This is a genomic window from Bacillus sp. X1(2014) (assembly GCF_007678255.1).
The window spans coordinates 288,358-459,471 of the sequence record NZ_VEED01000003.1; the positions used below are offsets into that span (position 1 = coordinate 288,358).

At 38.7% G+C, this 171,114-nt stretch carries 149 protein-coding genes, 2 tRNA genes and 3 pseudogenes (1 of these 154 only partly in view); 125 read left to right on the forward strand and 29 right to left on the reverse strand.

All coding sequences use genetic code 11. The features are described 5' to 3' along the window. The 24 genes from FS608_RS08930 to FS608_RS09045 form a co-directional block, all read left to right on the forward strand. Positions 1–1,548, forward strand: the 3' portion of a protein-coding gene (locus FS608_RS08930) for an FtsK/SpoIIIE family DNA translocase (RefSeq protein ID WP_144549089.1). 801 nt of this gene lie to the left of the window's left edge; 1,548 of the gene's 2,349 nt are visible here — the last part of the coding sequence; its start codon lies off the left edge, out of view; it ends in the stop codon at positions 1,546–1,548. Between the two features lie 297 nt (positions 1,549–1,845). Further along, entirely contained in the window at positions 1,846–2,571 is a 726-nt protein-coding gene (locus FS608_RS08935; RefSeq protein WP_144549091.1) for a GntR family transcriptional regulator, read from the forward strand. 88 nt (positions 2,572–2,659) lie between these two features. Beyond that, positions 2,660–3,742, forward strand: coding sequence for a BMP family lipoprotein (locus FS608_RS08940; protein WP_144549093.1), 1,083 nt, complete (start codon positions 2,660–2,662; stop codon positions 3,740–3,742). A gap of 206 nt (positions 3,743–3,948) precedes the next feature. After that, on the forward strand, positions 3,949–5,484 hold the full coding sequence (locus tag FS608_RS08945; RefSeq protein ID WP_144549096.1) for an ABC transporter ATP-binding protein: 1,536 nt from the start codon (positions 3,949–3,951) through the stop codon (positions 5,482–5,484). Further along, positions 5,477–6,523 carry an ABC transporter permease gene (locus FS608_RS08950; protein WP_144549098.1) on the forward strand — a complete coding sequence of 349 codons (1,047 nt, stop codon included), beginning with the start codon at positions 5,477–5,479 and terminating at the stop codon, positions 6,521–6,523. Before FS608_RS08945 ends, FS608_RS08950 begins: the two co-directional genes overlap by 8 nt. A gap of 1 nt (position 6,524) precedes the next feature. Further along, positions 6,525–7,484 carry an ABC transporter permease gene (locus tag FS608_RS08955; RefSeq protein ID WP_144549100.1) on the forward strand — a complete coding sequence of 320 codons (960 nt, stop codon included), beginning with the start codon at positions 6,525–6,527 and terminating at the stop codon, positions 7,482–7,484. A gap of 190 nt (positions 7,485–7,674) precedes the next feature. Beyond that, complete coding sequence (yfmF, locus tag FS608_RS08960; protein WP_395947728.1) at positions 7,675–8,961, forward strand: EF-P 5-aminopentanol modification-associated protein YfmF; 1,287 nt, start codon at positions 7,675–7,677, stop codon at positions 8,959–8,961. Then, the gene (gene yfmH, locus FS608_RS08965) at positions 8,962–10,254 is read left to right on the forward strand and encodes an EF-P 5-aminopentanol modification-associated protein YfmH (protein ID WP_144549105.1); all 1,293 of its coding nucleotides are present in this window, start codon (positions 8,962–8,964) and stop codon (positions 10,252–10,254) included. Between the two features lie 70 nt (positions 10,255–10,324). Next, positions 10,325–11,044 (forward strand): elongation factor P 5-aminopentanone reductase, encoded by a 720-nt coding sequence (gene ymfI / locus FS608_RS08970; protein ID WP_144549107.1) that lies wholly within the window; start codon positions 10,325–10,327, stop codon positions 11,042–11,044. Positions 11,045–11,125: 81 nt separating this feature from the next. Further along, a complete protein-coding gene (locus FS608_RS08975; protein WP_098571722.1) occupies positions 11,126–11,383 on the forward strand; it encodes a DUF3243 domain-containing protein in 258 nt (85 codons plus the stop codon). A 171-nt stretch (positions 11,384–11,554) separates the two neighbouring features. Further along, positions 11,555–12,343: a DUF3388 domain-containing protein gene (locus tag FS608_RS08980; RefSeq protein ID WP_144549109.1), complete on the forward strand. Its 789-nt coding sequence runs from the start codon at positions 11,555–11,557 to the stop codon at positions 12,341–12,343. 21 nt (positions 12,344–12,364) lie between these two features. Continuing rightward, positions 12,365–13,261: a helix-turn-helix domain-containing protein gene (locus tag FS608_RS08985; protein ID WP_144549111.1), complete on the forward strand. Its 897-nt coding sequence runs from the start codon at positions 12,365–12,367 to the stop codon at positions 13,259–13,261. A 51-nt stretch (positions 13,262–13,312) separates the two neighbouring features. After that, complete coding sequence (gene pgsA, locus FS608_RS08990) at positions 13,313–13,897, forward strand: CDP-diacylglycerol--glycerol-3-phosphate 3-phosphatidyltransferase (RefSeq protein WP_144549113.1); 585 nt, start codon at positions 13,313–13,315, stop codon at positions 13,895–13,897. Between the two features lie 32 nt (positions 13,898–13,929). Then, entirely contained in the window at positions 13,930–15,183 is a 1,254-nt protein-coding gene (locus FS608_RS08995) for a competence/damage-inducible protein A (RefSeq protein WP_144549115.1), read from the forward strand. Between the two features lie 270 nt (positions 15,184–15,453). Next, positions 15,454–16,497, forward strand: coding sequence for a recombinase RecA (gene recA, locus FS608_RS09000; protein WP_144549118.1), 1,044 nt, complete (start codon positions 15,454–15,456; stop codon positions 16,495–16,497). Between the two features lie 322 nt (positions 16,498–16,819). Further along, on the forward strand, positions 16,820–18,379 hold the full coding sequence (rny, locus tag FS608_RS09005) for a ribonuclease Y (RefSeq protein ID WP_098571727.1): 1,560 nt from the start codon (positions 16,820–16,822) through the stop codon (positions 18,377–18,379). A gap of 111 nt (positions 18,380–18,490) precedes the next feature. Continuing rightward, the gene (locus tag FS608_RS09010; RefSeq protein ID WP_144549120.1) at positions 18,491–19,288 is read left to right on the forward strand and encodes a TIGR00282 family metallophosphoesterase; all 798 of its coding nucleotides are present in this window, start codon (positions 18,491–18,493) and stop codon (positions 19,286–19,288) included. 176 nt (positions 19,289–19,464) lie between these two features. After that, positions 19,465–19,725, forward strand: a complete 261-nt coding sequence (gene spoVS, locus FS608_RS09015; protein ID WP_026566505.1) for a stage V sporulation protein SpoVS — start codon at positions 19,465–19,467, stop codon at positions 19,723–19,725. Positions 19,726–20,211: 486 nt separating this feature from the next. Then, positions 20,212–21,948 carry a 2-oxoacid:acceptor oxidoreductase subunit alpha gene (locus tag FS608_RS09020; protein ID WP_144549122.1) on the forward strand — a complete coding sequence of 579 codons (1,737 nt, stop codon included), beginning with the start codon at positions 20,212–20,214 and terminating at the stop codon, positions 21,946–21,948. 3 nt (positions 21,949–21,951) lie between these two features. After that, positions 21,952–22,818: a 2-oxoacid:ferredoxin oxidoreductase subunit beta gene (locus tag FS608_RS09025; protein ID WP_144549124.1), complete on the forward strand. Its 867-nt coding sequence runs from the start codon at positions 21,952–21,954 to the stop codon at positions 22,816–22,818. Between the two features lie 185 nt (positions 22,819–23,003). After that, the gene (gene miaB / locus FS608_RS09030; RefSeq protein WP_144549126.1) at positions 23,004–24,548 is read left to right on the forward strand and encodes a tRNA (N6-isopentenyl adenosine(37)-C2)-methylthiotransferase MiaB; all 1,545 of its coding nucleotides are present in this window, start codon (positions 23,004–23,006) and stop codon (positions 24,546–24,548) included. A 1-nt stretch (position 24,549) separates the two neighbouring features. After that, positions 24,550–25,005 carry a YlbF/YmcA family competence regulator gene (locus FS608_RS09035; protein ID WP_144549129.1) on the forward strand — a complete coding sequence of 152 codons (456 nt, stop codon included), beginning with the start codon at positions 24,550–24,552 and terminating at the stop codon, positions 25,003–25,005. A gap of 239 nt (positions 25,006–25,244) precedes the next feature. After that, the gene (locus tag FS608_RS09040) at positions 25,245–25,790 is read left to right on the forward strand and encodes an outer spore coat protein CotE (RefSeq protein ID WP_144549131.1); all 546 of its coding nucleotides are present in this window, start codon (positions 25,245–25,247) and stop codon (positions 25,788–25,790) included. Between the two features lie 92 nt (positions 25,791–25,882). After that, entirely contained in the window at positions 25,883–26,083 is a 201-nt protein-coding gene (locus tag FS608_RS09045; protein ID WP_144549133.1) for a hypothetical protein, read from the forward strand. A gap of 13 nt (positions 26,084–26,096) precedes the next feature. Here the strand turns inward: FS608_RS09045 and FS608_RS09050 are convergent, their stop codons facing one another. After that, positions 26,097–26,648: a GNAT family N-acetyltransferase gene (locus tag FS608_RS09050; RefSeq protein WP_144549134.1), complete on the reverse strand. Its 552-nt coding sequence runs from the start codon at positions 26,646–26,648 to the stop codon at positions 26,097–26,099. A gap of 129 nt (positions 26,649–26,777) precedes the next feature. On the opposite strand from FS608_RS09050, the gene FS608_RS09055 reads away from it, so the two are divergent. The 26 genes from FS608_RS09055 (at position 26,778) to sda (ending at position 54,535) form a co-directional block, all read left to right on the forward strand. After that, the gene (locus FS608_RS09055) at positions 26,778–27,431 is read left to right on the forward strand and encodes a protein kinase family protein (protein ID WP_144549135.1); all 654 of its coding nucleotides are present in this window, start codon (positions 26,778–26,780) and stop codon (positions 27,429–27,431) included. A 22-nt stretch (positions 27,432–27,453) separates the two neighbouring features. Next, positions 27,454–27,918, forward strand: coding sequence for a flavin reductase family protein (locus FS608_RS09060; protein ID WP_144549137.1), 465 nt, complete (start codon positions 27,454–27,456; stop codon positions 27,916–27,918). A gap of 448 nt (positions 27,919–28,366) precedes the next feature. Next, positions 28,367–29,566 (forward strand): MFS transporter, encoded by a 1,200-nt coding sequence (locus tag FS608_RS09065; RefSeq protein ID WP_144549139.1) that lies wholly within the window; start codon positions 28,367–28,369, stop codon positions 29,564–29,566. A 274-nt stretch (positions 29,567–29,840) separates the two neighbouring features. After that, the gene (locus tag FS608_RS09070; protein WP_144549141.1) at positions 29,841–30,686 is read left to right on the forward strand and encodes an alpha/beta fold hydrolase; all 846 of its coding nucleotides are present in this window, start codon (positions 29,841–29,843) and stop codon (positions 30,684–30,686) included. Positions 30,687–30,826: 140 nt separating this feature from the next. Next, positions 30,827–31,480 (forward strand): GntR family transcriptional regulator, encoded by a 654-nt coding sequence (locus FS608_RS09075; RefSeq protein WP_186328656.1) that lies wholly within the window; start codon positions 30,827–30,829, stop codon positions 31,478–31,480. Between the two features lie 55 nt (positions 31,481–31,535). Next, a complete protein-coding gene (locus tag FS608_RS09080; protein WP_144549145.1) occupies positions 31,536–32,729 on the forward strand; it encodes an acyl-CoA dehydrogenase family protein in 1,194 nt (397 codons plus the stop codon). 110 nt (positions 32,730–32,839) lie between these two features. Next, on the forward strand, positions 32,840–33,793 hold the full coding sequence (locus tag FS608_RS09085) for a VOC family protein (RefSeq protein ID WP_144549147.1): 954 nt from the start codon (positions 32,840–32,842) through the stop codon (positions 33,791–33,793). A 55-nt stretch (positions 33,794–33,848) separates the two neighbouring features. After that, positions 33,849–34,331 carry a flavin reductase family protein gene (locus FS608_RS09090; RefSeq protein WP_144549149.1) on the forward strand — a complete coding sequence of 161 codons (483 nt, stop codon included), beginning with the start codon at positions 33,849–33,851 and terminating at the stop codon, positions 34,329–34,331. 94 nt (positions 34,332–34,425) lie between these two features. Continuing rightward, positions 34,426–36,279 (forward strand): XylR N-terminal domain-containing protein, encoded by a 1,854-nt coding sequence (locus FS608_RS09095; RefSeq protein WP_144549151.1) that lies wholly within the window; start codon positions 34,426–34,428, stop codon positions 36,277–36,279. A gap of 256 nt (positions 36,280–36,535) precedes the next feature. After that, positions 36,536–37,375, forward strand: coding sequence for an alpha/beta fold hydrolase (locus tag FS608_RS09100; RefSeq protein WP_144549153.1), 840 nt, complete (start codon positions 36,536–36,538; stop codon positions 37,373–37,375). 17 nt (positions 37,376–37,392) lie between these two features. Continuing rightward, the gene (locus tag FS608_RS09105) at positions 37,393–38,346 is read left to right on the forward strand and encodes a VOC family protein (RefSeq protein ID WP_144549155.1); all 954 of its coding nucleotides are present in this window, start codon (positions 37,393–37,395) and stop codon (positions 38,344–38,346) included. A gap of 60 nt (positions 38,347–38,406) precedes the next feature. After that, complete coding sequence (gene tcuA, locus FS608_RS09110) at positions 38,407–39,912, forward strand: FAD-dependent tricarballylate dehydrogenase TcuA (RefSeq protein WP_144549157.1); 1,506 nt, start codon at positions 38,407–38,409, stop codon at positions 39,910–39,912. Between the two features lie 37 nt (positions 39,913–39,949). Further along, a complete protein-coding gene (locus FS608_RS09115) occupies positions 39,950–41,122 on the forward strand; it encodes an acyl-CoA dehydrogenase family protein (protein ID WP_144549159.1) in 1,173 nt (390 codons plus the stop codon). Between the two features lie 65 nt (positions 41,123–41,187). Then, positions 41,188–42,039 (forward strand): FAD synthetase family protein, encoded by an 852-nt coding sequence (locus tag FS608_RS09120; protein WP_144549161.1) that lies wholly within the window; start codon positions 41,188–41,190, stop codon positions 42,037–42,039. Positions 42,040–42,094: 55 nt separating this feature from the next. Beyond that, positions 42,095–42,979: an isocitrate lyase/PEP mutase family protein gene (locus tag FS608_RS09125; protein WP_144549163.1), complete on the forward strand. Its 885-nt coding sequence runs from the start codon at positions 42,095–42,097 to the stop codon at positions 42,977–42,979. Positions 42,980–43,011: 32 nt separating this feature from the next. Then, entirely contained in the window at positions 43,012–44,433 is a 1,422-nt protein-coding gene (locus FS608_RS09130; RefSeq protein ID WP_144549165.1) for an FAD-dependent oxidoreductase, read from the forward strand. A gap of 18 nt (positions 44,434–44,451) precedes the next feature. Further along, positions 44,452–45,180: an SDR family NAD(P)-dependent oxidoreductase gene (locus FS608_RS09135; RefSeq protein ID WP_144549168.1), complete on the forward strand. Its 729-nt coding sequence runs from the start codon at positions 44,452–44,454 to the stop codon at positions 45,178–45,180. A 31-nt stretch (positions 45,181–45,211) separates the two neighbouring features. Beyond that, positions 45,212–45,649, forward strand: coding sequence for a GlcG/HbpS family heme-binding protein (locus tag FS608_RS09140; protein WP_144549170.1), 438 nt, complete (start codon positions 45,212–45,214; stop codon positions 45,647–45,649). Positions 45,650–45,664: 15 nt separating this feature from the next. Beyond that, positions 45,665–47,041, forward strand: a complete 1,377-nt coding sequence (locus FS608_RS09145) for an FAD-dependent oxidoreductase (RefSeq protein ID WP_144549172.1) — start codon at positions 45,665–45,667, stop codon at positions 47,039–47,041. 435 nt (positions 47,042–47,476) lie between these two features. Beyond that, the gene (locus FS608_RS09150; protein WP_144549174.1) at positions 47,477–48,331 is read left to right on the forward strand and encodes an aspartate/glutamate racemase family protein; all 855 of its coding nucleotides are present in this window, start codon (positions 47,477–47,479) and stop codon (positions 48,329–48,331) included. A gap of 29 nt (positions 48,332–48,360) precedes the next feature. After that, positions 48,361–49,155, forward strand: coding sequence for an electron transfer flavoprotein subunit beta/FixA family protein (locus FS608_RS09155; RefSeq protein ID WP_144549176.1), 795 nt, complete (start codon positions 48,361–48,363; stop codon positions 49,153–49,155). A gap of 15 nt (positions 49,156–49,170) precedes the next feature. Then, complete coding sequence (locus FS608_RS09160; protein ID WP_144549178.1) at positions 49,171–50,160, forward strand: electron transfer flavoprotein subunit alpha/FixB family protein; 990 nt, start codon at positions 49,171–49,173, stop codon at positions 50,158–50,160. 135 nt (positions 50,161–50,295) lie between these two features. After that, positions 50,296–51,108: an ABC transporter ATP-binding protein gene (locus FS608_RS09165; RefSeq protein ID WP_144549180.1), complete on the forward strand. Its 813-nt coding sequence runs from the start codon at positions 50,296–50,298 to the stop codon at positions 51,106–51,108. Positions 51,109–51,252: 144 nt separating this feature from the next. Then, complete coding sequence (locus FS608_RS09170) at positions 51,253–52,137, forward strand: SCO family protein (protein ID WP_144549183.1); 885 nt, start codon at positions 51,253–51,255, stop codon at positions 52,135–52,137. A 166-nt stretch (positions 52,138–52,303) separates the two neighbouring features. Then, positions 52,304–54,373 (forward strand): bifunctional aldolase/short-chain dehydrogenase, encoded by a 2,070-nt coding sequence (locus FS608_RS09175; protein ID WP_144549185.1) that lies wholly within the window; start codon positions 52,304–52,306, stop codon positions 54,371–54,373. A gap of 36 nt (positions 54,374–54,409) precedes the next feature. Next, positions 54,410–54,535, forward strand: a complete 126-nt coding sequence (gene sda / locus FS608_RS09180) for a sporulation histidine kinase inhibitor Sda (RefSeq protein WP_144549187.1) — start codon at positions 54,410–54,412, stop codon at positions 54,533–54,535. Between the two features lie 43 nt (positions 54,536–54,578). Here the strand turns inward: sda and FS608_RS09185 are convergent, their stop codons facing one another. Continuing rightward, positions 54,579–55,514 (reverse strand): amidohydrolase family protein, encoded by a 936-nt coding sequence (locus FS608_RS09185; RefSeq protein WP_144549189.1) that lies wholly within the window; start codon positions 55,512–55,514, stop codon positions 54,579–54,581. 25 nt (positions 55,515–55,539) lie between these two features. Continuing rightward, entirely contained in the window at positions 55,540–56,322 is a 783-nt protein-coding gene (locus FS608_RS09190) for an IclR family transcriptional regulator (RefSeq protein ID WP_144549191.1), read from the reverse strand. 218 nt (positions 56,323–56,540) lie between these two features. Here FS608_RS09190 and FS608_RS09195 point away from each other — a divergent pair, with 218 nt between their 5' ends. The 8 genes from FS608_RS09195 (at position 56,541) to FS608_RS09230 (ending at position 64,826) form a co-directional block, all read left to right on the forward strand. Next, positions 56,541–58,004, forward strand: a complete 1,464-nt coding sequence (locus tag FS608_RS09195) for an aldehyde dehydrogenase (RefSeq protein WP_144549194.1) — start codon at positions 56,541–56,543, stop codon at positions 58,002–58,004. Between the two features lie 17 nt (positions 58,005–58,021). Next, complete coding sequence (locus tag FS608_RS09200; protein WP_144549196.1) at positions 58,022–58,798, forward strand: 2-keto-4-pentenoate hydratase; 777 nt, start codon at positions 58,022–58,024, stop codon at positions 58,796–58,798. 21 nt (positions 58,799–58,819) lie between these two features. Next, positions 58,820–59,602 (forward strand): 2-keto-4-pentenoate hydratase, encoded by a 783-nt coding sequence (locus FS608_RS09205; RefSeq protein ID WP_144549199.1) that lies wholly within the window; start codon positions 58,820–58,822, stop codon positions 59,600–59,602. 216 nt (positions 59,603–59,818) lie between these two features. Next, the gene (locus FS608_RS09210) at positions 59,819–60,004 is read left to right on the forward strand and encodes a 4-oxalocrotonate tautomerase (RefSeq protein ID WP_144549201.1); all 186 of its coding nucleotides are present in this window, start codon (positions 59,819–59,821) and stop codon (positions 60,002–60,004) included. Between the two features lie 110 nt (positions 60,005–60,114). Further along, positions 60,115–60,963, forward strand: a complete 849-nt coding sequence (locus FS608_RS09215; RefSeq protein ID WP_144549203.1) for a DODA-type extradiol aromatic ring-opening family dioxygenase — start codon at positions 60,115–60,117, stop codon at positions 60,961–60,963. 37 nt (positions 60,964–61,000) lie between these two features. Then, positions 61,001–62,209 (forward strand): 4-hydroxybenzoate 3-monooxygenase, encoded by a 1,209-nt coding sequence (locus FS608_RS09220; protein ID WP_144549205.1) that lies wholly within the window; start codon positions 61,001–61,003, stop codon positions 62,207–62,209. 197 nt (positions 62,210–62,406) lie between these two features. Continuing rightward, a complete protein-coding gene (locus tag FS608_RS09225; RefSeq protein WP_144549207.1) occupies positions 62,407–63,612 on the forward strand; it encodes a two-component system sensor histidine kinase NtrB in 1,206 nt (401 codons plus the stop codon). Between the two features lie 299 nt (positions 63,613–63,911). Then, positions 63,912–64,826, forward strand: coding sequence for a DMT family transporter (locus FS608_RS09230; RefSeq protein ID WP_144549209.1), 915 nt, complete (start codon positions 63,912–63,914; stop codon positions 64,824–64,826). Between the two features lie 23 nt (positions 64,827–64,849). On the opposite strand, the gene FS608_RS09235 is transcribed toward FS608_RS09230, so the two are convergent. After that, positions 64,850–65,725 carry a helix-turn-helix domain-containing protein gene (locus FS608_RS09235; RefSeq protein ID WP_144549211.1) on the reverse strand — a complete coding sequence of 292 codons (876 nt, stop codon included), beginning with the start codon at positions 65,723–65,725 and terminating at the stop codon, positions 64,850–64,852. 114 nt (positions 65,726–65,839) lie between these two features. On the opposite strand from FS608_RS09235, the gene FS608_RS09240 reads away from it, so the two are divergent. The 13 genes from FS608_RS09240 to FS608_RS09300 all read left to right on the forward strand — a co-directional run bounded on the left by FS608_RS09240 (position 65,840) and on the right by FS608_RS09300 (position 84,864). Next, positions 65,840–67,342, forward strand: a complete 1,503-nt coding sequence (locus tag FS608_RS09240) for an L-fucose/L-arabinose isomerase family protein (RefSeq protein WP_260871627.1) — start codon at positions 65,840–65,842, stop codon at positions 67,340–67,342. 21 nt (positions 67,343–67,363) lie between these two features. Further along, positions 67,364–67,690, forward strand: coding sequence for an L-rhamnose mutarotase (locus FS608_RS09245; RefSeq protein ID WP_144549214.1), 327 nt, complete (start codon positions 67,364–67,366; stop codon positions 67,688–67,690). Between the two features lie 157 nt (positions 67,691–67,847). Further along, positions 67,848–68,882: an autoinducer 2 ABC transporter substrate-binding protein gene (locus tag FS608_RS09250; protein ID WP_144549216.1), complete on the forward strand. Its 1,035-nt coding sequence runs from the start codon at positions 67,848–67,850 to the stop codon at positions 68,880–68,882. After that, on the forward strand, positions 68,872–70,698 hold the full coding sequence (locus tag FS608_RS09255; protein WP_144549219.1) for a cache domain-containing sensor histidine kinase: 1,827 nt from the start codon (positions 68,872–68,874) through the stop codon (positions 70,696–70,698). The genes FS608_RS09250 and FS608_RS09255 overlap by 11 nt, the downstream gene beginning before the upstream one ends. Beyond that, the gene (locus FS608_RS09260; protein WP_186328657.1) at positions 70,679–72,292 is read left to right on the forward strand and encodes a response regulator; all 1,614 of its coding nucleotides are present in this window, start codon (positions 70,679–70,681) and stop codon (positions 72,290–72,292) included. Before FS608_RS09255 ends, FS608_RS09260 begins: the two co-directional genes overlap by 20 nt. 199 nt (positions 72,293–72,491) lie before the next feature. Next, positions 72,492–74,027: a sugar ABC transporter ATP-binding protein gene (locus FS608_RS09265; RefSeq protein ID WP_144549223.1), complete on the forward strand. Its 1,536-nt coding sequence runs from the start codon at positions 72,492–72,494 to the stop codon at positions 74,025–74,027. A gap of 16 nt (positions 74,028–74,043) precedes the next feature. Beyond that, entirely contained in the window at positions 74,044–75,051 is a 1,008-nt protein-coding gene (locus tag FS608_RS09270) for an ABC transporter permease (protein WP_144549226.1), read from the forward strand. Positions 75,052–75,053: 2 nt separating this feature from the next. Beyond that, positions 75,054–76,064, forward strand: coding sequence for an ABC transporter permease (locus FS608_RS09275; RefSeq protein ID WP_144549228.1), 1,011 nt, complete (start codon positions 75,054–75,056; stop codon positions 76,062–76,064). 69 nt (positions 76,065–76,133) lie between these two features. Then, complete coding sequence (gene rhaS, locus FS608_RS09280) at positions 76,134–77,180, forward strand: rhamnose ABC transporter substrate-binding protein (protein WP_144549230.1); 1,047 nt, start codon at positions 76,134–76,136, stop codon at positions 77,178–77,180. 167 nt (positions 77,181–77,347) lie between these two features. After that, positions 77,348–80,911 carry a glycoside hydrolase family 78 protein gene (locus tag FS608_RS09285; RefSeq protein WP_144549232.1) on the forward strand — a complete coding sequence of 1,188 codons (3,564 nt, stop codon included), beginning with the start codon at positions 77,348–77,350 and terminating at the stop codon, positions 80,909–80,911. A 166-nt stretch (positions 80,912–81,077) separates the two neighbouring features. Beyond that, positions 81,078–82,496, forward strand: coding sequence for a rhamnulokinase (rhaB, locus tag FS608_RS09290; protein WP_144549234.1), 1,419 nt, complete (start codon positions 81,078–81,080; stop codon positions 82,494–82,496). Positions 82,497–82,517: 21 nt separating this feature from the next. Beyond that, entirely contained in the window at positions 82,518–83,771 is a 1,254-nt protein-coding gene (gene rhaA, locus FS608_RS09295; protein ID WP_144549237.1) for an L-rhamnose isomerase, read from the forward strand. 331 nt (positions 83,772–84,102) lie between these two features. Then, positions 84,103–84,864: a DeoR/GlpR family DNA-binding transcription regulator gene (locus tag FS608_RS09300; RefSeq protein WP_144549238.1), complete on the forward strand. Its 762-nt coding sequence runs from the start codon at positions 84,103–84,105 to the stop codon at positions 84,862–84,864. 207 nt (positions 84,865–85,071) lie between these two features. Here FS608_RS09300 and FS608_RS09305 read toward each other — a convergent pair whose 3' ends face one another. Further along, a complete protein-coding gene (locus tag FS608_RS09305; RefSeq protein WP_186328658.1) occupies positions 85,072–86,082 on the reverse strand; it encodes a phosphotransferase enzyme family protein in 1,011 nt (336 codons plus the stop codon). 203 nt (positions 86,083–86,285) lie between these two features. Between FS608_RS09305 and FS608_RS09310 the strand changes: the two genes are divergently transcribed. Both FS608_RS09310 and FS608_RS09315 read left to right on the forward strand, forming a co-directional pair. Continuing rightward, positions 86,286–87,041 carry a class I SAM-dependent methyltransferase gene (locus FS608_RS09310; RefSeq protein WP_144549242.1) on the forward strand — a complete coding sequence of 252 codons (756 nt, stop codon included), beginning with the start codon at positions 86,286–86,288 and terminating at the stop codon, positions 87,039–87,041. A 104-nt stretch (positions 87,042–87,145) separates the two neighbouring features. Then, a complete protein-coding gene (locus FS608_RS09315) occupies positions 87,146–87,589 on the forward strand; it encodes a cell wall hydrolase (protein ID WP_144549244.1) in 444 nt (147 codons plus the stop codon). Positions 87,590–87,719: 130 nt separating this feature from the next. On the opposite strand, the gene FS608_RS09320 is transcribed toward FS608_RS09315, so the two are convergent. Continuing rightward, complete coding sequence (locus FS608_RS09320) at positions 87,720–88,604, reverse strand: LysR family transcriptional regulator (protein ID WP_144549246.1); 885 nt, start codon at positions 88,602–88,604, stop codon at positions 87,720–87,722. Between the two features lie 169 nt (positions 88,605–88,773). Between FS608_RS09320 and FS608_RS09325 the strand changes: the two are divergent. From FS608_RS09325 to FS608_RS09340, 4 genes and pseudogenes are all read left to right on the forward strand, one after another. Then, positions 88,774–91,684, forward strand: a pseudogene (locus FS608_RS09325) (2-oxoglutarate dehydrogenase E1 component). A gap of 59 nt (positions 91,685–91,743) precedes the next feature. After that, complete coding sequence (odhB, locus tag FS608_RS09330) at positions 91,744–92,994, forward strand: 2-oxoglutarate dehydrogenase complex dihydrolipoyllysine-residue succinyltransferase (protein ID WP_144549251.1); 1,251 nt, start codon at positions 91,744–91,746, stop codon at positions 92,992–92,994. 92 nt (positions 92,995–93,086) lie between these two features. Next, positions 93,087–93,215 (forward strand): annotated as a pseudogene (locus FS608_RS09335) (rhamnulose-1-phosphate aldolase); the annotation flags it as partial. Between the two features lie 135 nt (positions 93,216–93,350). Next, the gene (locus FS608_RS09340) at positions 93,351–94,310 is read left to right on the forward strand and encodes an AraC family transcriptional regulator (RefSeq protein WP_144549253.1); all 960 of its coding nucleotides are present in this window, start codon (positions 93,351–93,353) and stop codon (positions 94,308–94,310) included. Between the two features lie 48 nt (positions 94,311–94,358). Here FS608_RS09340 and FS608_RS09345 read toward each other — a convergent pair whose 3' ends face one another. The 4 genes from FS608_RS09345 to FS608_RS09360 all read right to left on the reverse strand — a co-directional run bounded on the left by FS608_RS09345 (position 94,359) and on the right by FS608_RS09360 (position 98,157). Then, complete coding sequence (locus FS608_RS09345; RefSeq protein WP_144549256.1) at positions 94,359–95,366, reverse strand: FecCD family ABC transporter permease; 1,008 nt, start codon at positions 95,364–95,366, stop codon at positions 94,359–94,361. Further along, a complete protein-coding gene (locus tag FS608_RS09350) occupies positions 95,363–96,367 on the reverse strand; it encodes a FecCD family ABC transporter permease (RefSeq protein ID WP_144549258.1) in 1,005 nt (334 codons plus the stop codon). The genes FS608_RS09345 and FS608_RS09350 overlap by 4 nt, the downstream gene beginning before the upstream one ends. 70 nt (positions 96,368–96,437) lie before the next feature. After that, positions 96,438–97,361, reverse strand: a complete 924-nt coding sequence (locus tag FS608_RS09355) for an iron-hydroxamate ABC transporter substrate-binding protein (protein WP_144549260.1) — start codon at positions 97,359–97,361, stop codon at positions 96,438–96,440. Then, positions 97,312–98,157 carry an ABC transporter ATP-binding protein gene (locus tag FS608_RS09360; protein ID WP_144549262.1) on the reverse strand — a complete coding sequence of 282 codons (846 nt, stop codon included), beginning with the start codon at positions 98,155–98,157 and terminating at the stop codon, positions 97,312–97,314. Before FS608_RS09360 ends, FS608_RS09355 begins: the two co-directional genes overlap by 50 nt. Before the next feature lie 336 nt (positions 98,158–98,493). Here FS608_RS09360 and FS608_RS09365 point away from each other — a divergent pair, with 336 nt between their 5' ends. Beyond that, positions 98,494–99,543 (forward strand): NAD(P)/FAD-dependent oxidoreductase, encoded by a 1,050-nt coding sequence (locus tag FS608_RS09365; protein ID WP_144549264.1) that lies wholly within the window; start codon positions 98,494–98,496, stop codon positions 99,541–99,543. Between the two features lie 106 nt (positions 99,544–99,649). On the opposite strand, the gene FS608_RS09370 is transcribed toward FS608_RS09365, so the two are convergent. Continuing rightward, a complete protein-coding gene (locus tag FS608_RS09370; protein WP_144549266.1) occupies positions 99,650–100,420 on the reverse strand; it encodes an IclR family transcriptional regulator in 771 nt (256 codons plus the stop codon). Between the two features lie 286 nt (positions 100,421–100,706). Here FS608_RS09370 and FS608_RS09375 point away from each other — a divergent pair, with 286 nt between their 5' ends. Then, complete coding sequence (locus tag FS608_RS09375; RefSeq protein ID WP_144549268.1) at positions 100,707–102,674, forward strand: acetate--CoA ligase; 1,968 nt, start codon at positions 100,707–100,709, stop codon at positions 102,672–102,674. A 49-nt stretch (positions 102,675–102,723) separates the two neighbouring features. Here FS608_RS09375 and FS608_RS09380 read toward each other — a convergent pair whose 3' ends face one another. Together FS608_RS09380 and FS608_RS09385 are read right to left on the reverse strand one after the other, a co-directional pair. Then, positions 102,724–103,422: a pirin family protein gene (locus FS608_RS09380; protein ID WP_144549270.1), complete on the reverse strand. Its 699-nt coding sequence runs from the start codon at positions 103,420–103,422 to the stop codon at positions 102,724–102,726. A 204-nt stretch (positions 103,423–103,626) separates the two neighbouring features. Continuing rightward, entirely contained in the window at positions 103,627–104,175 is a 549-nt protein-coding gene (locus FS608_RS09385; RefSeq protein ID WP_144549272.1) for a TetR/AcrR family transcriptional regulator, read from the reverse strand. 253 nt (positions 104,176–104,428) lie between these two features. Here FS608_RS09385 and FS608_RS09390 point away from each other — a divergent pair, with 253 nt between their 5' ends. The 4 genes and pseudogenes from FS608_RS09390 to FS608_RS09405 form a co-directional block, all read left to right on the forward strand. Beyond that, a complete protein-coding gene (locus FS608_RS09390; RefSeq protein WP_144549274.1) occupies positions 104,429–105,292 on the forward strand; it encodes an aldo/keto reductase in 864 nt (287 codons plus the stop codon). Positions 105,293–105,303: 11 nt separating this feature from the next. Further along, positions 105,304–106,485: an MFS transporter gene (locus FS608_RS09395; RefSeq protein WP_144549276.1), complete on the forward strand. Its 1,182-nt coding sequence runs from the start codon at positions 105,304–105,306 to the stop codon at positions 106,483–106,485. A gap of 114 nt (positions 106,486–106,599) precedes the next feature. Next, positions 106,600–107,010, forward strand: coding sequence for a cupin domain-containing protein (locus FS608_RS09400; protein WP_144549278.1), 411 nt, complete (start codon positions 106,600–106,602; stop codon positions 107,008–107,010). 124 nt (positions 107,011–107,134) lie between these two features. Then, positions 107,135–107,234, forward strand: a pseudogene (locus FS608_RS09405) (oxidoreductase); the annotation flags it as partial. 241 nt (positions 107,235–107,475) lie between these two features. Here FS608_RS09405 and FS608_RS09410 read toward each other — a convergent pair. Next, positions 107,476–108,846 (reverse strand): sigma-54 interaction domain-containing protein, encoded by a 1,371-nt coding sequence (locus FS608_RS09410; RefSeq protein ID WP_144549281.1) that lies wholly within the window; start codon positions 108,844–108,846, stop codon positions 107,476–107,478. Positions 108,847–109,182: 336 nt separating this feature from the next. Here FS608_RS09410 and FS608_RS09415 point away from each other — a divergent pair, with 336 nt between their 5' ends. The 14 genes from FS608_RS09415 (at position 109,183) to FS608_RS09480 (ending at position 127,136) form a co-directional block, all read left to right on the forward strand. Then, positions 109,183–110,241 (forward strand): aromatic ring-hydroxylating oxygenase subunit alpha, encoded by a 1,059-nt coding sequence (locus tag FS608_RS09415; protein WP_144549283.1) that lies wholly within the window; start codon positions 109,183–109,185, stop codon positions 110,239–110,241. Between the two features lie 70 nt (positions 110,242–110,311). Next, positions 110,312–112,030 carry a thiamine pyrophosphate-binding protein gene (locus tag FS608_RS09420; protein ID WP_144549285.1) on the forward strand — a complete coding sequence of 573 codons (1,719 nt, stop codon included), beginning with the start codon at positions 110,312–110,314 and terminating at the stop codon, positions 112,028–112,030. A 68-nt stretch (positions 112,031–112,098) separates the two neighbouring features. Next, positions 112,099–113,571, forward strand: a complete 1,473-nt coding sequence (locus FS608_RS09425; RefSeq protein WP_144549287.1) for an aldehyde dehydrogenase family protein — start codon at positions 112,099–112,101, stop codon at positions 113,569–113,571. Positions 113,572–113,675: 104 nt separating this feature from the next. Beyond that, entirely contained in the window at positions 113,676–114,851 is a 1,176-nt protein-coding gene (locus FS608_RS09430) for a Glu/Leu/Phe/Val family dehydrogenase (RefSeq protein ID WP_144549289.1), read from the forward strand. Between the two features lie 68 nt (positions 114,852–114,919). Next, positions 114,920–116,347, forward strand: a complete 1,428-nt coding sequence (locus tag FS608_RS09435) for an amino acid permease (RefSeq protein ID WP_144549292.1) — start codon at positions 114,920–114,922, stop codon at positions 116,345–116,347. 184 nt (positions 116,348–116,531) lie between these two features. Next, complete coding sequence (locus FS608_RS09440; RefSeq protein WP_144549294.1) at positions 116,532–116,723, forward strand: DUF3311 domain-containing protein; 192 nt, start codon at positions 116,532–116,534, stop codon at positions 116,721–116,723. Beyond that, positions 116,720–118,201, forward strand: coding sequence for a sodium:solute symporter family protein (locus FS608_RS09445; protein ID WP_144549296.1), 1,482 nt, complete (start codon positions 116,720–116,722; stop codon positions 118,199–118,201). Before FS608_RS09440 ends, FS608_RS09445 begins: the two co-directional genes overlap by 4 nt. Before the next feature lie 45 nt (positions 118,202–118,246). After that, positions 118,247–119,689, forward strand: a complete 1,443-nt coding sequence (locus FS608_RS09450; RefSeq protein WP_144549298.1) for an aldehyde dehydrogenase family protein — start codon at positions 118,247–118,249, stop codon at positions 119,687–119,689. A 50-nt stretch (positions 119,690–119,739) separates the two neighbouring features. Further along, positions 119,740–120,954: an L-2-hydroxyglutarate oxidase gene (gene lhgO, locus FS608_RS09455; RefSeq protein ID WP_144549410.1), complete on the forward strand. Its 1,215-nt coding sequence runs from the start codon at positions 119,740–119,742 to the stop codon at positions 120,952–120,954. Positions 120,955–120,981: 27 nt separating this feature from the next. Continuing rightward, positions 120,982–121,326: a DUF3870 domain-containing protein gene (locus FS608_RS09460; RefSeq protein WP_144549300.1), complete on the forward strand. Its 345-nt coding sequence runs from the start codon at positions 120,982–120,984 to the stop codon at positions 121,324–121,326. 305 nt (positions 121,327–121,631) lie between these two features. Continuing rightward, on the forward strand, positions 121,632–122,570 hold the full coding sequence (gene glaH / locus FS608_RS09465; protein WP_144549302.1) for a glutarate dioxygenase GlaH: 939 nt from the start codon (positions 121,632–121,634) through the stop codon (positions 122,568–122,570). 71 nt (positions 122,571–122,641) lie between these two features. Beyond that, on the forward strand, positions 122,642–124,660 hold the full coding sequence (locus tag FS608_RS09470; RefSeq protein ID WP_144549305.1) for an oxidoreductase: 2,019 nt from the start codon (positions 122,642–122,644) through the stop codon (positions 124,658–124,660). Positions 124,661–124,713: 53 nt separating this feature from the next. After that, positions 124,714–125,928, forward strand: coding sequence for a CaiB/BaiF CoA transferase family protein (locus FS608_RS09475; protein ID WP_144549307.1), 1,215 nt, complete (start codon positions 124,714–124,716; stop codon positions 125,926–125,928). Then, the gene (locus FS608_RS09480) at positions 125,925–127,136 is read left to right on the forward strand and encodes an acyl-CoA dehydrogenase family protein (RefSeq protein WP_144549309.1); all 1,212 of its coding nucleotides are present in this window, start codon (positions 125,925–125,927) and stop codon (positions 127,134–127,136) included. The genes FS608_RS09475 and FS608_RS09480 overlap by 4 nt, the downstream gene beginning before the upstream one ends. Before the next feature lie 100 nt (positions 127,137–127,236). Here FS608_RS09480 and FS608_RS09485 read toward each other — a convergent pair whose 3' ends face one another. The 3 genes from FS608_RS09485 to FS608_RS09495 form a co-directional block, all read right to left on the reverse strand. Next, on the reverse strand, positions 127,237–127,545 hold the full coding sequence (locus FS608_RS09485; RefSeq protein WP_144549311.1) for a DUF3870 domain-containing protein: 309 nt from the start codon (positions 127,543–127,545) through the stop codon (positions 127,237–127,239). A gap of 483 nt (positions 127,546–128,028) precedes the next feature. Continuing rightward, positions 128,029–128,102 (reverse strand) — tRNA-Arg (locus FS608_RS09490). A 69-nt stretch (positions 128,103–128,171) separates the two neighbouring features. Continuing rightward, positions 128,172–128,912 carry a YwaF family protein gene (locus FS608_RS09495; protein ID WP_144549314.1) on the reverse strand — a complete coding sequence of 247 codons (741 nt, stop codon included), beginning with the start codon at positions 128,910–128,912 and terminating at the stop codon, positions 128,172–128,174. Between the two features lie 200 nt (positions 128,913–129,112). On the opposite strand from FS608_RS09495, the gene mutS reads away from it, so the two are divergent. Both mutS and mutL read left to right on the forward strand, forming a co-directional pair. Beyond that, positions 129,113–131,713, forward strand: coding sequence for a DNA mismatch repair protein MutS (gene mutS / locus FS608_RS09500; protein ID WP_186328659.1), 2,601 nt, complete (start codon positions 129,113–129,115; stop codon positions 131,711–131,713). 13 nt (positions 131,714–131,726) lie between these two features. Then, on the forward strand, positions 131,727–133,658 hold the full coding sequence (mutL, locus tag FS608_RS09505) for a DNA mismatch repair endonuclease MutL (RefSeq protein WP_144549316.1): 1,932 nt from the start codon (positions 131,727–131,729) through the stop codon (positions 133,656–133,658). A 94-nt stretch (positions 133,659–133,752) separates the two neighbouring features. Here mutL and FS608_RS09510 read toward each other — a convergent pair whose 3' ends face one another. Both FS608_RS09510 and mreBH read right to left on the reverse strand, forming a co-directional pair. Continuing rightward, on the reverse strand, positions 133,753–133,974 hold the full coding sequence (locus tag FS608_RS09510) for a hypothetical protein (protein ID WP_144549318.1): 222 nt from the start codon (positions 133,972–133,974) through the stop codon (positions 133,753–133,755). 305 nt (positions 133,975–134,279) lie between these two features. Continuing rightward, positions 134,280–135,287, reverse strand: coding sequence for a rod-share determining protein MreBH (gene mreBH / locus FS608_RS09515; RefSeq protein ID WP_144549320.1), 1,008 nt, complete (start codon positions 135,285–135,287; stop codon positions 134,280–134,282). Positions 135,288–135,594: 307 nt separating this feature from the next. On the opposite strand from mreBH, the gene miaA reads away from it, so the two are divergent. From miaA to spoVK, 3 genes are all read left to right on the forward strand, one after another. Beyond that, positions 135,595–136,551, forward strand: coding sequence for a tRNA (adenosine(37)-N6)-dimethylallyltransferase MiaA (gene miaA / locus FS608_RS09520; RefSeq protein WP_144549414.1), 957 nt, complete (start codon positions 135,595–135,597; stop codon positions 136,549–136,551). Positions 136,552–136,577: 26 nt separating this feature from the next. Further along, complete coding sequence (gene hfq / locus FS608_RS09525; protein WP_026566590.1) at positions 136,578–136,808, forward strand: RNA chaperone Hfq; 231 nt, start codon at positions 136,578–136,580, stop codon at positions 136,806–136,808. A 200-nt stretch (positions 136,809–137,008) separates the two neighbouring features. Beyond that, positions 137,009–137,956 carry a stage V sporulation protein K gene (spoVK, locus tag FS608_RS09530; protein WP_144549322.1) on the forward strand — a complete coding sequence of 316 codons (948 nt, stop codon included), beginning with the start codon at positions 137,009–137,011 and terminating at the stop codon, positions 137,954–137,956. Positions 137,957–138,011: 55 nt separating this feature from the next. Here the strand turns inward: spoVK and FS608_RS09535 are convergent, their stop codons facing one another. Then, positions 138,012–138,617 (reverse strand): trimeric intracellular cation channel family protein, encoded by a 606-nt coding sequence (locus FS608_RS09535; RefSeq protein WP_144549324.1) that lies wholly within the window; start codon positions 138,615–138,617, stop codon positions 138,012–138,014. A gap of 192 nt (positions 138,618–138,809) precedes the next feature. Here FS608_RS09535 and hflX point away from each other — a divergent pair, with 192 nt between their 5' ends. From hflX to FS608_RS09560, 5 genes are all read left to right on the forward strand, one after another. Beyond that, on the forward strand, positions 138,810–140,072 hold the full coding sequence (gene hflX, locus FS608_RS09540) for a GTPase HflX (protein ID WP_144549326.1): 1,263 nt from the start codon (positions 138,810–138,812) through the stop codon (positions 140,070–140,072). Between the two features lie 11 nt (positions 140,073–140,083). Beyond that, positions 140,084–141,355 carry a methionine gamma-lyase family protein gene (locus FS608_RS09545; RefSeq protein WP_144549329.1) on the forward strand — a complete coding sequence of 424 codons (1,272 nt, stop codon included), beginning with the start codon at positions 140,084–140,086 and terminating at the stop codon, positions 141,353–141,355. Between the two features lie 133 nt (positions 141,356–141,488). Further along, positions 141,489–141,893: a MerR family transcriptional regulator gene (locus FS608_RS09550; RefSeq protein ID WP_144549331.1), complete on the forward strand. Its 405-nt coding sequence runs from the start codon at positions 141,489–141,491 to the stop codon at positions 141,891–141,893. A 37-nt stretch (positions 141,894–141,930) separates the two neighbouring features. Further along, positions 141,931–143,265, forward strand: a complete 1,335-nt coding sequence (gene glnA / locus FS608_RS09555) for a type I glutamate--ammonia ligase (RefSeq protein WP_144549333.1) — start codon at positions 141,931–141,933, stop codon at positions 143,263–143,265. 516 nt (positions 143,266–143,781) lie between these two features. Beyond that, on the forward strand, positions 143,782–144,036 hold the full coding sequence (locus FS608_RS09560; RefSeq protein WP_144549335.1) for a hypothetical protein: 255 nt from the start codon (positions 143,782–143,784) through the stop codon (positions 144,034–144,036). A 60-nt stretch (positions 144,037–144,096) separates the two neighbouring features. Here FS608_RS09560 and FS608_RS09565 read toward each other — a convergent pair whose 3' ends face one another. Together FS608_RS09565 and lexA are read right to left on the reverse strand one after the other, a co-directional pair. Beyond that, entirely contained in the window at positions 144,097–144,387 is a 291-nt protein-coding gene (locus FS608_RS09565) for a DUF4257 domain-containing protein (RefSeq protein WP_144549338.1), read from the reverse strand. Between the two features lie 200 nt (positions 144,388–144,587). Beyond that, positions 144,588–145,211, reverse strand: coding sequence for a transcriptional repressor LexA (gene lexA, locus FS608_RS09570; RefSeq protein WP_144549340.1), 624 nt, complete (start codon positions 145,209–145,211; stop codon positions 144,588–144,590). A gap of 159 nt (positions 145,212–145,370) precedes the next feature. Here lexA and yneA point away from each other — a divergent pair, with 159 nt between their 5' ends. The 9 genes from yneA (at position 145,371) to FS608_RS09615 (ending at position 153,998) form a co-directional block, all read left to right on the forward strand. After that, positions 145,371–145,697, forward strand: coding sequence for a cell division suppressor protein YneA (gene yneA, locus FS608_RS09575; protein ID WP_144549342.1), 327 nt, complete (start codon positions 145,371–145,373; stop codon positions 145,695–145,697). 11 nt (positions 145,698–145,708) lie between these two features. Next, the gene (locus FS608_RS09580) at positions 145,709–146,356 is read left to right on the forward strand and encodes a YneB family resolvase-like protein (RefSeq protein WP_144549344.1); all 648 of its coding nucleotides are present in this window, start codon (positions 145,709–145,711) and stop codon (positions 146,354–146,356) included. 78 nt (positions 146,357–146,434) lie between these two features. Beyond that, positions 146,435–146,665 (forward strand): DUF896 domain-containing protein, encoded by a 231-nt coding sequence (locus tag FS608_RS09585; RefSeq protein WP_144549346.1) that lies wholly within the window; start codon positions 146,435–146,437, stop codon positions 146,663–146,665. 178 nt (positions 146,666–146,843) lie between these two features. After that, positions 146,844–148,850 (forward strand): transketolase, encoded by a 2,007-nt coding sequence (gene tkt / locus FS608_RS09590; protein WP_144549348.1) that lies wholly within the window; start codon positions 146,844–146,846, stop codon positions 148,848–148,850. A gap of 245 nt (positions 148,851–149,095) precedes the next feature. After that, positions 149,096–149,536, forward strand: a complete 441-nt coding sequence (gene sirA / locus FS608_RS09595) for a sporulation inhibitor of replication protein SirA (RefSeq protein ID WP_144549350.1) — start codon at positions 149,096–149,098, stop codon at positions 149,534–149,536. A 71-nt stretch (positions 149,537–149,607) separates the two neighbouring features. Then, complete coding sequence (locus FS608_RS09600; RefSeq protein ID WP_373561664.1) at positions 149,608–149,820, forward strand: YneF family protein; 213 nt, start codon at positions 149,608–149,610, stop codon at positions 149,818–149,820. Between the two features lie 183 nt (positions 149,821–150,003). Beyond that, complete coding sequence (locus FS608_RS09605) at positions 150,004–150,300, forward strand: hypothetical protein (protein ID WP_144549352.1); 297 nt, start codon at positions 150,004–150,006, stop codon at positions 150,298–150,300. Between the two features lie 151 nt (positions 150,301–150,451). Then, the gene (locus FS608_RS09610) at positions 150,452–152,203 is read left to right on the forward strand and encodes an ABC transporter transmembrane domain-containing protein (protein WP_144549354.1); all 1,752 of its coding nucleotides are present in this window, start codon (positions 150,452–150,454) and stop codon (positions 152,201–152,203) included. 1 nt (position 152,204) lies between these two features. After that, entirely contained in the window at positions 152,205–153,998 is a 1,794-nt protein-coding gene (locus tag FS608_RS09615; protein WP_144549356.1) for an ABC transporter ATP-binding protein, read from the forward strand. 55 nt (positions 153,999–154,053) lie between these two features. Here FS608_RS09615 and FS608_RS09620 read toward each other — a convergent pair whose 3' ends face one another. Continuing rightward, on the reverse strand, positions 154,054–154,230 hold the full coding sequence (locus tag FS608_RS09620; RefSeq protein WP_144549358.1) for an aspartyl-phosphate phosphatase Spo0E family protein: 177 nt from the start codon (positions 154,228–154,230) through the stop codon (positions 154,054–154,056). 279 nt (positions 154,231–154,509) lie between these two features. Between FS608_RS09620 and FS608_RS09625 the strand changes: the two genes are divergently transcribed. Together FS608_RS09625 and FS608_RS09630 are read left to right on the forward strand one after the other, a co-directional pair. Continuing rightward, positions 154,510–155,217 (forward strand): cytochrome c biogenesis CcdA family protein, encoded by a 708-nt coding sequence (locus FS608_RS09625; RefSeq protein ID WP_098572246.1) that lies wholly within the window; start codon positions 154,510–154,512, stop codon positions 155,215–155,217. A 175-nt stretch (positions 155,218–155,392) separates the two neighbouring features. Next, positions 155,393–155,872 (forward strand): CcdC family protein, encoded by a 480-nt coding sequence (locus FS608_RS09630; protein WP_144549360.1) that lies wholly within the window; start codon positions 155,393–155,395, stop codon positions 155,870–155,872. A gap of 263 nt (positions 155,873–156,135) precedes the next feature. On the opposite strand, the gene FS608_RS09635 is transcribed toward FS608_RS09630, so the two are convergent. Continuing rightward, positions 156,136–156,561: a DUF2621 domain-containing protein gene (locus FS608_RS09635; RefSeq protein WP_144549362.1), complete on the reverse strand. Its 426-nt coding sequence runs from the start codon at positions 156,559–156,561 to the stop codon at positions 156,136–156,138. 313 nt (positions 156,562–156,874) lie between these two features. Between FS608_RS09635 and FS608_RS30145 the strand changes: the two genes are divergently transcribed. The 3 genes from FS608_RS30145 (at position 156,875) to FS608_RS09645 (ending at position 159,713) form a co-directional block, all read left to right on the forward strand. Then, positions 156,875–156,971, forward strand: a tRNA-Sec gene (locus FS608_RS30145). Positions 156,972–157,744: 773 nt separating this feature from the next. Then, positions 157,745–159,037, forward strand: a complete 1,293-nt coding sequence (locus tag FS608_RS09640; protein WP_144549364.1) for a Glu/Leu/Phe/Val family dehydrogenase — start codon at positions 157,745–157,747, stop codon at positions 159,035–159,037. 175 nt (positions 159,038–159,212) lie between these two features. After that, positions 159,213–159,713, forward strand: a complete 501-nt coding sequence (locus FS608_RS09645; protein WP_144549366.1) for an acyl-CoA thioesterase — start codon at positions 159,213–159,215, stop codon at positions 159,711–159,713. A gap of 86 nt (positions 159,714–159,799) precedes the next feature. Here the strand turns inward: FS608_RS09645 and FS608_RS09650 are convergent, their stop codons facing one another. Genes FS608_RS09650 through FS608_RS09660 form a run of 3 tightly spaced genes read right to left on the reverse strand, consistent with a single transcriptional unit; the run spans position 159,800 to position 163,699 of the window. Then, positions 159,800–161,011 carry a Ger(x)C family spore germination protein gene (locus FS608_RS09650; RefSeq protein ID WP_144549368.1) on the reverse strand — a complete coding sequence of 404 codons (1,212 nt, stop codon included), beginning with the start codon at positions 161,009–161,011 and terminating at the stop codon, positions 159,800–159,802. Next, positions 160,995–162,098, reverse strand: a complete 1,104-nt coding sequence (locus FS608_RS09655; RefSeq protein WP_144549370.1) for a spore germination protein — start codon at positions 162,096–162,098, stop codon at positions 160,995–160,997. The genes FS608_RS09650 and FS608_RS09655 overlap by 17 nt, the downstream gene beginning before the upstream one ends. 26 nt (positions 162,099–162,124) lie before the next feature. Beyond that, positions 162,125–163,699 carry a spore germination protein gene (locus FS608_RS09660; protein WP_144549372.1) on the reverse strand — a complete coding sequence of 525 codons (1,575 nt, stop codon included), beginning with the start codon at positions 163,697–163,699 and terminating at the stop codon, positions 162,125–162,127. 473 nt (positions 163,700–164,172) lie between these two features. Between FS608_RS09660 and FS608_RS30150 the strand changes: the two genes are divergently transcribed. Then, complete coding sequence (locus FS608_RS30150) at positions 164,173–164,331, forward strand: hypothetical protein (protein ID WP_186328661.1); 159 nt, start codon at positions 164,173–164,175, stop codon at positions 164,329–164,331. A gap of 282 nt (positions 164,332–164,613) precedes the next feature. On the opposite strand, the gene FS608_RS09665 is transcribed toward FS608_RS30150, so the two are convergent. Together FS608_RS09665 and FS608_RS09670 are read right to left on the reverse strand one after the other, a co-directional pair. Beyond that, complete coding sequence (locus FS608_RS09665; protein WP_144549374.1) at positions 164,614–166,047, reverse strand: alanine/glycine:cation symporter family protein; 1,434 nt, start codon at positions 166,045–166,047, stop codon at positions 164,614–164,616. Between the two features lie 110 nt (positions 166,048–166,157). After that, positions 166,158–167,138 carry a glutaminase gene (locus FS608_RS09670; RefSeq protein ID WP_144549416.1) on the reverse strand — a complete coding sequence of 327 codons (981 nt, stop codon included), beginning with the start codon at positions 167,136–167,138 and terminating at the stop codon, positions 166,158–166,160. Between the two features lie 378 nt (positions 167,139–167,516). Here FS608_RS09670 and FS608_RS09675 point away from each other — a divergent pair, with 378 nt between their 5' ends. The 3 genes from FS608_RS09675 (at position 167,517) to FS608_RS31205 (ending at position 170,850) form a co-directional block, all read left to right on the forward strand. Further along, on the forward strand, positions 167,517–168,770 hold the full coding sequence (locus FS608_RS09675) for a sensor histidine kinase (protein WP_144549418.1): 1,254 nt from the start codon (positions 167,517–167,519) through the stop codon (positions 168,768–168,770). Between the two features lie 10 nt (positions 168,771–168,780). Beyond that, positions 168,781–169,728 (forward strand): response regulator, encoded by a 948-nt coding sequence (locus tag FS608_RS09680; protein WP_144549376.1) that lies wholly within the window; start codon positions 168,781–168,783, stop codon positions 169,726–169,728. A gap of 663 nt (positions 169,729–170,391) precedes the next feature. Then, positions 170,392–170,850, forward strand: a complete 459-nt coding sequence (locus tag FS608_RS31205; RefSeq protein ID WP_260871628.1) for a Gp49 family protein — start codon at positions 170,392–170,394, stop codon at positions 170,848–170,850. The last annotated feature ends 264 nt before the right edge of the window (positions 170,851–171,114 follow it).

Here is a 171,114-nt window from a genome sequence, read left to right on the forward strand (position 1 = left end):
TATGTAGAAGAGGTAATTGATACAAATCAACCAGTAGAAACGAAGCAAACAAAAAGCAAACCGGAAGAAAATGAAGATCCAATTCCGCCAATCACTTTTACAGAAGTGGAGAATATTGACTATGAGTTACCGCCGCTTCGATTGTTAAGTCTGCCTAAGAAGGCGGACCAAAGTGGTGAATATGAACAAATCCATGCAAATGCTGCAAAGCTTGAAAGAACATTTCAGAGCTTTGGAGTAAAAGCGAGAGTAACCCAAGTACATTTAGGACCAGCTGTAACAAAATATGAAGTTCATCCAGATGTAGGTGTAAAAGTTAGTAAAATTGTTAGTCTAAGTGATGACTTAGCATTAGCACTAGCTGCTAAAGGAATTCGAATTGAAGCTCCTATCCCTGGTAAATCAGCAATTGGAATAGAAGTACCTAATTCAGAAGTGGCAATGGTTTCACTTCGTGAGGTATTAGAAGCAACCCAAAATGACAAACCTGACTCAAAACTATTAATTGGATTAGGCAGAGACATAACTGGTGAGGCTGTTTTAGCAGAATTAAATAAAATGCCCCATTTGTTAGTTGCTGGTGCAACTGGGAGCGGTAAATCTGTTTGTATAAACGGAATTATCACTAGTATCTTGATGCGAGCAAAGCCTCATGAAGTAAAATTAATGATGATAGACCCAAAAATGGTAGAATTGAATGTTTATAATGGCATTCCACACCTATTAGCACCGGTTGTAACGAATCCAAAAAAAGCCTCACAAGCATTGCAAAAAGTAGTAAGCGAAATGGAAAGACGTTACGATTTGTTCTCACATACGGGTACGCGTAATATTGAGGGCTATAATGAACATGTCAGAAGGCATAACTTAGAAGAAAATGATAAACAGCCATTGCTGCCATTTATTGTTGTTATTGTTGATGAGTTAGCTGACTTAATGATGGTTGCCTCCTCAGATGTAGAAGATTCGATTACCCGCCTTGCACAAATGGCCCGTGCGGCAGGAATTCATTTAATTATTGCTACGCAACGGCCATCTGTTGATGTCATTACTGGGGTTATTAAAGCAAATATTCCATCTAGAATTGCTTTTGCCGTATCAAGTGCTACCGATTCCAGGACCATTTTGGATATGGGGGGGGCAGAAAAACTGTTAGGAAGAGGCGATATGTTATTCCTTCCAGTTGGAGAATCTAAGCCAGTTCGAGTTCAAGGTGCTTTCCTTTCTGACCAAGAAGTTGAGGACACAGTAGAATTTGTAATTGGACAGCAAAAAGCGCAGTATCAGGATGAAATGATTCCAGATGATATCCCAGAAGTAACGGGCGCGGTCGATGATGATATTTATGAAGAGGCTGTTGACTTAATTATTGAAATGCAAACAGCATCAGTTTCTATGCTGCAAAGACGTTTTCGTATTGGCTATACAAGAGCTGCAAGGTTAATCGACGAAATGGAAGCACGCGGGATTGTTGGACCTTATGAAGGCAGTAAGCCGCGAGCTGTCCTTCAGTCGAAACCCATAGATAAAGAAGAACAAAGTTCATAATTTATTTGATGAAACTTATAGAAGCGGTAAAAGATAGGCTGAGATAAAATAATGCCTTTATTATGATGGGGATATTATCATAATAAAGGTTATTTTTATGGGTAAAATTTCTCTTTATTTCAAAATTGCTAGATAGGAAAAATTACCTTGATACATTTGTGACATAAGCTTCACCCATTATCGACAAAATTTATAAATAGCTATTTATTTATTCAAAAAAAAGTGTTAATATAAATTTCGATTAGTAGAAATGATATCAGATGTCTGATGTCTAAGGAAAAGGCTGGAGGATACAGCATGTCTATAAAATCAGATAACCGGCATTTATACCTACAAGTTATCGATCGTCTAAAGCAAGATATTGCAGATGGGGTATATAAAGAAAAAGAGAAATTACCATCTGAGTTTGATTTGGCCAAACAGCTTGGTGTGAGCAGGGCAACCCTTCGAGAAGCATTGCGGATCCTCGAAGAAGAAAATGTTATCATTAGACGTCATGGCGTTGGTACTTTTGTTAACGTAAAGCCTTTGTTTACGTCAGGGATAGAACAACTTAATAGTGTGACAGCTATGATCAAACAAGCTGGAATGACTCCTGGAACAATTTTCCTTAGTTCATCAACACAAGATGCTACCGAAGAGGATATTCGCCGTTTTTCCTGTTCTATTGATGAGGAGATTTTCGTGATGGAGAGGGTTAGAACCGCCAATGGGGAACCAGTCGTCTATTGTGTCGATAAGGTACCAAATCGTATTCTGCCGGAAACATTTTCCCACGCAGAAGAATCAATCTTTCATATTTTGGAAGAAAAGGCAAACAGAAGAATTACATACGCGGTTGCTCAAATCGAGCCATTAGGCTATCATGAAAAGATTTCCCCAATTCTAGAATGCGAACCTGAAACTGCTTTGTTAGTTTTAAAACAAATGCATTTTGATGAAATGGATGAACCTATCCTATTTTCGGTAAACTATTTTAAAGCGGACAAGTTTAGTTTTCATGTTTTAAGGAAAAGAATTTAAAATTTTTTTATCTATCTTGAAAACGCAATCAGTCTTGCTACACAAACATTTTTACTAAATCAAACCATATTCATAGGGGGTCAATACCATGAAAAAGCGTAAAATTGGAACTGCATTATCACTAGTTCTTGCTGCTGGTACACTATTAGGAGCTTGTGGAAAAAGTGATGATACAAACAAAGATACATCTAAAGGCGGAGAAAAGAAAAATGAATTCTCTGTAGCAATGGTTACTGATGTTGGCGGTGTTGATGACAAATCATTTAACCAATCTGCATGGGAAGGTCTTCAAAAATTCGGTAAAGATAACGGATTATCAAAAGGTAAAGGCGGATATGATTACCTTCAATCAAAATCTGATGCGGACTATTCTACAAACCTAAACACTCTTGCTCGTCAAGACTTTGATTTAGTTTACGGAATTGGTTTCTTAATGCAGGCTGCTGTTGAAGAAATCGCGAAACAACAAAAAGATTCACACTTTGCTATCATCGATGCTGAAGTTAAACAACCAAACGTGGCAACCGTTCTTTTCAAAGAGCAAGAAGCTGCCTTCCTTGCTGGTGTAGCAGCAGCTCTTCAAACAAAATCTAACCACATCGGATTCATTGGTGGTATGGAAATCCCTGTTATTGAACGTTTTGAATCTGGATTCTTAGCAGGTGTTAAGGCTGCAAAACCAGAGGTAAAAGTAGATGTTCAATATTCTGGTGCATTTGATAAAGCGGAACTTGGACAAAACATTGCTTCTAAAATGTATTCTTCTGGTGCAGACGTTGTTTTCCACGCAGCGGGTGGTACTGGTAACGGACTTTTCAAAGAAGCTTCTGACAGAAAAGCGAAAGATCCTAGTAAAGAAATTTGGGCAATCGGTGTAGACCGCGACCAAAACGACATGGGTCCAGATGTAGTTCTTACTTCAGCACTTAAGCGTGTTGATGTTGCAGTTCAAGACTTATCAAAGAAAGCAATGGATGGAAACTTCCCTGGCGGCGAAGCTATCGTTTATGGTTTAGCTGAAGATGGCGTAGGCTTAGCACCAGTCAATGCGAAGGCAGATAAAAAAGCTGATATTGAAGCTGCTGTAAAAGAATGGGTTGATAAGATTAAGTCTGGTGCTGTAAAAGTTCCAGGAACTCGTGATGAATTAAAGAACTTTAGTGCAAAATAATTTTTGTGTGGAATAAGCGGGACATCATACCTGCTCGCTTATTCCTTTCTAATGAATCTTAACTGAAGCGTAGAATGGTCATTCTACATTTCATTTAGGATTACAGTGGGGAGAGATTCCCTGTTTTTTTAAAATTCGGAAAGGTCTGACCTCTTACTACTGCTGGTCAAATTTTCCTTTTACCTTATCACAGGGAGTGAGAAATGATGGAATATGTAATTGAAATGCTTAACATCCGTAAAGAGTTTAATGGCTTTGTTGCGAATGATAACATAACCCTTCAATTAAAAAAGGGTGAAATCCATGCCTTGCTTGGAGAAAATGGTGCGGGTAAATCCACTTTGATGAATGTGCTCTTTGGTTTATATCAACCTGAGAAAGGTGAAATCCGTGTTAAAGGGAAACCTGTTAATATTTCAAATCCTAATATCGCTAACGATCTAGGAATTGGGATGGTCCATCAGCACTTTATGCTAGTTGACACATTTACAGTTACCGAAAATATTATTCTAGGAAGAGAAATTACATCTGCAGGGAAAATCGACATTAAAAAAGCTGAACAGCAAGTTCGTGAAATTTCTGAACGTTACGGCTTATCTGTCGACCCGCAGGCGAAAATTTCCGATATTTCCGTGGGAATGCAACAGCGTGTGGAAATCTTAAAAACACTATATCGCGGTGCAGAAATTCTAATTTTTGATGAGCCTACAGCTGTGCTGACACCACAAGAAATTAAAGAATTAATCCAAATTATGAAAACGCTTATAAAAGAAGGTAAATCTATTATTCTTATTACCCATAAGCTTAAAGAGATTATGGAAGTTTCAGACCGCTGTACAGTCATTCGAAAAGGGAAAGGAATTGGAACAGTCACAGTAAGTGAAACAAACCCAAATGAACTTGCAAGCTTAATGGTAGGACGTGAAGTTGTTTTTAAAACTGATAAAAAAGAAGCATCACCAAAACAAGATGTCCTTGAAATTAAGGATTTGGTTGTCAAAGACACGCGTGGTGTTACAGTTGTTAATGGCCTGAATCTTACTGTTCGTGCTGGTGAGATTGTCGGAATCGCTGGTGTCGATGGTAATGGACAATCTGAATTTATTGAAGCTATTACTGGATTACGTAAGTCAGAAAGTGGCAGTGTGAAATTAAATGGAAAAGAATTGATCAATCATACACCAAGACAGATTACCGAATCTGGTGTAGGGCATATTCCTCAAGACCGACACAAGCACGGGTTGGTATTAAACTTCCCAATCGGGGAGAACATGGTTTTACAAACCTACAATAAAAAACCATTCTCCAAAAACGGAATCTTAAATTTTGGTGAAATTTATAAGAAAGCAAAAACATTAATTAGTGAATTTGATGTGCGTACACCAAGTGAATATACTTTGGCGCGGGCTCTATCGGGAGGAAATCAGCAAAAAGCTATCATTGGTCGTGAAGTTGATAGAAACCCTGATTTACTGATCGCAGCACAGCCAACACGTGGACTAGATGTTGGAGCGATTGAATTTATTCATAAACGCTTAATTGAACAACGCGATAATGGCAAAGGCGTCTTATTGGTATCCTTTGAATTGGATGAAATTATGAATGTCAGTGATCGAATTGCTGTTATCTACGAGGGGAAAATTGTTGCTGTCGTAAATCCTAAGGAAACAACTGAGCAGGAACTTGGATTGTTGATGGCTGGATCGAATAGAAAGGAAGCGGGTGAAGGAACTCATGTCTAAACGGGTGAGAAGTATTTTAACACCAATTATTGCTGTACTATTAGGCATTCTTGTTGGAACAATAATTATGTTAGTTAGTGGGTACAATCCATTAGCGGCCTTTATCGCACTTTGGAATGGAGCATTTGGAGATATCTATTACATCGGGGAAGTAGTAAGACAGTTTACCCCATATATATTAGCCGGATTAGCTGTTGCTTTTGCTTTCCGAGTAGGCTTATTTAATATTGGTGTTGAGGGACAATTCTTAGTAGGCTGGCTAGCAGCAGTTTGGGTTGGGGTAGCTTTTGATCTTCCTCGTGTGATTCATTTACCGCTTGCTATCTTAGCCGCAATCGTTGCAGGTGCGCTTTGGGCATTTATTCCTGGTTTGTTAAAAGCTCGCTTTCGTGTTCATGAAGTAATTGTTACCATTATGATGAACTATGTTGCCTTACATGTGTCGAACTATCTAATTAGAAATGTTATAACAGACCACGGGGACAATTCCGGCCCTATTCATAAATCTGCAACCTTACGATCTGGTTGGTTAGAAAGTCTAACTGATTATTCACGACTTCACTGGGGTATTCTACTTGCAATTTTATCTTGTTTTATTATGTGGTTCTTATTAGAAAGAACAACCAGAGGATTTGAATTAAGGTCAGTAGGTTTTAACCAGCATGCTGCTCAATATGCCGGCATGAACGTTAATAAAAATATTATCCTTTCAATGGTTATTTCCGGAGCGTTTGCTGGATTAGCGGGAGCTATGGAAGGACTAGGTACATTCGAATATGCCGCAGTTAAGGGCGGATTCTCCGGCGTAGGTTTCGATGGAATTGCCGTTGCTTTACTAGGTGGTAATACTGCGTTAGGAGTATTTTTCTCAGCAATATTATTTGGTGTTCTAAAAGTAGGAGCATTAAACATGCCGCTTGAAGCAGGGGTACCGAATGAATTAGTTGATATCATCATTGCATTAATCGTTTTCTTTGTAGCATCAAGTTATTTCATTAGAGTATTTCTTGACCGAATCAGTAAGAAGGAGGTGAAGTAAGTTGAGTTTTATGGATATCTTAATGATTCTTGTTCCATCCACGTTACTATGGGCTGCTCCACTTGTCTTCACTGCATTAGGCGGTATTTTCTCAGAGCGATCTGGGGTAGTAAATATTGGGCTTGAAGGTTTAATGGTTATCGGGGCATTTTCAGCTATCGTGTTTAACTTATTTACATTTGATACATTTGGCAGTGCTACACCTTGGATTGCCCTTTTAATAGCAATGGTTGCAGGAGCATTCTTTTCTATGTTACATGCTGTCGCTGCCATTACATTCCGTGCAGACCATACAGTATCTGGTGTTGCCATTAACTTGCTTGCAACAGGTCTTACTCTGTTTCTAGTAAAACTTATTTTTGATAAAGGTGAAACAGGAATTATCAGTAAAGGGTTTAGCAAAATTGATATTCCAGTTTTGAAAGATATTCCAGTTATCGGTAAAATTTTCTTCCAAAATACGTATTGGACTTCATTCCTTGCAATCCTTGTTGCTATTATAGTTTGGTACATTGTTTCCAAGACACCATTTGGACTTAGACTCCGCTCAGTCGGTGAACATCCGATGGCTGCAGACACAATGGGGATTAATGTAACCAAAATGCGTTATTACGGCGTCATCCTTTCTGGAGCTCTTGGTGGACTTGGTGGTGGAGTATATGCACAATCCATTACTTCTAACTTCAGCCATTCAACAATCAGTGGTCAAGGTTTCATGGCATTAGCGGCAATGATTTTCGGGAAATGGCATCCACTTGGCTCACTAGGTGCTGCAATATTCTTTGGTTTTGCACAAAGTATCAGTATCATTGGCTCAAGTTTACCATTCTTAAAAGAAATTCCGAATGTATATTTGTTGATAGCTCCTTATGTGTTAACAATATTAGCACTAACAGGATTCATTGGACGTGCCGATGCACCAAAAGCATCTGGTACTCACTACATTAAAGGCAGCAGATAATATCATTTACAACATAGAACCCCTGGTTAATAGATCAGGGGTTCTTTTTTTTGAAGATAAAGTGATATCGCTTGTATTATACAAGCCTGCCAAATTATAGTAATAAGTATAGGTTTTCTTTCATTGGAAATGATATAAAGAAAAATGTTTACATATTGTAATGTAGAACCCTTTGAACAGTTAAGGAGGAATGTATGTGGCAACAGCTACAGAAAAAATAACGGAGCTTAAAGGATATAGACTTCATGTGATTCCAACAGAAAAATATAAAACGAATACTTTAATCTGGAAAATGAAAGCCCCGCTTACAAAAGGAGATGTAACCAAACGAGCACTTCTTCCACAAGTATTGCAAAGCAGTTCAGCAAAATATTCTTCAACCACAGCACTTCGGTCCTATCTTGATGAGTTATATGGCGCGACACTTTTTGTGGATTTATCTAAAAAAGGTGAATACCATATCATGAGTTTTTCAATCGAAATTGCCAATGAAAAATTCTTAAGTGATCCAAGTCCATTATTAAGAAAAGGGTTTGAATTATTAGCGGAAATATTAACAAAACCAAACATTAAAGGTAATGCTTTTGATCCAGACACCGTAGAAAAAGAGAAAAGGACACAAAAACAAAGGATTCAATCCGTTTTTGATGATAAAATGCGCTACTCAAATGTACGCCTTATTCAAGAAATGTGTAAGGGGGAACCCTATGCCTTAGAAGTAAACGGGGATGCCGCAGATGTAGATGCCATTACTGCAGAGAATTTATATGAATATTATCAAAACGCCTTTTTAACGGATGAAATGGATTTATATATTATCGGTGATGTGAATGAAGAAGAAGTAAAGCAACTTGCATCAGATCTATTACAGTTTGAGGATAGAACACCGAAAAAATTAGTACAAGAAAAGGTAAGTTTGAATAGGCAAGTCAATGAAGTAAAAGAGCAGCAAGATGTAAAACAAGGGAAATTAAACATTGGCTATCGCACAAATATCGTCTATGGGGATCCAGATTATTTTGCCTTGCAAGTATTCAATGGTATATTTGGCGGCTTCTCCCATTCTAAATTATTTATAAATGTACGTGAAAAAGCAAGTCTTGCTTATTATGCAGCAAGTCGACTTGAAAGTCATAAAGGCTTAATGATGGTTATGTCAGGAATTGATTTAAAGAATTATGATCAGGCAGTTGGAATTATTCATGATCAATTAGAGGCGATGAGGAATGGTGATTTTACAGACCAAGAACTCGTCCAAACCAAAGCTGTCATCCAAAATCAAATCCTCGAGACGATCGATACATCAAGAGGGTTAACTGAAATTCTTTATCATAATGTTGTTGCCGATGCAAATATTAATCTTGATACATGGCTGCAAGAAATGCAAAATGTAACAAAAGAAGAAATCATCGCAGTCGCTAAAAAAATCGAAATCGATACCATCTACTTCTTAACAGGAACGGAGGCGGGCAAATAAATGGAGAAAATTAGTTTTGACCAGCTTCAAGAAGAACTTTACCATGAAAAACTAGCCAATGGTCTAAATGTGTATATTTTACCAAAAAAAGGATTTAATAAAACCTTTGCTACCTTTACGACAAAGTATGGTTCTGTAGATAATACTTTTGTTCCATTAGGAAAAGAAGAGTATGTTAAAGTCCCTGATGGAATAGCTCACTTCTTAGAGCATAAGCTGTTTGAAAAAGAAGACGGTGATGTTTTTCAACAATTTAGCCGCCAGGGAGCATCTGCTAATGCGTTTACCTCTTTTACTCGAACCGCCTATTTATTTTCAAGCACGTCTGACGTAGAAAAAAATCTGGAAACACTCATTGATTTTGTTCAGGATCCATATTTTTCAGAGAAAACAGTTGAAAAAGAAAAAGGAATAATTGGGCAAGAAATTACCATGTATGATGATAATGCGGATTGGCGTTTATATTTTGGATTAATTCAAAATCTATACAAAAACCACCCAGTGAAAATTGATATTGCTGGAACAATTGAATCGATTTCCCATATTACTAAAGATTGGCTTTATGAATGCTATAATACCTTTTATCATCCGAGTAACATGCTATTATTTATTGTCGGTCCTGTTAATCCAGAAAATTTTATGAATCAAGTAAAAGAAAATCAAGCGAAAAAAGAATACAAAGATATGCCTGAGATTCAGCGTAAATTTGAAAATGAGCCGACAGAGGCAGCTGAAAAAAGACAGGTACTTGAAATGAATGTGCAAACATCAAAATGTTTAATTGGAATTAAAGCCCTCCATGTCGATCAAAGCGGAAATGAAATGATGAAAAATGAATTAACCATGAATGTCTTATTGGATTTATTGTTTGGGAAAAGTTCGGAAAATTACAATCAACTCTATAATGATGGACTAATTGATGAAACTTTTTCTTTCGATTATACCCAAGAACAAGGCTTTGGTTTTGCCATGATTGGCGGTGACACTGGAGAACCTGATAAATTAGCGGAAACTCTTCAAAAAATGCTGCTTGATGCTAAAAATCAAACTGTATTTAATGAAGAGCAGTTAGAAAGAGCGAAAAAGAAAAAGATTGGTGCATTCTTGCGTTCGGTAAACTCGCCAGAATATATCGCTAATCAATTTACGCGCTATGCGTTTAATGATATGAATTTGTTTGATGTGGTTCCAACACTTGAAAAAATCACATTAAACGATGTTAAAATGCTGGCATCAGAAGTCATATCAGAAGAACGGTTTTCAGTATGTCAAGTGATTCCTAAGAAAAAATAAATACATGAAAGCGTCGTATATCCGGCGCTTTTTCTGTGTGAAAGTTTCAAATAAAGAGAGTGGGAACAAAATGAAATATGTATTAATAACGGGAGCTAGTGGTGGAATCGGCCAAGCGATTGCGTTTAACCTGGCAGAAAAAGGCTATCATCTGTATCTGCATTACCATAAAAATAAACAAGCAATGAAGGAATTAATAAATAAATTGGAGTCCTACGGTGGGGAGTATATTCCAATTCAAGCAAATTTAGCTGATCCGAGTGGATATAAGAAGGTTTATTCAGAAATATTTTCGCTAGATGCGATTATCCATTGCGGTGGCCAAAGTCAATATGGACTTCTTGTGGATTTACAACAATCTGAAGCTGAAGCATTATTAAATGTTCATGTGTTCACCCCATTAATGCTCACAAAAGAGCTTCTTCCGAAATTACTTGCTAAAGGAAACGGAAATATTGTGATGATTACCTCGATTTGGGGGCAAACAGGCGCGGCTTGTGAAGTGGCATATTCTACGGTTAAGGGTGCGCAAATTGCATTTGTTAAGGCATTAAGTAAAGAAGTAGCTATGAATGGAATTCGAGTAAATGCCATTGCCCCTGGAGCCATATTGACTCCAATGATGGAAAGTTTTACACCAGAAGAAGTGGATCAGCTTTCTGACGAAATACCAATGGGCAGATTGGGGCAGCCGGAGGAAATAGCGAGGAGTGTAGCATATTTGCTTTCCGAAGATTCATCTTACATGACGGGACAAATCCTTGCAATAAATGGCGGGTGGTATACATAAAAATTCAAAAGTAATCAATGTATAGTTCCCTCCACTTCGTCACAAAATAATCTTGTACTAATTTAAAGGAGGGAAAAAACCATGTCTGTTTTAGATAATTGGAAACAATGGGAGGACTTCTTAGCCGATCGTCTTCATCATGCACAAAATGAAGGTATGAGCGATGGGGCCATTAGTAACCTTGCTTTTCAAATTGGTGATTATTTATCAAACCAAGTAGAGCCAAAAAACGAACAAGAAAGAATTCTTGCTGATCTTTGGTCAGTTGCAGATAAAGAAGAGCAACAGGCAATTGCAAATATCATGGTAAAATTGATTCAAAATAACGGCAGTCGTTAAAAGAGAGGAGGACTTTCTCCTCTCTTTTTGTATGCATTCTTTGAGGAATCTCCGTTAACGAGCGGAATATCTTTGTTTTTACTTTCATCTTCATCCAAAATCATTTATTATAGGGGTTAGAAAAGAAATTGTAAAAAAAATGTCGAAACTTCTTTTAAGGAGGTTTATTACTTGAAAAAAGAATGGTATTTAGAATATGAGATTCAGAAGAACCGACCAGGCCTGTTAGGGGATATTTCATCCCTGTTAGGAATGCTCTCGATTAACATTGTTACAATAAATGGTGTGGATGAAGGCCGTCGCGGATTACTCATTTTAGCAAAAGATGATGACCAAATTAAACGACTTGAGTCAATTTTACATACGATGGACACAATAAAACTAATTAAACTTAGAGAACCAAAACTGCGTGACAGACTTGCGGTAAGACATGGACGTTATATTCAAAGAGATGCGGACGATAAAAAAACCTTCCGTTTTGTAAGGGATGAACTTGGCTTATTAGTTGATTTTATGGCAGAATTATTTAAGCAGGAAGGCCATAAGCTGATTGGTATTCGCGGAATGCCTCGAGTTGGAAAAACAGAATCATTGGTGGCTGCAAGTGTTTGTGCAAATAAACGCTGGTTATTTGTGTCTTCCACTTTGTTAAAACAAACAATCCGAAATCAATTAATTGAGGATGAATATAACGAAAACAATCTATTTATTTTGGATGGAATTGTTTCCACCAGACGTGCTAATGAGCGTCATTGGCAGCTTGTCCGTGAAATCATGCGACTTCCGTCCGTAAAAGTCATCGAGCATCCTGATATTTTTGTTCAAAACTCAGAATATACACTCGATGATTTTGATTATATTATTGAGCTTAGGAATGACTCGGAAGAAGAGATTACATATGAGGTCGTTGATCAGCATAATATGTTCTCCGGATCTGATTTTGGAGATTTTGATTTTTAATAAATTGGAAGGTGTTAACAGTTGACTGAATTAGGGAATCGACTAAAAGAAGCCCGATTAGCTAAAGGATTAAGCTTGGACGATTTACAATCCATGACGAAAATTCAAAAGCGGTATTTAATTGGTATTGAAGAAGGGAATTATGCAAGTATGCCCGGGAATTTTTATGTTCGGGCATTTATTAAGCAGTATGCAGAGGCGTTAGCTCTTGATCCTGATGAAATTTTTGAAACCTATAAAGGTGAAATTCCTGCAAGTTTAAATGACGAATTGCCACAGCAATTGTCCAGAGTGAAAACACATAAATCGATTTCAGAAAGCAATTCTAAAATATTCGATATTTTACCAAAGGTTTTAATCGGTGTTTTTGTGATTGGAGTTGCCAGCCTGTTATATTATTTTGTATATAAACATGCGGGCGATAATACAAATGAATCGATTAATAAAGAAAATGAACCGGTTAAAATTGTGAAATCGGAGAATCTTGAAAAAGAAAAAGTAGAAGAGAATAAGAAGGACGACACCGAAGAAAAGAAAGATACTACTGAGCAGGAAGAACAGCAAACAACTGTAGAAGAAACACCAAAACAAGAAATTACTGCTGTAAAAAGCAGTGGCAGGAATTCAACCTATGAATTAAAAAATGCAGACAAGTTTGTTGTGAAGTTGGTTTCTAAAGGGCAGACTTGGGTTAGTATTAAAAATGGAAAAGGGAAATCCTTTTTTCAGGGATTATTAAAAACAGGTGATAATGAAAGTCAAACAGAGGATTTATCAGCAGAAAGCGAGGCTGTTATTCGTATCGGAAATGCTGCTGATACTGATATCTTTGTAAATGATCAAAAGCTCGAGTATGCAGTGCCAGCGACTGCAAATGTTCAGAACATAACGATCCAATATGTTCTGAAAAACGAATAGTCATCTGTTGATGACTATTTTTCGCTTTTAATAATAAAACGGAGGAAAACTATGAATATTCCGAATAGAATTACTGTATCAAGAATATTATTAATTCCAATATTCTTGATTATTATGCTCGCTCCTTTTGATTGGGGCGACATGCATCTCCTTGGAACTGACCTTCCAGTGACCCATTTTGTTGGTGCATTGATCTTTATTTTAGCCTCATCAACTGACTGGGTTGATGGGCATTATGCACGAAAGTATAACCTTGTGACTAATATGGGGAAATTTCTCGACCCACTGGCCGATAAATTATTGGTCTCGGCTGCCTTGATTGTTCTCGTTGAATTGAATGATGTTTATGCACCTTCATGGATCGTGATTATTATTATTAGCAGGGAGTTTGCGGTAACAGGATTACGTCTCTTGCTTGCAGGAGAAGGTGAAGTTGTTGCGGCTAACATGCTTGGGAAAATTAAAACCTGGGCGCAAATTGTCGCCATTTCATCACTTTTATTACATAACATTATTTTTGCAATGATTCCATTTCGTTTTGATATCGTGGCATTGTGGGTAGCATTAATTTTTACGATTTGGTCTGGATGGGATTATTTTGCAAAAAATAGTCATGTCCTTAAAAATTCAAAGTAAGACTTACTAAGATTGAAAGGATGATGATTACGATGAACGCTGAGATTATTGCAGTTGGTTCGGAGTTATTGCTCGGTCAAATTGTAAATACGAATGCACGATTTTTGTCTCAGCAATTGGCAGATCTTGGGATTAATGTCTTTTTTCATACGGTAGTTGGTGATAATCCTGATAGATTGGAATCGGCAATTGAAATAGCTGAGGAACGTGCAGATCTTATTATCTTTACGGGTGGCCTTGGACCAACAAAGGATGATTTAACGAAGGAAACTATTGCGCGCCACCTTGGAAAAGAACTTGTTATTGATGAGGATGCGTTAACTTCGATAGAATTGTACTTTAAACGAACAAATCGCGTAATGACAGAAAATAACCGAAAACAGGCACTTGTATTAAGCGGGGCACATATTCTTCCAAATGATCATGGAATGGCTCCAGGAATGGTTGTTGAAGCTAAGGACCACACATATATGCTGCTCCCTGGCCCACCTAAGGAACTTGAACCGATGTTTAGTCAATATGGGTGTCAGGCACTTTCTAAAGCAAACCTAGCCAAAGAGGTAATTATTTCTAGGGTGTTAAGGTTTTTTGGAATTGGTGAAGCTGCCTTGGAAACCGAGATCATGGATTTAATTGATGCTCAAAGCAATCCGACGATCGCTCCGCTCGCTGGGGATGGGGAGGTTACATTGAGGCTGACTGCAAAGCATGTAGACGGAAAAATAGCTCAGTCACTGCTCGATAATCTTGAAAATACCATTAATCAGCGTCTAGGTTCATTTTTTTATGGATATGATCAAACTTCTCTTTTGGAAGAAGTAATGAATACCTTACAGACACGAAAACTTACAATTACTGCGGCTGAAAGTTTAACCGGTGGACTGTTCCAACAGGGGCTGACTGCCATTTCAGGTGCAAGTTCCGTGTTCACAGGTGGAGTTGTCTGCTATTCAAATCAAGTAAAACAAAAGATTTTAAAAGTGCGGAAAGAAACGCTTGAAACACATGGTGCAGTAAGTGAACTATGTGCTAGGGAACTGGCTGAAAATGCCAGCCAATTATTTAAAACGGATATTGGGATTAGTTTTACTGGTGTAGCAGGTCCTGAAGAGCTTGAGGGCAAGCCAGTTGGTACTGTATTTATTGGGATTGCAATAAAAGGAAAGCCAACCATTGTTGAAAAACTTATCCTTGGCGGAACCAGAGAAGCCAATCGCGGTCGTGCCGTAAAATATGGTTGCCATTTTCTCCTTCAATTGTTAAAAGAGTCACAGAATGCTAAATAGTATTCTGTGACTTTTTTTGAATAGATTTGGATATTCGGAAAAGTCAGACAGTGGGTGAAACAAACTTTATCTGCTAGCCAAAGTCGCAAAAATTTACAAAAAGGATAGGGAATTACCTAAAATTACATCCAAGTTGCTTTGAAAATAAACGAATGAATGTTCGTTTTTTTGCTCGACAAATATCCGAAAAGCGGTTATATTATTAATAGGAATTAATTTAATAGATTATAGCAATTAGCTTGTGTTTATATATAAGGGAGGAAATGATTCGTGAGTAATGATCGTAAAGCGGCCTTAGAAATGGCGTTAAAGCAAATAGAAAAGCAATTTGGTAAAGGTTCTGTCATGAAGATGGGAGAAAAGACAGACACGAAGATTTTAACGAGTCCAAGTGGCTCATTAGCACTTGATGCAGCGCTTGGAGTAGGTGGATACCCACGAGGCCGTATTATTGAAGTGTATGGTCCTGAGAGCTCTGGTAAAACAACGGTTGCTTTACATGCAATTGCTGAAGTTCAAGCAAATGGTGGACAAGCCGCATTTATTGATGCTGAACATGCCCTTGATCCAACGTATGCCCAAAAATTGGGTGTTAACATTGATGAGTTATTATTATCACAGCCTGACACGGGTGAACAAGCACTTGAAATCGCAGAAGCATTAGTACGAAGCGGAGCCATTGATATTCTTATCGTTGACTCTGTAGCCGCATTGGTTCCAAAAGCGGAAATTGAAGGGGAAATGGGAGATTCTCACGTTGGTTTACAAGCACGTCTAATGTCACAGGCACTTCGTAAACTATCTGGTGCGATCAACAAATCTAAGACAATCGCGATCTTTATTAACCAAATCCGTGAAAAAATCGGCGTTATGTTCGGGAATCCTGAAACTACACCTGGTGGTCGTGCGTTAAAGTTTTATTCAACTGTACGTCTTGAAGTACGCCGTGCGGAAGCGTTGAAGCAAGGAACTGACATTGTCGGGAATAAAACCAAAATTAAAATCGTAAAGAATAAGGTTGCTCCGCCTTTCCGAACAGCTGAAGTAGATATTATGTATGGCGAAGGGATTTCTAAGGAAGGCGAGATTGTTGATCTAGGCTCCGAATTAGATATCGTTCAAAAGAGCGGTTCATGGTATTCCTATAACGATATTAGAATTGGTCAAGGCCGTGAAAATGCAAAGCTGTACTTAAAGGAAAACCCTGATATTCGTCTCCAGATTCAAACGAAAATCCGTGAACATTATGGCTTAGACGGTGAAAAATTTGTAACTGAAACAGACGATGATGAACAATTTGAATTAATTGATTAATGTAAAAGAGCAAAGCTATTTATGGTTTTGCTCTTTTTTTACAAAATATATTTTATTTCCGATTCTATAGTCATAAAAATGATAAAGATTTTGGCATGTGGATCAAAAAATGATGTCCTATTCTAAATATTTCAAAAAGCCAAAAGGACTAAGCCTTGACAATGAATATTCCCACCTTTACAATTAACATGTATATTTTACATTTTTGGTATTATTACAATCCGAAAAAGCCTTGGTGCTTGCTGTATGTTGAGTCTAAACAATGTACATGCCGACACTTAAAAAATGTAACAAAAGTTCATAGCAAGAGGAGGTGTAACGATTGGATTTAATTACTATCATCTCCATTTTGCTTGGCCTTATCGTCGGTGCCGTTGTTGGCTATTTTGTTCATAAATCCATTGCTGAAGCAAAAGTAGCAGGTGCAAAGAATGCTGCAGAGCAGATTCTTGAAGATGCGAAACGAGATGCTGATTCATTGAAAAAAGAAGCTTTGCTAGAAGCAAAGGATGAAATTCACAAGCTTCGTACTGAAGCAGAACGTGAGGTTCGTGAACGAAGAAATGAAATGCAAAAACAAGAAAACCGTTTACTGCAAAGAGAAGAGAATTTAGATCGAAAAGAGGAAACGTTAAACAAGCGTGAAAATCTTTTAGAAAAGAAGGATGATTCTCTAAACCAAAGACAACAGCATATTGAAGAGATGGAAAGCAAAGTGGACGAGTTGGTACGAAAACAACAAACTGAACTCGAACGAATTTCAAGCTTAACGCGCGAGGAAGCGAAAGCCATCATTATCGACAGAATGGAGCAGGAATTAACCCATGACACTGCCATAATGATTAAGGAAAGTGAGAATCGTGCGAAAGAGGAAGCAGACAAGAAAGCGAAGGAAATTCTTTCGCTAGCAATCCAGCGTTGCGCTGCTGATCATGTTGCGGAAACGACTGTCTCTGTCGTCAACCTGCCAAATGACGAAATGAAGGGCCGCATTATTGGCCGTGAAGGAAGAAATATTCGTACGCTAGAAACGTTAACAGGAATTGATTTAATTATTGATGATACTCCTGAAGCTGTAATTCTATCAGGTTTTGATCCTATTCGCCGTGAAACGGCTCGATTAGCACTGGAGAAATTAGTTCAAGACGGACGTATCCATCCAGCACGAATAGAGGAAATGGTAGAAAAGTCTCGTCGAGAAGTGGATGAATATATCCGCGAGGTTGGTGAGCAAACCACCTTTGAAGTGGGTGTTCATGGACTTCATCCAGATCTTATCAAAATTCTTGGCCGCTTGAAATTCCGTACAAGCTATGGTCAAAACGTCTTGAAACATTCAATGGAAGTAGCACAGTTATCTGGATTACTTGCTGCTGAATTGGGTCAAGATGAAACCTTAGCACGTCGTGCGGGCTTGCTTCATGATATTGGGAAGGCAATTGACCATGAAGTGGAAGGCAGCCACGTAGAAATTGGTGTTGAACTTGCAACCAAATACAAGGAACACCCTGTAGTAATTAATAGTATTGCATCACACCATGGGGATACAGAGCCAACGTCTATCATTGCTGTTTTAGTTGCTGCTGCTGATGCATTATCAGCTGCAAGACCAGGTGCACGTAGTGAGACGCTTGAAAACTATATCCGCCGTCTTGAAAAGTTAGAGGAAATCTCTGAGTCATATGAAGGCGTAGAGAAATCTTTTGCTATTCAAGCAGGACGTGAAGTACGTATTATTGTTAGACCTGATTCGGTTGATGATCTTGCTGCTCACCGATTAGCTCGCGATATTCGTAAGCGCATTGAGGAAGAACTTGATTATCCTGGACACATTAAAGTAACAGTTATCCGAGAAACACGGGCTGTTGAATATGCGAAATAAAGCGGTGCATATGCATCGCTTTATTTTTTTGGGAGTGCTTATTCGATTAAATGAAGTCAGAATGTGATACAATTGAAACATTAACAATTTTTCTTGACGAGAGGAATAAAAATGAATCTACTTTTTATAGGTGATGTTGTCGGATCACCAGGCCGTGACATGGTTAAGGAATACTTGCCAAAATTAAAAGAAAAATATCGTCCGCATTTTACCATTATTAATGGGGAAAATGCAGCTGGCGGTAAAGGAATTACTGAAAAAATTTATCGTGAATTTTTAGGATATGGTGCACAGGCTATAACCCTTGGTAACCACTCGTGGGATAACCGTGAGATTTTTGAGTTTATCGGTTCAGCCAAAAATATGGTTAGACCAGCAAATTTTCCTGAAGGAACACCTGGAAAAGGGATGGCGTTTTTTAAAGTAAATGATTTAGAAGTTGCAGTCATTAATCTGCAAGGGAGAACGTTCATGGCACCATTGGATTGCCCATTTAAAAAGGCAGACGAATTAATTGAAATTGCCAGAGAAAGAACTCCGTATATTTTTGTGGATTTTCATGCGGAAGTAACAAGCGAAAAACAGGCAATGGGATGGTACTTGGATGGGAGAGTATCAGCGGTAGTGGGTACGCATACACATGTTCAGACAGCCGATAGCCGCATTTTGCCAAATGGTACAGGGTATTTATCCGATGTGGGCATGACAGGTCCGTATGACGGCATTCTAGGGGTGGAGAGAGAGGCTGTTCTTAAAAGGTTCCTTACAAGTCTTCCAGTTCGATTTGAAGTTGCTGCTGGAGGAAGAAATCAGCTTAGTGCAGTAGTTATTGAATTGGACCGTAAAACCGGATTTACAAAAAAAATTCAACCTATATTAATAAACGACGATCATCCGTTTTATTCTTAATATCAAATTGATTTTGCTATTAGTTTAGCTCCAGCTCCTAGGCGCTGGAGCTTTTTTTTTGTCCAAGCCGGAATATGTTATTTTACAACTGAATATAGTAGCAGTGGAATGTTATAACCTGATTTGTTCATGAAACTGCTCATGCGGGATCGGGATTTTCTAAGGAGGAGCTAGAAATGGATATATTAAAAGTTTCAGCAAAATCTAATCCTAATTCTGTAGCTGGTGCGCTTGCCGGGGTTCTGCGTGAAAGAGGTGCAGCGGAAATACAGGCAATTGGGGCGGGTGCATTGAATCAAGCCGTTAAGGCAGTAGCGATTGCTCGAGGATTTGTAGCACCTAGCGGAGTTGATTTAATTTGTATCCCTGCGTTTACCGATATTTTAATTGACGGGGAAGAACGCACAGCTATCAAATTAATTGTAGAACCACGTTGAAAGAGATAGACTTTTGACAAGGAAAAACAAATATTTATTTGATACTACCTGCTTGGATAATCAAGCAGGTATTTTTTAGCATTAAGTCAAAAATCATACAATGTACGATATTAACATTATTCTAAGATAGACTATGATGAATTCTAGAATATAAATTTTAGATATTCATATGGGGAATAAATTAAAGAAAAACTGCCATATAATGAGGAGGATTTATCTTTCTGCAGCAGTCGACATTATCGAATCCAAGTATATTTCAAATAATAAAAAAATATTCATATTTTAGACAATATTTCGCTTTAAAGGGTTGCAATTTTTAGTGCATAGGTCTAGAATTGTAAGCGTTTAGTACATATCTTAAGTTACATTTTTTAGTCTTTTAGTAATTATAGGCTAAATTCTAGTGAAATACTCGGAATAGTGCTAAACTAATAAATGAATCAATTTATTCTACTTAATTTTTACATATCCAAAGGGGTGTAAGTCATGATCAATCAACTTTCATGGAAAGTTGGAGGACAACAAGGGGAAGGTATTGAAAGTACTGGGGAAATCTTTGCAATTGCACTGAATCGCCTGGGATATTATTTGTATGGTTATCGTCACTTTTCTTCACGTATTAAGGGTGGTCATACAAACAACAAAATCAGAGTAAGTACGACAGAAGTGCGTTCAATTTCTGATGACCTAGATATCCTAGTAGCATTTGACCAAGAAACGATTGATTTAAACTACAAAGAACTTCACAGTAATGGTGTAATCCTTGCTGATGCAAAATTTTCACCAAAGAAACCTGATGATACAGAAGCATCATTGTATGCGGTACCATTTACTGAAATTGCCACTGAACTTGGAACTTCTTTAATGAAGAACATGGTAGCAATCGGTGCAACATCTGCCGTATTAGACTTAGATATTAATGTATTTGAAGTAGTAGTTCGTGAGATTTTTGGCAAAAAAGGCGAGCAAGTAGTTGCAAAGAATATGGATGCAATCAAAGCCGGCTTTGAAAAAATGAAGGAAAATCTTGCTTCAGGTATCCAAACCATGGAACTTGAAAAGGCTGACGGCAAAAAACGGATGTTTATGATTGGTAACGATGCTATAGCGCTTGGAGCTATTGCCGGCGGATGCCGTTTTATGGCAGCTTACCCAATTACACCTGCATCTGAAATCATGGAATATTTGATTAAAAAGCTACCTGCACTAGGTGGTACAGTAATTCAAACAGAAGACGAAATTGCTGCTTGTACAATGGCAATTGGGGCTAACTACGCCGGTGTACGTACGATTACTGCTTCTGCTGGACCTGGATTATCATTAAAGATGGAAGCAATCGGACTATCAGGTATTACTGAAACTCCGTTAGTAATTGTAGACACACAACGTGGCGGTCCTTCAACAGGATTACCAACTAAACAAGAACAATCAGACCTTATGGCAATGATCTATGGAACACATGGTGAGATTCCGAAAATTGTCATGGCTCCAAGTACAGTTGAAGAAGCGTTCTATGATACCGCGGAGGCATTCAATTTAGCTGAAGAGTATCAATGTCCAGTCATTATTTTATCTGATCTTCAATTATCTTTGGGTAAACAAACCGTTGAACCATTAAGCTATGACAAGGTTGAAATCAGACGTGGAAAATTGGTAACAGATGAAATACCTGCTAATGAAAATAATGCGTACTTCAAACGTTATGAAGTAACAGATGATGGAGTTTCTCCACGTGTAATCCCTGGTATGAAGAATGGTATTCACCATGTAACGGGTGTTGAGCACGATGAGACTGGTAAACCATCTGAATCCGCTGCAAACCGGAATGCACAAATGGATAAGCGTTTCCGCAAAATCGAAAATATTCGCTTTGATACTCCCGTATATAAAAATGTTAAGCATGAGGATGCGGATGTTTTATTTGTAGGATTTAACTCAACACGCGGCGTTATTGAAGAAGCAATGACACGTTTAGAGAATGATGGCATAAAAGTCAATCATGCGCACATCCGTTTAATTCATCCGTTCCCAACGGACGAAGTTCTTCCACTTGTCCGTTCTGCTAAGAAAGTTGTTGTTGTGGAAAACAATGCAACTGGCCAATTAGCGAATATTATGAAAATGAATGTTGGACATGCTGAAAAAATTACTAATCATCTTAAATATGACGGAAATCCATTCCTGCCACACGAAGTATATACAAAATGTAAGGAGTTGTTCTAAATCATGGCCACTTTTAAAGACTTTCGTAACAATGTAAAACCGAACTGGTGCCCTGGCTGTGGCGACTTCTCCGTACAAGCGGCAATGCAACGTGCGGCAGCTAATGTTGGCTTAGAGCCAGAAAACCTAGCTGTTATTTCTGGAATTGGCTGTTCAGGACGTATTTCAGGTTATATTAATTCATATGGCTTCCATGGGATTCATGGCCGTTCACTTCCGATTGCACAAGGTGTGAAAATGGCAAATCGTGACTTAACTGTTATCGCTTCTGGTGGAGACGGAGACGGTTATGCGATTGGAATGGGGCATACGATTCATGCCATTCGCCGTAATGTCGATATTACTTATATCGTAATGGATAACCAAATTTATGGTTTAACAAAAGGTCAAACTTCTCCTCGTTCAGCAACGGGTTTTAAAACAAAATCAACGCCAATGGGGTCAATTGAGCAATCAATTTCTCCGATGGAAATGGCTTTGACTGTTGGAGCAACATTTGTAGCGCAAAGTTTCTCTACAGACCTAAAAGATTTAACAGCATTAATCGAAGCAGGAATTAAACACAAAGGATTTTCTTTAATCAATGTATTCAGTCCATGTGTTACTTATAATAAGGTAAACACATATGATTGGTTTAAAGAAAACCTAACAAAACTTAGTGATGTCGAAGGTTATGACCCTTCAAATCGCGAAGAGGCCATGCAGACATTAATGAAGCATAATGGTCTTGTAACAGGACTTATTTATCAAAACACTGAGCGTAAGTCTTATCAAGAATTGGTCACTGGCTACTCAGAAACACCTTTATCAAAAGCAGACCTTAACTTGGATCAAAATTATTTTGATAAATTAGTTTCAGAATTTATATAAGGATAAATAGAAAATCCCGGGGCTTCTGCCTACGGGATTTTCTATTGTTTTCAAGTCCGTTAACCTTTATACTATAATAATGTGTGGACTATGTCTGGAGTTCCTTACAAATTTGCACAGATGATAACTTTAAAGATATTAAATAGCTGAAATTTTAAAAAAGGAAGAAAGGGGCATTTAAACAAATGAATGAAAAACAACGTTTAGAAGGTACGCAAGTCGAGTCTGTTAATTCTTCGGACAAAAAATCCGCCAAGGATTACAGCAAGTACTTTGAACAAGTAATTACTGCACCATCTTTGAAAGATGCTAAAAAACGTGGAAAAGAAGAAGTAAAGTACCATAATGACTTTGCGATTCCAGAGAAATTCCGTGGAATGGGCGAGGGTCGAAAGTTTTACATCCGTACCTATGGGTGTCAAATGAATGAGCATGATACGGAAGTTATGGCAGGAATATTTTTAGCATTAGGCTATGAACCCACTGACAGCACTGAAGATGCAAATGTCATTTTATTAAATACATGTGCAATTAGGGAAAATGCTGAAAATAAAGTGTTTGGTGAACTAGGTCATTTAAAGTCATTAAAATTAGAAAAGCCTGACTTGCTTTTAGGTGTTTGTGGATGTATGTCACAAGAAGAATCTGTTGTTAACAAAATTCTAAAAACCTATCACCAGGTTGATATGATTTTTGGTACCCATAATATTCACCGTTTACCACATATCTTGAATGAGGCATATATGTCAAAAGAGATGGTTGTTGAAGTATGGTCTAAAGAAGGGGATGTCATTGAAAACCTTCCAAAAGTCCGCCGAGGAAATATTAAAGCTTGGGTTAACATCATGTATGGCTGTGATAAATTCTGTACGTACTGTATCGTACCATTCACCCGTGGGAAAGAAAGAAGCCGCAGGCCAGAAGAAATTATTCAGGAAGTGCGACATCTTGCTGCACAGGGTTACCAAGAGGTTACCTTGCTTGGTCAAAATGTAAATGCCTATGGAAAAGATTTAGAAGATGGTTCCTATGGTCTTGGTGAACTGATGGATGAATTACGAAAAATTGATATTCCGAGAATTCGCTTCACAACAAGCCATCCACGTGACTTTGATGATCGTTTAATTAATGTGCTTGCTAAAGGCGGCAACTTAATGGACCATATCCATTTACCAGTCCAATCAGGTTCTACTGATGTATTAAAAATTATGGCACGTAAGTATACAAGAGAACAATATTTAGAACTAGTAAGAAAAATTAAAGCGGCCATTCCCAATGTTGCGTTAACCACTGATATTATTGTAGGTTATCCGAATGAAACGGATGAGCAGTTTGAAGAAACAATGTCACTCTACCGTGAAGTCGGTTATGAATTAGCATATACCTTTATTTATTCTCCACGTGAAGGTACTCCAGCAGCAAAAATGGAGGATAACGTTCCGATGGAAGTGAAGAAAGCACGCTTACAGCGCTTAAATGCCCTTGTGAATGAGCTTTCCTTAGAAGCGATGAAGAAACATGAAGGCCAAATCGTCGATGTCCTTGTTGAAGGGGAAAGTAAGAACAATCCTGATGTCCTAGCAGGATATACTTCTAGGAATAAGCTTGTTAACTTTGTTGCTCCAAAATCAGCGATTGGAAAAATTGTAAAGGTTAAAATAACAGAAGCAAAAACATGGTCATTAAACGGAGAAATGGTAGAGAAATTCGAACCAGCAGAGGTGAAGTAAAGTGGCGAAATATACAAAAGATGATATCGTTGCACGTGCAACAGACTTAGCTCGAATGATTGCAGAAACAGAAGAGGTTGACTTCTTTAAGCGAGCAGAAGCACAGTTGAATGAAAACAAGAAAGTTCACACTTTAATTTCGGATATTAAAGGATTACAAAAACAAGCTGTAAATCTTCAGCATTATGGTAAACCTGAAGCCTTAAAAAAGGTTGAAGATAAAATTGCTTCGATTGAGCAAGAATTAGATGAAATTCCTGTTGTACAGGAGTTCAAACAATCACAATTAGATGTAAACGAATTGCTTCAAATTATTGCATCAACCATTTCAAATACGGTTACCGATGAAATCATCATTTCTACGGGCGGCGATGTATTATTAGGAGAAACCGGTTCAAGCATGCAAAATGGCGGCGGATCTTGTGAAGGCCACGACGATTGCGATCACGAACATTAAGACTACAGCCAGGCTTACTAGAGCCTGGCTTTATTTTTTCCTTACATTTATTTTCCCCACTGACCAGAATCTTATTACTCTTCATTTTTAAGTACATGCATACAAGGCACACACCTATAACTCCCGCATAAAATGAACTATGACTAAACTTTTATCCAGTACTCAACAAAATAAATTTCACACTAGTCTTATATCTTGCATACGATGAAATGAAAATGAATGAGGAGGGTTCGCGCGAAATGGGAGAATATAGAGAGATAATTACCAAGGCCGTAGTAGCGAAAGGACGTAAATTCACCCAGTCCAATCATACGATTAGCCCGGCGCACAGTCCAACAAGTATACTTGGCTGTTGGATCATCAACCATAAATACAATGCGAAAAAGGTTGGCAAGACTGTAGAGATACATGGCTCTTACGACATCAATGTTTGGTATTCGTTTAATGACAATACCAAAACAGAAGTTGTCACAGAACGTGTCCAATATACAGATGTCATTAAGTTAAAGTATCGCGACCATGATTGCCTCGATGACAATGAAATTTGTGCTCGAGTGCTGCAACAGCCAAATTGTGTTGAAGCGGTCATTTCCCCGAATGGCAATCGTATCATCGTCCATGTTGAAAGAGAGTTCCTCGTAGAGGTGATAGGCGAGACAAAGGTTTGTGTTCTTGTCAGCTCAGATGGATGCAAGGACTGCGACGATGATTGGGGTATGGATGTAGACGACGAAGAATTCGAAGAGTTAAATCCAGATTTCTTAGTCGGTTCAGAAGAAGAATAAAAGTAACTAGGAGGTTTTTACTTCCTAGTTTTTTTCTTTTCGGGGGAATTATTAAAGGCTAAATTAGCAAGCTAAGACAAGGAGGTGTTAGAATGGACCCTAGACAGCCAGGAAATAAAAATATGCCTGATTTTAACCAATTAAATGACCGAATAATCGCTGAAAGTTCACCCTCACCAATGCTAGTGATTAAAACCAATCTCGATCCACAAGATGCTACGGAATGTAATCCGTATTATAATGATACTGTAGTAAAAAACCCTAAAAAAGTTAAGGATTATTTTGAGCAATAAGAAAGCCAGGATTTTAACCCTGGCTTTCTATCCATTCTGGTTTTAATAACGACAGGACGTAGGTATCATGAAAATGCTCATTTTGATTAATATAGCCGCGCAGTATTCCTTCATTTGTGAAACCAATCTTCGTTAATAAGTTGATCGATGCTTTATTTTCTGGGTAGACAACGGCACCAATACGATATAAATCTAATTGTTGAAAGCTAAAACGGATTACTTCATTTATTGCCTCGGAGCTTAGTCCTCTTCTCCAAAAATTTGGATGGAGTTCATAACCAATCTCTGCACGCTTATTTTTTAAATGTAAACCATTAAGACCCACCGTACCGATGAAACGCTGATTTTCTTTTAATTTAATACCCCAACGAATCCCGCGCTTATCAACAAAATTCTTATGAAACATGTCAATTAATCTTGATGCTTCAACGGGAAGAGTAAAACGATTAGTCCCATAAAACCTTGTTACTTCTTCTAAGGATAAAATATCGTATATGTAGTCAACATGCTGATGGGTTATTTCAATTAATTTAAGTCTTTTGGTTTCTAAAATGGGAAAAGTCATAGCAAATCCTTTCTATTAGCTCTTAGTGCTTCGAATTTCCATATGAATTCTAAATCTTTATACTAATTATTAGTGTATAATGGCATAAAAGAAATTTCCATTATATTTTGGTTTAGAAGGTGTACAATTTTGCAAAAAGCAGAGTATATAAATTTAATAGAAACAGAGCTATTCCCAAAAATACAATTAACGACAAACAGTCCGTTTGATCCAATTATCGTTGAAAATCAGTCACAGATCTGGAGAACCATCGGGAGTGGTAATTATGCTGGGGTATTTTCGCTTGATGCAAAGCCAGAATGGGTTGTAAAAGTATATGGGCGAAATCCAGAGGAACTTAAGAAGGAAATTGAAGTGTATAAAAGATTAGGAAATCATAAAAGTTATTCTACACTGTATGATTATGGGGAAAATTATTTAATCTTAAAAAAGCTTGAAGGTATCACTTTGTTTGATGCGCTGGTTAAGGGAATTCCAATTCCCGAATCAGTTATAAAAGATATTGATTCCGGTTTAGATTATGCAAGGTCTGTTGGATTAAATCCCTATGATGTCCATGGGAAAAATGTCGTCATGTTTGAGGGCAGAGGATACATTGTTGATATATCCGATTTTTATAAAAAAGGATTTTGTAGGAAATGGAAAGATTTAAAAAAAGCTTATTATAAGATTTATTTACCATATATATATAAATATCATCCACCAATCCCTTTTTTAATGGTTGATTCAATGCGGAAAGGATATCGGATGTATCGTCGTTTGAAAAAGAAAGCTAAAAAATAATAATATTTAGCGAGGTGTAATTATGGATGACCGTCAGTTTCGAAACGCAATGGGGAAATTTGCAACTGGAGTAACAGTAGTCGCAACAGAAGTTGCGGGAAATGTACATGGAATGACTGCGAATGCCTTTATGTCTGTTTCGCTTAATCCAAAACTTGTTGTCATTTCGATTGCTGAAAAAGCACAAATGCTTGAAAAAATAAAACAAAGCAAAAAGTTCTCGGTCAATATACTTGCTGCCAAACAGCAAGAATTATCAATGATATTTGCGGGGCAGTTAAAAAATCAACAAGAAGTAGCATTTGAGCGTCTTGAAGGAATACCTGTTTTACCAGGAGCTGTGGCTCAAATTACGTGTGAAGTATCGGCTGAGCATGTGGAAGGAGACCATACCCTTTTTATAGGCCGGGTAACTAGTATTAACCTGGAGGATTCGGACCCGCTAATTTATTTTAGTGGAAAATATCGATCGCTTGCAGATGAGTAGATAATGAATTAAGCAGTTTCGTAGGTTTTTTACTATATTTTGAAAGAACTATAAAAAATAGATTCAATACCCTTCGAATTACTGTGAAATTTTACTTAATTAGGGACAATTAAGAAATGCGCTGATATCTTCAGGGCATTTTTTGTGTGTTTTCGTGAAATAATGAAGTTTAGTCTAAAAATAAAAAATATTTAGAATATATTGACAAGTAAATATCGCCTATGTAGAATTACAGTTAGTAAAGAAAAGCGCTTTTTTTACCGATTTTTACAATCTATAGATTGAAAAATGTTCCGTTAAAATTTTAGTTATATGATTCTAAAATTTTAATGCTGTTGTTTTTGCTGGCCAACAAAAGCGACAGTTTCTCGCTCGATAATCCAATTTATGAAAGCGGATTCATTTTTTTCTTGGGTGACAGTTTATGAAATATAAGGGAGGTTTATCAATGGTAGTAAAGACAATCAGCAGAAATTTTCTAAAGTTTTTGGTTGTTATTCTTGCATTCCAAGATGTAGCTGCAGGGGTAGCAGGATCAATAATGGCAGACATTATTAAGGCATTTCCACAATATGACCCCACGATTGTTATGTTGGTTGCTACCTTTCCAGGATTAATTCAAATCGTTCCTGCGCTCTTTTATGGTAAACTTTCCAAAACATTCAAGAAAAGAACACTATTATTTGTTGGCTTAAGTCTATTCGTCATTGGAGGAGTCCTCCCAACGTTTATCGATAATTTGGGATTGATTATTGTAATGAGAGGGATATTAGGACTTGGTGTTGGGATTACAATGCCGCTGTCGGTCGATGTCATTACAGATTTCTTTGACGGAAGGGAAAGAGATTTCTTAATCGGATTTGGTACCTCTACAATTGCTTGTATAGGAGCAATCTTCTTCCAATTAGTTGGTGGAATATTAGCGGATGCCTATGGTTGGCATTATGGTTTCTTAACGTATTTATTCCCAATCTGGATCCTTGCAATCACAATACTTTACCTTCCTGAACCTGAAAAGAAACAATTTGCCCATGCTGCTGGGTCTCAATCCAGTCAAAAGGTTAAATTACCAAAAGCAATCTATTGGGTAAGTCTTGGACAGATCTTTTATTCTGCACTAATTTTTGGCTATGTGACAAATATTTCTGTTGTAATCCAAGCAGATAAATTAGGAAATGCAACAGAAGCAGGTATGGCTATATCGATTTTTACTTTTGGCACTCTCATAGCAGGGTTTCTATTTGGAAAGATTAAACACGTGCTTCCAACCATGTATTTACCACTTGCGGTTTTAATAACAGGGGTTGGGATGGCCATCTGTTACTTCTCTCCTACACTAACTATGATCTTTATTGGAAGTGTAATTGGTGGTTTTGCAATGGGAATTGGACTTCCAGGGGTATTTACAAGGGTTTCAGAACTAACTCCTGTTGGTGCTTCTTCTAATGTCGGATTAGTAGTTGCTGGCCAAGGGATAGGTGGAATCTTGGGGCCATTTGGATTCCAAATGATTCAGACTCTATTTAACCAAGATATTGGTAGATTCCCATTGGCGGTTAGTGCGATTGGATTAGTTGTATTATCTTTAATTTGGGCAATTTCGGTAAAGAAACCGAATCGAGACCTGGGGGTTACTATAAGTCAATAAAATAATAACTGGAGCTAAAATGATGAGTGGAAACTTCGTCATTTTAGCTTTTTGAGTTACATAAACAAATTAACAATATAGTAATTTTAAGAAATAAAAAAATATTTAGAATTTATTGACAAAGTGAAATAAACATAGGTAAAATTATAGTTAGTTAATGAAAGCGCTTTTAATGCTAATATTACTACTATTTTAGTAGTGTTAATGGAGAACTAAAATTTTACAGATGAGAGGATTATGTTTAAAAATTATTTTTCAAAGTGAGGGTACGGATATGACAGCTCTTGAAACAAAGAAGGTTCAAACAGGAAACTATCAATCATTTATCCATGAAGGTGGTAAGAACTCTTCCGAAACCATTATTTTTCTTCATGGGAGCGGACCAGGGGTAAGTGCTAAATCAAACTGGCAGCACATATTACCACATTTCAATGAGAATTTTCATGTGGTGGCACCAGATATTTTCGGTTTTGGAAATACAGACCACCCTGAGTCATACCCCAAAAATGGGGGAGAGTGGATGAATGAGAGAATTAAGCAGGTTTTGGCCCTGATGGATGAAATAGGGGTAGAAAAAGCTCACTTAGTCGGAAACTCTCTTGGTGGTGTCATTGCCCTACATTTACTAATGTACGCTCCTGAACGTTTTGATCGTGTTGTATTGATGGGAGCAGGCGGCGGTTTAACAGAACCTACCCCTGAACTTGCTAAATTGGCAAACTTTCATAAAGATCCAAATCCAGTTGCCTTTAAAAATTTATTAAGTTGGTTTTTATATGATAAAAGCATCCTAGAAGATGAGTTAGAAAAGATTGTAGCAGAACGATTAGAATTATTCTTAAAGCCGGAAGTTCGCAAATCTTACGAAGAAAATTTTTCGAAATCACATTTATCTGATATGCTCGTCCCGCCTTCCGCTCTAAAACAGATGGACCATCAAATATTACTTATTCACGGACATGCGGACCGGTTTGTACCACTCCAAAGCAGCCTATACGTAATGGACTATTTGCCAAATGCACAGCTGCATGTCTTTAAGCGCTGCGGACATTGGGCGCAAGTGGAGCAGAAAGAAAGATTTATCAAACTCACATCCGATTTTTTCAATGGGGAACTGTAGATATTTAGGAAACTGAACAAAAGAACAGACCGTTGATTCCTAATATTTTAGTAGATAGAATGAGGATAGAATCATTCTTTCAGAAAATGTGAAACAGCCATTGATGAGAGAACTACTAAAAATTAGAGGGGTAAATGTATATGAAAATAGACAAGGCATATCGCTATATAAAAAGACAAATTATTGAGGGGACCTGGGAACCCGAAACAGTCATTAATGTAAATGAAATATCTGAAAAATTAGCTATAAGTCGGACTCCTATTCACAAGGCATTATCCAAACTGGAACAAGAAGGATTCGTGTCAATTATTCCCCAAGTTGGGGTATTTGTAAAAAGACCCGATCCATATGAGGTGTTGGAACGTTTATTGGTCTGTGCCAATCTCGATGCATTAATGACTGAACAGGCGGCATTAAATTTGAAGGAAGAAGACTTTATTTTTCTGAAAAATACCCTAGAGAAGATGGACAATTTGGATTTGTCTCCAGATGACTATTCCAAGCTCAATATTGATTTTCATAGAACGATCTATGAAGCTTCTAAATTAACCTATACGTTTAATTTAGCAACCCAGCTTTGGGATTACCTGAACTTTGTAGGAAATCCTGATGATTTATTTACTAAGGACCGAAGAAAACAATCACAATCAGAGCACTGGATGATTTATTTTTATCTGAAAGAAAAGGACAGTAGGATGGCCAAAGGACTAATGGAAAAACATATGCGTCGTGTGGCAAAGCTGGTAGGAGAGGAATATCAGGATATTGATTTAAATCAGCGTGTGTTTAACTAAATTTGTGCGTTTTATGGAAAGTGAAACTACCATTATGGTTGCGGGGGGTACTAAAATGGAACAAAGCGTTTTGGACACAAAAAAAGAATTGGTGGAAAAAGCCCGGTCTCTGATTCCTAAATTACGTGAATTTGGGGAAGAAATTGAAAAGACTAGTTCATTACCCAAAGCCATTATTGATGATTTGCAAAATGAAGGGACGTTAAAAGTCTTACGTCCACATCTTTTTGGCGGTTATCAAACAAATATGCGGACATATACAGAGGTTGTTACTGAAATATCCCGTGGAAACGGTTCGGCAGGCTGGTTTGTTGCACTTAGTAATATTAGGGATTATATGATTTCTTATACGTTTGGAGAAAAAGCTTTAAGTGAAATTTACAAATCAGGGGAAGACGTCGTATTAGCTGGGAACTTTAAACCAATCAAATGTGAAATCAAAAAGATAGATGGCGGCTATTTTATCGAAGAAGCGCAGTGGCCTTTTGTTTCAGGTAGTCCACATGCTGATTGGTGTTACTTCGGGTTTCCAATCTTTGATGAAAACGGCGGTGTAGAAATGGCCATTATGGTTATTCCACGCGACGAATTAGAAGTTCTTGACGACTGGTATGTAATGGGCTTAAAGGGATCAGGCAGTAACAGTTGTAAAATTAAAAATGTGTTTGTACCGGATCACCGTGTGTCACTAGATCGCTTGGCCAGTAAAGGGCATTATCTGATAGAGCCTCTTAAAGAGGTTGCATTGTACAGGTCTTCCTTTGTTCCTTCTCTTACTTTATCCATCGTCGCACCTGCACTTGGACTAGCAAAAGCCGCAATGGATTTATATATGGAAAGGCTTCCAAAAGCAGGTATAGGTAATACATTCTATAACAAGCAAGCCGAAGCAGCAATTACTCATCACCAGGTTGCACAAGCGCAGCTAAAAATTGATTCAGCAGAGATGCATCTTTATCGTGCGGTTGACAAAATTGATGCATATGCTGATCAGGGTCTAGTAATGGATAAAAATGAAATCGTTAAGGTAAAAGCGGACTTTGGTTATGTAAATCAATTATGTAAAGAAGCAATTGATCTTCTTGTTGCTGGAGTCGGTTCTATGTTTACCTATGAAACAAACCCTCTCCAAAGAGTCTATCGTGATTTTCTAACGATGCATTTACACGGCTTCATCACTCCAACAAGTTTAATTGAAACCTATGGAAGAGTTTTGTGTGGACAAGAGCCAAATACTTATTTTGTTTAAACTCGAACCTATTATGCTAGGAAAAAGGTAAATGTGCAGGTTTTATTATCTGATAATTTATAATAGTAATTTTAAACTGAATTTTATAAAAAATAGGAGGCGTAATAAAAATGAGTTTACCTGAAATCGCAAAATTAGGGCACGTGGCGTTAGTTTCATCAGATCTTGACAAATCACTTTGGTTCTTTAAAGAACTAATTGGTCTTGAAGAAACAGAAGTGGTTAACGGAACTCATTATTTACGAGCATGGGGTGATTTTGAACATCATACACTTTCAATTACTGCTGGCGATAAGTCCTACGTCGATCACATAGCCTGGCGAACAAAACGTCCAGAGGATGTTGAAGGATTTGCCCAACTTCTAAAAGAAGCAGGGACAGAGGTGAATTGGATTGATGCGGGTGTAGAAGCAGGTCAAGGAAGAGCGATTCGCTTTCAATTACCAAGTGAACATCGCTTTGAAATTTACTATGACATGGAAAAAACCTTAGCGGAGCCGTCCAAACGATCAGTTCTAAAGAATCAGACTTATAAATCATGGGCACGTGGTGTGTCGCCAAGAAGAATTGATCACGTCAATATTCTTACATCTTTGAAGGCAAATGTCATTTCTGATTATTTAGAGGAAAAATTAGGATTTAAAATGCGTGAGTGCGTAAAAGCTCCAGATGAATCCTTAATCGGGGCATGGTTGAGTGTCACACCATTGGTTCATGATATTGCGGTTAGCCATGATCCATTTTCGCCATCAACCCATCAAATACACCACATTGCATACTGGCTTGATAATGCACAAGACCTCCTTAGGGCTGCTGATATCTTAGCTGAACAAGGCATTAAGTTTAAGGGTCCAGGTAAACATGGTATCTCACAAGCTATGTACCTATATGTTGTCGACCCAGGCAGTGGGATCCGAGTGGAGTTGTTTACAAATGGGTATTTAATTTTTGAACCGGATTGGGAACCAATCGTATGGACTTTAGATGAAATGGATGTTGGCTTCACCTTCTGGGGTGACCAAACGGATACACTTCCTGAAAACAATCCGACTATCGAAGCATAAAAAATTAATTGAATGATAATTCACACAATCTAGGAAAGCGAAAGGGGTCATTATAATGGATGATCGATTATTCCGGACCGCAATGGGGAAATTTGCAACTGGTGTTACCGTGATTGCAACAGACGTGGAGGGAGATGTTCATGGAATGACGGCAAATGCCTTTATGTCTGTGTCACTTAGTCCGAAGTTGGTTGTCATCTCAATTGGTGAAAAAGCCAAAATACTAGAGAAAATAAAACTAAGCCAAGCATTTTCAGTCAATATTTTAGCAGCAGATCAGCAAGAACTTTCAATGATTTTTGCTGGACAGGTAAAAGAGCCGCGTGAAGTCAGTTTTGATCGTCTTGATGGTAAACCAGTACTGGCTGGCGCCGTAGCCCAAATTGCCTGTGAAGTATTTGCAGAACATGTTGAAGGGGATCATACACTATTTATTGGAAAGGTAACTGATATTAAGCTTGAGGATGCTGAACCACTGCTATTTTACAGCGGTCGTTACCGTACTTTATTAGAAGATACACCTGTTCCATCCAACTAAAAATCACTTGTATAAATGAAGAATTAAGACTCCTTGTATTTAGTTATGTGAGGAGTCTTTCTTTTAACCTCTATTTAGAGAGGGGGAAGTAAAATTGGCTAACTTTGCAAAAGCATATAAACCTAACAACACAGAAGATGGGAATAAAAAAATTGTCTCAACCTCAGCAGCTTTTGGTTTCCTGAGGAAAGGGTTAATCGAGAATCTTGGTACTAAAAGGGCAAAAGGGTTTCTGCTTCGTTACGGTTGGAATTTAGGTGTTAGTGATGCTGAAGAAGCAATGAAAACTAGCACCTCCATCAATGACCTTCTTAATCAAGCATCGATTCTACATTTAAGTACAGGACATATTAGAGAAATTCAGTCCGAGAGAATTATCGAAATGAGTGATTCAGAAACAATAAAATCAATCCTTGGCAAGGGAAAATGGATAGATTCATTTGAAGCAATTGAGCATTTAAGGCATCATGGCAAATCAGATATTCCGGTATGTCATACATTGACAGGTTATGCAAGCGGATATATGTCAACTGTTTGCAGGAAAAGTGTCATTGTTAAGGAGCTCAGCTGTATTGCCAAGGGGGATGCTGAATGTTGTTTTGAGGCAAGGATGCAAGAGGATTGGGGAACTGAAATTCAAGAGGAGCTTAAGTTTTACCATGAATCTAATATCATAGAAGAACTTGAGTATACGTACGAGCAATTGTTAGAGCAGCGGAATTATATCGATACGGTGTCAAAATTTCATAAAAAATTAACAGAAAGCGTTTCGAATGGCAGCAATCTACAGGATATTGCTGATAGCTCATATAAACTATTGCGAATACCAATTTCGATTGAAGATTTGAGCTTCCAAAAAATAGTATACGCAGGGATGAACGAAGAGGAATATATTCGTCTCAACAAAAACCTAAAAGAAAATTTAATCAGGAAAAATAGAAATAACCATAACTTGCTACCTCTATTTAATGAGACGACGAGAATAAAGACTGATAATCAGGAACGGTTGATTACGCCAATTGTTGTGCAAAAAAAGGTAATTGGTTATTGCACATTTCTTTATTTAAAGGATGCAGTGAAGAGGGCTGAAAACGATATTATGTTTATTGAGAGGGTTGCAAATGCTTCCTCCTTGTATCTTTTGAACGAAAAAACGAGTTTTGAAGCACTTGAAAAAATGAAGGGTTATTTCTTAGAACAAATATTAAAGGGCCAGTATTCCACCAGCGACGAAGTCATAAAGCGTGGACGGCATATGGGCTTTAATCTCGAGAAACCATTTTATATCGCAGCCATTGATTATAAAGAAAAGGGAAAGACCACACAAAAAAGCTTTGATCACTATGACCAAAAGTTAGAGACAATTGCCAAGTATCTTGATATTCAGGGATATAAAGCGTTAATTGGTCAATATGAGGGTCAGATTATTATGCTGATACCTGAAAATGCAAAGATTTTTCCTACAATGGAAAAAATCCATAGACATTTAGAAACGACCTACCCTTACTGCCAATTTAAATGTGGAATTAGTGATAAGTCAGAGAAAATTGAGAGTGTATTGGATTATTTGGAAGAGTCATTAATCGCATTAAGGATGTCTACGGATAAGAAAATAAATGGGTTTAAAGATTTAGGGATTGTTGGTGTCTTGATAAATTCAAAAAATGTGAGCGGGATTAAGAAAATCGCAAAACAAGAGTTAGATCCGTTATATAAATTAAGTAATGGAAAACAAAAGGAGTTGCTGAAAACGCTCTATGTGTTTTTATCAAATGGCGGAAAACTCCAGCAAACCATGGATGATCTTTCTTTGTCCATGAGTGGACTCATGTATCGAATCAATAAGATTGAAACACTTATAAATAAAGACTTGCGGGATTCCACCCAAAGCTATCAGCTCCTGCTGATACTGGATTCATTAATAGCATTAGGAGAGTTAGAAATATAATCTATCTTCGAGAGCAGTCCTAGCGGATTGCTCTTTTTTATGGAAAATAAACAAAAGTAACTTTCAAATCCGTGTGAAAAGTGAAGGTACCAAGAAAAAAACCAATAAAAATCAACTAAAAATACAAGGAAGTCAGATGTTTTTTTCTCTAGATTTAAAATATAGAATTTTCTAAAATTTAACTATATTAAGAAACAGAAAAATGTAAAGGTTTTCATTTAAGCTGAAAGTTTTACTTTAGGAGGAGGAACATAAATTGGCAACAATAACACAGCAAATTATTAAAACAGATAACTTTGAAACGTTTGTAAATCGTTCTGGTAAGGGAAATTCCGAAACAATTTTGTTTCTACATGGATCTGGGCCAGGTGTGTTCGCTTGGGCCAACTGGCGGTACGCTTTGGATTCATGCGGTGAAAAGTTTGACTGTATTGCTCCTGACCTGCTCGGCTTCGGACAAAGTGGCCATCCTGACACACTTCCCAAGAATAGACAGGGATGGATGGATCTTTGGGTAGGACAATTGATTGAACTACTAGATGTCTTAGGAATTCAAAAGGCTCACGTTGTTGGAAACTCGTTAGGCTGTTCGATTGCATTGGAATTGTTACTAGAATATCCTGAACGATTTGACCGTGTTGTCTTAATGGGACCAGGAGGGACACCAAATACAAAGATAAGTCTAGAACTCGGTCGTGCGAAAGGCTTTTACGACAATCCTTCTGAAAAGAAAATGCGTCAAATTATGGGCTGGTTTGTCTATGATGTGGAAAAACTGGCACCTGAAATCGACTCACTTGCCGAAACAAGATATGAGACAGCGATGCGGCCTGAAATTCATCGATCCAATGAATCTATTTTTGCATCTGTTGCGGTACCAGTGCCTGTCACTGCTCTTAGACGAATTAATAATCCTATTTTACTTGTGCATGGACGTGATGACATGGTTTGCTCAGTTGAGTCTAGCTATTATCTACTATCACATCTCCCAAATGTCCAATTACATGTATACGGTCAATGCGGTCACTGGACACAAATTGAGAATAAAGAAAGCTTTAATCAATTAATTCAAAACTATTTTAAAGGGTCGATCTAATAAAGGGGGGCAAGAAGATGACTTTACCGGAGATTGCAAAATTAGGACATGTGGCGCTCGTTACACCCAATTTGGAAAAATCACTTTGGTTTTTCCGTGATGTAATCGGTTTAGAAGTGACCGAAGAAAAGAATGGAACCTATTACTTACGGGCATGGGGAGATTTTGAACATCACTCCCTGTCCATAACTGCAGGTGAGAAAGGATACATCGATCATATCGGCTGGCGAACGAAACACCCAGAAGATGTGGAGGGTTTTGCCCAATTGCTTGAAAAGGCTGGAACAGCCGTAAATTGGATTGAAGCAGGCGAAGAGGCAGGCCAGGGTAGAGCGATTCGTTTTAAGCTGCCAAGTCAGCATTCGTTCGAAATCTACTATGATGTTGAAAAACCTAAAGCAGATGAAAAAAGACGTTCGGTATTGAAAAATCAAACGTACAAAGCATGGGCTCGTGGCTGCTCTCCAAGAAGGTTTGATCACGTAAATATTGCTACTTCCATGGATGTCGGTGAAATTCTCAATTACTTGAGCAGCCAATTAGGGTTTAAGCTTCGTGAATATGTAAAATACCATGAAAAAAATATAGTTGCTGGCTGGATGAGCGTGACACCCTTAGTTCATGATATCGCTGTGATTTCAAGACCGCAAGCTGAAACACCGAACCAACTTCATCACATATCATATTGGCACGACAATGCCCAGGATATCCTAAGGGCGGCTGATATTCTTGCCGAAGAAGGCATTAAATTCATAGGACCTGGTAAACATGGTGTTTCGCAGGCATTTTATCTTTATGTGTGTGATCCGGGCAGCGGCTGCCGGGTAGAATTATTTAGCGGTTCTTACTTAATTTTTGAACCAGACTGGGAACCGGTTGAGTGGACTGAGGAGGATCATTCGATTGCCAACACCTACTGGGGAGAAACTGTAAGTGATAAGGAATTGAATAAACCAACTATCGAAGCGTGATCTTAAAAGCTGACTCAGGAAGATCGTTTGAGTCAGCTTTTTTGAAGGAGAGGGACTCTAGTGACGGAAAGCAGAATCTATGAAACTGATATTGTTGTAATTGGGGCAGGAAATGCTGCGATGTGCGCCGCTATTGCAGCGCGGGAAAATGGGGCCAGGGTCCTTGTCCTTGAAAAGGCACCAGAAGCAGAAAAGGGTGGAAATAGCACGTTTACCCACGGGTCGATTCGCTTTGCCTATAACGGTGTAGAAGATCTTAAACAAATCATGCCTGATCTTACATCTGAAGATATCGGAGTTACAGATTTTGGGAGCTATCCCGAGGAAGTGTTTTTTGATGATATGTGCCGGATTACAGATTATCGAACCGACCCTGAGCTTGCTTCCCTCTTAACAAGTAAAAGCTTTGAGACGATGAAATGGATGCAATCACATAAAGTAAGATGGGTACCTATATACGGCCGTCAAGCCTTTAAGGTGGATGGCATCTTTAAATTTTGGGGCGGAATGATTGTAGAATCTGTCGGTGGCGGGACTGGTTTAGTCGAGGCCCTGCATGAAGAGGCAAAACAGCTCGGTGTTCAAGTTTTATTTAATGCAATGGCAACCAAACTTATTCACGATGATGAAGGCGTCCATGGAGTTATTTTTAAAGATAATGGAAAAACAACAGAAGTCCGTGCAAAAGCAGTAATCTTAGCATCTGGAGGCTTTCATGCAAATCCAGAAATGAGGACCCGCTATTTAGGACCCAAATGGGATTTAGCAAAAGCCAGAGGCAGCCGCTTTAATACGGGCGAAGGAATTCAGATGGCTCTAGATATTGGTGCTCTTTCCGCTGGAAACTGGTCTGGTTGTCATTCCGTTGGAGGAGATCGCTATTTACCGGAATTTACGGAAGGTTTCCAAAAACTCAGCTATCCTTTTGGAATTTTAGTCAATGCTGAGGGTAAGCGATTTGTTGATGAAGGAGCTGACTTTCGCAATTATACCTATGCTAAGTATGGAAAATTGATACTTGAGCAGCCAGGGCAATTTGCATGGCAGATTTTCGATGCTAAAGTTGCCGGGCTTTTACGTGATGAATATCGGGGTAGAAAGGTAACGAAAATAAAGGCCAATACAATAGAAGAATTGGCGGAAAAGCTTGATGGAGTAGATCGAGACGGGTTTTTACAGACGGTAAAAGACTACAATGAAGCTGTGCGAAAAGATATTCCATTCAATCCAAATATAAAGGATGGTCGATGTACGGACGGGATTGAAGTGCGGAAATCCAATTGGGCCAATTCATTGGATGAAGGTCCATTTGAAGCATATGCCGTCACATGCGGAATCACCTTTACCTTTGGCGGTTTAAAAATAAACACGAATACGGAAGTTCAAGATGTCTTATCCCAATCCATTTCAGGATTATATGCAGCTGGAGAGCTTGTTGGCGGGTTATTCTACTTTAACTATCCAGGCGGAGCCGGCTTAATGGCAGGCTCGGTTTTCGGGAAGATTGCAGGTGAAAATGCTTCGCGATACATTCATGAGGTTAAAGAAAAAGAGAAGATGGTTTGAAGCCAGAAGGTTGATAAATGAAAAAGGGGTGCAATATATGGAAAGTAATGTATTGGATGAAAACAAGACCGAATTGAATCTGTTACTAAAAGGAGCAGAAAAGGTTGGGAAAATTGCAGAATCGGAAGCAATAGAAGCAGATAAAAACAAAACGGTTTCAAAAAATGTCATTGATGCGATAAAAGAGGCCCGATTATCTAAGTTGTTACTGCCCAAAAAATATGGCGAGCCACAAGTAAATTTAAGGGAGTATTCTAAGATTATCCGTATGGTTGGAAAATATAATATTTCCGCTGCTTGGCTAACATTTCTTTATTCCATTCATAATAGTTTAGTAGCTTTTATGACCAAAGAGGGGGCAGAAGAAGTTATCAATCAGGGGGGATTAATAGCGGATATTTTTGCTCCCATAGGAAAGGTAGAAAAAGATGGGGACGGTTATCGGATAACCGGTAAGTATAGCTTTGTAAGCGGTATCTTATATAGTGATTGGGTGGCTCTTGCAGTGAAAATGAAGTTGGACGACAGCGAGGAGACAGAACTATGCATGTTGACATTACCTACCTCTGATGTCCAAATAATTGAAAATTGGGATACGTTAGGACTTAGGGGTACTGGAAGTAACGAGGTAATTGTCGATAATGCCTATGTTCCAAAGCACCATCTAATACGGCTTACTGTTGCAGACCGTACAGGCAGACCAACAGAAGGATATGATAAAGACTATCCTCTTTATGATGTTCCATTTTTCTCATCTTTTTGTGTTGGATTTCCTATGGTAGCACTAGGTGGTGCGGAACGTTTACTGGAAGAATTTAAGAACCGAACGGAAAAGCGGGTTCGTTTAGGAGGAAAATCCGCAAAGGATTCTCGGCATCAGGGAGTACTTGCTGAATTAACAATTAAATATTACGAAGCAGAAGGACTATTGGAAAAATATATTTCTTTATTAGAAAACTATGAAATGGGTAAAGAAGATAAACGTGGTGAATTTGCCGCGATAAGGGCAAAAATCACGAAGAACGTAGCGGACATTGCTGTGAAAATTTTATTGACACTTGGCGGATTTTCCGTGTTTAAAGGAGATCCAATTGAAATGTTTGTACGCGATATTCTGGTAGTGTGCACACACCGATCCAATCTTTACGAAGACTCGGTTGAAGCATTCGGAAGAACACAATTTGGCTTTGATGTATCGATTAATGGTTAATTAGAAAACAGCAGTATAATCAAACACCTATTGAGACATAGCTTAAAAGAGGAGGAGGGAACTGCATGGAAACGATATATTTGAATCCTGACAATCTAGCGTACTATCAGCAAATGGCAAAACCTAATGTGATGGCCCTAGGATTTTTTGATGGAATTCATATTGGACACCGTGAAGTAATTAAAACTGCTTTTCAGAAAGCAAAAGAAAGGAATATTTCACTATCTGTGATGAGTTTCTTTCCGCATCCGAAAACAGTTTTATCCAATGGAAAATCACAGGTTGACTATTTAATGCCGCTTTCTGATAAGGAAAAAGTATTCTGTGAACTTGGTGTCGATATTTTTTATATTGTCGAATTTGACAAAGAATTCGCATCGCTTTCCCCGGAAGGGTTTGCAGAGAAGTATTTAGTTAATCTAGGTGTCGTTCATGCAGTTGCTGGCTTTGATTATAGCTATGGGTTTCGTGGAGAAGGCAATTTGGACCGCTTGAAGGATGATTCTGGCGGTGTACTTGAAGTAACAAAGGTGAGTAAAGTGGAATATCAAGGGGAAAAAATTAGTTCAACTGGTATTCGAAAAAAATTAGCATGTGGAAATGTCGAGGACCTGCCCGCCTTTTTAGGGCGTCCCTATGCAGTGAATTGTGAATGGGATGGAACGGTACTAAGTGTGGGCCCTCACTATACATTACCTGCTCCTGGAACCTATGTAGTTACGTTAAAAGGATTTTGTCAATTACAAGTGTGTGAAATGACCGTTACAAAACAAAAAGTATTGATTCCTGAAAATTCGCTATCAGAGCTATTCCCCCCGAAATATAATCAATTTCTCTCAATAATTTGGCACGAGAAGTTCGGTGAAAAAGTGAACTATGAAAATGATTGTCCTCAAGGATTTGTTCAGGTCGGATAACTTACATTTAATCGACAATCTATAAACTTAATTTTAATAAAGGGGACTGTAAAAGGTGAATAAGACAAAAGAGTTCCAAACACTATTGCACCAACCAAGTGCATTTATTTTACCTGGTGCTTACGATGCAATGTCTGCAAGATTAATAGAAGAAATTGGTTTTCAAGCGATTTACGCAACAGGTGCTGGAATATCCAATGCTCAATTAGGATGGGCAGATGTTGGCCTGACTTCCTTAAAAGAGGTTGTTGATATTGTCACGCGCATGGCGGATGTGACGACGATTCCGATTGTGGTTGATGCCGATACAGGATTTGGTAATGCGATTAATGTTATTCGAACAGTTCGAGAGTTCGAAAGAGCTGGAGTCGCTGCGATACAAATGGAGGATCAGGTTTCACCTAAGAAATGTGGGCACTTCAATGGAAAAGATGTGATTTCCAAGGAAGAAATGATCGGTAAAATCAAAGCTGCAGTCGATACAAGGAAAGATAAAAATCTAGCAATCATCGCTCGTACAGATGCATTAGCCGTAAATGGTATGGAAGATGCATTGGACAGGGCTAATGCTTATTCCGAGGCTGGAGCTGACATTATTTTTGTGGAAGCACCGACAACCGTTAATCAATTAAAACAAATTACTTGCTCATTAAAAGGGATCCCTCAAGTAATAAATCTTGTCGAAGGCGGTAAAACTCCGCTAATTTCACTAAAAGAAGCAGAAGGAATTGGCTTTAAGATCATGCTTTGTGCGAATACGGTTCTTCGTTCAGCCATCAAAGGAATCACTGAATCCTTAAGAATATTAAAAGCAGAAGGATCACACGAAAATATTCACGATTTAATCTGTACTTGGGAAGAACGACAATCACTTTTTAAACTTAACCAGATTAAAGAATGGGAAAAAAAGTATTCAGAAAATCAGTCATTAGTAAAATAGCAAACCTATTTTTTTAAGAGGAGGACTAAAAAGTGGGAAGAGAAGTAGATTACGACATTGTAGTTATTGGATGTGGAGTTGCTGGGACCTCTGCAGCATTATCAGCAGCTGAAACAGCTAAAAAAGTAAATAAAAACTTAAAAATCGCAATTTTGGAACGCGCTGATTATGACCATAGGGGAGGAAATTCCCGTTGGACCGCCTCCTATATGCGGATGAAGAATCTCGATGAAGTTGCTGATAACTTTGTAGAAGACATGCTGGCTTTTTCAGACAACTACTCCGACCGGGAGTACATAGAAACTCTCGCTAAAGATGCAGGCAGCACCCTCCGCTGGGTACAGGAAAAAGGAGTCGATTTTGATTACTTGCCTACGATGTTTTTAACTGCATCAAGGCCTCGTTTACTGCCAGTAGGCGGGGGCCGTACCATTGTGGACACACTATCGCGGCGTGCAGGTGGACTTGGTGTAGAAATAATTTATGAGGCGGCTGCCTGGAAATTACTTCTAGATGATGAAGGTATTGTGAATGGATTAATGGTGCGTGTCAAAGGTGGAACCTCTCTGCAATTAAAGATTGGAGCCGTCGTATTAGCCTCAGGAGGGTTTCAAGGTAATCAAGAGATGATGGCCCAGTATATCGGCAGAGACGCACATAAGATCCGGACGGTTGCTGAGGGTGGTTTATTTAATAAGGGTGAAGGAATCCGAATGGCAATGGAGATCGGAGCAAAAACAGCAGGTCAGTTTGACTCTTTCCATGCTGAGCCAGTCGACGCAAGAAGTAAGCGGGAAGAAGCTGCTGTTATGACCTACCCATACTTTATTTTAGTCGATCAAAATGGAAAGCGGTTTGTTGATGAAGGGAAAACTACTGTCGACGAGCAATATGAGGAGGTTGCAAGGACTATTTTCCATGACCTTCCTGGTCACATTGCCTACATGATCGGTGACCAAAAGATGTATGAGATTCCTAATTATGAACGAGCAGTGGAGACCGATAAACCTGCGATTGTCGCCGATACTCTCGAAGAGTTGGCCGAAAAGATTGGCATCCCAACGGAACAATTAAAAGAAACCGTAGAAACCTTTAATGCTGCTGTTCAGCCTGGGGAATTCCATTGGGACAAAAAGGATGGGAAGCAGGCTATTGGAATTACACCACCAAAGTCCAATTGGGCAATTCCAATTGATAAGGCACCGTTTATTTCGTATCCCATTGTCTGCTCCAATGTTTTCACGAATGGCGGATTAGCTACAGACACGAATGGGCGCGTCTTATCTCAAGATCAAGATCCGATTCCAGGATTATATGCAGTCGGTGAAACAGCTGGTCTTTATTACGGGAAATATCCAGGTGGGACATCAGTGTTAAGGGGTCTAGTTTTTGGCCGCCGTGCTGGTAATCATGCCGTAACTTACGTAACTGATTTAAAGAAATTAGAAGTTTAGTTAGAAAGGGATGAGACCATGGATCTAAAAAACAAGGTTGCCTTCGTGACGGGGGGCGGCAGGGGGATCGGCAGAGAAACCTGTTTACTTTTATCTAAACAAGGCGCTAAAGTAGCTGTTTTTTCCGACAATCATGTGGAAAGCACTGAAACTGCTCTTTATATAAATGAACAACTCGGCGGTGAAGCAATTGCACTTACAGGGGATGTTCGTTCAGAAGAAGACATTAATCGAATGGTTCAAGAAACCCAAGAAAGATTCGGTTCAATTGATATATTAATCAATAATGCCGGTGTGATGCTGCTTAAGCCATTCAATGAAACAACGGTCAAGGAATGGGACTTTGTACAAGATGTAAATATTCGTGGAGTCTATTTATGTGCTCGAGCAGTGATACCGCAAATGATGGAAAAGCGAAACGGCGTAATTATCAATTTATCTTCGATTTGGGGTACAAAGGGCGGTCCTGACAGAAGTGCCTATATTACTTCGAAATCTGCGGTCATCGGATTTTCCAAAGCCTTGGGGGAAGAATTAAAGCCTTACAAAATTAGAGTTAACGCTGTTTGTCCAGGTCCTGTTGATACAAAAATGATGGAAGATATTGCTCCAGATGTAAATAAAGACAATTGGTTACATCCTCGTGACCTTGCCAATGTTATCGTCGATTTATGTTTGCCAAAAAGTGTCGCTGTTACTGCTACAGCAATTGAAGCATTTGGTAACGGGCGGCCAGTAAATTTATAAATGGTTCTAAACCTTGAAGGGGGAAATTTTCATGACAAAATTAATTCCGGCTATTGAATCAAAAAATATTAGTCTAGCACTTGCAAATAAAATGCTAGAGGCAGCATTAGTAAAGGGAGAAGAACTAGGAATACCGTTTAGCATTACAATTGTCGACCGCGTCGGAAATTTAAAAGCATTTGCTGCAATGGATGGTGCACCAGTGTTAAGCTTGGAAATCTCACAAAATAAAGCATTTTCTGCGGCTACCTATAATAGAGCAACACACGAATGGTACGACAGATTAAAGGATGATCCACCATTATTGCATGGTATCGTTCATACGCCAAGACTGATAATCTTTGGCGGCGGCTATCCAATCAAAATCAATAACGAACTGATTGGCGGCGTAGGGGTAAGTGGCGGACATTATACTCATGATATGCAGGTCTGCCAAGCAGCGTTAGAAGTGCTAAATAACCTAGAGTAAGAGGTGTGCTGACTCATGGAAACCTATGATTTGATTATTTTAGGCGGCGGATTAGCGGGAATGTGCGCAGCTGTTGAGGCAGGTGAAGCAGGTGCGCATGTCCTGCTCCTTGAAAAGCAGGATGAGCTTGGCGGCAGCACTGTCCTTAGCTCAGGGTATATGGCTTTCGCTGGAACAAATATGCAAGAAATGGCGGGAATTACCGATTCTACTGAATCATTAATGGATGACATGATTGAGGTGGGCGGTGGTGTGAATAATCAGGCACTTATAATGGCATACGGTCAGCGTCAATTAGAGACATATATATGGCTATTTGAGCACGGTGTTGAGTTTCGATCACTTGAAGCGGTGAGTGGTCACAGTGTTCCGCGTGGCCACATTATTGATCCGCATCAAGCAATTCAGACACTTTACCGACGAGTGAAGCAGCTGCAAAACGTGAAAATCCTATTGAATGCACCGGCAAAAAGGCTTTTGAAGAACCAGGATGGACGAGTTGATCGGGTTTTATATAAGGTTGATGGGAAGGAAGCTTCTGCCCACGCTTCAAAGGGTATCATTATTGCTTCAGGCGGGTTTGCAAAAAGCGAAGAACTCTTAGCACTGTTTGCTCCTCAGTTAAAGGGGGCATTAAGAATTGGCGGCCGTGGGAATCATGGGGACGGAATACGGATGGCATGTGAGCATGGGGCTTGGCTAATGGATCTACCTTACTTGAATGGGACGTACGGATTTCATCCCACAGCCGCTGGGCCAGTTAAGTCACAAGGGTTAGCGTTTTATAAGGGCGCGATCATGGTCAACCAACTTGGAAAAAGATTCGTTAATGAGTCAATCTCGTATAAATTATTGGGGAAGGCCGCTTTCGAGCAGCCAGATTGTGTGACCTTCCAAGTTTGGGACCAAACCGTAATGAACAAGAGTGTCCATGATGATCCACTCTATGACTTGGAGTTACTGAAACGACGCCGTCTTCTTTATCAAGCTGACACTTTGGAGGATTTGGCAGATTGTATTGATGTGCCGCTTGAAGTATTAGAAGAAACTATCTCCAGATACAATCAAGGGATTCAGGATGGGGAAGACCCTGATTTTGGCAGGAAGTCATTAACACATAATTATGGAAATCCTACTCCTATTGAAAAAGCACCGTTTTATGCTTTTGAATCCACAGTTGCCATGCTGGCAACTTATGCAGGGGTGTCAGTGAACACTAAGGCACAGGTGGTGAATCCATACGGAGAGCCTATTTTAGGATTGTTTGCGGCCGGTGAAGTGACAGGCGGATTTCACGGAGCGGGGTATATGACCGGCAGCTCTTTAGGCAAGTGTGCGGTATTTGGACGGATAGCCGTCCAAGAAGCATTTAAAGAGGTAACTATAAAATAAATTTGTTTGTTTGTGGAAAGAATTGCATGACTCCGATTAGGGTTCGCGCATTGAATGGATTTAAAGATTTGTTCATTGAGGAGATTTGGGAAACCGCTCATTGAACAGAAACTGAGGAGCCTGACATCGGGGGGATTTACGATTCGCCTATAAAATAGAAGAATTCGCTCATAAGTTTGTTAAATTCGCCCATTGAAACGGATTCGCTGATAGAACATCAGAATTCGCTGATAGACTCCGAGAATTCGCTGATAGAATCCAAGTATTCGCTGATTGACCACCAAAATTCGCTAATAGAACTCAAAAATTCACCGGAAGATGAAAAAGATCCACCAACCAAACCGGAAAACTCGATGATAAACCAGTAAAATTCACCGAAGCTTTCCCGTTATTCAAAGTTTTATCAAAAATTTCACTAAAAAGGAGGTAGATTTTATGAAAATCTGGCATCAGAGCTTAACGACAATTGATAGGGTACCCCAATATCGGGATGCTATCATGAACCACCTGCGAAAAATCGCACGTCCAGAAGTTGAGATTGTTTTACATGGGATGTCTGAAGAAACTTATCCTACGCATTATCCCGGTCATTTTATCACTCACTCCTACCTTCAAAATCTGCACCGCGAGCAGTTCGTCCGGGCGGCACTAATGGCGGAAGCAGCAGGATATGATGCGATGTTTATCGGAACCATTCCAGACGTGGGTCTTCTAGAGGCTCGGACGCTGGTAGATATCCCTGTGGTCGGTTATGGGCAAGCTTCCTTCCATCTGGCATCCATGCTGGGTGACCGAATCGGAGTAGTTAATTTTTTAACCCCATTAGCGGATGAACTTAGACAAAACGCTGCCCGCTATGGTCTCGGTGAGAAGCTTGGACCAATTGTTCCGATAGATTCAGGTTTTGACGATGTCCTAGCCGGTTTTAATAATCCTGAACCTGTTATCAAAGCTTTTAAAAGAGCTGCTGAATCAGCCATATCCCAAGGGGCCGATGTCATTGTGCCAGGGGAAGGCCCGATGAATGTATTCCTCGCTACGTTTGGAATTTCAAGGATTGACGACGTGCCTGTGGTCGATTCTTTCGGCGCTGGGATTAAGATGTGCGAATCATTAGCAGATCTTCAGAGGGTATCCGGAGTCTATATGACCCGCCGTGGATATTACAATTCAAAACCCCCAGTCGAAGCTATTGCAAGATTACGAGAAATGTATGGACTTGACCCGAACCCTAATCCAGCTGACCAACGCGGATTAGCAGTCAGGGCTGGAACAGAAGTTAGAGGGTAATCAATTAAAATTTAATAGAGGTGAACTAGATGCATATCGTCGTATGTCTAAAGCATGTTTTGGACCCAGAGATTACACCCCGTTACTTTCAAATTAACCCTAAGACCAATCGTCCGGATAACGGGGATAGTGACATGGTTTTGGACTCTTTTGCTGAAAACGCCCTCGAATTGGCTATTCAACTTAGAGATAAAACACCTGGAGCTACGGTGACTGCCATATGTCTAGGTGATGAATCTTCAGAGGAGGTGCTGCGCCGGGCCTTTGCCTTCACAGCAAATGCGGCCGTACGTGTATGGGATTCGGAGTGGGAAAATCTCGACGGCCAGGCCGTTGGACATATCCTTGCGCAAACAATCAAAAACCTTGGAGGGGCAGAACTTGTGCTGACCGGTTATCAAGCAAGTGATATTGAGGAGGGGCTGGTCGGTCCGGTCATGGCTGAAGAACTTGGGATCCCCTGTTTAACGCTTGTCTCTAACCTTGAACTGGATGATGATAGTGTGAAATCTACCTGTGAAGAAGAAGGTGGATATACGGTAGTGAGCGTACCGTTTTCTGCTGTTTTTACTATTATTAGTGCTGAGACGAACGTTCCGCGCTTGCCTAAAGTCAAAGATATTCGCCTTGCTAAGAGCAAACCAATCACGATATTTGAAGCAGAAGATCTTGAGTTAGATGAAGTCCGTTGTCAACCCGGGGTTATATTAGAGCGGGCCTATGTCTTAAATAGAGATGTCAATTGTGAGATCCTTTCTGGCAATGATGGCTCAGAGGTGGCTGAAGAATTGACTGAAAAACTCTTGGCACTCAAGATTTTATAGGGGGTACGCAAACTTATGTCTAAAATCCTTATCTTCGCAACTCAGCAAGAAGAATCGCTTACTTCCGGGGCCAAGGAAGCACTAGCATTTGGCAGTCGATTGGCTAGTGCTACCAGTGGTAGTGTCGAAGCTGTCTTGGTCGGTCATTCGAATATGTCAGGTGCCAAGGAAGCCATTGCCTGCGGGGCTAGCAAAGTGTATACCGTAAATAACCCAATGCTTGCTGAATACCAGGTTGAATTGATTGTGGATAGTCTATTAAAGGTTTTTCACCAGTCAGGTGCCGATGTGCTGCTCCTCTCCTTCGACCGAATCGGCAAGGATCTTGTGGGGCGCCTAGCGACGAGCATTGGCGCTTCTGCTATAACAGAAGTTACTGATTTTAGAAAGGAAGGCACAAAGCTTACATGGGTCAGGCCAATTTATGGTGATAAGGCATATGGCGAGTATTCATCCACACGTCCAAAGGTGGTTGTGGGCATTCGGAAAAAGAGTCAGGAACTAGCAGTACCTGATTCCACACGAACAGGTGAAATTATATCAGTTGATTACTCTGTTTCAAAGGAAGTAGTTCTTACAAAGTTGGTTGTTAAGATTCAGTCGGCACTGTCTGACATTCGTCTTGAGGATGCTAATATAATCGTTTCCGGAGGACGTGGTCTGGGCGGTACGGAAGGCTTTCAAGATCTGCAGTCCTTAGCAGAGTTGTTGGGCGGTACAGTTGGAGCATCAAGGGCAGCATGTGATGCCGGTTGGGTTCCCTCTAATCTGCAGGTAGGTCAAACGGGAGCCGTTGTCGCGCCAGACCTTTATCTTGCAGTCGGAATTTCCGGTGCGAGTCAACATCTAGCAGGGATTACCAATGCGAAGACTGTAGTTGCAATCAATACAGATTCAGAAGCGCCTATTTTTAAACGTGCTAATCTCGGTGTGATTGCGGACTACAAGACAGTAATTCCAGCACTTACGGAAAAATTGAAAAAGGTTCTAGTGAAAGAAATTTAATAGATTGGAGGTTCGATTGAAGGAATTTAGTAAGTCCTCATGGAAGGGCTTATTTTTTTATTTTCTGAAAATTTGTTACAATAGAGTGACAAAAATTTCTTAGTAAAATTTGAGGATAATAAAGGAGCATAAACTATGATACTACAACTCGAAAATGTCTCATTAAGACGAGAAGGAAATTGGATTTTGCAGGATGTAAATTGGCAGATTAATAGAGGAGAAAACTGGGTATTATTTGGTTTAAATGGCTCAGGTAAAACTGCGATCTTAAATTTATTAAATGCCTATTATTTTCCGACGAAAGGGAATGTAACCGTACTGGGGATGGAATTTGGGAAAACGTATTTAAGTGAGAAGCTGCGCAAACAGATTGGATTTGTTTCATCTTCGCTTCAGGAAAAATTTCACCAAGGTTATAATGCATTTGAGGTTGTCTTAAGCGGTGCTTTTGCATCGATTGGGCTATATGAGACACCTTCAGATGAAATGAGAACAAAGGCTATTGGACTCTTGGAGACACTTGGTTGTATTAGATATGCAAATCGAAATTACGAAAAATTATCACAAGGGGAGAAGCAGCGTGTTTTAATTGCTCGTGCACTAATGGCAGACCCCTCTTTGCTCATATTAGATGAACCTACAAATGGTCTAGATTTTATCGCACGCGAACAACTATTAGAATCGATTGAAAAAATTGCAAAAAATCCCGATGGCCCGACGTTGATTTATGTCACCCATCATGTCGAAGAAATTCTGCCTGTTTTCAATAAAACCCTTTTACTAAAAGAGGGTCAAGTTTTTGCAAATGGAGAGACAAGTAAATTGTTATCAAGTGAAAAGTTAACGGAATTTTTCAATCTTCCTGTTCATGTTGAGTGGAAGACAAACCGTCCATTGCTTACTAGATTACAGGTTGATGAGAAAGATAGAATCAGGGCATATAAATGATGGAAAAAGGCGCATGAATGCATCATGTGCCTATTATCGTTATTTTGTTTAATGTGTAAAACTTCACAGATTTAGAGAAGATTGTAGTATATAGTATAAGGGAGCTGTGATATTAAAATTTATCTGACTGAGAGGTTAGGCAAGATGAAAAAATCTTTTGTTTTCATATTGAGTCTGATGTTTATATTTATTGCAGGCTGTGGGTCAGCAAGGAACTTAACGATAAAACTTTCTACACCAAAAACATTTACACCTGGAAAAATATATGCGATGCAGTTTTCAGTGGTCGACAAACAGGGAAATCCGGTGAAGGGTGCTAAAGTAAGAGCTGACTTAAATATGAAAAATATGGATCACGGAACAACCCCTGTAACTATAGAAGAAATAGGGGATGGAAAATATATAGGAACCGCTAATTTAGCGATGAACGGTGATTGGGTTGCTTCAATAAAAGTAGAATACCAGGGCAAAATTATTGAGGACGAAAAGCAATTTACTGTTGAAGCAAAAACATTAGAGAATGCCCATAAAGTGACAAAAGAGGCCACCTTACCTGATTTTAAGTTAATGGACCAGAATGGAAATTCAGTAACGAAACAAGATTTTTTAGGAAAAACCGTTGTACTGACCTTTACGTATGTTAATTGTATCGACCCGAACGCATGTCCAATATTATTAGGAAATTTCAGCAATTTGCAGCAGGATCTGAAATCAAAAGGAAGTAAAACAGATAATCTTTTACTTGTTTCCGTTTCACTTGACCCTGAAAATGATACACCAGAAGCCATGAAAGAACACGCAAAGAAAATGAATTTTGATTTATCCTACCTCAAAATGCTGACAGGGGATAAGAATCAGATTCAAAATTTGGCAGACACCCTTGGTGAGCATTTCGAAAAAAACGATAGAGAAGTTTTGCATGATAATAAAACGTTTATATTTAATAAGGACGGAAGGCTGACGCATGAATTTACAGGAAGTATCATTGATCGTGATGAATTGTATCAGGTCGTTACAGGAGAAAAATAGAGAATGAGCAGATCTGCCTCTTTTTTGGGGGTAGATTTTTTTGTATTTCTCAACTTTAAATAGAAACAAATAAAAGACAAAATTTTATATTCAAAAATAAACAAAAGTAATATATAATAAAAACAGAAGTTAATAAACATATTTACATACAAACGGAGGAATCGGGATGGTAAAGAATCTTTGGGATACTGAAAAGGCTACACAGGTTTCAAAAGGGGTAGAGGAATTAGTGTATCGCTCCAATTTAATTGGAACAGATCGTGCCGTATGTAACTGGGGTGGCGGCAATACTTCCATGAAAACAATTGAAAAGGATTTCCGTGGACGCGATATCGAGGTAATGTGGGTAAAAGGCAGCGGATCTGATTTAGCGACCATGAAAGCACAAAACTTTACTGGATTAAATTTAGAAGATATTCGTCCATTATTTGAACGCGATGAAATGACAGATGAAGATATGGTTGCTTATCTTTCACATTGTATGATTGACAGCAAACATCCAAGAGCATCGATTGAAACATTATTGCATGCGTTCCTGCCATTTAAACACGTAGACCATACACATCCAGATGCGATTATTAGCCTTTGTTGTGCCGATAACGGAAAACAGCTTGCTGAAGAGATTTTTGGAAATCGATTTGTCTGGGTTCCGTATGTTCGGCCGGGCTTTACACTTTCAAAAATGATCGCAGAAGGAGTTAAAAATAACCCCAATGCCGAGCTTGTTTTAATGGAGAAACACGGACTGGTTACGTGGGGAGAAACATCTGAACAATCTTACGCAAAAACAATCGAAATCATCAATGAGGCAGAACAATATATTAATGAAAGAATCGATGAAGCGTCTGTATTTGGCGGACAAAAATATCAATCTCTTTCAGAGGAAGAAGCAACTAGTATTTTAGCAAAAGTAATGCCAATCATCCGCGGTGCAGTAAGTGAAGAAAAGAAAATGCTGTTAATCTATGACCGTGGAGAAGATGTTTTGCAATTTGTTAACAGTCAAAACGCCCCTGAGCTTTCACAAATCGGTGCGGCATGTCCAGACCATTTAGTTCACACAAAAATGGTTCCACTTTATATCAACTGGGATCCGCAATCAAAAGATGTGGATGCGCTAATTGCTAGTATTAAAGAGGGTGTTGCCAGTTTCAAAGCAGCTTACCAAGAATATTTTGATCGTAACAAAAATCAAGGCGATAAAATGTTTGAACCAGCTCCACGTGTCATCCTTATTCCTGGGGTTGGTATGGTGAACTCTGGAAAAGATATTAACAATTCTATAGTGAGCGGCGCCTTATATCATCGGGCGATTGCTGTTATGAAAGGTTCTACCACATTAGGAAACTTTGTATCTTTAAGCGAGAATGAATCCTATAACGTGGAATATTGGCCATTAGAGCTATATAAATTAACACTTGCTCCACGAGAAGCAGAATTTTCTAGAAAAGTAGCTTTTATCACTGGAGGAGCGGGTGGAATTGGCAGTGCAACAGCTCGACGTCTTGTTTCAGAAGGTGCACATGTGGTGCTTGCTGATCTAAATTTAGAAGGTGCAGAAAAAGTTGCTGCGGAAATTAACGAAAAATTCGGAGCGAATCGTGCTCTTGCTGTTAAAATGGATGTTACGAGTGAAGAGCAAGTTCAAACTGCTTTTAATCAAACAGCACTAACATATGGCGGTGTAGACATTATTGTCAACAATGCGGGTCTTGCAACATCAAGTCCATTTGAAGAAACAACTCTCAAAGAGTGGAATCTAAATATGAATGTATTAGGTACAGGTTACTTCTTAGTTGCACGAGAGGCATTTAAGCAAATGAAAGATCAAGCGATTGGCGGTAACATGGTGTTTATCGGATCGAAAAACTCTGTGTACGCTGGTAAGAACGCTGCAGCCTACAGCTCTGTGAAAGCACTTGAAACACACTTAGCAAGATGTATTGCGGCTGAAGGCGGCGAACATGGAATTCGTGTAAACTCTGTTCTTCCGGATGCGGTTCTTCAAGGTTCAGCAATTTGGGGTTCAAGATGGCGTGAGGAACGTGCTGCAGCATATGGGATCGATCCGGATCAATTAGAGGAGCATTACCGAAAACGCACGACCTTACTCGTAAATATTTATCCATCAGATATTGCAGAATCAATTGCATTCTTTGCTTCATCAAAATCAGACAGAACAACAGGATGTATGTTAACGGTGGATGGCGGAGTGCCTGCTGCATTTACTAGATAAGATTTTTACGTATAAGCTTTTTGGAGTGATAGGATTATGCAGAAATTAAGCATGGAGCAATTGCTTGAAACACTAAATAAAGCAATTGAATTAAATTTAAGACAAGACTTTATTGATTTATTAGTGAACGAGTTAGATAGAAAACGATTCATGATTAATTAACAAAAAAGTTGACTCCTTTATAAAAGGGGTCAACTTTTTTCTGCTATATGAAGATCGAACTGACACCTTTTGTACTAAATTCCTTTGGAGGCCACATCGAGAGATCAAAGGGGTAGTCAGAACCAGGAACGACTCTGTCTTCTCCGACTGTTTTAATAAGAAAATCAATACTAACCGGGCTCCATAAAACGGTATCATACCAAAAACGATTTAAGTATTCAGATGGTTTTGCTTTCAGTTTGGAAGAGACGAGCCCCCATTGTTCATAACCTTTATCAAGTCTGCCAATTTGATAGGGCAGGAAACCTCCGCCATGTGCAAATAATATTTTTACATTCGAATATTGATCAATCATTCCGCTTAAAAGAATATCTGTTGCACAAACAGTTGTTTCCCAAGGTACACCAATTAAATTAGGCATCATCTTTCGCTTTAAACGCGGGTCTTCACATAATAATGGGTGAATAAAAACAATCGCATGTAATCGATTGGCTTCTTCGAAGAAGGGGATAAAAAAGTCATCAGATAACATATGGTCAGATAAACCCGGGCCAATGATGACTCCTTTTAATCCCTGATTCATCGCCTGATTTAATACATGAGCCGCTTTTTCTGGATTGGTGAGTGGGACAGTACCTAAGGCAGATAGTTTCTGAGGTGTTTTAGTGGTCCAATTGGCTAATGCATGATTGTATAAAGCAGCCATTTCAGTGGTTATTTCTTCAGGGAAATCATACAGAAACAGTTGGGGGATAGGTGAGATAAGTGAATGAGAAACACCCGCTTTTTCCTGTTCGGTCAAATAATATTCACCATCAATAAAGCCCTTTTTCAGCTCAAACCCCCATTTTTCATTAATCGTTAAGAATGGTTCTTTCGTGTCATCTTTTTGGTTCCATTTCGCATTAATGATCTTCTGATGGTCTTGAAGCCAAGCGATCACTTCAGGTGGAATAAAATGAGTATGAAAATCATGCATTAACTATCACTCCTATACGATTATACTAATCTATTTTTCTATAACCCATATTTCTAGAAATATCTAAACTAGCACTAATAACTTTTTTAGCTATACTTTGAATTTTATGAGCTGGGAATCGCTGCTTTGGACCCACGATGGATAAGGCTGCAACTACTTTTCCTTTGTAATCATAAATGGGTGCAGCAATAGAAGTGACTCCATCAAGTAATTCTTCGACACTAGATGCATAGCCATTTTTCCTTACTTCACGTAAGTGAGCATGAAGTATATTGGTGTCTGTGATCGTGTTTTTTGAGTATTTATGAAGCCCTTTTTCAATTACGCTCTTCGTCACTTCTTCATCAGAGAATGCTAGTAAAACTTTCCCTGAACTTGTGCAGTAAGGCGGATTTCTTCGTCCAACATGAGTTAAGAATCGAACAGGATGATTGCATTCTACTTTATGAAGATAGATGACATCCAAGTGATCTAAAACAGAAATGTGAGCGGTTTCACCAAGGGTTTCAACTAGCTTGTTTAAGACCGGCTGTGAGTCACGATAGATATCCATTGAACTATAAACAACACCGCTAAGAGTAAGAATAGAGAGGCCTAAGCGATATTTTTTGGTCTCGGGATCTTTATGCACGAACCCTTCGCTTGCAAGGGTTGCCATGGTCCGACTGACAGTACTTTTATTTAATCCTAGCGAAGTCGAAATTTCACCAATTTTCTTTTCAGGTTCATCCATCGAGAAACTATTTAAGATCCGAAGAGCATTTTTTAAGGAAGAAAGATAATTTTCTTCCTGTTTCTTTGTTTCCATAACTCATTCCTCCCCATACCCACTGTTTCATTATGTAAAACTAGGTTGCTTTATAGTGGTCAATATATCAAAAGAAAAATGAAAAGAAAAGCTATTTTTTAAAAATTAAAATTATTTTTAATTGTTTCACATAGAGAAACAATGGTGTTGTATATGAAATTAAAAGGGGATATCTTCTAGTTAAGAAAATATAGTTTTTTAATTGGAGGAATAAAAAGATGACTGTCGAAACAAGAGTAAAGGCAATCAATTGTTTGCATTTCATTAACGGCCAATTTGTTGAGTCGCAAAACAAAAAAACATTTGAAAATATTAATCCTGCCACTGAAGAAGTTTTAGGGATGGTAGCAGAAGGGGGAAAAGACGAGGTTGATTATGCCGTATCAGCCGCCCGCAGAGCATTAAATGGCAGTTGGAAAAAGATGACGACAGGAGAACGTTCAAAGATTCTTCGTCGAATTGGAGATTTAATCCTCGAAAGACAAGAGGAACTAGCCCGGTTGGAATCGTTGGACACTGGTAAACCGTTCTGGTTGGCTAATAGTATTGATGTCCCGAGGGCTGGTTATAATTTCCACTTTTTTGCTGATTATATGATTTCTGTTAATACGGATGCAAACCAACAGGATGACATGGCCATTCATTACTCCTATAGGCGCCCAGTTGGGGTGGTTGGTATTATTAAACCTTGGAATTTGCCATTATTATTACTGACTTGGAAATTAGCACCATGTTTAGCGATGGGCAATACAGCCGTGATTAAACCAGCAGAATGGACTCCGATGACGGCAACGGTATTGATGGAAATTTGTAAAGAAGCAGGGGTTCCAGATGGAGTGGTTAATCTTGTACATGGCTTCGGACCAAATTCTGCGGGCGGTGCCATTTCGGAACATCCAGATGTCGATGCGATTTCCTTTATTGGTGAGCCAGGAACTGGATCTGCTATTATGAAGGCTGCATCAAGTTCACTAAAGAAATTGTCGTTTGAATTAGGAGGAAAAAATCCTAACATTATTTTTGCCGATTCTGATCTGGATGAAGTGGTCGAAACAACAATCAAATCAAGTTTTATTAATCAAGGTGAAGTTTGTCTCTGCGGTTCACGCATTTATGTTGAGCGCCCGGCGTATGAAGAATTCCTCAATAAATTTGTAGCAAAAGTTAAAAACTTAAAAGTAGGGCTTCCAGAAAATGAAGATACAAAGGTGGGTGCCTTAATCAGTAAGGAACATTATGACCGGGTCAATAGCTATATTGAAATTGCCCGCAATGATGGTGCGACCATTCTGACAGGGGGAAAACGTCCGGATGGGTTTGAAAAAGGATATTATTTAGAACCCACGATCATCACAGGAGTAGACCGGAATTCACGTTGTGTTCGTGAAGAGATTTTTGGGCCGGTTGTAACAGTTATGCCTTTTGATATGGAAGAAGAAGTGATCATGCAGGCAAATGATACCCACTATGGTTTAAGTGCAACGATTTGGACAAACGATTTAAGACGGGCGCACCGGGTTTCTCATCAAATTGAAGCAGGTATTATTTGGGTAAACACTTGGTTTTTACGTGATTTGCGCACCCCATTTGGCGGTATGAAAAATAGTGGGGTTGGCAGAACAGGCGGAATGCATAGCATTGATTTTTACTCTGAATTATCCAATATTACGATTAAATTATAAGAAGGGGAGTTATTCTTTTGACGGACAAAATAAAGCAATATGCAGAACAATTAGCTGAAGCGGAGAGCACTCGGATTGGTACGCTTCCACTTACCTCAGTAGATTCAACGCTGACAGTAAAAGAAGCCTATTATATTCAATTGGAAAACATTCATCGCAAAATAGAACAGGGGCAAATCATAGTAGGGAAAAAGATCGGATTAACTTCCTTGGCGATGCAGAATTTACTAGGTGTAGATGAACCCGATTACGGACATTTGCTGGATAGTATGGTGGTAGAAAATGGTGGTCAGATTAATATAGAGCAAGTTCTTCAACCAAAAGTAGAAGCGGAGATTGCCTTTATCCTAAAAAAGGAATTGCGAGGGCCAAATCTAACAGCGCTTGATGTCATTCAGGCAACCGATTATATTGTACCTGCTCTTGAAATCGTTGATAGTAGAATAAAAGATTGGAAAATTAAGTTGGCTGATACAGTGGCAGACAATGCCTCATCTGGTTTTTATGTACTTGGCGGTAAGCCAACAAAAATAGCCGATATTGATCTTGAATTAATTGGCATGGTACTCACAAAAAATGGTGAGCTCGTCAATACGGGGGTCGGTGCAGCTGCTTTAGGAAATCCAGCAAAGTGTGTTGCCTGGTTAGCGAATAAATTAGCCGAATTCGATATTTCGCTAAAAGCAGGCGAAGTGATTCTCTCAGGGGCTTTATCAGCAGCAGAAGCCGCTCAAAAGGGAGATACATTTACGGCAAGATTCGCTCATATCGGTCAGGTCAGTGTACGGTTTTAAACTTTTAAAGGAGGAAAGAGGATGAGTCAATACAAAGAGATTGCACACTATTTAGAATCTGCGGAGCTTGATAAGCGCGAGGTTGCCAAAGTCACAGTAAACTTGAAGCCTGATTTAACAGTGGAAGAAGCTTATCAAGTACAACAAGAAATTGTACATTCGAAATTAAATGAAGGAAAAAAAATTATTGGCCCGAAAATGGGATTAACAAGTCAGGCCAAAATGAAACAAATGGGGATCGAAGAACCGATTTATGGGTATGTGTTTGATTATATGATCATTGAAAATGGCAGTCAGGTGCCATTACATGAATTAATTCACCCAAAAGTTGAGGCTGAAATCGCGTTTGTGATTGGAGAAGATTTTGAAGGTCCTGGCGTAACAGGGGCTCAGGTTTTAGCTAAAACCGAGTATGTTTTACCAGCCTTAGAGATTATTGACAGCCGGTACGAAAATTTTCAATTTACCTTACCCGACGTGATTGCGGATAATGCTTCAACTTCAAGAGTGGTGTTTGGTACGACCCTTAAAAAGCCGGAGCAATTTGAACTCGATTTAGTTGGTGCAACGCTTTCGATCAATGGCGAAATCAAGGAATTGGGAGCAGGAGCTGCGGTCCTTGGCCACCCTGCAAATTCCATTGCCATGCTTGCCAATATGCTGGCAAGAAAAGGAGAAAAGGTCCGTAAGGGTGATGTAATTCTAACAGGCGGGATTACAAGTGCGGTTCAATTGAAATATGGGGATATTGTAAGCGGTAAATTCGACGGTCTAGGTGAAGTGGCCTTTACAGTAACTGATTAATATTTTTTGGCTGTGTTATAGCTTATTGTCTATTTTGGCACCCTGTTGACCTTCGTTCCAGGCACGTAGACTCCTGCGGGAGGACGGGGCAGGGGAGACCCCGCAGGAGCGCAGCGACGAGGAGGCTCCCCCGGACCGCCCGCGAACCGCTCGTGCCTGGAGCGGAAATCAACAGGCACCATTAACAGAGCCTAATTTTAAAAAAGGAGCATTTACATGCCAATTATTAATGTTCAAATATTAGAAGGAAGACCAAATGAGAAAATAGAACAAGTCATTCACAATATTACTAATACTGTTTCAGAAACATTAGATGCTCCAAAAGAGAGCATAAGAGTCATTGTAACAGAAATTCCTAAATCTCATTGGGGAATAGCTGGAGTACCTGTTTCGAAAAAGTAACCAACATTAAAAGGGAGAGTATGACGATATAGGATATTCCGTCATACTCCCAAGAACGTATATATCTGATGTAAGCGCTAACTAAATAAATTTAAGTTTTGGAGGTTATTATGACGATAGAATTGAGTTTGTTAGTGCCTCATGTTCCCAGCCTCTGTGACGAGGATCAAGTACCAGAATTCCAACAGGACATGGCAAGAGAAATGAAAAAAATGGGGAAACAAATTAAAGAAATAAATCCAGATGTTATTGTGTTAGTTTCCTGTCATTGGCCATCAACCTTTTTCCATTATGTCGACTGTACGCCTGTTCATAAAGGGATTCTTACTGCGTTTGAGGCACCTGATTTAATAAAGGATGTTCGCTATCATTATCCTGGGGATGAAAAATTGGCAAATGAACTTGTAAAAGCGGGGGAAGAGGCTAATCTTCAAGTTCAAGGAGTGAACGATCCTTATTTTATATGGGATTATGGAAGTTTAGTCCCTTTACGGTATTTGGTCTCAGACGAGGACATCCCAGTTATAAATTTATCAGTTACACTAGCAGCGAGTTTAGAAGAAACGTATAAATGGGGGCAAGTAATTGCTAAGATATTGCGTGAAAGTGATAAAAAAGTAGTATTTCTTTCAAGCGGTGCTTTATCCCACAATATAGTCCGAGGCAGACATAACAAGCCAACTCTTTCTGAACATGCTTTGGATAAGCAGTTTATTGAATTTGTAATGAAAAAAGATTATAAAGCGGCTTATGACATGCTTCCGGAATATGCAAGAATGGCAAGAGTGGAATCAGGAGGGCGACATCTCGCCATGTTATTCACGATGATTGAGGATGATTGTGTACCTACTTATCTAGCAGAAGGCCAGTCCTCGGGAAGCTGGAATGCGCTAATTACATTTGAAAAAAGCGAAACAGCAAATTTAAAAGCTGAAGTTGAAAGTGAATTTGTTAAATAAATTTACTAAAGAAAAGGAAGGAGGAGATGGTTTATATATGCGTACTCAAGTAGGAATAATCGGAGCCGGTCCAGCGGGGCTGATGTTATCTCATCTATTACATTTACAAGGAATAGAATCTATTATCATTGAATCCCGTTCACGCCAAGAAATTGAAGGAACCATTCGTGCTGGGGTTTTAGAGCAAGGAACGGTTGACCTATTAAATGCCACTGGTGTCGGTGAACGAATGATGAGGGAGGGGCATGTTCACGAGGGGATCGAATTGCAATTTAATGGAAATAGACACCGTATTGATTTCGCCGAGTTAACCGGCGGAAAAAAAATTATGGTATATCCTCAGCATGAAGTCATTAAGGATTTGGTTGCTGCCCGATTAAAAGCTAATGGGACCATTTTCTTTAATGTTAGCGATGTTAAACTAGTAAATATTGAATCTACTCAACCCACAATAGAGTATACGAATGAATTTGGTGAGCCTCAGGTCATTGAATGTGATTTTATTGCGGGCTGTGATGGTTTTCATGGACCAAGTAGACAATCCATCCCAAAAAGCAAAAGAATTGAAAAACAGCAAATCTATCCATTTGGATGGCTGGGGATTATTGCCGAGACACCTCAAGTGAACCCAGAGTTAATCTATGCCCACCATGAACGAGGTTTTGCTCTACTAAGTACCCGTACCCCATTTATTCAGCGCCACTATCTTCAAGTTGACCCAAAGGATGATATTGCAAACTGGTCAGATGATCGAATTTGGTCAGAACTGCATGCGAGAGTTGATATGGAAGGCTGGACACTTCCACAGGGACCAATTATACAAAAAAATATTGTTTCTATGAGAAGCTTTGTTTGTGAAACGATGCAATATGGACGTCTCTATTTAGCTGGAGATGCTGCACATATCGTGCCTCCAACAGGAGCAAAGGGACTAAATTTAGCTGTAGCAGATATCCTAGTTTTGAGCCAGGGGATTAGAGAATTTTATGAACAAGGTAATCAAAATATCCTGCGAAAGTATTCCGAAACATGTCTAAAAAGGATTTGGAGAGCACAAAGATTCTCATGGTGGATGACCACCATCCTTCATACCAACCAAAACCATAGTCCGTTTGAATACGGCATTCAGTTGACAGAACTTGATAATGTTACATCATCCCGAAATGCAGCTGCAAACCTAGCTGAAAACTATGTCGGTTTACCGTTTGATCTTCCTTTATATAAGCATGAATTATCGCAAAAATAGCCCTTAAAATAAACCGTACTAGTTTCATGCTAGTTCGGTTTTACTTTAAGAAAGCATCCCTGTCTTTTTAGACTGTCCTTTAACATAACAGGACAGTCTTCTTATTTATAATGGTATAATGAGTCTGAGGTTTTTGACCGGAAAATCGAGTATAATCATTTGGACAACCTTTAGATAAATGTATCGGAGAGAAATATATGTTTTTTCGTTTAATGTACCATGTCGTCTTGCCTATTTATGTTGTATTTGTGATTTTTTCTTCGATAACGTTGGATAAATCCCAAAACCACTTTTTCATGATTTTACTAGGCATTATTTTTATAACAAGCATTTATTTGGAAAGGAGTTACCCCCGCTATTTTATTTATATAGCGGCTTTTGAGATCCTTTCGTTACTATTGTTTCATTTCACAAGCCAGTTGAATTGGTGTTTCTCCATTTATATTATCTTACTTAGTAAATTCTTATTTCAAATCAAGGGTGTCCTTAAAGGGGTTTTTCTTGGTTTTGTCTTGATTGCCTTTTACACATTAATAAGAATTTCGTATACTCCTGTCGATGCCTATAGCGTACTTGCAGTTGGGTCGGACTTCTTAACATCTATAGCTGTAGTGCTTATCATTCAATACATCATTGAGACAGAGAGAGCAAAAAATCTCCTCAAAGAAGAGAAGAAACGGGAGGAATTGCGTTATCAAGAGGAAAAAATGAAACTTTTAGGTGAAATGGCAGGTGGCCTCGCACATGAAATTAGAAATCCTTTGACCATCATCCAAGGATTTCTCAAACATTCCAAAGAGGATAATTATAATATAAAACCTTGGTATGATTTAATCCTTAGTGAAGTCAGTAGGATGAATAAGTTAACAGTCGAATTCCTCCAATTTTCAAAACCAAATGTTTCTTTATACCAAACATATGCCATCCACGAGTGTTTAAAGAGAGTAATCGTATTAACCGAATCTAAAGCCCGTAGTTCGGGACATCAAATCATATACACGGATTCCAATCCCGATCTGTTTTTACCAATGGACTTTGATAAAATGGTCCAAGTTTTTGTAAATTTAATAAACAATGCCATTCAATCGATGGTTGAAGATGGAGATATTACGATTCGATTATTAAAAGTGGAGAACAAAGCGGTAGTTGAGATTAGCGATATGGGTGTAGGTATAGAAGCGGAAAATCTGAAGAAAATCTTTAGTCCATTCTATACAACGAAATCTGATGGAACGGGGTTAGGGCTATCTATTTGTCAGAAAATTATTCAGGATCATGGAGGAACGATTGAGGTGACTAGTTTTCCAAATCAAGGAACTACTTTTACTATTTGTTTACCTTTAGATAATGTATATCAAGATACTCAGCGAGCTTTAGTTGAAAACCAAAATAAAAAAATATGAAGAAAACTCGCCAAAATTTTTTTGCGGCGAGTTTTTTGTGTACATATAGCCCTTTCTTAATTATTAGGTGAGCTATATTAAATCCTTTATAGCTCTGTATAGACTAATAACATATAAGAATTGATGACCTCATTCGAGCAGAGCTGTGGGTGAAAGAATTCTCCTAATGCTTGGAGGATGATTTCTCTAAGTCGATTATTTTGACCCTTAGGAAAAAGATAATTCTTTCGATATGCGAAATACCGTGCTATACTATAAAAGTTATCAATGAAAACGTCCTAGAAGGGTTGTTTATATAAATGTCTAGTACAATAAAAGCTTTTATAAGTCTCTTTTTGGTTTCTGTTTTGTGGGGGTTAAATTATCCAATCAGTGCCTATTTGCTTCAAGACTTTTCACCTGTCTTTTTATCAACTGTTCGAATCTGTTGTACCTCACTTTTTTTGATTATCGTTGCCTTGATTCATAAAGGAATAAAGCGTCCCACCATTTCAGAGTGGAAATTCCTAGTTGGTGTTGGAATCTTTGGAACTCTGTTAAATCAAACCTTTTACTTTACTGGGCTGCATCATACAACACCGGCAAACGCCTCATTAATCATTTCCTTGGCACCAATAGCAACAATTTTATTGGAACGGATCATCTTTAAGGTCAAGTTTACGGTAAAAAAATCCGCAGGAGCCATTATAAGTTTAATTGGTGTTTTTTCAATAATTGGAGTTGGAAAGGGTGGTTTGGGAATTTCATGGGGCGATTTTAACATTCTAATCGCCATGCTTTGCCTCTCGATTAGTCTATTATTTATTCGAGGTTTAGCGAAAACCATGAATACCTTTATTATTACTGTTTACTCGACCGTACTAGGAAGTGTACTGATGATTCCTGCAGCAGGAGTTGAAAATTTGGTAAGCGGCTCCTATATCAGCCATTCTCTTTTCATGTGGATATTATTAGCTTTTGCTGGGATTATCGCTCAAGGAGTTGCCGGCTTTTGGTGGAATAAAGGTGTGGCAAAAGTTGGCGCTGGTACAGCTTCAATGTTCATGAATATTCAACCATTTGTGGCCATCCTTGCCTCCCATTTTATTCTAGGAAATCATATCTTGCTGAATCAAATCCTTGGGGGTATTTTGGTATTGCTCGGGGTATTTATTGCGAATATGCCATCGATTAAAAATGCGATTTCTACTGGACCAAATAAAGTGGCAATGTGAAAAGTCATCCCATTCAGGGATGACTAATTTTGTTTCTGCCATTGTTTTCGGTATGTAAGGGGGGTGAGTTGTTCCCTCGATTTAAATAAATTAATAAAATGGCTGACATTCTCAATTCCCACTGAAAAAGCAATCTCGGATACGGAAAGGTCCGAGTATTTTAATAGCTTTTTAGCATAGGAGATTCGACATTTAATCAGATACTCATTTGGGCTAGATCCTGTATATTTCTTGAATTCTCTCACTAAATGAAATTTACTAATAGCATGCTCAGAGGCTAACTGATCAAGTGAGAACCTTGAGTTAAACCGCTTTTCCATCTCAATCATGATAGTACTAATGGAATCTGGAATGAGTGCCCCAGAGGAGAAAATTGGGTTCGCCGCAAAAATAAGCTCTGTTAATAAATCTGTTATTAATTTAGAAGATAACGGTTCTTTATGTAAATCATGTGATTGCTGAGCATCTAACAAGGTTCTCATAATTTGAGTAATAGTAGAATTTCCGGACACTGATACTACAGGAGAACCGTGTCTCTTAAAATATTGATAATACCCCTGACCAACTGGGCCATTGAAATGCACCCAAAGTATATCCCAAAGATCATTTTTATCAGTTTCATAATAATGGTAGTTCATACAATCTATAAAAAAAATCTGATTGGGGAGCAAGGTATATTTTTTATTTTCATAGGTTAAGTAACCTTTACCACCTCGTGTGAAAACAATTAAATAGGAAGGAAGATGTTCTCTTTCTGTAAAATAGTTGGGCTTTGTTTGGAAACTGCCTATTTCTTGTACATAAAAAAACGTATTCTTTGCAATGGCACTTGGGGTAGCCATAATCCTTATAGAATCTTCTGTCCAATCATAGGATGCTCGTTCTTTAAATGTTGCCATTCATCATCCTCCTAAAGCAATAAACTGTTAAAAATGAACAAGATAGTTTGATGTTATATAGATTGTAAGCGACTACAATCTAATAATAAAGTATTATTTTTGGGAGGGGATTAATTGCAAACACTCGCACCTATTAAACCTATAAAAAAGGGGAGAGTTGGCTTATACACGATAGGACTCCAGGCATACTGGAATCAATTCCCTGGATTAAAAGAAAGAATAATGGAATATGGCAGTTTTATTGAGAAAAAAATGTCAGCTTATGGTGAAGTGTTTAATTTCGGTTTAGTTGATTCGGAGAGTGAGGCAAGAAGAGCAGGGGAATGGTTTAATGAAAGAAATGTTGATATCGTATTTTGCCATTCAGGTACTTATTCTACCAGTTCTGCTATTTTACCAGTCCATCAAATTTGTAAAGCCCCAGCCGTTATACTGAACCTCCAGCCAACCGAACGGATTAATTACGAGCAAACCACAACTGGAGAATGGCTTGCCCATTGTGGGGCCTGTCCGACTCCAGAAATTGCTAATGCCTTTAATCGCAGCGGAATTAGATTCAGAGTGGTCAATGGATTGCTGGGCTTAGATTATACTCCTGCCATTTCACTTACGAATGAAAGGACAATTGACAGAAAAGAAGCGATTGCGGCTTGGAATCAGATTAATGAATGGGTTCGGGTAGCTTCGGTGCCCCGTACCTTGAGACATAGCCGTATTGGTTTCCTCGGTAATACCTACAGCGGAATGCTTGATATGTATAGTGACTTTACGATGATCCAAGCGCAAACCGGGGTGCATGTTGAGGTCTTGGAGATGTGCGACCTAGACCGACTGTTAAAGGGAGTAACATATAATGAGGTTCAAAGGAAAAAGGAGGAACTATCCCAATTTTTTGAAATAATCGATGATTCTCCATCCGACCCGATTGCAAAGAAACCTACTCCTGAACAATTGGAGTGGTCTTGTAAAGTCGCTGTTGCTCAAGAAAAGTTAGTGAGGGAATATGATCTTGACGCACTTACTTACTATTATCATGGAGCACCAAATAGTGAATACGAGAAACTGCAATCAGGCTTCATTGTTGGCCATTCCTTACTAACCGCTAAAGGGGTTCCGTGTTCAGGGGAAGGCGATCTAAAGACAGCGATTGCCATGAAAATCTGCGATATCCTTGGAACTGGTGGTAGTTTTTCAGAAATAGTGGTTGTGGATTATATTGATGAAACGATTCTCCTCGGTCACGATGGGCCGTTTCATTTAGCAATTTCTGATGGAAAACCAATCCTTAGGGGGATGGGCTTATATCATGGAAAGCAGGGGACTGGTGTCTCGGTTGAAGCAAAGGTCAAAACCGGATCTGTAACAACCCTGAATGTTACCCAGACAGGAGATGGCAAACTTAAGTTGATCATAAGCGAAGGAATTTCAACTAACGGACCAATCATGCGAATTGGCAACACACAAACTCCTGTAAAGTTTAAGGATCATCCAGATCATTACATGGAAAAGTGGTTCCATGAAGCACCAACACACCATTGTGCCCTGTCCATCGGCAACAATGCTTCACTGTTTACTAAAGTAGGAGAACTATTAAGCTGTAAGTCTGTTACACTATAAAATCTTGGGTGGTTGATAAAAATGGAAAATAGCAAAAAATACGCATGGACATGGGAAATAAAAGAAGAATACTTAGAAGAATATATCAATCTTCATCTGAATCCTTGGAATGAGATCCTTGAAGAACATAGCAAGGCAGGAATCAAAAATTATTCTATCTTTCAAAATGGAAACCAGTTTTTTTATTGTTTTGAATGTGATGATGTCGAAGCAGCATTTGAGTATATAGCCAAGAGTGATGCCTGCAATCGTTGGAATGCTATTACCTCAAAAATGGTCAAAGGTTCGTTTGATTTTAACGAACAGGACCCTATCCACCCCATGAGGGAAATATTTTATTTGAAATAAAAACAATGAGAAAGGCGTTAAGGCGCCTTTTTTCCTATTTATATAAACCAATAGAATCAAACTGTGTTAAAATAAATTGAAAAATAGGAATTTTCGAACGATATTAAACTACATATTGTTGCTCCTGTTTTTATCGGAATAATAGGGGAGATAGAAGATGGTAAGAAAAGGTACTAGCTTGTTCGTCTTACTTTTACTACTAATTGCAAGCGGTTGCAATAAACACACTGACTATGAAATTGTTTATTCAAAAGGGGAAGTGAAAAGCCCAACGCAAAAAAATGTAAGGAAGCAGGTTACTATTGCACTCGTTCCAAAACTCATTAATATTCCCTATTTTAATGCGGTTGAAGAAGGAGCGTTAGAGGCAGGCGAGGAACTAGGGGTTAATGTGATTTATCGAGGTCCTGCTGTAGCTGATGCCACTCAGCAAGTGAAGATTATTAATGAATTAATTGATCAGAAGGTAGACGTTATTGCCGTTTCTGCAAATGATCCAGATCAGCTGGTGCCTGTAATGAAAAAAGCACAAAGCCGGAATATCAAGGTGATCACGTGGGATGCAGATACTCACTCAAGTTCTAGGGAGTTTTTTATTAATATGGTGGACCCTGAGACACTGGGGCGGCATTTGATGGATACACTTGCCTGGACTGTAAATGAAGAAGGGGAGTTTGCTGTTATTACCGGGGCAAAATCTGCAGCTAATTTAAATTTATGGCTTAGCTGGATTAAAATTCAACAAAGGGAATATTATCCAAAAATGAACCTAGTGAAAGTAGTGGCGTCGGATGATGACCCGCATAAAGCTTACGTACTAGCCAAAAAGCTTTTAAAAGATTATCCCAAGCTAAAAGGGATCATTGGGAATTCTTCCGTTGGGCCCCCGGCTGCTGCTCAAGCTGCAAAAGAAGCAGGAAAATCAGGTGAGGTTGCCGTTGTTGGGTTATCTTCACCAAACCCAATGAATGAATATTTAAAAATAGATGCGGCCCAGGTGGTTACCCTTTGGAGCCCCAAAAAACTTGGATATCTAACAGTTGCGCTAGCTGCAAATCTTCTTTACGGGATTAAACCATATGATAGACAGGATATCCCTCAAGTGGGAAAAATTAGTGTTAACGATGATATGGTGATTATGGGGGAACCAATTGATTTTACAAAGGAAAATGTGAGTCAATATGATTTTTAAATATAAAGAATTCAAAAACTTAAAACTAATGACCAAATTGATTGTTACCTATATCTTCATTACCGTCATACCAATGGCTTTATTAGGCTATGCTGCCTACAATCAATATACAAAATCAATTGAAGAACAAGTAGGTGAGAATATACCAAAACTTTTGGAACAGGCACACGAACGAATCAATGACTATCTTCGTGATTTAAGGCAGCTTCCAGACCTCCTCTATAATTCAGGACCAGTAATTGAGGTGTTAAGAAAGGATTCCTTTCAAAACAATTCATCATTATTACAGGATAAATTTATCGTAAATAGCTATTTAAAGAAAACCTATATAAATGGTGGAAATTCGGATATATTAGGCGTATTTATTTTATCTAAAAATAGATTATTCGAAAGTTCAAAAGTGTCTTATTCGGGTTTCGAGAGTATTGAACTGCCATATGGTCAGGATATGGAGTTAAATGGGAAACAGGCTGTTATTTTTCCGGGCCAAACCAATCTGAAATTTAAGGATAACCCCCCTTACATCTTGTTAATGAGGCAGATTACCGATACAGAAAATCGTATGAATCTAGGTACAATGTTTATTGCAATCGAAATGACATCCTTTCAAACGATATTTGAGAATATAAAAACAAATAAAAATGCGGAAATTTCACTTCTGGATAAAAGCGGTTACATTATCTACCATACTACTAAGCAAAAAATTGGCAGCATGAATAAAGATTTAGTTGAATATCCCAATATTAACGGTAGTTTTCGAACGACTTCAAAGGAAGAAAACAGACTGATTAGTATAAGTAGAACAAGTCCTGATGACTGGGTACTTGAGCAGAGCGTTCCATTGAAAAATTTAACGGAAAGAACCGATATGGTTCGTAATACCACCATTATCATTTTTATTGTCGTTGTGTTACTGAGCACAGTTATTTGTATTTTTCTGGCCTGGAATGTATCAAGACCTATTCATCGTTTAACAAAACTAATGAAAAAGGTTGAACAAGGAATTTTTGATGTAGATCTCTCCATTAATAGTTCAGACGAAGTTGGGATTCTATCAAAAAGCTATAATTCAATGGTGTTAGAGATTAGAAATCTTATTAAAATGAATTATCAAATTAAATTGCAGCAAAAGGAAGCAGAACTTTATGCCCTGCAGTCTCAGATTAACCCTCATTTTATGTACAATACGCTAGAAACAATCGGAATGGCTGTTGAGGAAGGCGAAAATGATACGGTGGTAGAAATGGTGTCCCTCCTTGGGCGGATGTTACGATTTTCAATCAACAATAAAAGTAAAATGGTTTCGGTTGATGAGGAAGTCCAGCACATAAAAGACTATTTAACCATCCAAAAGATTAGATTTGAAGATCGAATTGAATTCCTAATCCATGAGGAACTCGATACAAAAGCTTTTTTTACTCCAAAGTTTATTTTACAGCCAATTGTTGAGAATGCCATCAAACATGGGCTTGACCATCAGCAAAATTTTAAGATAGAGATCACTTTAACGATTTCTCCAAATGAAGGAGAAGTTATTTTCAAAGTAAAGGATAATGGTCCTGGGATACCTGAAAAAATACTATCAGAGCTAAATAAATATCTAGATTCAGATCCAATGGGGAGAAGGGACTCTCAATTTGGTTTAATTAATGTCCATGGGAGAGTGGTCATGATCTTTGGAGAACATTATGGATTACAAATTGATAGTATGTTAAACCAAGGAACTGAGGTTTCCATCAAGATTCCTTTAATTACACAGGAGAAATTGGGAGAGTTTGTGGAAGGAGTTGAGGAGATTGAATACAAAGCAGGTTAGAACTGTAGTGGTTGATGATGAAGCTCGTATTAGACGGGGGATCGAACGTTTAGTAAAAGCATGCTCGGAGGAGTTTGAAATCGTTGGGAGTTTTTCAAGTGGAATTGAACTGCTTGACTACTTTCGTCAGGAAGAACTGGAATTTGATTTATTAATTACGGATATTAAAATGCACGGTATGGATGGACTGGATTTAATTAAGGAATTGAAGAGGTCTGTTTCATTTGAAGCGGTTGTCATAAGCGGCTTTAATGATTTTAAATATCTGCAAACGGCCATTCGCGAAGGGGCTGTTGATTATTTAGTCAAGCCGATTATCCGTGATGAATTCAGGCAGCAGCTCGGGCGGGTAAAAGAAAAAATTTATCAAAAATGGGCAGAAGAAGAACGGCTGGAGGAGATAGATACTGAGCTGCACTTTGTCAAACAGAGTCAATTATTGAGTGAACTAACTAGAGGTCTGGAAAGAGACTTGTCTGAATTGGATTGGACAAGGGATTTTCCTCAAGGAAATTATTTTCTGATTAACATATCAAAGGATGGTGTCTCGGCAGCTAATCCAAACCCTATCCCTGAACAAGAATCTAAGAGTGTAGAAAATGTCATTATTAATATCGTGGAACAAAATGATATCCATTGTTCTTATTGGCTATGGAAGGGGGACGTGTCCTGCTTTTGGGTGTTGATTCAAAACCAGGACACTGAGGAAGGTTTTGTTTTTTCGTTGGCAAAAAAGCTTCAGTACCAAATTAGGAGCATGACCCATCAATCCAATACCCTCGCTGTGAGCGAAATGTTCCAAGACCTGACACTCCTTCCAAGCATAAGGGATAATCTCCTCTCCTTGCTGCAATTCCGTTTGATTTATGGCGGAAATCAAGTATTTTCTTTTTCATCAATTGAAAGAAATGACATCAAAAAAGATAAAGTAAAAGATTCTAAGGGAATAGAGAAGATTATCAATAAAATCCTGCAATCACTTGAGCGTTTTCAAAAGGGCGATGAGACGAGAGACCTATTAAAACAATTCGTAAATGAGCTGGAAAAGCTTAACGCACCGATTGAAATTGAACGAAACATTCAATTACTAACCGTTCAGGTTGTGAATCACTTGTTAACCTACTCAAACACAAAGGATGAAATTCCATTAATACACGAAGCGCTTCATCTGACAAAAAGAGCCTCTAATTTTAGAGTTCTTAGAGAACATTTAAGCGATTGGATGCAGAAGGTTTTTACCAGCTTAGACCAAATAAACAAAAAGGAACAATCGGATCCTATAAAAACATCAAAGCAATGGATTTTAGACAATCTTGGAGAGAATATTACGATTGAAAAGATTGCACGGGAGATTCCAATGAATCCAACGTATTTTTGTGAGTATTTTAAAAATCAAACAGGAGAGACCGTTTTAGACTATGTTACAAAAACAAGAATTGAAACAGCGAAAGATTTACTTTTAACAACGGATTTAAAAATTTATGACATAGCAGAAAAGGTCGGTTATACAGACACAAAATACTTCAGCAAACTCTTCAAAAAGTATTTAGGAGAAGTCCCTTCTAAATATAAGCAAAAATTAAAAACTAGTTAACATCAAAAACTTCCTTAACAGGAGGTTTTTTTAATTTTTAGAAAATAGCCGAAAAACGACCCCCTTACCCGAAAGTTACCTCCTTTTCCCTAGTAGTAAAACTGAGTAATCTATATGTAAGCGTATGCAAACAAGCGGGTACAAACCATTCATTTCAATGGCAATGTTGGTAAAGGTCTTATCTGATAGGAGTGAAAACATGTCTGACTATGTATTAGAACTAAGAGGGATAACCAAGACCTTTCCAGGTGTTAAGGCCCTCGATAATGTTCAATTTAAATTAAAGCCAGGTGAAATCCACGCCCTGATGGGGGAAAATGGAGCAGGAAAGTCAACTTTTATTAAAGTGATTACGGGGGTTCATCAGCCCAATGAAGGAAAGATGTACTTAAATGGTCAAGGGGTTGAGTTTAGAAATCCTAATGATGCACAAAGGATGGGAATCGCAGCCATTTATCAGCATGTTACCTGTTTCCCGGATCTAAGTGTGACCGAAAATATCTTCATGGGTCACGAAAAAGTAAAAAAAGGCACGAAAAGAATTCTTTGGAAGGAAATGCACGGTGAAGCAAACCGCCTTTTGAAGGAACTCGGTGCCAATTTTGATGCAAAAACGTTAATGGGGACCCTCAGTGTTGCCCAACAGCAAATCGTTGAGATTGCAAAAGCTTTGTCAACAAATGCAAAAATTATCATCATGGATGAACCTACAGCGGCACTGACTAGAAATGAAAGTGAAGACCTTTATCGAATTACAGAAAAATTAAGAGATAGTGGAACAAGCATCATCTTTATCTCCCATCGGTTTGAAGATATGTATCGATTAGCGAGTCAAGTAACAGTTTTTCGTGATTCTAAATACATCGGGTCATGGGGAATCCATGATATCTCCAATGAAGACTTAATTGTTGCCATGGTTGGACGGGAGATTAAGAAGCTTTTCCCAAAAACTGAAGCAATAATTGGCGAAGAAATATTAAGAGTTGAAAACCTTGGTAGAACGGGATTCTTTGCAGATATATCTTTCTCGCTCCGTAAAGGAGAAATTCTTGGATTAACGGGTCTGGTTGGTGCAGGCCGCAGCGAAGTATGTCAGGCATTATTTGGAATCGACCTTGCTGATAAAGGAAAGGTTTATGTAAAAGGGGTAGACACTAGGATTACGAATCCCTTGCAAGCAATGAAGCAAGGAATCGGTTATTTACCAGAAGACAGGCAGCAGCAGGGACTTATCCTTACTTGGGGAATTGACAAAAACATTACCCTCCCGGCATTAAACCGATTATCTAATAAGGGTTGGTTAAATAGGAAAAAGGAAGATGAAATCGCAAGTCATCTATCAAAAAAAGTAAGTGTGAAATCGCCAAGTATCTATAATCTTGTCAGTTCGCTGTCAGGTGGAAACCAGCAAAAAGTAGCCGTTGCCAAGCTTCTTACTACCGATTTGGATATTATCATCCTCGATGAACCAACAAAAGGTGTGGACGTAGGAGCAAAGTCGGCCATCTATGAAATTATCAGTGACCTAGCCTGTCAAGGGTATGGAATTATTATGGTTTCCTCTGAAATGCCTGAAATCATCAGCATGTGTGACCGGATTCTTGTGATGCGTGAAGGCAGGATTACGGCTGAAATCAATGGAAAGGAAGCAACGCAGGAAGCGATATTAGAAGCGGCAATGGCAAATAAAGTGACCCATCATAATAATGGGAGATTAGAAGCCGCAGGCATATAAAGGGGGGATTAAAATTATGTCAGAAAAAACTGTAGAGAAGATTTCGATTAGTTCAAGTATTGCCCGGTTTCGGGAAGTTGGATTACTGGGATTCATCATCCTTTTATCCATCGCAGTTCAATTAAGAAATCCAAGTTTTTTAACACTTGAAAATCTTAACGATATGATTACGAATACAGCCATTTTAAGTATCCTGGCAATTGGGATGATGCTCGTAATTATTACCAGGGGTATTGATTTATCCATCGGAGCCACACTTGCCTTGTCAGGGATGATATCTGCATTGTCCGTGGGTGCTGCTCCAAACCTCCATCCAATTTGGGCCATCCTATTAGGTATAGTTATTGGGATTATCAGTGGTGGAATTCTTGGCTTAATTATTGCCAAAGGCGGGGTCCTGCCGATTATTGCAACTTTAGGTATGATGTATATCTTTAGGGGATTAACCTTTATGGTCAGCGGTGGGAAATGGGTGAGTGCTCACCAAATGCCAGACAGCTTCAAAGGAATTGCAACCGGGTCTTTTTTAGGAATCAATAACTTGATCATGATTGCTATTATTATCTATTTTATTTTCTACTATTTTATTAATCATACAAGAACAGGAAGACAGATTTATGCAGTCGGAAGTAATCCGGAATCAGCTATTATTACCGGAATTAATCATGATCGGATCATTTTCTTAGTTTACACTTTGATGGGTGGATTATCGGGTCTTGCCGGTGTTTTATGGGTATCAAAATTTGCTTCAGCACAGGGAGATACGGCCTCAGGCTATGAATTAACGGTAATTGCAGCATGTGTATTAGGAGGTGTAAATATAGCGGGGGGTTCCGGAAAAATATCAGGACTGATTTTGGGAGCGATACTGATCGGAATTTTAAATAATGCTCTTCCACTTATTAACGTGTCACCGTTCTGGCAAAGCGGGATTCAAGGCGGCATCATTTTAATTGCCGTAGTGTTAAATGCTCTAGTGAAACGAGGAGTAGATTTAAATGCTCTCATGAGGAGGCAAATTTAGCTATGGAGAATATAAGCAAAAAAGAATTTACGTTTAAGAAGTTCTTCCTCCAGTGGGAATGGATGCTTATTTTACTTTTTATTGTAATGAACATTACAAATGCCAGTTTATCACCCTTTTATTGGGATTTTAACAATTTACGAGACGCAACCATGACGTTTTTGGATAAAGCTTTCATCGTTTTTCCCATGGTGCTAATTATGATCCTGCGCGATATTGATATTTCTGTAGCATCTATTGTAGCACTCGCTTCAGTTGTCATGGCCCATTTATACTCATTGGGCGTTCCGATGGAAATCGCCGTGGTGATTTGTTTGGCAGTTGGAGCTGTCTGTGGTTTGATTAACGGATTGCTAATTGTGAAGTTTAAAGAATTATCGGCAGTTATTGTCACACTGGCAACGATGATTATTTACCGGGGGATTGCCTATATCATCCTCGAGGATCAATCAGCCGGTTCCTTTCCCGAATGGTATGGTTTCTTCGGCTGGGGATATGTTTACGGCATTCCGTTCATTTTGATTGCATTTGTTGTGATAGCAGTGATTTTTGGGCTTCTGTTACATAAAACAACATTCGGGCGCCGGGTTTATGCTATCGGTAATAATCCAACGGCGAGCCGGTTTTCAGGAGTTCAAGTGGATAAAATTAAAATTATTGTTTTTACACTTGCGGGTGTAATGGCAGCGATTACAGCACTGTTTTTAACCTCAAGAATGGGCAGCACAAGACCAAACGTTGCACTTGGTTATGAACTAGATGTGATTGCGATGGTGGTTTTAGGAGGCATTAGTACTGCAGGTGGTAAAGGAAAAATGTTAGGGGCAATCATTGCCGTTTTCCTAATTGGGTACCTTCGTTACGGACTTGGATTAATTAATATCCCAGCACAAGTGTTAATGATTATTATTGGATTGCTGTTAATCATCGCGGTTATGGTGCCGAATCTGAAGCCAAAGGCTAAAGCAAAAACAAAATCCACAAAGAGTTCATCCCAGCAAATTGCTGGCTAAGCATATTACTAAGCAGTCCAAAACTGTTTATGTATATTAAAAAAATTAATCAAAGGGGAGAAAATTGAAATGAAAAAGCTATCACTATTATTTGCTTCTATTATGCTTGTATTTTCAATGCTGGCAGCCTGCAGCCAATCTGCACCAAGTTCGAGCGGCGAAAAAAGCGGCGGCGAAAAGGATGGTAAGAAAAGATTTGCCATCGTATTCAAAAACACTGGGAATCCATATGGGGAAAAGCAAATGGAAGGGTTTAAAAATGCGATTGAAGAGCTTGGCCATGAAGCCATCTTAAAAGCTCCAGACCAGCCAACGGCTGAAGCACAAATTCAAATGATTGAAGAACTTATTTCTCAAAAAGTAGACAGTATTGCTATTGTCGGTAATGACCCGGATGCACTCCAGCCTGCATTGAAAAAGGCGATGGATCAAGGAATTAAGGTTCTTTCACTAGATTCCGCTGTAAATGCAAAGAGCCGGATGGTACACGTAAACCAGGCAGATCCTGAAAGAATTGGCCGTGTACAAATCCAGGCTATCTCTGAAATGATTGGCGGCAAGGGACAAATTGCTGTACTTAGTGCCACTTCTCAAGCAACAAACCAAAATACATGGATTGAATGGATGAAAAAAGAGCTGGAAGACCCGAAATACAAGGATATTGAACTAGTAAAAGTTGCTTATGGTGATGATTTACGTGATAAGAGTGTGTCTGAAACCGAGGCCCTATTAAAATCTTATCCAAACCTTAAAGGAATCATTGCCCCGACAACGGTTGGTATTGCTGCGGCAGGAAAAGTGTTAACAGATAAAGGGTTAAAAGGGAAGGTAAAACTTACAGGACTTGGCTTACCAAGTGAAATGGCAGAGTATATTGAAAGCGGTGTCTGTGATTGGATGTACCTATGGAATCCAATCGATGTAGGGTATCTTGCAGGTTACACAGCTGACGCACTTGTAAGCGGAAAGATCACAGGTAAGGTTGGAGATAAATTCTCTGCTGGAGAAATTGGTGACAAAGAAGTAGTTCAAGATGGAGACGGAACACAAATCATGCTCGGCGATCCATTCAAATTCGATTCAAGCAATATTGCTGAGTGGAAGGAAGTTTACTAAAATTTATTTCAAAAACTATTCTAAGAAAAGTCTGCAGATTGAATATATTCGTAAGTCTGCAGACTTTTCCTTATCTTTGAAAGAAGATATTTTTTTGTGGAATTTTATCAGAATATTTCGACTGAAATTATTGAATAAAAATATTACCGAATCGAGAGGAGAGTTTCATGATTAATATAGAGGGCAAAGTGTTTAAGAGGGTCGTTAGTTTTACGATAATTATCTCTCTGTTTTTCTTAAGCATCTTTAATTTGGAATTCACTAATACAATAGCCGCTGCAAAAGAAAAGGTTACAATAACGAATCTCGAGGTTGAAAGTACCACTAATCCAATTGGTATTGATAAGGAAAATCCAAGGTTTAGTTGGATAATGGAATCCGATATCCGTGGACAAAAACAAAGTGCCTATCAAATTATCGTCTCCACGGACAAGAAAAAGCTTAAAAAGTCTGAAGGAGATATTTGGGATACAGGGAAAATTAAATCTGACCAATCTAATAACATTAAATATGAAGGGAAAGCATTAAGCCCAACTACAAGATATTATTGGACCGTAAAAGTCTGGGATAAAGATGGAAATCAAGTGGTGCCTTCCAATGAAGCGTGGTTTGAAACAGGCTTGATGGGAACTGGATGGGATAATGCCAAATGGATTGGTGCTCCAGAATATGAATTAGATGCAAAATCTAAACCTGTTTTTAATATTGATTATGAAGTAATGATTCCTGAAGGCAGTTCGAAGGGAAGCTTTATTTTTGGTGCCAATGATCCCCGTTTAATGGATAAAAATAAAAACAACTATAGTATTGCTGGAGAAAACTTTATCAAATATGAAATTGACCTTTCAAAACTCGTAGCAGGAACCGGGTCTGCAAAGCTCAACGTCTATCGAAAGGGATATGGACCAGAAAAAGGAATTGGTCAATTAGATGAGACTAAACCAATTGCATTAGGAGATATTAGTACAATCACCTCGGAAAATAAGTACAATAAACATTCTATTAAAATAAGTGTAAGCGGTAATGCAGCCACAGCCACAGTGGATAATGTGCCAGTTTCTCTACAAAGAACATCTTATCCAAACGAGGCAGCAAACGCAAAATTGACATTGAATCCTCTAAACGCTGTGCAAGACGTACCAACTTTCCCTAGATTGAACCACATTGGTTTCTCAGTAGAGAAGAATCAACAGGCTATTTTTAGCAATATTGCGATATCTGAAGTCAGAGCACCGAACTCCGTAGTCTTTAAGGAAGATGTTAATACCAAGTATGCGGGTATTTTTAAAGAGGCGATTGACGGGTCAAAAGTAAAAATTGAAAATGGTGCCTTCAATGTAAATGGCGGTAACGACGGAGTTACTATTTATAAAGATCCAAGTCATACATCTGTTCCGATGTTACGGACCGAATTGAAAGTAGAAAAGAAGGTTAAAACGGCTAGACTTTATGCTACTGCGCGTGGAATCTATGAATTCTATATCAATGGTGAAAGAGTTGGTCAGGATTATTTCAACCCAGGCTCAACTGAATATTCTAAGAGAATCATGTACCAATCTTATGATGTAACAGACCTGGTTAAAATAGGTAATAATGCCATTGGAGCAATGCTAAGTTCGGGTTGGTGGAGTGATCAAATGACCTTTAACCTCTCCAATTATAATTACTTTGGGGATCGTCAATCATTGCTTGGCAAACTTGTTATTACCTATGAAGATAATAGCTCGGAAACTATTGTGACAGACCCTGATACTTGGAAATATTTTGGCGAGGGACCGATCACCTATTCTGGCTTCTTTAATGGAGAAGACTATGATGCTACACGTGAAAGTTTCATAGATGGATGGGATCAACCAGGATACGATGATCGTTCTTGGACCAATGCTGTCGTCATTACACCACAGCCTGCTTTTGCCAATCCAGAGATTGTTGCACAGATTGGAGACAATGTTCATAAAGTTGAAGAGATCACCGCAAAATCATATAGTGAGCCTAGACCGGGCGTATATGTATATGACATGGGTGTCAATATGGTGGGCTTACCAAAAGTTTCTCTAAAGGGGAAAAAAGGGGAAAAAGTGACATTCCGTACCGCGGAAATGTTATATCCTGACTTACCTGAATATAAAAATATGAACGGATCGAGCATGGTTGGGATGATCCTCACGGAAAACTATCGTGCTGCACTTAGTACAGATACTTATATTATGAATGGTAATAAAAAGGGTGAAACCTATCAGCCGCGCTTTACTTTCCATGGATATCGCTATCTTGAAATTACGGGATTAGATGCCCCGCTTTCACCCGAGGATGTAAAGGGAGTTGTATTAAGTTCACTAAGAGAGCAAACAGGCAGTTATGAAACATCCAACCCATCAATTAACCAACTTTATAAAAATATTAACCGTTCACAATACGGAAACTTTTTAAGTATTCCTACTGATACACCTGCACGTGATGAACGGATGGGCTGGGCAGGAGACGCCCAAGTTTTTGCACGAACAGCTACCTATAATGCGGATGTACAGCAATTTTTTGCTAGATTTACAACTACGTTAAGAGATAGCCAAGCCGCTGATGGCGGGTATCCAATCTACGCACCAAACTATACCATTAATCCGCAATCAGGCGGATGGGTAGCATGGGCGGCTGCGGGTATCATTTTACCGTATGAGACTTATCAACAGTACGGTGATACAAATTTGATTCAAGAACACTATGTTTCAATGCAAAGATTTATTAATTCGATTAAAGACGGCGGAAAAATTAATGGCAATCAGTTTCTCACAAACAAAACCGGTCTAGCAGATCACCTTTCACTTACAGCAACTGATACACCATTATTAGTGAATGCAATTTATGGTTATGTCGTAAGCCGGATGGCGATTATGGCAGAGGCAATTGGTAAAACTGATAACGCAAAAGAATATCAGCAACTATATGAAAATATTAAGGCTGAATGGAATAAAGCCTTTGTGGATTCTGCCACATTTAAGACCAAGTCGTTTACTGGTGTTTTACAGGATACACAAGCTTCATACTCCTTACCACTTGCATATGACATGTTTAGTGCCGAAAACAAACCACATGCTGCAGCCCGCCTTGCCGATCTCACAAAAGAGTTGGGATATATCGTTACAACTGGTTTTGTCGGTACTGCACCATTAAATCCGGCATTATCAGAAAATGGTTATGATGAAGTGGCGTATAGGCTGCTCGAGTCTACGAAATATCCGTCATGGCTTTACCCAGTAGTAAATGGCTCTACTTCTATGTGGGAAAGATGGAATTCCTACACGCATGAGAATGGATTCGGCGGTAATAATGGAATGAACTCCTTTAACCATTATGCATTAGGAGCAGTCGGTGCCTGGATGTATAATCATTCTCTAGGTATTCTGCGTGATGTTAATCAACCAGGATTTAAGCATATAATCTTTAAACCAGCCTATGGCGGTGAAGTAACATTTGCAAAAGGTCACTATGATTCCGTGTATGGCCGAATTAGCAGCGGATGGGAACTTAAGAATGGAACTTTCAACTATAGTGTAACTGTTCCGGCAAATACAACTGCTAACGTCTATCTTCCTGCAACCGACGTTAATAAAGTCAAGGAAGGCGGACAGCCAATTGCCAAGGCAAAAGGTGTAAAGTTTATCGAATTTAAAGATGGTAAAGCTGTTTACGAACTTGAGTCAGGAAGCTATGAGTTCAGTTCAACCATAAAGTAGTTTAGCAGTAAAAAAGCTTGCAGATGATCCATTGTCTGCAAGCTTTTTCTTAAGTTATGACCGGCAAATAAGGACAATAAATTGGTCGACTCAGGATATAGGAAAATTGTAGTTTTCTAGTAAGATAGAGATTACAGTAAGCGTTTCCAATTGGAAGGTGATGTATATGACAAAATACAGTATCGCTTTAGATATTGGTGCCTCGAGCGGGAGACTTATTTTAGGCTATCTCGAGAATGGCACCTTAAAACTAGACGAGATTCATCGCTTTGAAAACAAAATTGTTAAAAAAGGTGAGTCCTATTGCTGGGAAGCCGATAAACTTTTTCAAGAGATTAAAAAGGGACTAAAAAAATGCAAGGAATTGGGTATTAGGCCGGACAGCATCGGAATTGATACATGGGCAGTAGACTTTGTTTTGTTAGATGAAAATGACCAGCCATTAACAGAAGCTGTATCTTACCGAGATCCTCGGACCGACGGCATGATGGAGGAAGTGTTTCAGTTATTTTCAAAAGAAAGACTCTATCTAGAAACCGGCATCCAGTTCCAGAAGTTTAATACGGTATATCAATTATTCTCGATGAAAAGAAACACCCAAGAGATTCTTGATAAAGCTAAATCATTCTTAATGATTCCGGATTACTTTAATTATTTGCTTACAGGAAAAAAAGCAAACGAATACACAAACGCTACATCCACACAACTAGTCAATGCGTTTACGAAAAAATGGGATCATGACTTATTGGATCTATTGGGAATTAATAAAGAGATGTTCCATGAAATTAAGACACCTAAGACCGTTCTTGGAACGCTAACAGAAGAACTAGTTTCAGAGCTAGGATTTGACCTTCAAGTGATACTACCGGCCACACATGATACAGGTTCAGCGGTTATTGCCGTACCAGAAGAAAATGAAACAATTTATATCAGTTCTGGTACATGGTCATTGATTGGCGTAGAAAACTCCTTCCCAATCTGTATCACCAAAGCACTGGACTACAATTTCACCAATGAAGGCGGAATTGATTATCAATATCGGTTCTTAAAAAATATTATGGGTCTCTGGATGATTCAAGAGGTAAGACGCAACTATAATAATGAATATTCGTTTGCCGAACTTGTCGATTTAGCTAGAGAAGCGAAAGACTTCAGAGCTATTGTTAACGTCAATGATGATCGTTTCTTAAAACCAGTGAACATGATCCAGGAAATCATGAATTATTGTGTGCAAACAGCACAGCCGATCCCAAGCACACCGGGTGAAGTCGCAAAATGCGTATATGATAGTTTAGCAGTTAGCTATCAGGATGCCGTGAATGAAATCGAAGAAATTTTTGAAAAGAGATTTGAAAAAATTAATGTCATCGGCGGCGGCTGTCAAAATGAAATGTTGAATCAACTGGTGGCGGATGTAACGAGGAAAGAGGTATATGCAGGGCCAGTTGAAGCGACAGCGATTGGCAATATCGTTGCTCAATTAATGGCTCTAGATGAAATCAATGATATTAAAGAAGCACGTAGAATTATTAAAAATTCATTTGAAGTTAAAAAATATATGCCTACTGCACCGATTACAAACTAACAGATAGAGAGGAAGAATGTCATGTCTATTCAAGAAAACTACGAACTTGCTAAAAAAGCTTATGAAAAATGGGGAATTAATGTTGATGAAGTCATCGGAAAATTAAAAAATGTTCCTATCTCTATTCATTGCTGGCAGGGGGATGATGTTGGCGGATTTGAAGTAAATCCGAACGAATTATCTGGTGGAATTTCCGTTACTGGTAATTATCCAGGTAAAGCATCAACACCGGAAGAATTAAGAGCAGACTTAGAAAAAGCACTTTCCTTGATTCCAGGAAAACATCGCGTCAATTTACATGCGATTTATGCGGAAACAAATGGAGAAGTAGTGGAAAGAGATCAATTAGAACCAAAGCACTTTGAAAACTGGGTGAAATGGGCAAAAGAAAATGGCTTAGGGTTAGACTACAACCCAACATTGTTTTCACATCCGAAAGCAGATGATGGCTTAACACTATCACATCCAAACGAAGAAATCCGGGAATTCTGGATTAATCACTGCATTGGCAGCCGGAAAATTGGTGAGTACTTCGGTAAAGAACTTGGTACACCAGCATTAACAAACATTTGGATTCCAGATGGGTACAAGGATATTCCAAGTGACCGCCTCACACCAAGAAAGAGATTAAAAGAATCATTAGATAAGATTTTTGCGGTGGAAACTGATGAAAACTATAACTTAGATGCGGTTGAAAGCAAGGTATTCGGTATTGGTTCCGAATCATATGTAGTGGGATCCCATGAATTTTATTTAAACTATGCAATGAAAAACAATAAATTGTGTTTATTAGATACCGGTCACTACCATCCAACAGAAACTGTATCTAACAAAATTTCATCTATGCTTTTATTCAGCGAAAAGCTTGCCCTGCATGTTTCAAGACCGGTACGTTGGGACAGTGACCATGTTGTTATTTTAGATGATGAACTTAAAGAAATTGCTTTAGAAATTGTACGTAATGATGCCTTAGACCGTGTCATTATTGGACTTGATTTCTTTGATGCGAGCATAAACCGTGTGGCTGCTTGGACAATCGGCACACGCAACATGATTAAGGCTTTATTATCTGCTATGTTAGTACCAAACGATTATCTTAAGCAGCTTCAAGAAGAAGGCAACTTCACTGAAAGATTAGCTTTAATGGAAGAATTCAAGACTTATCCATTTGGTGCTGTTTGGGATTACTACTGTGAAAAAATGGGCGTTCCAGTAAGAGAGTCTTGGCTAGAAGAAGTAAAAGCGTATGAGCAAGAAGTTTTATTAAAGCGATAACTTGTGATGGAAGACTCAAATAGGAGATTTATAGGCTCCGTTGGGTCTTTTTTTGGATTTATTTCTTAAATTAGAAAGGGATTATACAAAATATAGGGAAAATATTACGAAGTTTTAAGTTATTATACAAAATAACGAGTAGATTCTACAAAAAATGTAAATCAATTCCCAATTCAGTTTAATTTCGTTTTGAAAAAAAGGGTGGGCATATTAAAAGTATAATTTTTGTTTGTTTTCCAAAGATATATGGTATAGTTATAGTGATAATAAAGATAAATCAAACATAAAACAACATAAATAAAAATTTATTCAGCAGGAAGGGGCAGCACTAGTGCTAGTTGCAGAAAGACAAAAAAAGATTGTGGACTTAGTTAATGAGCGGTTGAGTATTCGGGTCACGGAGCTTAGTAAAATTTTCTCAGTAACAGAAGAAACGATACGGCGTGATCTTGAAAAGCTTGAAAAAGAAAATCTCTTAATGCGCAGCCATGGCGGGGCAGTTAGTATTGAAAAGGATCAGGGGGAGACCTCTTATTTAGAAAGGGAAATCACTAACGCTGCCGAGAAAAAAGCAATAGCTGTAGAAGCGATTCGTTCTATCGAGCCAGGGGATCAAATCGTCTTAGACGCAAGTACAACGGCATGGTATGTGGCGAAGGAACTGCCTGATATGCCTTTAACGGTTCTGACAAATTCGATAAAAGTCGCCATTGAACTTAGTAAAAAAGAACAAATCAAGGTGATCTCCACGGGGGGAACGCTGCTTTCACAATCTCTTTCATATGTTGGACCGCTTGCAGAACGTTCTCTGGGTATGTACCACGTAAATAAGGCGTTTCTTTCCTGTAAAGGGGTTCATTTAGAAAAGGGATTAAGTGACTTTAATGAATCACAAGCCTTATTAAAAAAACAGATGATGGAAATTTCAGATGAAACCATCTTAATGGTTGACTCGAGTAAATTTGGAACACGAGCCTTTTCACAAATTGCACCTGTTTCCACCATCGACTGCATTATTACCGATTCAAAAATAAATGAAAAAACTAGAAATGAACTCGAGGATATAAAGATAAAGTTATTAATTGTAAACTAGCAGACCATGTCCCGGTCTGTTTTTTTATGCACTTATAGAGTAAATAGAGGCATACTCTGTAAAAAAACAAATTGATGCCCAATCCAGATGGTTGATAAAAATGAATTTTAAATAAAAATAATCAAATGATTAATTAGTTATATACCAATAAAAAATGACTATCAGTTGGTTTACATTTTGACAGTCATTTTTTTACATTTATTTAAATTACTTTTCACTGAATTTGATGAACTTGTCTTGATGTCTTAAAATCCATGAAACTCTTTGTGCAGCCTTACGAATATACTTCTTGACCGTATCAATAGAGTCAACCTCGTCCCAATATCGGCCGAGAAAATGGATAAACACGTCTAAACTTCTAAGCCGGATTAGAAGAGGAAGGGCATGAATTTCTCCTTTTGTCAGATTAATCCTACTGCCATATCCTGTTAGGAAGGCGGTAATCTTTTTGAAAATAATAGTCTCATCCTCTTCATCATCTATAAAATCGGACATAGCAACCGCAACTTCCATCATTCGTAAATCATGTGTAACAAATTCAAAATCAAGAATGGCGGAAATCTTTCCATCCCCACCCGAAAGAATGTTGGTAGCATTTAAATCTCCATGAACGAGCTGGTGAGGAAGGCTTTTTAAAAACGAGACACTGTCTTGAAAGGAAACTAGTTGTTTATAGATTATTAATAATTCTTGAGTTAACTCCACAAAGTCTTCTGGTGGATTGAGGGAAAAAACTTTAATCTGATCCAAAGAACATCTTGGGTGTGTACTATTCATATCATAATACGGTCTGTATACTGGCGGTTGATTTACATTGACCTCGGCAAGTTCTGCAGTAAGTTGACCAGCCGCCTTACCAAAAGAATAGATTTGATCTAAGTCTTCTAGGGCAGGATTCGTCCCATTGATAAATTTAAACACCCCCGCAAGATTTCCAGATTTAGTTTTGACAATGGTTTGCCCATCTATTGTTTTCATTGGTACTGGAATGGAAAAGGAAAAGGGCCGTTCGATTAATGCTAGTAATACAGCATGTTCATAGTTTACCTTGTCTTTATCTTGATGGGTTTGGTATATTCTCAGTACGTATTTCTCATTATTTGCCAGAATAAATAGGGTTGTATTGTTTTTCCCACTTGGCCCGGGAACAATCTCCCAATTCTCAAAAGGAAAGTACAAAGGTACTATTTCTTCAATATATGATAAATATTTTTTCATCTTATTCAAAAATCCTTTTTTTAAAAAGAAGTCTATCACGTACAGGAACAAGAGGAAAGTATTTTTGAATAGGCAATTTGGGAAATCCTTGGAGATGAAGCTGTTCAATACCATTTTGAAGGTTAACAAGTTAATCAAACATTATGTGAAAATATGGTAAAATAGGATAAGGTATACATTTGGAACAGAGAGAAGGTGGCTTTATGAAATCAAATGATAAATTCACAGGAAAAGCAGAGGTATATGCAAAATATCGTCCCAGCTATCCTATTGAATATATGGAATATTTAATTTCTGAAGCTGTTTTAAAGGAGGGTAATATTATTGCAGATATTGGCTCCGGGACTGGAATATTTAGCAATCAGCTTCTTGAACGAGGATACTCAGTAATCGGAGTGGAGCCAAATGATGATATGAGAACAGTTGCGGAACAAAATTTGATGACGAATTCCCGTTTTATTTCCATTAAGGGCACGGCTGAAAACACAACTTTAAATGATAATAGTATAGATCTAGTAACAGTAGCTCAGGCATTTCATTGGTTCGACATGGAGCCGTTCAAATTGGAATGTCAACGGATTTTGAAACAGGATGGTAGAGTGGCCCTTGTCTGGAATAGCCGAGATGGGGCAAGCGATATTAACAAGGAAAGTGCAGAGGTTTGCCAAAAGTACTGCCCAAATTTTAAAGGATTTAGCGGCGGTATCGAGGAAACTCCGATTGCATTTCAGCAATTTTTTAAAGATGGAAAGTATGATTTAAATTACTTTCGCAATGACCTGCAATTTAATTTAAGTGGATTTTTGGGAAGATACTTATCCGCTTCCTATTCCCCAAAAAAGACCGACGAGGAATATCATCCATTCATTACAGCATTATCAAATCTATTTGAAAAATATAGCAATCATGGGCAAATAGTTATTCCAAATATCACAAGAAGCTATTTGGGTAAAGTGTAATTATTTAAATGATGATTATTGTTAACTTTATAACAAAGTATTCTTCTTTTATAATAATGACAACAATGTAGGCTTTATTTCATACCATATTTGGGGGTGAAAAAATGCCAAGAGTAAATTACCGTAGTTCAGACGTTGACTTAATGGCTAGGATGATGAGAGCAGAAGCCGAAGGCGAAGGAAAACAAGGAATGTTATATGTAGGAAATGTAATTGTAAATCGCCTTAAAGCAGATTGTTTAGACTTTAAAGGGTTAAGAAAAATTCCAGATGTCATTTTTCAAGTACAAGGAGGAAATTTTTCCTTTGAAGCTGTTCAAAAAGGAAATGTATTTTATCAAAGAGCGAGAACTGCTGAAAAAAGATTAGCAAAACAGAATTTGGATTATTGGAGAGAACACCCAGGAAAGTATGCACTTTGGTATTTTAATCCATATGCTCCATGCCCTCCAACATGGTACGGTCAACCACAATCTGGCCAATTTAAAAACCATTGTTATTATGAACCAAAAGCTGGAACATGTGATAGTGTTTATAAGGGAAGTTAAGCTTACTCGTTTGAGTAAGCTTTTTCTGTTCTTGGTGTTCGAGCTGAAAATAGTAAGTAGGACACATATCGGCCTGATTTCAGTCAAAACGGGTCACGTAGAAGTAGTCTACGTGACCCGTTTCACTCATTCAATTATCTTTCCAGTCAAAGTTTTCGATAAAATTAACAAACGCCTTAACAACATTCCAATCCATAGCTTCCTTATGATAATACATCCACGTTCTCCGCAAAATCGGATTTCCTTCTTGGTCTTTTAAGTGGATTTTGTTTAAGTCTTCTATCCCTTTAAGTACTCGACTAGACAAAATGCAATAGCCTAAACCATTTATAACCATTTCCTTACATGGGTCTACTTGGTCGACTTCAATACTTATAAAAGGGGCTTCAGAAAAATTTTCAGCCCACCAATGATCAATGACTGATTTTAATAAGTAATCCCCTCTATATTCAATTCTTGGAAGACGAGGGAGATCTTTCATATCAAACTCATTTTTTGAAGCAATGCAAATAGTTTCCTCAAACAATTGATATTTTGATAATCCCCGCCAGCCATAATCTCCACGGACAAAGCTGATATGAACGTCCTTATTATGAATAAGTTGAGTCACATCTCTGCTCCATCCCGTCGTTACTTTGAATTCCACATGCGGATATTGCATTTTAAATAATTTCAAAATATAGGGAAGTTCATAATTCGCGAAAAAATTGGAAACCCCCAATTTCAACGTACCTACCACTTCATCACTTTCGTTATTACTCATATTTTGGACATTTTCTTTTATCATTTCATAATGCGCGAGGGCCTCCTCAGCACAATGAACAAGGTATTCTCCTTGTGGGGTAAAATGCACTCCCCTGCTTTCACGGGTGACGATTTTTACGCCTAGTTCTTCCTGCATATGCTTTAATCGAGTCGTTAATGCGGGTTGAGTAAGAAATAAGAGGCGAGCTGTTTTTGTTAGATTCTTTTGATGATAAAGCACCTTTAGTATTTCCCAATCACGGTAATCCATTTTTCCACCCATCTATCTGATATTAATATTTTTTATAAGTTAATATAATTTTTTAGCATTTTATTTATTTCAATTATTACATTATCCTTAACCTTAAGCAATTGAAAATTACTTATTAAATAATCTGAAATTAGTCATATAAAGTAAGACAACAATGGAGGAATTGTGAATGGGAGTCCAGAAAAACCTGCATAATCCATGGCGGAAATTCAATGGTCCAAACCTTGGCTATGTTATTGAACAATACGAGCGGTATACGAACGGAGAAGAAGCTATTGATCCAAAATTAAGAGAGCTTTTTATAAAATGGGGCTCACCATTGTCTTTTGAGTCAAGTCATATCGAAGAAACCCAAAATAATGAATCTTTCAATTCTAATAATTCCACAAATATACAGAAAGTACTGAAAGTGGTAAAGCTGCTTGAGGACATTCGTTCAAACGGTCATTTAGCGGCAAACATGAACCCATTAAAGTGGAATCAACAAAATCAAGAGTTGTTTCAGCCCGAAAAATATGGGGTTAGTGAACAAGAACTGAAAGCGATTCCAGCAATCCTCGTATGGGAAGAGGCCCCTGTAGGGATACAAACTGCGTGGGATGCTCTCAATCATTTAAAAAGTGTATATACCTCTACATTAGCCTATGAATTTAACCATGTGCAACAGATGGATGAACAAGCCTGGTTAACTCAAATGGTGGAGACAGGTTCCTTGCATCGGTCTTTATCGAAAGAAGAGCAAACGAACTTGCTGCAGAGCCTAACAGAGGTTGAAGGATTTGAACAGTTTTTGCATAAGACCTTTGTCGGACAAAAGAGATTCTCCATTGAAGGCGTAGATATGCTAGTACCAATGCTGAATGAAGCAGTGCACGAAGGCGTTGAGGATGGAGCACGAAATGTCGTGATTGGTATGGCGCATCGCGGCCGCTTAAGTGTCCTTTCACATGTGTTAAACAAACCATACAGCAAGATGTTCGCTGAATTTCAGCATTCGTCTGCTAAACAACAGGGTCCGTCAGAAGATTTAGTCGACATAAGTGAAGGCTGGACTGGAGATGTGAAATACCATCTTGGACGTAATCGATTCATGGAAGGTCCCGGTAATGTGCGCGCACGGATTACCTTAGCCAATAACCCGAGTCATCTTGAATTTGTCAATCCGGTAGTTGAAGGGTTTGCAAGAGCTGCCCAAGAAGAACGAAAAAATACAGGTTACCCTAAGCAGGATATGAATAAGGCGTTTGCCATTTTAGTTCATGGCGATGCAGCCTTTCCAGGCCAGGGGATTGTAGCGGAGACCCTGAATTTAAGCGGGTTAAAAGGATATAAAACAGGTGGAACGATCCATATCATTGCTAACAACATGGTTGGTTTTACAACCGATAGCCATGATTCTCGCTCAACGAGATACTCCAGTGACTTAGCAAAAGGATTTGAGATTCCAATCGTACATGTTAATGCGGACGATCCAGAAGCCTGTCTAGCCGCTGTTCGACTTGCTTATCAATACCGTGCCAAGTTCCAAAAAGACTTTTTGATTGATTTAGTTGGATACCGCCGATTTGGCCACAATGAAATGGACGATCCAGCGGTCACCCAACCGCAGGTATACAAAAAAGTTGTGAACCATCCAACTGTAAGAGCTGTGTATGCAAATCAGTTGAAAGAAAGAGGCATTCTCAATCAAGAAGATGTTGAGCTAATGAATCGCAGCGTACAAGAAATGTTGCAAGTAGAGTATGAAAAAGTGTCAGAGAAGAAGCAGAGTGAACACATTTCAGAAGTAGAGGTTCCGATGGTAATCGCCAAAGGAATTCCATCGTTGGAAACAAGTGTGCCACTTGATACGCTTCGTGAAATAAACCAAGATTTGCTGAAATGGCCGGAAGGTTTTCATGTTTATCCAAAATTAAAGCGGATTTTGGAGCGTCGTGGAACGGCACTAGAAGAAAACGGTAAAGTAGAATGGGCGGTAGCAGAGGTGCTGGCATTTGCGTCGATGTTAAAGGATGGTACGCCGATTCGTCTCACTGGCCAAGATTCAGAACGTGGAACGTTTGCGCAACGGCACATTGTACTGCACGACGCAGAAACAAACGAAACGTATTCTCCATTGCACAATCTTCCGCAAGCAAAAGCATCATTTGCGGTTCATAATAGTCCGCTGTCAGAAGCAGCTGTTGTAGGTTTTGAATATGGATACAATGTATTTGCTCCTGAAACACTTGTCATGTGGGAAGCACAATATGGCGACTTTGCAAATACAGCGCAGCCACTCTATGATCAATTTGTTTCATCTGCAAGGGCAAAATGGGGACAAAAATCAGGCCTTATTCTCCTGCTGCCTCATGGGTATGAAGGCCAAGGTCCGGAGCATTCCAGTGCCCGCCCTGAACGGTTTTTACAGTTAGCGGCTGAAAACAACTGGACGGTTGCCAACCTGACAAGTGCTGCCCAATATTTTCATATTTTACGCCGCCAAGCCTCCATCTTAGGATCAGAGTTTGTTCGACCATTAGTGATTATGACACCAAAGAGTCTGCTCCGTCACCCGTTAGTTGCATCTACTGGTACTGCTTTAAGCGAAGGTCATTTCCAAACAGTTTTGGAACAGCCTGAACTAGGAAAAGCGCTGGAAAAGGTAAGACGCTTAGTTTTAACAACGGGTAAGATGGCCATCGATCTGGCTGTAGAAATCGACTCAAACAAAGAAAATCAAAATCTAGAAGAGGTACACATTGCTCGAATCGAACAATTGTATCCATTTCCTGAGGAAAAGGTAGAAGCCATCATAAAGCGGTACCCTAACTTAAAGGAAATTGTTTGGGTGCAGGAAGAACCGAAAAATATGGGTGCGTGGCATTATATCGCTCCAACTCTCTTTGAACTTGCAGCTGGCAGACTGACTGTAGGTTACATTGGGCGTCAAGAGCGTTCAAGTACAGCGGGCGGAGATCCAACCGTTCATAAAAATGAACAAGAACGGATTATCAAACAGGCTCTGAACTATATTGAATCAAATAGATACTCAGAAACAAGAAATAGAACTAGTTACTAATTCCATTTCCGGAAGATAATTTAAGTAGAAATACTACCTTATAGAGGACTTACCAACAAACATAGGAGGATACACCACATGATTGAAATCAAAGTACCAGAACTGGCAGAATCCATTACGGAAGGAACCATTGCTCAATGGCTCATTAATATTGGTGATAAAGTAACCAAAGGAGATAGTGTGGTTGAGCTGGAAACTGATAAAGTTAATATAGAATTAAATGCCGATTACTCAGGTGTAGTTACAAAGTTTTTAAAAGAGCCTGGCGATATCGTCGAAGTTGGCGATGTCATTGCGATTATCGAAGAGAATGCGGCGGCTGGAGCCACTCCAGCTGTTCCAGCTGCAGCTCCGGAAATAACAGTAGAAGAAACACTAAATCAACCAAGAACCCAGCCTCAGCCAGAACTTCCAAAAGGTAATAGTCCGATTGCTTCACCAGCGGCAAGAAAATTGGCAAGAGAATTGGGAATCGATTTAACACAAGTAAGCAGCCGGGATCCACTTGGAAGAATTAGACCAGAGGATGTAAAAGCATACACACCGACTCCTGCGGTTAAAGAAGAGCCAAAGGTGGAAAAGGCCAGCCCAAAACAAGCCGTACAACAAATAGATGAAGAGTTTGACAAACCAGTTGAACGGGTGAAAATGACCCGCCGGCGTCAAACAATCGCAAAACGCCTGGTAGAAGTCCAGCATACAGCAGCGATGTTAACAACTTTTAACGAAGTTGATATGTCGGCTGTTATGGATTTACGCAATCAGCGGAAAGATGCATTTTTTGAAAAACATGGTGTTCGTCTTGGGTTCATGTCATTTTTTACAAAAGCCGTTGTCTCAGCGTTAAAGCAATTCCCGCTTTTAAATGCCGAAATTCAAGGCGATGAATTGCTTATCAAGAAGTTCTATGATATTGGAATTGCCGTTGCAGCACCAGAGGGTCTAGTGGTACCGGTTGTTCGCGGTGCAAATCAGAAAAACTTTGCTGAAATCGAACAGGATATTAGTAATCTTGGTAAAAAAGCTCGTGATAATGCCCTTACGTTAAATGATTTGCAAGGTGGTACATTTACCATTACTAATGGCGGAGTTTTCGGATCATTAATGTCAACACCGATCTTGAATAGCCCGCAAGTAGGGATTCTCGGAATGCATAAAATCCAAACAAGACCAATAGCGATTGATAAGGAACGAATGGAAAACCGCCCGATGATGTATATTGCCTTGTCTTACGATCATCGAATTGTAGACGGCAAAGAGGCCGTTAGCTTCCTAGTTGCCGTGAAAGAATTGTTGGAAGATCCACACTCGTTATTATTAGAAGGGTAAAAGTTTCATTTGATCATGCTAGTTTAAATTAATAGTTCATAAAAATTAGGGATGGAGGTTTTCCATCTCTTTTTTTGTATTTGGATATCTAAAAAGCAGCTCAGGTGTATACGATCGTGTGTGCACAAGGTGGGAAAAAACAAACGATTACCGACAAGCAGCTTCAAGTCCTGGCTGATGCCTTTAAAGTAGTTCCGCGAGAAGGAATTTTGAAATTATAAATATTTAATCAATCAAAAGGCATGTTCCTGTAATAGGGAGTATGCCTTTTGTAGATTATTTGTTTTTTCAATTGGGGAATAAGAAATATGATATGATTTGATTTAGAGATAGAATTCAGAAAATAGGTGAATCAAATGAATCTGGAACTTCTTGATGAACTAATGGAAATAACAGATGAAGAGAGATCGATTCTTGAAGAGCGAAAAAAAGTAAGTAAAGAACTGTATACAAATAAGACAAATTTTATTATTGAAAGTGAAAAATTCCTCAGTAAAGATAAGATGATTATGGTACGTAAGCACACAAGATTTGTGGATTTCCCTTTACATAAACACGATTATATTGAAGTCAATTATGTCTATACCGGGGAATTGAATCAAACGGTGGGTGGAAGGCAAATTACCTTGAAAAAAGGAGAACTTCTCTTATTAAATCAGCATATTGAACATGAGATCAAAGCTTGTTCTAAAGAAGACATTGTCATTAATTTCATCATTCGTCCTTCTTTCTTCGACTTTATTTTTACCTTTTTAAGTTCCGAAAATATTGTCAGTGATTTTCTGATTAATAGCTTATATAACAACACACAGAACGGACAATTCCTTTATTTTAAAGTTGCTGAAGTACCGGCTATTCAGGATATGATTGGAAAAATGATTGAGGAAATCATGCATCCTTCTACTTTCTCAGAATCAACTATTAAGCTTTATATGGGGCTTTTCTTGATTGAACTTATCAAAAATTCCGATAAGGTGGAGAGAAAAGAAGAGGCATCTATCAATCATTATATAGTAGTAGAGTCACTTAAGTATATAGAAGATCAGTTTAAGGATGCCTCGTTATATGAATTAGCAGATCAATTGAAACAATCTCACTATGGTTTAAGTAAAACCATAAAGAAGGCCACATCCCACACATTCAAAGAGCTTCTTCAAGAGAGGCGACTTGTCAAAGCGAAGGAATTATTGGAAGGAACCGACCTGGCGATTGCTTCAATTGTAGAGCAGGTGGGTTATGATAACATCAGTTATTTCTACCGGATTTTTAAAGGGAAATATGGAATGACACCAAAGGAATACAGACAGAGAACATGATAAAAATAAAAAAACAATGAATCCCTCCAAATTGGGATTCATTGTTTTTTACTTTTTTAATAACAAATACATAAAGTACGGAGCACCGATTAAGGCAACCATAATTCCAGCGGGAATTCCATTAGGTTCAATCAAGTTCCGTCCAATTGTATCTGCAATGAGCAAGAGCCAACCGCCTATCAGAATCGCTAAGGGAATAAATAGTTGATTTCTAGGTCCTACCAACGCTTTTGCGATATGGGGAGCCATCAATCCAATAAAGGAAATTCCTCCCGTAATAGAAACGGCAGAAGCAGCCAGGGCAACGGCTGTTACTAGTAAAACAATCCGTTCCCTTTCAATTGAAACACCCACACCGATGGCAGCTGACTCACTTAGACCGAGAAGATTTAATCGATTTGCCTTGTACAATGCAAACGGGATTAATATCAATAACCAGGGTAAGAATGCCCAAATAAAAGGCCAATCCGTTCCCCAAATATTCCCCGCTAACCATTTCGCAATAAAATCTACCTTTTCCCGTTCAGCTGATGAAATCAGGACAATCATCACTCCAGAAAGTGCCATCGAAAAACCAATCCCGACTAGAACTAATCTCACTGGCTGCATTCCAGAATTTCTTTTATAGGAAAAAAGATAGATTAGTGCGGCAGTTAGTATCGCACCACAAAAAGCCACAAGGGGAAGTACGTAAACAAATGAACCTGCTTCAATAGGTAAAAACAAAAAGAAAACGGTAATTGCCACACCTGCTCCGGAGTTAATCCCAATTATACCAGGATCAGCAAGATCATTCCGTGTGATTCCTTGTAAAATAGAACCAGATAAGGCCAAGGCCATCCCTGCTAACAATGTAATAATCATTCTTGGTAAGCGAATAGAAAATAAGACAAAATCCTCTTTAAACGTTCCGTGTCCGAGAAGAGTTGGAATAAGTCGGTCATAGGATAGGGAAGAGTATCCTAAACCCATGCCAATAATGCATGATAACAATATGAGTCCTAGTAAACTACTTAAAAGTATCCGCTGTTTTTTTAATAAAGAAGGCTGAATCATGAAAATACGCTTCCTCCTTTACGGACAATAACAAGGAAGAAGGGCAGCCCCATTACAGCCATGATTGCAATGATTGGTGTTTCGTAGGGAGCATTAATGATTCTCCCAAGGGTATCAGCAAAAAGCATAAAAGTGGCTCCAGAAATAGCGGACATGGGAATGATGAAGCGGTAATCCGTTCCGACGATTCCGCGAACCAAATGGGGGACCATTAAGCCGATGAAGGCCATATTCCCGACAAGTGCCACAGAAGCACCTGCTAATAGTATGATCACTATAAATAGAATCGCCTTTACTTGAGTTGTTTTTTGACCAAGTCCAACGGCAACTTCTTCATTTAAACTTAAAATGGTAAGCTGTCTGGAGAGAAAAAGTGACACCAGAATCCCAATAATAATAAATGGGACGATGATTTGAAGCTGTTTCCACGACGTCCCAATCATCCCTCCTGAAGTCCACATGGACACATTTTTGGAAACTTTGAAATAAATCCCAATTCCTTCTGCAACAGCATACAGGAAGGCAGAGACCGCTGCCCCAGCTAAAACAATTCTGAGCGGAGAAAAGCCGCCTTTTTTTATGGAACCGATCCCGAAAACTATCAATGTTCCAACTGCAGCCCCCATAAAACAAGCGACTGTCATGCTGAAATAATTGGCAGAAGGGATAAACGAAACGGCTATGGCAAGTGCCGCATTCGCGCCAGCTGTTAATCCAAGTAAACCAGGATCTGCTAGGGGATTTCTCGTCAGACCTTGCATGATCGCGCCTGAAACAGCGAGTGCTGCACCAACAAAAATGGCAGCCGCTGCTCTTGGAAATCGGATTTCACGGAGCATCAAAGTGGCATCATTATTAGTTGAAGTTGAAGTTAGTGCCATCCAAACATCTTTGACGGTCGTATCTGCCGCTCCAAAAACGCAGGCAGCAATGGACATACCGGCAAAAACAAGGAAAGCAGCGATAATCTTATATACAAAGGGGAAATTTTCTTTTGTCATCAGTCTCTCATCTTTTCTTTCCTAGAATAGGGGAAGAGGGAATTCTAGATAAAGAACCCCTCATAGATTATTAATTTCCGAGAAATGACTTCTTAAAAAAGTCTAATTGCTTATCTAATGTCACTGGGTCACTAAAGGAAGCACCGTTTCCATTCATTTCAAAGACACGATTATTTTTAACGGCTGAAATATTCTTGTACGTTTTTGTTTCTTGGAATGAGTGATCGGCATCAGCGTATTTACTAAGGATCACATAGTCTCCAGCATACTCAGGAAGTACCTCTGCTGAAATCGCATAGTAGCCAGATTTTAATGCCATTTCCTTCACCTTATCAGGCATTTTCAAATTCATGGCTTGATATAAGATTTCTGTTCCTCTTGCCCAGTTATTACCGAATACATATAGATCCTTATCATAAGCTTCGATGACGGATACTGTTGCATCTTCACCAATTTTTGAGCGGATTTCGTCTCCCGCTGCTGTTGCTCTTGATTTGAAGTCATCAACCCAAGCTTGTGCTTCCTTCTCTTTATTTAACAGTTTTCCGATTTCTATATGTTGGGTTAAATAATCGGCTTTCCCCCAAGTATAAGTTACAGTTGGAGCAATCTCTTTTAATTTATCAAGGTTTTTAATATTAGATAAACCAATAATTAAATCTGGTTCTAATTCAATAATTTTTTCTAAGTTTTCATCAGATACTTCAGCAACATCTTTTAATTCTTCTTTAAAAGTGGGATTATTTTTAGACCAAACATCTACACCAACGATATTCACACCTAAATCGATGACATTACCCGTGAATCCTGAAAGCAATATGACACGTTTTGGGTTGGATGGGACTTCTATCGGGCCATTTTCTGATTGATATGTAATGGTTTTTGGGTGTTCTTCTTTTTTAGGTGAACTCTCTTCTTTTCCTGACGTCTCGTTACTGCAGGCACTAATAATTAACACTAAGAGCAGGATAAACGGGTATATCAGCTTTTTCATTTTGAATTTCTCCTTTTAATAAGTTGTAGGTAAGACACATGGGCTTATTTGTTCGTGGATCCCGTCCAATTTGGGCATCAATTTGGAACACTTTTTTCAACACTTCAGGTGTCATAACCTCTTCGCAATCTCCTGCTTTGACGATGTGTCCCTCTTTCAGCGCAATGATATAGTCAGCGAAACGTGTTGCATGATTTAAATCGTGAAGGACCATGACAATCGTACGTTCCTGTTCGATGTTCAGCTTTTGAAGAAGCTCTAGTACTTCCAGTTGATGGGCCATATCTAGATAAGTGGTTGGTTCATCCAGAAAAATGATGTCTGTTTCTTGAGCAAGTGCCATGGCAATCCAAACTCGTTGGCGTTGGCCTCCAGATAAAGAATCAACTGAACGAAACTTAAAGTCTAGTAAACCTGTGACTTCAAGTGCCCAGTCAATAACTTCAAAATCTTTTTTTGTTAAGCGTCCAAAGCCTTTTTGATAGGGAAAGCGGCCATAGGAAACGAGCTCACCTACTGAGAGTCCAGCAGCACTTTCAGGTGATTGCGGGAGAATGGCCATTTTCTTTGCAAGAATCTTTGTATTTTCCTTTGAGATATCTTTCCCATCTAACAAAACGGTTCCAGATTGCTGTGAAATAATTCGTGTGATCGCTTTCAATAAAGTAGATTTCCCGCAGCCATTAGATCCGATGATAGTTGTAATTTTTCGATCGGGTATTTTCACACTGAGATTTTTAACAATTAACTGGTCATCATAGCTAATGTTTAAACCCTCTGTATATAACCGAACCATTAGTGACCTCCTTTTAAACAAACGTAAGTAACAACATGTTGTTGATAATGATTATCATTTTCATACCTAACTATATTCGCTCGATTTATTTCTTGTCAATAACTATTTTTTTAGTTTTTCAAAGAATCGTTGTGAAAAGAGTGGGAAAATCGTTGATAGGACCGAGTGGATGTTTACAATGTAATAAAAAAATTCAAAAAAATAAAAAAAACATTTGATATTGATAATCGTTATCAACTAAAATAAGGGTAAGTGATAATATTTATCAATTAGCGGAGTGGAATATAAATAAATGGATATGTTTTTTAAAGATTTTTTGGCAGGGAGTGTTCATTCATGGAGCAGCATGAATTATTTGATGTGACCGTAATTGGCGGGGGACCAGCAGGGCTTTACTCGACTTTTTATAGCGGACTTAGAGAAATGAAAACAAAGCTCATCGAATTTCAGCCGCAGCTGGGCGGGAAAATTCATGTGTATCCAGAGAAAATGATTTGGGATGTTGGCGGGCAAACGCCCATTCCTGGAGCCAAATTAATAGAACAATTGGTTGCACAGGGATTAACGTTTAATCCAACCGTAGTGCTAAACGAAAAGGTTGAGTCGATCACACGTAATGAAGATGGTATTTTTATATTGCAAGCAGCTTCAGGGCAGAAGCATTTTTCGAAAACAGTCATCGTCGCAATTGGCAGTGGTATTTTGAACCCTCAAAAGCTGGACATTGAAGGAGCTGAAAGATTTGAGGTATCCAATTTAAATTACACAGTCAAGTCATTAAAACATTTCAAAGATAAGACTGTCATCATCTCAGGTGGTGGAAATACAGCTATTGATTGGGCGAATGAGTTAGAGTCAATTGCCAAAAAAGTTTATGTAACCTATCGAAAAGATGCGTTAAAAGGTCACGAGGCACAAGCAACACAGCTAATGAAGAGTTCTGCGGTTTGTTTATTTCACACCTCGATTACCAAACTGATTGCCAGTAGCAATCATGAATGTATTGAAATGGTGGAACTGACAAATCATGTTTCAGGAGAGGTTTCTCACTTGCCAATTGATGAGGTAATTATTAATCATGGGTATGAACAAGACGCTACATTACTTGAAAACAGTAGTTTAAATATTAAAATAGCAGACAATTATTATATTGCAGGTAATTCTGTGAGTGAATCATCAGTTGAAGGAATGTATGCTGCCGGTGATATCCTTATGTATGATGGTAAAGTTAATTTAATAACAGGTGCATTCCAAGATGCAGCAAACGCAGTTAATAAAGCGAAACAATATATACAGCCTGACGCTAGTAAAATCGGGATGGTCTCTTCCCACAATGAACTCTTTAAAAAGCGAAATAGGGAATTGATGAAGCAAATGATGAAATAAGCTTAATCGATTTGTTAAAAAAGTCCTTCATCGGCATGATGGAGGACTTTTTTCTGTAATCGAAACTGAGTTTTGCCCTTCACCGATGGTATATACATACACGTTTTTATTTCACTGGTGACATATACCCAAAACTACCTGAAATTTCTTTGCAGATATGTATTAAATATTGAGCTAGTTCATTATTTTCATTTTGAGGAATAAACTCTGAAAAGCCTACCACTGTAACGGCCCCCAGGAGTTTTTTCTGATAGTTTAATACCGGGATCGATACGGATGAGACGGAGGATACCAGTGGTTCTCTTGCAAAGGCAATTTCTTTCTCACGAATGAGTCCGCATTCCTCCTCAAGTTGACTAACCTTTTCAGAAGGAATTTGCATAAATTCTTTCGCTTTCCATTCACGTATCATATGCTCATCCATGAAGGCCATAAATACTTTACCTGTTGCCGAACGAATAGGTAGTAAGGTTCCTATTTGAGCGCCAATATTAAACCCTCGATTGTTGTTCAAATCTTTAACAATCATTGGACCATTATCGGTCCAACTAGAAAATAGAACGGTACTCGAACTTTTTTCGTTAATTTCATGCAGAAAAGGTGAGATCCTGTCGATCACATTTTCTTGATCGACAGCAGCCATTCCATATTCAATCAACTTGCTTCCCAATACATATTCTCCCGTATCCTTGTGTCGATATAGGAGGCCTAGTTGTGTGAAAGTATTTAAATATTTATATAGATTACTCTTTGTAATCTGTGTTAAATCCTGAATATCGGAAAATCTTAATGGCCTGCCTTGTTTGGCAATGATATCAATAATCCCCATTCCTATTTGTAATGACTGAATGGTTGTTCCTTTTTTTATGGATTCCATACTAAACCTCCTATAGACCTTAATCCCTATAATAGCATAGCAGTGGACTAAATCCTACGCAGAACAAAATAGTTTTCTGAATATTATTTTTAATTTTACAGAAATTAGTATTATTGAAAATTCAGAATATTTGTGTTAACCTTATTGATGTACATCAAATGACGGGCTGCTATTTTAGAGTAATTTTTGTATGCCACAAAAGTAAAGCGCTTTCATTTATTTAGCGCTAAACCGACCAACTAGTCGGTCACAATGGTTCTAATATTTTCAATTTAGGGGGATTTATATGGATGTAAGCGGAATTTTAAAGGTAGTTGCAGAAAGTAAACTTGTATATCCAAGCGAAGAAAAACAATCTAACACCTCAATTGGAAGCAGTAAAGCTTTTCATGAACTTCTTCAAAAATCCCAAAAAGATCCCGAATCCTTTTGGAACGATGTGGCGAAGGAGCTATTTTGGTATGAGACTTGGCAAAAAACAATAAGTGGAAATCTTCCAGACTTTCGTTTTTTTGAAGGGGGCATCAGCAACCCTTGTGTAAACTTACTCGACCGTCATGTGGAAAATGGTGCTGGAAATCGCACCGCACTGATTTGGGAGGGAGAAAACGGGGACACTAAGTTTTTTACATATAATATGCTGTTAGCAGAAGTAAATCGCTTTTCGAATGTCTTGCGGTCATTTGGTGTGGAAAAAGGGGATTGTGTAGCGATTTTCCTTCCGAATTTGGCTGAGGCAATTATTGCCGTGCTTGCTTGCTTTCGGATTGGGGCAATATACAATACCGTATTTTCAGGATACTCCGAAAAGTCATTGAAGGACCGTCTCATTAGCTTTGAGCCCAAGATTATCGTGACGACCGACGCTACGATCAGACGTGGAAACAAAGTTTGCTTGAAGGAAAAAGTGGACAGGGTAATTCCAGATATTCCATCCATTGAAGCGGTGATCGTCGTTAATCGCCTAAATACAGAAATCAATATGACAGAAGGACGTGATTTCTGGTGGGAGGAACTAACTAGAAAGGCAAGTATCCTTTGTGAACCTGAGAAGCTGGAGGCCAATGAATATGGAATTGTCTTCTATACAAGCGGTACAACAGGAAAACCAAAGGGTGTCGTCCATTCAGGTATGGCCTTTGTAATCCAAAATTACATCTATAGTAAATATCATATGGATCATCATGATGATGACGTTTTCTGGTGTACGGCTGATATAGGATGGTTAACGATGCATATTTGGGGCATTGCGGGCGCACTCGCCAATGGAGTGACCACTGTCGTATATGAAGGATCGATTGACTTTCCAACAAAGGATAGATTTTATCAGGTAATCGAGAAATACCGTGTCAATAAATTGTTTACCGCCCCAACAGCATTGCGGATGTTAAAAAGTCTAGGTGAAAAAGTACTGAATCAATTTGATTTATCATGTCTGGATGTTGTTTCCCTAGTGGGTGAACCCTTTGACCCAGAATCATGGCAGTGGACGTATGAGGTATTAGGGAAGAAAAAGATATGCGTTAATAATACTTGGGGACAAACGGAGACAGCGGGCTGTCCAATTGCTGGCGCCGCATGGTTAACCCCAATGAAGCCTGGATCAGCAGGTATGCAATTTTTAGGTGCAGATATAGCTGTAGTGGATGAAGAGGGAAATCCAGTTAAACCGGGCACGTTAGGAAATTTAATCATTAGAAAACCATTTCCAATGCTTTGCCGTACGCTTTGGAAGGAACCGGAGCGTTATATTTCCTCTTATTTTAGCCAGGTGAAAGGAAGCTATTTTGCTAGTGATTTGGCTTTGATTGATGAGGATGGCTATGTGTGGGTTGTTGGTCGTTCTGATGATGCCTTCAATGTTGCCGGGCATCGCTTAAGTACTATGGAAATTGAAAGTGCGGTTCTTGAGTGTGAAGGAGTCGCTGAAGCGGCTGTAATTGGTGTCCCAGATGAAATCAAAGGAGAAGTACCGCTTGTATTTGTCCGGGTAAATGATCTTTCCCTAGGGACTGATAATTTAAAAGAAAAAATAAATGAAAATATTATCCAGCTTATCGGAAAAATTGCTCTGCCAAAATCTATCATTTTTACAGAAACACTACCAAAAACAGTTAGCGGAAAAATCATGCGCCGTTTATTAAAGGAAATTTTCGTATCAGGAAAGGTTTCAGGTGATATTACCGGGCTTGAAGATCCAGCAACAGTAGCGCAAATTCAAATGATTATCAATGAAAGGTCGACAGTGAAATAAACAAAAAGTCTGATGGGATTTCCATCAGACTTTATATATTATCAATCTACTATGCTTTTTTCATCTCAATTAGTAAGATATGCGAGGTTTTTTCTGCCTTAATTGTGATGGCTTCTTCAACAATCTCCATTCCATCTCTGTCAGAGAGCTCTATTCCATTAATGACAGAAGTACCTTCTATTTGAACTAAATAAGCCTGTCTGTCCTCTTTAACTGGAAAGCTTATTTCATTTCCTTGCTGCAATTCCAAAGAATAAATGTTTGCATCTTGGTTAATCGTAATTTGAGCATCTCCGTCTTTTCCCGATACCATGTGCAGCCAAGTATTTTTTCTATCATCCCAATTAAATCTAAAATCACCATAGGCTGGTGTATGGCCAGTTTTGTCTGGTAAAATCCAAATTTGTAAAAACCTTGATGTATGTTCACCTAAATTATATTCGCTATGAAGCACACCCGTACCAGCACTCATATATTGAACCTGTCCGCGTGTTATTGTATTTTGGTTACCCATGCTGTCTCCATGAGTCAACTCACCATTCACCACGTAGGAGATAATCTCCATATTTTTATGTGGATGCGTACCAAATCCTGTTTGCGGGTTAATTAAATCATCATTAATTACCCGTAAAACCCCAAACTGAATATTGTCTGGATTAAAATATTCTGCAAATGAAAAGTGAAATTTACTTCTTAACCATCCTATATTACTAGAACCCATATCCTTGCTGTTGATTTTTCTTAGCATATTTTTCTCTCCAATCTATTATAAAAAATGTAGATAAAGAATACTTTCGATTTGTAATTTATCTCGAATTCGAGATAATTATATACATTATATTTCCTAGTGTCAACACTATTGGGAGAAAGCCACCAAAGTAGCATATTAAAGAGGGAGTCCCAATGCAAATTGATCTGCTATTGGGACTCCCTCCATTTTTTATATTGTCTGCTATTCCAGATTTCTGTCCAACAATGCTCCAGTCTGCTCTGCCATCACACGGGCTGGTAATGGCATTCCATTCTTAAACCACCATTCCACGGTACCAACGACTGCTGAACCAAAAAATTGAAGAATAACTTCTTCACTTAAGCCATGATTTGTTCCTTCGGTTGTTTCCACTTCCACTTTAAACTCTTCAATGACTAAATCGAGAAAACGACTACGGAAATATGGTGCACCTTTACTTGCTAACATTGTTGAAAAAAATAAGTAATTACGTTCAAAGTATTCGTACCAGACATAGTTTCCTTCTTGAAAAGTCATCTCAGATGCCGATTGGCATAGTTCTCGAAGATTGTTCATATGTTCTTCAATCATTTTATCCAATAGATCATATTTATCCGTGTAGTGAAGATAGATCGTTCCTCTATTAACATCTGCTCTATCAGCAATATCCTGAATGGTAATATCATCAAAACTTTTTTCAGACATCAGTTCAATGACAGCATTTTTTATCGCTACTTGGCTTTTGGCTATTCTTCTATCAACTTTAGACATTTTATTTCACCAATCTTTCTAAAGATAATCAACAAAGGTATTTGGTTTGTTGATTAATCAACGAATTGCGTTCATTTAACCATTGAAAGTATAACGAGCTTTTTTATAATAATAAACAGATGTTGATTAATCAATCAATATTAATTTTTAAATCATCATGATGTAGCTACTTTTGGAATAATAAAAGTAAGTTAACTATAACTTTTACACGGCAGGACTGACAAAAATATAACAATTCAAAGGAGACAAAAGCATGTATAACGAAACTAACAAATTATCAAATGGTGTAAAAATTCCAAAATTAGGTCTCGGTACTTGGCTGCTTGACGATGCACAGGCAGCACAGGCAGTGCGTGATGCCGTATCTATCGGATATCGTCATATTGATACCGCTCAGGCTTATATGAATGAAACTGGTGTAGGCGATGGAATCCGTTCCTGCGGTGTCGCAAGAGAAGAACTTTTCATCACGACAAAGGTTGCTGCAGAAGCAAAGACCTATGATGCAGTTACGAAGTCTATTGATGAGTCTTTAGCAAAGTTGGGACTTGATTACATTGACCTTCTGATTATCCACAGTCCACAGCCTTGGAAGGAGTTCCGTGAGGCGAACTGTTACTTCGAGGAAAACAAAGATGTATGGAGAGCAATGGAGGATGCTTATATGACAGGCAAGTTAAGGGCAATCGGTCTTTCTAACTTCCTTCAGGATGATATAGAGAATATTCTTGCAAGCTGTGAGATCAAGCCTATGGTAAATCAAATATTGGCACATGTGAGCAATACTCCTTTTGAACTAATTGAATACTGCCAGAAGAATGACATCCTGGTAGAGGCATATTCACCAATTGCACACGGTGCAGTTCTCGATAATGCTGAGGTAAAGGTAATTGCTGATAAGTATGGAGTGTCTGTTGCTCAACTTTGCCTGCGTTATGATATCCAGCTTGATCTTGTAGTAATTCCTAAGACGGCAAATCCGGAACATATGAGAAACAATGCAGAGCTTGATTTTGTTATCAGCGAGGAAGATATGGAGACTTTGAAGAATGTAGGGCACATCCAGAATTATGGTGAGCATAGCTTCTTCCCGGTATTTGGGGGGAATTTAAAATAATAAGAAAACATATGAATAATGATTGGAAAATTTACTTGCTGGCTCTCATTACTTTCATGGTCAGTTCATCAGAGTATGTCATTGCAGGAATTTTGGATAAAGTTGCTGCCTCCTCCAATGTATCGGTATCGGTAGCAGGACAACTAATTACCATATTTGCGTTAGCTAATGCGGTTGGTTCTCCCTTCGTCGTGATGGGGACGACAAAATTGAATCAGCGGAAGTTATTAATGCTTTCTCTAGTATTAATGGTGATTGGCTGTGTAATGACTTTTACCCTTTCCGGTTTCGGTTTTCTAATTGTCTCACGTATTATTCTTGCTCTAGGAAGCGGCGTTTTTGCTATTGGTGCGAAGACTGCAGCAGTCAATTTAGCTTCCCCAGAAAAACAAGCAGGTGCTATCGGCACCGTTATACTTGGATTTAGTGCTGCTATCATCGTCGGTGTTCCAATTGGTCGTCTTATAGCCACAGCATATGACTGGAAGTTAATTTTTGTGGTGATAGGTGTTCTGAGTTTACTAGCAATCTTCGTTATTTTTCGTACGATTCCTGCTACTAATAACGGGCCAGCCGTCCCTCTGGGCAAGCAACTCTCATATTTAAAGAACCCTAAAATCTTAATGGGCCTTGGTGCAACGTTCTTTTGGCAGTTAGGATATGGTGCAATGTATTCCTATATTGCACCCTTCCTGCTGACCGTTACATCCATGAACGGACGAGAAGTTAGCGGTGCCTTGTTTGCCTTCGGTATTGCTACCTTAATAGGTTCAAAGTTTGGTGGTTTCATGACAGATCGGATTGGTAACTCTAGAACTCTTGTTAGAGGTTTGGTTGTTCATTGTTTAGCTCTAGTGTTGCTATCTACTATTGCAAGGTCACCTCTTGTCGCCCTTCTGTTGCTTATATTGTGGTCCTTCTCAGCGTGGTCGTCAGGCCCGGGTATGCAGTACAACCTGGTTTGGCTTGCACCAGAAGCTTCAGGAATCATGCTAAGTTTATATGGCTCATTCATACAATTAGGCATAGCTGCGGCGGCAGGAATTGGGGGTATTGCTGTAAAAAGCACATCGGTGCTGGCGGTCAGCTGGATTGGGGCAGCATCAGTGGCAATTGCTGCAATTATTGCAGCGGTATCATTTAGTCTTAATAGGAAAGAAACGAGAAAGTCGTTTAATGAAATTGGCCTATGAGCATTATAAAAATGAAATTTAACAACGTGGAAGTTCTTGGGGGATTAATGAAATGATTATTCGTCCAATAGTTCAAGTAGGTTAATAAAAATAAATTTATTGGAGGAATTAAAAATGGCAAAACATGAAGAAGTAAAAAATGGTGTTATTTTCCCAGTAGGCGAGAAAAATGAAGCATATGCACAATTTTTTGTGGGACAAAGTTATCTTAAAGGATTAGTTGCTGATCCAAAAGTGAATGTTGGTGTAGGGAATGTGACCTTTGAACCAGGATGCAGAAATAACTGGCATATCCATCGTGATGGTTTTCAAATTTTATTGGTAACTGGCGGCGAAGGTTGGTACCAAGAAGAAGGAAAGCCTGCTCAATTCTTAAAAGCTGGTGAGGTGATTGTTACTCACGATGGTGTAAAACATTGGCATGGTGCTGCAAAGGACAGTTGGTTTGAACACATTGCAATCACTGCTGGTACGCCTGAATGGTTGGAACCAGTATCAGATGAGGAATATAACAAAGTAAAATAATAGTTTTGGATATGAAAGGACCTATAATACAGGGCTTTTTTTCAACCCAAGCATTATGATGTATCTTATAAACAGATGTTGTGAATCCAGATGATAATCAGCGGCTTGTTCAACTAGCAAAAGATATGGCGCTACAAAATGGGCTGTTCGTAATTTAATGGAAGTTTTGCGAATGGAATCCTGCCATGGAGAGTACTAACATCCGTTATCCAGTAGCGATCAACAAGACCACGACAGCCTTTTAATTTGCGCTTGGCATGGGTGCAGTCTCTAGGTGAAGGTACCAACCATGAAGGCAGTAGTAATGGTGTCAACTTCTTGGGATAGTGGGGTCAGACTTATTATTTTTAAGACCCAATTTTAGGTAGCAGGTTCGGCTCTCATAACATGGTGAGAGCCTTTTTTTAGAAAATGATTAAAATTTGAAGTACCTTTGTAGGTTTGCCACATCGTTAATTTGGAAGCTCAATCCTCCAACAAGTCCTGACAATATTCTCTAATCAGTCTGGCCGCATATGTTTGGCTGATTTGCAGATCCTTGGCCACACGCCTAGAGCTTTTATTCACTTTATAGGATTTACGAATCATTTCCTTTTTTGCCAATTCGACAGCATCATTAAGGGTAGTGGGGGCAGTATTTTCAATTTGCGCCAGTCCTTGGTTATATATACTTTCGGGCAGGTCATCGATACCGATGACATCATTGCTTACAATAACTAGCTTTTCGAGCAGGTTTTCAAGTTGCCTTACGTTCCCGGGCCATGAATAATGGGTCAGACATTCGAGGCAATCTTTAGAAATTAATTTGTTCATTTCATGGTTCCGATTAAATTTGTATAAAAAATTATAGATGAGCGGGACTATATCTTCTTGCCTTTCCCGAAGCGGAGGCATTTTGATATCCACTACGTTCAGCCGATAATATAAATCTTCTCTAAACATTTTGTTTTGTACCATTTTGTTTAAATCTTTATTGGTCGCGGCAATAATTCGGATATCGACTGACTTTTCTTTATTGCCGCCAATAGGAATAAATTTTTTCTCCTGAATGACTTGCAGTATTTTAGCCTGAAGAGGCAAAGGCATGTCCCCTATTTCATCAAGAAACACCGTACCCCCATTCGCGCTTTCCAGTATCCCTTTTTTTCCGGAACGGTTTGCATTCGTGAAAGATCCTGGTGTATAGCCAAAAAGCTCGGACTCCATTAAATCAGCAGGGATTGCAGCACAATTGATGGTTAAAAATGGGCCGTTCCTTCTATTTCCATTTTCGTGAATATATTGTGCTAAGAGGCTTTTACCTGTTCCGGATTCACCTAGAATTATTATAGTAGAGTTTGCACCAGCCACCTTCTTTGCAAACTTCAACACATTTTTCACCTTTTCATTATTGGTAATGATGCTGCCAAATGGATCTTCAGCCTCTTTACTTTTTGTTGAATCGCTTTCTCTTACTTTCAGCATTTTGTAGCTTTGTAATTCCCTTGCTGTCGTTACGATTAATTCCACTTCTTTTTGATCATTTAAAATAGGAACGACAGAGGTGAGCAGTTCCGCACCAAGGATAGTGGTTTGTTTAATCGTAATTGGTTCCTTTCTTTCCAAAACATCCGGGAAAATAGAGGGATACCAATAGCCTTTATCAGCTAATTCCATGCTCGGTTTCCCGATAATGTCTTCCTTATTTAACCCATAATGCTTCTTACAGGCATCATTTACATAGATAATTTTCTTATCCTTATTTAAAACAAAGATTTCGTCAGAAGAATAATCTAAAATTTTTAAAAGCGCTTCCATATTTAGATCTAAATCGGTTAGAAAATTAGATAATGTCATGAAGTGACCTCCCGAAAATCATAATCTGAGTTCGATGGAACTCAGATGAGTTTGGTTATATTCAGAAAAATGTTACAATAGGCAAATGTGTGATTCTAATCACATCCATTCTAATAATATTCGAAATATTTCGAACTGTAAATAGCTGAAGAAGTGTCTAAGATAGGAAAATATACGGGGGAAAGTCAACCGGTGAACACCAATGAACTCACTTTCCCCTGTTTAAAATCCTATTAATCTAGGATTTTTAGATAAAAGATAGTTGGCACGAAATTTGCATCTAATAAATATGAAAAATACTTTAAAGGATTTGAATGACAAAAGGAGGAATGACAAATGAAAGCGTTAACAGGGGATGCCCTGGAGCACACTCTCCCGTACGAAAATTATGTGAATCCGCAAATATTTGAAGAGGAAAAGAAAAAGATTTTTCAAGATAGCTGGATTCTAGCTGGGCATACAAGCCAGGTGGAAAAAACGGGGGATTTCTTTACTTTTGATATAGCAGATCAGCCATTAATCATTAGCCGGGATAAAAACAATGAATTGAATGCCTTTTACAACATTTGCCCGCATAGAGGAACCAAAGTAGAAAAAAACGAGTGTGGAAATAAAAAGGTTTTCACCTGTACCTATCACGGCTGGACATTTCATATGAACGGGAAATTAAATAGGGCGCCCAACTTCAGTACAAATGAATTGGGAAACCATAGCTGTATGCCACATGTAAAAGTTGAAGTATTCCAGTCTATGATCTTCATAAATTTGAACCCAGAAGCAAGACCAATGGGAGAAACGTACGGAGAATTCATGGCCAATCTGGAAAGATACACCTTCTTGGATTCTTTGAAAAAGGTTCGGGTAACCCAAAGGGTCATTGATGCTAACTGGAAAGCAGTTATTGATAATTATCTGGAGTGCGATCATTGTAAGATTGCCCATCCTGAGTTTTCAAAAACATTTGATATGAAAAATTACCATATCGATTTACATGGCAATTTCTCGTGTCAATACTCAGAATTAACAAATAAATCGAATGAAACACAAGAAGATCACGCCAATTTCTATTGGGTATGGCCAAACCTGATGGTGAGCATTTATCCTGGAAAAGAAGGCAATATGACGATAAGTCAAATTTTGCCGCTGGCACCGGATAAATCACTTGCCATCTATAGCTACTACTTTAAATCGGATGAAATTAGCAAAGAGCAAGAGGAACTGATTCGTTTTGTCGATCAGGTAAGATTAGAGGATTTCGATCTTGTAGAGTTATTGCAAAAAGGTTTCCATACGAATGCCTTCAAGCATGGAGTGTATTCATCGACTGAGTATGCACTCAAATTTTTTCACAACCTTTATGAAGAAGCAATGAACGTGTCAGAAGGAATGCTATAGCTTCCCCCTTTGTTTATATGAAAATAGATTTATATAGAAATATATTACTAGACATATTTGGAGGATTAAAATGAATAATCAAACAGAATTCACAGCAGTTGCAGAACCAAATGTTAAAGGTTACCAAACAGAATTCACCGTTGCGGACGCAATTGTAAAAGAGCTCCTGCAAGCAGGAGTGGAAGCGGTATTTGGAATCGTTAGTATCCACAATATGCCGATTTATGACGCGATCCTAAGGGATGGGAATATCCGCACCGTTACTGCCCGTGGCGAAAGTGGAGCGGTTAACATGGCTGATGCCTATGCCCGTGCTACAGGAAAATTGGGTGTTGTCATCACAAGTACAGGTACTGGAGCAGGTAATGGGGCAGGTTCCTTGTCAGAAACATGGAACTCAGGGACTCCTGTTCTGCACATTACTGGGGAAGCGGATTCTAATTATATTGGAACAGACCAACGTTATATTCACGAAGCTAAAGACCAGTTAAAAGCGATGGAGGGCGTGAACAAAGCAGCCTATCTGTTGAAGCGTCCAAAGCAAATCATTCCGTTTATGCGTAAAGCGATCAAAGAAGCACTGACTGTACCGACAGGTCCTGTAACTGTTTCCATTCCAACGAATTTCCAGGCACAGATTATTCCTAACAATCAATTGATTGAAATGGAAGCATTTCAAAACCACGAGGTAAAGCTCAATATTCCAGCTGATGTTATCGAAAGGATCGTCTTAGCAAAAAGACCAATCATTTGGGCAGGCAATGGGGTAATTGCATCAGGTGCATCAGAGGAACTGCAAAGGCTGGTAAATAAAATTAAGCCTGGGGTCGTAACAAGTGAATCTGGAAAAGGGTCTATCCCTGAAAACCACCCGCTTTGCATCGGTAACTTTACGTTATCCCCTCAAGTGGAGGAACTATTGAAAAAGTCGGATTTACTTATTAGTGTCGGGGTCCGTTTCCGTGGTAGTGAAACGAATGGATGGACACTTCCGGTACCGGAAAATCACATCAATATTGATTTGAACCCTAATGCCTTTAATCGTAACTTTGATACATTGTATACACTGAACGGAGATGCCAAGGCAGTTTTACAAGGGATTAATCGTCTTTTGGATAATAAGGAAATCCATCCGGATGCGGATTATGTTGATGAAGTGAAGTCAGTCCGTCAGGCTGTACGTGATGACCTTCGAAGCCAAATTGGGCCTTATGGTGAAGTGGCGGATATTATGCGTGAACAGCTGCCTGAGAATACGGTTTTGGTGACGGATGTGACGATCCCTGGATACACTTGGGGGAATAAATTATTCGATATTTATGAACCAAGAGACTACCTCTACATGACAGGCGGCGGCATCGGACAAGGTTTGCCAATGGCGATTGGCGCCCAAATAGGTCAGCCGGAAAAGAAAGTCGTTCTTATTGCTGGTGATGGTGGATTCATGGTGAATTCAAATGAGATGATCTCAGCGATTCAGGAAGATGCACCGATTATCGTTCTATTATTCGATGATGGTGGATACGGAATCTTACGATACTATCAAGAAGCCGCATTTGGCCGACGTATATCTGTAGACTTGAAAAACCCTGATTTCGTCATGCTGGCAAAATCAATGGGCTTCGAATCAGAGAAAGTTCGCTCGGTTGATGAGTTCAAGGCAGGATTAGCGAATGCAATCGCAAGCAAAAAGCCGTATATGGTTGTAGTAGATGTAGAAGCCGTTGGAGTATTGGAATACAAGGATTCGGACGAATACATCGCCACTTTCCGTCCAACACAGGAATAGATCTGCTAACGTTCATCCCCCACTTCTAAAGTGGGGGGAGCGTAAGCCATACTTGGAGGTACAAAGCTATGACAAAAGAGTTAAAACACTATATAAATGGGCAATGGGTAGAATCAAATAACCCGAACAAACTTGATATTATTAATCCCGCTACACAGAAAGTCATTGCCAAAGCACCGAGCGCTACAAAGGAAGAAACAGAAGAGGCAATCAAAATAGCAAAAAGAACGTTTGAAAGTGGTATTTGGTCTGATCAATCTCCCGTGGTGAGGGCGGCTGTTTTACTTCAGATTGCCGATCTAATACAGGAAAACATGGATGAATTAAGAGATTTAGAAGTACAGAATAATGGAAAAACGAAAAGAGAAGCAGAATCGGATGTGGAGGAGGCCGTGAATACATTTCGTTATTATGCAGCTCTGCTTAATATGCCTAACGGCCAGGTTTATGAAACCTCCGAAAATATGCAGACATTGATCATAAAGGAACCGATCGGAGTTGCGGGATTAATTGTCCCTTGGAATTTCCCCTTATTGATGAGTGTATGGAAGGTTGCACCGGCACTTGCGGCTGGTAATAGTATCCTTTTAAAACCAGCAGAAATTACTCCGATGACAGCAGTAAAATTGTTTGAACTGATGGATCAGTCCGATTTACCAAAGGGAGCAGCTACCCTCATTATGGGAGATGGACCGGTTGTTGGCCAGACGATTGCTGAAAGTGATGAGGTAGATATTGTTTCCTTTACTGGAAGCACAGGGGTCGGCCGCCATATCATGCAGGCCGCAGCCGGGAATATGAAAAAAGTGTCCCTTGAACTGGGAGGGAAATCCCCGAATATCATCTTTGATGATGCCGATTTGGAAATAGCCGTTGATTACTCATTATTTGGCATTTTCATGGGATCTGGTCAAGTTTGTTCTTCTGGAAGCCGGATTCTTGTCCAAGAAGGACTCTACGATGAATTTGTTAAGAAATATATACAAAAGGCAAAAGAGATTAGAGTAGGTCCTGGAATTGATGAACACTCCCAAATGGGTGCTATTGTAAGTGAAAAGCACTTTAAGAGCATTCTAAATTACATCCAGATTGGGAAAGAAGAAGGTGCGAACCTTGCTCTAGGCGGAAATAGAATCGTGGGTAACGGTTTGGAGGATGGATTTTTCATCGAACCTACTGTCTTTACCAATGTAACAACTGATATGCGGATTGTCAGGGAAGAGATCTTTGGCCCTGTCGTTACCATCCAGAAATTCAAAGATGAAGATGAGGCAATTAAGATTGCTAATGACACAGAATATGGACTTGCAGGTGCTGTTTTCTCTACAGACCAAAACAAAGCCTTACGTGTCATCAAAAAGGTTCGTGCCGGCATCACCTGGGTAAACGCTTACCATCTTACAAATATTCAAGCGCCATGGGGCGGATATAAACAAAGCGGCATCGGCAGAAGCCTAAGTACGTATGGATTGGATGAATACCAGGAAACAAAACAGATTAACATTAATCTGGATCCTGCACCTATTCGCTGGTTTGAATAGCAACTTATTTTTTTAGAGTAATAACAACAAATTCATAGTGTTAATAGTATTTTTAATAGTGGCTGCACCATGGTAGAAAGAAGAAATTCTAGGGAGGTATAGGAATGTCTAAACCATATTTAATTGTTGAGTGGAATGATACAGAAACGGACGCGCAGGGGTGGCTTGTTGTTCATAATTTCGTGAAAGGATATACAGGCGGCGGGACGAGAATGCATCCGACAGTAACAAAAGAAGAGGTTGAAAGATTGGCCCAAGCGATGGCTTATAAGTACGTAGCTAGTGACAGCGGAACGACAGGAGGATGTAAAGCAGGAATTAAATATGATTATAAAGCTCCAGATGCTAATGCCGTATTAAGGAGATTTTTAATTGCCATGATGCCCTATATTGATAGCGGGGTATCTTTAGGAAGTGACCTAGGTACGAAGTACGAAGATGTACTACAAATCTTTAACGAATTCGGCATCGACATCCCTCTAACAAATTCAATGAAACAAAATCCTGCGATTCTTCAAGGGATCAAGGATTTTGATGGGCTGATGAAAATAAGAATTGATGGATTGCTTTTAAATGATGCTGTCACAGGATATGGTGTTGCGTTTTCAGCCGATGAAGCTTGGAAGTTTAAAAATGGTAAGGACGGCGCGAAGGTTGTCATCCAAGGCTTTGGTTGTGTAGGGGCAAGCTGTGCATTGAAACTTTCTCAATTAGGTTACAACATCGTCGGAATTTCAGATGCCAACTTGTTAGTCACCTGTGAAGAAGGATTGGATATTCAAAATCTTATTGACCATAAGAATGTATATGGAGAAATGGACCAAGATTATTTTGAACCAAACTATACGGTAAGGCCAAACTCTGAGTGGCTGGATGTGGATTGCGATATTCTTATCCCCTGTGCATTAGAGGACGTGATCAACCAGTCTAATGCTGATACTGTTAAAGCGAGTTTGATTGTTGAAGCGGCTAATATACCAGTATCTTCTGAAGGAGATGAAATCATCAAACAAAGAGGAATTGACATCGTTAATGATTTTGTTGCGAACCTAGGGGCAATTAGATTTTACGACGCTGTTATTTTTGGACTGGTCAAACCAGATCCGCAGGCAGTGATGGATGATATTGAAAAGCTATGCCGAAAAAATACCAATCAGCTATTTTCAGAAGCGAAGAAACAAAACAGATATCAGCGGGATGTTGCGTATGAAATTTTTAAACCTGAAGTTAGTGATTTATTAGAGTTTACAAGCATGTCTGAAAAGGAAGCCGTCAGATGAGCAGGTAATAAAACGGGTCATGATTGGCCTATCCCTAATACGAAAAAAAAGAATACAGGGGGAATTGGATGAAACCAGAACAAGGAAGTCAACCAAAAGAATTAAAACGTTCGATGAAAAGTAGGCATTTATTTATGCTTTCCATAGGGGGAGTCATTGGAACTGGTCTTTTCCTAGGATCGGGGTATGCGATTGGCGAGGCGGGGCCTTTCGGAGCGATTACCGCCTATTTATTTGGAGGCTTGCTTATGTACTTGGTTATGGTTTGTCTAGGGGAGCTATCCGTCGTAATGCCGGTTTCTGGTTCATTTCAGGCTCATGCAGAACGGTTCATAGGCCCTGCCTCTGGGTTTATGATTGGCTGGACTTATTGGCTAAGCTGGGCAATTTATGTAGGACTAGAGTTTATTGCAGCCGGTTTGCTGATGGCCAGGTGGTTTCCAAATGTACCGGTCTGGGTATGGTGTACCGTTTTCTCCTTACTTTTATTCGGTATAAATGCCTTGACTACAAGAAGCTTTGCTGAGATGGAGTACTGGTTCTCAGCTATTAAAGTATTAGCTGTTCTCTTTTTTATTGTCGTTGGCGGGGCAGCGATCTTTGGTTTGGTTCCTATAAAGGGACAATCGGCCCCCCACCTTTCAAACTTTATCGGTGACGGATTATTTCCAACAGGATTCATCGGCGTCTTTATATCAGTGATGACAGTCGTTTATTCTTTTATGGGTTCGGAAATTATGGGAGTTGCAGCGGGTGAGACAGAGGATCCAGAAAAGAGTATCCCAAAAGCAATCCGGAGCATCGTCGTCCGTATTTTACTCTTCTATGTACTGGCCACTTTTGTCTTATCAGCCATTGTTCCGTGGAAAGAGGCGGGTGTGCTCGAAAGTCCATTTGTAACAGTATTCGATTTGACAGGAATTCCTTATGCAGCTGATATTATGAACTTTGTTATATTAACAGCGATACTTTCAGTGGGAAATACAGGTTTGTTTGCTTGTACGAGAATCCTTTTTTCACTTTCTCAAAGTGGTCAGGCTCCGCTAGCATTCGGTAAGGTAAACAAACGCGGTGTTCCTATGAACGCCTTGCTTGTGACACTCGCCTTTGCTTTGCTTTCCTTGCTTACTAGTGTTATAGCTGAAGAAACATTATTTGTTGTCCTGCTTGCAATCAGTGGTGTTGGAGGGGTAGTTACGTGGATGGCCATTGCGTTTGCACAGTATAAATTCCGCAAACAGTATATTTCGGATGGGGGAAAGCTTGCGGATTTGAAATTTAAAGTTCCTTTTTTTCCGCTGGTTCCAATTGTCTGCCTTCTCATGTGCGTAGGAATCGTCGTGTTTACTGCTTTCGATCCGGCACAGCGGACATCACTGTATATAGGATTTGGCTTTGTTGTCGCCTGTTATGTTTTTTACTACTTTAAATTTACAAGAAAGAAAGTGGCTACAACCGTCTTAACAAATGGGGAGCCTGATAAAATAGTGCAATAGATATAAAAAAGTCTAAGTGGTGTATCGGTAAAAATGGGCATCCAATGATCAGAAACATTCCATTTCAAAGAGGAAAATGGTTTCATGGGGTTTTAATTATCAGAAGGTTCAAATATTTGCTATCTAAATTAAACATATCGTTTACTATATTACATTGATGTATTTTAAACTAGGATGGTGAAATATGAAGAAGGTTTTTTTATTAACTTTAATACCAGCCTTGGGTTCACTTTTTGTAATTAATCGGGTGGAACCCTATATATTTGGATTGCCATTTGTCCTTTTTTGGTCTATATGCTGGGTTGGCCTGGCATCCCTATTCTTGATCATTGCTAATATGCTGGATCCAGCGAATAAGGAGGAGGAAGAATTATGAACGCAGCCCTTCTAGTTATCCTCTTTTTCCTGGGATTGTGTATTTGGTTAGGTTTGCAAGCCCGAAAAGGGAAAGAAATGACTATCGAGCAGTGGTCTGTCGGGGGACGGGGTTTTGGAAGTCTTTTGATGTTCTTTTTATTAGCGGGTGAGATGTTTACCACCTATACATTTCTAGGAGCAAGTGGTGGTGCTTATCGATCCGGCATGCCTCCCGCCATATACGCTTTTAATTGTTTTTACTTTGTAATCGCTTACTGGCTGTTGCCTCCTATTTGGAAGTATGCAAGGGAAAATAAAGTCCTATCCCAATCAGATTTTTACGAGAAAAAGTATAACAGTCAGGCACTTGGTATTCTCGTAGCGATCATAAGTGTAGTTGCCGTTATCCCTTACTTAGTGATGCAGTTAAAAGGATTGGGAATTATTGTATCTGAAGCGTCCTATGGTTCTATTTCTCCTCACATGGCAATCGTCGTAGCCGTCATTGCTGTTACCGTTTATGTAACGGTATCTGGGATGCACGGAGCCGCATGGACAGCCATTATTAAAGATATCTTAATCTTAGCTGTTATGGTCTTTATGGGCTTTTATTTCCCTTTTCATTATTACGGCGGCATAGAGCCGATGTTTGAAGCTATTGATACAGCCAAAACTGGATTTTTACTATTTCCTGAACAAGGATTGAGCATATCGTGGTTTGTTTCGGCTACGATCATGACAGCACTGGCATTTTATATGTTTCCACATATGATGGCGGGGATATTCTCTGCTAAAAGCGGAAAATCGCTACGTATAAATGCAGGGGTAATGCCCATCTATCAGATTATTATCGTTTTTTCTTTGATTATCGGTTTTTCTGGTGTTTTACAAGTGCCAGATTTAAAGGGGCCAGATACAGATTTAGCCTTATTTAAAATGGCGAAATTGTCTTTTGACCCTTGGTTTGTCGGAGTCATTGGGGCAGCTGGGGCCATGGCCGCCCTTATCCCAAGTTCTTTGGTATTGACGGCGGTTTCAACGATTCTTTCTAAAAATATATATAAGGCATGGAAACCGAACACAACAGATCAGCAGCTGGCAAAGCTGACTAAAAGGTTGGTGCCTGTTATAGCATTGGTAACACTTTTCTTTACATTTAATGGTGGGGAATCGATTCTTACGCTATATCTTATGTCTTATAGCTTTATGGTTCAGTTATTTCCTGCTTTGTTTTTTAGCCTTTGGAAAAGGAACCCAGTTACCGTTCAAGGGGCCATCGCTGGAATGATTGTTGGTAGTATTATCGTCATTTATTCAACCATTACAGAAATGTCACTTGCAACGTTATTCCCGTCATTTCCAAATGTCATTAAGGATTTAGATCTAGGATTAGCCGTATTAATGATCAATATTGCTGTAACGCTGGGAGTAAGTGTTATAACGAAGAAACCGGTGGCTAGAGCAGATCAAGACACTAATATTAGTAATCTAGCATGAATTTAAAGTAAGAGAGATTGATAGAGAGTTTAGGAGGATTTATCGATGCGCCATTTGAATTACATTAACGGCCAATGGAAAGAACCAACTACAAATGAATATAAAGAGAATCTTAGTCCACATAATGGAGAAGGCTTGGGGGAATTCCCATCCAGTGCAGCAGCTGATGTTCACGAAGCGGTAGCTGCTGCAAAAAATGCTTTTCCAGCTTGGAAAAAACTCTCTATTCAACAAAGGGCAGCTTATTTACAAAAGGCTGCGTCTATTTTGAAAGAAAACATAGAGGAAATAGGACGGGATCTAATTAAGGAAGAGGGAAAAGCGTTTTCGGAAGGGATGGGGGAAGCTAATCGAGCGGTAAGCATCCTCGAATATTTTGCAGCTGAAGCACGGCAGCCACTTGGAGATGTCATTCCGTCCGCGAGTGAGAAAACATTTTTGTATACTACCCGTACACCCCTAGGTCCTATTGGGTTAATTACACCATGGAATTTTCCCATTGCCATTCCAGTATGGAAGATGGCACCAGCACTTATATACGGAAATACAGTGGTGATTAAGCCTGCTGATTTAACACCGAAATCTGTCTATCACGTTATGAAAGCTTTTGATGAAGCTGGTCTGCCAGCAGGTGTCCTTAATTGTGTATTTGGCAGAGGATCTGTTATTGGGAATGAATTGGTGAACCACCCAGATATAAAAGCCATTTCTTTCACTGGTTCGAACCAAGTAGGACGTCAGATTCAAAAACAGGCTGTAGAACACGGAAAAAAGGTACAGATGGAAATGGGAGGAAAGAATCCGCTAGTTGTTCTAAATGATGCAGATCTTGAAAGAGCGGTTGAAATAGCTGTAGGCGGAGCATTTAAATCTATCGGTCAAAAATGTACAGCAACGAGTCGTGTGATTGTCGAAGAAGGGATTTACGAGTCATTCCGTGATAGGCTTGTGAAGCGTACGAAGGAATTAACAATTGGTAACCCGCTTCACGAGGGAACCGTTATCGGGCCGGCAGTATCAAAAGTACAGCTTGATGGGGTGCTCGAAATGATAGAAACGGGGAAATCAGAAGCAACACTGCTTTGCGGTGGAGAGATCCCGGAAGATGAAGAATTAAAAAATGGTTTTTATGTAAAACCAACAATCTTTGAAAACGTGCCTAAAGCTGCTCGGATTGCCCGAGAGGAAATTTTCGGTCCAGTTCTTGCATTGTTTAAAGTCAAAGATTACGAGGAAGCAGTGGAAATGGCAAATGATACTGAATTTGGTCTTAGCGCAGCCATCTGCACCAACAACTTAACATTGGCCCGCCGTTTCGTTGAAGATGCGGAAGTAGGACTTGTTCATGTGAACTCGGAAACTTCGGGAGCAGAACCACAAATGCCTTTTGGCGGTTGTAAAAATTCTAGTTCCGGCAGTCGTGAGCAAGGAAAAGCTGCTATTGAGTTTTATACAGAAGTGAAGACTGTTTATATGGATCCAATGTAATTCTTACTACTCAACAAAGAAAATCAAAATGGAGAGGGGTCCTAATGACAATGTATGATTTTGCAATAGTGGGCGGAGGAATTGTTGGTCTATCAACAGGGATGGCCATTTATGAGCGGTTTCCTAATGCGAAGGTAGTCGTCATTGAGAAGGAATCCGTTGTTGCGGAACATCAAACAGGGCATAACAGCGGTGTGATTCATTCTGGCATTTATTATAAGCCCGGTAGTTTCAAAGCGCGTTTTGCCCGCCAAGGTAGTAAATCTATGACTGCATTCTGCCAAACACATGGTATAGACCATGATATTTGCGGAAAGGTAATCGTAGCTACGAAACAAGAGGAATTACCGCTTCTTGAAAATTTATATAATCGAGGGCTGAAAAATGTATTAGCCATTCATAGAATTGGACCAGATGAATTAAAGGAAATAGAACCACATGTTAATGGTTTAGGAGCAATCCGTGTTCCGATGGCTGGCATCGTAAATTATAGACAAGTAAGTGAAAAGTTCGCCGAAATTATCCAAGAGAGAGGCGGAGAGATTCGTCTAAATACAAAAGTGGAGAAAATGCAAGAAGAATCGGATCAAGTAATCATTGAAACGAATCGCGGAACATTAAATGCGGGAATGGTCATTAACTGTGCTGGGCTTCACAGTGATCGTGTAGCACTAGCAACGGGATATAAAACAGATATGAAGATTTTACCTTTTAGAGGCGAGTATTACAAATTAAAACCTGAAAAGCGTTATCTAGTAAAAAATTTAATTTATCCTGTTCCAAATCCAAAGTTCCCATTTCTGGGGGTCCATTTTACACGAATGATCAGCGGTGAAGTCGATGCGGGACCAAATGCTGTGCTTAGCTTTAAACGTGAAGGATACAAAAAGACAGATTTTAATGCAAAGGATTTACTAGATTCATTAAGCTTCCCTGGATTGTGGAAAATGGCAGGGAAATTTGCGAAGGAGGGGCTTGATGAATATATTCGCTCCTTCAGTAAGAAACAATTTACCAAGAGCCTTCAGGAACTGATTCCGGAAATCCAAGAAGATGATTTAATCCCTGCTCCTGCTGGAGTCCGTGCTCAAGCATTAAAGAGCGATGGGAATATGGTGGATGACTTCCATATCATTCAAGGGAAACGAACGATCCATGTATGTAATGCTCCATCTCCTGCTGCAACTGCTTCAATAGAAATCGGAAAAGAAGTTGTGAATAGAATACCAGAACAAACAAACTTAAAAGAAGCAATACTAGTTTAAATAATTCCTTGGAGAGGTAGGCCTATTATGCTGAATGGAAAGACTATTTTTATTGCAGGGCACGCTCGTCTGCCGCAAGGAATGGCAGCAAAAAGTGTCTTCGATACGTTAACAATCACAGCTGAAATCGATCGTAAATATGGCGTAATCGTCGAGGCGTCTTGTACTCTAGCAACCGAACATGGGAGCGACTTTATTGGCCGTATATTAAAGGGCGTTAGTCTAAAAGATGGAGTGGAAGGTGTAATTGAAGAAATTGAAACCTATTACCGAGGCAAGGCGACAAATGCTCTTGTTGCGGCATTAAAGGATCTAAACCTCCATTTCCATCAAATAAAAACGGAAGAAAAGCAAAAGGTTCAAAATATTTAAAATAATCAATTGACAATCTATCCTATACAATTTATACTAAGAGTAGTCAAAATATTATTAATACTTCCACTTCCTGAATAACACCCTTTCAGATCCGTGGATAGATTATAATACTTGGAAACAGGAAATATAAATAACAATTAACTGCTAATTCATTATGACTCTATTAACCATAGAGCTGTGAAGTGAATAAAAGCCAGTTGTACAGTGAGTCCCACTCTTTTTGGGTACTTTGTGCAGCTGGCTTTTTATATTCCTTAATTTCCATATTTTAACTATCTCACACAAAACTGGAGGAATAAAAAATGGTAATCGCAGAAAAACAAAGAGGGAAATATGAAACAAAAACAAACATGTATGAAGTGAAAGTTCATCCGCAAACAGACCGTTTATACCACATTCAGCTTTCAAAAAAGGCCATTCAAGGGTTTTTGGATACCGTCAAAGCAGAAAATTATTCTGTCCAGCATTTAGAATATACACCCTATTCTCGTCTTATTGTCTCTTCTATTCTATTAGATCATGTTGGAGAAGAATTCTGCGACTTACTTCGAAACATCGTTCATGACCGTGAATCTGGCGGATTTACGATTGGTTTGGATGGTGTTACGGAGGATACAGATGAATACGTTATTTTCTCAACTGCTATTTCTTATTTGTTAGGTTCATCAAACTTTGATTCAATGTCTGGTAAATATTATGCACGCTTTTCTGTCAAGCATACTGATAACAGTGACTCCTATCTCCGTCAAGCTTATCGCTTATTTACACTTCATACGGATGGAACATTTGTAGATGAGCCGACAGATTGGCTGTTAATGATGAAAATAGTAGAAGAAAATGCACGCGGCGGTGAATCTCGATTATTACACCTTGATGATTGGAAAGACCTTGATAAGTTTTCAAATCATCCATTGGCAAGCCATAAGTTTACTTACAAAGCACCATCTAGTAAAAATGTAAATCAGGAAATTCAGCGCTTAACCTTCTTCAACTACAATAATAAGCCTGGTGCATGCTTCATCGACCAATTTGTCTATCCTGAAACCATTGAAGAAGCTAAATACCTTCGTGACCTTTCACATTCAATGGAAACCGATGAAAGTGTTACAGAACTCAAACTTCCAGTCGGAGATTTAGTAGTTGTTAACAATATATTTTGGTTACATGGGCGTGCAGCCTTTGAGGTAAATCCCAACTTGAACCGCGAATTACTACGTCAGCGAGGACGTTTTCATCAGTAATTGTCCTAAGTGACAAGCACCACCAGATTTATGTCATAAGGCCAATTATCTTTTTCTTGGAGTGATTATGAATGACACAGTTTAAACATTTATTTAGTCCAGTTGAAATTGGCCATACAGAATTGAAAAATAGGATTCTAAGTACGGCACATCAAACCAATCATGTTAAGAATGGAATCCCTACATTGGATATGACTGCCTATCATGTAGAACGCGCCAAGGGCGGTGCCGGATTACTTATACTAGAAGCCGCCGCTGCACATCCATCCGGGATGCTGACAACCAAAACAATTGCTGGATATGACAAAAAGATTGTCCCTGCTTACAAGGAGCTTGCCAATGAAGTGCATAAATATGGAACGAAAGTATTTTCCCAATTATTCCATGGCGGCAGGGAAGTCGTTTCAAGTGAGTACCGGAATGCGGCCTGGGCACCGTCAGCGGTTCCAAGCCTCAGGTTCAGTACGATGCCCAAACCGATGAGTATTGAGGAAATTAATGATGTAATTGAAGGATTTGCCCTTTCGGCTAAATGGGCGAAGGAAGGCGGGCTGGATGGTGTAGAAATCTGTTGCTCACACGGATACTTGCCTGCACAGTTTTGGTCGGAACAGACCAATCTTCGTACCGATGAATATGGGGGATCGTTTGAAAACAGAATGCGATTTATTGTTGAAGTGATGGAGCGAGTCTGGCAGGAAGTTGGGGAGGACTTTACGGTTGGACTCCGTATGAGTGCAGATGAAATTTCAATTGATGGAACAACCGTAAAAGATGCCGTACAAATTGTTGAATATTTAGTTGAAAGAGTAAGAGTGGATTTTATTGATGTCACATCCGGAGATTCCAGTACATTTGCCGGATCCACACACATTGTGCCGCCATCTCCTATGAAGCATGGATATAACACACCCTATTCTTTTAAAATTAGAATGGCTGGTGCTGTACCGGTTTTCGTCGGCTCGCGTATTTTAGATCCGGCAGAAGCGGAGAAGATTGTGGCAACTGGAAAAGCAGATGTTGTCGGCATGACCCGTGCATTAATTGTAGATCCTTACATGCCTAACAAGTCAAAGTCAGGCAATCTTCAACAAATTGATGCCTGTTTAGGCTGCCTACAGGCTTGTATCGGGCATTATCACAATGGTTTAACCATCGGTTGTGTCCAAAATCCCTCAGCAGGCAGAGAAAATGAAGTGCACACTCTTAAGGAAAGCCTTAGAGATAAGAAGAAAGTTCTTGTGATTGGTGCTGGACCAGCAGGCATGCAAGCAGCGGCGACATTAGATGAACTTGGCCATAATGTTATTCTGGCCGATAAAGCGGACAAAATCGGTGGATTATTGCATACATTAAAAAAGATGCCAATGAGACATGAGCTTGCTGAATCGATGCTTGATAATTATATGCGGAAAATATCTACTAGTAACGTGAAAGTTACACTTGGTAAGGCTGTACAACGAGAAGATATTAACAAAATTTCACCGGATGCCATTATCTGCGCTACAGGATCAAGACCGTATATCCCCGATATTTCAGGGATTCATGATCATCGTGTCATGACGGTGGAAGACGTGTTTCATCATCCGAATAACCAAATTGGGAAAAATGTTTTGGTAGTTGATTTTGCCGGTGATTGGCCAGCTATGGAAGCGGCGATTGATTTGGCGGAAAAGGGGCATATTGTCTCGCTTATTACTGCAAGGCTGTATGCGGGCGAAGGCGTGCCTCAATACTTACGAAATGAATATTTAAAAAAGCTTTATCAACTAAATGTAAAAATAATACCTCACTATGATTTAGGAGAAATTAACGGAAATCGTGTTGTCATTAGAAATCTATTCTCATATGAAAAAGAGACAATGGAAAATTGGGATTCTATTATTCTTTCGCACGGTCGTTTACCAAATAATGAACTATATGAACAAATGAAGAAATTAGCACCTGAAGTATGGCAAATCGGTGATTGCTTGGCGCCGAGAACAATAGAAGAGGCAACTTTTGAGGGGATGTCTATAAGTTTGCGATTAGGAGTCCAAGACAATCGAAATCTTTCCATTTCAACTAGAAAAGGGCTTCTAACGAAATAATAGTGTGACCTTCAACGTTTTTTCAAATAAGAATGAGTAGGAGGTGGGAGGTTTTGAAAGGAGCTTTGGAAGGTATAAAAGTATTGGATTTATCGAGGGTACTGGCGGGTCCATACTGTACGATGATTCTTGGGGACCTTGGAGCAGATGTCATAAAAGTGGAGGCTCCGGGAGGCAGTGATGAAACGCGGGGCTGGGGGCCGCCGTTCCAAAATGGTGTAAGTGCCTATTATTTATGCGCTAACCGTAATAAGCGCAGCATCACCGTAAATCTGAAAACCGGAGAGGGAAGGGAAATCATTCGCACTTTAGCTAAAGATGCGGACGTAGTAATTAATAACTTCAAAACCGGTTCGATGGAGAATTGGGACTTGGACTATGACTCTTTGAAAGCGATCAACCCGAGGCTGGTATATTGCTCCATCACCGGCTTTGGCGAAACGGGACCATATCGGCATTTGCCGGGCTATGATTACATTATTCAGGGAATGAGCGGGCTGATGAGCATTACCGGGAATGATGAAAGTGGGCCAATGAAAATTGGTGTAGCAATGGTTGATATTTTAACAGGTTTATATTCTGCCATTTCGATTGAAGCAGCATTACTAGAAAGAGAGAAATCCGGACAAGGGCAAAAAATAGATATGTCGCTTATGGATACGGCGGTAAGCTCACTCGCCAATGTAGCAAGCAATTATCTTATATCTGGATCAATCCCAAGACGACTTGGTAATGAGCATCCAAATATTGTGCCTTACTCAACATTCAGGGCAATGGATGGAGAAATGATCATTGCAGTTGGTAACAACCGGCAGTTTGCCACCTTTTGTGAAGTAATGGGAATAAGTGAAATTGCAGCAGATGAACGGTTCCTTACCAATGAAGCAAGGGTTAAACATAAACTTGAACTCACGGGCATTTTAGAAAACCGGCTGCAAATCAAACCAGTCAATGAGTGGATGGAGCTGTTTTCGCAGCATAATATTCCGTGCGGTCCTATTGCGATGATGGATCAGGTATTTAATCATCCACAAGTATTGGCCCGAGAAATGGTCGTAGAAGTGGATCACCCGGAAGCAGGTTCAGTCAAGCTAGTCGGCTCGCCCATAAAACTGTCAAGAACGAAGACAAAAATTGAACGTCATCCCCCGATTGCTGGGGAACATACCGTTGAAATCTTGCAGCAGGCGGGATATTCACACGTGGAAATTGAACAATTAAAAAAGAATAATATTATCCAAATTTACCAGGAGGCCTATACGAAATGAATTTTGAATTTTCCGAAGAACAGGTAATGTTAAGAAAAATGGTTAGAAGTTTCGTAGATAAAGAAATTATTCCAAATATGAAAGAATGGGACGAGCAAGGGAAATTCGATCCGATTATTTGGAAAAGATTAAGTGAGCTGGATCTTATGGGTGTTTGTATTCCTGAAGAGTATGGCGGAAGCGGCATGGATTACAATTCACTCGCCATTGTTTGTGAAGAAATGGAAAGAGGCGATACTACTTTCCGTACCGCAGTATCTGTTCACATCGGCTTAAACAGTTTAACACTATTGCAATGGGGTAATGAGGAACAAAAAAAAAAATATCTCGTTCCGCAGGCAAAAGGTGAAAAAATCGGTGCCTTCGGGTTAACGGAACCAGGGGCAGGTTCAGACGTGGCAGCCCTTCAGACAACGGCCGTAAAAGATGGGGATGACTATATTTTAAATGGTTCGAAAACGTGGATTTCCCTTTGTGATGTAGCGGATCATTTTATTGTGTTCGCCTATACGGATAAATCGAAAAAACACAACGGTATTTCCGCATTTATTGTGGAGCGCACTATGCCTGGTTTCTCATCAAAAGCAATAAAAGGCAAAATGGGGATCCGTTCTGGAAATACAGGAGAGTTATTCTTTGATCATGTAAGGGTTCCAAAGGAAAACCTATTAGGTTTAGAGGGAGAAGGGTTTAAAATCGCTATGGCCGCACTTGATAATGGCCGCTTTACCGTTGCAGCAGGAGCTGTTGGCCTGATTATGGCGAGCTTGGAGGAAAGCGTAAAGTATTGTCATGAGCGTAAAACATTTGGCAAAGAAATCGGCCGGCACCAGCTTGTCCAGCAAATGATTGCAAATATGGAAGCTGGATTACAAATGAGCAGCTTACTCGTATACCGTGCAGGTGAGCTTAAAAATAGGGGAGTTCGTAACACAAGAGAAACATCACTCGCCAAATGGCAGGCTTGTGATTTTGCCAACAAAGCAGCTGATGATGCTGTTCAAATTCATGGGGCTTACGGATTTTCAAGCGAATACCCTGTTGAAAGATTCTTAAGAAACTCAAAAGCACCTGTTATTTACGAAGGAACGAGAGAAGTTCATACGATTATGCAGGCTGAATACGTTCTTGGATATCGAGTAGATAAGACGTTAAATAAAATGCTGCCGGCGTGGCCGTTTGAAAAAGAAACGGTAAAGAACAGGTAAAGGAATTCGCCATGAAAGTATAATAGACTTCCCTTGTTAATGGGTGAAGTCTATTTTTGGCTTTGGCTAAACAGGGAAAATGTCCCTTGAAGTCACCGAATTATTGATTTAGTGATTCATATTGTTTATATAAATCCTTTAACGCAGCAATTAGCGCGTGATTGGCTTTTCCTAAATAGCCCTCTTTTAACGCTTCAAGAGGCATGTCAATCCCATTTCTCAAACTATGGCCTTTTAGCAGTCTTGCAATATAATCTCTCCCATGTTCAGTTGCCAGCGTACAAGAGGCATCCACAATTACCCCATAATATTTATCAATTTCTGCCGTAATAGTCAGTGTTTCATAGATACTTCTAGCTGCCATTCCTGTAGGTAATTTCGCATGTCCAGCAATAAAAATGGTATTCATTCGCACACTCTCCTAAATGAAGATTTACTTTTAGAATAATATAAAATCGAAGAAATAGTAAGGATAATTACTGCACTCCATTTAATATATAAGATTTGTAGTGAATGTAGAAAGAATTGTAAGAGTAGGAAAGGATCTTGATGAAGTGAATTATGACAGGTGTAGGCTCTATTTTTATTCATTATTGATTTTCGTGTAGGTATGAGAATTCATAGGCGGAGAATTTCCGGCTAATGTATATAGAGGAAGCTTGTGAAGCAGATATAAGCGGAGATATTCCGATTAACTGCTCTAAATAAGACAAAATCCAAAGATTTGAATAATATAAACGGAAAAACTTCCTTTATTTTTAAGGAAATTTGGGTATTTCCCAATTTAAACGGAATTTTACCGTTTATTTTTCAAGCACAGTGCAATCAATATTCAGTTATAACAAAGCCTAAAAAATAAAAAAGAAACCCTTGATAATAAAGGTTTCTTTAACGTCCCGAAGAGGATTCGAACCTCCGACCTACAGTTTAGGAAACTGTTGCTCTATCCTGCTGAGCTATCGAGACACTACATATTAGGAACGTTATTTATTATAATTTGTTAATGGAAAAAGGTCAACAAAAAAGTTGATATTATTAAAACGGCAGGTCTCTGGCCACTTCGGTTTCTTTCGAAGTCTTTTCGCGGAATATCAACCAAACGATTAAACTTAATCCAATTAGTAAACCTTCCAAGGATAAAATGTACCAAGGATAGCGTCCTAATACATCTAATAAACTTGCACTGTCAGGCTTATGACTTAAGAACATATAATTTCCGCCTACCAGTTTATTGATCAGCATGATAATCGGCATTAGTACATTTAAAAAGAGACATAATTTTAATACGGACCAAATCGTCGGCCGGTAACCCTTTGACCATGTAAAATATAGTGGCACCCAGATTTCCATCAGATGTGTATAGAAGAAATGGAAAAACCGAAAATGTGGGAAGTCATAATTTAAAGCTGGAGTGAATAATGCCTGCGATGCGCCTAATAATGCCATAAAAAGTAAAATCTCATAGACTATTTTTTTCGTGGTTAGCAACAAAATGACGGTTAATATTAAACTAATGCTGCATAACTCCAACGGAATAGCGTGACTGACATTCCAACTGCCATTTATTATCATCCAAAAATGATAGGTCAATTCCATGATGATGAGAGTGATAGCGATCCCGATTTCGGTCCGTCTTCTATGCCTAGAATTTAATTTATCTCTATTAAGATAAATAAAGATAGAACCTAGGATTAAGACGGCAATAATAACAAAATGACTGGTTGAAAACATTTCAAAATCATAGTTTGTGAAACTGCGCCCAAACACCCCATCCATAACCCCACCACCTAATTCGGCTAATTGTCCCTTTCTAAATTATATTCGATGGAATTACTTTTACACCTCTTCCGAAATATAAAATATTTCCATTTCACTCCGTTCTATAATTAGGATTTTTCTTCCTAAAAAAGTCCGTATGAAGTATGGTATAATAGTTTGTCGAACATACTCGAAAGTCTTTTTTAGTGGAGGTCATTATGGCTGCATATACGCCGATGATACAACAATACTTAACCGTTAAGGCAGATTATCAAGATGCCTTTTTATTTTTTCGCTTAGGCGATTTTTATGAAATGTTTTTCGACGATGCCATCAAAGCATCACAAGAATTAGAAATAACTCTAACAAGCAGACAAGGTGGTACAGATGACAGGATTCCAATGTGTGGCGTTCCTTATCATTCTGCACCTAACTATATTGAACAGCTCATTTCAAAAGGCTATAAAGTGGCCATTTGTGAGCAGGTTGAAGACCCAAAGCTGACCAAAGGTATGGTGAAAAGGGAAGTTGTTCAGTTAATCACACCTGGAACAGTGATGGAGGGCAAGGGTTTAACGGATAAAGAAAATAACTATATTGCCTCGATTACCCGCTTTGATGACGAAACCTTTGGGTTTGCCTACAATGATATCTCAACAGGTGAAAGCCGAGTCACACTGCTATCGAAAAATTTTGATGAGGTCCTAAATGAGTTAGCCGTCCTAAGTGCGAAGGAAGTAGTTGTTGCCAGTAGCTTTGACGGTGAATGGCAAAAGAAACTTCGTGAACGTGACGTTCTAGCGATTTCATTTGAAGATAATAGTTCAATAGATATGAATTTTTCGCATCTGCTAAAAGATTTGAATCAAGAAAAACTAAAGGTAACAATCGCGAGGCTTTTTCATTATTTATACCGGTCCCAAAAAAGAAGTTTGGATCATCTACAGCCAGTCACCACCTATCAAATCCATCAATATATGAAAATTGACTACTATTCCAAGCGTAATCTTGAATTAACAGAAACGATTCGTTCCAAAGGAAAAAAAGGATCCTTATTATGGCTCTTGGATGAGACGATGACCGCCATGGGCGGAAGGATGTTAAAGCACTGGATCGACCGGCCGTTAATCAGTCAAACTGACATTGAATCACGCCAAGCGATTGTGGAAGTCTTATTGTCGCATTATTTTGAGCGTCAAGAACTACGTGAAAAGCTAAAGGAAGTTTATGATTTAGAACGGTTAGCAGGAAGGGTAGCCTTTGGTAATATCAATGCCCGTGATTTGGTCCAATTGAAGCGTTCGTTAATGCAGGTTCCATATTTACAACAAATTTTGCAAGGCATGCAGAATGAACAAGTGAACGAAATCGCCGGACTGCTTGATCCATGTGAAGAAATTACAGATCTGTTGGATCAGGCGATTGTTGAAAATCCACCGCTTTCCTTAAAAGAAGGCAATATGATTCGCGATGGGTACAATGCCCAGCTTGATCAGTACCGTGATGCCAGCCGGAATGGGAAAACGTGGATTGCTCAGCTCGAACGAGAAGAACGGGAGAAGACCGGCATTAAGTCACTAAAGGTTGGTTACAACCGTGTATTTGGTTATTATATTGAGATTACACGTGCAAATCTGCATTTGTTAGAAGAAGGGCAGTACGAACGGAAACAAACATTATCCAATGCGGAACGGTTTATTACTCCTGATTTAAAAGAAAAAGAAGCTTTAATTTTACAAGCAGAAGAAAAAAGCAGTGAACTGGAATATGAATTGTTTGCGGAGATTCGCGAGATTGTAAAAGAACAAATTCCGCGTTTACAAGCATTAGCAAAAACGATTAGCGAACTGGATGTCCTGCAGTGCTTCGCTCAAGTAAGTGAAGACCGCCACTATGTTAAACCACAGTTTTCAATGGAGGGGCGTGTCGTTGTTAAGGAAGGCCGTCATCCCGTGGTTGAAAAGGTACTGAACGCCCAGGAATACGTGCCAAATGATTGCTACATGGACAGCGACCGGGAAGTCTTATTAATCACGGGACCGAATATGTCAGGGAAAAGTACCTACATGCGTCAAGTTGCTTTGGTCGCGATCTTAGCGCAAATCGGCTGTTACGTCCCAGCCTCCGAAGCGGTCCTGCCAATTTTTGACCAGGTATTTACCCGGATTGGTGCAGCCGATGATTTAATCTCGGGACAAAGTACCTTTATGGTTGAAATGCTTGAAGCCAAAAATGCGATTTCAAATGCTACACAAAACAGCTTAATCCTTTTTGACGAAATCGGGCGTGGGACTTCGACTTATGATGGGATGGCCCTTGCGCAAGCGATCATTGAATACATTCACACCAATATTGGGGCAAAGACTCTTTTTTCCACCCATTATCATGAATTAACGGTCTTAGAGGAAGAACTGACTAAGTTAAAAAACATCCATGTCAGTGCGATTGAGCATAATGGAAAAGTTGTCTTTCTTCATAAAATAAAAGAAGGACCGGCTGACAAGAGTTACGGAATTCATGTTGCTCAGCTGGCAGGACTGCCTTCTGACTTAATCAGCCGTGCGAATGAAATATTAACAGAACTGGAGCAGTCTGATACCCAGGAGGTCAAGCCAAAAACGGAAGCAGTGAAGGTAGTTAACGTAGAAGAACAGCCTGCTCAACTTTCGTTCTTTGATGAACCGAAAGATGTGAAAAAGCAAGAATTATCTTCTAAAGAGAAACGTGTGATCGATAAAATGAAGGAATTAGATATATTGGATTTAACACCACTTCAAGCGATAAATATGTTGTATGAGCTCCAGAAAAAGTTAAAGTAGGGGGTGAATTCGAATGGGTAAAATTATTCAATTAGATGATGCCTTATCGAATAAAATCGCAGCGGGGGAGGTAGTAGAACGTCCTGCATCAGTGGTAAAAGAGTTGGTTGAAAATTCAATTGATGCTGGCAGTACGGTGATTGAAATTGAGGTAGAAGAAGCCGGACTTGCTAAAATCCGCATTACCGACAATGGAAATGGGATCGAGGAAGAGGATGTGTTACTCGCCTTTCAACGTCATGCTACCTCCAAAATAAAGAATGAAAATGATTTGTTCCGAATCCGGACCCTCGGGTTCCGGGGAGAGGCCCTTCCGAGTGTTGCCTCCGTTTCACGGCTTGAGATGAAAACTTCTACAGGTGAAGGGGCAGGAAATCGAGTGGTCATCGAAGGCGGCAAAGTTGAAATATTTGAGAAAGCATCGAGCAGACGTGGAACCGATATTACGATTACCGATTTATTTTTCAATACACCTGCCCGCTTGAAATATATGAAGACGATTCATACCGAGCTTGGAAATATAACAGACGTCGTGAATCGACTGGCCCTTTCCCATCCTGAGGTGGCCTTCCGCCTCATCCATAATGAGAGGAAATTGTTGCAAACCAATGGGAACGGAGATGTTCGTCAGGTTCTGGCGTCGATTTACGGGCTTGGGATCGCCAAACAGCTGGTTCCCATCTCCGGCACATCGCTCGATTATAAAATCACCGGATTTGCTTCGATGCCTGAGGTAACCAGAGCTTCACGAAATTATATTTCAACGATGATTAATGGCCGTTTTATCAAGAACTACCCATTAGCCAAGGCGATCCAAGAAGGCTACCATACCTTGCTTCCAATCGGCAGGTTTCCAATTGTTCTCCTGAATATTGAAATGGACCCATTGCTTGTGGATGTCAATGTTCACCCTTCAAAAATGGAGGTCCGGATTAGTAAAGAAGCAGAGTTGAATGAACTTGTCACAATGATGATAAAAGAGGAATTTAAATCGAAAATCCTGATCCCGACAGCTTATACAGCGGTGAAAAAGGAAACGCCAAAGGAAGAACAGACTTCCTTGGTCCTTGATGAAGGAACCATACCGCCTGTCGAGAGGAAAGAGTTGGAGTGGTTCCAGCCAGAAGCCACGGCAATCGTCCAAGAAAAACGTCCATCGCTAGTTGATGTGCCAACAGAAACACCTTTTTCAAACTTGCCGATTCAACCCGAAATTGAAGAGGAAGAAACAATGGTGCCTGACACCTGGTTCTCGGCTAATCCATTTAGTGAGTCGCCGGATAAGACGGATGGAGGGAACACCACAAGGGTTGAATCCACCATTGAGCCTAGCGAGACAGATTGCCCTGGACCGTCCGAGAGTAGAGTTCCCCGGTTATATCCAATTGGGCAAATGCACGGGACTTATATTTTTGCCCAGAATGAAAATGGACTTTATATCATTGATCAGCATGCTGCCCAGGAGAGGTTGAAATATGAATATTTCCGGGAAAAAGTAGGTCGGGTCCAATCTGAGTTACAAGAAATGCTGGTACCATTAACGTTTGAGTATTCGACGGATGAATTCTTGAAAATACATGAATACCAACACGAACTCGAAAAGGTCGGGGTTTTTCTTGAGGAGTTCGGGATTAATAGCTATATTGTCCGTTCCCACCCCCAGTGGTTTCCAAAAGGGGAGGAAAAAGAAATCATTGAAGAGATGATTGAGCAGCTATTATTAATGAAAAAGGTAGATATTAAGAAACTACGTGAAGAAGCAGCGATTATGATGAGTTGTAAGGCATCCATTAAAGCGAATCGCCATTTACGAAATGACGAGATCCAAGCACTCTTAGATGATTTACGGAAGGCATCCGATCCATTTACTTGTCCGCATGGAAGACCGATTATTGTGCATTACTCGGTATATGAGATGGAGAAAATGTTTAAACGGGTGATGTGATTTTCAAAACATAGATAGCCAGAACATATGAAAAGGGTAAATAAACCTCACTCTTGATAGAGTGAGGTTTTTCCCCTTTGTTAATTCCATAGCATCAGCCTAGTTCTTGACGGCGTTTTTGTCTATTTCTCTGCAGTTCTCCCTGTTTCCATGTGTATTTTTGCATATATAACTTTAAAACATCATTAATAGACTTTCCGCTCTTTTCTACTGCTTCCAGAAACTTGTCCCTAATATGTTGTGGAACGTCGATACTTAATTGAACAGTTTCGGTCAATTTCTTCTCCTTTTGTTCCTCTTTTCTTAGCTGCTGCATAAATAAATGCCTCCCCTTTGCAATTAAAAAAAAAGAATAGTTTAAAAACAATAAAAATTTTAAATATTTACGATAAAATGATTTTAACAAGTGGAAGCGGATACAATGAAATAATATTTTTCGACAAATTTAGACATTATGCAGCACAAGAGATTTCTGTATCAGAATATAAGACCCTCTTGAATCTAGTAAACATTAAAAAGAAGTCCAAGAATAAAGAAAAAGCTGCAGAATGTTGTATTCTGCAGCTCTTTCAACTTCTATCAATATAGTGTTATCTAGGTAGAATTTCTACCAAAAGTATCTTATATCACAGCAACTGGGAGCTTGTTCATGTACTGCAGGGCTTTTCCAGTTCCAATTGCTACCGATTCTAATGGGTTTGGTGCAAGCTGGACAGGAACGACAATCTCTTGGCTTAGCCATGCCTCCATCCCATTTAATAAAGCTCCACCGCCGGTCAGAATAACACCACGGTCAACGATGTCTCCACTTAATTCTGCTGGACAATCTTCAAGGGTTGCACGAATCGCTTCTAAAATATGCAAAAGTGGTTCCTTAATTGCTAAACGAATTTCGTAGGATGATAGTTTAATTGTTTTTGGCAGCCCAGTTACAAGATCACGGCCGCGGATATCCATGAAAATTTCCTCGTGGTCAATGAGAGCATAACCAATTTCCATTTTGATGTTTTCCGCTGTTCTTTCTCCAATCAGGATATTATATTCTTTCCTAATATGTTGAATAATATCTTCATCGAGGCGGTCACCACCGATTTTTATGGAATGGCAGGAAACGACACCGCCAAAGGATATTATGGCAACTTCGGTATTACCGCCGCCAATATCGACCACTACATTGGCTACAGGTTCATCGATTGGTAATCCTGCTCCAATTGCCGCTGCGACAGGTTCTTCGATTAAGCTGATTTTCTTTGCTCCCGCTTGCTTTACCGCATCCTTAATCGCTCTTCTCTCAACACTTGTAGAACCAGATGGGATACTAACGACAACATTTGGTTTCCGAACTGCAAATCCAATCTTTTTGGATGCCTTACGCATGATGTGTTTTAGCAATTCAGTCGTTACGTCATAATCAGCTATAACTCCATCTTTCATAGGACGAATGGCCACGATTTTTTCAGGGGTCTTTCCAATCATTTCCTTAGCCTCTTGACCAATAGCTACCACATTTTTGGTGACCGTATCGATGGCCACAACAGCTGGTTCATTTATCGCAATTCCTTTATTTTTACTATAAACTAGTATATTTGCAGTTCCTAAATCAATTCCTATATCAAAAGTTGATAACATCTTATTTCACCTTATTTCATTATTTTTGGTTACTAGATATGCTACGCGTAGTCTATCATAAAGTTGGGGGTGGAAAGCGCTTTGTAAATGAACCGTTATCCTTTTGTAAAGTTACAAGAAAATTATTCCTTTTTGGTAATGAAAATGAAAAATTTTGATTCATGTGGATTAGGGGCATAGAAAAGAACTTTTATGTATATACTAGTTTGATGTTCAACTGCTTTTTAAATTTATGTTACGATGAAGGGGTGAAAGTGGAATCGAAAGCCTGCTTTCACTGAAAATGGGATAAGGCAGTGTGAAAATATTGGATTTAAAACAAAAGCTATTAGTAATCATCGGACCAACTGCTGTCGGAAAAACAAAGTTAAGTATCGAAATGGCTAAACGCTATAATGGCGAGATTATCAGCGGCGACTCGATGCAGATTTATCGTGGCATGGATATTGGTACAGCGAAAATCAAACCAGAAGAAATGGAAGGGATTCCGCACCATTTAATTGATATTAAGGATCCTGCTGAAAATTTTTCGGTTGCCGAATTTCAGCTCCTTGTTCGGGCTAAGATTGATGAGATTGCCCAAAAAGGCAAGCTGCCAATCATTGTTGGTGGGACAGGGTTGTATATACAGTCTGTCATTTATGATTATCAATTTTCCGATGTGCCCGGTGATGAGGCCTATCGCCTCAAGCTGGAGGAAAGAGTAAAGGAAATCGGAAATGAAGCTCTGTATAAAGAATTATTGGAGGTGGACCCAGAAAGTGCTTCACAAATCCATCCGAATAATGTAAGAAGGGTTATTCGTGCCCTTGAAATTTTCCATCTGACAGGGAAGACCATGCTAGAGTTTCAACGTACACAGCAACCAGACCTTTTGTACGATACAGCGATTATTGGGTTAACGATGGAACGAGAGAAACTTTATGAGCGTATTAATTACCGAGTGGATATCATGGTTGAGGAAGGGCTCATCGACGAAGTAAAACATCTATATCAACAGGGTTTACGTGATTGTCAATCCATCCAAGCGATTGGCTATAAAGAGCTTTTTGCTTACTTTGATGATAAAATGTCATTAGATGAAGCGATAGTCAATTTAAAGCAAAATTCGAGAAGATACGCGAAAAGACAATTGACTTGGTTTCGGAACAAGATGGAGGTTAATTGGTTCGATATGACCGATGTGGAGAATGTCTCAAAAAAAATAAAGGAAATTTCACATTGTGTTGAAGGAAAGCTTAAAGTAAAATCGAATACATATTAGTAGAGATAAAAGAGGAGGAAATACAAATGAAAACAACAATCAATATTCAGGACCAATATTTAAACCAGTGCCGCAAAGATAACATACATGTGACCGTCTTCTTATTAAACGGATTCCAATTAAGAGGCCAAATTAAAGGCTTTGATAATTTTACTGTCCTTTTTGAATCAGAAGGCAAGCAGCAATTAGTATATAAGCATGCGATCTCAACCTTTGCGCCGCAAAGAAACGTTCATCTTGAATTAGATAACCAATAAGTATAAAGCCCATTCTACGGGCTTTTTTTTATTTTTGAGAAAACTTTTTTAATGAAATTCAACGTATATGAATACATATTAGTTGAAGGACTATGCATTCCTCATGAGTGAATTTGAGTTCGGAATTTAGAGGATAAATTCTGAGTGGCCATAAACAAGCATCCTTTGTAAACTGTTGGCGAAAATGAGAGGTGAAAGCTTTGGACCAACCCATTCGAATGAAAAGTAACGGCCAAATAAGTGTTGTCCTCAACTCACAAAAGAGTAAAACCATTTCAAAAGAGATACCTGACTTTCAAGTGGTTCCAAAGGATATTCCTCCTGAACACTCGGCTCTAAAAGAAATTGAAGACGAGCTAGGGGCTTTGGTTGGAATGGAAGAAATGAAAAAGATGATCAAGGAAATTTATGCTTGGATTTATGTGAATAAAAAACGTGAAGAAATGGGTTTGAAAGCAAAAAAACAAGCCCTTCATATGATGTTTAAAGGAAATCCAGGTACAGGAAAAACAACAGTAGCAAGACTTATTGGCAAGCTTTTTCAAAAAATGAGTGTATTAACAAAAGGTCATTTAATTGAGGCTGAGCGTGCTGACCTTGTCGGAGAGTATATTGGGCATACCGCTCAAAAGACAAGGGATTTAATCAAGAAGGCCCAAGGGGGAATCTTATTTATCGATGAGGCATACTCATTGGGCCGCGGGGGAGAAAAGGATTTTGGCAAAGAAGCCATAGATACCCTTGTTAAGCATATGGAGGATAAACAGCATGAGTTTATTTTAATCCTTGCTGGATATTCTCGGGAGATGGATCATTTCTTAACCCTTAATCCTGGGCTGCATTCACGCTTTCCGTTAGTGATAGATTTTCCTGATTACAATATCGAGCAATTAATGGAAATTTCAGCGAGAATGCTTATTGAAAGAGAATACGCATTCAGTCATGAAGCGGAAAAAAAGCTTAAAGAACATTTAATTTGGGTGAAAGCAGTATTAAGCCCAAATAGTTTTTCAAACGGCAGGTATGTTCGGAATATTATTGAAAAATCAATTCGTGCTCAGGCGATGAGGCTGCTTATGTTAAATAGTTATGACCGGCATGAATTAATGACACTTCGAAGCAATGATCTTGTGTTTGAAGAAGATTAAATACAAAAAAACGGCAGATTCTTGGGAATCTGTCGTTTCTTTTGGGATTATCCTTCTAATTTGCTTCAAACTTCCGAATGGGAAGTTTCCAATCAAAAGTATAGGAAAGGACTCTTAATACGGTTACAAGAATGAATAAGGAATATAACTCCCACGGCTGTTTAGCCAAACCCAGCCCGATAAATATACCTGTTAAAATGGCCCATAGCGCATAAATTTCCGCCCTAAGTACGATAGGTTTTCTTCCTGCTAATAAATCACGAATGATTCCGCCGCCAATTCCAGTTAAGACTGCAGCAACAATAACGGCACTAAGCGGGCGGTCCATGTCTACGCCATAAATGGCACCTTGGATCGCAAAAGCTGAAAGGCCGATCGCATCAAATAAGTTCCCCCATTTTTGCCAGTGTTTGAGAAGATTGCCTGGAAATAAAAATACAGCAGTAATGGATAACAAGGCAATTTGAAATAATAATCCTTGGTCCCAAAGTGCAGATACCGGTACGCCGATTAACAGATTTCGTATCGCTCCTCCTCCAAAAGCAGTAACAATTCCTAAAATATAAACCCCGAAAATATCATATTCTTCCTCCATCGCCACAATCGCTCCACTGACAGCGAAGGCAATGGTTCCAATCATACTTAAAACATCCCATGTCATTTTTGCTATCCCCTTGATGTCTATTTTTTTATTACACTATTAATATAGTAAAAATGTAACGGATTTCAAACATTAAAATTTTATCATGTTGTAGAAAAAATACAATAAGTTTTTTTAGAATTGGAGAAAATAGAGATTATAACTTTTTTTTGTTATGATGGAAGGTAGATGTTTAGGAAGGAAGGATGCCTTTTGGAACAGAAAGAAACGAAAGAGAAAGTAATCCTGGTTGGCTGCCAAACCAGCGGGGACGATGACTTACGTTTTCACTATTCGATGGAGGAGTTAGAGGCATTAACTGAAACCGCTCAGGGTGAAGTGTTGGTATCTGTCGTTCAAAAACGAGAGCGCCGTCATCCAGCGACATACATAGGTAAAGGGAAAGTCGAAGAACTAAATGCACTCGTAGAAGAACTTGAGCCTGATATCGTCATCTTTAATGATGAACTCTCGCCAAGTCAAAAGAGAAATCTTGCGACTGAACTTAATGCCCGGGTAATTGACCGTACCCAGCTAATTTTAGATATTTTTGCGCAAAGAGCAAGATCCAAAGAGGGGAAACTACAAGTAGAACTAGCCCAGATGCAGTATATACTGCCTCGCCTTGCTGGTCAAGGGATTGCATTATCTCGTCTTGGTGGTGGAATTGGTACAAGAGGGCCTGGTGAAACGAAGTTAGAATCAGACCGCCGTCACATCCGCCGACGTATTGATGAAATAAAAGGTCAGCTGTCTGTCATCGTTCAGCATAGGGATCGGTACCGAGAAAGAAGGAAGAAAAATAAGGCCTTTCAGGTGGCGATTGTTGGGTATACCAACGCTGGTAAATCAACCTTGTTTAATCGTTTATCCGAAGCCGAGTCCTATGAGGAAAATCAATTGTTTGCTACCCTTGATCCAATGACACGCAAACTGATCCTGCCTAGTGGTTTCTTTGCTTTGATTACAGATACAGTAGGCTTTATTCAAGATTTACCGACAACGCTGATTGCTGCCTTCAGGTCCACCCTCGAGGAAGTAAAGGAAGCGGATCTACTACTTCATGTGGTAGATATGTCCAATCCGGATTATTTCCATCATGAAAAAACGGTTAAAAAGCTGTTAGATGACTTGGAAGTGAAAGATATCCCGCAAATAACGGTATATAATAAGAGGGATATTCAGCATGCCGATTTTGTCCCAACTGCGGATACACCGACAGCATTTATCAGTGCTTTTGATGAAAATGACCGCCATTCGTTAAAAGAAAAAATAGAGCAAGTTGTGATGGAATTGATGGTCCCTTATGAGGTAGCTGTTCCTTCTACCGAGGGGAAACTGCTTTCTCAATTAAAAAATGAAACCATTTTAAGAGGCCTTTCCTTTGATGAAGAAAGCCAATTGTATCGCTGTAAAGGGTTTTCGCTGCAAGATCATCAAATTACAGGCCAATTACAGAATTATAAAAGTAGATAGGAGATTCATGCATGTTTCAACAGTTAAAGAATGGGGAAAAACTCCGGCCGATCGTTTGGGAAGTCGAACAACAAATCGCTGGGATACATAAGGAAATCGACGAAAGAATCGAAACTAATCAATTTAGGGTTTTACAGAGTTTTCAAAAACATAGGGTCAGTGACTCGCATTTTATCCCATCAACTGGATACGGCTACGATGATATCGGCAGAGATACACTAGAAAATGTTTATGCAGATGTCTTTGGCGGTGAAGCAGGATTGGTTCGCCCGCAAATCATTTCCGGTACCCATGCCATTTCCATCGCTTTATTTGGTGTTCTTCGCCCTGGTGATGAACTCCTTTATATTACGGGCAAACCGTATGATACCTTGGAAGAAATCGTTGGACTTCGTGGGAATGGGGTTGGTTCTTTAAAGGAATTTGGCATCTCTTATGAAAGCGTGGCCCTGACAAATGAGGGGCAAATTAACTGGGATCAAGTATCTGAAAAAATAAAACCGAATACAAAGATGATTGGGATTCAACGGTCCAAAGGTTATGACACAAGACCTTCTTTTACGGTTGATGAAATTGGCGAAATGATTAAGTATGTGAAAGAAATTAAGCCAGATGTCGTTGTATTCGTGGATAACTGCTACGGTGAATTTGTAGAAGAGATGGAGCCATGTCATGTCGGCGCGGACTTAATGGCTGGCTCGCTGATCAAAAATCCTGGTGGGGGAATAGTGAAAACTGGCGGCTATATTGTTGGGAAAAAACAATGGGTGGAAGCTTGTTCTTATCGGATGACATCACCTGGGATTGGGGCGGAAGCTGGTGCATCCCTCTATAGTCTTCAAGAAATGTATCAAGGCTTTTTTCTGGCCCCGCATGTGGTGGGCCAAGCCTTAAAAGGTGCAGTGTTTACGGCAGCAATGCTGGAGAAATTAGGCATGAATTCCTCGCCCAAATGGAATGCTAACAGAACCGACTTAATTCAATCTGTACAGTTCGATGACCGTGATAAAATGATAGCTTTTTGTCAAGCCATTCAATTTGCTTCGCCTATAAATTCATACGTTACTCCACATGCGAGCTATATGCCAGGGTATGAGGACGACGTGATTATGGCTGCTGGCACCTTTATCCAGGGAGCAAGTATTGAACTCACTGCAGACGGACCGATTAGACCGCCATATGTAGCCTATGTACAAGGTGGTTTAACATATGCCCATGTGAAAATGGCTGTGTGCCTCGCGATCGACCGTTTGACTGAAAAAGGATTAATGGACCTGTTTTAGTGATTGTAAGTATTTTTTGAGTTGTCCATTTATTAAGTAAATTCCATGTAAGAAAATCTAACATATCATTGACAACTTTTCTAACACGAAATATAATAGCATTATAAACAAACCCGAAGGGAGGAGTAATTAGGTGAGTGGAAAAGAAATTCGCCGTTCCATGCCGCTGTTCCCGATCGGAACGGTCATGCAGTTAACGGAACTTACAGCCAGGCAAATTCGATACTACGAAGAACACCAATTGATTTCTCCAGCTAGAACCGAAGGGAATAGACGCCTATATTGCTTAAATGATATTGATAGGCTTCTAGAAATTAAGGATTTGATTGATCAAGGTGTGAACATGGCTGGTATAAAACAATTATTCCTAGTTAAAGAACAACAACAATCTAATATTATCGAACAACAAACAGAGAAGTCCAAACGCGAATTAACAGATGAACAACTTAGAAAGCTGTTGCGTAACGAAATGATGCATTCAGGCCGTAACAACCGATCGTCATTACGTCAAGGAGATATGTCAAGATTCTTCCATTAAATTGGAAGCATCTTCTCAAAAAATAGGGGGTAAGAACATGGCAAAGTATTCAAGAGAAGATATTAAAAGATTAGCTGTTGAGGAAAACGTAAAATTTATTCGTTTACAATTCACCGACATCCTTGGAACCATTAAAAACGTAGAGATTCCAATTTCTCAACTAGAAAAAGCACTTGATAACAAAATGATGTTTGACGGATCTTCCATCGAAGGTTTCGTACGTATTGAAGAGTCTGATATGCTGCTTTATCCAGACCTTAATACATGGGTAGTATTCCCTTGGACAGCTGAAAAAGGGAAAGTTGCCCGCTTAATTTGTGATATTTATACTCCAGAAGGAAAACCATTTGAAGGGGATCCTCGTAATAACTTAAGAAGAGTATTGAAAGAAATGGAAGAGTTAGGTTTCACTAACTTTAATCTTGGACCTGAGCCGGAATTCTTCTTATTCAAATTAGATGAAAAAGGCGAACCAAGTTTAGAATTAAATGACCAAGGCGGTTATTTTGACTTAGCACCAACAGATTTAGGTGAAAACTGCCGTCGTGATATCGTTCTTGAGTTAGAAGAAATGGGCTTTGAAATTGAAGCTTCTCACCACGAAGTAGCACCAGGTCAGCACGAAATTGATTTTAAATATGCAGATGCATTAACAGCATGTGACCAAATCCAAACGTTTAAATTAGTTGTTAAAACCATTGCTCGTAAACATGGCTTGCACGCAACATTCATGCCAAAACCATTATACGGAGTAAATGGATCTGGAATGCACATGAACCTTTCATTATTTAAAAATGGAGAAAATGCATTCTATCAGCCAAACGGCGACTTAGAAATGAGCGATGCAGCTCGTCAATTTATCGCAGGAATTTTAAAGCACGCTCCAGCCTTTACAGCGGTAACTAACCCAACTGTAAACTCTTATAAGCGTCTAGTTCCTGGCTATGAAGCACCATGCTATGTAGCTTGGTCAGCAAGAAACCGTTCACCATTAATTCGTATCCCTGCTTCTCGTGGATTAAGTACACGTGTTGAAGTACGTAGCGTGGACCCTGCAGCAAATCCATACCTTGCAATGGCTGTCCTTCTGAAAGCTGGCTTAGACGGAATTAAAAACCAATTAACTCCTCCAGCACCAGTTGATAGAAACATCTATGTAATGAGCAAAGAAGAGAGAATCGAAGAAGGCATCATCGATCTTCCTGCTACATTAGCGCAAGCATTAGATCAATTAAAAGCTGATGAAGTAATCGTGGCGGGTCTAGGCGAGCACATTATGGAACACTTTGTTGAAGCAAAAGAAATCGAGTGGGATATGTTCCGTACAGTCGTTCACCAATGGGAACGCGATCAATATATGAGCATGTATTAATATCATTAAACCCTGTTGCTTGTAGCGACAGGGTTTTTTGTTGGTTTGTGGGGAACTAAAAGGGGGGAATTACCGAGAGGACAAAAAAGAGGCAGGACGGTAAATGAAAGAGGACTGGATTTACTGGGAAGAGGAAAAAAGCAGGCTAGCGTTAAATGAAAGAGGGCTGCATTTACCGGAAGGAGGAAAAAAAGCCTAAGCGGTAAATGAAAGAGGACTACATTTACCGGGAGTAAATTACGTCCGTTTGTTTTGTAAAAGTAACATAAACCACACTTATCAACCTAAACCATTACGGATCACACTAATCGGGCTTTATGAACCGCTCTTATCCGGAGAGAAGCAAAAAAGAGCCCAAACGGTAAATTATATTTAATCAATACATCAAACTACAGTAGTCAATCCCCACACATGCCAAAAAAACTTCCTTATTTCTTGAAAAATTCACAATTATCTTCGTTCTGCTTCTCATATATATTATATGCTTAACTTGAAAACATTTGGGAGGTGCTCTAATTGTATAAACTGCAAATATATAATGCTCAAACCCAAGAAATACTTCGTGAAAAGATGTATAAGAAACCGGATCTTATTTTAAGTTTACTAGAATCAGGAGTAAAAGGTCAGGAATGTTTTCTATTTGATGAGGAACGTAGAACGTTAAAAGGAGATTATGTGAGCCATTCCGTTTTTATGGATGCGGATACGGAAGTTTATAAAGCGCTTTTTAACGTGAAATTATCAGAAATACAAGCAAGGATAGTTAAATAAACTGCTTATATTAATTTGAGAAACGCCAAGATACAATTGTATCTTGGCGTTTCTCTTGATTTATTCATTATTCTTTTCAGTCTGATTTAGTAGTTTGATTTTAGTAAGAATGGCATCACCGCCAATTCCAGCTATAACCGAAAAAAGGATATTTTCCACCAGTGAATTGGGCGCAGTATATACAATAAGAATTAGCGCAGCAACCGCACCAAGGAGAAGTTCTTCTAAAAAGCCGAGATAAATGAATCTTTTCGTTTTCCTAGGCATGATGATTTTTCCGTGTTTACGAACATGTCCAACAATACCAACCATTCCACCAATTACTATAGAGAAAATAATGTCGACTAACACCGTTTCTCAACCTCCTTAAGCCTAAATTTTTTGGACCTAAGGTAAATCTTGGTGTAGTACAATTATATCAAACATTAACAACATGGGAATGAGTAAAAATACTGAATTTTCACTATATAAATTACATGTTGTGATAAAAATGAAAAATTTTCCCAATAGCATGACGAAAAAAGAGCCTGCACCGTAGTGCAAACTCTCTATTAATGAATATGCCGATAAACGCCAATAACTTTTCCTAGAATTGAAACATTCCTTAATATAATAGGGTCCATTGTAGAATTTTCCGGCTGCAGGCGTATGTAATCTTTTTCCTTAAAAAATCTCTTACAGGTGGCTTCATCTTCCTCGGTCATAGCTACAACGATATCACCGTTATTTGCGGTTGGCTGCTGTTTCACAATGACGTAGTCTCCATCTAGTATCCCAGCTTCTATCATACTCTCACCCATGATTTCTAGCATGAACACTTGTTCATCTGCAGGTGCAAGACTTTCTGGAAGCGGGAAAAATTCTTCGACATTCTCAATAGCTGTAATTGGTAATCCTGCAGTTACTTTACCAACCACGGGAACATTTACTACCGCATTTCTTGGTATATGTGCAGCTATATCTGCTTCTAATATTTCAATTGCTCTTGGTTTGGTTGGATCCCGTCTAATCAGTCCCTTGCTTTCTAACCTTGCTAAATGACCGTGAACAGTTGAGCTGGATGCTAGTCCAACTGCTTCTCCAATTTCTCTAACTGAAGGGGGATATCCTTTACTCTTAACCTCACTTTTAATGAAGTCTAAGATATCCTGCTGCCGCTTTGATATTTTAGCCATGATAAAATCCACCTCGTCTGGTTTTTGTTGACTTTATTATACCATGTTCGTATTTTTTATACAAACATAAGTTCGAAAAGATAGTTGACAACAAACAAACGTTCGACTTATAATCAAATTAATAAAACGAACATATATTCTTAGTAGAGGTGTTTTTATATGAAAAAATTATGGAACAAATACTCCTATGCTATTACTCTAATTATTTTAAGTTGTTCATTTTCCTTCATACTATCTTTACAACATCATTCAAATGATCAAGATCAGTTTTTGAAGATTACAATTTCAGAAGGTGATTCACTTTGGGGAATCTCTGACCAATATTCCGAACAACATTCATTATCTAACCAAGAATTTGTTGCATGGATAAAAAAGCATAATGAAATTGATGAAGATCGAATTTTTCCTGGAGAAGAAATTATTATTCCGGTAAGTAACGAAGAAGGTTCATCAACACAAGAATTAGCTAGTGCTGTGGGTGAATAGAAAGGAATACAATGAAAGCAATTATATACTGCCGTGTCAGCACCAATAAAGAAACACAAGAAACATCATTAAAGCGCCAAGAAGAAGAATTAACACAACTTGCTGAGTCCTATCACTTTGAAATTGATAGGGTCATTAAAGAAAAAGCAAGTGGTTACGATTTCGACCGAGAAGGCATTTTTCAATTATTAGAACGAATCAAAGATGATCAAGTTCATGCGGTTTTAATCCAGGATGAAACCCGCCTTGGTAGAGGGAACGCTAAAATTGCGATATTGCACTGTATTTTAAAAGAAAATATTAAACTTTTTAGTATCTCTCATAGTGGGGAATTGCAACTGTCAGAATCAGATTCCATGGTCTTAAAAATTGTTGGTATGGTGGAGGAATATCAACGAAAACTTCATAACGCGAAGATTAAGCGCGGCATGAAGCGGGCTGTCCAGAATGGTTATAAACCTGAAAAAAACTTAAAAAATCTAGGGGATGCTTCCGGACGCGAAAAAATTGAGGTGCCGGTAGAAGAAATTGTAAGGTTAAGAAAGAATGGATTAATTTTTGCTGAAATAGCTGCGACTTTGAGAGGTTTTGGTTATAACATTTCCAAGGCAACCGTACATAGAAGATATCAAGAATATATCGAATCGCAAGAAGAGTAAACCTTTTGCCTTGTCATTAGGTTTTTTTTTTAGTAAAATCAGGTGTCATGTAAACAGGTAGAAAGGAAGGTTCACTCCATGCTATCCAAAGAAAAAATGGCTAGAATTAACGAGTTGGCTAGAAAATCAAAATCAACGGGATTAACTGAAGCGGAAGCCAAAGAACAATCAAAATTAAGAAGCGAATATTTAGCAACATTCCGTTCTAATATGCTTGATACCCTAACCAACACAAAGTTCATTGATCCCGAGGGAAATGATGTCACACCAGAAAAAATCAAAGCTAGGAAAAAAAATACTCTTCACTAAAAAATTCAGGGATACAATTTTTGTATTCCTTTTTTACATAGAACGACAATTACTGTGTCAAACTAAAAAATAAAGTGGGTTTTGTCTCTTAGTATTATGCTATTTGTTGAATAAAACACGGTATCAATATAAAATTGAAATGTACTTAGTACCTAGTCATTAGGAAAGGATGTAATTCATGTTTAATAATATTGATGATTTATCTGTTACCTCGATCCGAACCTTATCGATTGATGCAATTGAGAAAGCAAACTCTGGACATCCAGGTATGCCAATGGGTGCAGCGCCAATGGCATATACTTTATGGACTCGTTTCATGAACCAAAATCCGAAGAATCCACGCTGGTTTAACCGTGATCGTTTTGTTTTATCTGCTGGACATGGATCAGCGTTGTTATACAGCATGCTTCACTTGTCTGGTTTCAATTTAAGTATGGATGACCTAAAACAATTCCGTCAATGGGGCTCAAAAACACCTGGTCACCCTGAATACGGCCACACAGAAGGTGTAGAAGCAACAACTGGCCCACTTGGACAAGGGATTGCAATGGCAGTGGGAATGGCAATGGCAGAACGCCATGTTGCAAGTGTATATAACAAAGATAAGTATGAACTTGTGAACCATTTTACATACAGCATTTGTGGAGATGGCGATTTGATGGAGGGTGTATCTGCAGAAGCAGCTTCACTTGCAGGCCACTTGAAACTAGGCCGTTTAGTGGTCCTATATGACTCAAACGATATCTCTCTAGATGGTGACTTAAATAAGTCTTTTTCAGAAAGTGTCAAAGATCGATTCCTATCCTACGGCTGGCAATATCTTCGTGTCGAGGACGGAAACAATCTAGAGGAAATCGCAAAAGCACTTGAAGAATCAAGAAATGATTTAGAACGACCAACGATGATTGAAGTAAGAACAGTAATCGGTTATGGTTCACCAAACCGTGCGGGTACATCAGGTGTTCATGGTTCACCACTTGGAGCTGATGAATTAAAACTTACTAAAGAATCTTATAAATGGACTTTTGAAGAAGATTTCCATGTACCGCAGGAAGTCTACGACAACTTCCAAAAGCTTATCGTTGAAAATGGCGAGAAAAAGGAAAAAGAGTGGAATGACCTTTTCGCTCAATATAAAAAAGAATACCCTGAATTAGCAGCTCAGCTTGAACAAGCATTAAATAATGAGCTTCCAGAGGGTTGGGATAAGGAGATCCCTGTCTATAGTGAAGGGAAAAGCCTTGCAAGCCGTGCCTCATCAGGTGAAGTAATTAATGGTATTGCTAAAAATCTTCCAATTTTTATTGGTGGATCAGCAGACCTTGCAGGATCTAATAAAACGATGATCAAAGGTACGAAAGACTTTATGCCAGGATCTTATGAAGGCCGCAATATCTGGTTTGGTGTTCGTGAATTTGGAATGGGTGCTGCAATGAACGGGATTGCTCTTCATGGCGGAGTAAAAGTTTTTGGCGGAACATTCTTTGTCTTCTCTGATTACTTACGTCCAGCAATTCGCCTAGCTGCGTTGATGGGATTACCTGTTACCTATGTATTTACGCATGATAGTATTGCTGTTGGGGAAGATGGACCAACACACGAACCGGTAGAACAATTGGCAGCATTACGTGCAATGTCAGGAATTTCAGTGATTCGTCCTGCTGACGGAAATGAAACTGCGGCAGCATGGAAGCTTGCTGTTGAGTCAACAAACAAACCAACTGCACTTGTGTTAACTCGTCAGGATTTACCTACATTAAAAGGAACTGATGCCAATGCTTATGAAGGTGTTTCTAAAGGTGCCTATGTGGTTTCTCCTTCTGAGAGAGAAACTCCAGATGCATTGTTATTAGCAACTGGATCTGAAGTAAGCCTTGCAGTAGCAGCTCAAAAAGCACTTGCTGGAGAAGGGGTTCATGTTTCTGTCGTAAGTATGCCTTCATGGGATCGCTTTGAGCAACAATCTCAAGAATACAAAGACTCTATCTTACCAAGAAGCGTGAAAAAGCGTCTTGGAATTGAAGTTGGTTCATCATTTGGCTGGCACAAATATACTGGTGACGAAGGCGATGTATTAGCGATTGATCACTTCGGAGCGTCAGCACCAGGAGAAAAGATTATGGAAGAATTCGGTTTCACTGTAGATAATGTAGCTGCACGTGTAAAAGCACTTTTGCAAAAATAAGATTGTAATTTTTAGGAGAGCGGAATTTATCCGTTCTCTTTTTTTGTGTGGAAAGAAAATTTTTATAATAATATGAACAAAGAATTTTTGCAGGAAAATTCATAAAATCTACCGAAATATAAAAAATAGCTTGCAATTCTGATAATCGACAAAAATAGTGGAAGTTTTTGGCGCCGTAAGACAAATGTTTCGCTTGTCTTTTTTTATAATAGTAAAAAGGGTAACCAACGAAGGAGAGAACAGTGGTGAGAAAATATCAGCTATATTTAATAGAAGATGAATTTGCGACCCATTACTTCGGAAGAGAGCGATTGTTTTTTCAGCTTTTTCAAGAGAATCATAAAGCGAACGGTGAGCTTAAATTTATAACCCAAAAACAAATTTCCTATATAACAAGAAAAGTCGAGGCACTAAAGATCCATCAACTTATTCAAAAGCAGCTTGGAAAAATAAAGGGATTTAAAGCAGAAAATGGTGCATATTCGATGGAATTAAGCGGAAAACTAAGTACGGCAAAGTTAGAAGTTTTCCAAGATTTAATTACCATTGATGCACAAGGGAGCTATGAAGCCGAGACTGCTTTTTTTGAAGTGTTAAGAAAATGTGAGTCATCCTTTTTAGCGCTTGACCTTGAACATCAACGATACGGTTGGTTAAAACCGATAAAAGAAAGAAAATTTATCTGATTGCAGATATTGTCTAATCGTGTTTTATTTAGTACACTGTATGGTAGACAACACGAAGGAGGAAGTTGAATATGTATTACGTTCTAGTTGGTATACTGGCATTAGCAGCTGGTGTAGCACTAGGATTTTTCATTGCTCGTAAATATATGATGAGCTACTTAAAGAAAAATCCGCCTATCAATGAACAAATGCTGAAAATGATGATGATGCAAATGGGTCAAAAACCATCACAAAAGAAGATCAACCAAATGATGGCTGCCATGAACAAGCAACAATCTAAATAAACGGACAAGCAAACACGATCCGATTAGACCAATAATAAACCACCTTTCTGAATTTATTAAATTCCGACAGGTGGTTTTTATTTTAATAAAAATCAGATATTATGACGAATTTATGAAACAAATAGGGATCGAAGAGAACGCTTTCATTTGTGTCGTATAATAGTAGGGACGGGAGGAGATTAGATGAAAATTGACTTGGTTCCTACTACTGTTGTTCAAAGTAATAAGAATTGTGTATTTTGTGGTGATCTATTTGATTATCTGGCCCTTGTAAATGGGGAGAACATACTTGAGGAATTAAAAAATTTCGATCCCCAAAAAGCGGTTACGGACCAGGTGGTTGTTCTGAAGAAGAGCTCAGGCAATAGCACCAAACAACAGAATATCGATTTAGAAATTACGGTTCGATGCCCTCATTGCAATTCAAATAATAGGTTTACTGGCTTTTTCGGTGATGCGGATAAACTAATAGAATTTTAAGTTAAAAGCACCCATATAATTGGGTGTTTTTTCATGTGTAGATCATATTCTTAATCTTCCTTATTTTAATAATATTTGGTAAAATTAAACCTCAGTTATTGGATTAATTTTCCTAACAGCATAAATTTTCTTGTGTTTTGGGGGCGGTTGGATGAAAGTCTTTTTAGACTTAGGCTGGTATTTTAAGAAAGAAAAAAAGGCGTATATTTCTGGGATATTCATTTTAATGCTTGTGGCAGTCCTTCAGCTTGTGCCACCAAAGGTTATTGGAATCATTGCTGACGAAATAAAGGATGGGACCATGACAAAGGTGATACTCCTTCAGTGGATAGGGGCACTCGTTGCTGTAGGCTTGGCTATGTATGTTCTTCGCTTTTATTGGAGAGTGATGATCTTTGGTTCATCCGTAAAACTTAGTAGACTGCTGCGGAATCGACTGTATCAGCACTTTACCAATATGTCCCCATCATTCTACCAAAAACGTCGGATTGGCGATTTAATGGCCCATGCCACAAACGATCTGCAAGCGATTCAGCAAACAGCTGGGGTTGGCGTGTTAACCTTTGTAGATTCACTTTCTACGGGTGGGTTTGTTATCTGTGCGATGGCATTTACGATCAGCTGGAAATTAACATTAATTTGTTTGATTCCAATGCCCTTTATGGTCATCCTTACGAGTTGGTTTGGAACGATGCTCCATCGAACCTTTTATCAGGCACAAGAAGCCTTTTCGTCCTTAAATGATAAAACACAGGAAAGTATTACTGGGATTAAAGTCATTAAGACGTTTGGGCAGGAGAAGGAAGATATTGAGGATTTTCGGAAGCAATCAGAAGATGTTGTTCAAAAAAATATAACTGTTGCAAAAATTGATTCGCTGTTTGATCCAACGATATCTATTATTGTGGGAATTTCTTTCTTTTTATCGATTGTATTTGGTTCCAGGTATGTACTTAATGGGGAATTAACGATCGGACAATTACTTTCGTTTACTACATATTTGGGGTTGCTAATCTGGCCGATGCTTGCATTTGGCTGGTTGTTTAATATTGTTGAGCGGGGCAGGGCTTCCTATGACCGTGTCACCTTGCTCCTTCAGGAAAAAGTAGATATTACCGATCGTGAGGATGCCTTAAACGTTGTGCCGGCAGGAAAAATAAAATTCGACCTTGCGAAGTTTACCTACCCAGGTGAAACTGAACCTGTTTTAAAGGATATTCACTTTTCACTGCAAGCAGGGGAAACACTTGGCATTGTGGGTAAAACGGGTGCCGGGAAAACAACACTATTAAAGCTGCTTATTCGAGAGTTTGATAGTTATCAAGGGGAAATTACCTTTGGAGGGAAGACACTTCAAGCCTACAAACTTGAAAAATTACGTGAAGCGATTGGGTATGTACCGCAAGACCACTTTTTGTTTTCGGCTACAGTCGGTGAAAACATCGCCTTTACAAATCCTAACGCCACTAAAGAGGAAGTAAAGAATGCCGCAAAGTTAGCGAATATCCACGATGACATCCTCCAATTTGTAGATGGTTATCATACGGTTGTTGGAGAAAGAGGTGTGTCCTTATCTGGCGGGCAGAAACAGAGGATTTCGATTGCCCGGGCTATTTTAATGAATCCAGAAGTATTGGTTCTCGACGATTCTTTATCTGCAGTAGATGCAAAAACAGAAGAAGCCATCCTTTCCTCGTTAAGACAGAACCGGGAAGGAAAAACAACCATTATTACTTCTCACCGATTGAGTGCAATTCAACATGCCAATCTCATTCTTGTGCTCGAAGAAGGTAAGATTGTCGAAAGAGGCACCCATGAGGCATTAATGGAAATGGGCGGATGGTATAACCAAATGTATTTACGCCAGCAGCTAGAAGAGCTGGTCGAGCATGGAGGACAATAATATGGAAGAGAAAATACAGCTTTCTGACCGTGAACAACGAAATATATTATTTCGGCTGCTGTCCTACACGAAACCGCATAAAAAACTGGTAGGAATGGCATTTATCTTTCTATTATTAACAACCATCGGTGATATTGTCCTTCCGATCTTAGTCAAAATTTTTATCGATGATTATTTAACGCCAGGAAAGCTCACCTTTCAACCTCTATTAATCCTTGGCTCCACATATATGGGCATTCAAATCATCAAAGCTATTCTGATGTTTTTTCAATTTGTAAAATTCCAAGAGCTTGCTTTAAAAATTATCCAGCAACTTCGAATAGATGTTTTTTCTAAAGTTCAGTCACTTGGGTTAAAATATTTTGATCAAACACCTGCCGGCAGTATTGTTTCCAGGGTAACGAATGATACCGAAGCGATTAAAGACATGTTTGTGACCGTTATTGCAACGTTTATCCAAGGTGGGTTTTTATTATCGGGGATTTTTATTGCAATGTTTATCTTGAATATCAAGCTTGGATTATTATGTGTCATTATCCTTCCAATGCTGTTATTTGTCATGAACCTCTATCGAAAGTTAAGTTCACGATTCTACCTTGATATGCGTGAACGCCTGAGCCAGTTGAATGCCAAGCTAAGTGAATCTTTATCAGGAATGGGCATCATTCAAGTGTTTCGTCAGGAAAAAAGACTCCGTGCTGAATTTGGAATGATAAATGACCAGCACTTTGAGGCAGGAATGAAGAATCTGAAAATTGACGGCCTTCTGTTAAGACCAGCAATTGATTTGATTTACGTTTTAGCATTAATCATTGTGTTATCATATTTTGGGCTCACTTCTTTGAACCATGTGATTGAAATTGGGGTTTTATATGCCTTTATCAACTATCTGGATCGTTTTTTTGAACCGGTTAATCAAATGATGATGAGACTTTCCTTGTACCAGCAAGCGATCGTCGCAGGATCGCGCGTCTTTAAATTATTAGATGAGGAAGAGTTAGCACCCGCACAAAAGGAAGAGAACAGCCAATCGATTGACCAAGGAAAGATTGAATTTAAGGATTTAAGTTTTTCCTATAATGGGAAGCAGGATGTACTTAAATCTATTTCTTTCACTGCGAATCCAGGCGAAACCGTCGCCTTAGTTGGTCATACAGGAAGCGGAAAAAGCTCCATTATTAATCTGCTGATGCGGTTCTATGAATATGAACGGGGTGACATTTTCATTGACGGTCAATCAATTCGAAATTTCACAAAGGCAGAACTCCGGGAGAAAATGGGCCTTGTTTTACAGGATCCATTTTTATTCTTCGGAACGGTAAAGGACAATATCCGCCTGCATGCTAATGACATGACGGACGAACAAGTGGAAGAGGCGGCGAGGTTTGTCCAGGCCCATTCTTTTATCGAAAAATTGGAGAATGGTTTTGATCATAAGGTAGTAGAGCGAGGGACCACCTTCTCTAGCGGTCAAAGGCAATTAATCGCCTTTGCTAGAACGATTGCGACTAATCCGAAGATATTGGTCCTTGATGAAGCGACTGCCAATATTGATACAGAAACAGAGGAAGCCATTCAAACAGCCCTCGCCAAAATGCGAAAAGGTCGAACAACCATTGCGATTGCCCACCGGCTGTCAACGATTCAGGATGCTGATTTAATCTTAGTTTTGCACCAGGGAGAAATTGTTGAAAGGGGAACCCATCAAGAACTACTTGCTCTAGGTGGGTTATACCATAAAATGTTCCTTTTACAAAATGGAGTGGTAGAACGTCTTGAGGATGTTGTTAACTAATGAAGAAAGCCTGGCATCGCTGCCAGGCTTTTAGTATTTTTATAGGAGTTTTTTCTTAACAGGCTGAAGAAGGAACCTTTTTTATATATATTCGATGATATTCATTTAAGAGGTGGTCAAGCTCCTGGCTGTAGCGAATCGCAACGGAGGATGTCAAGCCGTTACTAGTAGCGACTTGAATTAATTCAGCTCGTTTTTTTTCAATTAATTTAACTAAATCATTCTTTGTCACGGCCGATTTCCTTTCCAGAGTAACCCCTAAATATTGGTTAAAACAGAATACTAATATACCAAATTTCAATTGGTTTTACTAGTATAACCTATGTTGTAAATTTTTTCAAAGAGAATTGTAAATAAATATCCATCCAATTTATGCATATACATTTTGTAAAGGACTATTTGTAAAATGCAGAAAAACCAGCGGCGACACAAAATATTCAAGTTCATCATTATCATTTATATCAAACATTTGTTAGAATAGAAACGTATCGACTATAGTGGGAGTGTTAATATGTCAGATGTAAATATATTTTTAGCATTAGGGGCAGGATTTTTAAGTTTTATTTCACCTTGTTGTTTACCGCTTTATCCTGCATTTCTCTCATATATCACAGGTATGTCTGTTGGTGAGTTAAAGAGTGAAAATGCCATGCTTCAAAGACGGAGTCTACTCCACACCTTATTTTTTCTATTAGGCTTTTCAATTATTTTTATTGCGATTGGATTTGGAACTTCGTTTCTAGGAAGCTTTTTCTTACAGTATAAAGATCTGATTCGTCAGCTGGGCGGAATTTTTATTGTCTTCTTTGGTTTAGTGATTGTTGGGATCTTAAATCCGAAGTTTATGATGAAGGATCGCCGCATTGAATTTAAAAATCGTCCTTCTGGATATTTTGGTTCTGTGTTAATTGGAATGGCATTTGCGGCTGGATGGACACCATGTACAGGTCCAATTCTTTCATTTGTTATCTCGCTAGCAGCGACTAATCCTGGTTCTGGGATGATGTATATGATTGCTTATTCGCTAGGTTTTGCGATCCCTTTCTTTATTCTTTCATTCTTCCTTGGCCGGATGAATTGGATTAAGAAGAACAGCGGAAAAATTGTCAAAATCGGTGGTTACATAATGATTGTCATGGGGATTGTTCTATTCTTTGACTGGATGACAAAAATCATATCAATCTTTTCAAATCTGTTTGGTGGCTTTACAGGGTTCTAAATATATAAAAATATAAATATTAATTGTATAGGAAATTCCTGAGGAGGTTTTTCCTTTTTTATATTAATAATTAGGTTGGTAAAAATGGGTTACTTTTTATTGAGATAATTTTTTTCAAATCAATTTATTTGAGTTATAATGGGTAAGTAAATAAATTAGATAAGGAATGAATCTAATGAACATAGTTCTTGCTTCTTCAATTGGAGCGGTGTTTATGGGTAGTCTGGCCTTAGTGGTCCGGATGAAAGCCGCAAAAAAACCCACCAATGCTCGTAAAATAATTCTACCGCCTCTGTTCATGTCGAGTGGGGCATTAATGTATATTGAACCGCAATTTAGATTAACTGGAGCAGAAATGATCGAGGCAGCGATTGTGGGGATGCTATTCTCTATTTTACTCATTAAAACCTCCAAGTTTGAGATTCGAGATAACGATATTTATCTAAAGCGATCCAAAGCATTTTTCTTTATTTTGATTGGCCTTTTAGTTGTTCGCCTAGTTATGAAGTCGATACTAAGTGCGACCATCGATATTGGTGAACTAAGCGGCATGTTCTTCTTCCTGGCGTATTGTATGATTGTGCCTTGGCGGCTTGCGATGTATTTGGATTACAAAAAGTTATTTAAACAACTGCATGGTGGGAAGCAGATATAGTTTGGTGTGGGACTGGTCCATTATTGGATCAGTTTTTTGATTTATTTTTAGGTAAGTTTAGGAAACATTAACGAAAGTGGCATTGTTGCAATTGAGTATTTGGGGTCATTTACCGAGAAGTGTAAAGAAGAGGACTTGCGGTAAATCCATGGTGTTTCATTTACCGAAGAGTGTAAAAAAGAGGACTTACGGTAAATCAAAGTCTTGGTTTAATGACTATACGATTAATATTGAAAAACAAAAAACCGTCCCTTGATGGACGGTTAAAATAGGTGCTCGAATGGAGCAACATCAATTCGATTTTCAAAAAGCTTTTTACGTAAGAATTTATGATCTCTTTTTGGTGTTGCTTGAATATAGCCGCGAATTACTAGATCTTGAGTAATTTTTGGAGCCTTTTCTTTTAAGGCAATTTCGCCAATTTTTCCAGCAATCTTATGTCTTGCTACATCACGGAAAAGTTCAGGAACAGGGCTGACTAAATCCTCTAGGAGCTCCTTCTCCTCAGATCCCCACAAGTGACGGGATTCATTAACATAATGTTCTTCCCAATCCATAACAGACTTGCCGTCTTCTTTTGGCATCTTTTTTAAAAACTTCCGGAACATAAAAAATCCACCGATAGCAAAAGAACCTACTAGGAAAACTACCCAGAACAGGATAAACCATAAAAACCAACCATGAAGCATTCTATTCACCTACATAAATAACTATATTTTCATCTTATTATAGTCTTTTTCTATAAGTTTAGACAAGTATTGGACATAATTGTATGGATTTAGCCTGATGATCTTATGCTGTAAATTGATTTTAAAGTAATCTCATATCAACTTAAGAATACTTTTTTGAATATTGAAAAGCTTGTCGAAAAAATGACAAATACGCGGATCTTATTGATTATCACCATATTCCATTGTAATATAACAAGTGAGAGAGATATCTATAAGGATAGGTTAGACTGTGTTTCTATAGTCATAATTATATTGATATATTTATATTCATGGGGCTGAATGGGGTACTGGTGTCCTCCACAGTCTTCAAAACTGCTTGAGACCTGCGTGCCAGGTCTGGTGGGTTCGATTCCCACGCAGTCCCGCCAACCTTGATATATAAGGGTTTTTTTAAGGATTTTTAATGAAGATAATAAGGGGAATTTTTAGTATAGTTTAGTATGATAGTAATGGCTTTTGTCACCAATTGGTCACCAAAGTCACTTTTTTATTAACTATAAAAACAGCAGAAGCCCTGCTGTTTTTTTGTTTTGTAGTGTTTAAAAAGGTATACCATTATTAACATATTTCTATACTTATTTACTTGAACTTATATTGTCTGTAAAGTCTTAAAAATATTTTTTAAAACGGTTATTAAACGATAAATACCTTTATAACCCCGCTCTAAGTTGAAAACTACTTGAGACCTGCGTTCAAGATCTAGTGGGGTTGATTCCCACACGTCCCGCCAACTAAACGGAACAACGCAACCTCTTCAAACTATATGTTTAAGATTCCGTAAAAATAGGCAGCCGGTTTTAGGACAAAAGTATTTATTTAACTCAAATTAAAGGGAGTCTTTTTTTAAAAAAATTCATCTTATTTTTGTATTTTTCCGTATCATTATGTAGTTCCTATTATAAAGTAAAGCTACGTTTTTAATAATGAAAGTGTGAAAGCGTTTAATATTTTGGATTATAGTGAAGAGTTAACCTGAGTAGAGCAGGTGAAGAAAACAAGGCTTCAAATACTTTTTTGTTCATTTCATTTTTAGGATTCAGGAGGTGGGGATTTCCCAAATTTCATACTTCAGCATGGAAGAATTCTATTAGATGATCGGGTTCAAATTAACCATTTTATAGACTAAGAGGTGTAAAGAAAAATGACAGTACTTGTTAATAGTGATCAAGTCCAAAAGCCAGGTAATAAGCAAAGTGAAACAAAAGATTTATTAAGTTCAACTCAGTTGATCATAAAAGAGGCGGTTCAAAATTTAGGGTATACCGATGATGTATATGAGCTGTTAAAGGAACCACTTAGAACTATCACGGTACGTATCCCAGTACGAATGGATGACGGGTCTATTAAAATATTTACCGGTTACCGCTCGCAACATAACGATGCAGTAGGTCCGACAAAAGGTGGAGTACGTTTTCATCCTGAAGTTAATGAGGCTGAGGTAAAAGCGTTATCGATTTGGATGAGTCTAAAGTGCGGGATTGCAAATCTCCCTTACGGCGGTGGAAAAGGTGGTATTATTTGTGACCCGAGAAAAATGTCGTTTAGGGAACTGGAGAGATTAAGTCGTGGATATGTTCGTGCAATCAGCCAAATTGTCGGCCCGACAAAAGACATTCCGGCACCCGATGTGTATACAAATTCTCAAATCATGGCGTGGATGATGGATGAGTACAGTCGTCTTCGTGAATTTGATTCTCCTGGTTTTATTACGGGTAAGCCGGTTGTTTTAGGGGGGTCACACGGTCGTGAAACAGCAACAGCTCGCGGTGTAACAATTTGTATTGAAGAAGCTGTAAAGAAAAAAAACATTGAATTACAAGGTGCACGAATCGTAATTCAAGGCTTTGGAAATGCAGGAAGTTTTTTGGCCAAATTCATGCATGACGCCGGCGCAAAGGTGATTGGTATTTCAGATGCATATGGCGCTCTATATGATCCAGAAGGACTTGATATTGATTATTTACTTGAACGACGCGATAGTTTTGGTACAATAACAACTTTATTTACTAATGTCATTACGAATCAAGAATTGCTTGAAAAAGAATGTGACATTCTTGTACCAGCTGCCATTTCAAACCAAATTACAGCAGAAAATGCTGGTCGTATTAAAGCAACAATTGTGGTGGAGGCAGCGAATGGACCAACATCCCTTGAAGCGACAAAAATTTTGGATGAAAGAGGAATCCTCCTTGTACCGGACATACTGGCAAGTACAGGTGGTGTCACCGTTTCTTACTTTGAATGGGTTCAAAATAATCAAGGATATTATTGGTCAGAGGATGAGGTTGCTGAAAAACTGAGAAACGTAATGGTCGCTTCCTTTGAAGAAATTTATCAAACATCACAGACCCGTCATGTTGATATGCGTTTAGCAGCATACATGGTTGGCATAAGAAAACCGGCAGAAGCTTCGCGTTACCGGGGCTGGATATAAGGCTAAAAGGTTCATAGAAACAAAGAATGTCGTGCACGAAAACTTACTAGCTTGATTAAAAGAAAATGTGAAAACGCTTAAATTTCGGGTTTTTGTTTTTAGGTAGGAAGAGGATAACCCTGTAATGATGTAAATATAACGTAAACAGATTGATATGTTTTAGGGAGATGTATGTATGGAAGTAAAATACTGTAAAGAATCACGAGTGATACGAACTAGTCGTGTATTCCCAAACGATGTAAATAATCACAATACTTTATTTGGTGGTCGGTTAATGAGTGATTTAGATCAAATCGCTTCCATTTCCGCAGCGCGTCATAGTCGAAGGGAATGTGTCACGGCTTCAACAGATTCAGTTGACTTTTTACATCCCATTCGACCAACAGATTCAGTCTGTTTCGAATCGTATGTGACATGGACAGGTACTTCATCAATGGAGGTATTTGTAAAAATTATTGCAGAAGACTTAAAAAGCGGTGAGCGTAAGATGGCAGCGACTGCCCTCTTAACATTTGTTGCACTTGATGAACATGAACGCCCAACGCGTGTTCCACAAGTTATTCCGGAAACAAAAGAAGAGAGAAAATTACACGAAACTGCTCCAGCGCGAACAAGAATGCGCAAAGAAAGAAAACAAAAAAGTAAAGAACTAGCCTCATTTTTAACTACAAATTAGCTCTTGAATTAACATAAAAGTTTAAAGCCTGTATCAATTAGGATCAGGCTTTTTTCTTTTTCTAACTATTGCTACTCTTAACAATCTCAATTTTTGAAGCTTGACGATCCATAATCCATAATAGTTAATTTCACGTTGTATTCAATTGGAACTTCACTAAATGTTTGGTCCCAATCTTTTTTGACTTTTTCCCATACTTTAGGATGTTCAATTCTCAATCGGTTTCCGAAGCCGGCAACGTCGACTTGGTAATCCTTTTGCATTTTTTCTCCTACATTATTTACCATTCGTTTTACTTCTTCTTCAGCGGCTTTTTCAGCTCTTTTTAAAAATTTATTTTCAGAAGTTTCCCCCGTAACCACCCAATTTTCAGAAAGTCGCCCTTCTGATTCGATTTTTACATCAAAAGAGATGTTGTTCCCATTAACATGAGGTGTAATTTTACTTTTCATTGTCTTTACCTCGTAAATGATTGGCTGATTTGTCGCTGCATTAAAGCTTTTGACCAAACCGCCTTTTCCCTTTCCAGTTATCCACGTTAAGCCTTCCATTTCCTCTTCATTCAAAAAACCAATCAGCTTTTTTGTCTTTCCTGTAATCACGGCAGCTCCTGAAAATTTAACTTCTCCGTTCGTCGGAATAACATTTTGCATAAGAAAACTAGATCCAGAATGCATCTTGCCTTCTAATTTGGCAAGTGACATAGGGGGCAAAATCTTTGTTGTTCGATATTCATTATCTGAAATTCCAATCAAACGGAACGCTGGAATTTTTCCTGATCCTTTTGATTCTAGTGTCTCATTTGCCCGCCCCTTGCTAATGAACACAAGACAGCTTGGTCTAATTTCATTATCACGAAGTTGTTGATCAACTAATTGTTCCAATCTATACTTACGTACAAGATCCTCACTAATAACAATCACTTTAAGGTGGGGGCTGAATATGGGGCGATCACTTCTCAATGAAAATTCGCGACTCATTTGATGGATGGAATCACCGGTTTCAGAAATATTCAAGTAAGGTTTTTGTTGTGATTCCCCGCCTTTACTCTCTGAACTTGTTTCTTGTGGGTTAACAATTTGATAAGTCATGGTTATTTTTTCTGTTTGGTTATATCCTCCTCCTTGTTGCTCTAATTCTTTCTCAAGAGTTGACTCTTTTCCTTCATCTAATGCCAAACCTACACTTAAACCTATTTCTTCAATTTCGTTACTGCTCCAGCAACCTGTAAGAAACAGGAGTAATAGAATGGAAAGTATACCCTTGAGGGACTGTACGTTGTTATTGCTTTGCTTCATGCTTTCCCACCTTCCATCTTGAAACAATGAGAAGCAGCAACGGTAGTGAACCAAATAAATATAACGCGGCATTGCCAATCATATCGCCGAGTTTAAATAGGTCATTAATATTTTTCGGCATTCTCGTAATGATGTAAATAACCGGAAGTAATCCATACAAAAATGGATGAATATTCTTTTTGAAGAGTTGAGCCAGTCCCAAAGCAGCCGCATAGTAGGCGATGGTAAATGTAGCAAATATTTGCATGATCCATATTACGAGTAAAAGAGACTCAAATCTTTCAAAGATTAAGCCGGGGATTTCAAAACTTCTTATCAATTCAAGGGACGGCCACGTTCTTGTGACCACTCCATCGACGGATAACGCCCCGATAACCATAATGACGGTTATTACATAAAAAATTAAGGGTATGGCTATTCCGACTACTACAGCTTTTACTGCTTTATCCGGATGTATCATAAATGCCGGAAGGATCAACATGATTTCCAAACCTGTATATGCGAGAGCCGTTGTCTTTACCCCTTTTAGTACAGGTATGACTCCCAAACCTAATACTGGACGAAGATTATCCATCTCAAATATTCCGAAACTCATAAAGGTAACCAGCAAAAAAAGGATAACCGTTATAGGGAAAATAATTTCAAACATCCGTGCGATTGGGTTGATGCCTCCAATGGTCAAATAGAGACCTACCCAAATAAATGACATAGTAATTGCCCAAACGGGGGTGCCTTCCAGTAAATAAAATCCTGTTACTTCCACCATGGCACGGACTTGAAACCCGGCAGTTATTAATAAATAACATATAAAAAGAACACTGAGAAGCCCGCCTACCCATTTACCTGCGATTATACGACTATATTGATAAAAAGTTTTTTCGGGAAACTGTTGGCTTAATTTCACAATCATAACCCCAGCCATCATCGCGATTAGTCCGCCTATAATAACGGTAATCCAAACATCCGGTGTTTTTACCTTTTCTACAGATGCCCTGGGCAGTGTGAGGATCCCTGTTCCAAGTATAAAGTTGATGACGACAACAGCTGCTTGGGGAGTGGTTATTCGGTCTTTGGGACTAAGAATCATCTTGGGTTCACTTCCTTCGAAGTAGGCTATCCTTTACGAAATTGATCTTTCGTATGCATCATCTTCGGACGACGTTTCATCATCTGAATAGGCATGCGGATCATAAAATCTTTCAAGTCACTTAATCGATAAGGTACAGCAGGACTGGTATAAGGTACGCCAAAACTCTTCAGTTTCACCAAATGACTGCAAAGCAAGAGGAAAAACAGAATAACTCCGTACAATCCAAACAATGCAGCAGCAAACATGGCTACAAAGCGAAGAATACGCAAGGGGATCCCAGCACTATAACTCGGAATGGCAAAGGAAGAAATGGCGGTTATTGCTACTACAATAACCATAATATTACTAACAATCCCTGCTTGGACGGCTGCTTCACCGATGATTAGTCCGCCAACAATCCCCATCGCTGGGCCAATGGGTTTAGGTAAGCGCAGCCCAGCTTCCCGTAAAATTTCGAGGGCAATTTCCATAAGCAATGCTTCTATTAGTGAGGGGAACGGAACACCTTCCCTAGTTCCTGTAATTGAAATGGCTAACTTGCTTGGGATCAATCCCTGATGAAACGAGATAAAAGAAATATAAAGTGAAGGTGCAAACAATGTAATAAGGGCTGCTCCAAAACGTAAAAGACGGAAGAGGGAGCCGGGAATCCATCGTTCATAATAATCTTCCGGCGATTGCAATAACATACTAAACGTAACCGGTGCGATCAAAGCGAAAGGTGTTCCATCTAACAAGATTGCCACTCGTCCTTCCATCAATGCGCTGATTACACGGTCAGGACGCTCTGTACTTTGTACTTGCGGAAAGGGACTAAGGTAATTATCTTCGATCAGTTGCTCTACATAGCCTGATTCCGGTACATGATCCATATCGATCTTCTGAATTCTTTTCTTTACTTCTTCTAGTAATTCCGGGTTAGCAATCTCATTCATATAGGCGATGGCCAATTCTTTTTTTGCCCGTTTTCCTATTTGGAATTTTATTAATGTTAAGTTCACGTTTTCACCATGGCGTCGCAAAAGGGCGGTATTATCGGATAAAATTTCAGTAAAACCAACTCGTGGACCCCTGACCAGTGCTTCTGATACCGGCTCTTCAATATTCCGTTTGTTTGCTTTGGTTGTACCAAGAATGAACGCATCTGATAGTCCATCAATCAAAAGGGCTGTCATACCTGTCAATATTTTTGCTATCAACTCTTTAATATGATTGACTTCTTTTATTTCACTAATAGAAAGAATTTGATTTTTAATAAACTCTTTTGAAATGGTTCCTTTTACATAAGGGGGTTCCAGTTTAAATTCGTTGAAAAAATCAACCATCAATGATTTCATAATATGTTTGTCGATGAGATCTTTATCGGACAGTCCTTCTACAAAAATGATGGCCGACCGAATGCCTGTACGCCCGATACTAAACTCCCGAACGTGCACATCCGAGTTAAGACTGATTTCTTGCCTGATAAGTTCCAAATCCAAGGTAAAATCGCCCGTAAAATGACCTGTTGGATATTTATAAGGCTTATAATCTTCCTTTTTTTCACTTTCATTTGTATGGTTTCTTATTTTTCTGATCTTTGATTTCCAGATTCTCATCACTCTTCCTCTAATGTAATGATCCAACTAAAAAATTTCGAGATAGAATAGGGGATGAAAAACGCAATAAAAGCTTGCATAAAAACATACCAGTCTGGAAGATAGGAAGCGATCGTTGTCCACATATTTATCACCTAATAAATGTTCCATGCCTGCAGCTGACATAAGGAGCATCTTCTGTAGAATGTTGACATTTATAAAAAATCATTTCTCGACTAGTAATATTACCTTATATAGGGAATTTATGTATCGAGTCTTAATTTTGTTCTGGCCATTCTTCATTGAAAGACGATGATCATTGGATTTTGTTAATGACTAATATAACACTAATATGTTTTGAAACTTTTAAGTTGTTTTGTATTCTTCTGTTTGATTGTGTAGGTCTTATTATAAATTTAAAGCTACAGTATTAGAAATTATCTATCAGTCAATGAGAAAAGAGGAACAGTAATCTTTTATTGGGGGAATTTTTAATGTGGGTAATCACTCTCTATTCAAACGAAAATACGTCGATGTTCGAATTTGATACAGAAAAAGAAGCAAGGGAAGCTTTCAAGAATATTAAAGGATGCAAGATTCTTTCCGAGATTATTTATTTTAATGATCATTGTTTTGCTTCAGCTACTTTTTAAGAACCTTATCATGATAACAAGAAGGAAAATGGGACGAAATTCAAAGTTTTTCTACTTTTTGATTCGTCCATTTTCCTTATTTAATTTAGATAGGAATAAGAAAGAGATGTTCTCTGCTTTAGGTGTCATAAAAATAAACCAACAATTAGATAGGCTTACTAAAATAAATGAAATCCACTACTTGAATGTCAAAGTAGTGGATTTGTTTTAGAGAGATATGCAGGATTCTACCAGAAAAAATCTATAGATATTCAGACCATAATGTGTTTAAACGTCTTATGATTATATGGCCTTTTCCTCTTCTAAGGTTGAATCAACTTGAGAGAGTTCCCAACATTCAATGTTCTCATGATTCTTAATAGTATCTTTATAAAATACCGGATCTTTACCATCCTTTTTCTGTTTAATGTAATCGTTTAATGCACTAAATGCTACTTTTGATAATAGGAGAATGGCAATTAGGTTTACAATCACCATGAAGCCCATAAATAAATCAGCTAAATCCCATACAAGTTGAATCTTTGCAACTGAACCGAATATAATCATGGCGAATACGCTTATTCGGTATAGCATCAACCATGCTTTACTTGTATGTAAAAAGCGAATGTTTGTTTCCCCATAATAATAGTTACCAATTAACGCCCCGAATCCAAAAAGGAAAATAAAGATGGCAAGACAGCCTGATGCCCATGAACCGATATGTTCACTTAATGCTGCTTGTGTAAGTGCAATACCATTTAGCCCAGGTTGTTTGTAAGCATCAGAAAGTAAAATAATAAATGCTGTGCTTGTACAGACAATCAGTGTATCAATTAATACGCCAAATGCTTGAATAAGTCCTTGTTTTACCGGATGACTTGTAGTTGCTGTTGCGGCAACGTTTGGCGCACTCCCCATACCAGCTTCATTCGAGAATAAGCCACGTTTAACTCCATTCATGAGCGCAGCTCCAAGTGAACCACCTGCCACTTGTTCAAAGCCAAACGCGTTTTTAACAATAAGAGAAAGAATTTCCGGCATTTTTGTTATGTTCGTAGCTATTACAAAGAATGCAACACCAATGTATAACACAGCTAAAAGCATAACCTTGTATTCAGCCAGTTTTGCAATACTCTTCACACCGCCAAAGATAATCGCAGCGAAAGCAAGTGCCATGATAATCCCTACAGTTAAACGATCTGTACCAAATGAGTTCTCAAAAGCAAGTGTAACAGTATTTGATTGTACAGAATTGAATACAAGACCGAAAGAAAGCGTAATTAAAATGGAGAATAATACTCCCATCCAACGTTTGTTTAATCCTTTTTCCATATAATAGGATGGGCCACCGCGGAAACCGTCTTTATCTTTTACTTTATATACTTGTGCTAACGTACTTTCAATAAAGCTGGATGCTGAGCTAATAATAGAAATAATCCACATCCAAAATACCGCTCCAGGACCGCCTAATGCAATCGCAATCGCAATTCCTGTAATATTACCTGTTCCAACGCGTGCAGCCATACCAATACAGAACGCTTGAAATGGCGAAATGCTGTCTTTAGAACCAGTTCTCCCTTCCATTAAAACACGGACCATTTCTTTCAACATTCGAAACTGTACAAATTTCGATTTAAATGTGAAATAAAGACCGAATATAACTAGCATAATAATCAATAACTTTGACCATAGAAAATCATTTGAAAAGCTAATAATGGCATGTAGTAATTGTTGCATGTGCATCACTCCAGTAAAAGTTTAGTAGTTTGATATCAAAAAATAAAGATCTAGCGACTTAGTGTCTTCCTTTTATTACTTGGCAGAAGCAAAGTTTCTGTATATGCTTATTAGAAAATACTTAGATCCCATTCGTGTACTAAATGTTTTAATAGCATAACCCCTGTTAGGCTATTCCCATATTCATCAATAGCTGGTCCATATATACCAATACCGCATCCATCTTGAAAAGGCAGTTCGCTTCTGACGTTTGGAGGAACTAGTGCCATTATGCCCCCAGATACACCACTTTTTGCTGGTAACCCGACAAATGCCGCAAATTTACCCGAAGCATTGTACATTCCGCAAGTAAGCATTAAGGCTTTGGCTAATTTAGCTACTTTTTTGGGCAGGACCTGTTCTTGACGAATAGGATGATATCCATCATGTGCAAGAATCAGTCCAATCAAGGCTATGTCTTCTGTGGTTACTTCTATTGAACATTGTTTCATGTAAACCTCTAAAGCTGCCTCTACATCTGATTCTAAATAATCCGTTTCCTTTAAATAGTAAGCTAAAGCTCTATTTCGGTAAGATGTTTTCCACTCAGATTGATACACTTCCTCATTAATAGCCGGACGTTTTCCTATCAGCTTTTCGATTAATTGATAAAGAACTTCTAATTTTTTGTTTGAAGTTTCTCCTGGCAGTAGTGAAGCTATGGTAATCGCCCCAGCATTAATCATTGGGTTAAACGGCTTTCCCGTCTTATGCATTTCTAAACGAATAATGGAATTAAAGGCATCCCCAGTTGGTTCTACATCAACTCTCTCTAACACATAAGAAATTCCACAGCTCAAGCATGCGGCTATAAAGCTAAGCACTTTTGATATACTTTGCAATGTGAAAGATACTTCATAATCCCCTGACTTTATCGCTGTTCCATCCGGTCTTATGATGCAAATGCCTAAATGCGATACGTTTTTCGTTCTTAAAGCAGGAATATAATTGGCGGTTTGCCCTTTAGTAGCAAAGGATCTATAATGTGCAACCCATTCATCTAAGAAAGCATTCCTTTGGCTATAAAGCTTATCGTTTTGGTCTTTAATCATCCCTTCAGCCATATCCTTCCACCTCTCTAATTTTTTGAATGAAAACTTCCTGCCTTTAATACCTTCTGCAGAAAAAATAATAATAGACTGGTATAAGACATGAAAATTGAATACCTTTAAGCGCTTTCAGAATATTTCCAAAAAAAAACCTAGCTTTAATTTATGATTGGAACTATATAATCTGACGGAAAACTACAAAATAACTAAAAAATATATTTCAAATATGGGAAGAGCCCAATTAGTAAGAGATTTCTTATAAATCATTTTAGCGTTGTATTGAGGTCGATGAGACTGTATACTGATTTCAAATAAAACTAGGGAGGTGACTCCTTGAACCTAAGTACTATAGTTAAAAAAGACGTCTATATTCTTGTTCTAATGGTATTAACCGTTCCACTGGCAGGTGAAATAAAGTTTTATCCGTTAAATGAAACATTTCGAGTAAGCTTAGGTGCCCCGGCATTTTTCTTTTTATTGTTACTGCTGCAGAAAACACCAGCAGTTTTACCGGGCTTTTTAACAGGAACATCGGTTGTTCATTTTCGTATTCTTTTAGACCTTATTGAGCAGGAGAATTTTGATTGGACATCCTCCTTCCAAGCCCAGTATCCCAGTTTTTTCTATTATTTCACTTATTCTTTGCTGTTTTTTTTAGTGAAAACCAACCGCTTTCAAAATAGACCCTTAATGATCGGATTTATTGGCCTTTTAATCGAAATTTTGTCCGATATGTTTGAACTAATGATTCAATATTTCGTATTAGAAACAACGATAACCTTCACGAAAATAAGTGAGATCATCATGATCGCGTTCACCCACAGTTTTATTGTTCTTAGCTTTTTCAATATGATGAAATTGTATGAAGTACAGAAGAGGGAAAGACAAATTAGAAAACAAAATGAACACATGTTCATGCTTATTTCCAATTTATATGAGGAAAAGGTTTATTTAAAAAAAACATTAAAAAATATAGAGAATATTACAATGGAATCTTATCATTTATATCGCAATTTAAAAGAACAGGAACAACGACATCATGTTTTAAACCAGCAGTTTAGTCAAAAGTTATTACGTATTGCTGGTGAAATTCATGAAGTTAAAAAAGATAACCAACGAATTTTTGCCGGGCTCTCAAAATTAATTACGAATGAAAGTTTTCAAGACTACATGAATGCTGCTGAATTAATTCAATTAATTATACAAATAAATAAAAAATATGCCGACTCACTAGGAAAAGAGATTAAATTTTTATATTCCGTAGAAGGGAACCATCCCAATTATCATGTTTATACCGTGTTATCTCTCATCAATAATTTAGTAGCGAATGCAGTGGAAGCAATAATAGAAAAGGGAAGCGTTCGTTTAAGTCTGCGTGAACTTGGTGATACTGTTGTATTTCAAGTTGCTGATACTGGACCTGGCATCCCTGGAAAATATGAAAATGCTATCTTTCAGCCTGGATTTACTTCGAAGTATGATCATTTAGGAACACCTTCAACAGGGATTGGACTTTCATATGTAAAAGAAGTAGTGAAAGACCTTGGAGGGGAGATCCTATTCCAGAATAATCATGGCAACGGCGTTGTTTTTTCAATCGAGTTACCAATAATGAATTTGATACAGAAAGGGTAAGGGTGGTTCCATGCGTTTTTTTATAACGGATGATGATAGTGCTATTCATTCAATCTTAAGCCAAATAATTGAAGACGAAGATCTGGGAGAAGTGGTAGGGGAAGCAGAAGATGGCTGCCTATTAGAAGGACACATTTTGAATTTAAAACAAATTGATATTTTATTTATTGATTTATTAATGCCAATCCGTGATGGTATTGAAACAATTCGTCATATAAAAGGTGAGTTTTCTGGAAAAATTATCATGATTTCACAAGTTGAATCAAAAGAACTAATTGGTGAAGCTTTCTCTCACGGAATCGATTATTATATTAGCAAACCAATTAATCGGATTGAAGTATTAACAGTTATTCGAAAAGTAATGGAACGAATCAATTTAGAAAGATCGATTAATGTTATCCAAACCTCTTTAAATAGTTTATTAAATTTGAATCAGCCAAAAGTTGACAAATCCAATATTTTAAATGAAAAAAGAATTCTAGAGGTCGGAGAATTTCTGTTGGCTGAATTAGGGATCGTAGGAGAAAATGGGCATAAAGATTTAATAGAAATTCTTCAATATTTATTTAAGTATGAACTTACACATACTTTTGAACAACATTTTCCAACCCTTAAAGAGATATTTGTACAAATATCGAAAAAAAAACTTGGACTATCAGCTTCACAAGTTGATATTAATCGAGAGATAAAAGCTTCCGAACAACGCATTCGCAGGGCGATTACTCATTCGTTAAATCATTTTGCGTCTCTAGGTTTAACAGATTTTTCAAATCAAAAGTTTGAAAATTATGCTTCAAAATTTTTTGATTTCACCGTCGTCCACCAAAGGATCAAGGAATTGCAAAAAAATACAACAATACAAACAACTCAAACTCGAGTAAATACCAAAAAATTCATTCAAGTATTTTTTTATGAAGCGAAACGCCTGAATTCAGAGGAAATATTTAAGTATAGGTAGTTATTATTGGATAAAAAATGAAATTGTGTAAGATTAGTCCGAACAAAAACTCAATCATAAAGTATCTAATTAAAACTTCATTATATCAATAATTTTCATAATTAAACTGTTATTATCCTTATAAGTAAATTCATAATTGACAGGGTTAAGGTCACTGGTTAAATTATGAAAAAGCTACCTTTGGGTGAAAAATGGTAGAAGAAGGAGGGTTGAATAAACCTCCTCAATTACTTGTTTATGGAACCAAAAAAGATATCTTGCCTCTAACTTCAAAACTGCTTGAGACCTGCGTGCCAGGTCTGGTGGGTTCGATTCCCACGCAGTCCCGCTAACTCAATCATATCAAGGGTTCTAAGGAATTCTTATCGTACATAGACCAGGGAGCACTGGTCTTTTTTTATGACCAAGTGCCAAAAAAGTGACATTTCATCATTGGCCATTGAAGTTTCTTAATTGAAGAAACTTATCCAAATGGTCCACAGCAATGGCTTCAATCTAATCGGTGATGATGCTACCCAACAGATTAACCAGTTGTAAAAAGTTTATAGAGGAAGAATTAACATGAAAAAAGTATCTCTTTTTCAAGTTTCACAGCTTTTCTACATGCTGAATAGACTAGTTTAACGGAAGTTTATTTAAGAAGGCATGGTGGAGGGAAAGAATTTGAAATTATACAAATTTAAGGGGTCGCCAGATAGTGTAGTGGAATTGTTGAAAATCACAGCGAATGGGAAAGTGAAGATTAGGGATATCATCAATGATGAGGTCATTGAAACAACATTGCAGGCCTTTGAAATGGCATTTGAACCATCATCAGATGCCTTTATTGCGAAACAACAAGGAAAGGAACTGATGATAAATCTTAGCGTACCAGCGGATATCAATGAAATGATTGAAAAATCTCAGGTTAAAGTTGTTAAGGCTTTTGGAAGATGCACAATGGTTGCGGTCAAGCTGCCCAATGGGTTTATCATCACCGAGTCGATATGCAGTGTAGATGAGGCATCCTATAACAAAGAAACAAACACTCAGATTTGTTTGGAACGGATTAAACATAGAATTAGTGAGCTTGAAGCCTACAAAACTCAAAGTGTAGAGATACAATCAGATAATAAGAATTAGGGAAAATAAAAAATTTCTAAAGTTTTTAGCTAATGAAGTAATAGAAAAAATCGATTCAGATGAGGCGGTTAATAAAAATAGAAATGTAATATAGAAAAGTTACAATCAGAAATTCTTGAAAAGAAGGATATGATAAGCAAAAGTGCAATGATATATATAAAGGAGATATCCCGTTAAAGGGATATCTCAGACTGTAGACAAACTCGAAAAAAACGAGCTTGCCTACAGTTTTTTTGTTGTAAAATAGTAGTAATAAAATCTTGA

Coding starts and splice junctions, on each gene's coding strand:
- FS608_RS08935 (WP_144549091.1), top strand. CDS start 1,846: ATGTCTATAAAATCAGATAACCGGCATTTATACCTACAAGTTATCGAT.
- FS608_RS08940 (WP_144549093.1), top strand. CDS start 2,660: ATGAAAAAGCGTAAAATTGGAACTGCATTATCACTAGTTCTTGCTGCT.
- FS608_RS08945 (WP_144549096.1), top strand. CDS start 3,949: ATGGAATATGTAATTGAAATGCTTAACATCCGTAAAGAGTTTAATGGC.
- FS608_RS08950 (WP_144549098.1), top strand. CDS start 5,477: ATGTCTAAACGGGTGAGAAGTATTTTAACACCAATTATTGCTGTACTA.
- yfmF (WP_395947728.1), top strand. CDS start 7,675: ATGTATGTGGCAACAGCTACAGAAAAAATAACGGAGCTTAAAGGATAT.
- yfmH (WP_144549105.1), top strand. CDS start 8,962: ATGGAGAAAATTAGTTTTGACCAGCTTCAAGAAGAACTTTACCATGAA.
- ymfI (WP_144549107.1), top strand. CDS start 10,325: ATGAAATATGTATTAATAACGGGAGCTAGTGGTGGAATCGGCCAAGCG.
- FS608_RS08975 (WP_098571722.1), top strand. CDS start 11,126: ATGTCTGTTTTAGATAATTGGAAACAATGGGAGGACTTCTTAGCCGAT.
- pgsA (WP_144549113.1), top strand. CDS start 13,313: ATGAATATTCCGAATAGAATTACTGTATCAAGAATATTATTAATTCCA.
- FS608_RS08995 (WP_144549115.1), top strand. CDS start 13,930: ATGAACGCTGAGATTATTGCAGTTGGTTCGGAGTTATTGCTCGGTCAA.
- FS608_RS09010 (WP_144549120.1), top strand. CDS start 18,491: ATGAATCTACTTTTTATAGGTGATGTTGTCGGATCACCAGGCCGTGAC.
- spoVS (WP_026566505.1), top strand. CDS start 19,465: ATGGATATATTAAAAGTTTCAGCAAAATCTAATCCTAATTCTGTAGCT.
- FS608_RS09020 (WP_144549122.1), top strand. CDS start 20,212: ATGATCAATCAACTTTCATGGAAAGTTGGAGGACAACAAGGGGAAGGT.
- FS608_RS09025 (WP_144549124.1), top strand. CDS start 21,952: ATGGCCACTTTTAAAGACTTTCGTAACAATGTAAAACCGAACTGGTGC.
- miaB (WP_144549126.1), top strand. CDS start 23,004: ATGAATGAAAAACAACGTTTAGAAGGTACGCAAGTCGAGTCTGTTAAT.
- FS608_RS09040 (WP_144549131.1), top strand. CDS start 25,245: ATGGGAGAATATAGAGAGATAATTACCAAGGCCGTAGTAGCGAAAGGA.
- FS608_RS09045 (WP_144549133.1), top strand. CDS start 25,883: ATGGACCCTAGACAGCCAGGAAATAAAAATATGCCTGATTTTAACCAA.
- FS608_RS09050 (WP_144549134.1), bottom strand. CDS start 26,648: ATGACTTTTCCCATTTTAGAAACCAAAAGACTTAAATTAATTGAAATA.
- FS608_RS09060 (WP_144549137.1), top strand. CDS start 27,454: ATGGATGACCGTCAGTTTCGAAACGCAATGGGGAAATTTGCAACTGGA.
- FS608_RS09065 (WP_144549139.1), top strand. CDS start 28,367: ATGGTAGTAAAGACAATCAGCAGAAATTTTCTAAAGTTTTTGGTTGTT.
- FS608_RS09070 (WP_144549141.1), top strand. CDS start 29,841: ATGACAGCTCTTGAAACAAAGAAGGTTCAAACAGGAAACTATCAATCA.
- FS608_RS09075 (WP_186328656.1), top strand. CDS start 30,827: ATGAAAATAGACAAGGCATATCGCTATATAAAAAGACAAATTATTGAG.
- FS608_RS09080 (WP_144549145.1), top strand. CDS start 31,536: ATGGAACAAAGCGTTTTGGACACAAAAAAAGAATTGGTGGAAAAAGCC.
- FS608_RS09085 (WP_144549147.1), top strand. CDS start 32,840: ATGAGTTTACCTGAAATCGCAAAATTAGGGCACGTGGCGTTAGTTTCA.
- FS608_RS09090 (WP_144549149.1), top strand. CDS start 33,849: ATGGATGATCGATTATTCCGGACCGCAATGGGGAAATTTGCAACTGGT.
- FS608_RS09105 (WP_144549155.1), top strand. CDS start 37,393: ATGACTTTACCGGAGATTGCAAAATTAGGACATGTGGCGCTCGTTACA.
- FS608_RS09115 (WP_144549159.1), top strand. CDS start 39,950: ATGGAAAGTAATGTATTGGATGAAAACAAGACCGAATTGAATCTGTTA.
- FS608_RS09120 (WP_144549161.1), top strand. CDS start 41,188: ATGGAAACGATATATTTGAATCCTGACAATCTAGCGTACTATCAGCAA.
- FS608_RS09135 (WP_144549168.1), top strand. CDS start 44,452: ATGGATCTAAAAAACAAGGTTGCCTTCGTGACGGGGGGCGGCAGGGGG.
- FS608_RS09140 (WP_144549170.1), top strand. CDS start 45,212: ATGACAAAATTAATTCCGGCTATTGAATCAAAAAATATTAGTCTAGCA.
- FS608_RS09145 (WP_144549172.1), top strand. CDS start 45,665: ATGGAAACCTATGATTTGATTATTTTAGGCGGCGGATTAGCGGGAATG.
- FS608_RS09150 (WP_144549174.1), top strand. CDS start 47,477: ATGAAAATCTGGCATCAGAGCTTAACGACAATTGATAGGGTACCCCAA.
- FS608_RS09155 (WP_144549176.1), top strand. CDS start 48,361: ATGCATATCGTCGTATGTCTAAAGCATGTTTTGGACCCAGAGATTACA.
- FS608_RS09160 (WP_144549178.1), top strand. CDS start 49,171: ATGTCTAAAATCCTTATCTTCGCAACTCAGCAAGAAGAATCGCTTACT.
- FS608_RS09165 (WP_144549180.1), top strand. CDS start 50,296: ATGATACTACAACTCGAAAATGTCTCATTAAGACGAGAAGGAAATTGG.
- FS608_RS09170 (WP_144549183.1), top strand. CDS start 51,253: ATGAAAAAATCTTTTGTTTTCATATTGAGTCTGATGTTTATATTTATT.
- FS608_RS09175 (WP_144549185.1), top strand. CDS start 52,304: ATGGTAAAGAATCTTTGGGATACTGAAAAGGCTACACAGGTTTCAAAA.
- sda (WP_144549187.1), top strand. CDS start 54,410: ATGCAGAAATTAAGCATGGAGCAATTGCTTGAAACACTAAATAAAGCA.
- FS608_RS09185 (WP_144549189.1), bottom strand. CDS start 55,514: ATGCATGATTTTCATACTCATTTTATTCCACCTGAAGTGATCGCTTGG.
- FS608_RS09190 (WP_144549191.1), bottom strand. CDS start 56,322: ATGGAAACAAAGAAACAGGAAGAAAATTATCTTTCTTCCTTAAAAAAT.
- FS608_RS09195 (WP_144549194.1), top strand. CDS start 56,541: ATGACTGTCGAAACAAGAGTAAAGGCAATCAATTGTTTGCATTTCATT.
- FS608_RS09205 (WP_144549199.1), top strand. CDS start 58,820: ATGAGTCAATACAAAGAGATTGCACACTATTTAGAATCTGCGGAGCTT.
- FS608_RS09210 (WP_144549201.1), top strand. CDS start 59,819: ATGCCAATTATTAATGTTCAAATATTAGAAGGAAGACCAAATGAGAAA.
- FS608_RS09215 (WP_144549203.1), top strand. CDS start 60,115: ATGACGATAGAATTGAGTTTGTTAGTGCCTCATGTTCCCAGCCTCTGT.
- FS608_RS09220 (WP_144549205.1), top strand. CDS start 61,001: ATGCGTACTCAAGTAGGAATAATCGGAGCCGGTCCAGCGGGGCTGATG.
- FS608_RS09225 (WP_144549207.1), top strand. CDS start 62,407: ATGTTTTTTCGTTTAATGTACCATGTCGTCTTGCCTATTTATGTTGTA.
- FS608_RS09230 (WP_144549209.1), top strand. CDS start 63,912: ATGTCTAGTACAATAAAAGCTTTTATAAGTCTCTTTTTGGTTTCTGTT.
- FS608_RS09235 (WP_144549211.1), bottom strand. CDS start 65,725: ATGGCAACATTTAAAGAACGAGCATCCTATGATTGGACAGAAGATTCT.
- FS608_RS09245 (WP_144549214.1), top strand. CDS start 67,364: ATGGAAAATAGCAAAAAATACGCATGGACATGGGAAATAAAAGAAGAA.
- FS608_RS09250 (WP_144549216.1), top strand. CDS start 67,848: ATGGTAAGAAAAGGTACTAGCTTGTTCGTCTTACTTTTACTACTAATT.
- FS608_RS09255 (WP_144549219.1), top strand. CDS start 68,872: ATGATTTTTAAATATAAAGAATTCAAAAACTTAAAACTAATGACCAAA.
- FS608_RS09265 (WP_144549223.1), top strand. CDS start 72,492: ATGTCTGACTATGTATTAGAACTAAGAGGGATAACCAAGACCTTTCCA.
- FS608_RS09270 (WP_144549226.1), top strand. CDS start 74,044: ATGTCAGAAAAAACTGTAGAGAAGATTTCGATTAGTTCAAGTATTGCC.
- FS608_RS09275 (WP_144549228.1), top strand. CDS start 75,054: ATGGAGAATATAAGCAAAAAAGAATTTACGTTTAAGAAGTTCTTCCTC.
- rhaS (WP_144549230.1), top strand. CDS start 76,134: ATGAAAAAGCTATCACTATTATTTGCTTCTATTATGCTTGTATTTTCA.
- FS608_RS09285 (WP_144549232.1), top strand. CDS start 77,348: ATGATTAATATAGAGGGCAAAGTGTTTAAGAGGGTCGTTAGTTTTACG.
- rhaB (WP_144549234.1), top strand. CDS start 81,078: ATGACAAAATACAGTATCGCTTTAGATATTGGTGCCTCGAGCGGGAGA.
- rhaA (WP_144549237.1), top strand. CDS start 82,518: ATGTCTATTCAAGAAAACTACGAACTTGCTAAAAAAGCTTATGAAAAA.
- FS608_RS09305 (WP_186328658.1), bottom strand. CDS start 86,082: ATGAAAAAATATTTATCATATATTGAAGAAATAGTACCTTTGTACTTT.
- FS608_RS09310 (WP_144549242.1), top strand. CDS start 86,286: ATGAAATCAAATGATAAATTCACAGGAAAAGCAGAGGTATATGCAAAA.
- FS608_RS09315 (WP_144549244.1), top strand. CDS start 87,146: ATGCCAAGAGTAAATTACCGTAGTTCAGACGTTGACTTAATGGCTAGG.
- FS608_RS09320 (WP_144549246.1), bottom strand. CDS start 88,604: ATGGATTACCGTGATTGGGAAATACTAAAGGTGCTTTATCATCAAAAG.
- odhB (WP_144549251.1), top strand. CDS start 91,744: ATGATTGAAATCAAAGTACCAGAACTGGCAGAATCCATTACGGAAGGA.
- FS608_RS09340 (WP_144549253.1), top strand. CDS start 93,351: ATGAATCTGGAACTTCTTGATGAACTAATGGAAATAACAGATGAAGAG.
- FS608_RS09345 (WP_144549256.1), bottom strand. CDS start 95,366: ATGATTCAGCCTTCTTTATTAAAAAAACAGCGGATACTTTTAAGTAGT.
- FS608_RS09350 (WP_144549258.1), bottom strand. CDS start 96,367: ATGACAAAAGAAAATTTCCCCTTTGTATATAAGATTATCGCTGCTTTC.
- FS608_RS09355 (WP_144549260.1), bottom strand. CDS start 97,361: ATGAAAAAGCTGATATACCCGTTTATCCTGCTCTTAGTGTTAATTATT.
- FS608_RS09360 (WP_144549262.1), bottom strand. CDS start 98,157: ATGGTTCGGTTATATACAGAGGGTTTAAACATTAGCTATGATGACCAG.
- FS608_RS09365 (WP_144549264.1), top strand. CDS start 98,494: ATGGAGCAGCATGAATTATTTGATGTGACCGTAATTGGCGGGGGACCA.
- FS608_RS09370 (WP_144549266.1), bottom strand. CDS start 100,420: ATGGAATCCATAAAAAAAGGAACAACCATTCAGTCATTACAAATAGGA.
- FS608_RS09375 (WP_144549268.1), top strand. CDS start 100,707: ATGGATGTAAGCGGAATTTTAAAGGTAGTTGCAGAAAGTAAACTTGTA.
- FS608_RS09380 (WP_144549270.1), bottom strand. CDS start 103,422: ATGCTAAGAAAAATCAACAGCAAGGATATGGGTTCTAGTAATATAGGA.
- FS608_RS09385 (WP_144549272.1), bottom strand. CDS start 104,175: ATGTCTAAAGTTGATAGAAGAATAGCCAAAAGCCAAGTAGCGATAAAA.
- FS608_RS09390 (WP_144549274.1), top strand. CDS start 104,429: ATGTATAACGAAACTAACAAATTATCAAATGGTGTAAAAATTCCAAAA.
- FS608_RS09395 (WP_144549276.1), top strand. CDS start 105,304: ATGAATAATGATTGGAAAATTTACTTGCTGGCTCTCATTACTTTCATG.
- FS608_RS09400 (WP_144549278.1), top strand. CDS start 106,600: ATGGCAAAACATGAAGAAGTAAAAAATGGTGTTATTTTCCCAGTAGGC.
- FS608_RS09410 (WP_144549281.1), bottom strand. CDS start 108,846: ATGACATTATCTAATTTTCTAACCGATTTAGATCTAAATATGGAAGCG.
- FS608_RS09415 (WP_144549283.1), top strand. CDS start 109,183: ATGAAAGCGTTAACAGGGGATGCCCTGGAGCACACTCTCCCGTACGAA.
- FS608_RS09420 (WP_144549285.1), top strand. CDS start 110,312: ATGAATAATCAAACAGAATTCACAGCAGTTGCAGAACCAAATGTTAAA.
- FS608_RS09425 (WP_144549287.1), top strand. CDS start 112,099: ATGACAAAAGAGTTAAAACACTATATAAATGGGCAATGGGTAGAATCA.
- FS608_RS09430 (WP_144549289.1), top strand. CDS start 113,676: ATGTCTAAACCATATTTAATTGTTGAGTGGAATGATACAGAAACGGAC.
- FS608_RS09435 (WP_144549292.1), top strand. CDS start 114,920: ATGAAACCAGAACAAGGAAGTCAACCAAAAGAATTAAAACGTTCGATG.
- FS608_RS09440 (WP_144549294.1), top strand. CDS start 116,532: ATGAAGAAGGTTTTTTTATTAACTTTAATACCAGCCTTGGGTTCACTT.
- FS608_RS09445 (WP_144549296.1), top strand. CDS start 116,720: ATGAACGCAGCCCTTCTAGTTATCCTCTTTTTCCTGGGATTGTGTATT.
- FS608_RS09450 (WP_144549298.1), top strand. CDS start 118,247: ATGCGCCATTTGAATTACATTAACGGCCAATGGAAAGAACCAACTACA.
- lhgO (WP_144549410.1), top strand. CDS start 119,740: ATGTATGATTTTGCAATAGTGGGCGGAGGAATTGTTGGTCTATCAACA.
- FS608_RS09460 (WP_144549300.1), top strand. CDS start 120,982: ATGCTGAATGGAAAGACTATTTTTATTGCAGGGCACGCTCGTCTGCCG.
- glaH (WP_144549302.1), top strand. CDS start 121,632: ATGGTAATCGCAGAAAAACAAAGAGGGAAATATGAAACAAAAACAAAC.
- FS608_RS09470 (WP_144549305.1), top strand. CDS start 122,642: ATGACACAGTTTAAACATTTATTTAGTCCAGTTGAAATTGGCCATACA.
- FS608_RS09480 (WP_144549309.1), top strand. CDS start 125,925: ATGAATTTTGAATTTTCCGAAGAACAGGTAATGTTAAGAAAAATGGTT.
- FS608_RS09485 (WP_144549311.1), bottom strand. CDS start 127,545: ATGAATACCATTTTTATTGCTGGACATGCGAAATTACCTACAGGAATG.
- FS608_RS09495 (WP_144549314.1), bottom strand. CDS start 128,912: ATGGATGGGGTGTTTGGGCGCAGTTTCACAAACTATGATTTTGAAATG.
- mutS (WP_186328659.1), top strand. CDS start 129,113: ATGGCTGCATATACGCCGATGATACAACAATACTTAACCGTTAAGGCA.
- mutL (WP_144549316.1), top strand. CDS start 131,727: ATGGGTAAAATTATTCAATTAGATGATGCCTTATCGAATAAAATCGCA.
- FS608_RS09510 (WP_144549318.1), bottom strand. CDS start 133,974: ATGCAGCAGCTAAGAAAAGAGGAACAAAAGGAGAAGAAATTGACCGAA.
- mreBH (WP_144549320.1), bottom strand. CDS start 135,287: ATGTTATCAACTTTTGATATAGGAATTGATTTAGGAACTGCAAATATA.
- hfq (WP_026566590.1), top strand. CDS start 136,578: ATGAAAACAACAATCAATATTCAGGACCAATATTTAAACCAGTGCCGC.
- FS608_RS09535 (WP_144549324.1), bottom strand. CDS start 138,617: ATGACATGGGATGTTTTAAGTATGATTGGAACCATTGCCTTCGCTGTC.
- FS608_RS09545 (WP_144549329.1), top strand. CDS start 140,084: ATGTTTCAACAGTTAAAGAATGGGGAAAAACTCCGGCCGATCGTTTGG.
- glnA (WP_144549333.1), top strand. CDS start 141,931: ATGGCAAAGTATTCAAGAGAAGATATTAAAAGATTAGCTGTTGAGGAA.
- lexA (WP_144549340.1), bottom strand. CDS start 145,211: ATGGCTAAAATATCAAAGCGGCAGCAGGATATCTTAGACTTCATTAAA.
- yneA (WP_144549342.1), top strand. CDS start 145,371: ATGAAAAAATTATGGAACAAATACTCCTATGCTATTACTCTAATTATT.
- FS608_RS09580 (WP_144549344.1), top strand. CDS start 145,709: ATGAAAGCAATTATATACTGCCGTGTCAGCACCAATAAAGAAACACAA.
- FS608_RS09585 (WP_144549346.1), top strand. CDS start 146,435: ATGCTATCCAAAGAAAAAATGGCTAGAATTAACGAGTTGGCTAGAAAA.
- tkt (WP_144549348.1), top strand. CDS start 146,844: ATGTTTAATAATATTGATGATTTATCTGTTACCTCGATCCGAACCTTA.
- FS608_RS09600 (WP_373561664.1), top strand. CDS start 149,608: ATGTATTACGTTCTAGTTGGTATACTGGCATTAGCAGCTGGTGTAGCA.
- FS608_RS09605 (WP_144549352.1), top strand. CDS start 150,004: ATGAAAATTGACTTGGTTCCTACTACTGTTGTTCAAAGTAATAAGAAT.
- FS608_RS09610 (WP_144549354.1), top strand. CDS start 150,452: ATGAAAGTCTTTTTAGACTTAGGCTGGTATTTTAAGAAAGAAAAAAAG.
- FS608_RS09615 (WP_144549356.1), top strand. CDS start 152,205: ATGGAAGAGAAAATACAGCTTTCTGACCGTGAACAACGAAATATATTA.
- FS608_RS09625 (WP_098572246.1), top strand. CDS start 154,510: ATGTCAGATGTAAATATATTTTTAGCATTAGGGGCAGGATTTTTAAGT.
- FS608_RS09630 (WP_144549360.1), top strand. CDS start 155,393: ATGAACATAGTTCTTGCTTCTTCAATTGGAGCGGTGTTTATGGGTAGT.
- FS608_RS09635 (WP_144549362.1), bottom strand. CDS start 156,561: ATGCTTCATGGTTGGTTTTTATGGTTTATCCTGTTCTGGGTAGTTTTC.
- FS608_RS09640 (WP_144549364.1), top strand. CDS start 157,745: ATGACAGTACTTGTTAATAGTGATCAAGTCCAAAAGCCAGGTAATAAG.
- FS608_RS09645 (WP_144549366.1), top strand. CDS start 159,213: ATGGAAGTAAAATACTGTAAAGAATCACGAGTGATACGAACTAGTCGT.
- FS608_RS09650 (WP_144549368.1), bottom strand. CDS start 161,011: ATGAAGCAAAGCAATAACAACGTACAGTCCCTCAAGGGTATACTTTCC.
- FS608_RS09655 (WP_144549370.1), bottom strand. CDS start 162,098: ATGATTCTTAGTCCCAAAGACCGAATAACCACTCCCCAAGCAGCTGTT.
- FS608_RS09660 (WP_144549372.1), bottom strand. CDS start 163,699: ATGAGAATCTGGAAATCAAAGATCAGAAAAATAAGAAACCATACAAAT.
- FS608_RS30150 (WP_186328661.1), top strand. CDS start 164,173: ATGTGGGTAATCACTCTCTATTCAAACGAAAATACGTCGATGTTCGAA.
- FS608_RS09665 (WP_144549374.1), bottom strand. CDS start 166,047: ATGCAACAATTACTACATGCCATTATTAGCTTTTCAAATGATTTTCTA.
- FS608_RS09670 (WP_144549416.1), bottom strand. CDS start 167,138: ATGATTAAAGACCAAAACGATAAGCTTTATAGCCAAAGGAATGCTTTC.
- FS608_RS09675 (WP_144549418.1), top strand. CDS start 167,517: ATGGTATTAACCGTTCCACTGGCAGGTGAAATAAAGTTTTATCCGTTA.
- FS608_RS09680 (WP_144549376.1), top strand. CDS start 168,781: ATGCGTTTTTTTATAACGGATGATGATAGTGCTATTCATTCAATCTTA.